Raw genomic sequence first — 193,993 nt, 5'->3', positions numbered from 1 at the left:
CCCACGTGTTACTCACCCGTCCGCCGCTAACATCCGGGAGCAAGCTCCCTTCTGTCCGCTCGACTTGCATGTATTAGGCACGCCGCCAGCGTTCGTCCTGAGCCAGGATCAAACTCTCCGAAAAAGTACAAAACCGAAGTTTTGTTTTTCGTCAGCGTTTGACTGACTACCTATGAAGTATCATAGGATTTTTTTATAAAAACTCGAATTAACAGGTACGTTTTGTCTTGTTTAGTTTTCAAAGATCATCTTTTAAAATGGAGCGGGTGATGAGAATCGAACTCACGACATCAGCTTGGAAGGCTGAGGTTTTACCACTAAACTACACCCGCGTGGTTAAATGTTATTGGCGCGCCCGAGAGGAGTCGAACCCCTAACCTTTTGATCCGTAGTCAAACGCTCTATCCAATTGAGCTACGGGCGCTTAATCAGGCGACTTAATTATCTTAACATATCGTTTTTATTAAGTCAACATCTTTTTGAAGTTTGTTTATCGTATCTGTCTGAGCATCAGTGTTTCAGATGCGTCATCAGCGACGAATAAAAATATACCATGAATCACGCAAAAGGGTCAATACATTTTTCTAAAAAAGTTTCATGTTTTTTAAGAAGTGCTCTTTTGTTAGATAAATAGAGTTTCAATCGCCCTATTTTCATTTCTTTCTTCATAATTCTAATGATTCTTAAATAAAATCTTTCTAAATCCAAAGGAGGACAAAACATGGTCACCTAGAATTTTTATTTATTGGAAAATTCTTAATATTTTCCATGCATTTAAAGGAGGTAGGAGATGATGAAAAAGTTTGTCGCTTTTCAAATCATGATCGCTTTGGTGATAGGAGCTCTTATCGGCCACTTCTTCCCTGATTTCGGAATGGCACTGCGGCCCATTGGGGATGGCTTTATCCGATTGATTAAAATGATTGTAGTCCCTATTGTTTTCTCTACGATTGTCATCGGCGCAGCTGGCAGTGGTGGAATGAAGAAAATGGGTAGTCTCGGATTAAAGACAATCATTTGGTTTGAAGTCATTACGACCATCGTTCTTGGAATCGGGCTTTTATTGGCCAACGTGTTAAAGCCAGGCGTTGGACTCGATTTCTCTCAATTAGCTAAGAAAGATATTGGGGAACTCGATGGTTATACTCAAAAGGTCGTCGATTTTAAACAGATGGTTTTAGACATCATTCCAACCAATATCATCGATGTCATGGCTCAGAATGATTTACTAGCAGTGATTTTCTTCGCTATTTTATTCGGTGTAGCCGCAAGCGGCATTGGGAAAGCTTCCGCTCCTGTCCTTACCTTCTTTGAATCAGTAGCACAAATTATGTTTAAGCTCACACAAATGGTCATGGTGACAGCTCCTATTGGAGTTTTAGCATTAATGGCAGCTTCTGTCGGACAATACGGCATTGTTTTACTCATTCCTATGATGAAACTTGTTGGCACTGTCTTCTTAGGATTGTTTATTATTCTATTTGTTTTGTTCCCTCTTGTCGCACTGATCTTCCGTTTTAACTACTTCGAAGTGTTGAAAATGATTTGGGATTTGTTTTTAGTGGCCTTTTCTACTACAAGTACAGAAACTGTTCTTCCACAGCTCATGTCACGGATGGAGAAATACGGCTGTCCGAAAAGAATTGTTTCCTTCGTCATCCCGTCAGGTCTTTCTCTTAATTGTGATGGTTCAAGTTTATATTTATCGGTTTCCTGTGTGTTTCTTGCACAAGCGTTTGGCGTCGATATGAGTTTATCACAGCAGCTCCTCATGATGCTTGTCCTTGTTTTAACAAGTAAAGGCATTGCAGCTGTCCCGTCTGGCTCACTTGTCGTTCTTTTGGCAACAGCTCATGCAGTAGGTCTGCCAGCAGAAGGTGTCGCTATTATCGCCGGTGTTGATCGGATTATGGATATGGCTCGAACAGGCGTGAATGTTCCTGGACATGCGGTTGCCTGTATTGTCGTCTCTAAATGGGAAAAAGTATTCCGAGAGTCTGCATGGGAAGTTCCGAAAGCAGGTGAAGAAACAAAAGGAATGTAATGTTTTTTATGAAGGAAAGGGGTCACCCTTTCCTTTTTTCATGGCAAAAATGTCTGCTTCAGCACGGCTTTACCTTCTTGTTGCAACTGCACCTCCGCATATGCTCCGTTAATGAGGGTCATTTGCGGCGGTACGTGTCCACAATCAATATCGTAAACAATCGGTATTTGTAATTCCTTATGCAATTCTTCATATAGATCCGTATATTCATATCCTTCCACAGGAGTGTCCACTGCACTCCTGCCAAACATGATGCCAGAGCAATGATCAAACCAGCCTGCTAGTTTTAATTGGACAAGAGACCTCTTCATACTCGCAGCATTTAATTCACAGTTTTCAAAATACCATAGAATGGGTTCACCTTTCAGGTATGTTTCTTGAAAAGCTTTGACATCTCCAAAAGGCGTGCCAGCTAAGTGCCGAATCACATCAATACAGCCACCCATCAGTCTTCCCTTCATCGTCGTCTCTAAGTGATCAACAGTACGCCATGCGGTTGGTTCGGTTAAATGAAAGACATGAATGCTTGGATGGTCATACTGCCATTCCTTTTGATACATATCAGAAGAAAATTGAGTAACGTCCTTTTTCTCTGGAGTGGAAAGTATTTGTTCCCACATAGCCGTCACCTGATCAAGCTCTTCCCCCTGAAGATCCACAAGGTTCGGTCCATGCGCTGTTGCAATGCCTGTGTTTAATGTCAAAGCTAATAGAAGGAGACTTGTATCCGAGTAACCAAGAATCCACTTTTTTTGCATCACTGAGAAATCAAGATGCTCTAACACTTCAATAAGCAGCTGTCCACCCCATGGCGGGATGATGTGGTCAATCTCATGACAAGTCATCATCCGCTGTAACTCATTTGCTCGCTTGATTGCAGGAGCTGATTTCGCTTTTTCCTGTTGCCATACTGTCTCTCCACATATAACTTCATAGCCTCTTTTTTTCATCCGATCGCAAGACAGTTGAAACATCTCATGCAAAGAGGGCTGCACACCTGAGGAAGGTGCTGTCACCCCAATCGTTTGTCCTTTTTGCAAAAATGGATACTGGATCATCCTGCTCACCTCCACCTTCTATGAATCTCTCATCTATTCATTGTAAAGAAAATTCCCCTTCTCCAAGGGGAATCTCGTCTTACTCTCTCTGACGCAGGACAGTATATACACCTGCGAAAATACACAAAATCCCAACAAACGAACGTAAGCCCATCTCTTCACCTAGAAGCATCCATCCAAGGATCGTGCCAACGATTGGTTGAAAGAAGAAAAACAGACCACCGCTTGAAGCGTCCATCAGTTGAAGCCCTCTATTCCACAAAAAGAAAGCAAGGGCCGTTGAGATGATACCTAGATACAGAATGCCACCCCATATTTCCGGTCTTGCCATTTGCTGCACATCAAGATGAGGCAAACGAAACAAGACGGGTGGTGTTAATACGATAAAGGCCACAATGATCGCATATGTTGTCGTCACTACTTGAGGATACTTTCCTGGAACTCGTTTCAAAAGAACAGACATGAGCGCCCATGTTAATGCAGCAATAACCAGTGAAAGCCCGCCAACAAACTCATCCGTTTGAACAGCGACAGGCCCAATCATCATCAGTACACCTACTGTAGCAAGCAGAATGGAGACACACTTTCTCATTGTGAAAGATTCTTTTAATAGAAAGAAAGCGAAAAGCACCATAAAAGCAGGTGTGGCCGATGTGATGACGGCACCCATTTGTGCAGACGTATACATTGTGCCAATTTCTTGGGTCACGATCGAAAGAAAGTTGCCAATCAATCCAATCGCCACAATCAGCGGGATATCCTTTTTGTCTAACCGAAAAGAGTAGCCCAAACGCCAAATCGTGAACACAAGAACGACTCCAGCTATTGCATATCTCATCCAGACGAGCTCAAGTGGCGGGACCAACGCAACTGTTACTTTGACCACTACATACATACCGCCCCAAATACTAGCAGCTAACGTTAAGTAAAGGGCTCCTATATATTTTTCATTCATTTTTTCCCCTCCGTTACTGGATATATTCACTGCGATATCCACAAACGGAGATCACTCTCCGTTATGGACGGAGGTGATTTGGTACATCATGTTCAAATAAAGGCTTCCATTGCATATCAGTCACCCCAATTGTTTTTATTTTCTGATTACTTTATAACAAAATCTGGTTCACTTCAATCCTTTTTTATCGCCACGTTTCTTCATATAATAGAAGTTCAATAGGATTGACATGATGTATTCGTTTTCTTATAGTAAGTAAAACAATTGATGTTTACACAGAAAAGGAGTAGAGGTATTTGGATGTTGAAGCTAGGAAACACATTCCCACTGCCGGAAACGAACCGTTTCTTGAGGGAATAAAAGATTGTGTGCCAACCTTGCTTGGTTATATGAGCATTGGGTTTGCCTTTGGAATTGTTGGCATTAGTTCGCAGTTAAGTATATGGAAAATCGCGCTGTTATCTATCTTTATTTATGCTGGCGCTTCACAGTTTATCATCTGTGCATTACTTGTGACAGGAAGCCCTCTTTCCGCTATTATTTTCACCACGTTCATTGTCAATTTACGGCATTTGTTACTCAGCCTTACGCTTGCCCCCCATTTTACACGCTACTCTGTAAAGCAGAACATCGGATTTGGTCTTCTGCTTACTGATGAATCCTTTGGCGTAGCGATGAATAAATTAGCACAGCAAGGAAAATTGAATAACAGATGGATGCATGGACTGAACATTACAGCTTATTTATGCTGGATTGCTGCGTGTACACTTGGCGGAATATTCGGACACTGGATTTCAAATCCAGAGGCGCTTGGTCTTGATTTTGCCCTATCCGCGATGTTTGCTGCGCTGCTCATTCTTTCTTTACAGACGGTGCCAAAAAATAAGCTCACCCATCGCTTATCACTTGTTTTATATATGTTTGTTGCGATGTTTGTGCTGCTTCATTTTGTTCCTTCACACGTGGCTGTTTTGTTGGCAACTGTGCTTGTTGCCACTATTGGGGTGGTGACAGATAAATGATTAGCAGTTTTATGTTATGGCTCATTCTTGGCTGTATGATTGTGACCATCATCCCAAGAGTCGTTCCATTTTTATTTGTAAGGAGTATACAGATGCCAGAAGTGGTGCTCAAATGGTTATCATTTATCCCCATTTGTATATTTACCGCTTTGATTGCAGAGCATCTATTCATACATACTACAGCAGGCGTCACCATTCACTGGATGTACCTTGCTGTCTTGGTTCCAACTGTGTTAATCGCTGTTTGGACAAAAAGCTTGTCCCTCACCGTTCTAGTAGGCGTCATGCTGATGGGCACAGCTAGATGGTTTTTCTAATAGAAAAAGCTTAACCGGATGCGGTTAAGCTTTTTTCATTTTACGATACCGTATACAAAGCCGTCATAGCCTTTTTCGCCAACAGTTTGAATAGCGGTTGCCTCAATTCTCGACTCTTGTTTGAGTAAATCGAAGAATTCACGAGTTCCCTTCACTCGCTCATCTTGATCAGAGGCATGAAGAACTGCTCCATTTCTGACCACATTGTCTGCAATAATGACTGTTCCCTTTTTTGAGAAGTGTAACGCCCACTTCAGATATTGCGGGTTGTTTGGTTTGTCTGCATCAATGAAAATCAAATCGAACGGGAGCGTATCCTGCTCTTTTAACTGAGATAAAGTATCTAACGCTTTTCCTTGTAAAATGGTGACACGTTCTGCTAGGCCTGCTCTGTCTATGTTTTGCTGTGCTGTTTCTGCATGATGACTGACAGCCTCTAATGTCATGAGTTCTCCATCCGCTTCAAGTGCACGGGCAAGCCAAATGGTACTATAACCGCCAAGTGTACCGATTTCTAAAATGCGCTTTGCACCCTTGGTTTTTGCTAACAAATAAAGCAGTTTTCCTTGGGCCGGCGACACATCTATTTCTGGTAATCCGGCTTGCTTATTCTTGATAAGAGTTTGCTCCAATACGTCATCTTTAGCCATCAATTTGTCTTTGATATACTCGTCAACTTTCCCCCATACTTGCTCCAAGTCATCCATCTCCCTTGTTCATGTCTTCTATTTAAAGTCTACATGACGGAAGCGAGAATTTATAATCAATTCTTTTCACACACCTATTCATTTTATTGATGAAAGGAATGGGATGATGGATACATGGGGCAAGTACCTGTAAGTATGTGCAAACTACTGATTCAGCTTATTTTTCACGTCACCTTTTTTATCTTGAAGCTTTCCTTTTACTTGATCTTTCTTTCCTTCTGCTTTCAGGTTTTCATGATCTGTAGCTTCGCCAAGTTTTTCTTTCACTTGACCTTTGACTTGATTTGTTTTTCCTTTCGCTTTATCCATATGTCCATTTTGTTCACTCATTTGTTCCACCTCCACGTTTGATACTGTTTATTTAGCCTTTTTGCACATGACAAAACATCTGAGTGTGCTGTGTGCGCGTTTCAGGTATGATAGACATAATGGAATGAAAGGTTGGTGGTCTGTTCAATGATCATTTCTGAAAGTGTTCACTGTACGTGGTGTGACCTATCGTATTCGCTCTGCTGCATCAGCAGATGCCAAACAGTTATCAGCTCTCAGACTGAAAATCGATGGTGAAACCGAATATTTAGATCGTGAACCGGGTGAAGCTTTTATTGATGAGAAAGGGTTCGAGGCGTTGATTCAAGAGGATTCCAATGAATGCCGTCATCTCTTTTTAGTTGCAGATATTGAAGGAGACATTGTCGGTTTTTCAAGATGCGAAGGACACCCACTTAAGCGCTCTGCTCACAAAGTAACGTTTGGCGTTGCCGTACAGAAGGCCGCTTGGGGCTATCACATCGGGAAAGAACTTTTAGCTACATCGATCGACTGGGCAGATCAGCAAGGCATTCAAAAGATGTCACTTCAAGTAATGGAAACCAATCAAAAAGCCATTCGTTTATATGAACACTATGGCTTTGAGATTGAAGGCTTGTTAAAAAAAGATAAACGGCTGGCGGACGGCATGTATTATGATACGGTTGTGATGGGCAGGCAGCGGCCAGTCTCCTGACCGCTTACATGACATAACTCCAGATCATCGAAATCGCACTATACATAAGCAGCAGCCCCATGACGAACTGGAACGGCCGCTGATAAAGAGTTAAAAAACGCTTGAATACAGAGCCAAATAAACTCCAGCTAAATGTGCCTAAAAAACCAATGATGGCGAGAATCAGCGTCAACAACATGTATTGCATATTGGACTGTCCATACGGCAGAACAAAAGTGGAAATGACGGTTAACCCATACAAAATGGCTTTCGGATTAATAAATTGCAGCAGCATCCCCGGGATAAAATGATTATAGCGGTCTAATGTTTCGTCATCTCCGCCATTACTTTTCATGATTTTAACAGCCAAATAGATCATGTAACCGGCTCCGATGAAAGCCATGACCCAGTCTATTTTCGGCATGACTTGATAAAGAATGAGATTAAAGAAACCACTCAAACACAAAATGACCAAAAATCCGATCCCAACCCCTAAACAAAATCGAAATGTTTGCTTGACCCCATATTTATTCGTAAAGACCATCGCCATGATATTATTCGGCCCAGGGGTGAAACTGGTAACAAAAGCATAAATCAACATGGAAACAATCAAATCGTTACCTCCTTTTCATACGTTATTTAGACTCAAAAGTCTTTATTGCGTATATTACGTTTCATTGTACTATTCGGTCGTTATAAAGTAAATAAAAGAAAGGAGTTTTTTGATGGAGGATGTACAATCAATTATTGCTAGAAATGTCAAACTGCTAAGAGAGCAAAAGAAATTAAGCCTAGAAAAGATGGCTGAGGTAACAAGTGTGAGTAAAACGATGATTGGGCAAATCGAAAGAGGAGAATCCACACCGACCATCACCACTCTGTGGAAAATCGCCAATGGGTTGAAGGTGTCTTTTAGTGAACTCATATACGCACCGCAACCTGAAATTAAGATCGTGCGAAAAGAAGAAGGACAAGTTTTAACCGAGGACGAGGGAAAGTATCGGGTATATACGACGTTCCCATTTGATGACCTGAGAAAATTTGAAGTCTATCAGGTAGAAATTGATCCTCATGGGTCGTTAAGTGCGGAAGAACATATCGGCGGTACAGAGGAATTGATTACCGTATTTGAGGGAGCACTTGATTTATCAATCGGTGATGAGCAATACACATTACAAGCTGGCGACTCGATTCGGTTTAAAGCTGACCGTGCCCATGAGTATAAACAATCAGGAGAACAGATGGTACGGATGCAAATGATTCTTTATTATCCCCATTAAAAAAAGCTGACAGGCTTGTCCACCTGTCAGCTTTACATTTTATTTAATTAAATCCTGGATCGCGTACAACCGTTCCAGTAAAGGTAACTCTATATTTTCCTAAACCTAACTCTTCAATTGACGATTGATAGAGAATACCGACCCATCCATCCTTTGCATATGTAATACTTGATGGGATGTTTGACGTCGTATATGTTCTCGTTTCCGAGACGGTTCGACTTGCTTGTACCGTTACTTCACTGCTTACTTTCCCCTTCGCTTCTACCGGGACAGCGGTGACACCCGCACCCGTTAAAACAATTGCTCCAACCAAAACAGAAGTTATGACCTTTTTCATACAAAAATCCCTCCCTTTTTTTGTTGAACATATTAACCATACCATAATTTAGAACTTTCGTAAGTTATTTTTTCATTTTTTTGAAAATTATGATATGATTGTCTTATGCTGGATAGAGGGTGTTACATACTTCTATGCTTTTATCCTCACCTCGTTCTAGTGAAGCAATTGATAACGGAGGTGATTTCATGAAAAAATGGCTTATCTGTTTTCAACTTGTTTTCCTCTTCACCTTGACGGCCACACCATTTGCTTCTGCTGCTTCATGCCCTACAGTGAAACCATGTGTTATTGATCCTTAAGCATAAGAAAAAGTCGATCAAGCCTATTCACTTGATCGACTTTTTTGTTATGCTTGTTCGGCTTCCCAGCGGGCAACCTCTTCTCTTACTTTAGGAGCCACTTCTTTCCCAAATAACTCAATAGCTTTCAGCACTTGATCATGCGGCATTGAACCGACCGGTACGTGCAGCATGAAGCGCGTAATGCCTACATTTTTTCGCAAATGAATCACTTTCTCTGCCACGGCATCTGGATCTCCTACATACAATGCACCTTCTAATGTTCTTGCTGCATCGAATGTAGAACGGGTATAAGGTCCCCAGCCTCGTTCTCTTGCTAATGTATTCATGACATGCTGTGTAGAAGGGAAGAATTGATCTGCTGCTAATTCTGTTTCCTCCGCAACAAATCCATGTGAATGGGATGCCACCGTTAATTTCTCAGGATCATGTCCAGCGTGAATCGCAGCTTGCTTGTAGAGCTGCACTAGCGGTGCGAACTGTCTAGGGCTGCCGCCAATAATGGCAAGGACAAGTGGCAATCCTAATAATCCAGCACGTACGACAGATTCTCTGTTTCCTCCACTGCCAATCCAGATGGGAAGCGGATCTTGAACAGGTCTTGGATATACGCCGACATCCTGAATGGAAGGACGGTGCTTACCGCTCCACGTCACACGCTCTGACTGCTGTAATTTCAACAGTAAATCTAGTTTTTCTTCAAATAATTCTTCATAATCATCTAAGTCATAGCCAAAAAGCGGGAACGATTCAATAAATGATCCACGGCCAGCCATGATCTCTGCACGACCGTTAGAAAGGCCATCTAATGTCGCAAAATCTTGAAACACACGAACAGGATCTGCCGATGAAAGAACAGTTACGGCACTTGTCAGACGAATATTCTTTGTTTGCGTTGCCGCAGCTGCTAATACGACTGCTGGATTTGATGCGGCAAAATCTTCACGATGATGCTCTCCTACACCAAAAACGTCCAGACCCACTTGATCTGCTAAAATAATTTCTTCTACTACTTCACGAATACGCTGTGCGTGGCTGACTGTTTTTCCTGTTTGAAAATCAGGTGTTGTTTCTACAAATGTACTAATTCCTAGTTCCATGAATGGAACCCCCTATCTTATAAATATGTCACAAATTCAGAGACCGGCTTGCGGTAGCCTCTCGCTTGTCTGCTTTCTACTTTTTCTTTTCCGAGCGTGATCATTAATACAGGAACCAAATCTGATTCGATGTTTAACACCTTTTTCATTGCTTCGGGGTCAAAGCCGATCATTGGGCAAGTATCCCATCCCTTGTTTTTGGCGGCAAGCATAAATAGCATGGCAGATAATGAAGCATTGCGAATCGCCTCTTCTTTCTGAAAGTCTGATCCTCTCTGCACATAAAAACTCATCGTCTCTCTGACCATTTCCTCATATTGTTGCGCATTTAAGATGCCGAGCATTTTTAGGCCTTCATAAATGTTTCCTGCTTGCTCATAAGCTTTCGGATCGCCGAGTACAATGATCGCTGCTGAAGCGGAATGCACCTTATATTGTCCAAATGCAGCATCTCTTACTTGCTCTTTAAGCGCTTCTGATTGGACGACGACATATTGCGTATGCTGTAAATTAAAGGCTGAAGGTGCCAGCTTCACTTCTTCAAAGATACTATTAAGCTCTTCTCTCGAAATCGAGATATTTGGCAAAAAATTTGATGCTGATCGTCTTTCACGTACCAATGTATCAAAGCTGTGTGTCATCTTGTTTCCCCTTTTCGTGAAGTTGTTTTGCACCTAAACCGATTTTTTTCAACCATTCAATGAGCTGCTCTTTTTCCTCTGTTTCGATAAAGGACAGATTTTGTGAAATGACATCTGTATGTTTTGGAAAAATATCGTCAAATAGCTGCTTCCCTTTATCTGTCAGTAATACATGGAATACACGTTTATCAGAAGGTGCACATTGTCTTTTGACTAATTCTTGTTTTTCTAATTTGTTGACCACATAGGTGATGCTCCCACTTGGAATGGATAGAATCTCACTAATTTTTTGAACGGGATGTGGTCCCTTACTATACAGTAATTCAAGAATTTGAAAATTTTCAAATCCGATATCATAACGTTCAATGTCTTTTTGGATATTTGCAAAAAGGGCATGGTAGGCTTTCATCCACACTCGGAAAAGCCTTAAGTCTAATTCCTGATCTTGCTGCACCATGGCAACTACTCCTTTTTCAATAAATCCTAAAACTAGGATAAATTTATCCTAACACTAGGATATTTTCTTGTCAACGTGTTTGTTTGATTAAAAAAAAGACCCCTGTGATTCAGTGGTCTTCATTTGACACAAAATGCATTTCAGCAATTTGTTTGTATTGATTCACTTGTTGTAATGAAAATCTAGATTCCTGATCAGTTGGAGGGAAAAGAGGGATTCCTTTTCCAATCATGACAGGTGCGATTTGGAGATACAGCTCATCGACTAATTTTTCTTTTAATAATGCTTGAAGCAGTTCCCCGCCTCCTACTATCCATATATGCTGCCCTTTTTCATTTTTTAAGTTGTGGATAAATGAGAGAACATCTTCACGAATGATACGGGTTCCTGTATGACTGTCTTGTAAAGTGCGAGAAACGATATAACATGTCTTGTCTTCATAAGGAAACCCATCAGGTGAGAGCTTTAGAACCTGTTCATATGTGTTCCGTCCCATGATCAGCGTATCGACTGAAGCATAAAATTCCTCATAACTCGTATCCTCTTCGCCCTCTGTTCCTATGAGCCAATCTAAACGGTGATCATCCCTTGCTAAATATCCATCAATGCTCATTGCCCCATAAAATAGTAATTTCCTTTTCAATCTCACCACTCCCCGCCTGAAATAAGAACGTATATTCTCATTTTAACAGAAAGAATAGATAAATGATATATGATCCATTCGTTTCTTACGATTCCTGTTCTACCTTCATGAGAAGTTTGTACAAGATGTGTGCAAGCTGCCCCGCTTCGACTGTCATCCCTTCATGAATCCATTCCTCCAGTACACCAACAACACCAGACACAACAAATGAGGCCACAATCTGTTCATGCTCCGTAATTTGCCGCTGATCAAGCTGCCACTCTTTCATGATTTTTTCTTTAAAAAACGATTTGAATTGATTCGTCGTTGGGCTATTCGGTTTGACAAACAACGTCATCATGAATTGTTTTTCTTTTAAATACTCAGTTGTTTTGTTTAAAAAGGACAGCATATCAAGCGGGTCCTGGCTTGGAAACGATTCATCGTATAGTCCGCCAAGCTGATCGAATAGTTCCTTCTCAAGCTGTTCATGCAAATCAAATACATCTTGGTAGTGCAAATAAAAGGTCCCTCTTCCTAAATCCGCTCTTCTAGATAGCTCTGATACTGTAATTTGCTGAACATCTTTTTCCTTTAAAAGCTCAAGAAAGCTTTCCCGTATCGCCTTTTTGGTTTTGATTGTTCGTCTGTCCTTCATCAAACACCCTCCATTTTTGAACAATCTGGCTATACCTGTCTATTTATGAACAAGAGATCATTCATTGCCGATGTTCGGTTTATTTTCCTCTTATTATAATGGACACATGTTCAATAATCTATATCTGTTCAAAAAAAGGAGGGCCATCATATGTTTCAATTCAGACTTGCTAGAGAGGATGAACTGCCTCAAGTGGCAGCGTTGTTAGATGATTCATTTCAGAACTATTCATTTTTTGATTTATTATGCGAAAAGGTGACCAAGCGTTCTGCTTTCGCCCGTCAGCTGCATTTGATCAATACAAGGGTATATTTTCAGCATCAAATCTGTTTGGTCGGGGTTGAGAACGAGAAAATTGTGTCTGCCGCCCTGTTAAAACATCCCCGTCTTCCTGAACCAGGACTCATGGATTATGTGTTATCTGGTGGGTTAAAGCTACTCTTTACTGGCGGCATATCGGCGATTCAGCATGTGTTCCGTATGTTAAAGGAGGCAAAAAAAGCGTGTTCCTCCTTAAAGAAACCTTACTGGTATTTAGAAGCTCTTGTCGTTGCAAAAGACCAACAAGGAAAAAAACTTGGAAGCCGTATGTTAAAGCAATGTCTTTTCCCTTTTATCGCCCGGCAAGGCGGCGGACTGTTCACACTGATTACACACAACGAGGCCAATCGTCATTTCTATCGAAAAAATGGGTGGACGGAGTTTGATGAGAGAGTGCTGCACGGAGAAAACATGTCCCTAGAAAGCTGGAGTTATAAAACCGTGATCAAATAAGGTATCTTCTTCAAGGGATGATATAATAGAAACAGTTCAAACAATGATCATACTTGGAGGAGAGACTGATGATACGACGACTTGATCATATCGTGTTGACTGTACAACATATGGAGGAAACCATTCGCTTTTATACAAACGTATTAGGAATGAAGGAAGAAACTTTTGGAGAAGGCCGTAAAGCCCTTCGTTTTGGCTTACAAAAGATTAACCTTCATGAAGCGGGTCATGAATTTGAACCAAAAGCTGCTCATCCCCAGCCTGGATCTGCTGACTTGTGTTTTATCACCGATTTAGATATAGACAGTTTATTGCTTCATCTTAGAAAGCAGGTTGTTCCAATTGAAGAAGGTCCGGTCAGACGTTCTGGTGCATTAGGTCCGATTGAATCCATTTATATCCGTGATCCTGATATGAACTTAATTGAAATCTCCCGATATATAGAGGAGGCTGATCCATCATGACTCGATTATTTTTGAGACCGATTGAAGAAAAAGATTATCCTGGTATTCATAGAGGGTGCCAGCATGCAGAAACACTTTATATGACTGGCACACGCAAAACGTTCACACTAGAAGAAATTCGTTCAGCCTATACCCGTTTTCTGCTGGATGACAGTAGACGAGACTTTGCTATTTGTCTGCTAGACACGAAAGAAATGATCGGGGATGCGGCGATTGTGGATATTGATCCGATGAACCATACGGCAAGTTTCCGCATTGCGCTGCATGGTCCAGAGCATTTTCACAAAGGGTATGGCACTGAGGCTGTTCGGATGGTTCAAACATTTGCCTTTGAGACGTTAGAACTCAATCGGCTTGAGCTTGAAGTTTTTTCCCATAACCCACGAGCCTTTCGAAGCTATGAGAAAGCCGGATTTCAATATGAAGGAAAAAGACGTCAAGCGCTCTATTTCAACGGTGCTTATTCGGATGTCATCATGATGGGCATCCTTCGTGAGGAATACGATAGAATCAAATCATAAAGATGTCCCAGCCTACGAAGGGTCATCTTTTTTTAACAAATGAAGCCCTGTAACGATGATCAAACAAATGATAGAAGAGAGAACGATAGAGACGCTTGATATGCTGAGCGCCATCCCTTCCCATCTGCCAATGAAGAAACTGCCGATCAATAAGAGCAATCCAAACATAGTGATACATATCGGGACAATCAGCCTGGCATGGCGATGCCTACGTCTTTTTCCCGCCCACCACGAGAGACAGAGCACAATGACAGTAAAAATAGCGGTTTGCAGCCAGAACATATCGCATCAACTCCTTTTCTTTTTTATCCTATGACAACGGAGGTTTTTCCAATGAATATTAGACCGATTCAAAAGCAGGACAATCCTTTTATCGCGGCCATTATCCGCCAGTCATTAGAATCAGCGAATCTTGCGATTGAAGGTACAGCCTACACAGACCCGCACCTTGATCAGCTTTTCGAATACTATCAATCATTGACTCATGCAGCCTATTGGATTGCCGAAGAACATGGTGAAATTGTTGGTGGCGTTGGCATTGCCCCTTTCACAGATGGCATTTGTGAGCTACAAAAGCTTTATTTAAGCCCAAAAGCACAAGGCAAAGGTGCGGGCAAGAAACTGATGGATACGGCCCTGCAATATGCTGCTACATACTACGATGCTTGTTATTTAGAAACCCGCAGTGAATTAACAGCTGCTACTGGTCTTTATCAACAGTATGACTTCTCTCTTCTTCCTGCACCAATTGAAGGCTCAGAGCATTCTGCCATGGATGCTTGGTATCTCAAAACCTTTTCAGCGTGAGGCATAAAATAAGCGATACGTCTTTGTCCACTGAAAACCTAGCTTCTCTGCCAATTTGGCCGAGGTTGCATGATGGACATCGCAATCCCAATGCGGTGTCTTCCCTTTTTCAACACAGATGCTGATCAGTTGCTGAGCTGCTAACAAAGCCAACCCTTTTCCACGGCAGGCTTCATCTGTCCAAATATCGATTTCCACTCGTTTTTCACTTGAAAAAATAGAGATACATTCACTGACCACGTCTTCACCGTTTAAGATGGCAACTCCGACGCCATTAGATAAAAAGTGATCTACTCCTCCCCAATATGCTTCATAATAGCTGGATGGGAATACTTTGCTTGCGGCAATGACTTGTTCATTCGTGCGTTTGATCATTTCATCTTGATCAGGCACAATCAGATCAGGAGAGGTCAAGTCATAAGAATACGCATGTCTTTGCATTTCATTCAGTTGGGAACCGAAGCATTTTTTCATCATCTCATCTGATGCAGGATTTGCTGAAAACAAAGTGAACCGTCTGTTCTCTCTTTTCTGCTTTTTATAAACATCCACAATGAACGTTGAACATAATGAAAGTGCTGCTTCTGTCCTGCCTGCGACATAATAAATGCCGGTTGTTGTCCCTACAAAATAGACACACGGGTGATCTCGGTGATCCACATATAAATCTCCTTGTATCACCCCATCGAGTATCGCATCTACGAACACTGGATAGGCAGGATCAATCCGCCGAATTTCCTCTTTTACCGCTTCTGTCCTTTGTTGATCTACAAGATACAACATCATTCCTCCATTCACGAACGAGTATCTTTTCATTATAAAGGAAAGCCGCAGACACACGGTGAATCTTTGCAACAAAAAGAATTCTTCTGCATCAAAGCAACATTCAATCGCATTCGCTTTCATCTATTGCTATGCTCATTGTGAGAGGAGGTTTATGAATGAAATTTCGTTTTTTCTGGAATCAAGAAAAGGATGTGACGGAAGTAGACGTCATCAGCCATCCACATAATCAAGAGCGTTTACAAAAGATAACATCAATGCTGGAGACTAGTACATCTCTAACGGTCAAAGATCCAAAAAATGATCGGCAGTCTCTCTTACCATTAGAACAAATTGAAGCGATCTCTGCGCTTGGACATCTGTCAAAGGTGATCACGACTCAAGGTACGACGTATTTTCTCAGTAAACGGCTGAAGGATCTGAAGTCGTTAGAGCGTGAACATTTCTATCGTATCAACAATGCAGTCATTCTCAATTTAGCGCAAGTCGACAGCTTTGTCGCTGGTACGTACGCTCGCTTAGAGGTCGAAACCATCTCGAAAAACAGCTACACCGTCAGTCGTCATTACGCCAAATATATAAAGGAGCGATTCAAATGATCAAGGAACTAAAATATCAATTTATGCAAACAGCTTTTGTCTCTATCGTATGGCTGACACTCATACTGTCCATCACTCAATGGTCATCCTCTATCCCTTTTCATTATGTGTGGCACATCATTGGCATCGGTACTCTGGCAGGCATCGTCTTTGGGGTCATGTATCCTTTACTATGGAACTACTTTACCTTTACAGCACCCACCAACATTCTCATCTCCACTGTCATCAATTTAGGGTTTCAAGTAGGAGCCGTCGCTTTATATTCGACTGCACTGCTCGAATGGATCATGCCTTATTTTATCGGTATAGCCTTTCTCACATTAGTAGGCCATATCATCGCCTTTCTGTTTTACAAAAAGCAACAAAATCAAAAACTGGCGCAGGCACTGAATCACCTGAAGCCGCAGCCTTAAAAAAAAGAGACCTTATTTGAAAGGTCTCTTTTTGAAAGGTCTCTTTTCTATTATTCTCCTGATGCCTCTTCTGTCGCCTTCCCCTTCCAAATAAGGGTTAAGCCCAATCCAAGAAATAAGACAACACCTGCAAACAGGAATGGGAAATGAATATTTTGATCGAATAATATGCCGCCAAGTGCCGGGCCAAAAATCGTACCAAGGCTTGTGTAGGTAGAGTTCATCCCTGCGACAAATCCTTGCTGATTGCCAGCGATTTTTGATAAGAAGGTCGTGAGTGCAGGGCGCAATAAATCGAACGCAAGGAAAATCACACACGTCACGATCAGCACAACCATAAAACCTGACACGACTGTGGAAACAAAAGCGAGAACTGCTCCAACAATCAAGCATAGTTGAATAACTCGTTTCTCCCCAAGCGCATTCACCATTTTACCAAACACAAGGACTTGGATGATGACGGCTACAATTGAACTGACGGTAATGATAATCGCAATATCCTTCGGACCAAATCCAAACTTGTGATTTGTAAACAAGCTAAAGACCGTTTCATATGCAGATAGTCCAAACGCCAGCACAAACACAATGATGAAGGCGATGAGATAGCTTGGATGAATCGATTTTTTCAAGTCTTTAAAGAAGGTCGATTCCTTCACTTGATCCATTTGTTTCTCTCGCTCTTCTTTTGTTAATGGTTCCTTCAGCATAAACATAGACGAAATCACAGCAATAAATGCAATCCCTGCTGCAAAGAAAAACGGCAGGCGAACGCCATATTCTGCAATAAATCCACCAATTCCCGGGCCGATGATAAAGCCGGTACTAATAGCAGCGGATACATACCCCATTGCCTTTGATCTTTCTTGAACGGTTGTGATATCAGCGACATAGGCAGTGACAGCCGGCATGATAAATGCCGCACTAATACCGCCTAGAAGCCTTGCAAAATACAGAACATACACATGTGTCCCAAGGCCAAAAACGAGTTCTGATAACGCGAATAGAAACAGCCCAGACACAATCATGATCTTTCTTCCGTATCGGTCTACCCATCTTCCTGCAATAGGTGATGCGATAAGCTGTGCAACGGCAAACGCCGCCACAAGATATCCCATCGTACTGCCCGTTAAATGCATGACATTCATAAAGAGCGGCATGACAGGTATAATCAGACCAATACCTAAAAACGCAATAAATATATTACTTAATAAAATAACAAGTACGGCTTTTTGCTCACGAATCGGTTTTTGCATGATGTTTGTTTCCCCTTTACTGACTCACTTGTTACTCATGATGGTTGATTCCGTGAATAAACAATGAGATCGCCTCTTTTTGTAATTCCTTTTTCTGCTGCATCGTGTCATTTTTATATAACACGTCTAATCCATAGAATACAGAAAGTAATATTTTCACTTTTGATTCAACATGCTGAATCGACCAGCTGCCATCTTCGTTTCCTTCAAGCAGGATGTCTCTCATCACATCATCAAAGTCTACATCAATCTTGTTCAGCCGCTCCATGACTTCATCTGATGTAAATGCACTGGCACAGAATTCTTCACTTGCTCTCATTAAAGGATAGTTAATCCCCATTTGACTAAGCAGCTCTGCAAACCCTGCGAGCTTATCAATGGCCCGGTGCAGCGTTTGTTTCTCTTCATGCCATGTCTCCATCATGAATCGATGATCCTCTTCCATAATATGAAGGAACAAAAACTCTTTTCCTTTAAAATGATGATAGAGGTTGCCTTTACTAATCTCAGCCGCCTCTAGAATATCTCGCACGGATGTTTCGGAATATCCTTTTTTCGCAAATAAATCACGTGAAGCGGTGACAATCTTCTGCTTCGTCTTTTCACTTTTTCCAGCCCCGCTTTGTGTACTTGTCATCTATGAACAATCCCTTCTACCTTGCTTTTCTTCACACGGACAAATAAAACCGACCAGTTGGTTTATTTTTTTATTATAAATGGAGATCGCCCATAATACAATGAAAAAGTCATTGACTTCCTAAGGAGTGAATCTCAGTGAAAACAAACAAAACGATCATTTATGCCATCACCAAAAAGGACGTATACTTGTTTTTCTTTTATGATCTATTCATTGCCACCTTAGCCTACTACATGTTCAAAATCAAACCAACTATGTTTTATGAATGCTTAGGGATAACAGGAAGTATTCTTTGTCCGTTGTTGATGAGAAAGTGGAGGTAGAGGTCATTTTCTCATCACATCTATCCCTCTTTTATTTAATTTTTCTTAACATTTAACTTCACTTAAATATTAAGATCGCATATAATATAGGAGAAAAGAGGTGATGTCATTGGATGAGGATATCATTCATTACAGCAAAAAAATCATTGAGTACTCAAATGCACTAGGTTCTATCTATGTAGAAGAGTATCAACGATTCTTAAAAAATGAGTATGCAGATTTAACAAGCAAACAAGAACTGACCCTTGAATTGCTGCGGTCGAAGACGAGAACAATCAATGAACTGGCTGATTATTTCTCCATTTCATCTAGTGCCGCTAGCCAGCTCATATCAAAGCTTGAACAGCTTGGATATGTGAAAAGAGAGATTAATCCACATAACCGTAGAGAAATCATTGTTGATTTTGCTCAAAAGGGCCATGACTATCATAAAGATATTGAAAAAATTCAGCTGCATCTTATTCAAAAATACTATGCCCAGCTTTCAAAAGAAGATCTAAAAACATTATTATCGCTTTACGAAAAAATTTATCAAATTGCGAAAGAAACGCCTTAACCCGGCGTTTCGTGCATGAATATGTAAGTTAGATAAACGATGAAAGGGATGATCAAATGGACAGGATTCATTTGCAAGATGGACGTCATATTGGTTTGTCTCAATACGGTGATCTTGAAGGATTCCCAGTATTCTTTTTTCATGGGACACCTGGATCGAGAGTGATGTTTTTAGATGATGATCCAATCTCAAAAGAGCTTGGCATTCGTCTTATTTCTTTAGACAGACCTGGTTTTGGTTTATCTGATCCGCAACCTGACCGCACCATTTTAGACTGGGCAAAAGACGTACAGGAAGTGGCCGATCATCTTGATATCTCCCATTTTTCAGTGATTGGTGTCTCTGGAGGCGGGGCATTCGCTGCTGGTTGTGCCTATCAATTGCCAGACCGCATTCTTTCAGCTGCTCTCGTCTCAAGTACCACCCCATTTCAGGATGGTAAACCGCCTAAAAGTATGCTAAAGGAGAACAAGATTGCCTTTTTCCTCAGTAAAAGAATGCCTTGGCTCTTAAAGGCAAGTTATCGCGCTCAGAAAAAACTCATTGAAAAGAAACCAGAGAAATTCAAGAAACTAACGAAAAAAGGGAACAAACATTTACATCCATCGGATCGGCAATTTCTTCAAACCGATGAGCAACTGGAGCTGATGATGCGGCATTTATACGAAGCTACTCGTCAATCGGTTGATGAATGTATTCATGAACCAGATTTACTCTCACGGTCATGGGCATTCGATATGAAAGATATACAAATCCCTGTGGATGTCTGGCATGGAAAAGAGGATCAGATGGCACCTTTTGCAGAGATAGAAAGCATCGCTCCCAACATTCCAAACGCCAAAATGCACTATATCGAGCAAGCAGGACATTTTCTGACTGATATAGATGATGTTTGGAGAGACATTTTACTCTCTTTAAAAAAACGGGCTGAACATCAGGTACCACATATAAAAAAGACCCAATGATACGTCGGGTCTTCTTCTTTTTAATACTGCTCGTAATAGGATTGAATTTTATCTGGATCTTTTGTTTTCGTCAGAGCCAGCATGAGTAGAATGCGTGCTTTTTGTGGATTTAATGAATCCGATGAGACAAAATGATGTTCATCATCCATTTTTTCATGTGTGACAATGCCATTTCCTGCACGGCTTGACCTCACAATCACCACGTCTTTTTTCACAGCATCTGTTGCCCCATTGATCGCTTCTGTTGACATCGTTCCATTTCCTGCGGCGGCAACGACAATGCCCTTCGCTCCTGCTTTAACGGCAGCATCATACACATACTTTTGATCATTTTGATAGCCGTATAAGATATCCACTTGCGGCAGCTCTTTTAGCTTTGAAATATCGAATTCACTGTCAGCTGTATGTTTTCTTGTCGGTTCGTTATAAAAAGAGACAACTTCACCCGCCACTTCTCCAATATACCCTTGCTCAAGAGACTTGAACGAATCGGTTGTGGTGGTATTTGTCTTCGTAATAAAGCGAGCAGAGGCAATTCGGTCATTTAATGTCACCATTACACCTTTGCCTTTGGCTTCTTTTGTCGAAGCAATTTTCACTGCATGATACAGGTTAAGCGGGCCATCCGCACTAATGGCAGATGCTGGCCTCATGGAACCCACGACCACCACAGGCTTATCACTTTTTACAACCAAATGTAAAAAATAGGCCGTTTCTTCTAATGTATCTGTACCATGTGTCACCACAATGCCATCCACTTGATCATCATTTAAAAGCTGATTGACTCGTTTCGCTAATTTTAAAAGCAGAGCGTTATCCACATTTTCACTGCCGACGTTCGCTACTTGCTCACCCGTGACATTTGCAATATCCTTCAGCTGTGGTACGGAAGCAATGACTTTATCGATTCCAAGTGCACCAGATTTATATCCAGTCGTATCTGTATTGCTGTCTGAACTACCGGCAATCGTTCCGCCTGTTGCCAGCACCTTAATATTGGATAAAGATTTATTCCCTGTCTCAACAGCCGTGTTTTTTTCTTTTGTTTCACTGGTAGTGCTTTCTTGATTACTTTGATTATTCTCTTGAGTGCTATCGTTCGCACAAGCTGCGGTCACCAATAGTGAAACAGAAAGAAGGGCAGCACCAAACCATTTTGTTACGTTCATAAGATCATCTCTTTTCTTAAATGTGATGAATAATTATCTGTCTATAGGGTTTACTTTATACCATTCCTTCATTCATCAGCATGAGGTGAAAGTCACAGAACCAAATAAAGGAAAAAGGACACTATTATCAAAATTTATTTATACCATAATACCTAAATTGACTTCAGAAATCGTTCTCAACCCATTTATGATAAAATATAGGAAATCTTACAAAAAAGGAGTACATACAGTGCGTTACGTTCAACCATTTTACAAAATTCTACTCACACTATTCTTCAGTTCCATTTTACTCAGCTTGTTCGTATGTTTGTATCCACCGATTCAGGGCGAGCCTGCGTTTATGATGCTTTACACTCCCATCTTTTTTGTTTATTATTTCATCTTTGCGGTACCTTTACAGTTGTTGTTTTCTTTACAGCCCAAGGCTTTTCATCCTCTTTATTTAGCGGCTTACTTACTGATAGCAATGATTGTCATGCTTTTTGTTATGGATGGAATTGAGAGCTCCACATCCCTTCCGATCATGATTGTCAGCAGTCTCATTTACTGGACCTGCGATTCTTTCATTCATCAAAGAAGCATAAAAAAAACACCTAATGTGTAGGTGTTTTTATCTATTCTAGTATGTGTTGACAGTGCTCCACATTATCCAAGACATCTTTCGGCTCGGTGACCTGCTGATCACTAAGAGAATCTATCCTCATTGATTGGAACTTTTTATTTCATGCTTGTGCCAGCGTGTGAAAAGATGGGGTCCTTCAATTCAAAATCAAATGTCTTCCCATCAACGATACCAACTGTTTTTGAACTGTCGTAAAGCTCAAGCAAGCACGCTGCCATTTCATTTGATGTGTGATATTTCTTGATAGTGCCTTCATATTCGAATTGATCGACATCTAATGAACGCTTTGCAAATTCCGATTCTGTCGCAGCAGGCGCTAATACTTTTGCCTGTAATTTGGCTCCTTTTTCTTTCAATTCTAGGGCCAGTCCTTCAGTAAAGGCGCTCACATAAAATTTCGTGGCTGAATAAGTGACAGCATTTCCGACGACGGTATAACCCGCTCTTGAAGAGATATTGATTAGCTGCGTCCCCTCTTTTTGCTCATAATCACGGACAAACAGAGTGGATAAAATTGTTAACGCTTCAATATTGAGATGAAGCATGTCCCCAATTTTTTTCACATCCTGCTCTCCTATTGAACCAAAATGGCCAAACCCAGCATTATTAATGAACGTATCCAGCTCATCACCAGCTAATGACTCATAGAAAGAATACACTTGCTCTCTGTCTGTTAAATCAACAGACTGGACTTTCACTTGAATATCGGGATATGTTTCTAGAATCTTTTCTTTCAGTTCTTGGAGTTTATCAAGCCGGCGTGCAGCTAAGATCAGATTTTTTCCTCTTGCTGCAAAGGCCAAAGCCGTTTCATATCCAATACCTGAACTTGCTCCTGTAATGACTGTATAGCCCATTGTATATCCCCCTATTCGTATCTTCCAGTTGTTTAAAGTATAGCGAGAGCATGTGACTCTAGTCAATTTTGAAGAGATTCAAAGAGACATGAACAACTGAACGTTCAGCTTTTAGTTTCTTTTGAATCATGTTGGAGGATAGCCTGCTGAGCTTTTTTTGTTAATTTGTGAAAAACCAGTTGATAGGAATGTTCAATTAGCTCTTCGACAAATGAAGATGGAATATCTGCATCAAGATAAATAGAATTCCAATGCGTCTTATTCATGTAATAGCCGGGAATAATTCCTTCATGCATTTCTCTTAATTCTTCAGCACGTTGCGGATCACATTTTAAAGTGATGACTGGCTTGCGATCGACGTCTCCCCCCATCATGGCAAACATCTTTCCACCTATATGATAACGATCTGCCTGCCACTCAGGTTGATAGTCGTGGGTTGCTCCTTGTAAAGAAAGACAAAATGCCTGTAGTGTCTCTTTTTTCATTCTATTAGCTCCTTTTTAGATGTCTTCTATCTTACTATTATATCGACTACTGCGATTGTTGTATCTACACTTCTTTTCAAGACGTCAGCAAGAACACAAAAAAAGCACAGAAAAAAAGTCTGTGCTTTTTACTGATATCCGAATATTTCTTATTCAAACGCCTTCTTAAGCTGATCGCTCATCAGATGCCAAGCCTCTTCAGCTATCTCTAAGTCTCCGGCATGAGTGAACGCATGAGGGACTCCTTTAAATTGTTTGTATGTGACATCTACCCCTGCTTCTTTTAACTTGTCCGCATAATGCTCAGCTTCTTCAGCTAGTGAATCCTTCTCAGCTGTGATAACAAGAGCTGGGGGCATTTGTGCTAACACTTCTCTCTCTGCAAAGACCGGAGAAACAAGCGGATTGTGCGGATCTTGACCTTGCAGGTAGAAGGCATTAAACAGTCTCGCCATTTCAACTGGAATTGCTTCTTCAAACGCTGGCTTTTGTGCTGGATCAGTAGCTAAATCAAGTGGGGGATAGTCAAGCACTTGATAGACAATCGGAAGTTTGTTCCCTTTTTGGATATCAAGCAAACAAACCGCTGTTGCCAAATTCCCACCTGCACTATGTCCACCAATGGCTAATCGATTTGGGTCTATTTGTAGTTCTTCAGGATGTTCATATAACCATTTCAGCACATCGTAGCATTCATGAAGAGCGGCCGGGAAAGGGTGCTCCGGTGCCAGCTGATACTCCACATTGACGACGATACACTCCGCACGATCTGCTATGACCGGACACCAATGATTATCCATTTCAGCACTTCCAAGGATAAAACCGCCCCCATGCAAATTCACGAAAACAGGTAGGGGTTGTTTCAATGTTTTCACAGGTTTAAATACCCACACCTTTGTTTCACCAGCACCCGTTGGGATATCATATTCCATTTTGTTCACTTCAGGAGGGTGGACTGGCTTTAGTTCTGATTGACCAGCTAATGAATCTTCAGGTGGTTGGCGTAATGACTCAGCCATTTTGATTTGTTCGTCTAAGTTCATGATCTCAGCTCCTATCTTATTCTTTTATCTCTATCCATTCGTTACGAATTTCGCCTTTTCCTTCAATGTCGTCAGAGAGTCGTTGCTTTTTATCTATCTCCCCATTTTTAGCTCCTTTGAAACAAGCATTCACCCCTATGAATAAATAAAAAAAGCACTGCGGCGCTAAGTCCTCAGTGCTTTTCATATATTATGATACTTGTTGTTCGACTTTCACTCGTTTAATAAAGAAAGCAATCACCAAGCCAATCACTGTCATAATGACAGCAAAGATAAAGGCATGCTGGACGCCATTTGTAAAGGCGAGCAGCTGATTGACTGGATTTGCGGGATCAGCCACATTTTCCATAAAGCTGCGAGCTCCTGATGAAAGGATCGAGATACCAACTGCAGTCCCAATCGCTCCTGATACTTGCTGCAATGTATTCATAATCGCTGTACCGTGCGGATATAGCTCTGGCGGCAGCTGATTCAATCCATTTGTTTGGGCAGGCATCATGATCATCGCAATTCCTATCATTAACGTAATATGAAGCGTCACGATATAACCGATGGACGTATTCACACTTAAGTTCGTGAAGCCAAACATGGTCGCTGCAACGATGACAAGACCTGGGATGACAAGCCACTTCGGCCCAAATTTATCAAAAAGCCCACCCATGATTGGCGATAGCAGTCCATTGATAATTCCACCTGGTAATAGCATTAAACCTGCTGTAAATGTAGAGAGTGCCAAGGACGTTTGCAGATATAATGGCAAAATCATCATAGCAGACAGCATCACCATCATACACACTAAGATCAGAAGTAACCCGATCACAAACATTGGATATTTAAATGGGCTTAAATTCAACATCGGTTCTTTCATGTTTAACTGTCTTAGGGAGAACACAAGAATGCCAATGACACCTACAACAATCGCCACAATCACATGCATACTGCTCCAGCCGCCGCCTTCACCAGCACTGCTAAAGCCATACACAATTCCACCGAAACCAATGGTTGAAAGAACAATCGATAAGATGTCGATTTTCGGTTTTGTTGGTTCTGTAATATTTTGCATAAAGATATAACCAAATACGAGTGCAGCAATTAATAAAGGAAGTGAAATCCAGAAAATCCAATGCCACGTCAACGATTTCAGAATAAGACCAGAGACGGTCGGGCCGACAGCTGGTGCAAACATGATCACAAGACCAATAATCCCCATTGATCTGCCTCGTTTATGAGGTGGAATGATGACCAAAATCGTATTAAACATCAATGGCAGAAGCAATGCTGTGCCGACTGCCTGCACGACACGTGCTACCATTAAAATACTAAAGACCGGCGCAACCGCCGCAATAAATGTACCGATGATCGAAAAGACCAGTGAGGTGATGAAAAGCTGTCTTGTTGTAAACCATTGAAGAATGAGGCCTGAAATTGGAACAAGAATCCCTAGTGTTAATAAATAGCCGGTTGTAAGCCACTGAGCAGTCGTTGCTTCAATACCAAAATCTAATGTTAAACTTCTCAGCGCCATGTTGAGTGCCGTTTCACTAAACAGTCCAATAAATCCAGCTGTGATAAATGAAATAATAATGGGCAGCGTTCGAATGTCGGAAGCTGCTGTTTGCTGTTTGTTCATATTAAGTTGGCTCCTTTTCTTTTTCAATTTTGATAAACCATAAGTAGTTAGGCTGGACAGAAATGAGCCACTTCAATGTCTAGGAAAAGACAGACAAAACCTGTCTTTCCGCAGCGAATTGTGCAATTTTTTCAATTGAGTAGCCGGATTCATGAATATAAAACATGAGTTCAGGCGTCATTGGAGAGGACATACATAATGTCGTCAACTCAATGTCTTGTATGTTCGCTTCTCCTTTTACTTTCGCTTCCTCGAGCAAATCACGAATGATTTGTTTGAGTGATTGACTGTAATGACAATCATATACTTTACTTGTCTGCTCTAAATTTCCAGAGATCGTCAGCATCCGGATCCAGTCTAAGTGATGACCAACGATGAGATGGATCTCCTCGAGAACATATTGCAAACGATCTTGAACCGGCTGATCACTGATTTTATTTAAGTAAAGATGCAAAGCAGGGATCAGCTGTTCAAATCTCTCACCAAGAATAGAGAGACACAAATCACTTTTATTTGCATAGCGGCGGTAAAGGGTTCCTTGACCAACACCAGCTGTTTTAGCAATTTTATGCATACTGACATTCTCTACACCAAACTCTTGAAACAAAGAGAAAGCGACCTCTTCAATTTCCTTTCCAATATCCTTTTCCATGATGCTTCACCTTCATCCACCTTGCATATATCTCTATGTGTAAATCAAATTTCTTTCATTTTCATTAGGACAATTGTACCGGTATTATCTTACGGACAACTGTCCGCTTTGTCAATCATTATTTTTTACCTATCAATTTTCTTTTCATTCTATTAAAAAAACAAACTGTTTATCATTATTTAGACCGATTTTCCATTTTGAGAGAATCATGTATGATCAAAAAGAAAACGCTTTCAAAAAAAGAGAGGGGAATGCCTACATGTCTTACCGTGTAAAACGAATGTTGATGCTGCTTGTCACTGGATTATTCTTAAGTTTGTCCACATTTGCTGCAAGTGCCTCGGCACAAACGGGCGGGTCGTTTTATGAGCCGTTCAACAACTATAATACCGGGTTATGGCAAAAAGCCGATGGGTACTCGAACGGAAATATGTTTAACTGTACGTGGCGCGCAAACAATGTCTCCATGACGTCGTTAGGGGAAATGCGATTATCGCTCACTAGTCCTTCGTATAATAAGTTTGACTGTGGGGAAAACCGCTCCGTTCAAACATATGGCTATGGACTTTATGAAGTCAGCATGAAACCAGCCAAAAATGTTGGGATCGTATCTTCGTTCTTTACTTATACGGGACCGACTGATGGTACGCCTTGGGATGAGATTGACATCGAATTTCTAGGAAAAGATACGACAAAAGTTCAGTTTAACTATTATACCAATGGTGTCGGAAATCATGAAAAAATCGTCAACCTTGGTTTTGATGCAGCAAACTCTTATCACACATATGCGTTCGACTGGCAGCCTAACTCGATTAAATGGTATGTGGACGGTCAATTAAAACATACGGCTACTACTCAAATCCCTCAAACTCCAGGAAAGATTATGATGAACTTATGGAATGGTGCAGGTGTCGATGAATGGCTCGGCTCCTACAACGGTGTTACTCCACTTTACGCTCATTACAATTGGGTACGTTACACAAAAAGATAACCACATCACAAAACCTGTGACAAGTCACAGGTTTTTCTTCATTTAAATAGAGCTCGTTTTTAATTGATGAACTAGTTTTTGTTCATAACTGTGGATAATATCTTCATAACTTTCAATCTTGTAATCTAACCGTTTAATCGTTTCTTCGATTTCCTTTTGTTTGTCTACGAGTCTTTCTCTCTCATTGACCAAAATACGCTTCCTTGAGGACAATGTACGATCCTCTCCCTCGATAAATAAAGCCGTATATTCTCTAAGAGCATCAATTGACAGACCCGCATTTCTCATACATTTAATAAATTCTATCCACTGAATATCTTCTTCAGTATAATCACGAACACCATTTTCATCACGCCTGATCGGTCTAATTAAACCTATATTCTCATAATACCTGAGCGTAGCAGTAGATAAATCGAGCTGCTTGGCAGCTTGTGCTATTTTCATTGTTTTCACCCTTCTCTTCTTTCTCTTACTTGACGATCTCCCTTTTCCCATCATCTCCTTTTTAATCGAGAAGACAAGATACTTTTGGCTCAAATCTTGATTCAAGGCTGATACTAAAGCCTGAATTCAGGCGATCAGAAGGTTCTATGTTGACTTAAAGTTCACTTTAAGACGTACAGTATAGAGGAAGGACCGAATCTTACTTTTGAAAGGATGATCCAGAATGTGTCAGACGCACCAATCAAACGTTTTAAGTGTTTCCCATGCAAAAGCAAACTTTGAACGGACAACCATTGAACGAAGAGCACTTCGTCCACATGATATTTTAATTGATATTCAGTTTAGCGGGATCTGTCATTCAGATATCCACAGTGCCTTTGATGAATGGGGCGGCGGTATTTTCCCAATGGTTCCGGGTCATGAGATTACTGGAGTTGTTTCAGCTGTAGGGGATGCTGTCACGAAATTCAACATTGGTGATCGTGTAGGCGTCGGTTGTTTTGTCGATTCTTGCGGTACATGTGAATATTGCCAAAATGGAGATGAGCAATATTGCAAGAAAGGAGTCGTTCAAACTTATAATAACCTCGATTATGATGGAGAACCAACTTACGGCGGCTACAGTCAGAAAATTGTTGTGACAGAACGATTTGTTGTCAATATTCCTGACCAGCTCTCCCTCGATGTCGCCAGCCCTCTTCTCTGTGCCGGCATCACAACGTATTCTCCGTTAAAACACTGGAAGGCTGGGCCTGGCAAAAAAGTGGCGATTGTCGGAATGGGCGGTCTAGGTCATGTCGCCATTCAATTTGCACGCGCACTTGGCGCTGAAGTGACTGTATTAAGCCGCTCTTTGAATAAAAAAGAAGAGGCCCTGTCATTTGGTGCAAAAGACTATTTTGCTACAAGTGACCCTGATACGTTTAAGACACTAGCCGGTCAATATGATCTCATTCTCAATACCGTCTCTGCCAATATCAACGTGGATGCCTATTTGTCCTTACTTCGTGTTGACGGAACATTAGTGAACGTCGGTGCACCACCAAAGCCAGACAACTTCCATGTGTTTTCATTAATTACGGGGCGTCGCAGCATCGCCGGCTCACTCGTTGGCGGCATCCAAGAAACACAAGAAATGCTCGATTTCGCAGCTGCTCACAATATCGCACCACAGATTGAAGTGATCAACGCAAAACAAGTCGATGAAGCGTATGAACGTGTGCTCAATAGTGATGTGCGTTATCGGTTTGTGATTGATATTTCGACATTATGATCAAAAAATCATGTTCAAAGACTAGCCAGTTTGGCTGGTCTTTTGTTGTTTCAATCAAAATAAAAAAGGCTACTATATGAATAGTAGCTCAAAAGATCGGTTTATATTTTGCGAAAAAGCATATTATGAACGATTTGTACTCCTATTGGTTACTCGATGTATATGAATGATTAAATAGACAAGCTCTTCATCGGTAGGAGTGATCCTATCATTTTTCTCTAGGTATGTGACCATTTTTTGTGCACAGCTATATGCTTTTGGATAACGATTTTTTATTTGTTCAAAAAGAGAATCATTTTCATCCGGTATTCCCTCTTTAGAGAGAATTCGATAGGCAAAATATCTTAAATGTGTCATAAACCTACTATAATTTATTGAATTTTCGTCTAGTTTAATGCCATAGTGGTATTTCACAATATTGATTAGATCATTCACAATCTTGGTCACTTCAATGGTTTGCTTCATATCACTCCCGCTCTGTTGAGCATTTACAAAATGAAGCGCAATGGACGCAGCTTCTTCAGTTGGCAGTGCAATTTGAAGCCGCTCTTCAACGATTTTTAGTGCCTCTAAAGCCACATGATATTCCTCTTTATGAAATTTTTGAATTTCCCATAAAAGCGGGTTTCTGATATCGATGCCTTCTTGATATCGTGTTATGGCAAAACTAATATGGTCCGTCAAGGTTAGGTAAATATTTTGGTTGAAACTTACGGCTAATTTATTTTCAGCATATTCAATCATGTCTTTTGTTAGTTCTAAATATTCGATGTTAATATGTTCAATGAGTTCAGTCAGCTTGTTGGTTTGACCTTTGTCAATGACAAACTTTTTATCCACTTTCGAAAAGTCTACCTCTTCACTGTTATGCTTATTAAAACCGATCCCTTTCCCCATCACAATCATTTCATGATCCATCTCATCACTTAATAAGATGACATTGTTATTAAAGATTTTTTTGATTTTCATTTAGATCACCCACTTTCCTACAATCCTAAAGAAGAAAATCCAGAGAAAATTTAACGTTCTCATTTTAATCTATCATACTTTATTAAAAAAATACTTTTATCATTTTAAAATGTTAAAGCTGACTAAATGAGATCAGTTCGATGCCTTGTTCTTTCATGTAACCTAACCACTCCTGCTTTAACAATAACTGTAGATCCTCTTCTCGCTCATCATTTAATGAAGAAATTGTTCGCAACTCATCATCAACAAATCCAGGATGGCACGGTATTTCAATCGTTGCGTTTGTCTGTTTATATTTTGCTATCGTATTGATGAGGACAGATTCCTGCATAATGGGAACTGAGAAATCTGCGCATAATACATCTGTCGTTTTCACACCCGATTCGGCTAATTGAGATTTAATGAAAGGATCATCCGTTAAAACATCATCTTTTCTCATAGGAACACGATATTCTTTGGCCAATTCAAGGATGATCTGAAACATCTCTGCATGCATAACACTAAAACCATGATGTGTGTCAATATGTGTCAGTGTTAATCCCGAAGAAAGGAACTTTTCGATTTGGGCTCTGAGCTCTGCACGGACTTCTCCTTTATGAAACGTACTTGGAATCAATGATGGCTTTCGATAGAAATTCCCTTTGCCATCTACAATCGACTGAACCTTCCCACTTTCAAGTATAGGTTTCAATAATGTAAGGTTTAAGTGGACTCCCATTGCTTCAATTCCTGCTTCTTTTGCTAATTCTATAGATCGATCAAAATGTCTTGTATTCGTCAACATCGTGGTATCTGTAATGATCCCTTCTTGCATCCCTTTCAAAATGCCTTTACTCACTGACTCTGTTAAACCAAAGTCATCTGCATTGATAATTAACCTCACGGAAGCACACTCCTTTTCCTGATATTTAGAGACAAACACCAGGTAAAGAATACCTGGTGTTCATATTAAGATTTTTTCTTTAGATTCAGTAAATCTTCGTTCTTTTGAATTTGCTCTTCAACTGGAACAACCGCATCTATGTGCTCATATTGGTCGGAATTTGTGATGACAATTGGTGTTGTCGTCTGAAAACCAGCTTCAATGATTTTATCTAATTCAAATTTGATGAGAGGCTGGCCTTGTTTCACATCATCCCCTTGATTCACCAAACAAGTGAAATACTTTCCATCCAGTTTCACCGTATCTATTCCTACATGGATTAATATTTCGGCTCCCTTTTTAGAAATCATGCCAACTGCATGTCCACTTTCCATTGTAACTGATATGACGCCATCTACAGGGGCAACGACTTCCCCTTGGCTCGGTTCTATCGCAATTCCTTTCCCCATCGCTTCTGAAGAAAAAACAACATCATCCACTTGTTGAAGTGCTCTCACTTGTCCAGAGAGAGGGCTCATGATTGACTCTTTTGTTTCAAGCTCTTTATTCGTAGCGTTGTCTTCTTTTTTCTGTTGATGCTTCAATTCATATCCAAATATGATGGGAAGAACTGCTGCAATAACAATCGTTATCACAATACCTAGGATATAGAGAATCATCGGACTTTGAGCCGGGAACGTAAATACGTTAAGGAAGAAATTAAAGACAACTAATTTCACGTTAAAGATCGCAATCAGCGCTCCTCCAATGGCTCCTGCTACAACCATATAGATCATTGTTTTTCTATGTCGAAGGATAATCCCATATAAAATAGGTTCCGTAATTCCAGATAAAATAGCTGATAGAAATGTCGAACCACTTAAGGCTTTCATATCTTTGTCTTTTGTTTTCAAGAAGACCCCTAAAGCAATCCCCATTTGTGCTGCAACAGATGCTGCTGCCAATGGCACAATTAAATCAGATCCACTTTTAAGATTTTCTAAAATGATAGGCACCATTGCCCAGTGCAGTCCAAACAAAACTAAGAAAGACCAAGACCCTCCAATGATAATACCCGATACAATATGACTGCTATTGATCAAATAATTGACCAAGTCGCCTAACCATGTCCCTAAATAAACACCAAATGGTCCAACGAGCATGGTTGTTAAAGGTACAGTGATCAAGATAGATAAAAACGGAACAGCAAATATTTGAATATTTTTGTGAATGACTTTCTTTAAATTTCTTTCAATGAATGCAAATAGACTGACGGCAATAAATATAGGAAATATTGATGATGCATAATCCAGTAAAGGAACTGGGATTCCTATGAAGGAGACAACGTTCCCTGCCTCACGCAGAGCAGTGAAGTTAGGCTCTAGCAGTGCTGCACCAATAGCACCTGCTACATATGGGTTTGCACCTAATACTCTAGCAATCGTGACTCCTAATAAAATGGGTAAGAAATAAAATACTGCATTACCAGCTGCCGCAAGAACGGCGTACGTACCACTTTCTGGCGTTAATATATGGAGATTTTCTAAAACGATTAACAGTGCTTTCATCAAACCAGCCCCTGCAAAAGCAGGAATTAATGGCGTTAAACTGCCTGAGATTAAAGCAAACACTTTTGATAAAATGGTTTGTTTTTGCTCTGATTTCCCGACGGAATGGTCATCATTAAATTGCCCTTGACGTTCAATTTCTTGATAGACATCAGATACATGACTTCCAATGACCACTTGCAATTGCCCGCTACTTTCAACTACCTTTAAAATGTCTGGATGTTGCTCCAGTTCACCTTTTTTCACTTTATCACTTTGGCTCACCCTAAAGCGCAGCCTTGTTGCACAATGAGTGACACCTTGAACATTCTCACTGCCACCCACCAATTTTAAAATATCTTTTGCTAACGTCACTTTATCCACTTTCATCGCCTCCAGAAAAATAGTTTAAACCAAACTTTTTTACGAGTTCCCCCCTTCAAAACAATAAACATGTTATCTTTCTATGTTGAAATAAAAAAACCTGAATTGAGGCCGGTTAATTGCATCGCAACGCAATTAACTCACATCAATTCAGGTTTCGCCTGCCGAACAGTCACAATCCCTTTTCATATATGTCATTGTCATGAAGATTTGCTGAAAAAAGGTATAAAAAAACCTAAACTGAAACCAATACAATAACAAACATTATTGTACACGTATCAATTTAGGTATCGCCCTTAACGGTCACAATCCTATTATGAAACTGCTTACACATTTAATATAGAGTATTTTTTGAAGAAATACAATATAAATTTTATGACTACTAGATTTATATTAGATAATAAGATGGAATAGGGAATCATTTTAGATCATCCCTATTCCCAATAAGCATTTCACCTTCACGATACTTAAAGTTATTTCATGTTGATTAATTATTTTTTCTACTTAAAAGTGTAAAAATTATGCTGAGTAAGCTCATAACACAGCCTAATATTGATTCAAGGAATGTCAAGCCTCCATTAGGAATAAGAAAACTTATAGGCATCAATCCAATAAAAACCATTAAAATGAAGCATTGGTAAATTCCAGAGATCACCCTGACCACAATTTGGTCAAAAAACGACATCACTAAAGGAGGAATAAAGAAAAAGATGATCATTGCTGCTGACAAAATAAACGGAATAGGTTCATCTAATGAAACTGTATTCTTTCCTGGTGAATTCTTTGATGCCGTAAATAACACTAAAATTGCCATAAGCAACGTTGAAAAGATAAATAAAAATCTCCTTAACATGGTGATACTCCTTTGTTTAAAAGATCTTCTCCTATTAAATCCTCTTACTAGTAAACTTTAATTACCTTAGATTTACTTCTATTTCCTGCAGCATCCTTTAAATAAATTGATAAGACTGTGTTCTTCTTTTGTTTTTTTATTCTCACTTTAAATTGTCCACTTTTATTAACTTTCGCTGTTCCTAATTTTTTGCTTTTTTGATAAACATGAACTGTCGCATATTTTTCGCCTTTACCTGTTATAAATGTTGATTTTTTTGTGACTTTATTAACAGCTGGCACTGCTGGTGGAGTTCTATCTAAGACTTTTACAGATTTGCTACCGCTTCTTACTCCATTGGCATCCACTAAATACACCGTGATTAAAGTTCCTGCTTTTTGTTTAGGAATTTTAATTAAATATTTACCTTTGCTAGCTTTTGTTGAACCCAATTTTTTCTTATCGACATAAGCATAAACTTTTGCATTAGTTTCTGCTTGGCCTGAAATATTTGTTGATTGATCAGTGATTGTCTTTATACTTGGTGTTTTGTCTGAATAAGAGACTTTCAAACGATATGTTTGACTAGATACACCATCCCAACTTCTAGGCTCAACAACAATATAGTATTTGTCTTTTTTTAAATTTAAATCGATAATTGGCTCTACTCCAAAAATATAAGGGGAATACTCCTTCGTTATTTCATTACCATTCTTGTCGTATAAGGCGACGGTTGCACCTTCCGTTACTTTATCTAGATTAATCTTTACTTTTCCATCTTTCACTGTGGAAAATTGATATACATCTCTATCTAAATCCGATTCGTGCTTTAATTTATAATATTGATTAGAGATAAGTGGATATGCTGTTTCAAATGTGTCATTTGGTTCGTAAGTTTTTAAATCTCTTTTAAAAGGCCCTGGATACGTTACTTTAAGACGGTACTTCGCATTTGAAACCCCGCTCCAATTGTATGTTTGTGGTTTAATTTCGACATAATATTTTCCTTTTTTTATATTTTCATGGATAACAATATTCTCCCCAGCATTCCATGTATAGTCAGATACGATTTCATTTCTATTTTCATTATAAACAGTGACTTTTAATTTCGATGTTTCTTGGTCTAATGTGAGATACAACTCACCATCTTTATTTGAAGAAAACTGATAAACATCCTTATCAATATCACTGTCAATCGTTGATTTATAATAAATACCGTTAGATGCCTTCATGCTTGTTTCAAAAGTATCATTTGGTTCGAAAGTGGTTAAATTACGCTTAATTGCACCTGGATAGGTTACTTTCAGTTGATAAGTACCTCTAGTTATTCCTTTCCATTCGCTAGGCATCACTTCAATAAAATATGTTCCTTTTTTGAGTTGATTATTTAGTACTAAGGATTCTCCATGAAATGAAGATTCATTAACATCTATCCTATTTCCTTTTGCATCAGAGAGAGAGATTTTAAAAGAGGCAGATGCATTTTCAAGCCTTATATATATTTCCCCATCATTATTTGTTGTAAATTGGTAACGATTCATTGAATCCTTTGATTTCAATTCTCCGTTTACGGAGACTCCAGAAGACATTTTCACATCTTCTGCACTTGCTAATAAAACATATGAAAAACTAAAGATAAATATAAAAACAAAAGACACCAAAATACGTTTCATTATTGCCACCACATTTCCAATTTTTTCACTGAATAAATTTTAACATATTTTACAAAGGGAAAATATTCTTTTATTTGGTTGATAAGTAAGATTTGTTTTTAATTTTATAATAAATAAACGAATAAACAGTTCACCTATAATGAAAATTTAATAAATTTATGGAAATTCCGCATTTTGTCAATCTAGTATGGTATACTATACACTAACCTTTGAAGCATGAAATTTTTTACGAATACCTTGCACCATCTCCCTACTTGTACGCTAAGTAGGGTTTTTTCATGCAAAAAAAAAACAGGCCCTCTGTAGAGAACCTGTTTTGAAAAAGGAAGATTAAGCAGTTTTTTGAACGTTAGCAGCTTGAGCTCCACGAGAACCTTGCTCTACGTCAAATGTTACTTTTTGACCTTCGTCTAAAGATTTGAATCCGTCACCTTGGATAGCTGAGAAATGTACGAATACATCGTCGCCTTCTTCACGTTCGATAAATCCAAAACCTTTTTCTGCGTTAAACCATTTTACTGTACCTTGTTCCATGATTGTTGCCTCCTCGTGCGTTTACCACACAATGTATTATACTATCCTTGCCCAAAGTACCCTCAAGACGAAAAGTCAATCTTCATACTATCCTTTACGCCGAACAAAAATAATTACTTTTTATTATAGCATGAATCGGAAATAATTGCAATTTGTTGATTTAAAAGCTTATCACACATGACATAGTGACTCAAATAAGAGAGGTGAATTGATGGTAAAAAGAATAATCTAGTTCCGTCTCACTCCAGTAAACTCTTATTGATAAATACTACACATTTTCCGACTCAAGTCTATTTAACCAGTTATGGACTAATGAATGAAACACATCGGGTTGTTCAATCTGCAGGTTGTGACCAGCCATATCAAGCACTGCAAAAGTGGCCCTTGGATAGTCTTCGATCAGCCGCCACGCATCGTGATATCCGACGACATGATCTTGACGTCCTGTGATCATGAGCGTAGGATACTGAAATTCAGAAGGAATATCGAAAGTAAAGCCATATCCATTTTGAAGAATATTGTTGATGAATTCATGATTTGTTTGTTTAGAAGGAAGGTAAATTTCATCGCGGAATCTTTCCCATTCCATCTTTTCTTGCACAACAGCCATGGAGCAAAATTCATCCGCCTCTTCTGAAGACAGTTGTGAAATTAAGTGACTGTCACTTTTTAGAACGGTCTTCTCTGGCACGACTCTTTTATCGAATACAGGTATAGTCATTGGGGCCACAAGCAGTAATCCACGAACGGTTTCCCGGCGTGAATGAACAATACCTCTAGCTATGTACCCTCCATACGAATAACCACAAACAATGAACTGTTCATCAGGGATCATCTCGTCCAAAAGACGCAATACCGCTTCTAACATATCATCTGAGTTCTGAATAGATGGATGCGGCTTGGAACGTCCCATCCCCGGTAAGTCTATGTATATTCTTTTCCAACCGCTTTGTTTTTCAAATACCGGTTCCAATGCATGTAACATCACTTGATGGTCAAGTGTCCAACCATGCAATATCACGATCGGAAATCCCTCTCCAATGACTTTATGGTAAATTGACATGTATTTTCCTCCTTTCCTAACCTTCAAAATTTTATCACAATTTGAGCAATATTCTTCGTTTCACAGAACTTGATATTATCGTAAACTGCCATAGATAATGGTTCTATCACTTCGAAAACATAAAAAACCAAAGGTCTACAACCTTTGGTTTCTGAGATGCGGCCGAGAGGACTTGAACCTCCACGGGTTATTCACCCACTAGGCCCTCAACCTAGCGCGTCTGCCATTCCGCCACGACCGCGTGTTTGATGTGCTCATATATTCATAAGTGCACTGTTTGAAAAAACAATGCGGGTGAAGGGACTTGAACCCCCACGTCATAAAGACACTAGATCCTAAGTCTAGCGCGTCTGCCAATTCCGCCACACCCGCGTGACAATGGTGAGCCATGAAGGACTCGAACCTTCGACCCTCTGATTAAAAGTCAGATGCTCTACCAACTGAGCTAATGGCTCATCTGCTATGCAGAAAAACATATAAAAAAATGGCTGGGCTAGCTGGATTCGAACCAACGCATGACGGAGTCAAAGTCCGTTGCCTTACCGCTTGGCTATAGCCCAACGAATCAAAATAACAAAACATGACCCGTACGGGATTCGAACCCGTGTTACCGCCGTGAAAGGGCGGTGTCTTAACCGCTTGACCAACGGGCCATATCATAATGGCGGAGAAGGAGGGATTTGAACCCTCGCGCCGCTCGCGCGACCTACACCCTTAGCAGGGGCGCCTCTTCAGCCACTTGAGTACTTCTCCATTATGGCTCCGCAGGTAGGACTCGAACCTACGACCGATCGGTTAACAGCCGATAGCTCTACCACTGAGCTACTGCGGAATAATAAGACATGTTTCATTATATCTATGCCAGAAAAATGTGTCAAGAATTTTTAAACGTTTCATTCCTGCTTCATTTGCGACGGCTTTTATAATTTAACATATACTAATATAACAGTCAAGCCTTTTTCCATGCCATTTGTTTAACTTGGCAGAAAGCCCCCGACCTCCACGTAGACCAAGGGCCTTGATGCAGCCTTCCTCATAAGATTAAGACAGATGAAACTTTCGCATCCACTTATAAAAAGTACTTCTTGGCACTCCTGCTAACCTCGCTGCTTCTGACACATGACCTTTTGTTTTATGCAGTGCGTCTATCACTGTTTGCTTTTGAATGCGTTCCCTGAATGTGAGTTCTTTTGAAGTCTCGGGTTGCTCCGCTGGATGCAGCTTCTGTTTTTTCTGATCAATCGTCTCTAATACTGAAGCATATTGCGATTCACCAATCCATCCACCTTTCGGAAAGAGGACCCTTAGATGTTCAAACAGGTTAAAAAGCTCTCGTATATTCCCTGGCCAATGATACGCCTGTAATTTCTGAAAAAATGATTCAGGAAACGCTGCATTCCAGTGATGCTTCTTTTGGTAATAACGATACAAATCATGAATGTCTTCTTTTCTTTCTCTAAGCGGCGGGATATTGATCGGATAGACATGAAGACGGTAATACAAGTCTTCTCGTATTTTTCCTTCCTTCAGCAGTTCGTTCATATTACGGTGAGTCGCTGTAATGATTCGAATATCCAAAGGGATTTCGTGTGTCCCGCCGAGCGGTACGACTGCCCTTTCTTCTATCACCCTAAGAAGCGCTACTTGCATCGCATATGGGATTTCGCCTATTTCATCTAGAAAGAGTGTTCCTTTATGGGCTTGTTCAAATTTCCCTTTAGCTCCGTGACGTTTTGCTCCTGTAAAAGCACCTTCAGCATAGCCAAACAGCTCACTTTCTAACAAGCTTTCAGGAATGGCTCCGCAATTAACAGCAATGAACGGCCCTTTATGCCTTTCACTGGCGGAGTGAATGGCTCTAGCGGCGAGTTCCTTCCCTGTCCCTGTTTCTCCCCAAATATACACATGAGCATCTGTTTGTGCCGCTCTCTTCATCTCACTAAGCGTCTGTTGAAATACCTTACTTGTTCCTGATTCCCCGGGAAATTGAGCAAAAGAAACGGTCATGCTGCTTTTCGCTACTTCTTCAAGAGAAAGGGATATGCCTAGCACCTTCCCGTCTTGCTCTGATTGAATGATCTGCTTTCCCCGGATAACAAATGGATGATCCTTAAGCCGCTCAACATCCATTCCATGCCAGTCTGAAAATCGATCTCTAATCGACCTGCTGGCAGACACAATTTGCTTTTTTTCATTACAGACCACATACGGTTCATCTGATTCCACCTGCTGAAGACAATGAGTGATCAGTTCCATCTCTCTCCTTTTTTGCTGGACTTGAATTTCTCTCTCTATGGCATATGCAACCGTTGAAGCCATTCCAAGCATAAAAGGGTGCTTGTTATCCGTCATACAGGAGATATCAATCACCCCTATGATCGTACCGTCCGCATCGCGAATTGGAGCAGCTGAACAACTCCAATGATGAGAGGCGATAGAAAAATGCTCCGTTCCGTTGATCGTCACCGCTTCTCCGATGACGAGTGCCGTTCCGATCGCATTTGTCCCTACATCTGTTTCAGTCCAGCGTGAACCCTCCATAAAATTAATTCTTCTGGCTTCCACCATCGTTCTTTCGCTTCCTGTCAGACTTAGCACATAACCATCTGCATCGATGAGTAAGGCCAGCATATCAGAATCTTTTAATTGCTGATTGATTTTATTTAAGTAAGGAAGAGCCGCATTTAGGAATAATGAATATTTCTTTTTTTGGGCACTGAATCGTTCCTTTTCTAACAACGACTGTCCTTTATCTAAATACGGATTCACATTTGCCTGTTTACACCTGTGCCATGATTCTGCCACTCTCTTATTCAGACGAGACTGATCAAGCAAACCTTCACGAACAAAACGTTTCCACGTATTTAAATAACAAGGCGTCGGATTCATTCCATCCTCTCCTCTGGGGGCTTTTTATTCATTATAGATAAACATAAAAGCGCTTTCAATTACAATTGGCTAACCCAAGAAGTCAATTGGATAGAAAAGGAGTCTCTTTCAGCAGTGCACCGCTCTTCCAATGGTTTGCAGAACGGCTTCGTGTATTGCCTCTGAAAGTGTCGGATGTGCCGCAATAAACTGCTCTAATGTATCAGCGGTCAACTCTGCATGCATCATCACCGCCGCTTGTCCAATCATTTCTGTTGCATTCGGTCCAATGATTGAAACGCCTAATATTTCTTGATATTGCGGCTCTACAATGACTTTTACGTGACCGGCTGGTTGATTTAAGATTAATGCTTTTCCATTTGCAGAAAATGCACATGTCCCTATCCTAATCTCCTCATATTGTTTTCTAGCACTCTCTTCATTTAAACCAACACTCGCGATTTCTGGAGAGGTGTAGATGCACCTCGGAATCACTTGTTCATTGACCTTTAGATGTTCACCTGATGCATGGGAAGCCGCAACCGTCCCTTCATGAAAGGCAGTATGAGCAAGCTGGACACCACCTGTCACATCACCGCACGCATAAATATGCGGGAGATTGGTTTGCATATGTTCATTGACGTAGATTCCGTTTCTATCAAATTCAATTCCAATCTGATCAAGATTCAACTCTCCAAGTTGCGGAGTTCTGCCAATCGCCATTAAGCAAAGATCCGACTGGATGTCACAACGTTCTCCTTGATTATTCTCCACCACTACTTTTCTTGAAGTGGAATCAAGCTGTTTGACTGTGGCGGACGTCAAAATGTTTACACCCGTTTCTTCGAGCTGCTCGTGAAGACATTGTGCTGTATCACGATCTTCTTCTGGTAAAATGTGCACTGCCCGTTCAACCATGACAACCTTTGATCCCATTCTGCTAAAGATGCTCGCAAACTCACAGCCAATCACCCCGCCCCCAATGATACAAAGTGAATCTGGGATCGAAGAAAGTGACATGGCGTCCTTGCTGTGAATGATCCATTCGCCATCAAAAGGTGCAAACGGTAAAGCCGCAGGCACAGCCCCTGTTGCAATAATGATTTGTTTTGCTTGAATGATTTCAGACTTTCCTTCACTTTCTATGAATAGCTCATGTGCTGATAGAAATGAAGCCTTCCCATTTACCACGGTAATTTTGTTTTTATTCATCAAGTAACGAACACCATCAGTGAGCTGCTTGACGACAGACTGTTTTCGTTTTTGAACGGCCTTCCATTGGATGATGGGCTCATGTTCTGGAAGCTCAATTCCAAAATGTCCAGCTGATTTCACATGCTCATACATATCGGCGCTTTGCAAAAGTGCTTTGGTCGGGATACAGCCTTCATTGAGGCAGGTACCCCCCAGCTGACCTTGATCAATTAACACAACCTCCCTGCCAAAACGGGCGGCTGTTATGGCCGCCACATAACCTGCTGGTCCGCCTCCTATAATGACCAGTGTCATGGTACATTCACCTTCTTTCTATAAAAGAATGGATATTGGTTCTTCTAAGTGTGCTTTGACCGTTGATAAAAATGCAGAGGCAGGCGCCCCGTCCAGCACGCGGTGATCAAACGTAAGACTGAGTGGTAGGATGGTCCCTTTGCACAATTCATCCTCTCGATAAACAGGGGTGTCATACATTGTTCCGACACCAAGGATCCCCGCTTCCGGCGGATTCAAAATTGGTGTGAAATGCTCTACACCATACGCTCCAAGATTGGTGATGGTAAAGGTAGAACCTTTGATTTCGTCATGTAGAAGCTTTCCTTCACGTGCTTTTTTACCATACAATTTTATGCCCTTCGCCAGCTCTATGAGCGTTAACCGCTCCGCATGCCGAATAACCGGTACAGCCAATCCGTTATCTAACGCAGCAGCAATCCCAAGATGAACATTCTCAAAGGTTTCGACAACTCCGTTATGATATTGACTGTTCATCGCAGGATGTTCTAACAACGATAGGATCACTGCTTTGGCTACAAAATCGGTGATGGTCAACTTTGTCTCGTAACGTGCGATGGCTGTTTCATTCAGCTGTTGTTGTAGGTTTGTCAGTTTTGTCACGTCCGCTTTCATCGTAATGGTTAATTGTGCACTTGTTTGCAGGCTTTCCATCATTCTTGAGGCAATTGTTTTCCGCATCATGTTAATAGGCTGTTGCACTGTCTCGTTTTGTTTCTTCTCTTTCCGTTCAGGAAGTGCACGAAGCACATCCTCTTTCGTAATTCTTCCACCTGGTCCTGTCCCCACTAGCGTATCAATGTCTAGGTTTGCGCTATTCGCCATTTTACGGGCAACAGGGGAGATTTTTTTTCTCTCTTTCTTTGGTTTTGACTGGATTTCTTTTTCTTTCTTTCTCTCCACCTGTTCATTTCCTTCACCGATATAGCAGATGACCGTGCCAGGCGGTACACCTTCTCCCTCAGGTACTTTTATATCCAATATGGTTCCTTCAGCAGGTGATTCAATCTCTATTTCAATTTTTTCGGAGTTGATGCTTGCAATGCTTTCTCCTTTATTTACGGTCTCACCGACCTCTTTATTCCAGACAGATACCGTTCCTTCTTTCATCGACATGCCCAATTTAGGCATCACAACTTCGACAGCCATCTCCCTCTCTCCTTTCTCTAGTTCAAGATCTTGTCATGACTCTTGCCAATCATCTCTAATACGGTGTTCACAACTTTATCGGGTGTTGGCAAATATATATCTTCAAGAGGTGGTGAAAATGGCACCGGTGTATGAGGAGCCGTCACTTTTTTGATTGGTGCGTCCAGTAAATCAAATCCTTTATCCGCAACCAGAGAAGAAATATCTGAGGCAATTCCGCACCTCGGATTTGCTTCATCCACAATGACAAGCCGATTTGTTTTCTCTACTGAAGTTAGAATCGCCTCTTCATCGAGTGGTGACAAACTTCTTGGATCAATCACTTCCGCTTCAATACCTTGAGCAGATAGTTGCTCTGCTGCTTCGAGTGCTGTATGCACTTGTTTGCCTACTGCAAAGATGGTTACATCAGATCCCTCTCTCTTCACATCTGCTTTACCAAGCGGAAGTGTGTAATACCTTTCCGGCACATCTCCTGTGATATTGTAAAGCGTCTTGTCTTCAAAAAAGATGACAGGGTCCTGATCCTCAATAGCTGCCAGCAGCAGCCCTTTGGCATCATAAGGTGAAGAAGGTACGACTACTTTCAATCCAGGGATGCTTGTAAATAGTGCATACAAACTTTGCGAATGCTGGGCAGCTGCTCTAAAACCCGCCCCATGTGTCGTTCTAATCGTGATAGGCACCTCTGCTTTTCCGCCAAACATGTATCGAAATTTTGCGCCTTGATTCAGCACTTGGTCGAGACAAGTACCGATAAAATCATTAAACATGAGTTCAGCAATTGGTCTTAATCCTGTTGAAGCAGCTGCCATGGCCGCACCTATATAGCCAGCTTCACTAATCGGTGTATCAAGGACACGTTCACGCCCAAATTCCTGAACAATCCCTTTTGTTACACCAAGAACACCGCCCCATGCTTCATCATCCTGTAAGTGATCTACATGAGCACCTCCCGCAACATCTTCCCCCATCAAAATGACATCTCCATCTCTTCTCATTGCCAGTTTAATCGCTTCATTCAAAGCACTAGACATGCTGATTTCTCTTGTCATTTCCCTCTCTCCTTTCAGATTTATTGATACGAAACATACACATCAGTTAGCAATTCAGTATGATCTGGATATTCACTTTCTTCACTGAATCTCACGGCTTCATCTATCGCTTCTGCTACAGACGCTTCAATACTTGATATTTCTTGATCTGTTAGCAGCTGCTGCTTTAATAATTCAATTTTAAAAAGAGTGATGGCATCTTTTTCTTCTTGATGTTCAGTTTTTTCTTGATTGGTTTTGTAGCGCTGAGCGTCTCCTTCAAAATGACCATAATTTCGATATGTCATGCATTCAATCAATGTCGGACCTTCTCCATTTTTTGCTCGTTCTATCGCTTGTTCTGCTGCTTGATAAACGGCTGTCACATCTTTTCCGTCTACTTGAATCCCAGGAATGTCATAACCGGCCGCTCGATCCACAATTGATTTGCAGCTTGAAGCATACGAAAATGGCGTCGCTTCCCCGTACCCATTGTTTTCTGCGATGAAAATGACTGGCAGTTTCCAGATGGCGGCGAGATTGATTCCTTCGTGAAAAGTCCCTTGATTGTTAGCACCATCCCCAAAAAAGCAAACGCTTACATTATCTTTCTTTTTATATTTAGCCGTGAGTGCTGCCCCGCACGCAAGTGGAAAGCCGCCTCCAACAATTCCGTTGGCACCAAGCATTCCTTTATCAAAATCTGCAATGTGCATAGATCCACCTTTACCTTTACAAAGACCTGTGGCTTTTCCATAGATTTCTGCCATCATTCCTTTTAGATCACAGCCCTTGGCGATACAATGACCGTGGCCGCGGTGTGTACTTGTAATACTGTCTTGTTCATTCAGATGAGCACAGACTCCTACAGCTACAGCTTCTTCACCAGCATAAAGATGGACAAAACCTGGCAAGATCCCTTTTGTAAAAAGCATGTGTACTTGATCTTCAAATTGGCGAATTTCCTGCATTTTTTGATACATCCAAACGGCTTTTTCTTTTGTGAGTGACATTTCCATGATAAAACCTCCTATCTTTTTTGCTTACACTTCTATACAAGCAAAAAGCGTGCCAACATCATGGCGCTTGAAAGCTTAGGATTTGAGCGATTCCCATCGATCAAAAAAGAGACAAAATGAGACTCGCGTCTCTATTTGTCTCAATATGTCTACTTCATCTCACAAAAAAAGCATCCCATAAAGGAATGCATATCACTCTGAACCGATTGTACGCTGCCATTTTAATTTTCCTTTGCAGACGCCGCACACATAACGAGAGGTATCAACTCGCCTTTTCCTCATAAAATACTGACCGCATCCTGTGCAAACATATTCTTGTCGCTTCTGTCCACGTCGTTTATTTTGTACGGTCTTTAGCGCTGTACAAAAACGCGGGGCTCCTACTTGTTTTAATAACTCTTTAAAGGAACGGTCACGATGCTGATAGCCTTTTCCCTCAAGATGCAGATGATAATGACACAGCTCATGCTTGATGATCCCAATTAATTCTTCTCGTCCATGTTCTTCTAGGTATCGGCGGTTCAATTCGATATTGTGTGTTCCAAGTATATACCGCCCGCCTGTCGTTTTGAGACGGTCATTAAAAACAGCTTGATGGCGGAATGCCTTACCAAAGTACTGCTCAGAAATATGTTCTGTTAACTGTTGTAACTCGCTCTCCTTCAATCAAAATCGTTCCTTTCTATAAAAACCTCGAACAGGACAATTTCCCCTTTGCATACATTGAAGGTACACCCACTGTTTTGATCAAAGGAGGAATGGGCGATGCCCAACTGGCTGAAAAATCAGATGCAGAAAGCATTTTATGAGAAAAATCATTATCAAATCAAATTGCTCAATCAATGCTGGTACTTCTACAGAAAAAAACATTCAGTCACATCAAGGCACACCCCATCCTAAGGTGCGCCTCGTTTTTTGTTTACTCTGGTTTTAGCATCGAAAGAGCCACTCGGCCTTTTGCCTGGTCAACGGAGTCTACCCATACGGTCACAATGTCACCAACTGATACCACGTCAAGCGGATGTTTCACAAAGCGATTGCTTAGCTTGGAAATGTGGACAAGTCCATCCTGCTTGACGCCAATATCAACGAATGCGCCGAAGTCTACGACGTTCCTCACCGTTCCTTGTAGCTCCATCCCTTGCTTCAAGTCTTCTAATTTCAATACATCTGTTTTTAAAAGCGGCTTTGGTACTTCATCGCGCGGATCACGCTCAGGTCTTGTGAGCTGATCAATGATATCTTGAAGAGTGATTGAGCCAATTTCAAGCTGTTCTGCTGCTTCGTCCAGCTTCACCCCTGCAATTTTCTCTTTTAACTGTTCTGTTCCAAGATCGTCTGGCGTCATCTTAATCATGCGTAAGAACTGTTTTGTTTCTTTATAGCTTTCAGGGTGAATACCCGTGCGATCAAGTGGATCTTGTCCATCTGTGATGCGCAGGAAGCCGATACACTGCTCATAAGTCTTTGCACCAAGCCTTGGGATATCCTTCAGCTCTTTTCTGCTTGTGAATCTGCCAATCTCTTCGCGGCGCTTGACGATGTTCCCTGCGACGGCTTTTGAAAGACCTGACACATATTGTAGCAGTGCCTGTGAAGCTGTATTAACGTTCACACCGACTTGGTTGACGACCGTCTCCACCACGAAGGTTAACGAGCTGTTTAATTGCTTTTGGCTCACGTCATGTTGGTATTGGCCTACTCCGACAGACTTCGGATCTATTTTCACGAGCTCTGCTAATGGGTCCTGCAACCTTCTGGCGATGGAAATGGCACTTCTTTCTTCCACTTGCAAGTCTGGAAACTCTTCTCTTGCCAGTGCAGATGCAGAGTATACACTTGCCCCTGCTTCATTCACGATCAAATATGAAACTGGCTGGTCCAGCTCTTGGATCAAGTCTGCGATGAATTGTTCGGTCTCTCTTGAGGCTGTTCCGTTTCCGATCGCAATGACTTCAATGTTGGATGATCGAATGATTTCTTTCACTTTTTGTTTGGCTTCTGTTTTTTTCTGCACAGGCAGGTGCGGATAAATGACGCCAATATGATGGACTTTTCCTGTATCATCCACGACGGCTAATTTACAGCCTGTACGAAACGCAGGGTCCACCCCAAGTACACGTTTCCCTTTCATCGGCGGTTGAAGAAGGAGCTTCCTTAAGTTTTCAGCGAAAATATGAATGGCTTGTTCCTCTGCTTTTTCTGTCAGCTCTTTTCGTATTTCCCGTTCAATTGAAGGCTGAATCAAGCGCTTGTATGCATCATCAATGGCCGCTTCAATGTAAGGCCTCGCCGTCGTTTGCTTGCCTTTTAAGACTTGTTTATCAAGGTAGAAACGAATATTTTCAGCAGGTGGTTCGATGGCTGCTTTCAAAATCCCTTCTTTCTCGCCCCGGTTGACCGCGAGTACACGATGAGGCACAATTTTTTTAATCGGCTCTTGATAGTCGTAATACATTTCATAGACGTTTTTCTCGTCGTTTTCAACGTCTTTTCCTGATGTGACAAGACTTCCCTTTTGGTACGTCTCACTGCGAATCCATTTCCGCATATCAGGATCATCCGCAAGCTGTTCAGCAATGATGTGCTGGGCGCCCTCTAGTGCTTCTTCTGCGGTTGTGACTTCTTTTTCTTCATTAATAAAAGCCGATGCTTTCTTTTCGATCTCATCGTTTGGCAGCTGCAGTAAATACTCCGCCAGCGGCTCAAGTCCTTTTGCTTTGGCTACATTTGCCTTTGTTTTACGCTTTTGTTTAAATGGACGATATAAATCTTCGACCTCTTGCAACTTATGCGCCTGTTCGATCTTCTGTTTTAATTCATCTGTTAATTTGTCTTGTTCAGCGATTAAGCGAATCACTTCTTCTTTTCGATTCGTCACATTTTGGATATATGTATAGCGTTCAGAAATGGTTTGAATTTGCACCTCGTCTAGTGAGCCTGTCTGCTCTTTCCGGTAGCGTGCAATAAACGGGACGGTGTTGCCATCCTCTAATAGCTGGATCACACTTCCAATTTGTTTTGTTGAAAGCTTTAATTCTGTCGCAATTTGTTTCAATAAAAAGTCAGATGTCTTCATACTTTGCATCCTCTCACTGTGTCTTCTCTTTTAGTGTATCAAAAAAACCGGCAAAACAGAAAAAAGGTCAGCTATTTCATGTAAGCTGACCAAGTACATAGGTGAGATCGTCTTTCTTGTCTTGTGTGTATGTTTCAAGTTCTTTTGCGATGTCTGCAACTGAATGGCTATGCTTTAAACACATTCGCATGTTTGGCACATTCAGCCCGTCTGAATACATAATGAATGTCGAACCTTTTTCGTAGGAATAGGTGTATGTTTTGTATTTTCTAGGTTTACCTGATAGATATCCTGATGTCGGAAGTGGATAAATATAGTCGCCAGAAGGTGCATTCAAGATAAAACGAATGTTACCAACCGAACAATAGGTAAACTGCTGCTGAGAAAAATTCACCTTTAATATGGCCACAGTGGCCCCACGTTTATTTTTCATGGCCTGATTGCATCTATCAATGAGGGTTGTTACATCCTCATGTCCATATTCTTCGACAATTTCGCTGACTAAAGAAGATGATTCATTGGCGAACTGGCCGCTGCCTAATCCGTCTGCTACAGCACAAATTAGTTCTTCATCATCTGCTTTAATAAAAAAACTGTCCCCGCAGCATGATTTTCCTTCTTTGTTCGATTGATAGATAATGGCGTTTACATGCTCATGCTGTTCGATCTGCTTCATTACCCTAGCTCCATAGACGCATCTTCTGACAATGCATCTCGTAGCTTTTTAACTGCCTTCCGCTGCAGCCTTGATACATGCATTTGAGATATGCCGAGTAAATCGCCTGTTTCTTTCTGGCTTTTATTTTGCAAATACGTGAGATTGATAATTTCTTTTTCTCTATCTGTCAGAACGTGAAGCACACTTTCAAGCATCATTTTTTGGTTTACACGTTCGTACCCTTCTTCTTGTGAGCCGACGACGTCTAAAATCGTCACAGTGCTTCCTTCAGAATCTGCCTCTACGCCTTGGTCAACAGACAGCGCTTGATAGCTTTTGCCCATCTCCATTGTTTCAAGAACTTCTTCTTCTGTTACATCTAGATATTCTGCAATTTCTTGTACTTTAGGTGACTTTTGCGTTTCCGTTGTCAGATGATCAACTGCCATCTTGATTCTTGGTCCAAGCTCTTTAATTCGTCTTGGTACATGGACACTCCATGTTTTATCACGTAAAAAGCGTTTGATTTCCCCGATAATGGTTGGAATGGCAAATGCCTCAAATGACTTACCGACAAGTGGATCATAACGCTTAATTGCGCCGAGTAGACCAATCATTCCAACTTGTCTTAAATCCTCATGAAAGCTTTTTCCTTTGGAGTATTTCTTCGCGAGCATATCCACAAGATTTGTATAACACTCAACTAGTGTCAGCTGCGCCTGCTCGTCTTGGTTGGATTGATAGCTTTGAATGAGGCGATCCACTTCATCTTTAGTTAGTTTCATAGTTTTGGATGGTTGTGTCATGGTCAACTCGCTCCCTGTTTAAAAACTTTGTCATCGCCACGGTAACTCCGGAGTTTGCTTGCACCTCGACTTCATCCATCAATGTTTGCATTAAGTATAAACCAAGACCTCCTTCTGCCAATTGATCCACCGTATGAGCAGATGTGTACGGCCCTAGGTCTTCCTGCTTTTGCTTAAAGTCAAAGCTACCGCCTTTATCAGCGACAATGATTTCTAGACGATCTTCATAGACAAGAAAGCGAACAGCTACCTCTCCATCTTCACCGTCTTTTCCCTTATAGGCATGCTGAACTGCATTTGTACATGCCTCACTGACGGCAATTTTCAAGTCCTCAATCTCTTCGTAGGCATAGCCCATCCGGCTTGCAACGCCTGAAAGAGTCAGACGAATGATGCCTACGTATTCTGGTTTTGCCGGTATTTTCATCTCGATTAGATCTACTGTTTCGTTCATTGTACCCCACCCTCTGACTTTGCAGAAATATCAATGATGTCCTTTAATCCAGTAATTTCAAACAACCTTACAAGCCGCTCTGATAAGTTCTCAAGCTTTAGTGTTCCACCTGCTTTTTGAGCTGCTTTAAACAACCCAACAAATACACCTAATCCTGTACTATCCATATACGTAACATCCTTCAAACAGATCTCTAGATGCTCGCCCGCCTCGGCTTTAGGCATGAGTGTTTCTCTTAGCTGAGGAGCAGAGTACACATCGATTTCTCCACTAACACTAATTTTTGTTTTTTGATCTATTTGATGCTCTTTTACAGACATATTCATTATGCATTCACCTCGAAATTCTTGTTTCCTTGAATTTTATATACCCGTCTACGCACTTTCTAAACCTTCCTTTTAAGGACAAGTAACGTAAAATCATCATGCAGCTGAAATTCTTGCAGCTTGAGTAAGCTGTCATAGATGGAATCCACCATTTCCTGAGCTGAATAGGATAGGTTCTCAGATATCAGGGCTTTGATATCCTCACGCTCTAGGAAGCCATCCTCCGATTTGGATTCTGTGACACCATCAGAGAATAAGATCACCATATCCCCTACGTCCAAATGCTTCTCATACTGCTTATAATCAAAGTCTGGTGCGATTCCAAGGACCAGACCTTTTGCATCTAAATCGTAAAATTGATTCTCTTTTTTGCAATAGAAAAAGCCCGGCTCATGTCCAGCCGATGCGTACTTAAATTCATGTGTTTCTTTATTATAGCTGCCATAAAACATGGTGATAAACATGCTTGGGTCTACGTTTTGCTCGACCACACGATTAAGGGTTTTGAGCACTTTCGTTGGGCCGCTGCCTGACTCTGGCAAGGAATCCATCGCATACTTAATCATCGACATACAGAGCGCAGCTGGAATGCCTTTCCCAATGACGTCTGCAATCGCGATATTGATTGTATCGTGATCTGTTACAAAATGGTAATAATCCCCACTCATCTGTTTTGCCGGCACACTGATGGCTCCGATATCAAATGTATCTCCTTCTGGAATTTTCGTTTCCAGAAGGGTTTGCTGAACATTTGCAGCAATTTCAATTTCCGACTTAATTTCTTGCTGGATGCCCCTTAGTGTTAAATGCTCCTGGTAGGCAAGTCCGTATCCAATCATGACTTCAATTAAGAAGTCTAGTGAATGAAAGACATCTTCCGGCAAATCAGGGTAAAGCTCCTGAATCACTTTTCGGTGAACACTCACTATTTCTTCAGGAGGTATTTGATGCTCAATGGTTTTACGGCTAAATTTTTGAGCTTGATAAAGCGATGTTTCAGTTAAATCACTGATATAACGACTGAGCAGCTGATGGTACCGCTGCTCCATTACCTCCTTAAAATCCATGGTTTCCCTCCTAGCGAAGCCACTTGACAGCTTGTATCTCCGTTCCTTGTTCTGGTGCGGAATCTAATTTAAATTCATCCATCAGTCTTCTGACGCCCGGCAAGCCTGCTCCGAGTCCGCCTGATGTAGAAAATCCGTCTTCCATTACTTTACGTATATCCATGATGCCAGGCCCCTCATCGGCTGCGATGACTTTGAGTCCACGCTTTCCGCGCTCCATCACTTCTTCTATACAAATCTGACCTTTACCAGCGTATAAATAGATGTTACGAGCTAATTCTGAAATGGCCGTCGTAATTCTTGCTTGGTCAACTGTTCCAAAACCAAGTTCTTTTGCAACATTCCGCCCCAATTGTCTTGCTGCGACTATGTCCCATTCCGTCAATATTTTTACACAGGATTGGTCTTTCATATCTATTCCCCCAATTCCCGCTTCAGTGTCTCAAGCCCTTGTTCAAGATCTAGTGCTGTCTGAATTTCTTCCAGTGAAATGCCAAGTTCAATAAGTGTCACAGCGACTGCCGGCTGTATTCCTGTTAATACAACTTTTGCCCCCATGAGCTTGGACATGGTGATCACATCGCCTAATACCTTTGCGATAAATGAATCAATCATATCGACGGATGTTAAGTCAATGACCACACCGTTTGCTCCTGTTTCATGAATTTTATTCAGTAAGTCTTCTTGAAAGTGAAGAGCTGTTTGATCATCAAGCTCCCACTGTATTGAAATCAGAAGACAATTATATAATTTTAAGATTGGAATCTTCGGGTGATTTCTCAATTGGTTATCCCTCCAATGAAACAATTTTTCGATTTGTCATTTCCAAAGCAGTTTGAATTCCTTTTTGAAGGGTATTCTTTGTTGTAACCTGAGATAAATCAATTCCAAGGTTAACGATTGTTTGGGCTATTTCTGGGCGAATACCGACAAGTAAACACTTCGCTCCTACTAATCTCACAGCCTCTGACGCTTGAATAATATGGTGTGCCACCATTGTGTCTACGACAGGTACACCCGTGATATCAATCAGGACGACCTGTGAGCGATGTTTGACGACACCATTAAGCAGGTTCTCCATAATTTTTTTCGCACGATCTGTATCAATTGTGCCAACAAGTGGCATGACGGTGATGTGCTCAAACACAGGGATTAGCGGGGCAGAAAGTTCCTGCAGCGCAATTTTTTGAAGGCTGACGGTTTTTTCCCATGAGATGGAATACTGGTTTAAGATCTCATTATGGATGGGTGTGATGAATCGATCGATTTGCCAGATGAGGTCATGACTTTCTTGTGTTGTATCTTTGTCATCGTTCATTTTTTCATATAAATGTGTACGGATTTCCGTTAGACCGTTTGCCAGTAACTTAAGTGATATACCCATTTGAACGATTTTCAAAGCAAAATTTTGCACTTTTTCTTCAAAATCCTCATGATCCCCCTCTGAAAGGGATGTAATGATGAGTTGAACATATTCCGAACAGATGGTTTCATACATTTTGTCGTTCAGCATCATGTCCGTTTCTTTTTCTCCGAGTCGTTTTAAAATGTCCGTCCACTCTGTTTCTAATTCCTTTTGGTGCTTTCTTGCAAAAGCTAACACGATATGATTCGACATGTTTTACCCCCTACTTACATTTAAAGCTCTTCTTTAGTCTTTCTTCATTATAACGTTAAAAAAAATTGAACACAAAAAAAGTTGCTCCCAATAGAGCAACCAAGTACCACCATATTAAAAATCAATAAGAGCCAAACTAACTTGTAAGGCTTCATCAACCTTCTCCATCATCTCATCATCAAGATGTGTGATTTTATCTGTCAATCTTTGTTTATCGATCGTACGAATCTGTTCCAAAAGAATGACAGAATCTCGTTCAAAGCCGTAGCGCTTTGCATTAATTTCGACGTGAGTCGGTAATTTCGCTTTTTGTATTTGGGCTGTTATGGCTGCAACGATAGCAGTCGGGCTGAAGCGATTTCCAATGTCATTTTGAATCACCAATACCGGGCGAACCCCGCCCTGCTCGGAGCCAACAACAGGAGATAAATCAGCAAAGTAAACATCACCGCGTTTAACAATCAAATGTTTAACCCCCGCTGACTAATCGCTCAACTGTATTCTCAGCCTCAAATTCTGCGTATTGTGCCTCTGAAGAGATATTCAGATTAATTTTCGCCATCTCCATGTAGCCGCGTCTCATCGATTCACGATTTTGTCGAATATTACGTTCACGAATATACGTTTTTGTCGCTCGGTAGATCAATTCATTTCTTGTTACCTTATCCTGCTCTGCTACTCGTTCGATTTCAGACATTAAAGCCTCCGGCAGTCGAATCTTCATTTCGTTTGTTGCGCTGGATTCAGACAAAAAACATACACCTCCACAAAACTTACGGATACCGTTTCGATCCATTCCAAGACTAATCATACCATTATTCAATGCACAAGCAAAGCTGTTTTTTCATGATTTCTTATTAGAACATGAAGCGGCTCGCCACCCGTAAATCAAGATGATAATGGAGTTCCTCTTTCCCATTATACGCTTTTTTCCGAAAATCATACGGTATTTCCAAAATCTCTAAAAAAGGGAGAATGTTTATTCTGCCTTTGTTGAATAAAAGAGAACGATGTCAGTTTGAACATCGTTCCCGTGGATGCTGTTTATAAAAAGCTTGGCCCGCCTTGAAGCAGCGGATTACGTACATGAACCCTTTTGCCGTCCTCTATATAGACTCTTGGAACGCGGTAGCCAACAGAACAAGTGACTTCGTAGTTAATGGTTTCAAGCCGCTTGGCTATTTCATCGACAGATATCTTGTCTTCGCCTTGTGTCCCGATGAGCACGACTGGCTCACCTGCCGGAATATCCTTTTTCAAATCAATCATGAATTGATCCATACATACCCTTCCAGCAATCTTTCGGCGTTTTCCGCCAACGAGCACTTCTGTTCCGGCAAGCTTCCTGATCCAGCCGTCTGCATACCCGATTGGAATCGTACCAATCCATGTATCTTGATTCGCTGTATAAGTGGCACCATAGCTCACGCTCTCACCCTTTTGAATGGGCTTTACATGTGCAAGTTTTGTATGAAGAGATAATGCTTCTTCCAGTTGAAATGGCAATTCATCTTTGATTTCTTCCGACGGCGACAGCCCGTACATACTGATGCCAAAACGAACCATATTGAATAAAGTGTCTTTAAACCTTAGACCTGCTGCGCTGTTGGCGCAATGAATGAGCAGTTTGTCCGTATGAAGCGGTTGAAGCAATGTTTTAAACGTATCAACCTGCATACCGAAGTAGTCTTCATCTTTTTCATCCGCTGTGGCAAAGTGAGTAAATACTCCTTCCAACTGTAAAAAAGAATGATCGTGGACAAGCTCTTTTACTTCGCTCACCTGCTCGATTGTTTTCACACCTAACCGATTCATGCCGCTGTCGATTTTCAAATGGAAACGAATGGGTTGTCCCATCTGCCCTTTCATCAATTTGACGACTTCTCTCAGCCACTGGATAGAGTAAGCAGTCATGATGGCGTTGTATCTAACGGCGACTTTGACATACTCTGGTGGTACTGCACCGAGCACAAGAATCGGGGCTTTGATGCCTTTATTTCTTAAAGAAATGGCTTCATCTAAAAAAGCGACGGCTAATAGGTCTGCTCCTGCTTCGAGGGCAGCTCTTGCCACTTCTATATCTCCATGTCCATATGCATTGGCTTTCACAACAGCCATTAGTTGGACGCTTTGACCAATATGGTCTTTCATATGTGAAACATTATGCTTGATTGCTGTTAAATCAATTTCTGCCCATGTGTCTCTATAAAAGGCATTTGTGTCCATTCATCACACTTCCCTATTGAATGATTCAATACTTCATTATGATACTAAAAATCCAGAATAATGTGAAACAACTCAAAGAAAATCAGCCCCTGCACAGGGCTGATTTGTTGTTATGTTAAGAATCTCGCCTATTTCGCTGACTGTCCTTCTACACTTTTGGCGACCATTAAGAGTTCTTCTTTCGATAAATCACTTGAAGAAATCAAGTAGTCAACTCCATCAGATGTCCAAGAAAGAGATTTGTCTGTCAGAACACCCACTGTCATGCCAAGATCGACTGGCTCGCCGTTCATCGTCACAGGCGTAGACGCTTCTGCTACCCGCGCTTTTTCCTGAATGAGCGTGAAGGATTTCTTTCCGCCATACGTCATCACATACCGCTTTCCAGCATCTGTTGTCATTTCTTTCTCTTCCATTTTCTTCACGCCCTCTGGCATATCCACAGGCGTTTTCACAGCAAAGCTGTCAGATGGATCTGCACTTGTGGCAACATCCATTTGAGAAAGTGTCATATTTTTCTTCTCATCAAAGGCGTCTTTGTCAAAGGATTTGTTGAATTCAAAGTGAGAGAATTCTACTTTCACCATTGGCTTTTTATCGCTGTCCAGTACTTTCACACTGGCAGGCGCCATTGTTTTTTTATGAAAGGTAATCTCTTGGGTCGGCAGCATTTGGTTGTGCTGATAGTTGGTTTTTGTTTCAAAAACGTACTTCGACTCTTTTGCTTTGAACTGAGCTGCACTGTCATTTTTAATGTCTTTCACAAGTGATTCAAATAAATACACCTGACTGCTGTTGTTCGGCCAATCACTATGGAAGCGGAAGCTTTTGTTTAATGAAGGTGTCAGCACAAATACACCATTGCCATTTCTTAAAATGACTTGACTCTGATCCTTCTTCGGATTTTCTAAATAGACACGGTAAAGCTCCGGCTTCTTGTACCAAATTTCCACATGGTATTCCTGCGGATCATTTCCTGTCTCAATGGTCATTTTTGCTTTGGCTTTGTATGATGTCATTTCCTCTGCCTTTTTGTTTAAATCTCCAACGATATCTTGTTGAGATTTTTGACCGCATGCGGAGAGAATCAATACAAAAAGGATCCCCGTTACAAGCAAAACAAAGCTTTTTCTCACCCTTTTCAACCCCTTCGTTAATTGTGTTAAAAGGAAGAAACCGCTTGTTTGACTTTAACAGTACGCCTCAAGAGTTAACTGCGTACCGCGAACCATCAAAGCCTGTTAGCAACTCGCCCTTCCTTATCGCACTACCCAATATATGAAGGGGGGACAAACAATATGCAGACTAGCTTGACAACCTTTCAATTAAAACTTGTGCTGCAGCATATTCTTTTGTGTGTGTAATGGATACATGAACGTAGTCTTCTTTTGTTTTCTCACTTTTGATGAGGGGTTTTCCGTTCGCATCTTTTTGTATCTCGATGTCGTGAAAGCTTATATACTGACCAATTCCCGTACCGTATGCTTTTGCGAATGCTTCTTTCGCCGCAAAACGCCCTGCCAGAAACTCCAGCTGTCTCTTTTCACTTAGTGTGTGAAAGACTTCCTGTTCATGTAAAGTCAAAATTCGTTCTGGTAAACGGGGCTGCCTGCTAAGAACTCGTGACAGCCGGCCGATCTCTACAATATCCATACCGATTCCTTTAATCATGAGGTACCTCCTATGATACTCGTACTAATTTGGATGTTCGCTTCATAAACGTGTTACTATAAACTTACCATTATCTAGTCAAAAGGGGTTTGTTATGTTTATTCGAACGGAGAGCTTTCAACAATTTATTAGATCGTATCCAATCGTAACAGCGATCCTTGCTTTGCAAATCGGCCTATGGCTTTTATTTGCGATCCCTATTCCAATGATCCAGCTTGGGCAGGACCATCTCGTTGGTTTTAATTATGGTGTTGCAGCAGGAGAATGGTGGCGGCTTTTAACGCCTATTTTTCTTCACGGAAGTCTGACACATATTCTGTTCAATTCCATGTCGCTCTTCCTATTCGCTCCAGCACTTGAGTATTTGCTTGGAAAGGTTCGATTTCTTATGATTTATCTGGGTGCTGGATTCATTGGCAATCTCGGAACCTATTGGGTGGAGCCTTTAGAGTACGTACATGTCGGGGCTTCTGGTGCGATATTTGGTTTATTTGGCGTCTATCTTTATCTTGTCCTATTTAAACCGCATATGATGGACCGTGGTAATTCTCAGGTGATCTTAACGATTCTCGGCGTCTCTGTTATTATGACGTTCGTCAACTCGAACATCAACATCATGGCCCACTTATTTGGATTGATAGGCGGCATGATCCTAGCACCGATCACTCTATTCTTCCATTCAAAAAAACGACGCTATTAAGCTCATAAAAAATGTCGATCACTCCGTTTAACGGGAGCTGATCGACATTTTTTGTTTAAGTTGATTGATTCGTTTCATAGGAATACCAATCGCATACACGTTCAGCATCTTCCTCTTCAAGGTGATGCACACCAAAGGAATCAAGCAAGGCAGAGGACTTCACAAAGGTGTGAATACTTGCCACCCGCCCTTTCTTTTGAAAATAGGATTGGGTCATCGTATAGTTTTGCATTCGTTTTCTTAAAACAATTCCGGTGGTCTTGCCGATACCTCTTGTCGTTAATTGAATTAGTTGATCTTTGATCACATATCCTGATTGTTTATAGGCTAAATACCCAAAGAACAAGGCAAATGGTAATGGAATCAGCGCCAAATACCCCCATGGTGGAAAACGTACAGAAAGGATTATACCTACAAGTAATGGAACAAATCCGTAAGATATCAGATAACGTTTCAGTGAACGCTTCGGCACTTTTTTCAAATCACTTTCTGGTGCCAGCTGATATTGATCTGTAAATTGCGTTAACAATTCATTGATTTTTTTCTTCCGTATGAGTGGAAATAAGACAGAAGAGGTCTCTTTTTCTGTAATGGAACCTCCTGCGCTGACAAGCATGACCGTCGCAAAACCAAATGGTTCACGCAGAATATTTTCTTTGATTTTCACTGCTTGAATTCTCGCAAGCGGAATGGTCATTTGATGCCTTTCGATGAGTCCTCTTGTGATGATGATGTCTTTCCCTTTTCGTTTTGCGGTAAAATTCGCATATTGAAGGGCTGTTACCCCAACACTAAGAATCCAAGCAATCAATACGGCAATAAATATGAGAATCGCATAAATCTCAACACTCGCATGACTTAAAAAAGAAAACCGTTTGAGGAATCCGTCCAAAGGCAGAATTTCATCTATTTGTGTGTAAATGGCGAGACACCCAGAAATAATGACGCCGATTCCGCTTGAAGTGGTCGCAGCCAAAAGCAACTCAGGTATACCCATTCGGTAGGAAACACTGATTTCTTTTTCTACAGGCTGTTGCGCTGTCAGAGGATCAGGGAGATCTAAATTTTCGTCATTCATTTCTTCTTGTTGCAAGCTTTTCTTCCGGTTGAAAATCGATTGCTTTAATTGTTCAGCTTCTGCTTTTGTAATGGCCGTCAGGCTCACTTCAGGTCCATCCGTCCCGCCTGCCGTTTCGATTTGCACCCGAACCAAACCGAAAATACGCTGGAAGATGCCTTCACTTGTATTCACCGTTTGAATTCGTTCTAACGAGATATACTTTTTCTTTTTGGTGATGACACCTGATTCTACTCGAAATTCATCGTCTTCCATTCGGTAGGTGAATCGTCTCCATGCTAAAACGGTTGAAACAGCTTTCCATAAAAGAAGCACCCCAAGAATAATGAACGCATAAAAACGAATACTTGAATTCGAGTTCACAAAAATAAGCACGAAAAAAGGGATAATGAAGTTTTTGATCATGGATACGGCATCTGATATAAAATCAATGAACATCGAGATTGGATGTACACGTTTTGGTTCAGACATCATCTTCCGTCACCCTTGCTAATCGAGATATGTAATCGCGAAGCTCATCTGCCTCTTCTAATTCCAGTGCCGGAATATCATGCACTGTCGCAGCCGTAGAAATTTGAACAGATGCCAACCGGTAGCGCCTTAAAAGCGGCCCTTGAGATGTATCCACATGCTGAACACGTACCATTGGCACAATGACACGTGTGACACGAATCAATCCGTGCTGTATTTCAATTTCGTTCTCAAATACTTCATAGCGCCAGATGTGATGGCGGATTTTCGGTATGAGCCAGATTCCGAAGATGACCTGTAAAATCCACAAACCGATGAGGATGGCTCCAATCCAATATGGCCATTGAAAATAATAACTAGCTACAAATACCCCAATGATGATGAATAAGAAAATCAATGAGATAATTCCATTTTGAAGACGCCATACTTTTAATCCATTTAAGCTGATTTGACGTTGCGGCTGTTTTCTCACATTCTTCCCCCATTCTCTTACTTTTCTATCAATATATTACGAAAGAAAGCCTAAAAAGTTTCATTAGGACTGTTAAAAAAAGCGAACCCTGCAAAGGATTCGCTTTTGAATTAGTTGTTATAAGATTTCTTTTGACGACGATCGTTAGAAGAACGATTGCGGTCATTTGAAGAACGCTTTTTATCACCGTAAGATGAACGGCTTTTTCCGCGATAGCCGCCACCACCGCCGCCGTCTCTGCGTTTAGAAGAGCTGCGGTTGTTACGATTGCGTTTTGAAATCATTGGTGCTTCATCTGTCAAACGAACAGGCGTTGCATCCGGCTCTTTTGTCATCATTTTGATGGCAGCCGCAACCACTGTAACAGAATCATGATCTTCTAACAATTCAGCAGCTGCTGTCATGTAGAAGTTCAAGTTGTTTTCACTAATGATTGTGCGTAGACGGTCAACTGTGACTTGTTGTTGTCCTTCAATTGCCTCGTCTAGAGTTGGTTCTTTCATACGATCCATTTTACGCTTAGTCGTTTGCTCAATCGCACGAAGCATATCTTTTTCACGTGGTGTGATGAATGTCATCGCCATACCTGTACGTCCAGCACGGCCTGTACGTCCAATACGGTGTACATAGCTTTCTGGATCTTGTGGTACGTCGAAGTTATACACATGTGTAACACCTGAGATATCAAGTCCACGTGCTGCAACGTCTGTTGCGACAAGCACATCGATTGAACCTTCTTTAAATTTACGAAGCGCAACCATACGTTTCGCCTGAGTCAAGTCACCATGAATTCCTTCAGCTGTATAACCTCTAAGGTTTAATGCTTCAGTCAATTCGTCAACGCGGCGCTTTGTACGGCCGAAAACAATTGAAAGCTCTGGTGATTGAATGTCAAGAAGACGAGTCAATGTATCGAACTTCTTACGCTCGTGAATATCCAAGTAGAACTGCTGGATGTTAGATACAGTCATTTCTTTCGCTTTTACTTTTACATGTTCTGGGTTTGTCATGAAACGCTCTGCAATACGCTTAATTGGTGCAGGCATTGTCGCAGAGAATAAAAGTGTTTGGTGTTCACTTGGTACATTTGAAAGGATCGCTTCAATGTCTTCGATGAAACCCATGTTGAGCATTTCGTCTGCTTCATCAAGCACGACTGTTTCAACATTTTGAAGACGCATTGTGCGACGATTAATGTGATCAAGTAAACGTCCTGGAGTTCCTACAATGATATGAGGATTTTTCTTGAGCGAACGGATTTGACGGCCGATATCTTGTCCACCGTAAATTGGAAGTACACGTGCACGCTTGTCTTGGCCGATTTTGTATAGCTCTTCAGATACTTGAATCGCTAATTCTCTTGTTGGCGCAATGATGATCGCTTGGATGTTAGGAGACGCTGGATCGATTTTTTCTACAAGAGGAATACCAAATGCTGCAGTTTTTCCTGTTCCTGTTTGTGCTTGTCCGATGACATCTTTATTCTGAAGACCGAGAGGAATCGTTTCTGCTTGAATCGGTGTTGCTTCTTCAAATCCCATGCGGTTAATAGCTTTCATGAGACTTTCGCTTAATTGAAAATCTTGAAACGTTATAGTCAATTTATTCAAACTCCTTCTAATTGCTGTTTCAGTAATCTCGTGAATGATCATTAAAAACTGCCCTTTGTATGAAAGGACAGGTCCATTATATACAAAGCCCGAATTACCCTACATTATATCTTACCATTACACTATTTGTTTTTCAACAAGACAGAAATGGATATATCTACTGCTCGACAATGACTGATTCACCTTCACTTTGATCTCCGTCCATCCATTTCCACTTTTCAAACAGTTGGATTTTCCCGTTATCCAGCTGCTTAGGGGTGGAATGACATGAACCGCTTCTCATGCTGCCATCCTTACTTACATGATGATATCTAAAATGAAGTGCTCCGTCTTTATTCACAGTTCCTACAAGTACGCCAGATTGAATACTGCCGCCTTGATATGTGCCCGTTAAAATATTCCCGTCCTGACGATATTGAAATATGGTTCCTTCCGATACTTCCCCATTGCTCGAATTAGACTGCGGGACAAAGGTTTTTCCGTCATATTGAAACAACCGAATCGACCACCTTTTCTTACCTATTGTAACATAGGCCTGTCACTCATTCGACAAAAATGATGCAAATTTTAACAAGTGGGATTCAATTTATATTAGTTTAGCCACATTTCAGCTTTTCTATAGATTAAATTGTTTTTTTAGAAATTGTTCGACTTTCTCAAACAATTGCTGTGCACAAGGCTCATGACAAACGTGATGTTTACAATCCGGTAAATAGAACATTTCTTTCTGACGGGACGGGATTTTATGATAAATGAATTCTGCACTAGAAGCGGGGACGATCCCATCGCTTTCACCTTGAACGATCAAGACAGGTAGATGAAGCTTTTCAAGAGAACCTTTCGTTTGCTTCACCAATTTCATAAATTCTACAGCAGCTGATAGCGGTGTACTCTTCAGCTTATGACGATATCGATCATACAATGGGTTCGTATCAATCAAACCAGACAAGGATTCCTTCACCATCTGCCTTGTGTCTTGAATCATTTGTTTTGGGTTAACATATTTAGCAGCAGCACTTAACAGAACAAGACGGGCCACTGGATACTTCGCTGCTAAATATGAGGCAATCATCCCGCCCATAGAAAAGCCGACCAAATAAATGGTGTCACATGTTCGGTAAAGGGATAAGAGTTCTAATTCAGCGGTGGCAATCCACTCCTGATAGAGAATGCCTTTGAGCTGAAGTTCCTCCCCATGCCCCGGAAGCGTGACAGATTGTACCGTCCAATCTGTTGTCTGCTTTAAATATTCCGCAAGCGGCTCTACTTCATACGGGGCACCAGTAAAACCGTGTATACATAGACAGCCAATCACCCTGTCACCTTCTTTGCCGATCTGATTTATAGTGCAGTAATCACGTCTTCCAATCTCATGCCACGGGAAGCTTTGACAAGAACGACATCGTCAGGTCCTGCCACATCCGCTAGTTTTTTCTTCAGTTCTTCTTTGTCCATATAAGAAGATACACGGTCGTCTCCAAATGCTTTCTTTGCTCCTTCAGCAATGAATGCGCCAAGACGGCCAAACGTTAAAACATGATCAATAAACTCAGGCTTGATGTACTCCCCTACTTCAAAATGATAGGTTTCTTCTTCACTGCCCATCTCCAGCATATCTCCGAGAACGAGAATGCGGTTAGCAAAGCCATCCATATCTCCTACAAGATCAATCGCTGCCTTCATCGACGTAGGACTCGCATTATACGCATCGTTGATAACCGTGATGCCCTTATCTGTTTTAAACAGTTCTAAACGCATGCCTGTCAATTTCGTTTGCATTAGCCCTTGGGCAATTTGCCTTTCATTCAGACCGAAATGCTGGCCGATTGCAATAGCTGCAAGAGCATTCTTTACATTGTGTTTCCCTAATACAGGAATGAGAAACCCTTGAGCATATCCCTCCACTTGAAATTCAGTGCCTTCAGCGAGTTGGTGGATGTGAATCACCTTGATATCACAGTCCTCTGATTCCCCAAATGTTTTTACGCTACGTGCAAGGGCATTTGCTCTTTGGCGGAGTAAAGGCTCGTCTCCTAAATAATAAAAAGTCCCATCCTCTTTTAACCCTTTTGTGATCTCACATTTTGCATCTGCAATGGCTTCTCTTGATCCTAGATCCTGCATATGAGATTCTCCAATATTGGTGATGACAGCTGCATCAGGTTCAGCGAGATTAGATAAAAATTCGATTTCTCCTTTTGCACTCATGCCCATCTCTAATACAGCAATCTCTGTTCCTTCTGGCATTGCAAGGATGGTCAGTGGAAGTCCAATATGATTATTAAAGTTGCCATCTGTTTTATGGACTCTGTATGTCGTTTGTAGGACAGAATGGATCATGTCTTTCGTCGTTGTTTTGCCATTACTTCCAGTAATACCGACAACTCGAGGGTTTTCCTCTTTTAAGTATGATTTCGCAAGCTGTTGGAGTGCTGTCAGAGTATCCTCTACAAGAATGACAGGTACACCGGATGGTGGGTTCGCTTCTGTTTCATTCCAAAGAACCGCTGCCGCTCCAAGCTCCACTGCTTTTGAAGCAAAAGTGTGACCGTTAAAATGTTCCCCGATAAGCGGGATAAATAGTGCGCCTTTTGATACTTTTCGTGTATCTGTTGTCACTCCGTGTATCTGTTCTTCGCCAAAAGCTTCATTCGATAATGTGCCACCAGCCATTTGGGCGACTTGTTTCACTGTACGTTTGATCATGTTTTTTCGCCTCTCTTTCTCATTTCACGTTTGAAGGAAAAGAGACACTACCTGTAGGATAGTGTCTGCTTGCTTCTTACATTAAAAAGTGGTTTTAATGGTTTGTTTTTCTTGATGGCGCTCAATTGCAAGTGACACCAGCTTCTCAATCAGCTCAGGATACTCTACACCAGTATGTTTCCAAAGCAGCGGGAACATACTAAAAGGTGTGAACCCTGGCATTGTATTCACTTCATTGATCAGCACTTCGCCTTCTTCTGTTAGGAAGAAATCTGCACGTACGAGGCCAGATCCATCAATGGCTTTAAATGCCTTAATCGCCATATCATGAATCGTCTTGTACTCTTCCTCTGACACACTCGCAGGAATGATCAAATCTGTATCGCCATCTTCATATTTTGCTTTGTAGTCATAAAAATCTGTTTTAGGTGCAATTTCACCAACAACTGAGCATTTCGGCTCGTCATTTCCTAATACACCAATTTCAATTTCTCGTCCTACAACGCCTTCTTCCACAACAACACGACGATCATATTGGAAAGCCAAATCAAATGCTGTTTGCAGCTCTTCTTTGCTGCGGCATTTACTAATTCCGACACTTGATCCCATGTTGGCAGGTTTCACAAAACAAGGATACCCGAGAACTGCTTCTACCTGTTCTAGACTGTCTGATATGGCTTTCTCATAATCCTTTTTATTGAAGGAAAGGTGCTTTGCCTGCGCAAGTCCAGCTTGAGCAAACACATCTTTCATCATGACTTTATCCATACCCGCAGCAGACGCGAGAACGCCGTTACCAACATACGGGATATTCAATAGTTCAAGTAACCCTTGCATGGTCCCATCTTCACCATTTGGCCCATGTAGCAATGGAAAGACAACATCAATCTTTTCATCAGCTGCTGCAGGCTGTGGAAACATGCTTTCATTTAAAGAAGTTGGTAAAAACGTCTTTGCATTTTGTTCAAATTGAAGCATTTTGACGTTTGATACTGGTTCAGTGAGTTTTTCTCCTCTTAGCCATTCGCCCTCTTCTGTAATATAAATTGGATGTATATCGAACTTCTCAGTGTTAAGTGCTTTTGTAACTGCAAGGGCTGTTTGCAGTGATACATTATGTTCGGCTGACTTTCCGCCGTAAACCAATCCTAAACTTATTTTCAATGGATACTCCCCCCACTAAAATTCATCTTTACTATCTTATCACTTTCAAGCAAAAATGCTCTAATTAATTTTTGTTGTTACGGAATTGAAATGATTTGTAAAGGTTGTAAGCGCCCCCCGAGCATTTGTATGTCATTCGCCTTTATTTTATATTAAAATGACATTGAAAAGGAGTTGTGACAAATTGAAAAAAATTACAAGCACTGAACAATTCAACGAAATCATTCAATCAGACAAAGAGGTCATCGTTAAATTCTTTGCGACATGGTGCCCTGATTGCACTAGAATGGACATGTTCATTCCAGACATTTTAGAGGCTTATGCTCAGAATGAATGGTTTGAAATAAACAAAGACGACTTTCCTGAGTTAGCGGAAACGTATCAGGTCATGGGAATTCCTAGCCTGTTAATTTTCAAAAATGGCGAAAAAACAGGTCATTTACACAGTGCCAACGCTAAATCACCTGAAGAAGTAACGGAGTTTCTTCAAGAACACGTTTCATAACTCATTTGAATGGAGACATCAGCCAACTCATGCTGGTGTCTTTTTTTATATCCTTTTAAATCAAATCTCTTCATAAGACGAGATGTGCGGCTAAAATGTTTCAACATCGGCAGGAATGTTTGATCTGATTTCATGACAAGGTTTGACAGCGGATTATTTCCTGGGAAAGAATTCATCGTCGATATGGATGGGAATATGTCGGTTACGTGAATTTTCTGAATTGAATCTTTACTTATGACATTCTGCTTTGTATAATGGAGTTGCTAATTGAAAATGATTATCAATTTCATCTGTGTGAAATCTTATAGAGTCCATTCTACCAAAGGAGCGTTGAGTTACATGTCTAAGAAGAAAATCAAAACGTATCAGCAATTGATTGAAGAAAACAAGGAAGCGATCATGCGAGACCCTAAGATGATGGAAAGTATATACGCAACCATCGACAAAAAGCACCAAAAGCAGCTTGCCGCTGCTGGACGTGAATCATAAACACAAGAAGAGCAGTCAAATAGATGGCTGCTTTTTTATTTGCCTGAAGAAAAGAAAAAGCCGATAAAATCTATTCTTCGATTTTATCGGCTTTTGTTTTAATGTGATTTCGCTACACGGTCTTGTTTCATTCCTAAATAGATGAGCATATATGTTAGATAACCCATTGTCATCGTTAAACCACCGAAGAAGAATTGTGAAAACACGGGTTCTTCAAATGTCGTAACGGCAGCAAGAACGATCCAGCTCGCATATAAATAGACCATGAACCATTTCATGTTTCTTTTAAGTGTATACAGAAAGAAAAGACCCGCTAATGAAAAGATCCCTAGCGCTAGTCTGAAATAAACAAGATGATCAAACTGGAAGGCAAAAGACACAAACGAAAACGACAACAGCAACAAAATAGGTAAAGCCGTAATAAAATTTTTCACGATAGTGCCACCTCCATGACTCTGTCTTATTATAAGACAAAATCAGCCGGTTATCGTGAAATACAGACTCGTTTTCACAAAGATGTCACGAATTTTTCTTGTTATTTGACACAATTTTTACACATTTACATCACGCTTCCAAAAAAGGAGCCAAGCAGCACCAACAAAGAAAACAAAATGCACCCCTACAATGAATAGCGAAAACAGAGGGCTCATGCCCTGAAAGAGCGGCGGACCTTGAAAACTGTATTGTGTGAAGTCCGTATTAGCGAAAAGTAGAATCTTCCCCCACTGATTTTCTAACAGAGACATGATCGACACTAATGATTTCGCTGCGTATAAGACGAAAAATGAAGTCACAAGTGCAATCAGACTGTTTCTAAACAAACTTGAGCACAGAAAAGCAAAGCTTGCCATCATGACTACTTCCACCCACTGTGATCCAATCACAGCAAATGTGTGCAGAAATAATCGCCCAGTGCTTTCATCAAAATCAGTACCAAAGAAAATAAGGCCAAAAAGAAAAGCGAACACATAATAAAAAACAAACAGGTAAAGGACCATCAGCACAAGAGTGATGTATTTTGCCAAGAAAATATGAAGCCTTGTCTTTGGCCGAATCAACAAGAACTTGATGGTTCTTTTTTGAAACTCTGTTGAGATCAATGTGGCGCCAATCACGACAGCGAACACTTGTAAAATAAACACAACATTCGTGGAATAAGCAAAATAGTTTGCGACTGTATCTTGCCCGCCAAGCCCGGAAATGACTCGTTTCAATGCTAGAGCCATCGTCAATTGAAAGACAACAATCAGTCCAAGTGCAATGAATGTGATCTTTTGTCTCGTGATTTTTTTATGTTCATTCTTGATGAGTTGAAGCATCTGCCGTCCCGCCTTCCGTCCATTTCATAAAGGCCTCTTCAATTGATTGTTTTTGAGGCGTCATTTCAAGTACATCAAATTCTGCTAAGACAAGCTGTTTATTCAGCTCCGGCACACGGTCTTTATTCAGTTGAACCAGCACATGCTGATCCCTTTGTTCATATGTATATCCTTGCGTATCTAGCCATGAAACTGCCTTTTCTACTGGCTGAATATTCATCAACACCTGCTCTTTTCCTTCCATGTCTCGAAGGTTTGTATTGGCTTTGATTTGTCCTTTTTGGATGATGATCATGCGGTCACAAAGCTCTTCTACTTCATGCAAAAGATGTGTAGCAAATAACACAGAGACACCTTCTTCTTGTACAAGCATTTGCAAGTGCTCTCGAAACTCCTTCATTCCTGCGGGATCAAGCCCATTTGTTGGTTCATCTAAAATGAGCAGATTGGGCTTATGCAAAATGGCTTGTGCAATCCCGAGCCTTTGTTTCATCCCTAGTGAATACGTTTTGACCTTCTGGTGAATGGCGTGCTCCAGACGAACTCTTTTTACCACTTCAAGAATGCGCTCTTCTGAAACTCCATCATGCATAGACGCATACAGCTCAAGGTTTTCAAAACCTGTTAAATATGAATAAAATTCCGGATTTTCTATGATCGCCCCAACAGATGACATCGCCTTTTGATGATCATCATCTTGAGAATATCCATTTATGATGATCCGGCCGTTGTTTTTTTTCATCAAGCCAACGATCAATCGAATCAAGGTCGTTTTTCCAGACCCATTTGGTCCAAGTAAACCGACAATTTCCCCTTGCCTAATGTCCATCGAAATATGTTGCAAAATTTGATGCCGGCCAATTTGTTTATCGACGTTCTCTATGTGTAAAACAGCAGACTGCAAAGTGGTTCCTCCTTCTAATGTAAAACCTATGGCGGCAGTTACGGCCGCTCATCCTGTAAAAAGTATATCACGCTAGACAAGCCGTTCCACGAAAAAAAGGGCTGATCCAGTCAGCCCTTCTTGTTGTTAAAGTGATAAATTAGGTGTTGGTGCTTCCTTCTCATGTTTCTTTTCGGTTTCAGAAACAATCACCGCACATGCTGCGTCACCTGTAATATTGACCACGGTTCTTGCCATGTCTAATAAGCGGTCTATGCCAAGGATCAGCGCAATGCCCTCAACAGGAAGATTCACGGAATTTAAAACCATGGCTAGCATGATGAGCCCTACCCCTGGGACACCTGCTGTGCCAATACTTGCTAGTACTGCCGTTAAGACAACTGTCAGCATTTGAACAAGGGTTAATTCAACTCCATACACTTGTGCGATAAAAATAGTCGCAACCCCTTGCATGATCGCTGTACCATCCATATTAATGGTCGCACCTAGCGGCTGCACAAAGCTTGAAATAGGTTCTGGCACCTTCAAACGCTTTTGAGCTGTTTCCATTGATACTGGCAGTACTGCGTTACTGCTTGATGTACTAAATGCCACAACCATCGCTGGAGAAAATCCTTTGAAGAATGCCATTGGATTTCGTTTAGCTAATAGGGCAACGGTTGACCCATAGGTCAGGAAGAAATGCAAGATCAGCGCAATTAAGACGACTGAGAAGTAAAGTCCCATCGCTTTCATGGCATCGAGCCCCTGACTGCCAATTGCCGTTGCGATCAAACCGAATGTCCCGTACGGTGCGAATTTCATCACAACACCGACAAGATACATCATTAATTCATTTCCTTGTTCAAACAGCTTCAGCAAACCTTCTGTTTTTTTACCGAGCAAGGCAATGCCAAGACCTAAAAATACACAGAAGACGATAATTTGAAGCATATTTCCTTCAACTAGAGATTGGACTGGATTGGTTGGAATAATATTGAGTAGTGTATCTGCCATTGATGGGGCTTCCTCAGCGGAATATTCTGCCGCTTTCGTATCAAAATTGCCAAATGCGCCTGGCTTAATAAGTAAGGCCAATGAGATGCCAATAATGATGGCAAAAGTTGTAGTGAGTAGAAAGTAAGTAATGGTTTTTACGCCGATTCTGCCAAGTTTTTTCGGATCGCCAAGGCCTGCTACACCAAGTGTGATCGAAAAGAAGACAATCGGTACAACTAACATTTTAATCAGGTTTAAGAAGATTTGACCTAGAGGTGTAAATAGATAAGGGTCTAACACTTTGAATACATTTGGAGCAAAAATGTTGAGCAGTAGTCCTGTGATTGCACCTACAATTAAAGCAATAATAATTTTCGTCGCAAGCTTCAATAAAATCTCCCCTTCCTCGTCAAAAAGGCCCACGAGAGAGTCTTCTCGTGGGCCTGCGTGTCCATACGTGTACCACTGTCTACTCTCTTCACGCTGATGAGGTTAGCTGACGGGTTAGGACGAAGAGATGTCCTTTTTTCTTAAAATAAGAAAAATTCACCCCAAAAACTTGGGTCCCCCATTCCTTTAGAAGGATTAAGCGTGTGGTAATATGATATTTTCATACTATTTATACCTTATTTTTAGAAAATTGTAAACAGGTTCATATGAACTTTTTAATTACTTTCTTCCTTATTCGTGACCTCCAAGATATCTAAGATAAACACAAAGATTGGGATGCCGATAATCAGTCCCCAAATGCCAATATAGTGTTCAGAGAAGATCAGGACAATAAACGTGAAGAAAATAGGGAGCTCTGTTTTAGCTGACATGAGCTTCGGATTTAAGAAGTAGGCTTCAATGGCATGGATGATCACGATCACCAGCACAATATATAGGACGTACATTCCGCCTCCAAGTGTATACGCAATGATGCTGAGTGGAACGAGGGAGATGACCACACCCGCTACCGGAATTAAACCTAACAAGAAGACCATGACCGCTAATCCAAATAATTGTGGGAAGCCCATAATGCCAAGCGCAATTGTCGTTAAGACACAGTTAACTGTTGCAATGATGAACTGTGCTTCAAGTACCTTACCAAATGTTCTGGAAAACTTACGTCCAAAGAAGGCAATTTCATGATAGAACACGGAGATTTTACTCGTTTTGAACTTATTCATGAATTGAATGAGGCGTTCCTTTTCGAACAGGAAGAACATGCTTAATATTAAGGACATAATGACCTGGATACTGAACGTGCTGAAATCTGTTAAGTATGTATAGAGGAAATTAAACCCTTTCTCGAAGAAAGAAGATATTTTGAAATCTCCGAACACATTGGTGACGACGTCAAAGAAGGGTAAATCTTGTGGATGATCTGCAATCTTTTTCCCTAAATGAAATAACTGTTCCACCTGTTTAGCGATGATGGGCACAAACACAAAGCCGCCAAACGTCAATCCACCAGCTAGAAGGATGTACAAAATGGTGATGACTGATTTCTGTCCTATTTTCAGGAAGCGATTTAAAAAGCCTCTTATGACCTCTTCTAACCGGTTCATTAAAAAGGTGAAAATGAAGGTCAGGAGAATTAAATTCATCATTCCTCTTAATAGATATAATGCTGTGGCTAATACTACAAATACTGAAAACCTCTTGACACCAGGTTTTTCGAACAATTTAAAAAATGCCGCCATACGTTACACACCTGCCAGGACTAAAGTCTATTTTTCATTGGATCTCATATTCATTATATCGGATCTTTCTGTAAATTATATAACAAAAGGTCAATGAGGTCTTACGATTCGTCCTAAATTTATCAAGCTTTTATGTTTTTTCTTTTTTACACAAGAAAAAACCGAACCCCATGTAGAACATAAGGTTTCGGTTTTTGGATGTTTTTATACTAAACAGCCTGCTTGATATTTCGCATTTCCTGTAGCGCTGTTTTACTCTTCGCTTCGTCAAATTCCCCTTCACTTTTCGCTACAACAATAGTAGCAATTCCATTTCCAATCAGGTTCGTAATCGCTCTTCCTTCACTCATGAAACGGTCGACCCCTAATAGCAGTGCAAGACCTTCTAGCGGGATAACCTGAAGTGCAGCAAGTGTAGAAGCTAGCACGATAAATCCGCTTCCTGTGACTCCAGCTGCTCCTTTTGATGTGAGCATCAGAACAAGGATAATCGTGATTTGCTGTCCGATGGATAGGTCCACCCCAAACACTTGCGCTAAGAAGACCACGGCCATGGACAAGTAGATTGAAGTTCCATCTAAATTAAAGGAATAGCCTGTCGGAATGACAAGTCCAACGACTGACTTAGAGCACCCGTAGCGTTCCATTTTATCCATCATTCTTGGCAGGACAGATTCTGAAGAACTTGTGCCAAGAACAATTAAAATTTCATCTTTGATAAAACGGAGATAACCGAACAGGCTGAAGCCATACATTTTACAAATGATGTTCAGCACGACGAAAATAAACAGGAACATCGTCATATAAACGGAAAGCATCAGACTAGCCAGTGGTTTAATTGAAGCTAAACCGAAGTGTCCGATTGTATAAGCCATTGCTCCAAATGCCCCTAATGGCGCGGCACGCATAATGTAACCAATGATTTTAAAGAAGACAAGCGACAGTTTATCAAGCCATTCGATGATGCCTTTCCCCTTCTCGCCAAGTGCAGCGAGCGCAACACCGAATAAAATAGAGAAGAATAAGACCTGTAAAATATCTCCCTTTGCAAAGGCATCTACCATGTTAGATGGCACAATGTGTGTGACAAACTCCATCCAGTCGATACCCTGTCCCCCATTTTGGGTATATTGCGAGACATCCCCTTTTTCAAGCTTACTATAGTCAAGACCCGCTCCCGGCTTCATGATATTGACCACAAACAGTCCGATGACAAGCGCAAGCGTCGTCACAACTTCAAAATAGATAAAAGCTTTTCCCCCAACTTTTCCAACCTTTTTCATGTCCCCCATCTTGGCAATTCCAAGAACAATGGTTAAGAAAATAATGGGTGCAATGACCATTTTCACTGCATTAATAAATGTGTCACCAAGCGGCTTCATTTCTTTCCCGACGTTTGGCCAAACCATCCCAACAATAATCCCGATAATGACAGCTGCAATGACCTGAAATGTCAGGTTCTTCAATAGCCTCTTCATAAAAAATCAACTCCCTCACCCTTTGATGTAAACGCTTAACTGTTATCTGTAGGTAAATGATAGCGATTTCATCATAGGCTGTGAAGCTTATGGACATATCGTACATTTTGGTCTTTTTGGTCTCTTAGTCAGAATGTACGATATATTTGTTCACAGGGCGTCCGACCCCGCCATATTGCATATCTAATTTCAGCTCGCCTTCTTTTACAAGGAAGTCTAAATAACGGCGTGCTGTGACACGTGCAATCCCAAGTGCATTGGCAACTTCCTCTGCAGACTGCGCTCCTTCTTGCAGACCCATGTAGGCTTTAATTTCATTCATCGTATGCACATTCAGCCCCTTAGGAAGCCATGTCTCTTCCTGCTTAACTGCAGGCTTTCGTATGATATCATCGAGCATCTCTTGAGAAAATTCTGCTGCGGTACGAATTTTTGATTTGAACGCTTTATAGCTTTCAAGAGATTCTTTCATCCGTTCAAACTTAAATGGCTTAATGATATAATCTCGGGCACCATTTTGAAGCATGGTGCCGATCGTCTCTTTGTCCTTTGCTGCCGAAATCACAATCACATCCACCTGCATCTTTTGCTTTCTGATGTCTTGCAGTGTTTTGACGCCATCTTTTTTAGGCATATACACATCGAGCACCACAAGATCTGGGCGAATGTCTTTGATCAGCTGGATGCCCTGCTCGCCATTTCCTGCTACAGCCGCAACTTGAAAGCCAGGGACACTCTTAATGAACTCTTTATTGACTTCTTGCACCATCGGGTCATCTTCAATTAATAGCACCTTAATCTGAGTCATCTGTCTCTCTCCTCTATTGTCATTGGGAATTCGATTGAGAAGGTGGTACCAATGCCGATGCTTGATGTGACTTCTACATTTCCCATTCCTTTGTCGATAATCGTTTTTACAATATACAGCCCGTAGCCTGTTCCGCCTTCTTTACCGTGAGTAAAGCCTTTGTCGAAAATATGAGGAATCATGTCCTCTTCTATTCCAGATCCATAATCTTCAATTAAGATCGCGAGGACATCCTCTGTTTGATCAATACTAATAGAAATGAGTTTTGTGTCTCTTTCTACAGTATCATACGCGGCAAAGGCGTTCTCGATCAGGTTGCCAAGTAGCTTCGTCATATCATGCTGATCCAGCCGCTCTGGGAAATCGCGCAGACTGCTATTTTCATCTACTTCAACCTTGATTCCAAGCTCCTTGCCCCTTCTTATCTTGCTCATCAATAAACCAGCAACTGCATCATGCTGTATCACACGGTGGAGAAAGTCCGTCACATGCTCCTGTTCTTCGGTCGTTTGGAACGCTAAATCGAGTGCTTGATCGGCTTTCCCCAGCTGAATTAAACCCGCAATTGTATGAAGCTTATTCATATGTTCATGATTTTGCACCCGCAGGCCATCAACGAAATTCTTCACCCCGGTTAATTCCTCCGCCAATTTGGCTGCCTCTGTCCGGTCCTGAAAAATCGCAACCGCTCCGATGATTTTCTTTTTCATCACAATTGGAATTCGGCTGCTCATGATCCGCTTTCCGCTCATATGAATTTCTTCATTGTAGACGGGTTCTGCGCGGGCAATGATTTCTGGAAGCCTTGTATCTGACAGCACATCCCAAATATTTCGGCCCACTACATCACCTGTCACACTGAAAATTTGCTTTGCTTTTTCATTAAAAATGGTGATCATGTGCTGGTTATCAATGGCAATGACCCCTTCATTAATGGAATGAAAGGTAGCGGTGCGTTCCTCTAGCATTCTGACAATCTCATGCGGCTCCAGCTTAAACATTTGCTGTTTAATATGACGGGCGAGCAAAAATGAACCGACAAGCCCGAAGCTGAGTGTGAGCAGAAGGATCATGAGGATATCCTGCTTCATTTCTCCTAATATATCTGCCATACTCGGCAATGTTCTTCCGACTAGTACAACCCCTGTTTGGTTAAATTTTTCATCTTTTACTGGATAAAAAGCTCTAATGGCTGTGCCAAGCTCTCCCTGTGCTTCTGAGAAATAGATATGCTCTGCAAAGGCAGGTTCTTCATCTGTCCCCTCAGAGCGCTGGCCAATCCTTGTTTTCACTGGATGTGTCAATCGCACGTGATCCATATCCATGACAACAATGTAGTCAGCATCTTGGATAATCCGAATCTCTTCGATGGCATGCTGCAAACGCGCACGCTCCTTTGTCTGATCATCCAATGCCTGCTTTACCTCATTCATCTCAGCTACTGTTCTTGCCGTGTTCATGAGCCTTTTTCGCAGTTCTCGTTCCTCTGTTTGCTGAATTCCCCCGACCAGAACAATTCCTCCGATTAAAAGGGCAAAAATGACAACGAAATATGTGAGGATGGTGAGCTTCCATCTAATAGATAATTGTTGTAATTTCAGTCGATTTCTCATCATTTTTTCACCTGTATCTTTACGAATTCTTCCTCTGTCAAGTATCCTTGACATAAGGGGGATCTGACGCATGAAGAATTTACTCGCCTATACGCTATTGCTCATCATCGGTTTTGTAACCGCTTTATACTTTGGCTTTTATCATATGATGCCTAAATCAGCGACGACCTTCGACGATGAACAGACAGGGCTGAAGGATCAGCTTGTGTTCAAATTCAGCCATGTTGTCGCAGATAATACCCCAAAAGGGCTGGCTGCAAAGAAATTTGCTGAGCTTGTTCACGAAAAATCCGATGGCAGGATCAGCATTCAAATCTTTTCAAACGGGAGTCTTTATTCTGATATCGAAGAAATTAATGCACTAAAAGAGAATCAAGTTCAATTTATTGCTCCGTCTACGTCAAAGCTCGGCATGCTGTCCCCTGAATGGCTGGCACTTGATCTGCCCTTTGCCTTTTCTAACTACGATGCTGTCCAAGATGGGTTACATGGTGCGATTGGACAGAGACTGTTCGGCACACTGCAAAAAGACGGACTAAAGGGAATGGCCTACTGGACAAATGGCTTTAAGCAAATCACTTCGAATAAAGGCCCAATCAAGCAGCCTAGTGATTTAAAAAAGCAATCTCTCCGTATTATGCAAAGTGACATGATTGAAAAACAATTCAAGCTTCTTGGCGCAAAACCCTATCAGGAATCGTTTAATTCAACGTTTCAGCTGCTAGAAACAAAAAAAGTAGACGGTGAAGAAAATACAATTTCAAATATTTATTCAAAAAAATTCTATCATATACAAGACTATATGACGATCAGTAATCACGGGTATTTAGGGTATGTCGTCTTAACAGATCAATCCTTTTTTGATCGTCAAACACCTGAGACGAAGCGAATTTTACTCGAAGCGATGGAAGAAACAACGGCATGGAACGAAAAACATGCCGAACAAATGAACAAGGATCAGCTGGAGGAAATTAAACGCGAATCTCCAATTGCCATACACGAATTAACACCAGCAGAGCGGCAAAAATGGATGAAGGCTCTTGATCCGCTCTATGATGAAGCAGAAAGGATCATCGGTTCCACCTTGATCAAACAAATCCGCGAGCTCCGGGCACGCTATGAATATTCTCCGATTCAAGCGTTTGAAGAAGATGCTGAGACCAAATAAAAAATCCCTTCGAGAAAGGGATTTTTTTATGCGCCGGAGTCACGCTGTTCTTGCTGAGCAAGCTCCTCTAATCTTGATAATATTCTGCGCTTTCGATATTGCATGATGCCTGTTTCAGCTATTCCTTTTAACTGTGAGCGGTTGGACGCTGCACCAAACAAAATCCCCGCAATTGGAACAAGTTGAAACAGCTTCTTCCAACCAAACGAATCACGGTAGTTATATACGACCTCACGCCATCCTTGAATTTGAGAGATCATGTTTTCGTGCTTCCCTTCTGATGCATGATAGCTCTTCAGCTCTTTTAATATTGATTTTTTCCCAACAACGTCAGCAGAATTCAACTGTAAACATTTAATGATAAAGACTCGTTCTTCTTTATTTTTCGGATCATAGCCATAGGTGACGGCGATATCCTGTAATGTTTTTAAAGAGAGACCGAGGACAGCCGGAATATCTGCCGCTAATGTAAACATACCTCCGACACCTGTCGTCGCACCTTGCACAGTGGCGAGGTTTGTTCGGTTTTTCCCCATCTGATCACTAATGGCATCCATGACCTCGATCGGAGCCGCCTCAATATCTTCAATACGCGAAATCGATTCATCGGCACATTTCTTTTGAAATTGATGAATAATGCCTTTCTCTGACGTCAAATAGACACCGCCTGATTGAATGTAGTGCCCCATCTCATCTAATAACACACCGATTTTCTTTTGAATAAAGGCAGGGGTCAGCTTGTCCAGCATTTGAAATGGAAGCCGGCTGAGTTTCTCCCAAAACCATACCTTTTGCTGGTCTTTCTCCCACTTTTCAATCTCTTTTAATTGTGCTTTTAGCCACTCTCTTTCCTCCATGCCATTTGCCTCCTTAGATGCCGTTCAAGTATATGTCTGTTATTATACACAATCCTTGTCCATCATACGTATCGAACATTGAAGTGGTTCCGAAAGGTTTTAATCTCTTTTAAAACGGTTATTGCTTAGTAAACAAACAAAAGAGGAGTGATCAACATGTTAGGATTTCTGATTTCATTAGTTGTGGCGATTGTCATTGGTCTCATTGGGAGTGCACTCGCTGGAGGCAGTGTACCAGGAGGCTGGATCGGTTCAATGATTGCCGGGCTTGCAGGTGCTTGGATTGGTCATGGATTACTTGGAACGTGGGGTCCTAGTCTGGCAGGATTTGCGATCATTCCAGCGATCTTAGGAGCAGCCATTTTTGTCATTATTTTAAGCTTGATCTTCCGCAGCGTTGGATCAAGGGTTTCTTAAAAAACGATACAAAAGAAGAGGAAGCAGAGGATGCACCGCCTAAGATAAGAGGCGGTGTTTTTTATGTGTTGATTGACAAGGTATCTATTTTTTTCACTTACATATGATAAACAAACCTATTAGTTCAGATAGTTGACTTTTCATAAAGATGGGCATATGATGATTAAAAATTGCATCGAGGAAACTTTTTGTGCCAAAGCAAAACTTTGTAGAATCTAGGTGATGACATATGACAAACAAATACATCGAGGCACAGGCCCACATGTCAGTGGCAGCGGAGCGTGCACTTGAAGGAAAGGTGAAGGGATTTAGAAGGCTCCTTCCTTTTCTCGGGCCTGCTTTTATCGCAGCCATTGCCTATATTGATCCAGGAAACTTTGCGACCAACATTGCGGCTGGCTCGAAATATGGCTACCTTCTGTTATGGGTCATTCTCATATCCAATCTCATGGCCTTACTCATCCAGTCTTTGTCTGCAAAGCTTGGAATCGCAACAGGGAAAAATTTACCTGAAATTGCTCGAGAAGAGTTTCCAAAACCAGTCTCGATTGGTTTATGGATTCAGGGCGAACTCGTCATTATCGCCACAGATTTAGCCGAATTTATCGGGGCTGCCCTTGGTTTATACTTACTCTTTCGTATCCCGCTGCTTGAAGCATCGATTATTGCAGCGATCGGTTCTTTTGCCATTTTAGAACTCCAAAGACGAGGTTATCGAGCGTTAGAAGCAGGAATTACCGGCATGCTGTTTGTTGTCGTGATTGCTTTCGCTGTACAAACCTTTGTGGCTAAACCTGATCTTGCAAGTGTCGCCGGTGGACTGTTCATTCCAAGGTTTGAAGGGACAGACAGCGTACTGCTTGCCGCTGGTATTTTAGGCGCTACGGTGATGCCGCATGCGATCTATCTCCATTCAGCCTTAACTCAAAGAAGAGTTGTCGGCAGAACGGAAAAAGAGAAAAAGCTGATTTTTCGTTTTGAGTTTTTAGACATCCTCATTGCGATGGTAGTTGCTGGCGCTATCAATGCCAGCATGTTGATTGTAGCAGCTGCTTTATTTTTTAAAAATGGTCTTTTTGTTGAGGATTTAGATGTAGCATTTCAGCATTTTGGCACTCTCGCAGGTCCTGTATCAGCGATCTTATTTGGTGTAGGTCTGCTTGTAGCCGGACTTTCCAGTTCTTCTGTCGGTACACTGTCAGGCGATATTATCATGCAAGGTTTTATTCAGTACCGAATTCCGCTGTATGTCCGCCGGCTGATTACCATCATTCCCCCTATTGCGATCATTGCATCTGGGGTCAATCCGACATCTGCGCTTGTGATGAGTCAAGTGGTCTTATCCTTTGGCATTGCGTTTGCTTTAATTCCGCTCATTTTGTTTACAAGTAAAAAACGAATTATGGGCGATTTGACGAATGCTCGCTGGGTGACCGGAATATCTTGGGTGATAGCAGCTCTTGTTGTCGCACTTAATCTGTTTTTAATTGTGGATACGTTTATGTAAAAGACAGTGATCAGGCTGTCTTTTATATCGGGTTGTGGTAGAATTTCCCTTGAAAGGATGTGATCACATGTTTTTTTATCAGGATCAAGATCTATCCATGCGGCTACTTGAACCAAGAGACGCGAGAAGTCTGTATCTGCTCATCCAACGCTCAAGAGAGCACTTACGTGAATGGATGCTATGGGTCGATTCGACGCAGACAGAAGAAGATAGCATGGCGTTTATTCAAGGTGCCATGCAACAAGCTTTGCAAAACAATGGTTTTCAGGCTGGAATCTGGTCACATGGAGAACTCGTTGGTATCATTGGCACCCACCAAATTCATTGGATTAATCGGACGGTTTCCATTGGCTATTGGCTCGGGGAAGGCTATCAAGGAAAAGGCATCATGACAAAAGCATGCAAAGCGGTCATTCACTATTTATTTGAAGAGTGCGGTCTGCACCGCATTGAAATAAGGGCCGCTGTTGATAATCAAAAAAGCAGACGCATCGCAGAGCGTTTATCTTTTTCACTTGAAGGCATATTAAGACAATGTGAATGGCTGGGCGACCACTTTGCCGATCACTGTGTGTACGCACTTTTACAGCCTGAATATATGAAACAAAAAACGAATTCGATCAATCAGCCCACTTAATTGTGTCGATTGGATGAACTATTTTACAAAGTGAAGCTTTGTAGTATCCGTTGTGATTGGCATCTGATAAAATAGAAGGAAAAAATCGAGGTATGATGTATGTCTCTTATTATTTTATTTTACTTATGGATTGTCCCTTTATTATTTGGCATTTTCTTCTCATTCCTAACAAAGAAAGCCACATACAAACGCCGCTTTGTCCCATCCTATAGCATGGCAGGACTCAGCATCGTATTTCTCATTCTGGCACTCGTCTTTTCAGCCAGTCACTTTCTATTCATTTGCGGTATGTTTCTATTTGCCACAACACTTGTCGGCACAGGCATTCCGTTATTTTTAGCCTTTACCAAAACACCTTCATAAACAAAACCACCTTTTCGCGATGGAAAGGTGGTTTCTTTTTTACTGCTGAGGCATTCGATAGGTCATCGTACCATTTGGGTTTTTTTCAATTACTTTCACAATGTCTTGAAGGATCTCTGACGCTCGATCATTTGAGTCATACTTGCCGAGCGTCTTAACCCAAGAATCACTGCCTGCGATAAACCCTTCAATCTTTTTACCAGTTACTGTGACTTCGTGAACATTAACGAAACTTTGTTCGTTTTGTGTGAAAATCCATAGCATGGTTTATTCCCCTTTTTTTGGTGATTGACTCTCGCTAGAGTGAACTAAATCTTAGAAATGTGCCACTTCACATTTCGTCCTTTTTTGTTAATAGCTCATTTCGAATAATGCGTGTCTCGATATCTGCATATCTTACAGGGATCGGCAGTCGACTATTTTTATCAATAAGTTTCATCACAATTTTTGTAGTTGTATCTAAATCAATCCAGTTACCACATGAAATAAAAATGGGCTTAACATTCATTCTGGTTCGAAGTACTCGACCATAAATTTCATCATCTATAATAATATCTGTGTATGCATTCTCTTTATTTTGGGGTAGGGTAAAATCTATTCCTTTGATTTTCAAATAGCTTTTTGCTACACCAATGGTAGGCTTCTTTAAGAAAAATGATGCCTGTGTAGCAATACCCATATGTCTATCATGTAAGTAACCATTTCCATCAAACATATAGATATCTACTTGTTTCGTCAGCTTTTTTGCTGCATCTTTAATTAAAGGCAACTCACGAAAAGCAAGAAATCCGGATATATAAGGAACCTTTATTTCTCCATAACTATTCACTTTTTCAATTACTTGTTTTTCTGTCAAATCATATACAACTATGCAACAAACACCTTTCGATTTTCCATTTGTTTCAAAATAAGAAACATCTACCCCTGCGATAAACCGTATGTTTTCTAATCGGAAATTATTTTCCAATTTAACTTTAGGCAAAAGAGCTTTTTGTTCATTTTTAAATTTTTCTATTAAATGATCTATTTTATCATTATCCAGATTAACCATATATCACTTTATCCTTATTAATCGTTGAATTTTTCGACGTATTTTAAATCAGATTCATCAGGTTCTGCTTTTTGCTCTACAATATTTCCGTTTTTATCGTATTTTATATAAGTCATTTCTCGACCAGCAATATATTCAGATTCATACTTTCTATTTCCATTCTCAAAAAACTCGACTTGATATCCATCTGCAGCACTTTTATTCATATTACCTATTTTTTTCACATTTCCATTTGAGTAAAATTCAACACACTTTCCCTGCTTAACACCTTGCTCTACATAGAAGTAACTTTCGATATTTCCATTTTCGTATTTATCATAAGCTAAGCCCGTAAATAGTTTTTCGTTACCATCCGGGGTATATTCCACTATTGCTAGTTCGTAAGGACCCCCATACTCTAAATGTTCTTCAAACTCCGTACCATTTTCTAAAATAAAATCCTTTTGTAATATATCATTTAACATTTTTAGGAACCTCCGTGATAATTTTGGATCCATCCGTAAGATAAGCACAATGTGGACATCGTGGAAACATCATCCCAGCCGGTTTCACTCTACTTTGACCGCTCCTAACTACATTCAAAATAAAATTATCTAAACTAGCACCTGGGTTTTCCTTTAAGGCCTTATTCAATGCAATCACTTCGGCATGTGATCCCGCACCTTTTGTAAATGCATATGAATCTATAACCTCTTTTGGCATTTTATCATATTTGTTTTTTATTAAGGGATGAAAATCTGGTAACTTTCCATCATAATCATTTATTGCATAAGAATATTTCCCAGTTTGTTTATCATAAACTCCAGCAAAAGCAGGTCCCATTTTCTTCTTACTAATACCAGTACCTTTTAATTTATTTAGCTCTTTCATCGTTTCACCGCGCAAATTGATTCTTTCATTTAATTCTTTAGAACTGATTGTTCCATATTTATTTCTTAAATAATCTATACGTTTTCCACTCTCTACAGCGCCCATCTTCCCATGAAATCCTTTCGCCCCAAATGGCAAAAGCATTCCCAGAGCCGCATTCATACTCGCTTCCTGCTGTTCTTTCGAGACCTTATTTCCAAACATATCTCGACCCGTAATCGCTTCGCTGAAGCCGTTTGTTGCGGTGAGTCCATATAAGCCTTTTTGAGATGTTTTCAGGGCGTCAAAAGACTTCTGTGATGTCTTGTAAATGTCGACTGCTCTAACTGCGGCAGACGTGGCTTGAGTCGTTTTATAGACGGCTTTTCCGCCTTTGAAAATACGTCCTGCCCAGCCGACAATCGGGATGTAGCCTGCTGCTGCCATGCCGCCTGCGGCGACTCGCTGTCCTGCGGTGAGTTCTTCACCTGTGATCGGATCGACACCTGTTGCGGCACGTTTTGCATCGTTCACGCCTGTCAGCTCATTAACGATATTCCCACCGTAATCAAGGGCTTTTTCATACCAAGGACGGTTGGCGAGCGCTTCCTGTTCCTTTGCGATCTCGCGGGCTTCTTCTTGATCTTTTTTGATTTTTAGATATTCAGAAGTTTGCTTCTCAATATCGCTTTTTGCCTTGTAGATTTCGCTATTTTGATACGCTCTCTTGTCAAAATTCATAGGCGAAATGGATTTTCCGTCATTTGTCGCATTCATCATTTCAGCGTACAATGCCATTGTAGCTTGCTGCTCCGTTTCTGACAAAGCATATTCATCTTTTAGATTTTGATCAAGTTCTATTAAATCTTTAACCGTTTTCTTGCGTTCATCTTCCGCATCTGCAATCTTTTCGTCAAAGGTTTTACTATCAAATACCTCCAGAGAAATGAGGTCATCAATATCTTGAAAAATCGTTTTGAGTGCCTTTTTTTGATCCTTCACGATGCTTTTCGCATTCTTGATTCCCATATGTACAGCGTTGTCTAAAAAGTGTTCTTCTACAAAGGTATCGCCGCCAAAGTTTGTATCATCAAGCGTTCCAGAAACACCTTCATGAAAGGCTTTTTGCTTATCAATAAAGCTGATGAACATGTCCACATTTCCTGCGAGCTCTTTGTAGAAGCTTTTAATGTTATCGGCACCTTTTCCAGTAAAGTCATCACCTAGATTCGCCACGCCCTGTAGCGCTTTTTTTAAATCAACCATTTCTTCACGGAGTGCCTGATAGTGTTTCGCCCTTGCATCCATGGCACTGGTTAGTGCTTTTGCATCAAGTATCTTACCCAGAAAAATCCACTCCCTCCATTATTGATCATAAAGTCTATTTTACCTTTCTCATCGAATTGGAAAAATAGGCTTTAAGTTACAAAAATCCAGTCTGTATATTTTTATACAAAAGAAAACAAGTGACAATTGAAATATTTTTCCTTGTTCAACAAAAAAGTCAGTCCCCCTAATTGGAGGACCGACTACCTGCTGTTTAGAAAAAGCGTTTAAGGCTTTTCTTAAGTGGAGGGATATCCAGCTCACCTTTTTCAAAGAATTTTTTCAATAAATATTTACTAAAGCCCGCTGCTTGTGTGTAAGTGATTTTACCAGGTAACGGTGGTTCATTGGACACCGCAACATCAATGATCACAGGTTTATCAGCTTGAAGTGCTTGATCAAAGGCTGGTGCTAGTTCTTCATGTGATGACACCGAGATTCCTTTACCACCGCATGCTTCTGCAAATTTTGCAAAATCAATATCTTCCAGCTCTATACCATAGTTGATGTTGCCTTTTACCTGTTGTTCATATTCAATCATACCAAGGTTGTTGTTGTTTAAGATCACAACGACAATTGGCAGTTTATATTTTACTGCCGTCACAAAATCTTGCATCACCATTGTGAAGCCTCCGTCACCACAGACAGCAATAGCTTGGCGGTTTGGTTCGTTTAATTTAGCTGATATTGCGCCAGGTAAACCACAGCCCATTGTGGCAAGCCAGCTGGAAATAATGAAATCCTGCTGTTTCATTTCGAAATGACGTGCCATCCATACCGTCACATTACCGACATCAACTGAAAGTATGGCATCATCATCTACCGCTTCTTCTAATCTAGCGATGACTTGCTGCGGTTTAAGCGGTGATGTGGCAATAGATTTTTCCTTATCCATTTCTTCTCGCCACTTCATCATATGCTCTGTGCAAGCTTCAAGGAAACCGCGCTGCTCTTTATATTCAATATAAGAGGTTAGTTCATGAAGACCAGTCTTACTGTCACTTACAATCCCCACTTCTACTGGATATCTTTTACCGATCTGATCCGGTTTGATATCCAATTGAATGGCAGGTGTGTCTTCCGGTAAGTAATCCCTATATGGGAAGGATGTTCCAAGCATGATTAATAAATCGCACTCTTCCATCGCTTCATATGCAGGCTTCGTCCCGATCTGACCTAGGTTCCCTAAAAAGTATGGATGCCTGTCTGGAACAACACCTTTTGCAGGAAGTGTAATGACGATCGGTGCAGCTGCCTTTTCTGCAAACGAAAGAAGCTCTTCTTTTGCATTTCTTAATCCTTTTCCTGCTAAGATGACTGGCTTCTTCGCATTGTTAATGAGTTGAGCAGCCTTTAGCAGTTGATCTTTCTTCGGCCGCACATCTCCCTCTACATAAAGAGGTGATGTATAAACGGGACTCCGCTTAATTTTCTGAGAAAATAAATCATCTGAGACAGTGAGAACCGCCACCCCTTTATGGGTATAAGCAGCTTTGATGGCTTGGTTCAATAAGTCAGGCAGAGCTTCTGCTGTTTGTACTTGCTGATTAAAGACAGCAACATCGTCAAACATCCGCTCTAATTTGATTTCTTGAAATGCATCTCTGCCTACTTCAGTTGAGGCAACCTGCCCTGCTATCGCTAATACAGGTGCACCGTCCGCTTTTGCATCGTATAGTCCATTCAATAAGTGGACAGCACCTGGCCCAGCAATTGATAAACAAACACCAAGTTTGCCTGTTAGTTTCGCATCAGCTGCTGCTGAAAGTGCTGCCACTTCTTCATGTCTTGTTTGTATAAATTGAATTTTGCTTGATTCATGCCTTAGTTCTTCGATTAATTCGTTAATACTGTCGCCAGGCATTCCATAAATATGTTTCACGCCCCACTCTTCCAGTAGCGCTGTTACTTCTTTTCCTGCGGTTCTTTGCGGCATGTGAGAAAACTCCTTTTTTCTTACTCCATACCACCGCACCCTTTTGATCAAACGTTTCAACTTGCTCTTGTTACTTTTTAAAGTGATATGGAAGAGTGGCGACAACAATATCCCGTTTCCATAATAAACGGAATCTTAATAAGAAAGCAGATTGATTGTGCAAAATGGTATGCCATCTTTTTTTCGGAATAAATTGAGGGACGAGCACCATCACTCTATATTGATGTGCATTTGCTTTCGCTTCAATCGTTTCAAGAAATTTATCAAGCGGGTGAATGAGACTTCGATAAGACGAATGTAAAATCACCAGACGCACATCACTATTCAGCTTTTCCCAATCAGCTTCAATTTTCTTGTCTTTCTCTTTATCAAACGATACATGAACCGCTATGACCTGGTCTGATAAGGATTTTGCATATTGCACAGATTGTTCGACGACTCGTGTGACACCTGCTATTGGGACGATGACCACATTTCCTTTGATTTCGACAGGCTCGGTTTCATTCAATAAACGTAATTGTTCTCCAACAGACAGATAATGTTTCTTAATAGAATGAAAAATAAATAGAACAATTGGCATGAAAACAAATACTGGCCATACAAGATGGAACTTGGTCAAAATGAGAATCATGAAAACCGTAAATGAAATAAGTGCTCCCACGATATTGATAGGCATTTTCACTTTCCATCCCTGTGGTTTTTCACGAATCCACTTTACACACATACCTGTCTGAGACAAGGTAAATGGAATAAACACACCGACAGCATAAAGTGGAATGAGGTGTTCCGTTTTCCCATCAAATAACCAAATAAGCAGCATAGAAGCTACACCTAAAAAGATAATACCATTGGAATAACCGAGCCGATCTCCTCTCACTGTAAACATACGCGGCATATATTTATCTTTTGCTAAGTTAACAGCCAATAATGGAAAAGCTGAAAAACCTGTGTTTGCCGCTAATATTAAAATTAAAGCTGTGACAGCTTGAATGACATAGTAGAAAAATGTCCGTCCAAAAGTGTCTGATGCAATTTGTGACACAACCGTCTCTTCTGGCTTTGGCGAGATGCCAAAACCAAACGCAAGCAATGTCACTCCTACAAATAGAACGGCCAGTAATCCCCCCATCATCAATAAAGTTCTCGCTGCATTTTGTGCAGCTGGTTTTTTAAAGGATGGAATTGTATTAGAAATCGCTTCAACACCAGTTAAAGCAGAACAGCCAGACGAAAATGCCTTTAATAAAAGAAATAACGTGATGCCTGATACATGTGTGCCAAATGCTGTATGTTCAGGTGCTGGCGGCACTTGCCCTGTTAATAGTTTAAACCCGCCCACTCCAATTAAAATGAGCAATGAAAAGACAAATAGGTACACAGGATAAGCCAAAATAGATGCCGACTCTGTCAGTCCACGAAGGTTTAACACCATAATCACTAGAACTAATACGATTGAAATCATGACATGATATGGATATAGAGCTGGAAAAGCCGATGTGATCGCATCGGTCCCAGCAGAAATGCTCACTGCTACGGTTAAAATGTAATCGACGAGTAATGATCCACCAGCAACCAGCCCTGGTTTTTCACCTAAGTTTCTGCTGGAGACGACATACGCCCCGCCGCCTTCTGGATAAGCATAAATAATCTGGCGGTAAGATAGAATTAACGCCATTAAAAGAATTAATACACAACCTGCAATCGGGAGTGAGTACCAAAACGCTGCCGCACTAACAACTGATAGAACAATCAAGATTTGTTCTGTACCGTATGCGACTGACGACAATGCGTCTGATGACAATAATGCCAAAGCTTTGATTTTTGATAGTTTTTGTTCTCCTGCTGCCTGTGATTTTAATGGTTTACCAATTAAAATACGCTTCATCAAACTGTACATGTGTTGCCCGCTCCTTTAGTGTCAAACGATTTGAGTTACAAAATTTTGGATCGCCAAAAAGACACAGAGGCAATAGAATGCCCCTGTGCCTATTGTTTAGATCACAGGTTGGTCTTTGCTCTCTTTAACGCTTACGAGGTTAGCTGACGGATTCGGGCGCATGAGATTTTGCCCTACCTTAAAAGGATTCACCCCACGTGGTGTTTTATACCACCACAATTGGTTCCCCCGCTCATCGAAATGATTCAGCGATTGGTCTTTTATAAAAGAGATCATACTCCCGTTTGACACCAAAGTAAAGAGATTTTTTCAAGGTCTTTTGATCGTTTAGAACTCAGTCTTTTTACGGTTTTTTCGTACGAAATAGACAATCATCACAAGCACAAAAAGGATGAGTGCAGCGATACACACAAAGTAAATCCAAGACTCGCTGCTGCTTTGTTTTTCATTTGTTTTCAGACTGCTGGATGTGCTGCTGACGGATTGATGATTAGTAAACACGCCTTTGTTTTTACTCTCTATTGCAACTGTTGCTTTTTCTGTATTTGTTTGAAGAAATTGCATTACTTCATTTGACACGTTAGCTTCAGCTGCAGTCATTCCTGAAAAGACTGTCATTGTCTGTTCTTTATTCCAAACAGATGGCTGCGTCCATACAATTCGAGCCGTTGTTTCGTTGATCATGCCGAAAGAAGATACATCATACTGATCCTTTTTCACCGGAACAACGAGATCGGCTGCGTTTTCTTTCAGAAGAGAGAATGTTTGAATGCCTCCGATGAAAATGAGAGGGTGATTTTTCAATTGTTCATTTGTCACTTGAGAAGCTTTTATTAAATGATATTGAGCTACTTCTGGCTGACTAAAAGATTCCGTCAGCATGGCCATTTGATTGATTGTTTCACGTTTGATTTGATCTGGTATGATGATCAATGTATTTTTCGAAGTGAACGGGAGCGGCCATGCGGCTAAATCTGGCTTTTCACTCATTGTTCCTTCTGGTATTTGAAGAGAGCTATTTTTGTCAATGAATATCCAGCCTTCTTCATCTGTATGTCTGCAGGATTCCATGTTTTTAAAACCACTTGTGACAAATTGCAAATCAATATATTCATTTTTTTGAAGTATCTTTGAATCTACTGGAATCGAGACATGATAGAATCCATTCGCATCTTTGTTGCCTAGTTTTGTTAATGGTACGTCGTGCGGTTCGTCATTGATCATAACAGTTAACCGTTCTGTTTTGCTTGCTGCTGTATCAGATTTTTTGAATGAAAGATTGAGCTTTGCACCTGATTTTTGGTTAGCCAGTAGCGCTTTCGGATAATAGTAGTGGTCGGATGCCGTCTTGTTGGTCCCAACCGTGACATCATCTCCGCCAAAATCTTTTAAACGAATCTTGTGAGATGGTTTAGACGTTTGAGCTGCAGTCTTTTGAATCAGTAAGTCCGTTCCAGTCAGTTGACCCGTTAATTCTGACTGAGTCAGAACATTGATTTTTTCAGCAATTGTCACAGGTTTTTCCGCTGTCACAAATAAAATGGGCTGTTCTGTTTTCTTTGCTGTCAAAGTTCTCATCGCTAATGTAAGATGACTGCTTTTCGTTTTAATTCCTGCACCTTGTTCAATCGTTTTCATCCGTCCATCCCAGCTTCCTATAGCTCCCACAGCAATCGTTGGGTGAGCCACTTGCTTGATGTCCTTTTCTTGGATAAGTTTGATCTCTTTTTGGCGATCTTTGTTTTTCAACGTACGGTATACTTTGATGGCTGCTTCTAATTCAGCTGCATCCGGTGAATTAGGAATGACAATGTCGGTCTGTCCTTTCTGATCACCTGTTTGAATAAAAGGTGATGGAAAGCTATCTAATGTGAAATCTTTCGTCTTGATTCCTTTGAATGTAAGTTCACTTTCAGGATACACTTTTAGCCAATTAGCAGGTGTCTCTTGGTTGATACACACGCCTTCTTTTAAAACACCATAAAATATGACCTGAATGTGGTGAGTACCTTTTTTCAATTGTGCTTTATTCAACTTGATTTGAATCGACTTCTTCTGGTTTTCCCCTGATACAGGGATGGTCTTTTCGATCTCTCCATCAATCATAACAGTGAATGAGGAAGGTGAAATCAATAATGATGAAGCCTCTATATTTAACGTCAATGTGCTTGACTCTGTTTTTTCCTGATCCACTTGATAGGTAAATTCAGTGCGGTCTTCTTGTCCATATAAGGTCACTACATCTTCTGATAGATGCTGCGTTTTGGTTTTGCTTTCTTTTGAAGGTTGAACCCAATCATCTTTGACTTGAACTCGGTTGGATTGCGCCATGGCTTGACCTGCCAAGAAAAAAGGCTGGATCGCTAAGGATAATCCTAATATATAAATCAACCATTTTAACGATTTCAATATGTCACCCGCTTTTCTTTTGTTGTTGATTGTAACGCTCGGTTTTGTACCATTTCACTTCTTGTTTCAATAATCGGCTTTTCGCCTCTACACATAAGGAGTACACAACAAGCGCAATCCATACTTGGGAATAGGTAAAGTACATGAGAACGACAATGAGAATGTTTTGTTTGGTCAGCTCTGTTTTCTCTATGCTTAACGTAATCATCACTTCTGTTAAAAAGAGGAAGAAGGCTAACCCCCATAGGATGAGTGCCACAGCTCCCACAGATAAGTGAAGATCAACGAATAAGTTTACGATAAAAATGCCATTGGAGAGCAGTACACCAAAGAAAAATAGGAAATACGTAAAGAAAAAATAAAATAAATCGAAAATCATTCGTTTTCGTTTTAATTTCATAAACTGTCTTAAAAATTTGAGCACAACATATTGGTTGCCTCTAGCCCAGCGTGTTCTCTGCCGCCACCAGACTTTCCATGTTTCAGGCTCTTGTTCCCATGTAATCGCAGCAGGAAAGAACCGAATCACATAGCCCAGGTTATACACACGAATCGTTAATTCAGTGTCTTCAGCTAGTGCATGGACATCCCAGCCGCCAAGCTCTTCTAAAATGTGCCGACGGATCGCAAAGTTGGTGCCTGGTATTGTCGCAATGCCAAACCATTTCCATCTCCCGCCTTGCGCCATCCACTGGAAGCAGATCGTTTCTATGTTAATGAATTTTGTCAGGAGGTTTTTGGCTGCATTGATGACCCTGAATTTCCCGACAACAGCACCTGCTTTAGGATCATTCAATAATCCAAGAACCAAATGGTAGACGGCTTTCTTTTCAGGCATATTATCTGCATCGTATACACAAATAACGTCTCCTGTCGAAGCCTTCAAGCCTTCATTCAGTGCAGTAGATTTCCCCTTCCCTGCAAATGGCGGCTTTGTTTCAATCAGATGGACATGATCGTATTGCTCACTAAATGATTGCACAATCTCCCCTGTACAATCAGAGGAATTGTCATTAATCACAATGATTTCAAGAAGGTGTTTGGGATAGGATAACTGGACCATGGCTTTTAGCGTCTGCCGAATGACCACTTCTTCATTATGTGCTGGAATGAGAATGCTGACGGTCGGCAGATCTTTCCCTTGTTTCGTCCATTTAGGCAGCACTTTTTCGTAAGTTAAATAGTGCTGAAAGCCTCCCTGCATCAGAAACATATGATATAGGAGCATGATCCAAATCAGTATTAATGATAGGTAAAATAAGATATCAGCCACCTGATTTTCTCTCCTTAAAGATCCGTTTTTTCATCGTCAGCCTTAAATACAATGTGTAAAAAGCAAATGCCACAATAAAGAGCAGCACCACCATTGTGAGCATTCGAAGCATATTTTCCATCCCGCTTCGTTTGTTTGTTTTTGGTTCAGCTATATTGGATTGCTCTATTTGAATATGTCCATTTCCTGTTGTTTTGATCTGGACATGCGGGGTTTCAACAGTCTGTTTTGTTTTCTTTAAATCTAGCCATTCACTAGAAGGGATCGCATCCATTTGTGTGATTAACTCTTGCAGCCCATCTATCCCCGCTTCCACATCATAGGACAACCCAATGGCGGCGGATTGGATATGCTGCATGGATTGAATTGTCTGCTCAGCCAGTATGTTTGCACCTTCTTGGTCCGACGCTGTATCTATAGACAGTTCAGGATATAAAGTCATGCCATGAAGCATGGCGGGTGTCGACAAAAACGGTGATGCACTTCTTGTTTTCCATGTACGGTCTGAGAGCTGCACCTGTCCAAATAGACTGGACACATGGCGGGAAATCACTTCATAGCCTTGCAGGGAAATGGCGTCATTTGGCACTTCAAATGCAAGTGGATATAACCCCTGCTGCGTGAGCAATTCAATGCCTTTTGTCAGCTTTTCTTCTGTATAGATGGCTTCTTGATATTGATTGGATTTGATATACGCATTAAAATCTTTTTCATTCGGAAAAAAGCTTTTGTTCAGCTGCTGATTGGCTTTCTCTGGTTCATTTGACGTAACGGGCTGATCGTACTTTACATCCCAAAATTCAAAGCCTTTACCCGACTCCTCCGTTCGATACGTACGGCTAAACCCATGAAGAACGACACTAGCTCCATTGCTTTGCAATTGTTTTAACACGTGGACAAGTTTAGGCCGGTCACTGAGCGTCACTTCATCCCCTGTTGCTGGATCAATCCATATAGGGATCACCGCCAGCAGAAAAGGGATATGGCGAGCTGTAACGTATCGTCCAAGTTCAAGTAACTTCTTCTCATCCGTGACGGGGTTAATCTTCCCAAGCTGTAAGTACTTTGTCTTCGTCTGACTAGAAGCCGGCAGGAGAAGACTTTCAAGCACCTCTGCAAGAAGCTTATCGTGCTGAAGGATATTTAGCATTCCGACATATGCCGCACCTTCTTTTGTTTGAATCACAAATGGCTGCTCAGCTTGATTTTTCTTCATTAAGAATTTACGTTGCAGATCTGTCCCTTGAACCGCCTGAGCTGTGATTCCTCTCTCTAGCTGACGGTATTCTTGATCATCAGCATCTTTGATTTGACTGATGTGATCTTGTTTGTGAAAAGTAAGCTTGGAGAATGGGCGAAGCTGTTCCGCATTGTATCCTATTGCGATTAAGCGTTTTGATTCGTTTATAAGACGAATGGTTTGTGCTTTCAACGTTCTCTTTTCTTCACCTATATATATAACTAGCTGAGAGTCATTGAGGTTCTTTTCAGTGATTTGTTCATCAGATAAAATGGTCGTTCGTGTGGAAAAATGCCCCACAAGTACATCAAGCATATGAACAGTTGGCGTTGTCTCACCTGATTGTGTGGAATAGACGATGAGGGTCCTGGACTCTTTCTCAAGTGCACCGGCTGATGTACTGTCTTTGATCGAAAGCATAGAGAAAAGAACGATTAACAAACAACATTTCGTCAAAACATTAAAGTTCATTCATCATCATCTCGTTTTCTAGTTCTTCTAAAAATTGCTCTGGTGTCCGATAGTCCGAGCTGCTTGTTAAATGACAGACATGAAAAGTTAAGGTCACTTCACGACCATTTAGCAAGATATGCGTTTGCAGTTTATCTTTTAGCTTATCAAGAACGGTCGAGACGTTTTCTTCAGGTGTGTGAGTGAGCAGCAGCCCGATTCGTTCTTCGGATAATCGAAATTTCTTATCGGTTTCTCTCACACTTTCGCGTATCTTCATACTGAGTTGCTGGAAAAGATGCTGCATTTCTTTTTCTCCATATAATGTTTTGAATTCCGCTGAGTAGTGCATATGAAGAAGGATAAAGACGAATGGCTGTTTATATCGTTCTGCTCGTTTCATTTCCTCAGATAACTCGAGCCTCATCCGCTCTGCATTGTCAAATCCTGTGGTTGAGTCAATCGCTACAAATTGTTTGATGGCCCTCTTTTGTTGGTCAATGGTGTGACGCATCGTTTTTATTCGCTCATGCACGTTTCCAGCAGAAATAGCAAAAAAGAGAAGCGCCACGCCCCATATCACGACATCTTGCAAGGTTTGATTAGAAAAGAGTGAATTTGTGTGACCGAGCTCTGTAAAGAACATCCCGCTTCCTATAAAGAATAAAATCAACAAAGTAAAAACCAATGCTGGCAAAATGCCAAATAAAATGCCGCATCCTATCACGACAAATGTGAGTGTGATGATCATGACACTCTCCGCATCACGTCCATTCAAGTAGCCCATAAATAAAATGAGTCCCGCAAACGTGAGGAGCAGCGTATAATACGTGCGATAGGTGTTACTGAATAACCTTTTCATTTAGAAGCTCCCTTTCTGCAATTAGAGGCAATAAATTATCAAATGAGTGTGTATCTTTTTCGTTCATATAGCCTCCGTAATAAGGCTTGAGAGGATCTTGGATTTGTAGCTCTTTCATTCGGTGATAGACGTCTTTTGCAAAATCATCTTCTCCTTGTTTGAGTGCATATAAGATCACCAGTGCATAGACTGAAGGCGATTCATACGTCACTGCTGGCTGTAATGTGCTCAGTTTATATCGTCCATACAGTTTTCCTTCCTTTTGGAAGTTGGTTTTCAGCCATTTCATGATGACTGATGTATCAACCTGTGCACGTTCGGCATGAAGAGCCGTATAAAGCTGATCGATCAAGTTGATTTCCTGATCAAATGAGTAGACTTTCTTCGCTATGTCATAGGATTTTGGAAAAAATCCTTTTTGTCTCGGTGCATTTTTTAGAATGGCCAATTGGTTGTTCATCATTTGTTCTGTGAATAGGTGGAAGGATACTAGTTCTTTGATTGCTTTTGGGTCAAGATATGAAAGTGTGATTGTATGTGAAGTTTGCTTTGTCGATGCATCATAATAGTCGGTCAACATACCCTTGAACATGTTTTTGTCTTTTAACGCTTTTGCGATTTTTTTGGCTGTGGTTTGATAGACTGACTTCTGCCACAATTGATCTGCTTTTTGAAGTGCTGTTACTACACGTAAGTCATCAACTAAAGCATTGACTTTGCTTTTTTGATGAGATTCGATTTGCCAGCTAAGAAGATCATGTTCCAGTAAGAATTGAGTGCGCAAGACGTCTACCTGTTGATCAAAAGATGTTTGATCTTTTTTTCTAACAAGATACTCCATCCAAAGTCCGAGCGATTCTGATAAGTAAGTAGGCTGTTCCGCAAGCGAGGTTCGAATCATGCCTTGATCTGTCATTAAGTGGTGAGTCATAAAGTACTCTCCTGACAATACTGGCTTTGCAGGTTCTGGTTGAGCTGAATGTTGCTGCTGTTTCCAGGTACATCCGCCTAGTAGAATGACAATGAGTATAGCGATAGCTGTACGATGTATGGGTGTATCCATTCGTGTCCCCTTTCAATCCTTGTTCTCTCTAAGCATCTAACGATTTATTATAGAGCGTTTCTGTTTAAATGAAAATAAATATTTTATACCAAATTACGAGTCTTTTCACTTACATATTCCCATTTACAGAAAAACAACATGTCAAAATACTCGAACAAACAAAAAACCCATGCGAATTCACATGGGTTTTTACACAACTATTGATCTAATTTTAGTTTCTTCAATTGTTCTGCAAGTGCGTTATTGATTGGTTCTTCCACTTTCTTTTGTTTCTTCATATATTTAGACACATCGTGCTTACTGGCTCGTTTTTGATTGGATTGTGATTTGCGTTTTTCGAAAACAGACAGTTTCTCTCTATGACCACAAACACAGGCAAATATTTTGCCATCGCCTTCCCCGCGCAGCTCAAGCTTTTTATGACAGTTCGGGCAGCGTGCATTTGTTTTCTTTGCCACATTTTTTCGATGTCCGCATTCTCTATCCTGGCAAACAAGCATGGTGCCGTTTTTCCCGTTCACTTTTAACATGAGTTTTCCGCAGTCAGGACAATGTGTGCCTGTCATGTTGTCATGCTTAAAGGTTTGGTTCGTTTGTTTGATTTCAGATACGGCTTGTTTTGCATATGACTTCATTTCACTCATGAATTGAGAAGCTTTCAATTGACCTTTCGCAATTTTAGAAAGTTTTTGTTCCCATTCCGCTGTTAACGCAGGTGACTTTAAATCTTCAGGTACTAAAGAAAGAAGCTGCTTCCCTTTCGATGTGATGAAGATGTCTTTGCCTTTTTTCTCAATTAAGAAGCTGTTAAACAATTTCTCAATGATATCAGCTCTAGTTGCCACTGTCCCCAATCCACCCGTTTCGCCAAGGGTTTTCACTAAGTCTTTTTCCTTGTTCTCCATAAATGCAGACGGGTTCTCCATGGCAGATAAAAGGGTCGCTTCGTTAAAACGAGCAGGGGGTTTCGTTTCGCCTTTTGTCTCTTTTAATTGGCGTACGTCAAGTGACTGCCCCTCTGTTAATGCCGGCAAGTGCTGATCTGCTTCGGCTGATTCCTCGTCTTCATAGGAATCATCGTACACGGCTTTCCAACCGGCTGATTGCACAATTTTTCCTTTCGCTGTGAATGTCTCACTGCCGATCTTGGCGATCACTGTTGTTTCCTCATATTCAAAAGGGGTCATCAGTACAGCGAGGAATCGTTTGGCAATGAGGTCATATAATTTACGCTCTTTATCACTTAATGCACCCGGATACAGCTCTTCCTCGGTTGGAATGATCGCATGGTGATCTGACACTTTGGCATCGTTGACGAAGCCTTTATGTGCTTTAATGCCTGATTGTAGAATGCGATTCACATGCTGCGCGTAAGGTCTAACGTTCATTCCTTTGAGTCGATCTTTTAATGTGGGAACGATATCTGCCGAAATAAAACGTGAATCTGTACGCGGGTACGTCACAAGCTTATGCTGTTCATACAGACGCTGAAGTGTAGACAGTGTTTCTTTTGCTGAAAAACCGTAGCGTTTATGGGCATCACGCTGCAATTCTGTCAGGTCATATAATCCTGGAGCAAAGGATTTTTTCGCTGTTTTTTTCAGTGCATCAATCACTGCAGGTTTTCCTTTACAGGCTGCCAAGCGCTCCTTCACTACATCCTCTTGGAATGTACGGTTTTGTTTTGTCTTTGCATCCTGCCAAGTCAGCGTCAGTCCGTCTACTTGTGCCGTCAGCCCAAAGAACGACTTCGGCTGGAATTGCTGAATGTCTTCCTCTCGCTTGGCGATCATAGCAATCGTTGGCGTTTGCACACGTCCACAGGATAACTGCGCATTGAACTTCGTTGTCAGCGCTCTTGTTGCGTTGATTCCTACAATCCAGTCTGCCTCTGCACGCGCAACCGCCGAGCGATACAGGTTATCATACTCTCTGCCGTCTTTTAATCGTTTGAACCCTTCTTGAATGGCTTTGTCTGTAACAGACGAAATCCATAAACGTTTTAGAGGCTTTTTCACATGGGCTTTTTCAAGAATCCACCTTGCCACAAGCTCCCCTTCACGTCCAGCATCTGTTGCGATGACAATGTCTTTTACATCTTTTCTCGCCAGCTGCGCTTTGACCGCTTGAAACTGTTTCCCTGTCTTTTTCATCACGACAAGCTTGAGTGGTTCTGGAATAATTGGTAAATCCTCTAGACGCCAGGATTGAAATTCTTTCCCGTAGCCTTCTGGATCAGCCAGTGTCACCAAGTGGCCAAGCGCCCACGTGACAATGTATTGATCTCCTTCTAAGAAACCATTTCCTTTTTTATGACACTTCAGCACACGTGCAAGGTCACGTCCTACCGAAGGTTTCTCTGCTAATACAACTGTTTTTGACACTAGATTTCACATCTCTTTCTTCTATCCATCCTTTTATTATAGCAGACGTGGAGATGCGGTTCTAATGACGGATTATTTCTTCAATCGTTTAATGATTTCGTTTGTGACCTCTTGTGTTTGATAAGCTCCGCCGATATCTGCCGTTAAAAAGCCGTCTGCTGTGACAGATTCAATCGTATCGAGAAGGTGTGTGCCTAATTCTTCCTCTCCGAAATGATCAAGCATGAGTTTAGCGGTCCAGATTTGTCCGATAGGGTTTGCGATCCCTTTTCCAGCGATATCTGGTGCTGATCCATGTACTGGCTCAAACATGGATGGATATTTACCATTTACATTGATATTGGCTGCTGGTGCGACGCCAATACTACCCATTATGGCGGCACCAAGATCCGTCAAAATGTCACCAAATAAATTGCTGGCTACGATGACATCGAATTTCTCTGGTCTTGTGACAAAGAAGGCTGAGAGCGCATCAATGTGCTGAGAATCTGCCGCCACCTTAGGGTAGTCCTTTTTGACGTCTTGAAACACTTCATCCCAAAATGGCATGGTATGCACGATGCCGTTTGACTTTGTTGCACTTGTTACATGCTTTCGTCTCTTTTCTGCTAATTGAAAAGCAAAACGCATCGCACGTTCTGTCCCTTTTCTAGAGAAGACGGCATTTTGAATCGCAAGCTGATCCTCCCCTTGATAAATCCGACCCCCAATTTCACTATATTCGCCTTCTCCATTTTCTCTTACAACTAGTAGATCAAAATCTTTTGGCTGAGCAAGCGGAGAACGGATGCCCTTTAGCTGTTTTGCCGGTCTTACGTTAATCACCTGTTCAAATTCCCGTCTAATTTTAATGAGCAGTCCCCAAAGCGAGATATGATCAGGCACTAAGTTGGCATCACCGACAGCCCCTAAGAAAATACTGTCAAAGGCTTTCAGTTGTTCCAATCCATCCTTTGGCATCATTTCGCCATGCTCTAAATAGTATTCGCAGCTCCACGGAAAATCCTGAAAAGAAAAAGTCAGACCGCCATGCACCTCTGATATCGCTTTCAAAACACGTACTGCTTCTGGTACAACTTCTTTTCCTACCCCATCACCAGGTATCGTCGCAATCGAAAAGTGTTTCATTGTATTCTCCCCCTTATGAATGGTCGACCGTCGACCGATTAAGTTGAGTTTACTAAAGAGTTCATGTTCTTTCAATAAACAAAAAGACGCTTTTTGATCAAAGCGCCTTTTTGTTCTGCAACTGTAATGGGACTGACTGTTTTTTTCTACCTGCTCCTTTTTTATCTGAAAGAAGCAATCCTCCCAAAGTCAGAGCTGTTCCGAGCAGTGACATGAAGGTCAATCTCTCATGGAGAACGATCATTGAAATGACCATCGTGATGATTGGAACGCCATAAATGTAGATACTCGATTTCACCACACCGATCGTCTTCACGGAAAAGCTCCATGTTAGAAAACAAATAGCAGATGCAAAGACGCCTAAAAACAGCAAGTGGAAGGTAAACGATGGATTCGTCAACCGCTCCCAGTCTAAACGAATCTTAAAATGCCAGATCAGTGGAATCATCCATAAAAGCCCGTAAAAGAAAACACGTCTTGTCACCTGAATAATATGGTAGCCATATTGATTGATCATTTTCGATAAAATGGAATAAAATGCCCAGACAATGGTAGCCATAAATGCTAAAGCATCGCCGAGTGGATTCAATTGGAATGTCGTCATCCCGTTCAAGCTAATCAGCACAATTCCCGTCATCGCAATGAAAAAACCGATAAAAAACCGGCTATGTAGCGGCTCATCTTTTAATAAAAAATAAGACAATAGAAAAGAGAAAAATGGGACAACGGAGCTGATAACACCTGCATTCGAAGCGAACGTATAGGTAAGTGCAACATTTTCTAAAAAATAGTATAAGACCACACCGCATAACCCTGCGAGCGCAAACATCCCTTCATGCTTTCTATGCTGCACCTTCATGGTGACTGGATAAATGATCATCAGGGCAAGGTACCCAAGGAAAAAACGAAAAAATAAAATCTCTGTTGGAGAAAAAGCCGTTAATAATATTTTGGTTGATATAAAGGTAGATCCCCATAAAAAAATGGTGAGCATGGCTGCTAGATGACCAAGAAGCTGTTTATTTTTCATTTTGCTGTTACCTGCTTTGCAAAAATTTGCTGATACTGCCCTGGCGTAAGCCCAATAAATTCCGAAAAGAAATGAGTCAAATGACTTTGATCAGAAAATCCAGCGGCAGCAGCTACATCTATTGGCTTCATTCCTTGGGCGAGAAGTTCCTTCGCATAGTTCACCCTGATTGTCTGTAAATAACGATACGGCGTAATTCCTCTGAACTTTGTAAAAGCACGCAGCAATGAATATTTGTTCATGGACACAAGCTCACCTAAGTCATCTAACGATATATTTTCCGTGAGATGTGTTTCAATATATTGCTGTACGTCTTGGACTTTTTGTTCATTGGCATTGGCTGCTGATGCTTTTTCCTCTGGTGTATCAGAATAGGTTTCGATCAACTGCTTCATCAAAAGTAAAAGGCTTCCTGTTTATTCAAAGCAGGAGCTTCTTCTGTGATCATTTGATGAAGATCATATAATTGCTTTGCTAGTTCACTTTGTGAAACCACAGGGGCTTTAAAATGCGGCTTGTGCTGAAAGACCTTCTCCAGCACCTCTGGTTCAATATTTAAGCTGCGATAATCTAGCGGCATGTGATCAAATTGTTCACATGCGTGGTTATCGTACGGATTGAAAAGAAGGATATCTCCTTTTTCAATGATGTATTCTTGATTTTGGCAGAACATACGTCTTTGACCGCCTTCAATAAATCCTATCACATAGTATGGATGAAAATGTTTTGGGAACTTTTTGATGATGGCATGAAAGCGATACGCCTCTATTTGCAAGTCCTGGTCAAAATGGACTGTTCGTTCCTCTAGTATTCTCATGTCGATCCCCTCTTTTCACTGAGCTGATCATTAGTGTAGCACACCCTTTTTCTCTTGGATTGTACGATATTGACTTTTCGATGCAGGCTTGCCTAGAGGGAAGAACTTGGATAACATGAGACAAAAGATGATGTACAAAAGAGGGAATGATGGGATGAATTCATTCGAGATGGAAAGACCAGCACCGTATCACATGCAATTTTATGAACAGCTGAAGCAAATGATTTTTGATGGCCAGTTTCAGCCAGGAGAGCGCATCAATGAAACACAGCTTGCCAAACAATTTGGCGTAAGCCGATCACCGGTCAGAGAGGCGATGAGGCTTTTAGAAAAGGACGAACTTTTAATCGCTGATCCTAAATCAGGCTATTCTGTCTATACGTTAACAGAGCGGGATGTCGAGGAACTCTATCAAGTCCGAATGGCTTTAGAAACGCTTGCCGTTAAGCTTGCCTGCAAAGAAGCCACAGATAGAGAGATAGATGACATTGAACAGGTGCTCACGAAGGCAGACGAAGCAATCAAACAGCAGCTGCCATCTCAGGATATCGTTCAGTTAAACGAAGCGTTTCATCAAACAATCATACAAGCCAGTCACAATCACCGTTTATCTAAACAATTAAATCACGTGAATGCGCTCATTCATTATTGCCGCATCTTTCATTTTAGCGGCGGGCCTCGGGCTGAGACGATTCAAAAAGAGCATACGGCCATTTTCACTCAAATAAAAGAACGCCGGGCTGCGGCAGCCGTTCAGGCGATGACAGACCACCTAATACATGATGTGGCGCATTTAAAGCAAGTACTCTATGAAACAACCGAAAAGTAACGCGTGTCATTTCCCATTTTTTAAGCATTCGTTGAACATATTTTGAATTTTTCGTAGATTATCGCATGTTCAGGCGATCTTTCGTTTATATTAGAAGATGAGAAACTAGCTTTTATACAGGAGGATTTGTATATGCATACAAGTATCAGCCGTCTGAGACAGGCGGGTTTTATTGAGGGTATGTCTCTTTTAACCCTTCTTTTAATTGCCATGCCTCTAAAATATTTTGCGGATATTCCGATGGCGGTCACCATTGTGGGCTCTCTTCATGGCGCATTGTTTGTGATCTATATGCTCGTTTTGGCATATGTGACCTTTAAAGTTCGCTGGCATTTGAAATGGTCCATCGCCGGATTCTTTGCGGCATTCATTCCTTTCGGCAACTTCGCCTATGACAAGGTGCTTCGCCAGTATGATACAAAAGCTTAATCAAAAAGGGCTAAAACGACATTCGTTTTAGCCCTTTTTCTACACGCTGACGTATTTTTTAAATCGATGCATATTTCACAATGGCTGCTTGACGTGTCATTTCGTGATATGCCACCCATAATTCATCACCTGGCAAGACGCTAGTGATCGGATCGATTGGCTGTTTCACTTCATACATCACGCCTTCTCTCTCAATCTGAATGATCGCTAACGGCTGGTTGCCGATGACACCGGAAAATGTGACATGGGTCACTTTTGCACTTCCTTGTTTCTCTTGCATAAGACTGATTTCTTTATCCAGCTCTTCTTGTTTTGTCTGCATCGTGATTTGAGTTCCTGGCGCGACCTCCATATGATCAGGGATGAATTGGCTGACCGTTTTTGTGATGGATTGATCTCCGCTAGAAACCGTCACATCCAGCATAATAGGCTTCTGATCATGAATTGTGACTGGATATTGCTTCACCCGTTGGATCGTTCCTGTCAATGTCACGTCTTTCCCCGAACGATTCCGCACTTCATGCCCATAGGCTGCCATTTTCAGCTGACCACTGATGTCGACGAGATCGGCTTTTTCTCCTGTTCTAAATTCAAAACCAGCGGCTTGAATCATCGGAATGGTATACCTTTTCTGATCTGCTTCAAATGTAAGTGATAAGACGGTGCCTCGTCCTACGGTTCCATATGATTCTATGTTTCTTAAAATAGCGCCTTTGATGAACTTTGGCTCGCTTGGCTGCGAGAAGTCACCTTCTTTTAAGAGCATCGCTTTTTTCTTTTTCGGATTGTAGAGAATGGCGATACGCTGACCCGGTTGCGGTATCTGAGTATAGGATACAACCGTTTTAACCGCCTTCTCGATATTTCTCCCATCATATTGAAATTGAAGTTGCATGTTGACCAGCGGCTGTTCGTTGATGTAGGTACCCGTTTCTTTGACTGATACAATATTGGCTTCTAATGTGACACTGTCTTTTATCTTGTTCTTTCTCACCAGTCTCAAAATCGGTGGCAGGAAGATCGCTAGCACAAATAACAGCAGTGGGATAAAGATCCATATCACCCAGTTGAGAATGAGTGGTCCGCCCTTCATGACATATTGTATAAAGGTGTCAACAGACGTTTGGTGGGCTGGACTGGCATTTTCGATTGAGATGACCTTTTGCAAAGGAAATTCCTTTAGCTGTTTGCTTTTCGTCTCAAAGGCCCCCGTTAATTGGTTGCCAAGTGAATAATAGAGCCAATTGCTCTTCACATTTTTATGAAAAGAGAGATCTTCTTTTTGTAAAGATTCATATGACAACGACTGAGACAGCTTGCTGGCAGACGTCGCCTTATTCGTGCGATGATTATAAATATAACCAGTCAGCTTGCCTTTTGCTTCGTCCTTTGCTGTAGAGCCTAAAAGAAGAACTTCTTCTTCATTCAGCTGGTAGATAAAGGTTTGGTACATCGGTTTTGGTGTTGGGACGACTTCCCCAAGCCTTCCCTCTGCATCCACTTTCCTTGGTCTTTTTGGATAGTTGGATTCGACAGCGACAGCAACGTTTTGTGAAGATCCGATCGTTTTTTTCAGTTGCTGCACGACTTTATCTTCAATGAGGCTAAACGGTTCTGCACTTTTGGAGACATAGACCCCAAGCTGATGCTTCTCGTTTGAGATTCCGCTGACATACGCCTTCTGGTCATTTTTCAAAGTCAATTCAAACATAGGGAATGGGGTCTGCCCTCTAAAAGAATTCATGACGACATCGATGGAAACAGGTCTTGCTGGTAGCTTCAGCTCGCTGAGATTGTGGACATGAAACTGACCATTCTTTAGCTCACCGAGGACCGCAGCAGCGCCTTCCATTTCTCCTGTAAACACGAGACGTCCATTCCATTGATATGTATTCGTTTTTAAAAATGAGGGAATCTGTAAGTTTTGCTTGACGAGTTCTTTCTTTGCTCCGCTTGGAGACAGTTTTTCGATCAACAGCTGATCGTCTTTATTTTTTAAAGCAAGTAAGAGATGGTTCCCTTGAATAGATGGCAGCATTTCATTAAACGTATCGCTTTCCGTTATCCATTCACTGATTCTTTTTCCTGATTGAGGATCATACATTGCAAAATGGAGCTGCTGGTTTTTTGATACAGCACTCACTACTCGTTTTCCTTCATCGAATGTAAATATTTGTTTGACGTCATATTGCGTCGCTTTCCCTGCTGACAAATCATCTTGGTAATGGTTCCACACCAAGACACTAAGAATGATTGCTGGAATAAAGAAGACAATATACCTGAGGAAAATCACTGGTATTCTTTTCACTTGATCGCTTCCTTTCATGGAGTTCCTTTTTCTTATACGTCAGTGCAGCGAGAATGTTTCATGCTAGAAAAATACCATTCCAACTTTCTAAATCCATATTTTACATATTTGATTGTTTACGATAAAATCCAATCAGATTCAAAAAAAGGATGTTATCTCAATGGATAAGCTATCATCGATCATTCTAGCGGCTTGGCTGCGTGTTCCCCGTTGGTTCAAGCAATGGCTGCTCGTATCTATGACCATTTTCTTTTTTTATATGTGCTTTGTAAAGGGGCTGACTAGCTGGTACACCTTGCCGCCTGTCACTTTGCTCGCATGCGCCATTTGTTCCTTCTTCATCTGGATGGTGTGGCTAAACAATCAAAAAAACAAGTGAAAAGGAGAATTTCATGAAAGAATCCATCTTTTATTTTGCTATCTCTTTTGTTCTTCAATGGGTTTGGTTTGGGGTTGTGCATCCAGATAGAGGCGTGACACTGCTGGACATGTTGATCTTCTCTATTTTGTTTACGGTGATGTTCTTTTTTATTGGCCGGATTTGGAGATATCAGAAGAAAGGGCGAAGTGAGTGATGATGAAGCATTTCCTCTTTCTGTCGATGAGTGTTCGTTGTTCTATTGTTAGCGGCGAATCTTTTTGAAGGGGATGTCATGCGGATGGTGTCCGCTTTTAACCTAAAAAAGGCTGCCAAATAGATGGCAGCCCGTTTCTTACTCTTTTCATGCAAATAAATAATCAATGTTTAATCTCCGTCACGGAGTGTATGAATTAAGATTCGATCATATCAGTGTGTCATATGTGTTCCGAGTGAACCTACGTTTGAAAGTAAACGCCATGGAAGTTCTGGATAACAAGACAACGAAAGCCCTACCTCTCATTCGTCCTTACGGCTCCGAAGCCGTGCCAGTGTGAATTGTAAATCAAAACGTCTTTTTTCCATTCTTCCGCTTTTATAGGGGGCGGTTGCAGAAGGAAAAGAATAAGTTTGTTCGCTTTGACAGCGTCTCGTTCTTATCAAGTAGAAGCTCTATTGCTTCTCATTATGTCATAGAAAAAAGAAAGTTTACTTTCTTTATTTATTTGCTATTTCAACACTTAATATAAAACTATAACACGTTCCCCCAACTTACGCAAGTGTTAAAGTGATAATTCTGCTGGTGTCCGGTTTCCTTCGTTCATATAACGAATGGAGGTTGGGTCAATCTTAAGGATTACTAGGTTTGGATCATCTTTTCCTTTAAACCATTTCTCCATCTCATCAGACCAAAGGCGGTCGATCAGTTCTGGATCATCAGTTAATGTGGCTTTACCTGCGATTTCTGCATATGTGTCCCCAAATCCTTCACCTGAATAACCAATGAGAATATGAACATTCGGATTTTTTTCAATCTCATCCGCTTTATGTGTTTCTTTGCTTGTTGGTGTATATAATGTCAGCCCTTCATGAAAAAAAGTCATATAGCGGGTATGCGGCTTATCTTGTTCAACAGTCGCCAATGTTCCCACTTTTTGTTCGTCTAATAAGTTCATTACCTTTTGCTTTAACTCTTCTTGTGACATGTATCTTCACTCCTTCAAAATGTCATCCGTACTCTTAGGTTTCCACGACAATCCATTCATTAAACAAAGAAATGTGTTTTTCATAAAAAGACATCTTCTAGCTGATGCTATAAAAAACGGACACATTGAAAGGGGAAATTGAATATGCATCATGAAACGATGTTCCATTTGAGTTCACTTGTTATTGCAGCGGTTGTTGTGGGCATTATCATATGGTCTGTCTCATCTGTACAGAAGAATCGGAAGAAATACTAAATACACCGCCCAATCAAAGCTGGGCGGCGTGTTTATTGATCATGTATTCATAAAGGAACCGCCGTTGACGTGAAGTGTCTGTCCCGTCATATAAGACGATTCGTCCGAAGCAAGCAGTACATAGCAGCCTACATGCTCCACAGGCTGTCCTGGTCTTCCCATTGGCGTCTCGGCCCCGAAGTTTTCGACACTGTCTTCATCAAATGTAGATGGAATGAGCGGCGTCCAAATTGGGCCGGGCGCCACACCGTTTACCCGAATACCATCTTTCACAAGCGACTGTGCCATAGAACGAGTAAAGCCGTTGATGGCCCCTTTTGTCGCCGTATAATCAATGAGCACTTTGTTGCCTCGATACGGGTTAATAGATGTTGTATTAATAATGGAACTTCCCGGTTTTAAGTAATCGAGTGCCTTCTTCGTAAAATAAAAATAAGAATAGAAATTGGTTCTAAAGGTTTGGTGAAGCTGTTCACTAGAAATATCTTGAATACGTTCTTTCGGATGCTGTTCGGCCGCATTATTGACTAAGATGTCCAGCTGTCCAAAGGCTTCAACTGTCTTTTCTACCGCTTTCTCGCAAAAGGCTTCGTCCCCGACATCCCCTGCAATTGTTAAACATTTGACGCCTTCCTGTTCTACACGTTTTTGCGTATCCTCTGCATCCTCATGTTCATTTAAGTATACGATCGCGACATGAGCTCCTTCTTTGGCATACGCGACAGAAACGGCACGTCCAATTCCGCTGTCTCCACCTGTAATCAGCGCTACTTTTCCTTTTAGCTTACCAGACCCTTTATACGATTCATCCTCATAGATCGGCGCAGGATTCATTTCTCTTTCACTGCCTGGCTGCTGATCCTGCGTTTGGCGCGGAATGCCATTTGTTAAGTATTCACGTAAATCCATGTGTAAGCTCCTCCTTGATTTGTTGATGTATCCTTTCATTACCACTTCATTTTTTTACTCAAACATCCCTATGCGTCATCAATGCGTTTTGAAAATTGACAGGTTTCAGGGTGGGGAAAATGGGTTACATAAACATAAAAAAGGAGCGTTCTCACATGCTGTCAACCATTTCTAAAACCTTTAGCAGACCAAAAGGCTGGCTCGGAAGCATCGCAGGTTTTATTATGGCAAATGAAAATAAGGCACTGAATCAATGGGCGATCCAGCATTTAGATTTATCAGATGGTGAAAACATATTGGAAATAGGCTATGGCCCCGGCTATAGCATCAAACATATGCTCAAGCATTATGACGATCTTCACATTGATGGACTAGATGCTTCTTCAACTATGAAGGAACAGGCGCATTCGCGTATAAAGAAACGATCCAAAGAGAAGCAGGTCCGGCTGTATGTCGGGAAAATTGAAAAAACGCGCCTGCCGACAGATCAGTATGACAAAGTACTTTCTGTTAACAATTATACGATTTGGGATGACCCAAAGGCTGGCGCACTCAACCTTTATCACACCTTGAAGCCGGGCGGAACACTCGTCATTGTGATGCAGCCAAGAGAAAAAGGAGCGGACGCCAATCGGACAAAAGAAATGGGCGAAAGCATCCTCAATGATTTAGAATTTGCTGGATTTGATCAGTTTTCCGTTGAATATGAAGAGATTCGTCCCACCCTCGCTGTCTGTGTCACAGCAAAAAAGCCGAGAAGCGAATAAGCTCTCGGCTTTTTTCTTACCATTTTGCCTCTTTGACAAATTGATAAAAAAGTTGATGTAATTTCTGTTCAATCTCTTCCTTTGTTCCTTGTCCATAAAGCGCCATGCTTTCTTCGCTTTCAATGATGGATGAACTGATCAGGCTAAACATTTCAGACCCTTCTTTGCCAAGCTCTAGCGGCGCCAGCATGAGGAGCATTCTGGACATAAGCTGCTGCCCGCCATCCATGCTTTTGATCTCATATGCCTCATCAAGATCATAGATATGAAAGACCGGTTTCTTAATGAGATCATGCTTTAAGTGAAAAAGAGCAAACTCGGTTCCTGGAATGCCTAAACCACCTTGCTGCTCACGCTCAAGTAAACCGGCTGTCACTTCGTCTGCACGTTCTAAATAGCCTTGACTTTCAACCTGACGCATCAGCGCTCTCATTGTTGACTCATGCTGCTCCGTCGTCCTCTTTTTTTCGATTGTAAAATGGGACAAGATGCTGCGAATCACTGACATATAATTCGTGATTTGCTCTGCCATTCCTATCATATCAACCGTTTCCTCCACCGATTCTTTTGCAGATTCCTGCGCTCTTTTTTTCTCAATCAGATAAGGAATTTTTCGTTTAATATGAGACTTGACCCGCACTGCGTCATCCTCGTTTAAGAGCGGGCTGACCATAATGTAATCAATATGCTCATAGGGGATCGGCACGGTTGATACGATCATGTCATAGCTCGCAGCGTCGATTTCCTTTAGCTCCATTAAGGAAGATAGATCGAATTTGGCGATCTCAGGCAATTCTTTTTTTAATCGTGATGCGAGCATTTTGGACGAACCGATGCCGCTTGAGCAAACGACCAATGCATGAATCTTTGTTTCTTCTTTTTTAATTTCAAGCACCGAACCAAAATGAAGCACGATAAAGGCAATTTCATCCTCTGGAAATTCGATCTCAGGAAAGAAGCGCTCCACACCTTCTTCAATCGCCATGAACAGCAAGAAGTAGTCTTTTTTTATTTGTTGTGTGAGCGGATTGTAAATCCGCATCTTTTCTTTTAAACGGTTCATAGCTGGTTCAAGATGAGACACGAGTCCCTCATACAATGAATCGTTTTCATTTAAATGGTAGCCTGTTTTATGAGAAATAAAGTCAATGAGTTTCTTCGTTCTCAGCGCAATATCTAACTCAATCTCATCAATGCGGTATTCTGCCGTAAAGCTTCGATTTGCACTACGCAAATGGATGGTCATGTAGCCGACCTCCGCTTCAGGAATCTCTACATTAAACATGCGTTCTAATGCTCGTGCGATTCTGAGTGAAGATTCAAATTCCTTCGTCCGCTTTAATTCAAGCAATTCTTCCTCTTCCATCCGAATGGTTTCACCGATTTGAATGCGTTCAATGGCATAGGTTAAGTGAACGACAAGTGCAATATAGGCACTATCTGACAACGAGAGAGAGAGTCTGTTTTTCAAATGAAAGAGCAGCCTTTCTACCTTGAGCAGCTGTCCTCGACTGACTACCCCAAACACCTTTTCAGTCGCTTTCGTTCGATGTTTAATATTCATCTCAATCGTTTCGAGAAATAATTGAATGTCGAGACGGTCAACGATCAGGTTCCCGACAATTTTTCGTTTGGCTTCCTCAGGCCCTTTTAATTCAATGCCGTACCCACGCTTGCGGATAAGCAGTAAACCGTAGGGAGCGATCCAGTCCGTCAGTTCATCTAAGTCGTAGCTGATGGTCGCATTTGTAACCTGCAAGTCGGCTGCAAGTGTATATAATTTCACCGGTTCTTTTGCTTCAAGCAGGGCACACAGGATTAAGAGCTTCCGTTCATCAGAACTATATTCAATTTGATCTTCATTTGAAATATGAGACAGAAGCCGCTGTTTGTCTTCCTGTTCACCGACCGCCTTCAAGCCCTTCCCCGGCTGTTTATCAAGTGATAGGTTGTAATTCTTTAAAATAGGTTTAATGGATTTAAGTTCTCTATGAATGGTTCTTGTACTTACTTGAACAGAATCGGCGATCTCACGAATGGTGACATAACGATTTTGCTGAATCATATATTTGATCACTTTCTGTTCTCGTGCCGTTATGTACATGAAATGCCTCCTTCTGCTTAAATAGGTCTATTGTCACACTTTAATATAAAACGCTTTCACTGATCGATGCAACCTGAAGTTGATCTAAATTTGGCACACAGGTTGTGACAAAATGAAAGACTCACACGTTTCTCCAAAAGGAAGGTCCATAATCCTTTTGATGAAATTGAATCGTTAGTTCATGAAATGGCAGTGTGCCCCCGACCTTTAATGAATAGGTAGGATGATAGACGGGAGAGCCAAAGCAATACTCCATCGTCCCTTCCTCCGGCCGAAACATGACGGTTCGCATCGTCCCAAACAGCTCTTCATAATTGTGCACAGTCAGACCAGCAGGGTATTCTGCCTGAAATAGTTCCGTAAGAGACTCGCTTGACGGCTGTTCTTCTAAAGCTTGAATTAACATGTCGTACCTGACAACAGAATGATGTTTCGTCAACCCTTTTGCCGTGTGATCAGCGAGCGGATGGTTCGTAGCCGCAATAAATCCACGCTCCGGCCTTCTCACCTTTTTTTGCCCATCAATCATTTCAATCACAGCCGCCTCTCCCTGCCGGTCAGCAAGCATTAGATGAACATTAGACGCGACGGGCATTTCCTGTACCAAACGGACGGCATCCTCCACCGTTTTACAGGACTCTAGCACAGCACGAATAACATGATATACTTGCAAGCCAGCAACAGCCGGCGGCTTTAAGCCTGGTTCGTTGCCAATAGGCGGACCGCATGCAGAAAATGTCACCGATAGACCATGTTCATTCATCCCATCCGATCGACCAAATAAGATTAATGATGAGCCTGTATGGACTGCTGAGCCCTTCACATGTGTAGATACAAGACGCATATCATCAAACAGCGGAGAAAAATCATAGTTGCGCAGCATCACCGTTTGTTGATTGGCAGCCTCATTCCCCTGCATCACACAATGGGAACAGCCTGGCTGAAGATGCGAAGAATAGAAAAAGGTCAAATCGCTTTCATCTATTTGCATTTCATCACAAAATCCCGAGAGCTCTTCCTCTAACTGAGGAAGAAACGGTCGAATCAGCTGCTTCGTTTCCTTCACAGCCTCTTTTGATAACGGTTCTGATTGAATATATTGTTTTTTAAGCAAAGGGTGCTCCTTCAGCCAGACAGCCTGCTGCTTTCCTACCTCATAAGCTGTTCCTTTCAATTCATGAAAATACGCGCTCATCTCCTGCATGCATACACCTCTTTTGTCTTGTTTCTTTTATCATATCGAAACAGCCCTTCATTTAAAAGAATGAAAAAAACTGCAATCCCGCGGGATCACAGTTGCTTAGCGGATTGTTGAAACAGCGCTTCTGCCATTGCTTCATATCCTTTGTGGTTCGGATGAAATTGATCAATCGATAAGTATGCGCTTTGATGTCCTTCAAATACACCGTAAATATCCACCACTTCTACATGTGGATTCGCAGCAAGCTGGCGAAGGTGATGGTTGTATTCCTTCAGCCATCTCTCTGCGATCGGAATCTCAGGAAAAGGATCATATAAATTCAATAAATATACGCAGTATGGATGATGCTGCCCTCTTTTTATCAGAGCGATTTCTTGAACCATTTTGCTAAAATTCGCCTGACAATGCATAGACGCTTGCAGCAGTATCTTTTCATCTTCACCTTTTTCATACTGCAGAACAGCTTGAACAAGATCATTCCCGCAGCCTGTGATGGTGATGATGTCAGCATGAGCAATCGCCCGTCTTACATCAGACCGCCGAAAAAGCTGCAAGATCTCTTCCGTTGTTAACCCTGATTTCGCAAATACGGACAGTTTCACCGGTATATGCAGCTTCTTTTCAAGCTTCGCCGCATATCGCTCCGTAAAACCGCCGCCAAATAAACGTGCCCCCACCCCAACCGTTAAGGAATCTCCAATCGCAACATAGGATCGTCCCACTCTTATCCCTCACTCTCTCCTGCCTTCTCTTATATATACGAAAAAGAAGAACAAATGCTTGTAGCAGATGGCTTAAAGGCATCCACCTTTTTTTCAAAAACGCAGGATGGGCGCATTTACAAACACTTTACTTGCGATATCGATCCATTTTTTGTTCAATGGGAGTAGGGTTTTTTTGCTTAAATCGCAGCTTTGAAGCGTTTCAGAAAAATTTACAAACTTTTTATCTTGATTTCAAGACTTTATACCTTGACTTCAAACTATATAGTGATTACAATGAAAATATCAGTTTTTATGTAACTGTGCTTGTTACATCTTTTTCATAGCATTCCAATATGATTAAAGATGCCACATATTCAGTGTATCTTTGGGGTACGCTAAAAAAATCATTGAAACAGGAAGGATTGAATAAACATGGCAAAAGTTTTATACATCACTGCACATCCGCATGATGAAACAGTTTCTTACAGTATGGCTACTGCTAAAGCATTTATCGAATCTTATAAGGAAGCAAATCCAAGTGACGAGGTTGTACATATCGATTTGTACAAAGAAAACATTCCTCACATTGATGCAGATGTATTCGCTGGATGGGGCAAGCTTCAATCTGGTGCTGGCTTCGATACACTTTCAGCTGAAGAGCAAGCGAAAGTTGCTCGCCTAAACGAATTAAGCGATCAATTCGTTTCTGCTGACAAATACGTATTTGTTTCACCACTTTGGAACTTCTCATTCCCACCAGTTCTTAAAGCATACATCGACTCTGTTGCTGTAGCTGGTAAAACATTCAAATACACTGAGCAAGGTCCTGTTGGATTACTAACAGACAAAAAAGCGCTACACATCCAAGCACGTGGCGGATACTACACTGAAGGTCCTGCTGCTGAACTAGAAGCAGGTCACCGTTACCTTGGAACAATTGCAAACTTCTTCGGTATTCCTTCTTTCGAAGGTCTTATTGTTGAAGGTCACAATGCTGAGCCTGCAAAAGCAGAACAAATTAAAGCAGATGCGATCGAACGTGCAAAAGCTTTAGGTAAAACTTTCTAATCATGAACACGCAAAAAGCCAATGATCTTAACGGTCATTGGCTTTTTATTTGTTCAGATGCAAAACCTAATTCTTTTGAAATGCCGCTGGCCGCTTTTTTGACCTGCTCAATTAAATAAGGAAGCCGTTCCTTTTGATAGCCTGCCTCAAACCCTGCAATACTAATGCCTGCTGCCACTTCTCCGTGATGATTGAAAATGGGCGCTCCAATAGCCGCAGTATAGTTTTCAAGCTCTGAATAGCTTAACGTATATCCGCGTCTGTTTGATTCTTCAATCATGTTTCGCAGGACATCTTTATCGGTAATGGTTCCGATCCCGATTTTCCCGAGCGCTACCGAATCAATATAGGCAAGTCTCTCTTCCTCTGGCAAAAAGGAAAGAATACTTCTCGCACAAGCTCCCGCATATAATGGGGATCTTCTTCCGACAGCGGTATAGAGCCGGACAGGCTGCGTTCCTTCCATTTTCTCCACATAAATGGCTTCATCTCCTTCACGAATAATGAGCTGAACAGCCTCACCTACCTCATCACGCAAGTTTTCCATAAAGGGCCTTGCAATTCTACGGATATCGAGGCGGTCGGCGACAAGCTGACCGTATTCAAGGAACATCAATCCTAATCGGTAAACACCTGAAGGATGCTTTTCTAATAATCCCATATCGGCTAAGGAGTTGGCCATTCGGTGTACAGATGTTTTGGGCATGCTCGAGAGCTGAATCATGTCATTTAACGTTAATTGTTCGTGTGTGATAAAAAGCCGTAATATCTCCATTGATTTCACAACGGTTTTATTTGTGTTCTGCATGTTTCTCACCTTTTCTAAAACGAAAATGCTTCGAGTTTTAATCTTGCCGTCAGGTCCTTCATTTCTGCTTCTTGTGTGAATAAGGCTTGCTCTGCTTCTTGGCGGTCAATTTGTTGAAACGTGAGATTCGCTCCAGGCATCGCCTGCGCAATGAGCGGCAAATCGACTGTTGCCACCTCACCAATACGGGGATATCCACCTGTCGTTTGGCGATCTGCGAGCAGAATAATCGGCTGGCCGTCAGGAGGAATTTGAATAGAGCCAAAAGCAACCGCTTCTGAAATCAATTCAAGCTTTTGCTTTAAACGTATCGGTTCCCCTTTCAATCTGCATCCCATACGATCAGATTGGGGAGTGACCTGATAAGACCGTTCGAAAAAAGCTTGCTGCGATTCTTCCTGAAAATGAGATAGATGTCTGCCTGCCAGCACCCGAATGACTGGTGATTTCCCGAGAGGCAAAAAATGAGCATGATTGACTGTCCATTCTGGCGCACGTTCCCCTTTGCTTTTTAACATGTGAACGAGGCTCACCGCCAGTGGTGACGGTTCTCCAATCGGCAGGACGTCTCCTTTTTCTAGCGGACGCCCTTCTATCCCGCCTATCTTCGCTCTGACGTACGTACTTTTACTTTTCATCACCGGCTCAACATCAAATCCACCGGCTACAGCGAGGTAGGAGCGGCATCCCCTCTTACAAGGGCCAAAGGTGATCGTGCTTCCTGCTCGAATGAAGAGCGGTTTCCATAGAGGCACTTGTTCCCCGTCAATCTCAACCTCCACATCAGCACCGGTCACGGCGATCAGCTGATCCTTCTGACATGTCAACACTGGACCGGGCCCCATTAATGTGATTTCCAGCACCGCTTCGTTTTCTTGATTCCCAGTGAGGATGTTGGCGATTCGGAGCGAGATTTGGTCCATGCCGCCGCTCGTTAAAACACCGTACTTCTGATAGCCTATTCTCCCTTTATCTTGAATGGTGGTGAACATTCCTGGCTTGATGACATGAATACTCAACGATCTTCCTCCTTCATGCTGAAAAATTCCTTTTCAGACAGTTGAACAAATCGAACCTCGTCCCCTGCCTTTAGTAGACTAGGTCTCTCAGCATTCGGCCGAAATAAGGACAACGGGGTTTGTCCAATGAGCTGCCAGCCTCCGGGTGTAGATATCGGATAAACCCCTGTCTGCTTCCCCGCAATACCCACAGACCCTTTCGGAATCGACATTCTTGGTGTTTCTCTACGCGGAGCTGCAATTTTTTCAGAAAGTCCGCCTAAAAACGGGAACCCAGGAGCAAACCCAATCATATAGACAAGATACGTCCCGGATGTGTGAATACGTACAACTTCTTCAGGCGTCAAACCATTGATACGGGCGACTTCTTCTAAGTCAGGACCGAGCTCTCCTCCATAACATACAGGAATGTCGACGATCCGGCGCTTTGCCTGATTCCCCTCCTGCCAGTTGTCTTCAAGGAGGTTTTCAATATAGTCTTTGACCCATTCATACGGAGAGATCGCACGTTGCTTAAGCTGAGCAGATTGATACACCTTATAGGGCTCATAAAAGACGGTCACGTTTGTAAAAGCTTGAACAGCTTCCACATATCCGTCAAATGGATGCTGTTCAATACATGAAAACAGCTGCTTCACACGCTCATGAATGTCTTCACTTATGTCAGTCCCGGCTTGGATGACAATGGCTGCGTCTCCTAGCGGGTGGAACGTGATCGTATCTTTTATCGTTGAAAATGCCACTCTTATGACACCTCTCTTTCTACAGGACACCGAGCTTTTGATCTCTTACATCTGTGATAAACATATGACCGGGTGCATGGGTGATCGCAATATCCGGCTTAGTGTGCATGACGATGGCTTGCGGCGTCACACCACATGCCCAAAACACCGGGACTTCCCCTTCTTTGATCACAGATGGTTCTCCAAAGTCTGGCTGATCTACATGTTCAATGCCAATCACAGCTGGATCACCTATATGGATAGGACCGCCATGTACCGATGGGAATCTAGACGTCACCTGAACACTTCTTGTGACTTGATGCGCTGGGATCGGCCTCATACTGACAACCATCGGACCATGGAATACACCTGCCCTTTCACATGGAATGTTCGTTTGATACATTGGTACATTATGACCGTCTTCAATATGGCGGACAGGAATGTCATTCAGCATCAGTGCATGCTCAAACGTAAAGCTGCATCCGATGAGAAAGCCCACCATATCATCCTCCCAATAGGAAGAAATATCTGTTACCTCTTCTTGAAGAACCCCTTTTTTGTAAACACGATATTTAGGGAAATCCGTTCGAATATCCGCATCAGGTGCTGAACGCCTTGGCACTGGATCACCTGGGTCGAGCACATCAAGCAAAGGGCACGAAGCCGGATTCCGCTGACAAAATAAAAGAAAATCGAAGGCCAGCTCTTTTTTGACGATCATTAAGTTGGCTTGCGCAAATCCCTCAGCAAAGCCAGCCGTTGGTCCTGTGATCTTCTGCTTACGAATCAATTCCCTTATTTGTGACGGCTTATAGGTTTGATATGCTTTCATGTGATCAGCTCCATAGTTTTGGAATTTCATTCATGATGGTATATCCGCCCATGATTGCCATGATGACAACAACAAACGCACCTGTTGCTGTCAAAAAGAATGGATGGCGATAATCACCGACAATTTCTTTTTTATAGGCAGCAATCAGCAATGTTCCGAGTGCAAGCGGCAAGATCAATGCATTGATGGCCCCAACCAAAATCAATATGTTCACAGGTCTTCCAATCGTGATAAAACAAATGGTCGAGAGCGCAATGAATCCAACGATAATGCCTCGTTGATTTTTCTCGATTTTTGGTGAGAAGGTTTTAAAGAAGGAAACGGAGGTGTATGCTGCTCCAATGACTGAGGTAATGGCGGCAGCCCACATAATGATGCCAAACATTTTATATCCCACATTTCCAGATGCTAATTGAAAAACAGACGCAGGCGGGTTCGACGGATCAATCTGTAATCCTTTTGAGACAACTCCTAGAACGGCTAAAAATAAAGCCACACGCATTACGGATGTGATCAAAATACCGAAAATGGAACTTTTCGTCACTTGGGGCAATGCTTCCTTCCCCTTAATGCCAGCATCCAGCAGACGATGACCACCAGCAAAAACGATATAGCCACCAACTGTCCCGCCGACAAGTGTCACAATCGATAACATGTCAATTTTCTCTGGCACGAAAGTTCTCATGACAGCTTCTCCAACTGGCGGTGCTGTGGAAATAGCCACATACAGCATCAGACCAATCATGACAAAACCAGCGATTTGTGTGAATCGGTCCATCGCTTTTCCTGCCTCTTTGATGACAAAAATGAGAATGGCAATGACTGCACTGACCCCAGCCCCTATGCGGGGATCGACGCCGAATATGACCTGAAAACCGAGACCCGCACCGGCGATATTTCCAATATTAAAGGCAAGCCCCCCAATGACAATCAAACAGGCTAACACATATCCAAGACCCGGCAGAACCATATTGGCAATGTCCTGTCCTCTTTTTTCCGAGACGGCAATGATACGCCATACATTTGTTTGCGCAAAAATGTCTAGCAAAATGGAAATCAAAATGACAAACCCAAAGCTAGCTGCGAGCTGCTGTGTGAACACTGTTGTTTGTGTTAAAAATCCCGGTCCAATGGCGGACGTTGCCATTAAAAAGGCTGCGCCCATCAGCATAGAACGGTTCCCTTTTGGAGCTTTCATCTGTTTGGCTTTCTCTCTTTTCATGCTGTTTCCCCCTTTGATGACGATTTATCGAAAGGCCTTGAGCTGAATAGTGGCTTCTTTTAGCTTCGCTGTAATGGTTTTTGCAAATTGAAGCGCGTGACTGCCATCCCCGTGGATACACACCGTATCTGCTTTGAGCTGAACATCTTCCCCTTGCACTGTCCGCACTTTCCCCTCTCTTACCATACGGATGACCTGCTGAACTGCCCTTTCATCCTCTTCAATAAGTGCATGAGGTTCACGGCGTGATGTCAGTGTCCCGTCTGGTTGATACGTCCGATCAGAAAAAACTTCATGTGCCACTTGAAGACCGATTCTTTCCCCTGCTGACGCAAGTTCACTGCCTGACAGCGCAAATAACACAAGGTTAGGATCAATATCATACACAGCCTTCGCGATTGATTCAGATAATTCAGTATTTTTAGCCGCCATGTTGTAAAGGGCGCCATGTGGTTTGACGTGCTGCATCATACCGCCTTCTGCTTTCAGAAAGGCTGATAGTGCACCAATTTGATAGATCACAAGATCATAGGCTTCCTCTGCTGAGATCGCGATTGGACGTCTACCAAAACCGACTAAATCTTGCAGACCTGGATGTGCACCAATTTGAACCCCTTTATCCAGTGCCATTTTAACCGTCTTTCTCATCACAGTTGGATCTCCCGCATGAAAACCGCATGCAATATTGGCTGAGGTGACATATTCAAGAATTTGTTCATCTGAACCGATGGTGTATTGACCAAAACTTTCTCCCAAATCACAGTTAATATCCACTTGATACATAGAACCCCTCCTTGTCGTTCCGAATTGCGGAATAGAAAGTCCGAATATTCGAATTTATATTGATTATACCAACTTTGGATAGACTGCACATGAAATTGTCAGAAAATATAACAATAGAACTAGGAGAAAACAAAAAAGTGAGAGGTCATGTCCTCTCACTTTTTCTACTCATTTATTTAGACAGCACCCAATGTTGGATGGCTTTTGCTACCCCGTGCTCTGTATTAGGAGCCGTAATCCAATCAGCCGCTTCTTTCACAACTTCTTGTGCATTGCCCATTGCAATGCCTAATCCGGCTTCTTGAATCATCGCCATATCATTCAGACTGTCGCCAAGTGACATGACGTTGTCCATTGTACAGCCAATGCGTTCTGCGACTTTTGCAAGAGCTGCCGCTTTGTTAATGCCTGCTGCATTGACTTCGATATTGGTTGGACTGGAATTCGTGATTTCTAGCTGTCCATTTGTTTTCAATGTATGGAGGACTTCCTCACGAACAGCATCGTCATGAATATCAAAACCAAATTTCAACCATTCGTGGTCATGAATGCGTTCAGGGAATTCCCCTCTCCACACCTTATCCACAGTAGATGCCCAGTAATCGGTCTCGTATCTGTTTTTTAGATCCCACATCATCTGAACGTGATCGGGATGCAGCAGTTCCCGTTCAATCAACTGGAAGTTTGAATCCCAAATTTCACTTCCGTTCGCTGTGACAAGATAGGAAGAGAGTTTCAGCGGCTCGACCAGCTCTCGGCATGTCATCAGCGTACGTCCTGTACTAATCACCACATGGACCCCTTTGGCTTCTGCTTCTTTAATGGCTTGTTTATTTTCCTCAGGAATGACGTGCTCACTATTTAACAGCGTGCCATCCATATCAATGGCAATCAATTGGATGTCTTTCTTATCAGCTTGTGTTGACAAATTGAGTACCCCACTTTGTATCATTTTTTGAATCTATCTTTATTTTAATATAAAGATGAAGATGGCACAAAGGGACGAGTTTGATCCCAAAGAAAAAAGACCTTGTGACAGGTCTTTTTCTTCTTCTTAACGTTCACATGCGATGCCGTCTTTATCACGGTCAAGGTGTTTATTTTTTAAGTAAAGTGCTTTTGATACATAAGGCTTGTACTTCGTTTTTCCACCTTTGTTTTTCGTATTTTTGCTTTTTGCTACGCCGCCTTTATACACTTTGTTGAGTGCTTTGCAGTTTTTGTACTTGACTGTTTTTGCATCCGCTGTGTGAGTGTCAACTTGTGTAAAGCTAAGTAAAAGACCGAAAGACAAGACAGCGACCATGATTTTTTTTAACATGTAAGTCCCCCCTATTATTTCTCATTTTACATTTTTATCATATGTCACCACATTTTGTTTTTCAAGACGATTGAGGTGAAAATATTGGTTTTTTTGGAATTTAATAATTCTTATGACCTATATGTTAAAATGAGTGGGAAACCTTTCCGGTTTTGACACGTATATGAAGAGAGGAGCTTTCCATATGAAAATGAAATATACCATTCTATATGTAAACGATGTTGAAGCAAGTATTCAGTTCTACCATCATATCCTCGGTTTCCCGATTAAATTGAGGGTTGAATCCTATGTTGAGTTTGATACAGGAGAAGTGACCTTATCGATTAATTCACGCCAAGATGTGAAAGAGGCACTTGGTCTGCCTGTTCCAGAGGCAGTTAGCTCGTCACAAACGTTTGAGATTGGCTTTGTTGTGGATGATGTGAATGAAACCATTGCGGCCTTGAAGGAAAAAGGAGTACCTGTCATCAAGGAACCTGCCAAGAAGCCGTGGGGACAAACGGTTAGTTATGTGTCTGATCCTGATGGACATTTCATTGAAATATGTGATGCGGTCTCCTAATAGCTGTCTGAAGGAGTGAAGCATAATGAGAAAGAAACATGCTTTTTTTGCTGGTGTTTGCTCCATGCTGTTGATTTGCAGTGCGGCGCTCATATTACAGCACCATGAATGGATTGGGTTTGTCAGTGGTGGAATCTCTATTATTGCGTTCGTTGCATCTGGATTTCTTATGGGTGCATGGACCAACGGGGAAGAGGCACGAGCGGCCTATCACTCTGAAACAAAAGAACACCGGATGTTTCGTCTTGATACGGCTTTTCTTTTCATCATCTTTGCCCTTCCGCATATGGGTGCAGCACTGTTATATGTTTTTATGTAAATAGTTGATTTGATTCAAAGGAGTAATTAACATGGCTGTTTTTGTCTTATTCGTTGTATTTGGTTTACCTATGATCTCTGTGCTGATTGGTATTTTCGGTACATTGTTTTTAAAGAACATTTGGTTTCCCACCTTGATTGTGCTGGTAGCGAGTGTGATTCTGATGTTCACCTCTATTGGTGGAAATAAAACCTTTCTCATTTGGGTCATCGTCTACACAGTCTGTGCATTTCTCGGTGCGTTCATTACAAAGCGATTCCAAGCTGTTTCATAAATACTCATCAAAAAAAGAACAGTTTGCACTGTTCTTTCAGATTGTTGACAAAGGGCTAAAATGATTCTTTATTTTAGCCCTTTGTCTTCTTTTCAGCGTGATAGAAAACCTTTGCAGTCTAGGAAGGACGAGTACTGGAGCGGAGCGAATTTGACATTCGTGAGCACCAGCACGCAGGACTGACAAAGAATGCGAGGGTTTGGCTACACGCTGAAAGAACAGTTTGCACTGTTCTTTTTTTGATTAAATATCGGCACACCATAGCTCTATTTCGATTTTCAGCTCTTTCCACCCTAATGCAGTCACATAGGCAACGGTCATTGATGGATATGCCGTTTTGAAGATTGCATCCCACTGTGGGTATAGATGATCCCAATCAATTTCTTCTGTTGCCCAAATATTGACTTTGATGACGTGTTCTTCATTCAACCCTTCTGATGCAAGGATTCTCTTTATATTTTCAAACGTATTGGTGACTTGGTCGTTTAAGCTTGATGGGATCTGTCCATCCGCTCCTGTCCCTACTTGACCTGATGTCACAAATAACCCCGCACCCTTTGGCACCCTTGTGATATGACTGTAGTTGCCAACGGGTTTCGGCATACTTTCTGGATTTTTTCTCGTAATTTTCTCCATGTAAATCCCTCACTCACTATGATTTTTCTGCGTGTTTTTCTTCCTGTAGACAGACTTCACCAATTTTTGTCTATCCTAAAAGAAAACAGCAGTGGAGTATCCGTAGCCACAAGGTAAGAACATCAATATTTTCTTTTTCATGGACGAAACACTCCTTTTTGATTGCGTGAGCAAGGTTTAGATTCATTTCATCCTACCTGATAAATGAACCACAGTCAAAAATAAATGATAAACGATAACGTGCAATATCTCGATTCTTATTGCCTATTATCTAAAATCGTTCTTTTCTTGTTCATGGTTTGTTCAAATTTCTTCTATATAGTAGATCGTAATAGGAGGTAGGATACATCATGGCAAAAATAAATAAGAAAATGATTAGTCTTTGCACCGCAGCTATCAGCAGCTTATACATCACTGGTTATGCAACTACCCATCACGCGCAAGCCGTTCAAACAGCACAATCAAATACACAAACAGACGCTTCTAATAATACATCTCTCACATCAGATACTACCGCCACTCAAACAGAAGATACCACTTCAGAAACTGAACTCACGGATGGTACTTTCTCTGGTACTGGATCAAATGAGATTGGCTCTATTAGTGTATCTGTTACCATCAAACAAGGAAATATCACTTCTGTCGAGATTACGAGTGATAACACTAGATACGGGCAAAGCTCCATTTCATCATTACCCAATGAAGTGGTCATCAGACAAAGTGCTGATGTAGATACGGTGAGCGGCGCAACATTAAGTACTCAAGATTTTGAAACAGCTGTTGCTCAGGCTTTAGAGCAGGCAAAGGCATAGAGAGGAGACACCATGATGAAATGGTTAGGACAACAAAAACTGATGACTTATCAAAAATCCATGCTGGCTATGGGAACTGTTATCAATATTCAAGTGGTTGCCTATGAAGAAGATCGACGAGCTGTTTTAGAAGACATCAATCGCGCTTTTTCCATTTTTTACGATATCGAACATCGGTTTAGCCGTTTTCGCTCTGATTCGGAAGTCATGAAGTTAGCCAATCGCTCAAATCAAGAGGTATTAGTCAGTGAAATGCTTTTCGATTTAACAGCCTATGCGTTAGAGTTAGCTGAATTAACAAATGGAAAGTATGATCCAACCATCGGGAAAGTCATGGAACAAAAAGGATTCAATCGGTTATACACGACAGGACAAACTTTTTCATCAGATGACGTACCACATACAGCCGTTCATTACCGTGACGTCCAGTTAAACGAGACGAATCGGACGATTTATTTGAACAAACCGCTTATTTTGGATTTCGGTTCTATTGCAAAGGGATTTGCGTGCGATCTTGCCGCAAAAGAGCTTGAAGCATGGGAAGGCTTTATGATGAATGCTGGTGGGGATGTGTTGGTATCTGGATTTAACGAACAACAAGAAGAGTGGACAATTGGGATTCGGCATCCCATTCACAAACAGACCAACATCTCGGTCATTCAAACGACTAATTGTGCGATTTGTACATCTGGAAGCTATGAACGGATCAGCCGTAATGATCCTCATACGCACCATTTGATTCTCCCTCAAACGAAACAGTCTGAACAAAGTTTGTTAAGCTGTACCGTCATTGCACCACTCGGTATGCTCGCAGATAGTCTCTCTACAGCTGCTTTTTTATTAGGTAGAGAAGGAGGTTATTCTTTTTTAGCCGAACATGAAATACCTGCCGTGATGGTGGATCAAGATGCTGATATGACCCTAACACCGGAGATGAAGGAGGTTCCATTATGGAATTACAGCCAGCACCAACCACAGACCAAACATTTTTGAAATCATCGCCTTCACTAAAAACCTACATTCGGACGCCGAAACGGTATGTCATTGCCATTCTTTTGGTTCTTCTAGCCGCCGGCAGTCTGCACACTGGATTTCTTAGTGGTCTCACTACAGTTGCCACCAGCATTGGGACAGCACTGATTCTTGACACTTTTATTACAAGAGTGATTCGAAAACGTCATAAACACACATTCCCTGATGGAGCTCTGCTCACAGGGCTGATTATTGGCATTGTTCTCAGTCCAGCCACTTCTTTTGCTGTATCTACTTTCACAGCCGCAGTAGCCATTTTATCTAAGCATGTCATCACTTATCAAAAGAAGCCGATTTTGAATCCAGCTGCGTTTGGTTTATGGCTCTCAGTCATTTTATTTTCTTCCAATCAAAGCTGGTGGGGCGGTATGTCTCTTCTACCTTGGTGGACCCTATTCCTTGTGGTGGTCGGCGGTTATTTGGTGACAAGCCGCGTACAAAAGTTCCCGCAAGTTTTCGCCTTTCTAGCCGCATACGGACTCATTCACCTCATATTGGGATTCATCGGCCTAACGGATGCTTCATCTGCTTTTATGACGCCCTACTTAAATGCCGTCTTGTTCCTTGCATTCTTTATGTTGACTGATCCACCTACTTCACCAGCAAAGAATCGTGATCAAATCATCTTTGGTATCCTCTGTGCTGTCGTTTCATGTGTGGACTTCTATTTATTTAACAGCTTATCCTACTTACTCACAGGGCTTTTATGTGCCAATGCTTGGAAAGCCTATCGAACGTACCAAACAAATCAAAAGCGACTGGCAATAAGGACGAAAGTCGTCTAAATAAAAAAACGGACATCGACTTTTCGACGTCCGTTTGACCATACATTATAAACGATAACGTGCAATATCTTGATTCAATCGCATGCTTAGCTCATTGAGCCTTTCTGCTGCCTTCGCCACATTGGAGATGGCGGTGACTTGTTCGTCTGTAGATGCAGTGATTTCTTCAATCGCTGCGGCATTTTCTTGAGAAATATGCGCTGCACCATGCATCGCTTTTGTGATGAGGTCGTTTTGTTCCAGTAATGTATTCAGCTCTTTTGCCATCGCATTCGTTTCAACGATGGTTTGTGAAATCGATGTAGAGATGGAATTGAATTCTTGTTCTGTTGCATGAACCGCTTCATCAAGCTCGGCAAAACGATCCATTGTTTTGGACATCATGCCAGCTGTAGCCGTCGTTTCTTCTTTAATGCCTTGAATCATCTGCTGGATTTGAACAGCTGATTGCTTTGTCTGTTCAGCTAAATTCCGCACTTCACTCGCCACAACCGAGAATCCTTTGCCATGCTCTCCTGCACGAGCTGCTTCAATGCTCGCATTCAGGGCCAGTAAGTTCGTTTCGTTTGAAATGCTTTCAATGGTATCTGTGATTTGAGAAATATCTTGTACTTTTGTACTTAACTGCTCAATCCCTGATCGAATGCCTTGAGATGCCTGAATGGATTGCTCATTTGATTGTTTTAATTGCTGGACAATTTGCTGACCCTGCTGGGAAGATTGGTTCGACTGGTCTGAAATTCGTTTGATCTGGTCGCTTTGTTCTTTGACGTTTTCAATGGATTGATTGAACTGAGTCATTTGTTGATTGGCTACCTCAAGGTCTGATGCCTGATGAAGAGTCCCTGTTGAGATGTCTCCAATCGCTCTGCCAATTTCTTCACTGCTAGCGGATGTTTCTTCAGAGATGGCGGATAGATCTGTCGCAGATTCGACGAGCTGGCTGCTCGTTTCCTGCAAACCGCTCACAAGTGCTCTAAGCTCTCCTGACATATGATTAAAGCCTTTTGCCAACTGCCCAATTTCATCCGAGGTTTCTTTTAAGCTGGTGCGTTCAAGATTGCCCGCCGCAATTTCTTTTGAAGCAGCCGTGACTTGCTTGAGCAGTCTTACTTTTCCTCGGGCTGCCAAATAAAAGACACCCATACTTAAAAGAGCGACACCTGCTGTAATGAGAATAATATAGAGCTTCATCTGCTCTAGTTCTTTATAAAATTCATCCTGAAATACAGCGATTCCTATACTCCAATTCCACGGTGTAAACTGGTTCATATAAGCGAGTTTTTGCTTTTCTTCCCCCGTGGCATCGTCTTTATCCATATAGGTGATATAGTGTGCATCCTCGCCTTTTGCTGTGGCGCCAGCGACCATTTTTTGACGATTTGTCGTGTTATCTGGGATGACGCCGATGTCGTTAACCGGATGAACCTGTGATGAATAATCGGCTCCATATGCGACAAGGTAGCCTTTATTTTTATAGATGAAATCTGATTTTTGAAATTGATACCCTTTGCCGTTGTCATTCTTCGGCCCGCTCAAGTATATACGGGCTTGTTCCTGCGCCTGTTCAAGCGTCAGTTCTTTTTTCTCCACACGGTCGTTCAATTGTTCAAGAGTAGCCATCGCCCCATTTACGATGTGTTTTAAATCTTCTTTCCCCGCATCAATTAATACATTTTTCGCTAAAAAATACCCCGTTGTTCCTACAAGTCCGCCTGTTAGAATTGTAATAACGATAATGGCTGACATCAATTGAAAAAAGACACTCCTTGAAGCAAACGCTTTCTTTTTCATGTTCTAATTCCCCCTTACTACATATATCGTCATGCAGGGGAAAGTATTAAAAAAGTCATAGAAAAAATCCCTTTCACGTTAGAAAGGGATCTCAGATTGTTGACAAAGGGCTAAAATTGATTTTAGCCCTTTGTCTTCTTTTCAGCGTGATAGAAAACCTTTGCAGACTAGGAAGGACGAGTATGGGAGCGGAGCGAATGAGAGATTCGTGAGCACCGGCACACAGGACTGACACCGAATGCGAGGGTTTGTCTATACGCTGAAAATCCCTTTCACGTTAGAAAGGGACTTTTTGATTATCGCTCGATTTCTTTGAGGATGGCTTGATAGAGATCGTCTTCAGGTTTGAGTCCACATACCTCTTGAAGCACACCTTCAATGCCTTTTTCTTTCCTTAATGCCTGCAAGCGAACCGCTTCTTCGTCTTCTGCAAAGTCGTAAGCCAAAGCTGCAGCGATCCCTTTGATTAAGTACACTGGCTGCTTGATCTTTTTCGCTGGACCGATTAAACGGTCATCTGCTCCCAGCTTTCTAAGAGGAGAGCGTGCGACACGAGTCACTTCATCGGAAATAAAAGCATTTTCAAATCGTTTGATGATTTTTTGAATGTACGCATCATGTTCTTCTTTTCGGAAGCCATATGCGTCAATTAAATAACTGCCCGTTTCATGAAGGGCACCTTCGACCACTTGACGAATGTCTGGTGTATCAACAGCTTCTTTAATGGTTTTTACGCCTTTCTGATACCCGACATAAGCCGCTAGTGCATGTCCTGTATTGACGGTGAAAAGCTTCCGTTCAATATACGGCGTCAAATCTTGGACAAAGGTCGCTCCGTCAATTTGAGGAACATCTCCAATAAAGCCCGTCTCATCAATGACCCACTCGAAAAATGGTTCAACCGACACTTTGAGAATGTCCTCATGGTGCTGAATCGGAACAATGCGGTCAACCGCAGCGTTTGGAAAGCCCACGGTTTGTGATATCGCTGCTTGCTCATCTGCTGTTAAATGAGAGAACACCGCTTCTTTTAAATGAGCACTTCCCCCAATCATATTTTCACATGCCACGATGTTGATGATATGGTCCGGCTTTTTTTGTTTTAATCCTTCAGCAATCGATGAGGCAATGATCTTCAATACGGCTGGTCCAACAGCTGTTGTAATCAAATTGGCTGTGGCAATCGCCTCTGTTAATGCTGCTGGATTTTGCGAAGAATTGATCGCTGATACGGGCCCGACGATTTCTTGCTTCTGCCCTGGTGCTGCGAGTTCAACCGTGTATTCTCCTCTTTCATTCAGCTCATGGATGACCGCTTCATTCACATCGGTAAAGACAAGCTCAAAGCCTGATGTCTTTAACAAAGATCCGATAAACCCTCTGCCGATATTCCCTGCTCCAAAATGAAGTGCCTTCATATTAGTTCACCTCATTAAAGATGGCGATCAGTTCATCCTGATCCTTTGCATGAATGATCCGTTCTACATTTTCTTCTTCTGAACAGACAATCGCAATTTGAGAAAGAATATCAAGATGCTCGTTGTTTTTTCCAGCAATCCCAAAGACGACTTTCGCCACATTTCCTTCACCATATTCAACACCATCTGGAATTTGGATAATCGAAATCCCTGAATGAAGGACAGCCGCTTTCGCATCCTCTGTTCCATGAGGGATTGCAATGCCGTTCCCCATAAATGTAGAAGAGATCTCTTCTCTTTCAAACATTTTGTCGACATAATCACTTGTGACATAGCCGTTTGCTACGAGGACTTCGCCTGCTTTTTTGATGGCTTCTTCTTTAGAACCTGCTTGTTCGTTTAGAAAAATATTGTCTTTAGAAAGTACTTGTTTCATACATGATCACACACCTTTTTTAGAATAAAAATCAGGAAAACAACCAAAACGGGGAGTTCAATTTGGAAAAATTGGACTCAACCCGTTTCGTCATGTTATTTTTTCAATTTCTCAATCAGCTCATCATATTTCGGGCTGTTTAAGAAATTATCCACTGAGATATGCACAGCGCCTGGCAGCTTTGCCTTTGCTCTGTCTGTTAAATCTTTATGAGTAAAGACCACATCCGCATCGTCTGGGATGTTGCTGATCGATGTGTTTGTCACATCGATATCAAGCTCTGCCTTTTTCACTTTGTTTTTCAGAATGGACGCACCCATTGCACTTGAACCCATCCCTGCATCGCAGGCAAAGATGATTTTATTCACTTCATCTGGATTGACATCACTTGGAGATGCTGCTTGCTCATTAGCTTCAGCATTTTCATTTTGTGCTGTAAGAGCAGCGGCTGCTGCACTTTTCTTGCCTTTCATGTCCTGCATCTTTTCTGTTGCTGCTGTTAAATCTTCGTCAACTTCTTTAGATGCTTTCAAAATGACCGATGCGACAAGGAACGATACGATAGCTGCTACGACAACACCTGCTAAAACGGCAAGGTGACCGCCTTTTGGAGACATCAGCATAAGCGCAATAATACTTCCTGGTGACGGCACAGCTTTTAATCCTGCATTTAATAATGTGAACGTCAGGACACCACTTGCTCCCCCTGCAATGACAGCCAAAATAAGTTTTGGTTTCATTAAGATGTACGGGAAGTAAATTTCATGGATTCCTCCTAAGAACTGAATGACAATGGCACCTGGTGCAGACTGTTTCGCATTTCCTCTTCCAAAGAACATATACGCAAGAAGAACACCTAAGCCTGGCCCTGGGTTTGTTTCAAGCAAGAACAGAACAGACTGCCCTGTCTTCGCTGCTTGCTCGACCCCTAACGGCCCTAAAATACCTTGGTTAATCGCGTTGTTTAAGAATAATACTTTTGCAGGTTCAATGAAGATACTTGCCAGCGGTAGTAAATGAGCATTGACAATGATATCTACACCTGCCGCAAGGGCTTTATTCAGACCTAGTACCACTGGGCCGATAGCATAGAATGCAATGGCAACAAGAATGGCACCGAGGATACCTGCCGTAAAGTTATTCACAAGCATTTCAAAGCCAGATTTGATTCGGTCTTTGAACAGCTGGTCGATTTTCTTAATAAGATAACCGCCCAGCGGCCCCATGATCATGGCACCTAAAAACATTGGAATGTCTGAGCCAACAATGACCCCAATCGTAGCTGTAGCACCGAGCACTCCGCCTCGATGGTCATAGACGAGTTTACCGCCTGTGTAACCAATTAAGAGCGGCAGTAAGTAGTTAATCATCGGTCCAACGAGTGTAGCTAATTGCTCATTCGGAAGATAACCACTTGGAATGAACAAAGCTGTAATGAGTCCCCATGCAATAAATGCACCAATATTCGGCATAATCATGCCGCTTAAATAGCTTCCAAAGCGCTGTACTTTCACGCGGAATCCGCTTTTTTCCTGCATCTGTGAAAACCCCTTTCTTCTCTCCCTTTATTTCGGGCTTTATAGGTCAAAAGATATAAGAACAAGAGTCAGTGAAGCCCTTATACCTATCGTAAAACGCTTTCACTTTCCCTTCAATTGAAACTAAATGTCACTTTGTCACTTAGTGTGTGACAAAATTGAAAAATGATGTGAATTCTCTTTCAGATCATAGAAGATAGTGGCTGAAAAGGTGAATCAGCCGGCATTTTCTCGAAAATTCATTGGAATTTCACAACTTTCAAATCGTCACTTCTTGTTTCCTCTACTTAAATCGAATAGGCTTATATTGATCAAACATTCAAGAAACGTCTGCGCAGACATGACATGACACAGAAAAAGTGAACCATCTTGCTATTTGTTTCGTTTACCTTTTAGAGTGGGCGGTACAATAGAAAGAGCGGTTTTTTCTGTGACTCACAGTTTACTGCCGCTTTCTTTCTGATACATGAGACATTTTCATAGGTAGAAAGGCGGTTATTCACATTGTTGAAATATAGTAAGTGGCTTCTGCTGCTTCTCTTCATGTTCTCATTTTTCATTCCAAAAGAAGCATTTGCTCATGCATATGTGGTGAGCTCAAATCCAGTAGCAAATGAAGAGCTGGATCAGCAGCCTCCTGCAGTCTCGATCACCTTTAGTGAAGGAATCGAAAGTGGATTTCATGCCATTAAGGTGTTCAATGCAAAAGGGGATCGTGTGGATCAAGGAGATACGGTCATCAAAGAGCAAAAGATCATGGAAGCAGCTTTAAAAAAGAATTTACCTAAAGGCATTTACACCATTCAGTGGAATGCGGTATCAGCCGATGGGCACTCTGTGTCTGGCATGATTCCGTTTAGTATCGGAAAAGCGGATGGAGGATTTGATCAATTAGATCAAGGACAATCAAGTGAATCCATCGATATGGCTTCAACCATTGACAAAGCCTTTCTGTATACGTCATTTAGCTTATTTCTTGGAACCATTTTATTTGGGCTTCTATGGTTTAAAGCGGCCATAACCGACGTTTTAGCCCGGCGAATGAAGCGACTTTTGACTGTTTCACTGATCATGATGGGCGGAGCACTCTTGTTCCAGCTACCGATTCAAACAAAATCAGCAGCAGACGTGTCCTTTTTAGGGGCATTTCAACCATCGCTTTTACAAGAAACCATTGCGTCGACTTCGGGCGGGAGTCTGTGGATGATGCTAATGGCGTCATTTGTTCTACTGACGATCTGGACAATTGTGGCGATGAAAAAAGGAAACTTCACTTCCTTCCGGGTATGGCTGTTTCCACTGCTCATTTTCATCGTGCTTCTTTGGCTGAAAGCACAAATCGGTCATCCAGCCGCTACAGATAATAAAATACTGACAACGTCACTCGATTTCATTCATCTCGTTTCTGCATCTATTTGGGTCGGCGGCTTAACAGCCATTGTCCTTCTTTTGATGAAGAAACTGCCGAATGAAGATCAGCCGCTCATACGCAGCACCCTGACAGCTTTTCATCCGTGGGCACTGCTCTCAGTTGGACTGATTGTGTTTTCTGGGTTTGTGAATGCGATTTTTATCCTGCAATCATTTGATGCCCTTTTCCAATCAGCCTATGGACGCACCTTCTTAATCAAACTTGGTTTATTTATCATCATGGGTCTACTTGGGCTCGTCCATTATTTGATGCTGAGATGGGAAAAGAAGCAGAAACGAAACGTATCTTTACGAGCAGAGTGGATCATTGGGATCGCTATTTTACTATTAACAGCCGTATTCACCAATATCCCAAGCCCTCCGCCGCCTGCACCAGAGCCATTCTTTGGAGCCAATCAGGTGGAGCATCGTGACCTTGTGTCTTTGAGCATTACCCCGAATGCTCCAGGTAAAAACACGTTCGAGGTGGCATTTACGAAGAAGGATGGACAAACGATCACAGACATTCAATCAGTGACAGCTAAGATCCACAAAGTCTCCTTGTTCGGTGATGAAACGCCAAACGAATTTCAGCTGAAACGATTAAAGAATGGACACTTCTCGGCTGAAAACCTCTTACTAAATGAAAAAGGCACTTGGAAAATTGAGATTCATGCATTAACTGGTTCTTTTGACAACATCGATACGACATTCATTAGAAGAAACTAAAAGGAGTTCATATCATATGAAAAAATACGTTAAAGCTTTATTACCAATGCTTCTCGCTTCATTTTTACTGGCGATTCCTGTGAGTGCACACGTGACAGTCAAACCTGATACATCTGCAACGAATGCTTGGGAAACCTATACGTTAAAAGTACCTTCTGAAAGCGACAGTCCGACAACAAAGGTTGTCATCACGATGCCTAAAGGCGTAGAATTCCAGCAATACGAGCCAGTGCCTGGCTGGAAAACAACAACTGAAGAGAAAAACGGAAAAGTCACAAGAGTCACTTGGGAAGCAACTGGCGATGGTGTCCTTGCTGGCCAGTTCCAGCAATTCGTGTTTGTCGCAAAAAACCCTGAAAAAGCCGGCGAAGCGGCATGGGATGCCTATCAATATTACAAGGATGGAACAGTAGTTGAATGGACTGGCGACAAGGACGCTGATAAGCCTCATTCGATCACAAACATTGTTGCGTCTAATACCGTAACGGATTCACATGGTCAAGAAAAACCAAAAGAAGAAAAGGCATCTGAAACAGCCTCTTCTTCTTCTTCACCACTTGTTCTTGGTCTGTCCATTGCAGCCTTAGTTGTGGCATTAATTGCACTTGGACTTACTTTTAGAAAGAAATAAGCCTTACATGAGCGATCGTTTTTTCAAGCGGTCGCTTTTTATTTTCCCAACCTATCATTTCCAATATAGGATTGAATAGGATACTCGTGCATGCCATAATGAGACACATGACCACCTAGGAGGCTATGAGATGAACCATCTAATCATATTTGCTCATCCCCAGCAAAGCTTAAATCAAACCCTATTAGATCTTGTTGTAAGCACTCTTTTGAACAATGGTCATGATGTGACGGTTCGTGATGTGTATAGCATTGGCTTTCCGCCAGAGCTGACAACAGCAGAAAAGGTTGCCATGAGAAACGGACATGTGCCGGTACCGGTTCAAAGAGAGCAGAAGCTGATTCAACAAGCTGATGTCCTCACGTTTATCTTTCCAATATGGTGGACAGGCTTGCCGGCGATGCTAAAGGGTTATGTGGAGCGCGTTTTTTCAGAGGGGTTTGCGTATGAGATCAATGAAAACGGAGTGGTGAAAAATCTGCTTCGAGACAAAAAAGGGGTCATTATTAATACGCATGATGCACCGAGGACCTTTCTTGATTCAAATATGATCATCACCCCCAGCCATCACATGACGACAGATACAGCCGCCTTCGATCTGATCGGCGTTCAGCCAGTCGAACGGCTCTTATTCAGCAGCATGGAACAAGCATCTGCAGACGACATCCACGAGATTCTCAAAGAAACAAAAGAAACGGTGGATCAACTTTTCCCACCGGCTGTTTAACATAAAAAAACTGCCGAGGCTTCTCGGACAGTCACAGATTGTTGACAAAGGGCTAAAATGAACTTGATTTTAGCCCTTTGTCTTCCTTTTCAGCGTGATAGAAAACCTTTGCAGCCCTAGGAAGGACGAGTACTGGAGCGGAGCGAATTTGGCATTCGTGAGCACCAGCACGCAGGACTGACAAAGAATGCGAGGGTTTGTCTACACGCTGAGACTGCCGAGACTTCTCGGACAGTCTTTTTCACATGTTATTCGTCTAAACCAATTGACACATATTTTGTTTCTAAATAAGGCTCGATGCCTTCGATGCCGCCTTCACGGCCAATACCGCTTTCTTTCATACCGCCGAAAGGTGCCTGCACAGCGGATGGTCCCCCGTCATTCCAGCCAATAATCCCGTAATCTAGATTCTCAGATATATAGAGACCATTGCGGTAATTCTCTGTAAAGAAATAAGCCGCAAGTCCAAAAGGTGTATCATTTGCTAATTCAATGGCTTCATCTAATGTGCTAAATGTCGTAATGGGTGCCACTGGACCAAACGTCTCTTCATGCATAATGTTCATTGAAGGATCGACATGAGTTAGCACCGTCGGCTGAACAAAATAATACGACTTCTCATCGTCAAAATGTGTATCGCCACCGACAAGAACTTTCGCCCCTTTATCCACGGCATCTTGAATTTGTTCGACAATTTTATCGAAGCCTCGCTTATTGATAATCGGTCCGATGGACGTGCCTTCTTCAAAACCATTTCCTACTTTCAGCTTTTCCACTTCTTTGCTGAAGCTTTGCGCAAATGCTTCATGAATTTCTTCATGGACAATTAATCGATTGGCACAAACACACGTCTGACCTGCATTACGGAATTTAGATGCCACTGCTTGTTTCACAGCCAATTCAAGGTTGGCGTCCTTATCTACGATCAGCGGGGCATGACCGCCAAGTTCCATAGAAACGTGTTTAACCGTGCTCGCACTGTTTTTGATGAGATGTTTTCCAACTGGTGTTGAGCCAGTAAACGTGATCTTGCGGATCAATGGACTATCTGTCAAGATTTCCCCCACTTCCTTTCCATCTCCAACCACCCATTGCAAGGCATCCTCTGGAATTCCGGCTTCATGGCCTAATTTCACAAGCTCAATGGCCGTAAGCGGCGTGTCTTCAGCAGGTTTCACGATAAACGTACAGCCCGCCGCAAGCGCTGGTGCCGCCTTCCTTGTAATCATCGCCGCAGGGAAATTCCATGGTGTAATCGCCGCAACAGGACCGACTGGCTGTTTTGTGACAAATAGGCGTTTGTTTGTCGTATGAGATGGGATCGTTCTACCGTAAATCCGCTTTGCTTCCTCTGCGTACCACTCAATATATCCAGCGGCATAGACGATTTCCCCTAATGCTTCTTGATACGGCTTCCCGTTTTCTTCTGTGATGATTTTTGCAAGTCTTTCTTTATGCTCGATCATGAGATCAAACCATTTGCGAATGATATTTGCACGTTCATGGGCCGACGTTTTTGCCCATGTTTTGAATGCTTTGTGTGAGCGAGTGATCGCATCTTCAATCTGTTCTTTTGTATGCTGAGCAACTGAGGCAATTTCTTCTCCGGTTGCAGGATTATACACTTTGAGTTCGTTTGTCATGCTCTACCTTCTCCTTCGTTCTTGGATTCATTACATATAGTATATACCCAATGAGTGCCCAACCTAAAAGCAATATCCATTCAGCTGGCCATGATAAGGAAGCCGGCATCCCTGGAAAATAAAATGAAAGAAAAAGGAAACTAAGGCCAATGGCTAAAACGCCGGTCGTCCGCCAATATTTAATGCGGTATGGACGCTCAAGCTCAGGTTCTGTCTTGCGAAGTTTCATAAAGGCAATGGACACAATCAAATACCCAACGATGATGCCCACACCGCCTGCATTGACAATCCACACGAGGGCAGGGCGGCCAAGTAATGGTGCAAAAAAGGCCAATGCACCTAAGAACAAAATGGCATTTGTCGGTGTTTTATACTTCGGATGAATATACGCAAACCATTTGGAAATCATGCCTCTTTCCGCCATTGCGTAGAGGATACGGCTTGCACCAATGATAAATGCATTCCAGCTCGTCACAATGCCTGCTACACCACCAATGACAAGCACAGTCCCAAACGCCTGATGACCAAGAAGCTGTACCATGGCATCTGCTGTTGCCAGTGATGAAGCCTCAAGCTGACCTTTTGACAATCCTGCCGCTACTCCAAAGACAATGAGTAGATAAAATACAACCGCACTCACAATGGAGATAATCAAAATTCTCCCGATGATCTTCTTAGGTGCATTAATCTCCGCCGCTACCTGCGGGATGACATCAAACCCAACGAATAAAAAGGGAATCATCACTAACACAGCCATCAGACCGCCAACCCCGCCCTGAAACATCGGCTCAAGGTTTGCAAAATCTCCATTAAATGTAGCTCCGCCTAATAGAAGAAAACCTGTCAGGATAATGGCCACTGTGAACACCGATTGAAAAATGGCAGCAGGCTTTGCGCCAATGTAGTTCAGAGCTGTTAAAAACAGCGCACCGCCAGATCCAATCAACACCCATGTAAAGTAAACATCCCATCCTCCTATATTCCATAGGAAACCAACATGCTGTGTTGGAATGACATAGTCAATGACTGTCGGAAGTGCGACCGCTTCAAACGTAATCACGGACACATAACCGAACAATACGCCCCATGCGGAGACAAACGCTGATTTGATCCCAAATGCCCGCTGGACAAAGACGAGTCCTCCGCCTGTTTCTGGAATCGCAGAGGAAAGCTCTGCATACGTTAGTCCAATAAAGATCACGAGAATGCCCCCTATGACAAAGGCAATCACACTTCCTAAAAATCCAGCTGTTAAAATCCAATCTCCCGAAAGTACAACCCAGCCCCAGCCAAGCATTGCACCAATGGATAAAAACAGTACGTCTGACTGCGACATGGTTTTAGCCATTTGTTGTTTTTGCATACAACCATCCCCCTTTGTTGTTTAGCGTGCTGTGAAGGCGTCTTCGATAATCCCTAGTCCTTCTTGCAGCAGCTCATCTGTGATGACAAGTGGTGTTAAAAAGCGAATAATATTCCCATTGATCCCTGCCGTTAATAAGAGTAGTCCGTGCTTGTTTGCATAGGCTGCAATCGCTGCGGCTGTCTTCTTATCTGGTGTACGCGTTGTTTGATCTTCCACAATTTCAATGGCCGCCATTGCCCCTAATCGCCGGACTTCCCCGATGAATGAGTACTTACTTCTCCACTCATTCGCTTTGTCCTCAATGACTTGTCCAATGTGTTCAGATCGTTCATTCAGTTGTTCTGTTTCAATAATATCAAGTACAGCCAAAGCTGCCACACAGCCTAATGGACTGCCAGCATACGTCCCTCCTAGCTCCCCTGGGTCCGCTGCATCCAGCAATTCTTTTCTGCCAACAACACCGCTCAGCGGCAGGCCAGCTGCAAGTGATTTTGACACAGTGATTAAGTCTGGCACCACATCGTAGTGTTCAATCGCAAAGTATTTCCCTGTTCTTGCGAATCCTGTTTGGATTTCATCTGCCACGAATACGATTCCATGCTGCTGACAGAATGAAGCGACGTGCTGGACAAAACGCTTCGATGGTACAATGAATCCGCCCTCCCCTTGGACTGGCTCCATCACCACACAAGCGACTGTTTCTGGTGCAACGGTTGCGACAAAGAATTGATTGAACTGATCGATGATGTATTCGTCGTAAGCTGCATCGCTTAATCCTTCAGGTTTTTGATAGTAATAAGGATACGGCGCTTGATACACCTCTGATGCAAATGGTCCGAATCCAAATTTATAAGGCTTGACCTTACTTGTCATGCTCATCGTCATATTCGTTCTTCCGTGGAACCCTCGTGTAAAAGAAACAACCGCTTGTCTTTTCGTATATTTACGGGCAATTTTCACTGCGTTTTCAACCGCTTCTGCACCTGAATTTAAGAAAATGGCTTTTTTGTCGTGGTCGCCTGGTGTGAGGTGGCATAACTTTTCTGCCAATTCGATATAGGATTCGTACATCATGACATTAAATCCTGGGTGAATCAGGCTGTCTGCCTGTGCTTTGACTGCTTCCACAACCTTTGGATGGGAGTGTCCTACATTTAATGTACCGATGGCGCCTGCAAAATCGATAAAACGATTGCCATCAATATCGAAAAGCTCGGCTCCCTTCCCTTTCGCTGCAAGATGACGGTTGCCATTACTTACGCCTCTTGCGACGTATTGATCTCTTTTCCCCTGCCATTCCTCTGTTGAAAAACGGTTTGTTGTCGTTTGACTCATTGTCATCCATCCCCTTTATGTCTTTTTTATTATTCTGAATATTTTTTGGTATGATAGAAAGTACCAATATCATTTTTTCATGGTACCAGAGAGGATGGAATGACGAGATGCTGACAATTCAACTAGATCAAACAGGGGAAAACGGATTTATTTATCATCAAATTTATACAAAAATTAAAGAGGAAATTTTAAACCGCAACCTGCAACCGCACGATCAATTACCGTCTAAACGAGAGTTAGCAGATACCTTAAATGTCAGCGTCAATTCAGTAAATGGCGCCTATCAGCAGCTGCTTGCCGAAGGATATTTATATTCAGTTGAACGGAAAGGTTTTTTTGTGGAATCACTTGAAACATTTCATGAATCAGGTCAACTGAAACCCTCTTCCCTTCCAGCGGATTTAAAAGAGAATTCGATTGAGCGAGATGACTGGTATTCCTTTTCACATATTTCTGTTGATACAGCCAATTTTCCTTTTAAAAGCTGGCTGAAAAGTGAGCAAAAAGCGATTCATCTCCACCAAGAAGCCTTTGGTGAGCTGCCGCACCCACAAGGCGTCTATGAGCTGAGGGAAACGATTGCCCGGCTGATTGGACTTGCACGAGGGGTCAAATGCTACCCTGAGCAGCTTATTTTAAGTGCGGGTACACAGTCGCTCATTCATTCGTTATCAAGCATTCTTCCAGCTGATCAAATATACGGATTAGAGAACCCCGGCTATCGCAGACTGTATCAAATGCTGAAAAACAATCATCACCGGATTGAAACGATTGGCATTGATCAAAAAGGGGTGCGGATGAGCGATATTCAGAAGAAAGAGCCAAATGTCTTGATCATTACGCCTTCTCATCAGTTCCCAACAGGGGTGATCATGCCGATTTCTAGGCGGATACAGCTATTAAACTGGGCAGCTGATCAGCCAGATCGCTATATCATTGAGGACGATTATGACAGTGAATTTAAGTACGGCACAGACAGCATACCGGCGCTGCAGAGCCTTGACCGCTATGACAAAGTCATTTATATGGGGACCTTTTCGAAATCATTGCTGCCCGGCTTGAGGATCAGCTACATGGTGCTACCGCAACATTTATTAAGACGCTATAAGGAAGAACAGCACTTTTTTATTCAAACGGCCAATCTTTTTACACAATACACCCTTCTTTATTTTATAAAAGATGGCGCCTATCAGCGGCATATTAAAAGAATGAATGGGCTATATGAGGAAAAACGAAAACAGCTCATTGGAGAACTCGACACTGTCTTTCGTGACAACGTACGAATTATCGGGGAAAATGCAGGGCTGCATTTTATCGCAGAATTTCGCTCAGATCGTACGCAGCATGAGATTTTACAACGTGCCAAAGAGCGAAAGCTGAAAATGTACGGGATGGACCGTTTTACCCTTGATGAGCATGTGCCTGGTCACAAAGAAGGCTTTGTCCCGCTCGTCCTCGGCTTTTCGCACATGCGGCCAGAGGATATTAAGCCAGCGGTGAAACGCCTGTATGACTCGATTTATGGGAAATGAAACAGCTCATGTAGATGAATCGTGGCGCTCCTTTGACGGGACTAAACCGACAGAGGAGTGTTACGATCACATTCTTTCATAAACGTAATAGTTGATGTGAATATTTTTTTCTAGCAATTTCACGAGTGTTTGAAGGCTTTTTAAGTTGGTTGGCAGTAACGCAATACCATCTCCCTGTTCAACGATTTTGATCATTCCTTCAAACGAATCTAACTCAAATAGGGTTCGATCACCCAGCATACGTCTGGCCTCATGTCTTAATGGGCAAAGCTGATCACGATTCACGACCAATGAGATATCATCATCGTATATTTCTTTAGATTTTCCATATACGTTCAATGCCAAGCTCTTTACCTCTTTTAATTGATATTCCGGTTTTTCCATTTGATTAAAAGAAATAATTTGATCATACACATCCTCTGTTAACTTTTTGTTGATCGTACTTGATGAAGCAATGATAAAATCAGTGGCTTGAATATCCTCTAAAACTCGTTGCTCGTACAAAACGTTAAATAGAAGCTCAGAACATAAAACGGTCTTCTTCTTTGAAGTCAATTTTTGTTGAATGTCCCTCGTTTCTTTTACGATTTTTTGAGCGTATTGATAAAATAAATCCCCCTGTCCTGTTGAACTGATTCCATGATGATGCCGGATAAAAAATGATGCATCATATAAAGTTTCAAGCGCTTTGATTCTTTGAGAAATATTGGATTGCGCATACCCTAAAGCTTTAGCCGCTTGATTAATCGATTCTTTTTGATACACCTCTATAAAAATAATCAAATCATTTATATTCATCATGATCACCTATCACTTTTTGTGATAACAATAACACAAATATGTATTATTCAACTGGTTTGAAGTCGATTATGATGGCTATTGAAAGGGAGTGTTTCTATGCATGCCATGCAATATCATGTGGATCTGCCTGCGGATTATGATATGAATATCATTAGAAAAAGAGTACGAAACAATGGATGGAAAACAGATGGATATCAGGATTTATTATTTAAAGCTTATTTGATCACTGAAAAAGACAAACATAGGAGTTTACACAATGGCTATTGCCCATTGTATATTTGGAAACAATCTGAGGGCATGACGGATTTTGTGTTTAAGGGGTCATTTGATCATATTTTACGTTCTTTTGGCTGGAAACAAATCAATATTGGTATCACGTATTCCGTTCATTTAACAGATGATTTTCATCGTAGCACATTCGTTCTTGAAGAGTATGTGACGATTCATCCTACTGATTGCCTGGAAAACCTAGATATCGCCCATCTCTTTTCCCATTTTAACGACAATAAGGGGGAAGTCATCGTATATAACCCCGATAAATGGAAATGCGTCAAATATTCTTTTCTAGACTCATTGCCAGTGAATATAGAGAAGCAAATTCATACTTATGAGATTATCCATCTGTCTATGGATCATTCTATGGCCTAATTCCGTTTTACACGAGACGCATCACAAATCCCCAAGGTTACAATGCCTTGGGGATTTGTCATTTGTTGATGCAAGACTCTCTTACCACCGCTCCTTGTCTACAGCTAATACGGATGACAAGAGGCCTGGAAAAGCGGTATCAATGTCGTCATTTCTGAGAGAGTAGTAACGGTGCTTCCCGTCAATTCTCACTTTCACGATGCCTGCTTCTCTTAGTACTTTAAAGTGATGCGACAGCGTGGACTTGGCAATGTTCATATCATACGTACCGCATGTTCTCTCACCCGCTTCTGCTAAGCAGCGGACAATTTCCAGCCGAACAGGGTCAGCCAATGCTTGCAGCACAGAAATGAGTCTCATGTTTTCTTGGGTTGGATGATTTGGATTATTCATACGATAAATGTATCGTATTTTGTTCTAACATACAATCTCGTTACTCGTCTATGACAAAAAAGACAAAGGGCTAAAATCAAGTTCATTTTAGCCCTTTGTCAACAATCGGATACATGTCATTGAGACATGTATTTTTTTAAGTTCATTTTCTTGTCATGTGTCATTGGTTTTGTTATCATAGCAAAAGTGACCACTCGGTTTCCATTGTGACCATATGGTTTTGCCGATTCGGAAAGGACTTATGAAGATGAACGAAAAGCAAGAAGAGATTTTGCGGGTATCGAAGAAATTATTTTCTCAAAAAGGCTATATGAGTGTCTCTATGCAGTCAATTGCTGATGCCTGTAAAATATCAAAAGCGTCAATTTATAAACTGTTTGATTCAAAGGAAGCTCTTCTATTGGAACTGATTAAATACAATCAGCGCAAAATGAGAGAGATTTCTCAGATCATTCATTCCGAAACGACGCTGTCCAAAAAGGAAAAATTCACAAAAAAGATTAAGCTTGAGCTTGAAGAGTTTAAAGAGAATCATAAATTTTTGAATATGCTGTCCTTTGAAGCTTTTTCACAGCATTCGCCCATCGTCATTAAGCATTTACGTGAGACACGCTCCATTATCATGCAGCGACACAGAGACATCATTTTAAGCACATATGGTGAATCTGTTGCGCCTTATGTGTGGGATCTTGTGATTGTCCTCAACGGATTAATGAGAGAATTCATCTTGATGTTGGCGATTGAGCACAAGAACATCCAATTAGAAAATGCCGCCGAAATGATCATCGGTGTAATGGACCGTGTATCAATAAAGCCTTGCTCCATTGAGCCTGTGCTAACAGATCAGCTGATGGACTCTTATTTGCTTTCCACACAGGAAGAATATGATGAAGAAAAGCTTGTCATCTCGTACTTAACAAAGATGAAACAAGAGCTTCACACACTAGCAAACGGAGAAGAAAAGGACGATCTCCTCTCTGCGTTTGAACTGCTGAGTCAAGAACTGTCAAAGGACCAACCGAGAACCTTTTTAATTAGCTCATTGCTTGATTATTTAGGCAAACACAGCGTTTTATCTCAAAACGTGTCACAGCTGAAAAGCATTATTTTATAGATAAAGAAGGGATAATATGAACCAATCAACAACATCGTATAACCGGTCTGTGATTGTTGGGATTTTCCTCGTTGGGGCGTTCGTTGCGATCTTAAACCAAACGCTTCTCATTCCAGCGATCCCGCATATCATGGAAGAATTCAATATCGATGTCAGTAAAGGCCAATGGCTGACCACAGCCTTTATGCTGACAAACGGGATTCTCATCCCAATTACGGCCTTTTTAATTGAGAAATTTTCAAGCCGTTCTTTAGTCTTAACGGCTCTTAGCATTTTTACAGCAGGTACCATTCTTGCTTCGTTCGCCACGAATTTCCCGGTGCTACTTGCAGCACGTATCGTGCAGGCAGCTGGCGCAGGGATTTTAATGCCGCTCATGCAAACGATCTTTTTAACCATTTTCCCAAAAGAAAAACGCGGGCAAGCCATGGGTATGGTCGGACTAGTGATTTCATTCGCACCGGCGCTTGGACCAACACTTGGCGGCTGGATTGTCGATTCCTTTAGCTGGAAGTTCTTATTCTATATTGTTCTACCAATCGGTATTATTGATCTCATTCTTGCTTTCTTCTTAATGAAAAATGTCACACAGCAAAGAGACACTCGTATCGATGTCTTATCGGTGATCCTGTCTTCCTTCGGATTTGGTGGACTGCTGTACGGATTTTCAAGTGTCGGAACGTATGGTTGGACGAGTGCGACCGTTCTGATTTCACTCATTGTCGGCGCTGTGAGCTTGTTCTTCTTTATCCTGCGTCAGTCGAATTTGAAAAGACCGATGCTTGAGTTTGGCGTCTTTAAGTTTGCGATCTTTAGCTTAACGACCTTCCTCGGTATGCTCGTCTTTGCTTTACTGATTGGAACAGAGACGATTCTGCCGCTCTATACGCAGAATGTCAGAGGATTATCTGCCCTTGATACAGGGCTGATCTTATTGCCAGGGGCTCTCTTTATGGGATTCCTATCACCGATTATCGGACGAATTTTTGACAAAGTAGGCGGTAAAGGGCTGGCTCTAGGCGGGTTTACGATATTAGCTGTCACTTCCCTGCCATTTATGATGCTCAGCCTTGATTCATCGATTACCCTCATTACAGTGGCCTACACGCTTCGCTTAATCGGGGTTGGGATGATCATGATGCCGCTGACAACAGCCGGTATTAACTCGTTACCACCGCATTTGATTCCGCACGGGACAGCAATGAATAATACAATGAGACAAATGGGCGGCTCTATCGGGACGGCTGTGCTTGTCTCCATTATGAGCAGCTCTGCTGCCAATGCAGCATTATCCGCTCCAATGAAGTCAGCCGTTCATGGCATGAATACGTCATTTATCGTGTCTGGTGCTATTGCGGTCATTGGACTCGTCCTTTCATTCTTCTTAAAAGAAAAACGTAAAAACAAAGTGATGAAGCAGGAGTTATCTTCTTCGTCCTCTTCTTCATAAAGACAAAGAGCTCGGCATATCGCCGGCTCTTTTTTCATATATTTACACACATCGTCCTCTCAGAAAACACATTTGTTCATATAGAGAAGAAAAACCTTGATAATTTGAAGAAAAGAGTTGATAATAGAAACTATTCAATTTGTGAGAAAATTTTTACTATAGGAGATGTATGCATTGAAGGTCGTTAAATTTGGTGGCAGTTCTCTTGCTTCTGGCAAGCAACTGCAAAAGGTATTTGACATTGTCACAGCAGATCCAGCTCGAAAAGCAGTCGTTGTTTCCGCACCAGGAAAACGGCATTCAACGGATACGAAGGTCACCGATCTATTAATTAGTTGCGGTGAACAATATTTACGTTTAGGTGAAGCACACGATTTACAAGAAGCTGTCATCCAGCGATATGCCTCGATTGCGGATGAGCTGGGGTTAGGCCATGACATTATTGACACCATCCGGCAAGATGTAAACACGTTATTACAGGCTGATTCTTCTCATCCTGAGCGTTATCTTGATGCGATTAAAGCAAGCGGTGAAGATAATAACGCAAAGCTGATTGCAGCCTACTTTCAGCATCAAGGCGTCGAAGCCCACTATGTGAATCCAAAAGAAGCCGGTCTATTTGTCAGCGACGAGCCTGGTCAAGCGCAAGTCCTTCCAGAATCGTATGATCATTTATACAAATTAAGAAAACGCTCTGGCATCATTGTGTTCCCTGGCTTTTTCGGTTTTAGTCTAGCGGGTGATATCGTCACTTTTTCCCGCAGTGGATCAGACATTACCGGTTCCATTTTGGCAAATGGACTGAAGGCAGATGTGTATGAAAACTTTACGGATGTGGATGCAGTCTACGCCGTCAATCCAACGATCGTTCATGAACCAAAGGAAATCACAGAGCTGACATATCGTGAAATGCGTGAATTGTCCTATGCGGGTTTTTCTGTATTTCATGATGAGGCACTTATTCCAGCCTTTCGGGCAGGCATTCCTGTTCAGATTAAGAACACCAATAATCCAACGGCCAAAGGTACGAAAATTGTAAATCAACGGGATCATACGAATGGCCCTGTTGTGGGAATCGCATCAGACAATGGATTTTGCAGTATTTATATCTCCAAGTATTTGATGAACCGAGAAGTGGGCTTTGGACGTAAAGTGTTGCAAACGTTAGAGGAATATGGACTTACGTATGAACACGTGCCTTCTGGCATTGATGATATGACCATTATTTTAAGACAGGATCAGCTGGAGGAGCAGCAGATTGAACAAGAGCTTTTAGACCGATTAAAGCTTGTACTTGATGCAGATGAAGTGGTTCTAGAGCGGAACCTCTCGCTTATTATGGTCGTAGGAGAAGCGATGCGTCATAATGTTGGTACAACAGCAAGAGCGGCAAAAGCGCTGTCAAAAGCCAAAGTGAATATTGAAATGATCAACCAAGGCTCTTCAGAGGTGAGCATGATGTTTGGCGTCAAAGCGGCTCAAGAAAAAGAAGCCGTTCAAGCCTTATATGAGGAATTTTTCTCTATGTCCACGGTGCCTGTCTCCATTTAATCAGCAGACTGTCAGATCTCCGGATCGGCAGTCTTTTTGATCTCGCACGATTTGCGCATTAAAGTATATCTATTTCTCGTTTGATTTTGTATGATAGAGACAAATCAACTATTGTTCCGGCCATTGATCGGAGCTACAAGGAGTCCTAATCCATGCCTCGTCAACAACTATTAAAACAGTTTCGCAATTTTCATGATGCTTCTACAAGTATTTTAAACATGATGAGTCAATTCATTCATGTGAATACACTGTTTATTGCTAAAAATGATCAAAACACCAATCAGATTGTGAAAGTGCTAAATCAAGACGAGCAGCTTCTTGAAGAAGGGGAAGAAAATCCTTACGAGAAGACATTTTGCAAGCTGGCGGTCGATCATCGCGATACGCTGTTGATCCCTGATATCCGCTTGGACGAGCGTTCAAAAAACTTAGACGTCACGAAACAGCTGCAAGGCGGATCATTTATTGGGGTTCCCATCGATTTTACTGATGGTACGAACTATGGAACCATTTGTGGACTTGATCTAAGGCCGCAGCAATTTACAGAAGAGCATGTTCATATGTTTGAAACGATGGCATCTTTGTTGAGTTACGTCTTAGAACTCGACCAGGCCAATCGGCAGATTCAGCAATTATCTGTACCGATCGTACCTGTTGTTGACGGTGTCGCCGTGCTCCCTCTTCTTGGTGATATCGAAGAGACACGTGCGCAGCATATTTTAGAAACCATTTTACAGGAAAGCTACAGGCTGTCGCTCTCTCATTTGGTCATTGATGTTTCAGGGACAAAACGACTCAATGAACAAAGCATTCAATACTTGGTCAGCTATGCGCAAACGTTAAGACTTTTAGGCATTTCAGCTGTTTTAACAGGAATAAAGCAAGACCTTGCGCTAAATGCGATTCAATCGAATATTTCATTTAAAGACATCACCATTCGTAAGGATTTACCGCAGGCACTTGCTCATATCGGCCTAACGTTTTCCAAAACAGAATAAGTGATGATACACCAAAAAGGGCTAAACCGAGTTTAGCCCTTTTCTTCTTTTCAGCGTGATAGAAAACCTTTGCAGCCCTAGGAAAGACGAGTACCGGCGCGGAGCGAATTTCACATTCGTGAGCACCGGCACGCAGGACTGACACCGAATGCGAGGGTTTGTCTACACGCTGAGGCTAAACGGAGTTTAGCCCTTTTCTTGTGGTAGCGGTAAACGAATGATAAATGTTGTTCCTTTATGTTTTTCGCTTTTTAAATCAATCTGTCCGTCATGCAAGTCCACAAGCTGCTTGACAATCGACAATCCAAGTCCGTATTCTCCATATGGTGTATTCGTTCTCGAAATATCCGCTTTATAAAAACGTTCCCAAATGTGTTTGACTTCTTCAGGTGCAATGCCGATTCCCGTGTCTTCTACTTCAATGATCGTTTCCCCATTCTCTTCTTTCCCTCTCAAAGAAATACGGCCGCCTTCTGTAAATTGAATGGCGTTCTTTGTGATGTTGACGAGAATTTGAATGAGCCGGTCATAATCTGCGTATACCTTTTGTTCAGGGTGAACCTCTACCATGAGCTGATTGTTTTTCTCTTCAGCCATTCGGCTCAGCTGCTCCTTAATCACTTCAAACGTATCAATGAGTGGATAGTGAAATTTTTGAAGAGTGATTTGATTCGACCTGATTTTCTCATAATCCATATTTTCATTGACGAGACGCAACATTCGTTTTGTTTCATCAGTGATGAGCGCATAGCATTTCTCTTTCTCTTCTGCCGGCACATCCGCAGTATTCAGCCATTCGACCAACCCTCGAATGGTCGTCAGCGGTGTTTTCAATTCGTGAGACACATCTGCGATGAATTGTCGCCTACGCTTTTCGAGCCGGTCAATTTCCTCTCTTGACCGTTGAAGACGATTGGCCATCATATTAAAATCCTCACCTAGTGTACCAATTTCATCAAGGTGTTTGTTTTCAAGATGAATGTTGTAGTCACCATGCGCAATTTTCTCAGTTGCCTCTCTCAGTTTTTTGATACGATTCACATGGAACTTCGACAGAAACAGACTGAGAATAAAGGTAATCGTCAATGCCACAAACACGATGATATATAAATACCGGTTCATTTGAGCAATCAGCTCTTCTGCTCCTTGAATAGGAGCTATGAGCACCACCCCGCCCTTCAGCTTTCCGTCTTCCATGACAGGAAGTGCCACAAGTGATGCTTCTTGATCAAGCCGGCGTGAATCACTTCGCTTGACAATAATTTCTTCTCCTTTTGCGAGCTTGGCCCACAAATCTTTTGTGAGTAACGCTTCATGCGGCGGCATCTCTTGCTGCTGAGATAGCACAGTCCCTTTTTCATCAAAGACGAAAAAACGGATTTGTCTCGTCGAAAGAATGTCTTCAAATGGACGCAAACGGAAGTTCATCTCGGCTTTCGACAATTGTTTAAAATTCTCCAAAATTTCATTCCCATACGAACTCATTTCGTCTACCCTATTTTGATAAGCAATATCTTTCACAAAATGAGACATCAAGGTGCTGATAATAATGATGGCAATGAGCAATAACCCAAGGTGACTAATCAGCAACTGGTAAAAATATTTAATCTTCATCGAACTTATACCCTACGCCCCATACCGTATACAGAAAGGGCTTAGGTCCGTCTCCGATTTTTTGGCGCAATCGTTTAATATGAACATCAACTGTTCGTTCATCACCATAAAATTGGTATCCCCAAATTTGCTCAAGCAATTGTTCTCGTGAAAATACTTGCCGAGGATGCTGTATAAAAAAGCACAGCAAATCGTATTCCTTTGGTGTTAAATTTTCGATCCGTTTCCCCTCTAGAAACACTTCTCTCGTTTTTTTATCTAACTGAAAATGTTCGGTCTCTAGCCGTTCACCCTCTTTCGCTCCTTCTTGAGTAGATGTTGTTTGAGCAAAACGTCGTTTCACTGCTTTGATTCTTGCCATTAAGGTGAGCGGACTAAAGGGTTTTGTCACATAATCATCTGCCCCAAGATCGAATCCCAGCACCTGATCAGATTCCGTTTCCTTTGCTGTCAGCATAATAATCGGAACATCACTGATCTGGCGTACTTTTTGACAAATGGTCAGACCATCCATTGAAGGAAGCATGACATCTAAGATGAGCAGATCCCAATCCTCCTCTTGCTTAAATCGATTCAATCCTTCTAATCCATCATGGACGAATTCCGCTTGAAATCCTTCTCGTTGAAAAAACATATCCGTCATTGTACAAACACTCTGGTTATCTTCAATCATTAATATTTTCATCATCAGCCTCCGCTGTTGCCTTTGTTTTTCTTTATGTAGCTTTATTTTACATGTTCCTTCTCAAATCTCAATTGGATTGATACGATTTCATGAACTTATCATGCTTTGGTCATCTTTTATTCATACTTTTTGATGGAGCTGGGTGTCGAGGTGAACCTCATTGATTTTTGTTATGAAAAAAAGCCCATCTTATTGATGAGCCCAAATTGTTGACAAAGGGCTAAAATGAACTTGATTTTAGCCCTTTGTCTTCTTTTCAGCGTGATAGAAAACCTTTGCAGTCTAGGAAGGACGAGTACTGGCGCGGAGCGAATTTGACATTCGTGAGCACCAGCACGCAGGACTGCGGGCGAATGCGAGGGTTTGTCTACACGCTGAGCTCATCTGATTGATGAGCCCTTTTCCTTGTCATGCCAGCAGTTGCAAGTAAGCAGCGTCATTCCCCTCTTCAACCGCCTGTAAAAGCTGCTTTGCCTGTGATGTGCTGGTGACGCTGCTTAACTTTTGTATGATGTCTTCTGTCGATAACGCACAGCCTGGTGCTCCCCGAGGAATATCGACTCGTTTGCTGATGGTGGTGCCGTCAGATAAGGTGAGCTTTACAATCGTAAATCGTCCTTTTGGCACTGCGTCTGGATGGGGCTCTATCGTTTGAACATACACTCTATTTACCCGCTTCATCCATACCCGCAGCTCTGGTGAAATGGTTTTTTTCGTAAAAGCATCCAGTGATAAAGGTTGTCCAAACACTGCTAGTGCGATGACATACTCGACACTAAATCGTCCCTCTTCTCCCGTCAAAGGTGTCCGCTCCGTAAGTGCGGCATCTCCGCCAGGCGGAAACATGACGTCGACCTGTACGATCTTCTCCTGTAAGGAAGAGTGTTCTTGTACTAATGACTCGATCGCATCGGCTGCATGATGCGCCGCTGAACAGAACGGATACACTTTAAACCATAGACCTGGCGACACGATACGCCACGCAGTGCCATAGTCCTCTAGCAGACGTCTTTCCGCCAGTTTCTGATCCCCATAGAGAGAAAAGAAGCCCAGCTCCCCATCTAGAAGCGATTCACTCCCGTCAAAACCTGAGCAAGCTAAACCCATGGACCATACGGCGGTTTGAGCGGCGAGTCCAGCTTGTAATGGTTTCATATCAGTCCCAAACTGCTTTCGCATTCCAGCTGATTGCGCACCAGCAAAGCCGATCGCTTTCGCCAGCTCTTTCTGTGAAACTTGTTTCAAATAACCAATCGCACAGACCGCTGCAATGGCTCCGAGCGTTCCGGTATTATGCCAGCCCCGCTCATAATGCGACTTGCCAATGGATTCACCTAGCCTTGCCATCACTTCGACGCCAGTAATGTAGGCTGCTAGAAATCGATCACCGTACGCCTCCCCGTTGGTCAGCTGGGAAAGCAAGGCCGGGATGATGACCGCACTTGGGTGTCCTCTCACATCAGAATGCACATCATCATAATCAAGGGCGTGAATCAGGTAGCCATTTAGCATGGCTGCGGATTGACGGCTGACCTTCTTCCCTTGTCCAATGACGGGAATTTGAGCCGCGCCGCCTTCTTGTTCCACGAGCGTCATGAGCTTCTGAATCCCTTCATCCTCTTTTGCAGCAAGCGCTGCTGCCGCAGCGTCTAACAGACCATTTCGAGCCATTTGAACGGCCTGTTGATCTTGCAGCGGATCAGCAGAGAGCACTGCCTCTGCGAGCTGTTTCGTTAGTTCCATGATCTTGACTCCAACGCCCGAACCGCAAGCTCGGCAAAGAAGGCAGCGGCAACAGGGAGTGCGTCTTCATTTAACGTAAAGGCAGGGTGATGCCACTCCTCGGTACCGCTCGTCCCCATCCATACGAAAAAGCCTGGAATGCGTTCTTGGTAAAGGGCAAAGTCTTCTCCGCCTGGTGACTGTTCTGCCTCCACTACTGCGAGATCAAGTGCTCCTGCCGTTTCTTCCACAACCTTTGTCAAACGCTCGTCATTCATCACAGAAGGCAAATACGGATGCCATTTCACATCTGCCTTTGCGCCAAACCCTTCTGCGATACCGCTCACGATTTGTTTCATGAGATCTGGAATCATCGCTCTCACTTCAGGTTCAAACGTCCGAACGGTCCCTTCCATTTCGACGCGATCAGGTATCACATTCCATGATGTGCCGCCTTGAATACGAGTGATGCTGACAACCGCATGATGCAAAGAACTAATGCGACGGCTGACAATTTGCTGTAGGGCGCTTGTGATCTGACCGCTGATGGCAATCGGATCAATTGTGTGATTTGGAATTCCAGCATGACCACCCGTTCCTTGAATGTCGATTTCAAAGCGATCGACACTCGCCATTAATGCTTTTTCTCTTATCCCGATGGTGCCAACTGGCAGGTTAGGTTTATTGTGCATACCAAATATCGCATCCACTCCATTTAAGACGCCCGCCTCTATGACGTGTTTCGCTCCTTGCGCCACTTCTTCAGCCGGCTGGAACAAAATGCGGACTGTTCCCTTGAGCTCATGTTTCCGTTCGTTTAATAGGACGGCCGCACCAAAAATCGAAGCGGTATGGAAATCATGACCACATGCATGCATTTTCCCCTGTATCTTTGAAGAAAATGGTTCGCCAGATGCTTCTTCAATTGGAAGTGCGTCAATATCGGCTCTCAGAGCAATCGTTGGTCCCTCTTGTTCTCCTTTGATTTCACAAACGACTCCTGTTTGAAGATCTGGGAAATTGAGTACTGTGATCCCTTCCTCTTGTAACCAGCCTCGTAGTTTTTTTGTCGTTTCATACTCTTCAAATGCCAGCTCTGGATGCTCATGAAGCGCTCGGCGCATGTTAATTAAACGTTTGTTTAAAGCTTCATTTCCTAATGATTTCACTGATACTCACCCCTCTAAAGAGTAAAAAGCAGCTTATGCTTCTTCAGCCGCTGCTTCTTTTTGGATAAATCGTTTTGTTCGTTCATTCTTCGTTTCGTCAAATAGTTCGGTTGGCGTCCCTTGCTCGATGATATGACCATCTGCCATAAAAATGACATGATCTGCTACTTCTCTTGCAAACGCCATTTCATGTGTCACGATGATCATCGTTGTTTCTTGAATGGCAATGGATTTAATGACTTGAAGCACACCTGAGACAAGTTCTGGATCTAGTGCTGACGTTGGTTCATCCAGCAAAATCGCATGTGGATCGACCGCTAACGCACGGGCAATCCCAATTCGCTGCTGCTGACCGCCGGATAGTGTAACCGGATAGCTGTCAGCTTTTTGTTCTAGCCCTACTTGTTTCAATAGCTTCATACCGATTTCATTTGCCTGCTGTTTTGTCATTTTTTTCGTCACAAGCAGTGACTCTGTAATGTTTTGCAGGGCTGTTTTGTTTTTGAATAAATTATAGTTTTGAAACACCATGGCCGTTTGCTGACGCAGGTGATGGGCTTCTTTACGTGTATATTTAGACGCATTCAGCTTCGCATCGCCAATTTCAATCGTACCTTCATCTGGCGTTTCTAATAGATTTAGACAGCGCAGCAATGTTGATTTACCGGAGCCAGAAGGTCCGATAATGGCCACAACCTGCCCTTTTTGCACGTCAAGATTAATTCCGTCTAAGACGACAAGGTCGCCGAATGATTTTTTCAAATTGGTGAGCTTGATCATGTCCACACCTCCTTAATTCCGGTAAGGTTTGCTGATTTTTCGTTCAAATAGGTCTTGCAGGAAACTATAAATGATGGTGAGCACCCAATACACAATGCCAACCGCTAAATACGTTTCAAAGTACTTATAGTTGGCCGATGCAATCATTTTCCCTTGCGCAAACATTTCTGCTACCCCAATGGTAAAGGCAAGCGATGTTTCTTTTAAAAGACCAATAAAGGTATTCCCCGTCGCTGGAATGGCATTTCTGACGGCCTGCGGGAAAATAATTCTGACGTAAGACTGCCATCTTGTCATGCCGACAGATAAACAGGCCTCAAGCTGCCCTTCATCCACTGAATTAAGAGCCGCTCTAAAAATTTCTGCTAAGTACGCTGAGTTTTTAATACTTAAACCGATAATGACCGCTGTTAAGGCATCCATTGAGGTCATCGCAGGGAATAGCTGCGGAAGACCAAAATAAATGAGAAAGAGCTGAACCAAAGTTGGAACCGCTCTGAAAAAAGAAATATACAGCTTGGCAAATTGGTATAAGACAGGTATCCGGTTTTTCGTTATAAGCGCGAATACCACACCAATGATAATGGCAAATACCATGGAGACAATCGCCATGAAGATCGTTATCGGCAAGTATTGAATCAAGGTTGGAAAAACCGTCACCATATACTGCCAATCAATGTGATTCATGTCTGCTTTTCACCGCCGCTGTTGTTATTTTTTAATTGGAACTGTGACATCGTCTTTGAAATATTTCTCAGACAATTTCTTCAGTGTTCCATCTTCTCTTAATTCTTTGATCGCTTTATTGAATTCTTCTCTTAGCTTGTCGTGCTTTTCATCTTTGGCAAATGGGTAGCCGACTTCTTCATATACGATTGGGTTGCCGACGATTTTGAGTGGAAGTCCTGTTTTTTCAATTTGAGCTAACAAGACACTGCGTCCGTTGACGTAAGCATCTACACGGCCATTTGCGACTTCATTTAAGACACCGTCTTGTGTTTCATATGTTTTGATGTTGATTTTCTTGTCTGGGTCTTTGCTCTCTAGGTTTTTGGCATGGTTTGAGCCAAGAACAGCCGCCACCGTTTTTCCTTTTAAGTCATCAAGTCCTTTAATGTCCTTATTGTCCTTCTTGACAATGATTTGTGTTCCTGCGTATGCATACGTATCTGTAAAGTTGAACGTTTGTTTACGCTCATCTGTAATCGCAACTTGGTTTGATACGGTATCCAGCTTACCAGATGTCAGCTGGCCCATCAGTCCGCTGAATTCACTCAGCTGCCAGTCTAGTTTGTAGCCTAGCTTTTTCGCAATGGCTTCTGTGACCTCGACATCAAATCCTACTAGTTTGCCGTTTTCTTTATAAGCAAATGGATAGCTTTGGCCTGTAGCGCCCACTTTAAGCACTTTCTCATCTTTTCCTTCACTCTGATTGCCCCCGCCGCATGCCGCTAACACCGCAAGCATTGCCGCAAATAAAACAACTAGCCACTTTTTGTTTTTCATGTTCGTACACCCTTCTTTCCTCTTATGGTTGTGTAATATCTGATCGTAATTGTTTTTTAAAATAAATGGTGATATGGCCTTTGCCTAGATCCTTTTCACCTGCTCTGACATAGCCTTTACGCTCATACATGTCCATGAGCCACGGATGCTTATCAGCTGTCCCAAGAGAGACAAACGGTACCTTTAGTGTGTCCCTTAGCACTTCCGTTTCAACCCACTCAAGCAAGGCTGAGCCTGTGCCTTTTTTTGCCGCTGGTTCTGAAGCAAACCACCAAATATGCGGAACGCCGAATGGTCCTGGCTGTTCTCCCCACGGCATACGGAGTGATAAGGTGGAGAGAAGCTCTCCGTTTTCTTCCATTACATAGCAAAGGTTCTTTTGTACATTTTTCTGAACGAGGGCGATATCTGCATGTGCTGCTTGGAACTGGATGCCGAGCTCACGAATCGGTTCATAGGCTCTTGTTGTCAGTTCAAGCAGCGCTTCTATATCATCCTCAGTTGCCAGACGAAACGTATATCCCAACGTTAGTCACCTCACCTTTATGTCGTGTAGCGATTTTTTGGCTGTTTTAAGCCGAGATTTTCTCGTAAAGTTTGTCCTGTGTATTCTGTTTTGAACAGGCCTCTTTCCTGAAGGATCGGAACGACGCAGTCTACGAAGGCATCAAGTCCTTCTGGCAATAATGGCGGCATCACGTTAAAACCGTCGGCTGCTTCCTCAACGAGCCATGTCTCCATCACATCTGCTAGCTGCTCTGGTGTTCCAATGAAGATATGGTGCCCACGGGACCCTGCAACAGATTGGTAGAGCTGGCGAATGGTCAGGTTGTCCTTTCTCGCCATATTCATCACAAGGTCAAAGCGGCTTTTCACGGCATTTGACGCGCTTGGATCAATCTCTGGAAGTGGTCCGTCTAGTGGATACTGGGAAAGATCAATACCCCCTAAGTAGTTTTGTAAAATGCTAAGGCCGATTTCTGGAACAATCAGCTCTTGTAATTCTTCATACTTCGCTTTTGCTTCTTCGACAGTATCGGCAATGATTGGGAAGATGCCCGGCATGATGCTGACATCCTCTCTAGCTCGTCCAGCAGCCTCTACTTTTCCCTTCAAGCTTTGGTAAAATTCCTTCGCTTTGTCGAGATCGTTTTGTGCCGTAAAAATAAGCTCAGCCGTTTTAGCCGCAAGCTTTTGACCATCTTCAGAAGACCCTGCTTGGATGATCACTGGCTGTCCTTGAGGGGTGCGTGATACGTTAAGCGGACCCCGTACGGAGAAGAATTCACCTTTGTGCTGAAGCTCATGAAGCTTACTAGACTCAAAGAATTCTCCTGTTTCTTGGTTTCTGATAAGTGCGTCCTCTTCCCAAGAATCCCACAGACCTTTGACAACATCGACGAATTCTTCAGCTCGTTCGTATCGTTTGTGGTGCGCTAAGTGCTCTTCTCCGCTAAAATTTTTCGCTGTTTCTTCAATAGAAGATGTGACCACATTCCATGCTGCTCGTCCGCCTGATAAATGATCGAGTGAGGCAAACTGTCTCGCAATATGGAATGGCTCACTGTATGTAGTTGATGCTGTTGCTGCTAAACCAATTGTTGAGGTAGACTCTGCAATCGAAGAAAGCAGGGTGAGCGGTTCAAATCTCGTTAATACATTTGGATGAGATGTATGATTAATTGATAAGCTGTCGGCTAAAAAGAGCAAATCCAGCTTCCCTTCCTCGGCCTTTTTCGCTAATTGTTTAAAGTAATCAAGATTCATGGCTGCGTCTGGTACTGCTTTCGGATGTCTCCAAGAGGCGACATGATGTCCAGTTCCTGCGATGAATACGCCTAGCTTGAGCTTCCGTTTCGGCTGTGACACTTGTTCTTCATCCTTTCTATATCTTCCTGTATCAAGCAGTTCTTTTTACAAGATACATTTTTCTGATTGAATTAATCGGTTTTATCCATAAAAAAAGGGCAAATGTTGTGAAAAATGAAAAATAATTATTACTATATGCCCTTTTTACATGATTGTCAACCGCCTTCTGAACCTCCAAAAAAAGGGATTTACAGGCGTTTACGGCGGATCAATTTCAATATTTCCGATGAGCCGGTCCGTAGAGTGTGTCATCAGTTGACTGCGCTCCAGTACGTTATGGGCAATCACCGAATGAGTGGAAGATATGGTGCGGACGGCAATCGCTTTTTGAGGAGACAGATTAATGATGTTATTCCGCAGCACACGTGCTGAGACAACCTCATCAAGAAAAACGGCTGTCGGCTGTCCGATTGAACGATTTAAATAAAAGCGGTTATCACCAATTTGGGGTGAGCCATTTTTAATATACATCACCACATATAAGGACGTTTCTTCAAAGGAATTGTCTTTAATCTCTAAAGGAGCGGTCGAATTGCTGTAGACAGCGTAGTTTTGATAATGCTTAAAACGATTCTGCCAAATGAAAGCCTTTGCATTTCCTGTCACGCTGATCGTATACGAAGATGCGAGCTGTGAATGTCCTTCTTGAATAAAGTGATTGCCGTTGATCCCCGCTTCTCCTTCCTGCACCCATATCCCTCGGCTGAATTCCTTGAATTGATTATGCTGAATTAAGATATTCGTTCCTCTGACCATCGCCGCATCGATGACAGAGTAGACGGTATTGTTTGAAAAGACAATGCTGTCTGATTGATAAATACGCAGCGATGTACTTCTAAGCCGTGTGTTTGTCCCTGACTCAATATGGTTTCCTTCTATTAAAATACGATTGGCCATATAGACAGACACAGCCGCATCTTCAAAAAGACTGATTTTATTACCTGTGATGTGCACGCTGTCTCCCCTCACATCAATACCCTTTTCAAACCCTTCAATCATATTGCCAATAATGATCACATTGTTTTCCGATTGATCAAGCGGCACACCTAAGCTCGTAATCCCTGCTTTTGTCACGCCCCCTCTCACTGCACGAATCAAATTATTCGCAATGATCATTTCAGTGGCGAAGCCATAGGAGATACTGCTGTCCGTTTGATTGCCTTCAATGATCACACCATAGCCGTTGAAATTATAGATAGAGCTGGCTGCGCCGCCTCTGACTATGTTGTTTCGAATTTGAATATTCAGCGGTTCCTCCAAGTTGGTCGCATTTTCTCCGTATCCTTCAATATCAATGCCCATTTTTGGCTCGACCCCGTTTACCCCTGCCCTTTCAAGCAAACAGTCTTCCACAATGACACCATCACAGCCTGTAATAGAAATATTGTTTCGCCTTGAGTCAGTGATGGTGCAGCCAGAAATATGAATTGACGAAGCAGGCGAGTACGATTCGATATGGGTCAATAAACCGTGCGGACTGACAATGATGCCGTCTCCCGTACAATTGTTGATTTGAACACGATCGATATTCACATGGGAAGCACCTTCAATACACACCCCGAAGCCCCATTCATGTGTTTTTCTTTCTGGCGGGAGCGCCTTGTACACATGCTCATCACGGTCGCCTTCAATCCGCCCGCCCCGAATGGTCACATGCTCTACCTCTCCTATATAAAAGGCTGCATATCCCCACGAATCATTTGGTTTCACTTTGATGACGGCATCTGATGCCATCTCAATACAAATATGACTTGGCACTCGTATGCCGGCATGACGAAAAGGAAAAAATTGATCCCCCCTGTACACCGCATCTATTAGATACGTTCCACTCGGCAACCAGACGTGGGAGTAGCCCTGTGCTTTTGTCCATTCCAGGCATTCGTTCAGTTTCGCTGTACAGTCCGTTTTCCCGTCAGCAATCACGCCAAAGTCTATTACATTGACAACGGGTTTCTTCAGATCAGATTTATTTACATCCCCCAATGAAAACCCCTCCTTTTTACACATGTCCTCTTGTCATCCTATGCATGTGGGAAAGGTTTGCTTGTACGATATTTCAAATTTTATATAAATTCTTCCGAAATAACTTTCCGATGATTTTTACTTGAGCGAATTTTTCATCTTTTTGAGTCTTTACGCCTATTGAACTAACATTTTCCTGTTTTAGAATAGTTTTATATTGACACAAGAACTATACAAGAATATCATTTTTCTCATATCTCTTTTTTTAAGAAAGGATCTATGCCATGTCTACAATTGACCACGATAAAATTGTTAAAAGTGTTCCTCAAAAAGGGTTTTTTGGACATCCTAAAGGGCTTTACACACTGTTTTTCACTGAATTTTGGGAGCGTTTTTCTTATTATGGCATGCGTGCACTGCTTATTTATTATATGTACACAGAGGTGACAAAAGGCGGTCTTGGCTTCGACCAGACAACCGCTAATTCGATCATGTCTGTCTATGGTGCGCTTGTCTACATGTCAGGCATTATTGGCGGATGGCTTGCCGACCGGGTATTTGGTTCGTCCAGTACGGTCTTTTATGGCGGGGTATTCATTATGCTTGGTCATGTCATTTTGGCACTGCCTAGCGGAGCAACAGCGCTCTTTATTAGTATGGGGCTGATTATTATTGGAACAGGTCTCCTAAAGCCGAACGTATCAAACATAGTCGGTGACCTGTATACAAAAACAGACCCCCGCAGGGATTCTGGATTCAGTATTTTCTATATGGGGATCAACATGGGTGGTTTTATCGCCCCATTAATTGTCGGAACACTCGGTCAAAAAGTGAATTTCCACCTTGGTTTCTCACTCGCTGCCGTTGGTATGCTTGTTGGACTGATTACGTTTGTCATCACGAAAAAGCCGAATCTTGGACTTGCCGGCACTTATGTCACAAATCCACTATCAGCTGCTGAACGCAAGAACTTCAAAATTTTCGGTACATTGATCGTGATTGTACTTGCTGTTTTTGCTGTCATCGGTATTCAAACAGGAGCGCTCACGATTAATCTATTCACTTGGTTTGTCAGTGTCCTTGGTGTGCTGATTCCAATTGTTTATTTTATTGTGATGTATTTTAGTAAAAAAACGAGTGCAGTGGAGCAGTCGAGGGTACTCGCTTATATTCCATTGTTCCTAGCTGCGGTGATGTTCTGGGCCATTCAAGAACAAGGCTCAAATATTTTAGCCACATATGCAGATCAGCGAACAAACTTGAATTTCCTTGGCATGACATTAGCCTCTTCTTGGTTCCAATCATTGAACCCAATCTTTATTGTGCTCCTGTCACCAGTATTTGCTTGGTTATGGGTCAGACTCGGTAAGAAACAGCCGTCTACCCCGATTAAATTCTCACTTGGCCTTCTGTTCGCAGGATTATCCTTTATCATCATGATCATTCCTGCCTACATGTCTGGACCACATACACTTGTAAGCCCACTATGGCTCGTTCTAAGCTTCTTCCTTGTCGTCATCGGAGAGCTTTGCTTATCACCAGTTGGGCTGTCAGCCACAACAAAACTGGCACCTGCTGCCTTCTCAGCGCAAACGATGAGCCTTTGGTTCCTTTCAAATGCAATGGCACAGGCCATCAATGCGCAAGTGGTCAAGCTATTTGATAAAGTGCCAGAAACCGTCTATTTCGGGATCATCGGCATGCTCGCCATCATTTTATGTGGCGCTATGCTCCTGCTTACACCGGTGATTAAGAAAGCGATGAAGGGCGTGCATTAAATTGAAAAAGAAGCCTCCCAAATGGGAAGGCTTCTTTTTTTGAATTAAAACCGAATCTCATCATCTCCGTGGATTTGCAGCTGGAGCGGTTCACTTTTCACCTGATGTTTTTTCACATAGCGGTGATAGACAACATATCCAATGATCATGAGCGGTACGCCGACATACAGCCCAATCCGCTGCTCCGCATCAAAGGCAAGACTGATTAGCACAATCGAGTTCAGCGTGATCGCAATAATCGGCAGTGCCGGATAAAGAGGGGTTTTAAATTTTAGGTTTTCCAGCTTTCCGCCTGCTTTCAAATATCTTCTGCGGAAAAGCAGCTGTGATAATGTAATCGTAATCCAGCCTGTTTGGGCACTCATGCCCGCAATTGACACGATCCAAGCAAAAACGGTTTTCTCTGCAAAGAATCCTGATAATAACGAAATACCTGTAAACAGGAAAGTGAGCAGTAAGGCATTCATCGGGATGCCCCGCTGATTGACTCGTCTAAACGCCCTCCCTGCCATTCCTTCCTTCGACAAAGAGTACAGCATTCTCGTAGAGGCATATAGGCCAGAGTTCGCCACAGATAATAAAGCAATGATAATGACAAAGTTCATGATATCTGCCGCATAAGGAATGCCCGTTCTCTCAAACACAGTGACAAATGGGCTTTGCAGCACACTCGCTTCTTTCCAAGGCACCATACCCGCTAAGACAAAAATAGATAAAACGAAAAAGACAAGGGTGCGCCAAACCGTCTGATGAATAGAGCGAGGTACGGTTTTCTCCGGATTTTCACTTTCTCCTGCCGCAATCCCGATCAGCTCCGTCCCTTGAAACGAAAAATTCACCGTGATCATCGTGACGACAACGGCCAGCAAGCCATTCGGAAACAGACCGTCACTCACAAAATGACTAAAGTAAGGAGCTGGTTCCCCGCTCGTCGTTTGAATAAAACCAAACATCGCCGCTCCGCCTACGCCAATAAATAGTAAGATGGCAACAATCTTAATGGTTGAAAAGAAAAACTCCGACTCCCCGAACGCTTTCGCTGACCTGGCATTTAATAAGAACAAACACAGCCCAAATATGAGACACCAAATCCACACATCCACTTGTGGAAGCCAGCGTCTCATCAGCTGCCCTGCTGATAAAAATTCCAGCGCCACAGTGGCTGCCCAGCCAAGCCAATAAATCCAGCCAACAGCAAATCCTGCTGCAGGACTCACAAATTTCGTCGCATACGTATGAAACGACCCCGACACAGGAAGCGCGACTGAGAGCTCTCCAAGACACAGCATGGTTAAATACATAATCAATCCGCCCACAATATAGGAAAGAACAGCTCCAACTGGCCCTGCTTGCCCAATCGTATAGCCTGTTCCAAGGAAAAAGCCTGTCCCAATGACACCGCCAAGAGAAATCATAAATAAATGGCGGGAGGTCATCGCCCTTTTCAATTGTTCGGGCTGATTTTGTCCAACATCCACAATGATGCCCTCCTTCTTCTAAGATGTTCTGTTATCAAAACATGTCTCCATGTAATTATTCCATTTTCAAAACAACCTACTAATTATACATCTTTTATAATAAATATGCTTCCTTCTATCGTCACTGTTACAAAGTCTTTATTTTAGTAATGTTCGCACAACTATACGGTGATTCTGATCATTTGATAGGATGCCTTATATCCAAAAGAATTGCACGAAAAAACCAGCATGCAAACTTACATGACACACTGGTTTCATTTCCCTCTATTCGAGTCTCATTTCAAACAGTCATGAGTCATTTTTCTTTTGTAGACACTCTTTGATAAAACCATCGATTTCTTGAAAGCAGCGATTTTTAGATTCAGCGTGAAAAGTCGTAGAATCTGGATTGGCGAACCCATGCTGCCCCTTTACTATTTTCACGCAAAGCTTTTCCTTTTTCTCCAAAACATTCGCAACCTCCCGTGGGTTAAAAGATGCTTCAACTTCCGAGAAAAATAACAACGTATTGCAGGCAGGCTTCATATCGAGAAAATCTCTTATCCTTGAACCATAAAATCCAATGACTCCGGTAAACAACTGATCATATTGGCTGCATTGCCAAGCAATTGTTGCCCCCACACTAAAACCTATCAGACATATGTCTCTCTGCATTTTTCGTTTTTACCTCTTTTGCCACATTCAATACGATCTTTACCGATTCATCAAAACCAACTTTATTCATAAAGTAGTCATATGCCTCATTCTCACTGGCATAAGGGAAGTGTTTAGCCTGTCCTAATAAATGAGGACAATAAACCTCAAAACCAGCTTTGTCAAAATGATCGATCATACTCTTCATATGATCATTTATTCCGTATATTTCGTGTACTAAAATCATGACAGGTTTTTGTTTCGATGTATGCAAATGATCACACTTCCCTTTTATTCCGTTTGTTCACTGGAGGATCTTGTACTTTAGAAAGTCATTTAAGTCGACTAATCAACACCCACATAAACTTCTTTCGATGTGAAAATCATAGCATATTTTACCATTAAGTAGTCTATCTCACATTCTCATCAATCGAACTCTCTTCATCATCGTTTGAGAATGCGTTTGGTTTTATCCACCTTTTGTTTTGGGTATAGTTCTATCGTTTATCCGTTCAACCAGTTCAAGGCATAAAGTTGGTGAGATTCGCTCAAGCTAGTTTCAAATGCTTTACTTTTAGGTTGCTTCTCTGTAAGATCATATGTTGTAAATACCAACAAGAAAAGTGGGGAATAAAATGAAAAAAATGTTCTTTGCCATTATTTTAGGCGCTTGTGTTGCATTGATCACAGCATGTGGATCAGCTGCAAATGACAGCGCAAATAAACAATCTGGGTCTAAGGAATCAGGTGACCTTTGGAAATCCATTCAGGATAAAGGCGTATTAACCATCGGTACAGAAGGTACATATGCTCCTTTCACCTTCCATGACAAAAAAACAGATAAATTAACTGGCTATGATGTCGAGGTCATCACAGAAGTCGCAAAACGTCTTGACTTAAAACCAGAATTCAAAGAAACACAATGGGACAGCATGTTTGCTGGTCTGAATTCTAAACGTTTTGATGTGGTAGCGAACCAAGTTGGTAAAACTGGACGTGAAAATCAATATGATTTCTCTGATAAATACACAACGTCTCAAGCCATTGTTGTGACAAAATCAGATAACAATGACATCAAGAAACTTTCTGATGTGAAAGGCAAAAAAGCAGCGCAATCATTAACAAGTAACTATAACAAATTAGCTACAGATGCTGGCGCTAAAATTGAAGGGGTTGAAGGTCTTGCACAATCCATTCAATTGATTCAGCAAGGGCGTGCTGATTTGACGTTCAATGATAAATTAGCTGTCTTGAATTACTTGAAAACAAGCGGTAACAAAAACCTAAAAGTTGCATTTGAAACAGGAGATCCACAAGAAACGTATTTTGCCTTCAGAAAAGGCAGCGGCGAAGTCGTTGACAAAGTGAATGGCGCATTAAAAGAAATGAAAAAAGACGGTACACTTGCTAAGATTTCTAAGAAATGGTTTGGTGAAGATGTTACAAAGTAATACCCTAGGAGTCGTCATTCCTTGGGATCTTCTTCAGCAATCTTTTTGGCCAATGGTGATGCAGGGGATTTATTATACAATCCCCCTTGCCATCATTGCCTTCATTATTGGTCTTTTTATCGCGCTTGTGACAGCTCTTGCTAGAATGTCTAAAATCAAAGCCCTCAGATGGATTTTCTCCATCTATGTGTCGGCCGTTCGCGGAACGCCGCTTTTTGTGCAATTGTTTATTATTTTCTATTTCTTTCCGACATTTAATATCACACTAGATCCATATCCAAGTGCCATTATTGCTTTTTCATTAAACGTAGGTGCGTATGCGTCAGAGATTATCCGTGCATCCGTCCTGTCTGTTCCTAAAGGACAATGGGAAGCTGGTTATTCGATTGGGATGACCCATCGCAAAACGCTCGTCCGCGTGATTTTACCGCAGGCAGTGCGTGTATCGATTCCGCCGCTGTCTAATTCATTCATTAGTTTGGTGAAAGATACATCGCTTGCCTCCCAAATCCTTGTGGCAGAGATGTTCCGTAAATCACAGGAAATTGCTGCGGCGAACTTGGATCAAATATTATTTATTTATATGGAAGCAGCCCTGATCTATTGGGTATTCTGCTTCATTCTATCGCTCGTTCAACACCAAATTGAAAAACGACTTGATCGATATGTCGCAAGGTAAGGAGGGAACGACATGCTAACAGTCAAAGGCTTAAACAAATCCTTTGGTGAAAATGAGATTTTAAAGTCGATTGATTTTACGATCAACAAAGGGCAGGTTGTGGCGATTCTTGGTCCATCAGGTTCAGGAAAAACAACGATGCTTCGCTGTTTAAATGCACTTGAAATTCCAAATGCCGGCTCCTTTACCTTCGATGATTTCTCGATTGATTTTTCTAAAAAAAATAAACAAGCTGATTTGCTCAAGCTTCGCCGGAAGTCAGGCATGGTGTTTCAAGATTATCATCTGTTCCCACATCGCACTGTTCTTGAGAATGTGATGGAAGGTCCAGTCCAAGTCCAGCGCCGTCCGAAAGAAGCGGTGCGAAAAGAAGCGATTCAGCTTCTGCAAAAGGTAGGACTTGAGGATAAAAAAGATTTGTATCCCTTCCAGCTGTCAGGCGGTCAAAAGCAGCGTGTCGGCATTGCCCGTGCACTTGCCATTCAGCCAGAGCTTATGCTTTTTGATGAACCAACCTCTGCGCTTGATCCTGAGCTTGTCGGGGAAGTCTTAAAGGTCATGAAGGATTTAGCGAAAGAAGGCTGGACGATGGCGGTTGTCACACATGAAATCAAGTTTGCCCAAGAAGTGGCGGACGAAGTGATTTTTATTGATGGCGGCGTCATCGTCGAACAAGGTCCTCCGGAAGAAATCTTCAAACGACCAAAGGAAGAACGAACAAAACAATTCTTAAACCGGATTTTGAATCCAGTGTGATCAAAAAGGCTGTTCTCATCATGTGAGAACAGCCTTTTTTTACCTCTTTCAAAGTAAGCGATTACATTAAGCAAAGCCATTTAAAGGGGCGTGCGAGTATGTTACGATTGAAATCGAGTGTTTAAGAAAGAAGGGAAAGCTTTTGAAGCGGGAACATCTTTTACGTTGGTTTTTTTATTTTGTTGGATTAATTGTACTTGCTTTTGGACTATCGCTGACAGTGAAGGGAAAGATCCTTGGCATTGGTCCGTGGGACGCTTTTCATTATGGACTGTTTCAGCATTTTGGTTTAACCATTGGACAATGGTCGATCATTATTGGTGCACTGATTGTGACACTGACATCTGTTTTCACGAAATCTTTTCCAAAGATCGGCGCCCTGCTCAATATGGTGCTGATCGGCGTGTTTATTGATTTCTTTAATGCAGTATTACCTGCACCACATGGGTATTTACCTGCTTTATATGTGTTTATTACGGGCGTGATTGTGTCTGGGTATGGCGTTGGCATTTATGTCTCAGCCAACCTTGGCGCTGGGCCAAGGGATTCATTAATGTTGCTCATCTCAGCAAAAACGGGGCTGAACGTGCAGTGGGTTCGAAATGGTATTGAGTTAACCGTGCTCCTATTTGCATGGATGCTCGGCGGCCCGATTGGCATTGGAACGATTCTGACGGCCATCTTTACCGGACTCGTCCTTCGCTTTTCATTGCCACAATCGACACGGCTCTTGCAACTGCTCATTACAAAAACAGCGGAGAAACCTGTTCAGACCCTTACCCGATAAGAACAAGCCATTCTACTAAATGAATGGCTTGTTTTGTGCTAAACTAAATAGACGCAATATTCTTAAAACAGGAGATGATCCTCTGATGCAGCTTTTCCATTATCATTACTGGACACCATTTGTTGAGGAGACAGAGAAGGCGTACACCTCATTAGGCTTTGAAGTAAAGGGGCGTTTCGCAAAGGAAGGTTCCTTTCCCCCTCCGCAGACATGGGATGATTTTAGAGAGAAGAAGCCCTCTTTCCGAATCATTGAGATGAGAAAGGGACAGATCAATATCACATTTGGTTATAGTAAAAAAGTCCTTTTTGATCACATCGGCTTTCTAGTGACTGATGATGAATATGATCAGCTGCTGGTACAAGCGCAAAAGAGAAACTGGGCAATCCAGACCGGGGAGCGAAGAACGTTTCTTTCTACACCGATGCGCTTAAGGCTTGAATTGCAGCGGCGGACAGATGTGATTGAAACTGGTGAAGAAGCAATTGCCGAGATGACGATCGCAGTACCTGATTTGACTCATACACCTACGGTCGATCAGTTGCTGGACGGTTTGACACAACCTATTCATTGGAAAAAGGGAGAACGTCTCTCTTTACTTGAAGTGAAGATGATAGATTCTCATGGGATGAATACGACCGATCCAAACGGTGTTCACGTCCTCACACAAGGATAAAAAGCAGCGAGATACGCTGCCTTTTTTATGATTGTTTACGGATTGGAATCCAAATCAATGTCACATGATCTGGAGAATTTATCTCTCCATCTAAAGGGTACGTTTCCATCTCCATTCCCCCAGCATGCTCATATCCTGAGGCAGGAAACCATTCTGTGAAAATACGTGTCCATGTTGAATGCACAGCGATTTCGACAGGCCCCTTTGCCTGAAATACAGCCCACGTACTGGCCGGAATCTGCTCGACTGTCATGGTCGAATCTGGTTCTTCCTCACCTTGCTCAATCCCAATGATATAGTCAAATGTTTCAAGCGTTTCATCAAAATGTGCACATACACCGATATATCCGAGTTCTCCAGCTACATGAGCCAGTGAATCCGTCCATCCTTCTTGATTGACACGCTTCCAAAAGGCGGGAATATCCTGTTTGTTTTGGCTATTCTTTGTTGTTGTCTTTAGTCTTCTGCCCATGATTGAAAATGAATCCTTTTCCACAATTCGATAATGCATCGGTTCGACTCCTTTTATTTGAAGTTCGAAGGAGAGACGGGGGTATGCTTTCACTGTATACTCGCCTGTTTTCACTGCTGCCGGTGTATATCCATGATGCCGCTTGAAGGCTTTCGCAAACGACTCTGGGGTTTCATAGCCATACTTCACCGCCGCATCAATGACTTTCACTTGCTTGGTCATGAATTCTTCTGCCGCAAGGGTTAATCGTCTTTTGCGAATATATTCTGCTACTGCAATTCCCGTCAGCATATGGAATAGCCGCTGATAATGAAATTTAGACATACAGGCGGCCTCTGCCACTTCTTCGATCTGCAAAGGCTGATCCAGCCTCTCTTCCATATAATTGATACTATCCATGATCAAGTGAATCATTTTTCCCTCTCCTTCCTTTTCCACTATATCGAGAACCGCCCGCACCTTCCTGTCATTTTGTGCTTTCATTGAACAGGATGTCTGTTTCTCTTTTGCATGTGTTCATCCAATGGTACAATAAATGTAAAAAATCGAGGTCCGTTATGAAGATTTTCGCTATTCAATTACAACCTTTAGATGATAAAAATGCACGAAAACAAATAGAACAGCTGAAGCCTTTTGTGTCACTTGAAAAACGCGCCGCCGCTGAGCGCTTTCGTTTTTTGATCGATGCAAGAAGAACGCTTTTAGGTGAGGTACTGATTCGTCACATCATTCATGAGATGTACGCACTGCCTATGGAACAGATCATTTTTGAAACAGAAGGGAAGGGAAAGCCTGTTGTCCGGCAAATTCCTTCTTTTCATTTTAATCTTTCTCACTCTGGTGATTGGGTCGTGGGCGCAGTAGATGATGCGCCTGTTGGCATTGATATTGAAGAGATTAAACCGATTGATTTAGCCATTGCCAAACGATTTTTTTCAGCTGACGAATATCAAGATTTACTCTCACAACCGGCAGAACAGCAGGAAGCCTATTTCTTTCATTTATGGTCCATGAAGGAGGCTTTTATTAAGCTGACAGGGAAGGGAATATCCTATGGTCTTTCATCCTTTACCGCTCGCTTGTCAGAGGATGGACAGGCTACTTTGAGATTACCTGATCACGAAGCCCCTTGCGTTGTCCAAACATATTCGCTTGATCCTGCCTACCAAATGGCGGTTTGTACAAGAAAACCCGCTGCGGCTGAGCATGTCGAGATACTCACTTGTGAGAACATGCTGTCTCGCCTTAATAACGTGTGATTTGTTGAAGTGATGACTTGAGCAAATCGATGCCTCGTGCGATTTCCTCTTCTTTTACATGCCAAATGTTCAGTTGAAGTATAGGCTCCTTTTGATAAGTAGAAATGAAATGGCGGTCGATCGGCTGAACCATCACAGAAGCCTTTTTTAGCTGCTGAATGAGCTGATTCATCGGAATGGACCGGTCGACACGAACGTGGGTATGGGTAGCTGGCTCCTCTTCTCCCAGCTCATAAGCGCCTTGATCATTTTTCAAACAGGCCACAAGTTGTTTGGATCGAGCTCTATAGGTCGCCTGCATCCTTTCTCTATGACGCTCAAACATCCCGCTTTTCAAATAAATTTCTAAAGCAGCTTGCGAGAGCATCGAGCTGTCGATATCAATCAGCCGTTTATGTTCACTAAAGGGGCCAATCAGCTCGTTTGGTAAGACGACAGCACCTGTTCTAAGCCCCGGAAAAATGATTTTTGAGAAGCTTTTTAAATAAATGACCTTCCCCGCCCGATCATATGAATAGATCGGGTCTCTTTTTGTATCGAATTCTAAATCAGCCAAATAATCGTCTTCAACGATGTAGACATCATATGCTTCGGCAAGGGCTGCAATCGCTATTTTTTCTTGTTTCGACAGACTCGTTCCAAGCGGGTTTTGAAATCTTGGCATCGTATAGAAAAAGCGAATATCCTCCTCCCGGAAGATACGCTCCAATTCCTGAAGATCGAGTCCTTTTTTCGTCCGCTGAATCCCCCGGACAGGCAGCTGGTTTTTCTCTAAGTATTGGAGGAATAGGTGATAGCCTGGCTGTTCGACCAATATGGTCTGTTTTCCATTTGGAAACGGGATGGTGCTTAAAATCGATAAAGCCAGCTGAATACCAGAAGTCATGACGATCTGTTCTGGAGAGGCAAACACTTGATAATCCGTTAAACGCTTTGAAATGATTGGCAGTAAAGATGGTAATCCATTGGTGGTGCCATAGATAAATAAATCATTTTGATACAGATCAATCGCTTGATTGATGCAGTGCTGAAAATCGACATACGGAAACACAATGGGATCAGGCGCAGAGGAAGCAAAATCAATCCATGTGCTGCCCTTCTTAACAGCTGACTGATTGGTTTTTACGACAAAATAGCCACTTCTTTCTACAGAGTACAGCAAGTGTTCACGCTCTAATGTATCTAGTGCTTTTATGACAGTGCTTTTGCTCACAGCATATTGAGCCGCTAAGTGACGAATGGATGGGATTTTCATTCCAGCATTGTATTCACCGCTCTCGATTTTGTTTTTTATATTCAACACAAGGTGATCATATTTCCTCACAGCACTACCCTCCTTGTACCGGTACAGATATCAATAACTCTTATTGTACACTTTACTTGATCCGTTTACGATAAAAAGACAGAACCGGTCAATTCAACTGAAGCATGCATGCTCGTGTAAGGAGAAATCTGATGGATATGTCAAAACAAAAAGCGTATGCTGCTTCGATCGCATACGCCTGTATAATTGGTTTTTCATTCTTGTTTGTCAAAGTGGCTTTAGCATCAGCGAATCCAATTGATGTATTGGCACACCGATTTACTGTTTCTTTTGCAGCGGCTCTTTTGTTATTTCCATTTTTACGAAAAAAGTACCGTTTTTCCATTCAATGGCGTGATCTCATTTACATTGTGCCATTTTCCTTGCTTTATCCTGTGTTGTTTTTTGCATTTCAAGTGTGGGGGCTGATGTTTACCTCTTCATCAGAGGCCGGCATTATTCAGGCGACCATCCCTATTTTGACAATGGTGCTTGCAGCATGGTGTTTAAAGGAACGTCCTACCTCGATTCAGGTGCTGTTTACCATTCTTTCTGTGTCCGGGGTGATGCTCCTCTTTGTGGTGAAGGGAATTGATGTGAAACATTCTCATCTCATTGGTTATGTGCTGATCTTACTTTCAGCCTTATCATCCAGTGCCTATAGCGTATTTGCCAGAGTGATGACACGGCGATTCCATGTCATTGAACTGACTTTCGTGATGACATTCTTTGGATTTGTCTTCTTTAATGCTGCTGCTCTCATTCGGCACTCGGTACATGCTACACTACCGCAGTTTTTCAGTCCGTTTACGCAGCCATCCTTTGTATGGTCTATGCTGTTTTTAGGCATTCTCTCATCACTGCTCACAGCGTATTTATCAAACTATGCTCTTTCCCACCTTGAAGCAGCAAAGGTGAGTATCTTTAACAATCTTTCTGCTTTCATTACCATTGCCGCTGGCGTGCTTATTTTACATGAAACGATTGATATGGTTCACCTCATCGGAGCTGTGCTCGTCATTGGCGGAGTGATTGGCGGGAATGTGGTGAGGAAGGGGAATTCATAAAGAAAACGGCCCTCGTTTGACAGGGCCGTTGTTTTCTTTTATTGGTTGATGAATTGCCTTTTTGTTGTCTGCTCAATGACATGCCTCATATGTTCTGCGAACCGCTCGAGGTGTGTGTTGATATACATGTGGCCTCCTTCGAAATCAGTGCGTTCGATGGCGTTTGCCCATGTTAGCCAGCCGGCTGCGTCTTCCATGCATTTTTTATCTTGCTTTCCGTTCAATAAATAAACGGGTGATTTAATGATCGTTTTGTCTGTGTGCTGGAAGGATTCTAATGCTTGATAGTCGGCACGTAAGGATGGTGTAAAGTAATCCATCATTGGCTTGTTCTCTAACAATTCTTTTGGAATCCCGCCCATTTCAGCGATATGCTGAACAAATGCTTCATTCGATAAATGGGTCAATATTTGTCTTTTTGTTTGCGGTGGCTGAATGGCAGAAATGACAACCGCTGCCGGATCGATGCCTTCCCTTTCTAGCAACTGAGTCAGCCTGTACACCACAAGTCCGCCCATGGAATGTCCGAACAAAATAAATGGACGGTTTAATTTGCCTGTCAGTCCTTCTTTATACAATTCAGCCAGCCGGTCAATGCTTGTTTCAAGCGGCATGAGGTTCGTTCCATGACCCGGAGGCTCTGCTGCTGTCACTTCGGCCGTGTCCTTCAGCTGTTCAAAGAGCGGACGGTAAGAGGCGGAATATCCGCCAGCAAAAGGAAAACAAATAAGCTGAATGAGATCTGATTTTTTTTCAAAGGTTTTAAATAATTGGTTCATACGTCCTTACCCCTTTACGATCGTTTCAAGAATCTGCGCAAGTTGATCTGCCTGCGGTCTTTTCATCATGGTCACATGGTCGCCTTTTATTTGATAATACGAGCACGTTTCTCTCGTGTAAGCTTCCCAATCGGCAAATTTCTTCTGGAAATCTGTGGCGTGATCGCTGCTTTGTATAATATAAAACGGCACAGAGAATGGGTCTTTTTCTAATTCAATGGCTTGTGACATGATGGTATTATGAGTCTGCATTTGCAAGTATTTATCTAAATAGTGATCATTCATAAATTGATGAACGACTTCATCCTTTTCTGCTTCTTTGAGGATTTTCTGCTTCACTTCTTGGAAGCTGAGCCCTTGTAATGCTTCTGGTTTGATGCCGACGAGGTTCCCCATACCTAGGACGAGGGCGAGCATTTTCACTTCTTCTTCGTTCATATCGGCATGAAGCGCTTGATCTGCCTCATCTCTTAATACCGGAACCGTATCTAAAATGATCAATCCTTTTGGCGCTTTTCCTGCATGACAGAGTCTCTGATTCATTCCGTAAGCAAGATGTCCGCCCATAGAATGCCCTGCCAAATAATCAATGCCTGGTCGATAGAATGTCTCAATGGCTTCAATAAAAATGGTGACAAGCTCTGTATAATGAAGGAATTGTGGTTCTTCATCCTCATATAAGCCTGGAGACTGCAAGGCGTAAACAGCTCCTTCATGTGTCATGAGCTTTGCCACATCGATATACCCCATCACCGTTCCACCAGCAGGCGGTGCAAAGAAAATTCTCGGTTCAGCCGGATCCCCTTTTTTCAACTCGATTACATAGTCTTTCGGCGCTCTTTCGACAGGCTCGCCTGTTTCAGGCACTGTGTCCAAATATGCCGCTAACTGTGCTGGCGCTGGGTGCATAAAAATCCATTTCGGATCAACACGGACACCTTTTTCTTTTAATTTGGCAACGGCTTGAATACTCATAATGGAATCTCCACCTAAATCAAAGAATGAATCATGAATTCCTACTCGTTTGACACCAAGCACTTCACTGAAAGCTGTCACAATCAGCTGCTGTGTTTCTGTTGCCGGTTGATCGTCTTCATGTGAGGATGAGACTGCGTCTGTCGGCTCCGGCAATGCTTTTTGATCGACCTTCCCATTTGTTGTGACAGGAATTGCGTCAAGTACGATAAAGTAACTTGGAATCATATAGCCTGGCAGGCTTTCCTGTAAAAATGCTTTCCATCCGGGAACAGGCTCTCCCCCATCTGTGACAAGGTAGGCTGCCAGCCGTTTTGAGCTGCCGTACGTTTTAGCAATGACGGTACATTCTTTTACTTGTGGATGTTTGAGCAGGGCTGTCTCAATTTCTCCACATTCAATTCGGTAGCCTCTAATTTTGACCAAGTTGTCTTTTCGGCCAAGGTATTCAATACTGCCATCAGACCGCCATTTCCCTAGGTCACCGGAACGATACAGTTTGTCCCCTTTTAATGCCGGGAATGGATTGTCAATAAACCGCTCCTCCGTGCGCTCTGGGTCATGCAGATATCCTTTTGCCAGCCCTGTTCCGCCGATATAGATTTCTCCTTTGACGCCTGTTGGTACTGGATTGAGATGATCATCTAGTATGACAACCGTTGAGTTGGCGACTGGCACACCGATTGGCACTGATCTTGCATCCTCCGGTACGTGTGTGACTTGATAAGTGGTCGCTAATGTTGTGTTTTCTGTTGGACCGTAAGCATTGATCAGCACACCCTTCATATGTGGCAATGCCTTTCGTGCATGCTCACTAGACATGGCTTCTCCGCCAACAAGTAATGTACGGTATCCAGCTACACTTTTTGGATCATGTTCAATCAGCCGGTTGAATAATGCAGTTGGCAAACAGTTGGCTGTGACTTGATGCGTTTTGATTAACCGAGTTAATTCGTCCATATTCAGAGCAGCATATTTCGGGATCAGAACCAGCTGACCGCCACTTAGCAGCATTCCCCATAATTCAAAGGTAAAGGCATCAAATGCATAGTTAGACAGCTGAAGCATTTTATCTTCTGAACCAAGCTCAATATAGTTTGTTTCTTTCACTAAGCGGATCACCCCTGCATGAGGAAGCATCACGCCTTTTGGTGTGCCTGTTGAGCCTGAAGTGTAGTTCACATAGGCAAGCTGGTCTTCTCCTACAATCGATTTTTCCCTTTGATACACTGCGCCTGTTTCTGGTAACGGCTTGTCCATTTCAATCTTTGTGCCGCTCAGATCGTCTAAACGATTGATCAGATGCGACTGGGTTAAAATGATATCGCTTTGTGTATCGCGAACGATCAGACCGATGCGGGCATCTGGATACTCAGGTGACATCGGTACATAAGCAGCACCCGACTTGACGATCCCTAGAACTGAGACCATCATGTCAAACGAACGATCAAACAGCATCGGGACAAGTGAACCGGGTCCAACGCCCTTTGACTGTAAATAGGCAGCCAGTTTTGTCGCCTTCTCGTCTAAATCTTGATACGTCATATGCTCTTCCATATAAGATACAGCAATCCGGTGCGGATCACGCTGCACTTGTTCTTCAAATAGTTCTTGCAGCGTACGCTTTGGATAAGGCGTGTCAGTTTGATTTTTTCCTATGATCATGGCATTCTGTTCTGTTTTGTCCATGACGCAAAAGTCAGCGAATGTCCGTTCAGGCTGAGCCGTCATGCCATCTAACAGATTGAGATAATAATTCATCATACGGTGGATCGTTTCTTGCTCAAATAAATCCGTATTATATTCCACATGGATAGACAGCTTGTCCTCCTGCTCAAATACATGCAAGGTGAGATCAAATTTAGAGACGGTATGATGGACCATCACTTGTTCCGATGTCAGTCCTTTTAGGTTGATATCCAGCGAATCAGTGACATACCCCATGGCGACTTGGAAGATCGGTGAACGACTTAGGTCTCTATCCATTGAAAGGTCATCCACAAGCTTGTCGAATGGATAATGCTGATGCTCAAAGGCTTTTAACGTCATTTCTTTCACCTTTGCCAGTAAATCGGCAAAGGTATTGGCTTTTGAAACGTCCTGTCTCAGCGCCAATGTATTGACAAACATGCCGACGAGCTTCTCTGATTGTTCGACATCACGGCCAGCGATCGGCGATCCAACAATGACATCTGTTTGTCCAGACAACTTGTGAAGCAGGACATAATAGGCTGACAACATCGTCATAAATAGTGTTGTCCCCTGCTGCCTCGACAAGGCATGTAAACGCCGAACAAGCGGTTCATCTATCACGATTTGCTCTGTAGCCCCATTAAATGTTTGAACCGGCGGACGAGGACGGTCAAACGGGAGCTCTAATACCGGCAACTCTCCTTGTAACGTTTCTAGCCAATAGCTCTGAGCCTCATGGTGGTTCTTTAATTGCTCATTCTCCCAATGAACATAATCAGTCCATTCAATCTCAAGTGCAGGTAGCTCAGGCATTTTCTCTGATAATAGCGCACCATACACGACTTCTAATTCTTGAATAAGCAGGCTGAGCGACCATGCATCGGAAATGATATGATGCTGCGCACAAAGCAAGTAATATTCCTCTTTCCCCATATCAACAATTGTCCATTGTGCAAGCGGACCCCGTTCTAAGTCATAGATGCGGTTCGCCTCTTGCTGAATCAGCTGTTCCAATCTTCTCGCTCTTGTTTTTTCATTAAATAATGAGAAATTCGCAACGGTTACTGATGGCGGAAGGTCTTCACGGATGACTTGAACCGGCTTGCCGCCAATGGTTTGAAATGTTGCGCGAAGTGCTTCATGACGTTTTGTTAAGAGACCGATCGCCTTTGTTAACGTTTGGATGTGTACTTGGCCCATCAGCTTCCAAGCACCTAATATATTGTAATGATGGCTCTTTTCTAATGTAGATAAGAACCAAATCCGCTTTTGAGCGTGTGACAGCTCATAGCTTGTTCGTTTTTCTAGCTTTGGAATACTGGCTTTCTGAATGGCTGGTGCTCCATTGATGTCATCGACCATTTGTGCCAAGTGTGCCAGATTCTTGCTTTCAAACAATATTTTTAGCGGTGCCTTTATTGAAAACTCATGATTAATACGAGAAATCGTTTGAGTGGCCTTTAATGAATGTCCACCAAGATCAAAGAATTGATCCTCTTTGTACACACGATCGACTTCTAAAATATCCTCCCATATGGCCGCAAGCACCTGCTCTGTCTTCGTTTCTGGCAATTGCTTTTCAAACGGCTGTGCGTGTTTGTGATGGAACTGTTTGAGGGCTTCGTGATCAATAGAGCCATCTTGTTTTTTCGGTATATCTTCCACTTGCCTGATGTCCCATTTCCCCTCTATGATGTCTGTGATCTTGTCAGCATCCACTTCTTTGCCTGATTGCACCGTATAGTACAGTTTCTTTTCAAAAAGCGGCATTGGTGCTGGTTGAAGATGTTCAGCGATTTCTTGATTCGCCCCATCTAGGCCGATAAATAGATGCGCTTCATTCAGCCGAACACCTAGACATAATGAATGGAGCCCTTGTTTTTTTCCAATCAATTGAAAGCCCTTGCGAACGGTTAGCGCAGCCCCAGTATGTCCCTTAGACAAACCAAGATTATCCCACATACTGAAATTCAACGAAATCGCTCTTCTTCCCTCATGATAGGTAAGGGCATGTGCGAGTCCATCTAAAAAGCTGTTTGCCGCAGAATATGCACCAAATGTGGTACCACCAAAAAAGCCATTCACTGATCCAAAAAAGACGAGTGGCACTGACGGATCATGCTTGAAAGCTTCCTGCAGCACCCAAGCACCGTCTGCCTTCCCTGAAAGTTCTTTGACGAAATCTTCTTCTGTTGTATGAGCCAGTGTGTACGTATCCACATGCTGAAAGTGCTCAGATACATTGCCAGCACCGGCTAAATGAAGCGCTCCTCGGATCGACTGTCCGAAATGCTTTTCTGCTTCATAAATCGCCTGCTCGACGTCACATAAATTCGTCACATCGGCTTGTACATAAAGGACGTCTCCCAGACCTTTAAGCTGTGAGAATGACGCCTCTTTTTCTCTGTCTTCTTCAAGGGATGTCCGTCCAATTAACACGAGCTTCAAGCCAAATTGGAGCATTTGCTTAGACAGTTCAAATCCAATACCGCCAAGCCCGCCAGTCAGCAAGTACAAGCCTTCATATTCTAAAAACCCTTCTGTCTGAGGTGCCGTCATCATATTCACTTTTTCCAGCTTTGGTACGAGGCGCTGGCCATGCCGGTAAGACACTTCTGCTTTCAAATGAATCGCACCTAGTTCGTCCGCAATATGCTTGGCATCCTGTTCCACATTCTCCGCTTCAATATCAAGGTGAGACACTTCTGCCCCTTCCCATTCTTGCGGGATGGTTTTTAATAATCCGGCAAGAGACGTTTTCTCCACATGAAGCTCATCTTGCGGTTTCACCAATTGACCACCTTTTGTGACAACAACGAGACGCATCGGCTCTTTATTTTCTTGTCTCAATGCTTGATACAAATACAAAATGGATTGGCTGGTGCTTGCATTCAGTTCTTTGAACTGCGCAGGGCTCGCAATCATCTCCTTGTCTGACACATTCCACAAGTGAAGCATACGGTCAATTTTTAATTCATCGGCTTCAAGCGCCGCCACAAGCCTGACGTAATCCCCCTTGATTCGAGGGTTCATCTGATACATCCCTTTTGACAGGCGTAAAAATTCATGACCCTTTTTCACAGAAACATAAGATAGGTTCATTTGTTCAAATTGGGCATAAAGCGATGGATAAAGCCCTTTTTCATCCTCAAATACGAGTACATGATCAGTGGATACCGGCTGAGATGGACCGATATTCTCTTTTACCCAAATACGTTTAAAGAACCAATCTGGGAGGGTTTGTTCATTTTCCGAAGCAAGATCAAGTGCACGTTCAATGTCATGAAACACCCCAGCTTTCAGTGCCGCACCTAGTTGAGCACGTTGGATTTTTCCGCTTTCTGTTTTCGGAAATTGGTCTTTTTTCACCGGAATGATGTGGTCAGGTTCGATTCCCATTTTGCGAATGATGCTCTCTCTAATCTGCTGAATCATTGTGATTTGATCCTCTATCGAATCCTTCTGCGTGACAAAAAAGACGGCGAGTGTGTCATTACTTGATTCGGGATTGTAAATGCCGTACGCAGCGGCAAAGGTGACTTCAACCCCCTCAACCTCTTCCACAACGGCTTCAATTTCGTAATTCAAATAGTTCGCTCCGTTGATGACGATGATATCCTTTTCCCGTCCTGTGAGGACTAGGCGCCCTTCATGAATAAATCCTAAATCTCCTGTATGAAACCAGCCGTTTTCCGCAAATACTTCTTCATTCGCTTCCTCATTTTGATAGTAGCCCATCATAATCGTTGGACTCTTCACCTGCAAGCGGCCGACTTGATCTTCTGGCAGCACATGGTGATGCTCGTCTACAATCCGAATCCATACAGAAGGGATGGGTGCACCAACTTCTGTAAAGGTCATCTTGTGCGGATGATCGTGCGCCACATATTGAATCTCACTTGTTAATGAGGTCTGATCAATGGTCAGTTGTCCACCCTGATCATCATGACGCATGAATTCTTTTGACTGGACAATGGCTGATGATGTTTCTGACATGCCATAAGCCGGCACCATCGCATGGCGGCTTAATCCGTGCTCACCCATGATGTGCATGAAACGCTGCGTCACTTTTGGAACAACTGCTTCGGCGGCGTTCATGATATAGGTCAAGGTGGAGAGATCCCAGCTCCCTTTGCGAATGTCGTCTTCATATTCATTCATCATCGCAAAGGCAAAGTTTGGCGCCCACGTCCTTGTGACACCGTATCTTTCTACCCAATCCAGCCACACCATCGGCCGTTCGATAAATTGATCAATGGATGGACTAATTTGCTGGCAGCCGAGGTACACATCATGTACATGAAACATGACAATGCCCCCTACATGATCAAGCGGCATCCAGTTCATTGATACATCCTCATGCGTGAAACCATTTGCCTGCTCAAAGGAAATGATTCTAGATAAAATGCTTTGATGGTTGTGCCGGATACACTTTGGCACACCCGTACTTCCTGAGGACAGCAACTGAAGCACAGGCTCATCCGGCTCTGGCTCATAATGCTGTTCATCTGGATCACAGGCAAGTAATGTTTCGATTGTTAAAATCGGAATCGCTTTTGATTCAAATGTTTCACGCAGTCCTGCAATGTCCTCAGCACTCGCTTCGTTTGTAATAATGAATGGCTCATTTTGCAGCTGAAACACGCCCTTGAGCTTGTTCACTCCTTGATTCATTTCATCATACACAGGCGGTACAGAGACTGGGGTTGGAATGATTCCACCGAGAATACAGCCCCAGAATACCGTGATAAAATCTTGATGGTCCTTCAATTGAAGCAGCACTTGATCGCCGTTTGAAAGTCCGGCTGCCCTTAATCCAGATAGGACACGTTCCGCTCCTGTGAGTAATTCCGGGTAAGTCTGGATCACCTCATGACCGCCTTCTTTGAGATACGTGACTCCGCGATTTGGTGACATAAAGGCGGCTCGGATCAGTACCTCTGTCAATGTGACTGGTGTACCTGGCTTTCTGATCACATCACCTCCATAAACAAGAGCTGGTGGTTTTTCTTGTGCGGAGGATTGTATGGTTTGGCTGACTTCATCTTTTGAAAACGATTCGTTTCCATTTGTACGCTGTCTATCTGGGAAGAGGTCATCTAAATGATAGGGTGTTTGTTTTTCTGTCTGACTCTCTATCAAAACGGCTGCTTCCTCTACTCCATCTATGGCTTTCGTGCGCTCTTCTATCTTTCTTCGTTCCTCTTCATCTAGTACATCAATGGCAAGCAGCGCCTCGGTATCGACCGCTCCACTTTCTTTTCGCGGCAAGGAAGGGACGAGGACGAGTGTGGCTGGCACTTCATCAGGATGAAGCGGGCCTTTCATCAAATCCTCTCTTGTCAGCGAAGGGTCCTTCGCTTGTGCAAAAAGCACAAGCGATAGGCCTCCTTCTTGATTTTTCTTCGGGATGAGCGCACATTCCTTTAGTGGAAAGTGAAGCATGAAGACTTTCTCTAATGCTTTGAGATCGATTCGTTTTCCATTGATCCTGACAATATGATTTGCTGCATTTCCTTTTCGTCTACTAACTAGCATTCTTCTTCTCCTCCTACATCCAATCCAAAATCTGAATCTTGCTTTCTTCCGTCCAAACGCCGACATCCCCTGTCGGATAAAGATATTCGCCTGTTTGATGTTTGAATGGATGCGGAATTTTATGCGCCTCCATCCAATCGGCTAGCTCTCCAAAAAGTGCTTTGATCTCTTTTGCACCGATAAAAACATCTCCAGGAAATCCAACCGGCATGAGCTGATGTTCTTCATTCAGGACATATATTTCCGTTTCATAGGCAGGATCATGTACGCCTGCATAAACTTCTTCTTGGTCTGGGTATAGCACGCTGACATGTGCGTTTTTCGCCCAATCACTGATCATCCGCTCTTTTTCCTCACTTGTCACAATGGTGAAGGAAGATAGCGGCGTATCCACTTGTTCTGTCATGGCTTCAAGGGTGTGAATCAGCTGCTCCATCAGCGTTTGTATTTGCTTTTCTGTATATTGATGTAAGTTGTATGTGATCCGAAGCTCCAGCGTATCTCCCGGCACTGCGACAAGGGTTAAGTCATAATTTGTTTCTTCATGACTGGCGATGTCCAAAATGCGTACGCCATACGGTTCAATGGATTCAATCGGATAGTTTTCAAACACGACAATGCTGTGAAACAATGCCTCACCATTTGGAATTTCCGTCATCTGCTGAATATCTGGCAGTACGGTATACTCGTATTCTCTCATCTGAAAAACGGTTTCCTGTGTATAGGCGAGCAATCGCGCAATCGTCCAGTCCGAATGGATCGAAAGACGAAGCGGCAATGTGTTAATAAAGAGCCCTGTCATGCTTTCCACTTCTGGTAAGTCGGCTGGCCGGCCAGATACGGTCACCCCAAATATGACATCCTCTGCGCCTGAATGAAGGTGCAAAAGCAGTCCCCACGCTGATTGAATCAGTGTGCTCAACGTGACCTTCTGCTTGCCTGTCATCTTCTCCAGCTTCTGCTGCATCTCTGGCGTCAATTTGACGCTGGACTGCGCCATGCTTACTTCTTGGTCTAAAGCATGTTCTTCGCCGTCTCCTGGAAGCGGTGTCGCTTCCTCTACGCCTGACATATAACGCTGCCAGAATTCTTGCGCCTTCTCTTGATCCTGCTTTTGCAGCCATTCGATAAAATCTTTATATGGACGGACTGTAGAAAGACTGATCTCTCGTTCGTCCACAAGAGAGCGATAAAGCGCAAAGGATTCCTGAATAAAGCTGAACAAACTCCATCCATCGATTAAAATGTGATGAAAACTAAAGACAAACGTGCATCTTTCCTCATCACAACGGAATAAAGCAATCCGAATCAGCGGTTCATCTATATGGTCTAAATTGAAATCCTTTGAACGATCAGATACTAAAAAGTGTTCGATTGTCTCTTCTTGCTCCTCGTCACTCAGGTGGCGCACATCGTGCTGAGTGAGGTGGATGCTTCCTTCTGATTGAATGAACTGAACAGGCTCCTTCAGCCCTTCCCAAGCGAATTTTGTTCTCAAAATGGAATGACGTTCTACAAGAAGATTCCAAGCTTGTTCATAGGCATCGCCGTTTGTTAAGCCTTGGAGCGTCATATGCACCTGACCAAAATAAGCTTGTGAGGCTTGATCTAGCAGTGCATGAAACAGCATTCCTTGCTGCATTGGAGACAGCGGATACACATCGACTACATTGTCTGGAAGTTCATCTATTTGCTTTTGCGTGAGCTGAACCATCGGAAAATCAGATGGTGTAAAGCCGCCGCTCGTTTCAACACAATGCATCAAGATGATCTCCATTTTTTCTTTAAAACGTTCAGGTAACAACCGCACCTCTTGATCTTGCAGCAGTTCACGATTGATCATAAAGTTCATCTGCAACTGACCATCTGTCACATATCCATACACATCGATCAAATGCTGTCTTTCTGCTTTCGGATCGTGAACATGTCCATTTCGCTCGTCTGCTATATACAGCTTGGCTTCGCCATCTGCCTGATCTAACTGACCGAGGTAATTAAAGCTCATCTGCGGCGTTACCGTTTTGAGTAAACGAGATTCTGTCATGTATTGAAGCAAACCATAGCCGATTCCCTTTTGCGGCACAGCTCGTAAGGTTTCTTTGACGTCTTTGATTTGTCTTGCAACATCGGTTTGTATAAAAGGAATAAAAATAGGATAAGAGCTTGTAAACCAGCCGACTGTCCGTGACAAATCCATCTGTTCAAATAAATCCTCGCGTCCATGCCCTTCTAACGTGATGAGCATTGGCTTTCCAATGGCTTGCGTGAGTCCTGCTAACAGTAAATCGTTAATCTCTGTTCGGTATGCTTGTGAGGCCTGTCTAAGTAACCTATCTGTTTGTTCCTTTGTGAGCTGAACCGACAGGATCTCTGCATGTTCTTCTATATTAGAAAGCGTAGGCAGTTGGAAAGGAGAACCTTCTTCCTCTTGATCCTTGATTTTTTGCCAAAAAGGGGCCTGCGCTTGTAATTGATCTGTTTGTGCATATTCATATAAGGCATCTGCCCACTGCTTATAGGAGGCGGTTTTTTTCGCAAATAGGATGTCCTGCCCCGTAGCAAGCTGTTTCAATCCATTTAGTACATCTTCTTGTATCATGCGCCATGATATGCCATCCATGACGAGATGGTGTGCAGCAATAAAGAGCTCAGACGTGTCTTCACCTGTATGAAAAAGAATCGCTTTGATCACTTCTCCGCGCTCTAATGACAATGTTCCTTGACAGGCACTTGTCTCCAAGCGGATTTGTTCCCGTGCTTCCTCCTGAGATACATCCGTCACATCAAAGAATGTGACACAAGGTGTGACACCAGGCTCATGAATGGTTTGAATCCATGTGCCATCTGCCTCTTTTGTATATATAGCTCTCAGCATATCGTGATGATCGACCAGTTTTGAAAGAACCTGTGTTAACTGTTCATGTGGAACAGATCGCTTCATTTCAATATGCGCCGATAGATTCCAATAATCTTGATTGGTCAACGATTGCTCAAAGAACCATGATTGAATCGGGAGAAGACGAACCTCTCCTGTCACAGGTGATTGATCATAGACTGTAGAGACCTCTGACTTTCTCATCGCTTGTGCGAGTTGTGAGATGGTCTGTTTTTCAAATACATCTCTCGGCTGGATGACGTAGCCTTCCTGTGCTAAACGTGCCACCATTTGTATGACAATAATAGAATCACCGCCAAGCTCAAAGTAGTTATCATGGACGCCAATAGAAGGAACGCCTAGCAGCTGAGACCACACTTTTTCTAACACACGTTCTTCCTCAGTAGCTGCTCTATCAATGGCTGTTTCTACTTCTTCTTGTCTCCACTCTGGCGGTGGAAGACGCTTTTGGTCTACCTTGCCATTTGGCGTGAGCGGTAATTCATCCAGCTCTATTAATAGGCTTGGCACCATATAATCTGGCAGAATGTCTTTTAAGTTATGGCGAATGTCTTGCGTGGTCATGCCGCCTTTTTGGACAAAATAACCGATCAATCGCTTATGACCACTCTCATGCTGATGCGGGATAACGGCACATTCTGTGATGTCATCAAATGTCAGCATAGCGGCTTCAATTTCTCCACATTCCACGCGGTGTCCGCGAATTTTCACTTGATGATCGATTCTTCCAAGACAGTCAATGATGCCATTTGACAGCCAGCGGCCCATATCGCCTGTTTTATATAAACGCGCTCCTTCTTGGAAAGGATGCGGGATAAATGATGATGCTGTTTTGTCTTCATCTCCAAGGTAACCAAGTGCTAGCCCTGTGCCGCCAACGTAAATTTCGCCGATGACACCTTGCGGAACTGGCTGCATTTGGTCATCTAATACATAAGCTTGTGAATAAGCAATAGGCTGTCCAATCGGGACCGTCGCCTGATCTTCTTCTAGTGCTCGAATGTGATGCACACAGGAGAACGTCGTATTCTCTGTTGGTCCATATCCATTTAAAAGCCCTTCAGGCAAATATGGTAGTGCTTTTCGGATATGAGCGGCTGATAAGGCATCTCCGCCGACCAATAATGCATGAAGTCCAGATAAAGCTTCTGGATGCTCTTCTGTTAAACGGTTGAACAGCGGCACAGTCAAGAACCCTGTTGTAATCTGATGAGTTTTTAGTGCTTCCGCTAATGTATCCATTGATAAAATGGTATTTCGATCCGTCAGTATGAGCCTTCCCCCGTTTAAAAGGGCTCCCCATATTTCATACGTAAATGCATCAAAAGAGAAGCTAGCGATTTGTAAAATGCGCGTTTGTTCATCAAGGGTGACATAGTCTGTTTCACACACAAGCCGGACGACCGCTTGATGCGGGATCAGTACTCCTTTTGGCTGTCCAGTTGACCCCGATGTGTAATTGATATAAGCAAGTCCATCAGGTCTTAGTGCAGCGGGCATGACCTCTGCTTCTGGTAAAAATTCTTCATACCCTTGATCAAGACAAATGAGTTCCGTTTGATGGATGGATACTTTTTTCAGCCATTCATTTTTTGTCAGTAAAAGCTGAATCCCTGTATCTCTCAGCATATAGTCAATGCGTGCATCTGGATATTCAGGATCAATTGGCACATAGGCCCCGCCTGCTTTCACAATGGCCAGCACCCCAAGAATCATTTCAGGCGATCTGTCGATGAGCAGTCCAACTGGTTCATGCGGCGTCACGCCTCGCTGCTGCAAATAGGCTGCTAGACGATCGACTTTCTCATGTAACTCTTGGTACGTCCACTCATCTCCCTGGAACTCGAGCGCCACTGCATGAGGTGTCTTTTTCACTTGCGCTTCAAATCGTTCCGTCATGAGTAACGGACCTTTTGGTTGATCAGTCTTTCCGCTCCATTCATAGAGCAATTGATGCTTTTCTTTCTCTGGCAGGAAATTCACTTGTCTGATCGGCAGCGCTGGATTTTCACAAATTCCTTCAAGCAGGTGCTCGTAGTATGCAAGGAATCGCTCCATCGTGTCATCAGAAAATAAATCCGCATGATACTCAAGTTTTAACTGAAGACCTTCAGCTCCTTCAAACACAAACAAAGAGAGATCAAATTTCGCTGTATCATTATCTTCAATGGCTAAAACTGACGTCGCCTCCCCCATTGGAGAAGCTTCAAGCGGTAGGTTTTGCAGAACAAACATAACTTGAAACAGCGGCTGCTTACTGGCATCACGGACAATATTCAATTCATCGACCACCATCTCAAACGGCACATCCTGATGTGCATAAGCACCGACGGTTGTCTCCTTCACTCGCTCTAATAATTCCGTAAAGGCTGGATTTCCGCTATGGTCGATCCGCAGGGCCAATGTATTCACGAAAAACCCGATTAAATGCTCCATTTCCGTTCGATTTCTCCCAGCAATGACCGAGCCAATGACAAACTCGTCCTGTGAAGACAATCGATGTAATAGAGTAGAGAAAGCCGACAGCAAGGTCATATACAGTGTGCTGTCTGTTTTCTTAGATAGCTCAGCAATCTTTTCAGACAGTGACTTCGACAGCTGATATGTTTTCGTCTTCCCTTTGTAGGATTGAACGGCCGGCCGCGGATGATCATACGGCAATACCAAATCTTCAACAGGTGCCGCAAATTGCTCCTTCCAATAGGCAAGCTGCTTACGTAATGGTTCTCCTGTCAAATACTCCTTCTGCCACAGTGCGTAATCCGCATATTGAATTGGCAGTGCCGGCAAGTGAGGCTCCCGCCCTTCGATCGCCGCTGTATACCACTCGGATAATTCTCTTGCAACAATGCCAATCGACCAGCCATCTGACACGATGTGGTGAATGGACATAAGCAAGATATGCTCTGCGGATGAAAGTCGAATCAGCTTCACTCGAAAGAGCGCTTCGTGTTCTAATTGAAAAGGTGTGGATGCCTCTTCTTTCGCCCATTCAGCCGCTTTTTGTTCTTTCTCTTCCTGTGACGCTATGCCTGAAAGGTCCATCACCTCAAGCTCTGGCAGGGCCATCTGTTCATGAATGACCTGTACCGGTTCATCCCCGCTCATCGTAAAGGACGTTCTGAGCGATTCATGTCTTTCCACCATATGATGCAGACTTTCCTGAAGCACCTTGATATCTAAAGGCCCGTTCATCCGAAAAGAAATCGTATTATTGTAAAATGGCAGATCCGGCTCTAATTGATAGAGGAACCACTGTCTTTGCTGGGCATAAGACATCGGAATGTCCTGACCCTTCTCCATTTTTCTCATCGGAATCACTTCATCTGCTTTGGCATTTGAATCGATCCAGTCTGCTAATTCTCCGAGTCTCGTATGTTCAAACAACACAGCAAGCGGCACGTCAAACCCTGTTTTTTGTCTAACCGCAGACAGCATTTGCGTCGCCTTCAGCGAATGACCTCCTAGTAGAAAGAAATGATCGCCGCAGTTGACATCTGAGACACCGAGCAGCTCTGACCAAATGTGTGCGAGCAGTTTCTCCGTTTCTGTGTGAGGTGCTCTGTTGTCTGAATCCATTCCGCTTTCCTCTATTAATTCATGAAAATATGCCTCGTCTGGCGTTCCATCTTCTGTTTCTTTCCAATATTCCTCAGGAAACAAATGCACGGCATATTCACCAGATAGACGGGACTGTAAACATGTATGAATCGATTGATACAGCCGCTCTTCCACCGCCTTTGTTTGATCAGTTTGGAAAAAGACGTAAAAGGTCTGCTCTGTTTGCATCTTCGCACCCGCATGGACCATCTCGTGAATCTCTTTCTTCGATCGATCCAATCCCGTATAAATGAGCGGAGCATCTGTCATCAGACATGCGAGCATCGTTTGGAAGCCTGCCTGCTTTGAAATTGGAAGATAACCTCTTTCTTTTAACATGCCTTTTATCATGGAGCCTTCACTCATGCCAATCTCGTCCCACATGCTGAAACTAAAGCAATATGGCTTCACTGTAGATGTCAGCTTCTGATAATGAGCAAACTGTTCCACGAACTCATTGGCAGCGCAATAGGCGCCGACAGTCATACCGCCCTTTAGCGTTCGGGCTGACGAGCTGGAAAGAAATAAAACATTCCTGCGTTTGGAGGCAGCTTCATGAAGCGCAATCGTTCCATATACCTTCGCTTCGTACATGTCATTCAGAGACACAGATGTCATATCAGCAAGCAGTTCTTCTTGAATAATACCTGCGAAATGAATGATGCCATCCAGCCTTCGATTTCCGGCGACCTCATGTCTAGAGATGATCGCTTCTACCTCTTTTTCAGCCGTGATGTCTGCTTTCTCATAAAGAACCTTGCCGCCATGCACTTTTGCCTGCTTTTCTAGCAAAGACAATGTCTCTTGCTGGTCACTAGAAAGTGCCTCTCTCTCTTTCCTTCCAAGCAACACGAGATGTGCTTGATAAGATGTCAGTAGGTGTTCACTGACTAAACGGCCAATTCCGCCTAGCCCGCCTGTTATGACATAAAGCCCAGATGATTCAAATGGCGGCTCTTTCCTTTTCTGTTCCTTTTCCAAATGAAGAGGTGCTAAAAAGGGAATATAACGAACACCTTGACGATAAGCAGCGACATGACAGTCTTGATCATGTGTGAGTTCTGCCATCATCGCCATTGCATGGGGATGTCTAGATACCGATTCTACTAGAGAAAAATCAAGACATTGCACCTTGATAAACGGCCATTCATGCTGAACTGCTGTCATCAGTCCGGCTGTCGTTGCTTTTTCTACATCGTGGATATGATCCCCCGGCACATTCATCGCATGGGCTGAGACAAAAGTGATGGCCACCTGCTCCTCATAGACGGAAATGGCTTTTGTTAAAAATAATGCACTCATGCTGCCCGTTTTCTGCGCTTGTTTTGCCTTGGCCACATAAAGCTTGTCTTCTTGGTTTGTATAGTTCCAAAGGTGAATGATGTGTTTCACCGAAACGCCATACGAACGGAGCGTCTCAAAGAGTTGTTCGTAGTCAGACGGCCGATTCGGGTGGATGATGAAGTGAGTGTGTGTGAGTTGTTTGAACGCTTGACCCGGTTCAACCGTAATGTATGTTTGTTCACTGTTTGCAAAAGATTTCAATTGATCTGCCAGTCCTAATGGATCTGCAAAGATCACAACGTCCCCTATGATCTGCTTGTCAGCTGCATCAAGTGGAGCAGGTATCCACTTCTTTTGATAACTCCAATCAGGCAAGGTATGTTCATTTTCAAGTCTCATGTCCATTTCCATGATCATTTCATCAAATTCGCCTTCTTGCCATCTTGTCTTGAGCTGTGCCCTTTCTATTTTTCCAGAGCTTGTTTTGGGAAATGCATGCTTCTGGACAGGAATGATGCGAGATGCAGACAAGCCCATTTTTGTTGCAATATGGGATTTAATGTGCTGACTTGCCCTCATAATATAAGCCGGCTCATACAGCTTCGGTGTAAAAAAGAGAATCAGTTCATCGGATGCAGAAGCCTCCATTCGGACAGAACAAGCAGCCACAAAGCTCGTTTCTACTCCCGGTACTTCCTCTGCTATGGCTTCAATTTCATAGTTGTGATAGTTTTTCCCGTTGATGATAATCATGTCTTTTTCTCTACCGGTTAGTGTCAGCCTTCCTTCGTGCAGGAAACCTAAATCACCCGTGTGAAACCAGCCATCCGCTTGAAATACTTCTTGATTCGCTTCGTCATTCCGGTAATAGCCCTTCATGGTGGTTGGACCTTTTATTTGCACACGGCCAATATGATCTTCTGGAAGAAGCTCATGCTGATGATTGACGATGCGTATCGTGATACCTGGAATCGGTTTGCCCAACTCTGTAAAGCTGACGGTTCCTGTCTCACGTGCTTCTGCAGGTCTTAGCTGCTCTGTCAGCGACGTTTCCTCAAAGGTCAGAACCCCGCTGTTTTCATCTCCACGCTCAATCGCAAAGGAAAACACAACCGCTGATGAGATTTCAGACATGCCGAAAGCCGGTCTGATCACATCTCCCTTTAAGCCGTGCGGAGCAAGCAGGTGTAGAAATCGGTGGATGGTTTTTGGCACGACCGCCTCTGCCCCATTGATCATGCAGGTCATCGCCGACAGATCCCAAGACCCTGATGAAATCTCTTTCTCATAATCATTGATCATCGCAAATGCAAAGTTAGGTGCCCACGTCTTCGTTGCACGGTAGCGGTCCATCCAGTCAAGCCACCGCAACGGCTGAGCGATAAAGTCATCCGTTCTTGCCCGAATCTGCTCGCAGCCTGTGTACACATTGACAAGGTGGAACATCACGATGCCACCAATATGATCTAAAGGCATCCAGTCTAATGAGACATCCTCTTGTGTAAATTGATTTGCTGCCACTGTTCCTTTGACGTTCGCCAGCACACTTCTATGGGAATGCTCTACACACTTTGGCATCCCTGTACTTCCAGACGTTAAGATAAAGAAGACGGAATCATCCGGCGCGGCAGGATGAGCGGCTGTATCTCTTTCTAATGTCAGCATCGGCTCAACTGCTGCGACACGTAATTGGTCTGTATGCCACAGTAAGGCTAACCCTTGCACCTCCTCGATCAGTGAGTCATCTGTTAGGATGAGCGGATGCTCGAGCAGCTTCCAAGCGTGATGAAGCTTCTTCACTGCAGCATTCATCTCCCGATAGGTTGGGGCAGCCGACACAAGCGTTGGAACAAATCCGCCTAATACACATGCCCAAAAGGCAGTGACCATGGCATGATTCGATGAGAATTGAAAGAAAACAGGATCGCCTGCCTTAAGCCCCATTGCCCTTAACCCAGTCAGAACCCTCTCGGCGTCTCCTTTCAACTGCGCATAAGATTGTGTGAGTTCGTTCTTGCTATTCACGATATACGTAAGCCCATTTGTCGTTTTTGCAGCCTCTGTTAAGACGTCCTGTAAGGTCTGTGCGCCTTCTGTGACATCGAGATCCCCTCCATAGGAAAGAGCGGGCGGCATGTCGGCCAAAGCAGGTACAGCCGTTTGCGTCTGTATCGCTTCCGCTGCGGCCTCCTGCTCAATGTGCTTGTCGAGAAATAAATGAGAGAGGTGATACGGCCGCGGTCGAATGGTTTTTTCACGTGAAAAAACAGCGAAGCGTTCGATTTCGTTGGTTTGTAAAATGGTTGTCTTTACATCTTGTAAAATCGCATCCATTGATTCATGTATACTCGTTTGGTTAATGGTTGATGGTTTCATATGAGTTCCTTTCCTTTTTTGTTAGGCAGGACTGCAAGGCTGCATCCTGCCTAATCTAAAGTTTACAAGACTCGTTCTCTATTTGTTTGATTGACAATATGTTTGATCAGCTTTGCATTTTGAGCTGCACATTCTTTCTGTTTGAACATATCAGCATGCTGACCATAGCCTTGGTATTGGGTAAAAGATCCGGCCGTTGCCTGTGTCCACTCTTCCATCCAGTCCGGGATCGCTATTTGTTCTTCAGATTGGATGAACGTAATATCTGCCTGTATTTTGCCTTGATTCACCCCCTTAACAAACGTTTCATAGTAGGCGCGCGTCTTTTGGGCAAGCGCTTCTTGAACGATCTCCCCTTGAGCAAGTTCGTTTTGTTTCGTTTGATGAACAATCGCTTCAATATCATCATCAATGGATCGTCCTTCTAAATCACTTTCTCCAATTTTCTTATAGGAATCGATCATGATGACTTTCTCGACTGTCCGTCCTACTTGTTCAAGCGCTTGAACAAGCTCAAAGGCGAGGTAACATCCGCCTGAGTACCCCATCAACGTCAGCGGCCCTTTTGGCTGAAGGTGCTGAATATGCTGAACGTACTGTGCCATTCGGTTATTCGTTTCAATAAAATCAAAGGCGATCAATCGGACATCATCAAGCGTTTTTGCTGCTTCCTGATAGATAAAGCCGTAGCCTGGTAATGGCGGAAGAGCAAAGACTGTTGATGATTGAGATTCATTGAATACAAGATAGCCAGCGGTTTCACCGTCCTGATGCTGAATATAACGACTAAGCGCTTCAATCGTCGGGGTCTCAAACAACAAATGAATCGGCACCTGAACCTCAAACTCTTTTGATACTTTGGACAAAAGAGACATCGCTTTTAAAGAATGTCCGCCAAGCTCAAAGAAATGGTCATCTGTGCTAATATCCTCTCGTTCAAGTACTTCTCGCCACATTACCAGCAGCTTTTGTTCCACTTCATTTGCGGGCAGTTTCACACGGCGGTTTCCTTGCGGTGCCTCTGGTTTTGGTAGCTGGCGTTTATCAACCTTCCCGTTTGGCGTAAGTGGGAGGTTCTCCAGTTCAATCAGCTCATGAGGCAGCATATAAGCTGGAAGACGCTCTTTCAGCCTTGATTTGATGTCATCGAGTTTGCCTTTCCATGCATCATCACACGTGATATAGGCAAGCAGCCTTGTATGATTGGTTTCATCATGATCCGCTAGGAGTACAGCTTGTTTTACACCTGGGTGCATGAGAAGGTTGGCTTCAATTTCTGTCAGTTCAATTCGGTGTCCTCGAATTTTCACCTGATCATCGAATCTACCTGCATACTCAATTAGACCGTCTTCTCGAAAATAGGCTAAATCCCCCGTGCGATACAGCCGCTCACCCGAAGCAAAAGGATGAGGAATAAACACTTGTTTTGTCAGATCAGGACGATTCAAATACCCTTTTGCCAGTCCTTTGCCGCTCAGACAAAGCTCTCCAACCAATCCAATCGGCTGAAGCTGCCTGTGCTCACTCAATATATAAGCGCCCGTCTGGTTGAGCGGCTTCCCAATTGGAATAGAATGTGCCTCTAAAGGGATCGCTTCATCTATCGGATAATATGTGGCAAAAACCGTTGATTCGGTTGGTCCGTATACGTTCAACAATCTGCCTTTTCCCATAACATCAAAGGCTTTTCTCACATGCTGAACCGATGCCCTCTCTCCCCCAAACAGCACCTTACGCACACCGCGCATCCAGTCTGTTCCTTCATCAACGAGAAGATGGAATAAAGCCGTTGGAACAAACATGACAGAAATATGCTCTCCTTTTATCAGCTCAGTGAGCTTCCCCATATCTAAAATGGTTTCTTTTTGCGGCAGGACAAGCTTTGCTCCGTTTAAAAGCGCACCATATACATCAAATGTAAAGCCATCAAATACGCTATTTGATAACGACAACAATGTATCTGTTTCTAAAATGGTTAAATAATTCGTATTTTTGACCACCCGGGCAATATTGGAATGGGTCGTCATGATGCCTTTTGGCTGTCCGGTTGTTCCAGATGTATACATGATGTATGCCGTATCATCTAAACCAGCTTCAAGTGGCAGATTCTCTGAGCTCATCAGTAAAATTTCTTGATCATCTGCAAAAAGATACGTGCCATCAAATGCGAGTGACCTCGTCTGATTGATAAAGGATGAATGAGTCAGAAGATGCGTCGCTCCGCTGTCTTTCAGCATATATTGGATACGGCTTTCTGGATAATCTGGATCAATCGGCACATAGGTGGCACCTGCTTTTAAGACAGCGAGTAAGCTGACAATGAGTTCAGGTGTCCGCTCTGCTAAAATGGCGGTCACCGTTTGATGACCCACCCCATTTTTTTGCAAATGCCTTGCCAGTCGATTGGCTTGTTCGTTCAGCTCCGCATATGTCATCGTGTGATCACCTGCTGATAATGCCACTGCATTCGGCTGTTTTCGGACATTATGCTCAAACCACTTTGTCAAATAAAGCTGATCATGCTCCAGCTCAGGTGCATTCCATTCCTCTAACATTCGCTGTTTTTCCTGCTTTGTCACAAGTGTCAGTGTATGAACTGACTGATCTGGATGTTTGATGGTCCCTTTGATCAAAAGGGTCAGCTGATCCTTTAATTTATGGACAAATGCAGGATCAAATGCACGCTGATTAAAGGCCAGCTTCAGCTGCAATTGTTCCCCAGGTGATGCAAGTAAATTGAGATCATAGTTCGATTTCTCATAGACATTCATGTCTTCTACTGTAAAGCCAAGCAGTGACTCCTGCTCGTCTTTCTTTGCAGCAGGGACATTCTCAAACACCACAATATGATCAATGAGCTGCTGCTGACCTGCCTTAGCCTGAATATCATAAATCGGGATATATTGGTGCGGTTCAGCCGCTAAAGACTGCTGCTGCGTCTCTGATAATAGAGAACGGAACGTCATTTGGTCTGTCAGCTGAATTCGTCTTGGAATGACATTGATGAACAACCCCACCATCCGGTCCACACCAGCTAAATCTGCCGGACGTCCTGACACAACCGTTCCAAACAACACATCGTTTGAGCGCTGATACCTGCTGAGTAAGATAGACCAAACCGATTGAAGCGCACTGCTTAACGTGGCATTCTGCTGCAAGGCTAACTCTGATAAAGCAGCTGTTTCTTCTTTACTCATGGCCCATTCGATTTCGCCTAATTCATGCTCATTTGTTTGCTTTCGCTGTTCTTTAAAAGTCGACTGCCCCTCAAAACCAGCCAAAGATTGCGTCCAATATTCAAGTGAGGCTTGTTTATCTTGTTTTTCCAGCCATTGAATATATTCTTTATATGGCTTGACTGGCTCCAGCCTGTAAGGGATGTCATGCAAAAGTGCATGATAAATCGCAAACAATTCCTGCACAACTAGGCCAAAACACCAGCCATCTAGAAGGATATGGTGATAGCTCCATATCCAGCGATAGCTTGAAGGACCCGTTTGAAAAACAGAGGCCCGCATGAGCAGATCCTTCGAGAGATCAAATCCTCTCAGCTGATCCTTTTGTTTAAAACGATCAATACGTTCAAGCTGTTCACTTTCAGAAAGATCCTGTATGTCCACAACATCAAGCTGGAAAGGTCGATTTTTTAATACAACTTGGACAGGACGCTTCACTTTTTCGTGGAGGAACACGGTACGAAAAATATCGTACCGTTCCACAATGATATTCATGCTTTTCTCAAGCAAATCATGCCGAAGTGTGCCCTTCACGTTCATATCCATTTGTTCTACATAAAAGCCTTTTTCTTGATGATGGAGGGTATGAAACAGCATTCCTTCTTGCATCGGTGACAGATAGTACATATCTTGAACTTGATCCCTTTTAAATTGACTCATCTATTTCATTCCTCCTTCCCCTTTTTCATGACTGATCTAGTGGTGTTAGGTCAATTTCTCCTCAAGCATGTCAAAGATATCGTCCATTTCATCCATTTCAAGGTCTGCAGCCGAGAAGTCACTTGGTGTAAATTCTCGCTCTTGATGCGCTAAGCAATGGGTGATGATGGATCTGATCTTCTCCTTCAACAATGCGATGAACTGCTGTATCGTTTGTTCTTCATATTCACTTGCACAATATGAGCACGACAGAATGAATTGATTGTGCTGAACAAGACCGCTGAGGTTCAGCTTATAAACAGCTTCAGATTCAGGGCTTGCTTGACGGCCCATATCATAGGTTGAGGGCCCAAAGAGTTCTGTCGTCACTTCCTGATCAATCTGCCCAAGATAGTTCAAGCTGATTTCAGGCTGCACGTGTTTGACTGACGGTTCGGATGGTGTCATGTATCTTAAAATACCGTAACCAATCCCTTTATTCGGTACACGCCGTAGCATCTCTTTCGTTCCTTTGATAGCGTCTGCAATGGTCTGATTCGGTTTCGCTTCAAGAACGACTGGATACATGCTCGTAAACCAGCCAACTGTGCGGGATATATCTAATCCTGATAAAATGTCCTCTCTTCCATGACCTTCAAGCTGTACATGTACATGAGATTGACCTGTCCATTCCTGAACGGCCAGCCCAAGCGCACATAGAAGAATATCATTCATTTCTGTTGTGTACGGAAGATGGATATTCGTTAACAGATGCTCGGTTTCTGCTTCTGTCAGCTGCATTTTGACCGCTTTCGTATCCGCGACTTTTCTTTCTTTTACTTCATGGTCAACAGGTAAAGTCGTAAACGGTCTATTTTCAATCGCTGCCCAATACTCCTTCTGGTTTTTTAGCAGCTGTGACTGCGCATATCGTTCAATCGCTTCTGCCCATTCTTTGAAAGAGTGCGTTTTTGGCGGCAGAACCATCGTTTCTCCTTTTTCTGCCTGATGATAAAGAGACATAAAGTCTTCTAGTAAAATCCGGCAAGAAACGCCGTCAATCACAAGATGATGTGTGATGATGAGTAAGTGATCACCGTTTTCTGTATGGAAACAAATCACTTTCATCAATGGACCCTTTTCAAGATTCAGTTGACGCTGATACTCATTGGCGTATGTGGAAATCGCCTGTTTCACATCTTGCGCTTTTGAAACATCACAAGAAATAATTGAAAATGGTTCTGTCAACTCCCGCTGATTGTATTGCAGCATGTCATCATGCTCCTGTCTGAACACCATGCGCAGTGCATCATGATGTGAGAGCAGTTTTTGCAGAACTTGTTCTGTGACAGCCAAGTCAAACCCTTTTGGTGCATGAAGCATCATTGAGAGATTCCAGTGGTGCTGGTGATCAAAGTTCCGTTCAAAGAACCAGCGCTGAATCGGTGTTAAAATGACCTCTCCTTCCACAGCTGACTGATCAGCTGTGAGAAGGTCCGCTTCTTCGATATATGGGCGAAGCTCCGCAATCGTTGGGTATTGGAAAAGCAGTTTCATATCGAGCTTCCAGCCTTCTTGCGTGAGTCTGCTTGCCATCTGGATGCCTTTAATCGAATCTCCGCCAAGGAAGAAGAAGTGGTCGTGAATACCAACTTGGCTGACGCCAAGTACATCTTCCCAAATGCCGCAAAGTAGTGCTTCCACTTCATCTCTTGGGGCTTCGTATGCTGTTTGATTCGCTTCCACATCAGGTGCTGGCAGTGCTTTGAGATCCACTTTGCCATTTGCCGTCATTGGCAGTTGGTCTAGCTTGATGATCCATGATGGCACCATATATTCAGGCAAGATGCGCTTTAAGCTTTCTTTCAGCGCAGCCGTTTCTGCATCTGTAATGACGTAAGCGACAAGAGCGTCTTGATCACTTGCGTCTTTGACCGTTGTCACGACGGCTTCTTTCACTTCATTTAGCGCAAGGAGCTGCGCTTCAATTTCTGATAGCTCAATACGGAATCCGCGGATGCTCACTTGATGGTCTTTTCTACCGAGATAGATCAGTTCGCCATCCTCTGTCCACTTCACCAAATCACCTGTACGGTACATGCGCTCTCCTGGATAAAACGGATCTGGGACAAACCGTTTGTCCGTTTCCTCTGGGAGATTCCAGTAGCCTCTTGCCAGTCCTTTCCCCGCAATCACGAGCTCACCCGGTACGCCTTGCGACGAGAGGTCATATAACGAACCCATAATGTAAAAACGAGTATTGGCAATCGCTGTTCCGATAGGAAGCGTGCCTTGATCTGGATCAATGATCCCGCTAGTCGCCACGACCGTATTTTCTGTTGGGCCATAGTTATTCACGAGTTTGTATGGAACGGGCTTCACCTGTTTCAGCTTGTCCCCACCTGTCAGTAAGTAACGGAGAGAATGATTGTCCATCGACATAAACTGCTCACATAGCTGTGTTGGCAGAAACGCAATGGTAATGCCTTCGTCATTGAAATACGTATTGAGCTTGATCATATCGAGGCGAATCGCTTCGTCGATGATATGGAGCTCTGCGCCGGCGATCCATGTCGGGAACATCTCCCAAATGGAGGCATCAAAGCCAAAGCCGGCATATTTGGCGGTTCGGTCTTGTTTCGTCACCTGAAAAGCATCATTGTGCCAAAAAGCAAGATTGACAAGAGACTGATGCTCGACCATGACACCCTTCGGCTGTCCAGTCGTTCCAGATGTGTAAATCATATAAGCGAGATCCGTTGGTTTGATAGGAACCTGAATCTCGTGCGCTTCTCCTTCTACTGCCTCTTCTA

Annotated in this window: 176 protein-coding genes, 9 tRNA genes, 1 rRNA gene, 1 pseudogene and 2 riboswitches (1 of these 189 cut by a window edge); of the genes and pseudogenes, 53 read left to right on the top strand and 134 right to left on the bottom strand. The window is 42.4% G+C overall.

What is annotated here, in order from left to right; translation table 11 throughout:
• The 3 genes from FBF75_RS16800 to FBF75_RS16790 form a co-directional block, all read right to left on the bottom strand.
• Window positions 1–124, bottom strand: a 16S ribosomal RNA gene (locus FBF75_RS16800); the annotation flags it as partial.
• A 134-nt stretch (window positions 125–258) separates the two neighbouring features.
• Window positions 259–332 (bottom strand) — tRNA-Gly (locus FBF75_RS16795).
• Between the two features lie 15 nt (window positions 333–347).
• Window positions 348–424: transfer RNA gene (locus FBF75_RS16790), tRNA-Arg, on the bottom strand.
• A 369-nt stretch (window positions 425–793) separates the two neighbouring features.
• Here FBF75_RS16790 and gltP point away from each other — a divergent pair.
• Window positions 794–2,044, top strand: a complete 1,251-nt coding sequence (gltP, locus tag FBF75_RS16785; RefSeq protein WP_024719154.1) for a glutamate-aspartate/proton symporter GltP — start codon at window positions 794–796, stop codon at window positions 2,042–2,044.
• A gap of 38 nt (window positions 2,045–2,082) precedes the next feature.
• On the opposite strand, the gene FBF75_RS16780 is transcribed toward gltP, so the two are convergent.
• Both FBF75_RS16780 and FBF75_RS16775 read right to left on the bottom strand, forming a co-directional pair.
• Window positions 2,083–3,102, bottom strand: a complete 1,020-nt coding sequence (locus tag FBF75_RS16780) for a S66 family peptidase (RefSeq protein WP_017366696.1) — start codon at window positions 3,100–3,102, stop codon at window positions 2,083–2,085.
• A gap of 79 nt (window positions 3,103–3,181) precedes the next feature.
• The gene (locus FBF75_RS16775) at window positions 3,182–4,057 is read right to left on the bottom strand and encodes a DMT family transporter (protein WP_136944969.1); all 876 of its coding nucleotides are present in this window, start codon (window positions 4,055–4,057) and stop codon (window positions 3,182–3,184) included.
• A gap of 296 nt (window positions 4,058–4,353) precedes the next feature.
• Between FBF75_RS16775 and FBF75_RS16770 the strand changes: the two genes are divergently transcribed.
• Both FBF75_RS16770 and FBF75_RS16765 read left to right on the top strand, forming a co-directional pair.
• Window positions 4,354–5,079, top strand: a complete 726-nt coding sequence (locus FBF75_RS16770) for an AzlC family ABC transporter permease (RefSeq protein ID WP_136944968.1) — start codon at window positions 4,354–4,356, stop codon at window positions 5,077–5,079.
• Window positions 5,076–5,396, top strand: a complete 321-nt coding sequence (locus tag FBF75_RS16765; RefSeq protein ID WP_008346681.1) for an AzlD domain-containing protein — start codon at window positions 5,076–5,078, stop codon at window positions 5,394–5,396. Before FBF75_RS16770 ends, FBF75_RS16765 begins: the two co-directional genes overlap by 4 nt.
• Before the next feature lie 35 nt (window positions 5,397–5,431).
• Here the strand turns inward: FBF75_RS16765 and FBF75_RS16760 are convergent, their stop codons facing one another.
• Together FBF75_RS16760 and FBF75_RS16755 are read right to left on the bottom strand one after the other, a co-directional pair.
• The gene (locus FBF75_RS16760) at window positions 5,432–6,094 is read right to left on the bottom strand and encodes an O-methyltransferase (protein ID WP_008346684.1); all 663 of its coding nucleotides are present in this window, start codon (window positions 6,092–6,094) and stop codon (window positions 5,432–5,434) included.
• Between the two features lie 153 nt (window positions 6,095–6,247).
• Window positions 6,248–6,433, bottom strand: coding sequence for a CsbD family protein (locus FBF75_RS16755; protein WP_008346686.1), 186 nt, complete (start codon window positions 6,431–6,433; stop codon window positions 6,248–6,250).
• A 142-nt stretch (window positions 6,434–6,575) separates the two neighbouring features.
• Between FBF75_RS16755 and FBF75_RS16750 the strand changes: the two genes are divergently transcribed.
• Window positions 6,576–7,109 (top strand): N-acetyltransferase family protein, encoded by a 534-nt coding sequence (locus FBF75_RS16750; RefSeq protein WP_481746903.1) that lies wholly within the window; start codon window positions 6,576–6,578, stop codon window positions 7,107–7,109.
• A gap of 4 nt (window positions 7,110–7,113) precedes the next feature.
• Here FBF75_RS16750 and FBF75_RS16745 read toward each other — a convergent pair whose 3' ends face one another.
• Complete coding sequence (locus FBF75_RS16745) at window positions 7,114–7,701, bottom strand: LysE family transporter (protein ID WP_136944966.1); 588 nt, start codon at window positions 7,699–7,701, stop codon at window positions 7,114–7,116.
• A 112-nt stretch (window positions 7,702–7,813) separates the two neighbouring features.
• Between FBF75_RS16745 and FBF75_RS16740 the strand changes: the two genes are divergently transcribed.
• Window positions 7,814–8,368 carry a helix-turn-helix domain-containing protein gene (locus tag FBF75_RS16740; protein ID WP_024719162.1) on the top strand — a complete coding sequence of 185 codons (555 nt, stop codon included), beginning with the start codon at window positions 7,814–7,816 and terminating at the stop codon, window positions 8,366–8,368.
• Window positions 8,369–8,411: 43 nt separating this feature from the next.
• On the opposite strand, the gene FBF75_RS16735 is transcribed toward FBF75_RS16740, so the two are convergent.
• From FBF75_RS16735 to FBF75_RS16710, 6 genes are all read right to left on the bottom strand, one after another.
• Window positions 8,412–8,705 carry a hypothetical protein gene (locus tag FBF75_RS16735; protein ID WP_024719163.1) on the bottom strand — a complete coding sequence of 98 codons (294 nt, stop codon included), beginning with the start codon at window positions 8,703–8,705 and terminating at the stop codon, window positions 8,412–8,414.
• A 349-nt stretch (window positions 8,706–9,054) separates the two neighbouring features.
• A complete protein-coding gene (locus FBF75_RS16730) occupies window positions 9,055–10,107 on the bottom strand; it encodes an LLM class flavin-dependent oxidoreductase (protein WP_024719164.1) in 1,053 nt (350 codons plus the stop codon).
• Between the two features lie 17 nt (window positions 10,108–10,124).
• Window positions 10,125–10,748, bottom strand: a complete 624-nt coding sequence (locus tag FBF75_RS16725) for a nitroreductase family protein (protein ID WP_039170198.1) — start codon at window positions 10,746–10,748, stop codon at window positions 10,125–10,127.
• Entirely contained in the window at window positions 10,732–11,205 is a 474-nt protein-coding gene (locus FBF75_RS16720) for a MarR family winged helix-turn-helix transcriptional regulator (RefSeq protein WP_007496406.1), read from the bottom strand. Before FBF75_RS16720 ends, FBF75_RS16725 begins: the two co-directional genes overlap by 17 nt.
• Before the next feature lie 109 nt (window positions 11,206–11,314).
• Complete coding sequence (locus tag FBF75_RS16715; RefSeq protein WP_220482510.1) at window positions 11,315–11,818, bottom strand: dihydrofolate reductase family protein; 504 nt, start codon at window positions 11,816–11,818, stop codon at window positions 11,315–11,317.
• Window positions 11,819–11,933: 115 nt separating this feature from the next.
• Window positions 11,934–12,485, bottom strand: coding sequence for a TetR/AcrR family transcriptional regulator (locus tag FBF75_RS16710; protein ID WP_024719167.1), 552 nt, complete (start codon window positions 12,483–12,485; stop codon window positions 11,934–11,936).
• Window positions 12,486–12,635: 150 nt separating this feature from the next.
• Between FBF75_RS16710 and FBF75_RS16705 the strand changes: the two genes are divergently transcribed.
• The 3 genes from FBF75_RS16705 to FBF75_RS16695 all read left to right on the top strand — a co-directional run bounded on the left by FBF75_RS16705 (window position 12,636) and on the right by FBF75_RS16695 (window position 14,244).
• Window positions 12,636–13,259, top strand: a complete 624-nt coding sequence (locus tag FBF75_RS16705; RefSeq protein ID WP_136944965.1) for a GNAT family N-acetyltransferase — start codon at window positions 12,636–12,638, stop codon at window positions 13,257–13,259.
• Between the two features lie 68 nt (window positions 13,260–13,327).
• On the top strand, window positions 13,328–13,723 hold the full coding sequence (locus tag FBF75_RS16700) for a VOC family protein (protein WP_008346708.1): 396 nt from the start codon (window positions 13,328–13,330) through the stop codon (window positions 13,721–13,723).
• Complete coding sequence (locus FBF75_RS16695; RefSeq protein ID WP_048002345.1) at window positions 13,720–14,244, top strand: GNAT family N-acetyltransferase; 525 nt, start codon at window positions 13,720–13,722, stop codon at window positions 14,242–14,244. The genes FBF75_RS16700 and FBF75_RS16695 overlap by 4 nt, the downstream gene beginning before the upstream one ends.
• A gap of 12 nt (window positions 14,245–14,256) precedes the next feature.
• Here FBF75_RS16695 and FBF75_RS16690 read toward each other — a convergent pair whose 3' ends face one another.
• Entirely contained in the window at window positions 14,257–14,526 is a 270-nt protein-coding gene (locus FBF75_RS16690) for a YesK-like family protein (RefSeq protein WP_017366688.1), read from the bottom strand.
• A 51-nt stretch (window positions 14,527–14,577) separates the two neighbouring features.
• Between FBF75_RS16690 and FBF75_RS16685 the strand changes: the two genes are divergently transcribed.
• Window positions 14,578–15,051 carry a GNAT family N-acetyltransferase gene (locus tag FBF75_RS16685; RefSeq protein WP_099496344.1) on the top strand — a complete coding sequence of 158 codons (474 nt, stop codon included), beginning with the start codon at window positions 14,578–14,580 and terminating at the stop codon, window positions 15,049–15,051.
• Here FBF75_RS16685 and FBF75_RS16680 read toward each other — a convergent pair.
• A complete protein-coding gene (locus FBF75_RS16680; protein WP_099496343.1) occupies window positions 15,043–15,831 on the bottom strand; it encodes a GNAT family N-acetyltransferase in 789 nt (262 codons plus the stop codon). The two genes, FBF75_RS16685 and FBF75_RS16680, sit on opposite strands and share 9 nt — an antisense overlap.
• A 161-nt stretch (window positions 15,832–15,992) precedes the next feature.
• On the opposite strand from FBF75_RS16680, the gene FBF75_RS16675 reads away from it, so the two are divergent.
• Window positions 15,993–16,433, top strand: coding sequence for a LytTR family DNA-binding domain-containing protein (locus tag FBF75_RS16675; RefSeq protein ID WP_035390339.1), 441 nt, complete (start codon window positions 15,993–15,995; stop codon window positions 16,431–16,433).
• A complete protein-coding gene (locus FBF75_RS16670; RefSeq protein WP_060832108.1) occupies window positions 16,430–16,846 on the top strand; it encodes a hypothetical protein in 417 nt (138 codons plus the stop codon). The genes FBF75_RS16675 and FBF75_RS16670 overlap by 4 nt, the downstream gene beginning before the upstream one ends.
• 50 nt (window positions 16,847–16,896) lie before the next feature.
• Here FBF75_RS16670 and FBF75_RS16665 read toward each other — a convergent pair whose 3' ends face one another.
• Both FBF75_RS16665 and FBF75_RS16660 read right to left on the bottom strand, forming a co-directional pair.
• Window positions 16,897–18,099, bottom strand: coding sequence for an MFS transporter (locus FBF75_RS16665; protein WP_039170212.1), 1,203 nt, complete (start codon window positions 18,097–18,099; stop codon window positions 16,897–16,899).
• 31 nt (window positions 18,100–18,130) lie between these two features.
• Window positions 18,131–18,736, bottom strand: coding sequence for a TetR/AcrR family transcriptional regulator (locus FBF75_RS16660; protein WP_007496429.1), 606 nt, complete (start codon window positions 18,734–18,736; stop codon window positions 18,131–18,133).
• Window positions 18,737–19,162: 426 nt separating this feature from the next.
• Here FBF75_RS16660 and FBF75_RS16650 point away from each other — a divergent pair, with 426 nt between their 5' ends.
• Together FBF75_RS16650 and FBF75_RS16645 are read left to right on the top strand one after the other, a co-directional pair.
• Window positions 19,163–19,615, top strand: coding sequence for a MarR family winged helix-turn-helix transcriptional regulator (locus tag FBF75_RS16650; RefSeq protein ID WP_007496431.1), 453 nt, complete (start codon window positions 19,163–19,165; stop codon window positions 19,613–19,615).
• Window positions 19,616–19,671: 56 nt separating this feature from the next.
• Complete coding sequence (locus FBF75_RS16645) at window positions 19,672–20,580, top strand: alpha/beta fold hydrolase (protein ID WP_098680554.1); 909 nt, start codon at window positions 19,672–19,674, stop codon at window positions 20,578–20,580.
• 20 nt (window positions 20,581–20,600) lie between these two features.
• On the opposite strand, the gene FBF75_RS16640 is transcribed toward FBF75_RS16645, so the two are convergent.
• The 6 genes from FBF75_RS16640 to FBF75_RS16610 all read right to left on the bottom strand — a co-directional run bounded on the left by FBF75_RS16640 (window position 20,601) and on the right by FBF75_RS16610 (window position 27,038).
• Entirely contained in the window at window positions 20,601–21,749 is a 1,149-nt protein-coding gene (locus FBF75_RS16640; protein WP_007496435.1) for a type II asparaginase, read from the bottom strand.
• 717 nt (window positions 21,750–22,466) lie between these two features.
• Window positions 22,467–23,228 (bottom strand): SDR family NAD(P)-dependent oxidoreductase, encoded by a 762-nt coding sequence (locus tag FBF75_RS16630; protein WP_136944964.1) that lies wholly within the window; start codon window positions 23,226–23,228, stop codon window positions 22,467–22,469.
• A 104-nt stretch (window positions 23,229–23,332) separates the two neighbouring features.
• Complete coding sequence (locus FBF75_RS16625) at window positions 23,333–23,713, bottom strand: MmcQ/YjbR family DNA-binding protein (RefSeq protein WP_025206805.1); 381 nt, start codon at window positions 23,711–23,713, stop codon at window positions 23,333–23,335.
• 149 nt (window positions 23,714–23,862) lie between these two features.
• Entirely contained in the window at window positions 23,863–24,756 is an 894-nt protein-coding gene (locus tag FBF75_RS16620; RefSeq protein WP_136944963.1) for an alpha/beta hydrolase, read from the bottom strand.
• Between the two features lie 190 nt (window positions 24,757–24,946).
• Window positions 24,947–26,386 carry a DHA2 family efflux MFS transporter permease subunit gene (locus FBF75_RS16615; protein WP_136944962.1) on the bottom strand — a complete coding sequence of 480 codons (1,440 nt, stop codon included), beginning with the start codon at window positions 26,384–26,386 and terminating at the stop codon, window positions 24,947–24,949.
• 79 nt (window positions 26,387–26,465) lie between these two features.
• A complete protein-coding gene (locus tag FBF75_RS16610) occupies window positions 26,466–27,038 on the bottom strand; it encodes a TetR/AcrR family transcriptional regulator (RefSeq protein WP_057078413.1) in 573 nt (190 codons plus the stop codon).
• A gap of 259 nt (window positions 27,039–27,297) precedes the next feature.
• Between FBF75_RS16610 and bglS the strand changes: the two genes are divergently transcribed.
• Window positions 27,298–28,029: a beta-glucanase gene (bglS, locus tag FBF75_RS16605; protein WP_039169887.1), complete on the top strand. Its 732-nt coding sequence runs from the start codon at window positions 27,298–27,300 to the stop codon at window positions 28,027–28,029.
• Between the two features lie 42 nt (window positions 28,030–28,071).
• On the opposite strand, the gene FBF75_RS16600 is transcribed toward bglS, so the two are convergent.
• Window positions 28,072–28,473 carry a MerR family transcriptional regulator gene (locus FBF75_RS16600; protein ID WP_017366673.1) on the bottom strand — a complete coding sequence of 134 codons (402 nt, stop codon included), beginning with the start codon at window positions 28,471–28,473 and terminating at the stop codon, window positions 28,072–28,074.
• A 223-nt stretch (window positions 28,474–28,696) separates the two neighbouring features.
• Here FBF75_RS16600 and FBF75_RS16595 point away from each other — a divergent pair, with 223 nt between their 5' ends.
• Complete coding sequence (locus tag FBF75_RS16595; protein WP_035390355.1) at window positions 28,697–29,746, top strand: NAD(P)-dependent alcohol dehydrogenase; 1,050 nt, start codon at window positions 28,697–28,699, stop codon at window positions 29,744–29,746.
• Between the two features lie 123 nt (window positions 29,747–29,869).
• On the opposite strand, the gene licT is transcribed toward FBF75_RS16595, so the two are convergent.
• The 20 genes from licT to FBF75_RS16495 form a co-directional block, all read right to left on the bottom strand.
• Window positions 29,870–30,715 (bottom strand): BglG family transcription antiterminator LicT, encoded by an 846-nt coding sequence (gene licT, locus FBF75_RS16590; RefSeq protein WP_017358459.1) that lies wholly within the window; start codon window positions 30,713–30,715, stop codon window positions 29,870–29,872.
• A 112-nt stretch (window positions 30,716–30,827) separates the two neighbouring features.
• Window positions 30,828–31,598: a carbohydrate deacetylase gene (locus FBF75_RS16585; protein ID WP_017366671.1), complete on the bottom strand. Its 771-nt coding sequence runs from the start codon at window positions 31,596–31,598 to the stop codon at window positions 30,828–30,830.
• A gap of 65 nt (window positions 31,599–31,663) precedes the next feature.
• Window positions 31,664–33,508, bottom strand: coding sequence for a beta-glucoside-specific PTS transporter subunit IIABC (locus FBF75_RS16580; RefSeq protein ID WP_136944961.1), 1,845 nt, complete (start codon window positions 33,506–33,508; stop codon window positions 31,664–31,666).
• Window positions 33,509–33,995: 487 nt separating this feature from the next.
• Window positions 33,996–34,361: a hypothetical protein gene (locus tag FBF75_RS16575; RefSeq protein ID WP_080964893.1), complete on the bottom strand. Its 366-nt coding sequence runs from the start codon at window positions 34,359–34,361 to the stop codon at window positions 33,996–33,998.
• Window positions 34,362–34,408: 47 nt separating this feature from the next.
• Window positions 34,409–36,013, bottom strand: a complete 1,605-nt coding sequence (locus tag FBF75_RS16570) for an Ig-like domain-containing protein (protein ID WP_017358463.1) — start codon at window positions 36,011–36,013, stop codon at window positions 34,409–34,411.
• A gap of 330 nt (window positions 36,014–36,343) precedes the next feature.
• Entirely contained in the window at window positions 36,344–36,547 is a 204-nt protein-coding gene (locus FBF75_RS16565) for a cold-shock protein (protein ID WP_003214229.1), read from the bottom strand.
• Between the two features lie 268 nt (window positions 36,548–36,815).
• Window positions 36,816–37,610 (bottom strand): alpha/beta fold hydrolase, encoded by a 795-nt coding sequence (locus tag FBF75_RS16560; protein WP_136944960.1) that lies wholly within the window; start codon window positions 37,608–37,610, stop codon window positions 36,816–36,818.
• Window positions 37,611–37,767: 157 nt separating this feature from the next.
• Window positions 37,768–37,851, bottom strand: a tRNA-Leu gene (locus FBF75_RS16555).
• A gap of 48 nt (window positions 37,852–37,899) precedes the next feature.
• A tRNA-Leu gene (locus FBF75_RS16550) sits at window positions 37,900–37,982 on the bottom strand.
• Between the two features lie 7 nt (window positions 37,983–37,989).
• Window positions 37,990–38,065 (bottom strand) — tRNA-Lys (locus tag FBF75_RS16545).
• Between the two features lie 30 nt (window positions 38,066–38,095).
• Window positions 38,096–38,170, bottom strand: a tRNA-Gln gene (locus FBF75_RS16540).
• Between the two features lie 21 nt (window positions 38,171–38,191).
• Window positions 38,192–38,263: transfer RNA gene (locus tag FBF75_RS16535), tRNA-Glu, on the bottom strand.
• Between the two features lie 9 nt (window positions 38,264–38,272).
• A tRNA-Ser gene (locus FBF75_RS16530) sits at window positions 38,273–38,363 on the bottom strand.
• A 4-nt stretch (window positions 38,364–38,367) separates the two neighbouring features.
• Window positions 38,368–38,442 (bottom strand) — tRNA-Asn (locus FBF75_RS16525).
• A gap of 209 nt (window positions 38,443–38,651) precedes the next feature.
• Window positions 38,652–40,499 carry a sigma-54-dependent Fis family transcriptional regulator gene (locus FBF75_RS16520; RefSeq protein ID WP_017358384.1) on the bottom strand — a complete coding sequence of 616 codons (1,848 nt, stop codon included), beginning with the start codon at window positions 40,497–40,499 and terminating at the stop codon, window positions 38,652–38,654.
• Between the two features lie 108 nt (window positions 40,500–40,607).
• Window positions 40,608–41,987: a dihydrolipoyl dehydrogenase gene (gene lpdA / locus FBF75_RS16515; RefSeq protein ID WP_017358385.1), complete on the bottom strand. Its 1,380-nt coding sequence runs from the start codon at window positions 41,985–41,987 to the stop codon at window positions 40,608–40,610.
• Between the two features lie 18 nt (window positions 41,988–42,005).
• The gene (locus tag FBF75_RS16510; RefSeq protein ID WP_017358386.1) at window positions 42,006–43,136 is read right to left on the bottom strand and encodes a dihydrolipoamide acetyltransferase family protein; all 1,131 of its coding nucleotides are present in this window, start codon (window positions 43,134–43,136) and stop codon (window positions 42,006–42,008) included.
• Between the two features lie 17 nt (window positions 43,137–43,153).
• On the bottom strand, window positions 43,154–44,191 hold the full coding sequence (locus tag FBF75_RS16505; RefSeq protein ID WP_017358387.1) for an alpha-ketoacid dehydrogenase subunit beta: 1,038 nt from the start codon (window positions 44,189–44,191) through the stop codon (window positions 43,154–43,156).
• Between the two features lie 20 nt (window positions 44,192–44,211).
• Window positions 44,212–45,189, bottom strand: a complete 978-nt coding sequence (locus tag FBF75_RS16500; protein ID WP_017366666.1) for a thiamine pyrophosphate-dependent dehydrogenase E1 component subunit alpha — start codon at window positions 45,187–45,189, stop codon at window positions 44,212–44,214.
• Between the two features lie 192 nt (window positions 45,190–45,381).
• On the bottom strand, window positions 45,382–45,855 hold the full coding sequence (locus tag FBF75_RS16495) for a SprT family protein (RefSeq protein ID WP_136944959.1): 474 nt from the start codon (window positions 45,853–45,855) through the stop codon (window positions 45,382–45,384).
• Window positions 45,856–45,954: 99 nt separating this feature from the next.
• Here FBF75_RS16495 and cmpA point away from each other — a divergent pair, with 99 nt between their 5' ends.
• Window positions 45,955–46,089 (top strand): cortex morphogenetic protein CmpA, encoded by a 135-nt coding sequence (cmpA, locus tag FBF75_RS16490; protein ID WP_008346893.1) that lies wholly within the window; start codon window positions 45,955–45,957, stop codon window positions 46,087–46,089.
• 19 nt (window positions 46,090–46,108) lie between these two features.
• Here the strand turns inward: cmpA and FBF75_RS16485 are convergent, their stop codons facing one another.
• The 14 genes from FBF75_RS16485 to acpS all read right to left on the bottom strand — a co-directional run bounded on the left by FBF75_RS16485 (window position 46,109) and on the right by acpS (window position 57,094).
• Window positions 46,109–48,268 carry a Tex family protein gene (locus tag FBF75_RS16485; protein ID WP_136944958.1) on the bottom strand — a complete coding sequence of 720 codons (2,160 nt, stop codon included), beginning with the start codon at window positions 48,266–48,268 and terminating at the stop codon, window positions 46,109–46,111.
• 76 nt (window positions 48,269–48,344) lie between these two features.
• Entirely contained in the window at window positions 48,345–48,944 is a 600-nt protein-coding gene (locus tag FBF75_RS16480; RefSeq protein ID WP_017358391.1) for a PP2C family serine/threonine-protein phosphatase, read from the bottom strand.
• The gene (gene sigB, locus FBF75_RS16475) at window positions 48,944–49,732 is read right to left on the bottom strand and encodes an RNA polymerase sigma factor SigB (RefSeq protein ID WP_012009000.1); all 789 of its coding nucleotides are present in this window, start codon (window positions 49,730–49,732) and stop codon (window positions 48,944–48,946) included. Before sigB ends, FBF75_RS16480 begins: the two co-directional genes overlap by 1 nt.
• A complete protein-coding gene (gene rsbW, locus FBF75_RS16470; protein WP_017358392.1) occupies window positions 49,698–50,186 on the bottom strand; it encodes an anti-sigma B factor RsbW in 489 nt (162 codons plus the stop codon). The genes sigB and rsbW overlap by 35 nt, the downstream gene beginning before the upstream one ends.
• Window positions 50,183–50,512: an anti-sigma factor antagonist gene (locus FBF75_RS16465; protein ID WP_017358393.1), complete on the bottom strand. Its 330-nt coding sequence runs from the start codon at window positions 50,510–50,512 to the stop codon at window positions 50,183–50,185. The genes rsbW and FBF75_RS16465 overlap by 4 nt, the downstream gene beginning before the upstream one ends.
• 59 nt (window positions 50,513–50,571) lie before the next feature.
• On the bottom strand, window positions 50,572–51,579 hold the full coding sequence (locus FBF75_RS16460; protein WP_017358394.1) for a PP2C family protein-serine/threonine phosphatase: 1,008 nt from the start codon (window positions 51,577–51,579) through the stop codon (window positions 50,572–50,574).
• A gap of 10 nt (window positions 51,580–51,589) precedes the next feature.
• The gene (locus FBF75_RS16455; protein WP_003214085.1) at window positions 51,590–51,991 is read right to left on the bottom strand and encodes an anti-sigma regulatory factor; all 402 of its coding nucleotides are present in this window, start codon (window positions 51,989–51,991) and stop codon (window positions 51,590–51,592) included.
• A gap of 2 nt (window positions 51,992–51,993) precedes the next feature.
• Window positions 51,994–52,362 carry an RsbT antagonist protein RsbS gene (gene rsbS / locus FBF75_RS16450; RefSeq protein ID WP_003214235.1) on the bottom strand — a complete coding sequence of 123 codons (369 nt, stop codon included), beginning with the start codon at window positions 52,360–52,362 and terminating at the stop codon, window positions 51,994–51,996.
• A gap of 4 nt (window positions 52,363–52,366) precedes the next feature.
• Window positions 52,367–53,197: an RsbT co-antagonist protein RsbRA gene (locus tag FBF75_RS16445; RefSeq protein WP_017358395.1), complete on the bottom strand. Its 831-nt coding sequence runs from the start codon at window positions 53,195–53,197 to the stop codon at window positions 52,367–52,369.
• 114 nt (window positions 53,198–53,311) lie between these two features.
• The gene (ndoA, locus tag FBF75_RS16440) at window positions 53,312–53,662 is read right to left on the bottom strand and encodes a type II toxin-antitoxin system endoribonuclease NdoA (protein ID WP_003214169.1); all 351 of its coding nucleotides are present in this window, start codon (window positions 53,660–53,662) and stop codon (window positions 53,312–53,314) included.
• 4 nt (window positions 53,663–53,666) lie between these two features.
• Complete coding sequence (locus FBF75_RS16435) at window positions 53,667–53,948, bottom strand: hypothetical protein (protein WP_003214273.1); 282 nt, start codon at window positions 53,946–53,948, stop codon at window positions 53,667–53,669.
• Between the two features lie 293 nt (window positions 53,949–54,241).
• Entirely contained in the window at window positions 54,242–55,423 is a 1,182-nt protein-coding gene (gene alr / locus FBF75_RS16430) for an alanine racemase (protein WP_017358396.1), read from the bottom strand.
• A gap of 128 nt (window positions 55,424–55,551) precedes the next feature.
• On the bottom strand, window positions 55,552–56,568 hold the full coding sequence (locus tag FBF75_RS16425) for an outer membrane lipoprotein-sorting protein (RefSeq protein ID WP_007496489.1): 1,017 nt from the start codon (window positions 56,566–56,568) through the stop codon (window positions 55,552–55,554).
• A 160-nt stretch (window positions 56,569–56,728) separates the two neighbouring features.
• Window positions 56,729–57,094 carry a holo-ACP synthase gene (gene acpS, locus FBF75_RS16420; protein ID WP_136944957.1) on the bottom strand — a complete coding sequence of 122 codons (366 nt, stop codon included), beginning with the start codon at window positions 57,092–57,094 and terminating at the stop codon, window positions 56,729–56,731.
• Window positions 57,095–57,188: 94 nt separating this feature from the next.
• On the opposite strand from acpS, the gene FBF75_RS16415 reads away from it, so the two are divergent.
• Window positions 57,189–57,794 (top strand): rhomboid family intramembrane serine protease, encoded by a 606-nt coding sequence (locus tag FBF75_RS16415; protein ID WP_136944956.1) that lies wholly within the window; start codon window positions 57,189–57,191, stop codon window positions 57,792–57,794.
• A 55-nt stretch (window positions 57,795–57,849) separates the two neighbouring features.
• On the opposite strand, the gene FBF75_RS16410 is transcribed toward FBF75_RS16415, so the two are convergent.
• The 7 genes from FBF75_RS16410 to FBF75_RS16380 all read right to left on the bottom strand — a co-directional run bounded on the left by FBF75_RS16410 (window position 57,850) and on the right by FBF75_RS16380 (window position 65,295).
• Window positions 57,850–59,346 carry a PH domain-containing protein gene (locus FBF75_RS16410; protein WP_136944955.1) on the bottom strand — a complete coding sequence of 499 codons (1,497 nt, stop codon included), beginning with the start codon at window positions 59,344–59,346 and terminating at the stop codon, window positions 57,850–57,852.
• Window positions 59,336–59,815 (bottom strand): PH domain-containing protein, encoded by a 480-nt coding sequence (locus tag FBF75_RS16405; protein WP_008346922.1) that lies wholly within the window; start codon window positions 59,813–59,815, stop codon window positions 59,336–59,338. The genes FBF75_RS16410 and FBF75_RS16405 overlap by 11 nt, the downstream gene beginning before the upstream one ends.
• Before the next feature lie 110 nt (window positions 59,816–59,925).
• Window positions 59,926–61,416, bottom strand: a complete 1,491-nt coding sequence (gene cshA / locus FBF75_RS16400; RefSeq protein WP_017358400.1) for a degradosome RNA helicase CshA — start codon at window positions 61,414–61,416, stop codon at window positions 59,926–59,928.
• A 166-nt stretch (window positions 61,417–61,582) separates the two neighbouring features.
• A complete protein-coding gene (locus tag FBF75_RS16395; RefSeq protein ID WP_017366661.1) occupies window positions 61,583–61,921 on the bottom strand; it encodes an avidin-fold protein in 339 nt (112 codons plus the stop codon).
• Between the two features lie 120 nt (window positions 61,922–62,041).
• The gene (locus FBF75_RS16390) at window positions 62,042–62,740 is read right to left on the bottom strand and encodes an alpha/beta hydrolase (RefSeq protein WP_017366660.1); all 699 of its coding nucleotides are present in this window, start codon (window positions 62,738–62,740) and stop codon (window positions 62,042–62,044) included.
• 26 nt (window positions 62,741–62,766) lie between these two features.
• Window positions 62,767–64,131, bottom strand: a complete 1,365-nt coding sequence (locus FBF75_RS16385; protein ID WP_048001255.1) for a UDP-N-acetylmuramoyl-tripeptide--D-alanyl-D-alanine ligase — start codon at window positions 64,129–64,131, stop codon at window positions 62,767–62,769.
• An 81-nt stretch (window positions 64,132–64,212) separates the two neighbouring features.
• The gene (locus tag FBF75_RS16380) at window positions 64,213–65,295 is read right to left on the bottom strand and encodes a D-alanine--D-alanine ligase (RefSeq protein ID WP_007496503.1); all 1,083 of its coding nucleotides are present in this window, start codon (window positions 65,293–65,295) and stop codon (window positions 64,213–64,215) included.
• A 184-nt stretch (window positions 65,296–65,479) separates the two neighbouring features.
• On the opposite strand from FBF75_RS16380, the gene FBF75_RS16375 reads away from it, so the two are divergent.
• Window positions 65,480–65,800, top strand: a complete 321-nt coding sequence (locus FBF75_RS16375; protein ID WP_008346934.1) for a thioredoxin family protein — start codon at window positions 65,480–65,482, stop codon at window positions 65,798–65,800.
• Between the two features lie 339 nt (window positions 65,801–66,139).
• Entirely contained in the window at window positions 66,140–66,289 is a 150-nt protein-coding gene (fbpB, locus tag FBF75_RS16370; protein ID WP_017366658.1) for a Fur-regulated basic protein FbpB, read from the top strand.
• 98 nt (window positions 66,290–66,387) lie between these two features.
• On the opposite strand, the gene FBF75_RS16365 is transcribed toward fbpB, so the two are convergent.
• From FBF75_RS16365 to FBF75_RS16330, 8 genes are all read right to left on the bottom strand, one after another.
• Window positions 66,388–66,723 (bottom strand): hypothetical protein, encoded by a 336-nt coding sequence (locus FBF75_RS16365; protein WP_017366657.1) that lies wholly within the window; start codon window positions 66,721–66,723, stop codon window positions 66,388–66,390.
• Window positions 66,724–66,840: 117 nt separating this feature from the next.
• The gene (locus tag FBF75_RS16360; protein ID WP_136944954.1) at window positions 66,841–67,608 is read right to left on the bottom strand and encodes an ABC transporter permease; all 768 of its coding nucleotides are present in this window, start codon (window positions 67,606–67,608) and stop codon (window positions 66,841–66,843) included.
• Window positions 67,586–68,512, bottom strand: a complete 927-nt coding sequence (locus FBF75_RS16355) for an ABC transporter ATP-binding protein (protein ID WP_035390386.1) — start codon at window positions 68,510–68,512, stop codon at window positions 67,586–67,588. Before FBF75_RS16355 ends, FBF75_RS16360 begins: the two co-directional genes overlap by 23 nt.
• Before the next feature lie 126 nt (window positions 68,513–68,638).
• On the bottom strand, window positions 68,639–69,880 hold the full coding sequence (locus tag FBF75_RS16350; RefSeq protein WP_025206789.1) for a dicarboxylate/amino acid:cation symporter: 1,242 nt from the start codon (window positions 69,878–69,880) through the stop codon (window positions 68,639–68,641).
• 77 nt (window positions 69,881–69,957) lie between these two features.
• Window positions 69,958–70,092: riboswitch (cyclic di-AMP (ydaO/yuaA leader) on the bottom strand.
• Window positions 70,093–70,155: 63 nt separating this feature from the next.
• A complete protein-coding gene (locus tag FBF75_RS16345; RefSeq protein WP_007496515.1) occupies window positions 70,156–71,178 on the bottom strand; it encodes an AI-2E family transporter in 1,023 nt (340 codons plus the stop codon).
• Between the two features lie 209 nt (window positions 71,179–71,387).
• A complete protein-coding gene (gene dctP, locus FBF75_RS16340) occupies window positions 71,388–72,656 on the bottom strand; it encodes a C4-dicarboxylate transporter DctP (protein ID WP_007496516.1) in 1,269 nt (422 codons plus the stop codon).
• A gap of 124 nt (window positions 72,657–72,780) precedes the next feature.
• The gene (locus FBF75_RS16335; protein ID WP_136944953.1) at window positions 72,781–73,464 is read right to left on the bottom strand and encodes a response regulator; all 684 of its coding nucleotides are present in this window, start codon (window positions 73,462–73,464) and stop codon (window positions 72,781–72,783) included.
• Window positions 73,461–75,080, bottom strand: a complete 1,620-nt coding sequence (locus FBF75_RS16330; RefSeq protein WP_481746902.1) for an ATP-binding protein — start codon at window positions 75,078–75,080, stop codon at window positions 73,461–73,463. Before FBF75_RS16330 ends, FBF75_RS16335 begins: the two co-directional genes overlap by 4 nt.
• 67 nt (window positions 75,081–75,147) lie before the next feature.
• Here FBF75_RS16330 and FBF75_RS16325 point away from each other — a divergent pair, with 67 nt between their 5' ends.
• The gene (locus tag FBF75_RS16325) at window positions 75,148–76,245 is read left to right on the top strand and encodes a TRAP transporter substrate-binding protein (RefSeq protein WP_035704200.1); all 1,098 of its coding nucleotides are present in this window, start codon (window positions 75,148–75,150) and stop codon (window positions 76,243–76,245) included.
• Between the two features lie 26 nt (window positions 76,246–76,271).
• On the opposite strand, the gene FBF75_RS16320 is transcribed toward FBF75_RS16325, so the two are convergent.
• Window positions 76,272–77,102: an EcsC family protein gene (locus tag FBF75_RS16320; protein WP_052320361.1), complete on the bottom strand. Its 831-nt coding sequence runs from the start codon at window positions 77,100–77,102 to the stop codon at window positions 76,272–76,274.
• 156 nt (window positions 77,103–77,258) lie between these two features.
• On the opposite strand from FBF75_RS16320, the gene FBF75_RS16315 reads away from it, so the two are divergent.
• The 4 genes from FBF75_RS16315 to FBF75_RS16300 all read left to right on the top strand — a co-directional run bounded on the left by FBF75_RS16315 (window position 77,259) and on the right by FBF75_RS16300 (window position 80,026).
• A complete protein-coding gene (locus FBF75_RS16315) occupies window positions 77,259–77,519 on the top strand; it encodes a GlsB/YeaQ/YmgE family stress response membrane protein (RefSeq protein WP_003214275.1) in 261 nt (86 codons plus the stop codon).
• A gap of 229 nt (window positions 77,520–77,748) precedes the next feature.
• Entirely contained in the window at window positions 77,749–79,026 is a 1,278-nt protein-coding gene (locus tag FBF75_RS16310) for an Nramp family divalent metal transporter (protein ID WP_008346963.1), read from the top strand.
• Window positions 79,027–79,093: 67 nt separating this feature from the next.
• Window positions 79,094–79,663, top strand: coding sequence for a GNAT family N-acetyltransferase (locus tag FBF75_RS16305; protein ID WP_008346964.1), 570 nt, complete (start codon window positions 79,094–79,096; stop codon window positions 79,661–79,663).
• Window positions 79,664–79,762: 99 nt separating this feature from the next.
• Window positions 79,763–80,026, top strand: coding sequence for a hypothetical protein (locus FBF75_RS16300; protein ID WP_008346966.1), 264 nt, complete (start codon window positions 79,763–79,765; stop codon window positions 80,024–80,026).
• Window positions 80,027–80,065: 39 nt separating this feature from the next.
• Here the strand turns inward: FBF75_RS16300 and FBF75_RS16295 are convergent, their stop codons facing one another.
• The 15 genes and pseudogenes from FBF75_RS16295 to FBF75_RS16225 all read right to left on the bottom strand — a co-directional run bounded on the left by FBF75_RS16295 (window position 80,066) and on the right by FBF75_RS16225 (window position 99,741).
• Window positions 80,066–80,290, bottom strand: a complete 225-nt coding sequence (locus FBF75_RS16295; protein WP_041507158.1) for a hypothetical protein — start codon at window positions 80,288–80,290, stop codon at window positions 80,066–80,068.
• Window positions 80,291–80,357: 67 nt separating this feature from the next.
• A complete protein-coding gene (locus tag FBF75_RS16290; protein WP_136944951.1) occupies window positions 80,358–81,077 on the bottom strand; it encodes an endonuclease V in 720 nt (239 codons plus the stop codon).
• A 17-nt stretch (window positions 81,078–81,094) separates the two neighbouring features.
• Complete coding sequence (locus FBF75_RS16285) at window positions 81,095–81,541, bottom strand: toxin-antitoxin system YwqK family antitoxin (protein WP_039962546.1); 447 nt, start codon at window positions 81,539–81,541, stop codon at window positions 81,095–81,097.
• Window positions 81,531–83,234 (bottom strand): T7SS effector LXG polymorphic toxin, encoded by a 1,704-nt coding sequence (locus FBF75_RS16280; protein WP_240692388.1) that lies wholly within the window; start codon window positions 83,232–83,234, stop codon window positions 81,531–81,533. The genes FBF75_RS16285 and FBF75_RS16280 overlap by 11 nt, the downstream gene beginning before the upstream one ends.
• 232 nt (window positions 83,235–83,466) lie before the next feature.
• A complete protein-coding gene (locus tag FBF75_RS16275) occupies window positions 83,467–85,188 on the bottom strand; it encodes a pyruvate oxidase (RefSeq protein ID WP_136944949.1) in 1,722 nt (573 codons plus the stop codon).
• 70 nt (window positions 85,189–85,258) lie between these two features.
• Window positions 85,259–87,085 (bottom strand): APC family permease, encoded by a 1,827-nt coding sequence (locus FBF75_RS16270; protein WP_007498061.1) that lies wholly within the window; start codon window positions 87,083–87,085, stop codon window positions 85,259–85,261.
• 113 nt (window positions 87,086–87,198) lie between these two features.
• Window positions 87,199–87,346: riboswitch (cyclic di-AMP (ydaO/yuaA leader) on the bottom strand.
• A 66-nt stretch (window positions 87,347–87,412) separates the two neighbouring features.
• Window positions 87,413–89,494: a cellulose biosynthesis cyclic di-GMP-binding regulatory protein BcsB gene (locus FBF75_RS16265; RefSeq protein ID WP_136944948.1), complete on the bottom strand. Its 2,082-nt coding sequence runs from the start codon at window positions 89,492–89,494 to the stop codon at window positions 87,413–87,415.
• Window positions 89,495–89,498: 4 nt separating this feature from the next.
• The gene (locus FBF75_RS16260; protein ID WP_481746904.1) at window positions 89,499–90,722 is read right to left on the bottom strand and encodes a glycosyltransferase family 2 protein; all 1,224 of its coding nucleotides are present in this window, start codon (window positions 90,720–90,722) and stop codon (window positions 89,499–89,501) included.
• Window positions 90,723–90,759: 37 nt separating this feature from the next.
• The gene (locus FBF75_RS16255; protein ID WP_136944946.1) at window positions 90,760–92,478 is read right to left on the bottom strand and encodes a DUF2334 domain-containing protein; all 1,719 of its coding nucleotides are present in this window, start codon (window positions 92,476–92,478) and stop codon (window positions 90,760–90,762) included.
• Complete coding sequence (locus tag FBF75_RS16250) at window positions 92,468–93,319, bottom strand: GGDEF domain-containing protein (protein WP_136944945.1); 852 nt, start codon at window positions 93,317–93,319, stop codon at window positions 92,468–92,470. Before FBF75_RS16250 ends, FBF75_RS16255 begins: the two co-directional genes overlap by 11 nt.
• On the bottom strand, window positions 93,300–94,382 hold the full coding sequence (locus FBF75_RS16245) for a glycosyl hydrolase family 8 (protein WP_136944944.1): 1,083 nt from the start codon (window positions 94,380–94,382) through the stop codon (window positions 93,300–93,302). The genes FBF75_RS16250 and FBF75_RS16245 overlap by 20 nt, the downstream gene beginning before the upstream one ends.
• A 197-nt stretch (window positions 94,383–94,579) precedes the next feature.
• Window positions 94,580–96,766, bottom strand: a complete 2,187-nt coding sequence (locus tag FBF75_RS16240) for a DNA topoisomerase III (protein WP_136944943.1) — start codon at window positions 96,764–96,766, stop codon at window positions 94,580–94,582.
• A 72-nt stretch (window positions 96,767–96,838) separates the two neighbouring features.
• Window positions 96,839–97,894 (bottom strand): tartrate dehydrogenase, encoded by a 1,056-nt coding sequence (locus tag FBF75_RS16235; RefSeq protein WP_017366640.1) that lies wholly within the window; start codon window positions 97,892–97,894, stop codon window positions 96,839–96,841.
• Between the two features lie 97 nt (window positions 97,895–97,991).
• Window positions 97,992–98,924: a DMT family transporter gene (locus FBF75_RS16230; protein WP_136944942.1), complete on the bottom strand. Its 933-nt coding sequence runs from the start codon at window positions 98,922–98,924 to the stop codon at window positions 97,992–97,994.
• Window positions 98,921–99,741: pseudogene (locus FBF75_RS16225) on the bottom strand (AraC family ligand binding domain-containing protein). The gene FBF75_RS16230 and the pseudogene FBF75_RS16225 overlap by 4 nt, the downstream one beginning before the upstream one ends.
• Before the next feature lie 154 nt (window positions 99,742–99,895).
• Between FBF75_RS16225 and FBF75_RS16220 the strand changes: the two are divergent.
• Window positions 99,896–100,570, top strand: a complete 675-nt coding sequence (locus tag FBF75_RS16220; RefSeq protein WP_050827671.1) for a GntR family transcriptional regulator — start codon at window positions 99,896–99,898, stop codon at window positions 100,568–100,570.
• A gap of 132 nt (window positions 100,571–100,702) precedes the next feature.
• Window positions 100,703–100,999, top strand: a complete 297-nt coding sequence (locus FBF75_RS16215; protein ID WP_034664017.1) for a DUF3817 domain-containing protein — start codon at window positions 100,703–100,705, stop codon at window positions 100,997–100,999.
• Window positions 101,000–101,057: 58 nt separating this feature from the next.
• Here FBF75_RS16215 and FBF75_RS16210 read toward each other — a convergent pair whose 3' ends face one another.
• Window positions 101,058–103,307 carry a hypothetical protein gene (locus FBF75_RS16210; RefSeq protein ID WP_240692387.1) on the bottom strand — a complete coding sequence of 750 codons (2,250 nt, stop codon included), beginning with the start codon at window positions 103,305–103,307 and terminating at the stop codon, window positions 101,058–101,060.
• A gap of 160 nt (window positions 103,308–103,467) precedes the next feature.
• On the opposite strand from FBF75_RS16210, the gene FBF75_RS16205 reads away from it, so the two are divergent.
• Together FBF75_RS16205 and FBF75_RS16200 are read left to right on the top strand one after the other, a co-directional pair.
• Window positions 103,468–103,686, top strand: a complete 219-nt coding sequence (locus FBF75_RS16205; protein ID WP_116307436.1) for a hypothetical protein — start codon at window positions 103,468–103,470, stop codon at window positions 103,684–103,686.
• Window positions 103,687–103,699: 13 nt separating this feature from the next.
• Window positions 103,700–103,882 carry a hypothetical protein gene (locus FBF75_RS16200; RefSeq protein WP_008347162.1) on the top strand — a complete coding sequence of 61 codons (183 nt, stop codon included), beginning with the start codon at window positions 103,700–103,702 and terminating at the stop codon, window positions 103,880–103,882.
• Between the two features lie 565 nt (window positions 103,883–104,447).
• Here FBF75_RS16200 and FBF75_RS16195 read toward each other — a convergent pair.
• Window positions 104,448–104,870, bottom strand: coding sequence for a pyridoxamine 5'-phosphate oxidase family protein (locus FBF75_RS16195; protein WP_008347166.1), 423 nt, complete (start codon window positions 104,868–104,870; stop codon window positions 104,448–104,450).
• A 294-nt stretch (window positions 104,871–105,164) separates the two neighbouring features.
• A complete protein-coding gene (locus FBF75_RS16190) occupies window positions 105,165–106,034 on the bottom strand; it encodes an SDR family oxidoreductase (protein ID WP_025206772.1) in 870 nt (289 codons plus the stop codon).
• A 155-nt stretch (window positions 106,035–106,189) separates the two neighbouring features.
• On the opposite strand from FBF75_RS16190, the gene FBF75_RS16185 reads away from it, so the two are divergent.
• Window positions 106,190–106,801, top strand: a complete 612-nt coding sequence (locus tag FBF75_RS16185; RefSeq protein WP_136944940.1) for a class I SAM-dependent methyltransferase — start codon at window positions 106,190–106,192, stop codon at window positions 106,799–106,801.
• Window positions 106,802–106,817: 16 nt separating this feature from the next.
• Here the strand turns inward: FBF75_RS16185 and FBF75_RS16180 are convergent, their stop codons facing one another.
• The 3 genes from FBF75_RS16180 to FBF75_RS16170 all read right to left on the bottom strand — a co-directional run bounded on the left by FBF75_RS16180 (window position 106,818) and on the right by FBF75_RS16170 (window position 110,828).
• Window positions 106,818–108,905 carry a BglG family transcription antiterminator gene (locus tag FBF75_RS16180; protein ID WP_007498087.1) on the bottom strand — a complete coding sequence of 696 codons (2,088 nt, stop codon included), beginning with the start codon at window positions 108,903–108,905 and terminating at the stop codon, window positions 106,818–106,820.
• Between the two features lie 121 nt (window positions 108,906–109,026).
• A complete protein-coding gene (locus tag FBF75_RS16175; protein ID WP_136944939.1) occupies window positions 109,027–110,109 on the bottom strand; it encodes a C45 family autoproteolytic acyltransferase/hydrolase in 1,083 nt (360 codons plus the stop codon).
• Between the two features lie 86 nt (window positions 110,110–110,195).
• Entirely contained in the window at window positions 110,196–110,828 is a 633-nt protein-coding gene (locus tag FBF75_RS16170; RefSeq protein WP_136944938.1) for a GDSL-type esterase/lipase family protein, read from the bottom strand.
• Window positions 110,829–111,242: 414 nt separating this feature from the next.
• On the opposite strand from FBF75_RS16170, the gene FBF75_RS16165 reads away from it, so the two are divergent.
• A complete protein-coding gene (locus FBF75_RS16165) occupies window positions 111,243–111,878 on the top strand; it encodes an FMN-dependent NADH-azoreductase (protein ID WP_024720223.1) in 636 nt (211 codons plus the stop codon).
• A gap of 34 nt (window positions 111,879–111,912) precedes the next feature.
• Here FBF75_RS16165 and FBF75_RS16160 read toward each other — a convergent pair whose 3' ends face one another.
• The 8 genes from FBF75_RS16160 to FBF75_RS16125 form a co-directional block, all read right to left on the bottom strand.
• Window positions 111,913–112,686: an IclR family transcriptional regulator gene (locus tag FBF75_RS16160; RefSeq protein WP_136944937.1), complete on the bottom strand. Its 774-nt coding sequence runs from the start codon at window positions 112,684–112,686 to the stop codon at window positions 111,913–111,915.
• A 14-nt stretch (window positions 112,687–112,700) separates the two neighbouring features.
• The gene (locus tag FBF75_RS16155; RefSeq protein ID WP_136944936.1) at window positions 112,701–113,705 is read right to left on the bottom strand and encodes a 5-oxoprolinase subunit C family protein; all 1,005 of its coding nucleotides are present in this window, start codon (window positions 113,703–113,705) and stop codon (window positions 112,701–112,703) included.
• Complete coding sequence (pxpB, locus tag FBF75_RS16150; protein ID WP_050826965.1) at window positions 113,702–114,448, bottom strand: 5-oxoprolinase subunit PxpB; 747 nt, start codon at window positions 114,446–114,448, stop codon at window positions 113,702–113,704. Before pxpB ends, FBF75_RS16155 begins: the two co-directional genes overlap by 4 nt.
• 19 nt (window positions 114,449–114,467) lie before the next feature.
• On the bottom strand, window positions 114,468–115,259 hold the full coding sequence (locus FBF75_RS16145) for a putative hydro-lyase (RefSeq protein ID WP_136944935.1): 792 nt from the start codon (window positions 115,257–115,259) through the stop codon (window positions 114,468–114,470).
• 4 nt (window positions 115,260–115,263) lie between these two features.
• Window positions 115,264–116,481, bottom strand: coding sequence for an NRAMP family divalent metal transporter (locus tag FBF75_RS16140; RefSeq protein ID WP_007498097.1), 1,218 nt, complete (start codon window positions 116,479–116,481; stop codon window positions 115,264–115,266).
• A 24-nt stretch (window positions 116,482–116,505) separates the two neighbouring features.
• On the bottom strand, window positions 116,506–117,264 hold the full coding sequence (locus FBF75_RS16135; protein WP_007498099.1) for a LamB/YcsF family protein: 759 nt from the start codon (window positions 117,262–117,264) through the stop codon (window positions 116,506–116,508).
• A gap of 172 nt (window positions 117,265–117,436) precedes the next feature.
• Complete coding sequence (locus FBF75_RS16130; RefSeq protein WP_409222519.1) at window positions 117,437–118,216, bottom strand: Cof-type HAD-IIB family hydrolase; 780 nt, start codon at window positions 118,214–118,216, stop codon at window positions 117,437–117,439.
• A gap of 102 nt (window positions 118,217–118,318) precedes the next feature.
• Window positions 118,319–118,585, bottom strand: coding sequence for an excalibur calcium-binding domain-containing protein (locus FBF75_RS16125; protein ID WP_017366629.1), 267 nt, complete (start codon window positions 118,583–118,585; stop codon window positions 118,319–118,321).
• Window positions 118,586–118,769: 184 nt separating this feature from the next.
• On the opposite strand from FBF75_RS16125, the gene FBF75_RS16120 reads away from it, so the two are divergent.
• From FBF75_RS16120 to FBF75_RS16110, 3 genes are read left to right on the top strand one after another with little or no spacing between them, the layout of a single operon-like run.
• A complete protein-coding gene (locus FBF75_RS16120) occupies window positions 118,770–119,147 on the top strand; it encodes a VOC family protein (protein ID WP_025206763.1) in 378 nt (125 codons plus the stop codon).
• Between the two features lie 25 nt (window positions 119,148–119,172).
• Window positions 119,173–119,466: a DUF5316 family protein gene (locus FBF75_RS16115; protein ID WP_017358499.1), complete on the top strand. Its 294-nt coding sequence runs from the start codon at window positions 119,173–119,175 to the stop codon at window positions 119,464–119,466.
• 31 nt (window positions 119,467–119,497) lie between these two features.
• Window positions 119,498–119,740 carry a DUF2651 family protein gene (locus tag FBF75_RS16110; RefSeq protein WP_136944933.1) on the top strand — a complete coding sequence of 81 codons (243 nt, stop codon included), beginning with the start codon at window positions 119,498–119,500 and terminating at the stop codon, window positions 119,738–119,740.
• A 243-nt stretch (window positions 119,741–119,983) separates the two neighbouring features.
• Here the strand turns inward: FBF75_RS16110 and FBF75_RS16105 are convergent, their stop codons facing one another.
• Window positions 119,984–120,376: a RidA family protein gene (locus FBF75_RS16105; protein WP_057078484.1), complete on the bottom strand. Its 393-nt coding sequence runs from the start codon at window positions 120,374–120,376 to the stop codon at window positions 119,984–119,986.
• 350 nt (window positions 120,377–120,726) lie between these two features.
• Here FBF75_RS16105 and FBF75_RS16100 point away from each other — a divergent pair, with 350 nt between their 5' ends.
• Genes FBF75_RS16100 through FBF75_RS16090 form a run of 3 tightly spaced genes read left to right on the top strand, consistent with a single transcriptional unit; the run spans window position 120,727 to window position 123,005 of the window.
• The gene (locus tag FBF75_RS16100) at window positions 120,727–121,188 is read left to right on the top strand and encodes an FMN-binding protein (protein WP_057078487.1); all 462 of its coding nucleotides are present in this window, start codon (window positions 120,727–120,729) and stop codon (window positions 121,186–121,188) included.
• A 15-nt stretch (window positions 121,189–121,203) separates the two neighbouring features.
• Window positions 121,204–122,181 carry an FAD:protein FMN transferase gene (locus FBF75_RS16095; RefSeq protein WP_052320635.1) on the top strand — a complete coding sequence of 326 codons (978 nt, stop codon included), beginning with the start codon at window positions 121,204–121,206 and terminating at the stop codon, window positions 122,179–122,181.
• Window positions 122,139–123,005, top strand: a complete 867-nt coding sequence (locus FBF75_RS16090) for an RnfABCDGE type electron transport complex subunit D (RefSeq protein WP_136944932.1) — start codon at window positions 122,139–122,141, stop codon at window positions 123,003–123,005. Before FBF75_RS16095 ends, FBF75_RS16090 begins: the two co-directional genes overlap by 43 nt.
• A gap of 45 nt (window positions 123,006–123,050) precedes the next feature.
• On the opposite strand, the gene FBF75_RS16085 is transcribed toward FBF75_RS16090, so the two are convergent.
• The 4 genes from FBF75_RS16085 to FBF75_RS16070 all read right to left on the bottom strand — a co-directional run bounded on the left by FBF75_RS16085 (window position 123,051) and on the right by FBF75_RS16070 (window position 128,191).
• Window positions 123,051–124,799, bottom strand: a complete 1,749-nt coding sequence (locus tag FBF75_RS16085; protein ID WP_136944931.1) for a methyl-accepting chemotaxis protein — start codon at window positions 124,797–124,799, stop codon at window positions 123,051–123,053.
• Window positions 124,800–125,095: 296 nt separating this feature from the next.
• Window positions 125,096–126,217, bottom strand: a complete 1,122-nt coding sequence (locus FBF75_RS16080) for a mannitol-1-phosphate 5-dehydrogenase (protein ID WP_136944930.1) — start codon at window positions 126,215–126,217, stop codon at window positions 125,096–125,098.
• 1 nt (window position 126,218) lies between these two features.
• The gene (locus FBF75_RS16075; protein ID WP_019743148.1) at window positions 126,219–126,653 is read right to left on the bottom strand and encodes a PTS mannitol transporter subunit IIA; all 435 of its coding nucleotides are present in this window, start codon (window positions 126,651–126,653) and stop codon (window positions 126,219–126,221) included.
• Between the two features lie 95 nt (window positions 126,654–126,748).
• Window positions 126,749–128,191 (bottom strand): PTS mannitol transporter subunit IIBC, encoded by a 1,443-nt coding sequence (locus FBF75_RS16070; RefSeq protein ID WP_046342665.1) that lies wholly within the window; start codon window positions 128,189–128,191, stop codon window positions 126,749–126,751.
• Between the two features lie 504 nt (window positions 128,192–128,695).
• Between FBF75_RS16070 and FBF75_RS16065 the strand changes: the two genes are divergently transcribed.
• The 3 genes from FBF75_RS16065 to FBF75_RS16055 all read left to right on the top strand — a co-directional run bounded on the left by FBF75_RS16065 (window position 128,696) and on the right by FBF75_RS16055 (window position 131,688).
• Window positions 128,696–130,330, top strand: a complete 1,635-nt coding sequence (locus tag FBF75_RS16065) for a copper resistance CopC/CopD family protein (protein ID WP_136944929.1) — start codon at window positions 128,696–128,698, stop codon at window positions 130,328–130,330.
• Between the two features lie 16 nt (window positions 130,331–130,346).
• Window positions 130,347–130,961, top strand: a complete 615-nt coding sequence (locus FBF75_RS16060) for a YcnI family copper-binding membrane protein (RefSeq protein WP_136944928.1) — start codon at window positions 130,347–130,349, stop codon at window positions 130,959–130,961.
• A 130-nt stretch (window positions 130,962–131,091) separates the two neighbouring features.
• The gene (locus tag FBF75_RS16055; RefSeq protein WP_007498130.1) at window positions 131,092–131,688 is read left to right on the top strand and encodes an NAD(P)H-dependent oxidoreductase; all 597 of its coding nucleotides are present in this window, start codon (window positions 131,092–131,094) and stop codon (window positions 131,686–131,688) included.
• A gap of 248 nt (window positions 131,689–131,936) precedes the next feature.
• Here the strand turns inward: FBF75_RS16055 and FBF75_RS16045 are convergent, their stop codons facing one another.
• From FBF75_RS16045 to gabT, 3 genes are read right to left on the bottom strand one after another with little or no spacing between them, the layout of a single operon-like run.
• Complete coding sequence (locus tag FBF75_RS16045; protein WP_136944927.1) at window positions 131,937–133,331, bottom strand: NAD-dependent succinate-semialdehyde dehydrogenase; 1,395 nt, start codon at window positions 133,329–133,331, stop codon at window positions 131,937–131,939.
• Entirely contained in the window at window positions 133,306–134,694 is a 1,389-nt protein-coding gene (locus FBF75_RS16040; RefSeq protein WP_008347228.1) for an APC family permease, read from the bottom strand. Before FBF75_RS16040 ends, FBF75_RS16045 begins: the two co-directional genes overlap by 26 nt.
• Before the next feature lie 21 nt (window positions 134,695–134,715).
• A complete protein-coding gene (gene gabT / locus FBF75_RS16035) occupies window positions 134,716–136,032 on the bottom strand; it encodes a 4-aminobutyrate--2-oxoglutarate transaminase (RefSeq protein WP_076822676.1) in 1,317 nt (438 codons plus the stop codon).
• 107 nt (window positions 136,033–136,139) lie between these two features.
• Here gabT and gabR point away from each other — a divergent pair, with 107 nt between their 5' ends.
• Window positions 136,140–137,564: a MocR-like transcriptional regulator GabR gene (gabR, locus tag FBF75_RS16030; protein WP_136944926.1), complete on the top strand. Its 1,425-nt coding sequence runs from the start codon at window positions 136,140–136,142 to the stop codon at window positions 137,562–137,564.
• Between the two features lie 66 nt (window positions 137,565–137,630).
• Here the strand turns inward: gabR and FBF75_RS16025 are convergent, their stop codons facing one another.
• The gene (locus FBF75_RS16025; RefSeq protein WP_136944925.1) at window positions 137,631–138,362 is read right to left on the bottom strand and encodes a LysR family transcriptional regulator; all 732 of its coding nucleotides are present in this window, start codon (window positions 138,360–138,362) and stop codon (window positions 137,631–137,633) included.
• Window positions 138,363–138,461: 99 nt separating this feature from the next.
• Here FBF75_RS16025 and FBF75_RS16020 point away from each other — a divergent pair, with 99 nt between their 5' ends.
• Complete coding sequence (locus tag FBF75_RS16020; RefSeq protein WP_024720198.1) at window positions 138,462–139,013, top strand: DUF4865 family protein; 552 nt, start codon at window positions 138,462–138,464, stop codon at window positions 139,011–139,013.
• A gap of 81 nt (window positions 139,014–139,094) precedes the next feature.
• On the opposite strand, the gene FBF75_RS16015 is transcribed toward FBF75_RS16020, so the two are convergent.
• Window positions 139,095–139,406, bottom strand: coding sequence for an ArsR/SmtB family transcription factor (locus tag FBF75_RS16015; protein ID WP_025206748.1), 312 nt, complete (start codon window positions 139,404–139,406; stop codon window positions 139,095–139,097).
• Between the two features lie 247 nt (window positions 139,407–139,653).
• On the opposite strand from FBF75_RS16015, the gene FBF75_RS16010 reads away from it, so the two are divergent.
• From FBF75_RS16010 to FBF75_RS15995, 4 genes are all read left to right on the top strand, one after another.
• Window positions 139,654–140,520: a TetR/AcrR family transcriptional regulator gene (locus FBF75_RS16010; RefSeq protein WP_231131664.1), complete on the top strand. Its 867-nt coding sequence runs from the start codon at window positions 139,654–139,656 to the stop codon at window positions 140,518–140,520.
• 16 nt (window positions 140,521–140,536) lie between these two features.
• A complete protein-coding gene (locus FBF75_RS16005) occupies window positions 140,537–141,970 on the top strand; it encodes an MDR family MFS transporter (RefSeq protein WP_136944924.1) in 1,434 nt (477 codons plus the stop codon).
• Window positions 141,971–142,144: 174 nt separating this feature from the next.
• Entirely contained in the window at window positions 142,145–143,521 is a 1,377-nt protein-coding gene (locus FBF75_RS16000; protein WP_046342650.1) for an aspartate kinase, read from the top strand.
• A 152-nt stretch (window positions 143,522–143,673) separates the two neighbouring features.
• Window positions 143,674–144,519, top strand: a complete 846-nt coding sequence (locus FBF75_RS15995) for a GAF domain-containing protein (RefSeq protein WP_025206746.1) — start codon at window positions 143,674–143,676, stop codon at window positions 144,517–144,519.
• Between the two features lie 186 nt (window positions 144,520–144,705).
• Here FBF75_RS15995 and FBF75_RS15990 read toward each other — a convergent pair whose 3' ends face one another.
• The 10 genes from FBF75_RS15990 to FBF75_RS15945 all read right to left on the bottom strand — a co-directional run bounded on the left by FBF75_RS15990 (window position 144,706) and on the right by FBF75_RS15945 (window position 155,847).
• Window positions 144,706–146,133, bottom strand: coding sequence for a sensor histidine kinase (locus tag FBF75_RS15990; RefSeq protein ID WP_007498154.1), 1,428 nt, complete (start codon window positions 146,131–146,133; stop codon window positions 144,706–144,708).
• Window positions 146,123–146,818 carry a response regulator transcription factor gene (locus tag FBF75_RS15985; protein ID WP_017358523.1) on the bottom strand — a complete coding sequence of 232 codons (696 nt, stop codon included), beginning with the start codon at window positions 146,816–146,818 and terminating at the stop codon, window positions 146,123–146,125. Before FBF75_RS15985 ends, FBF75_RS15990 begins: the two co-directional genes overlap by 11 nt.
• A gap of 408 nt (window positions 146,819–147,226) precedes the next feature.
• Window positions 147,227–148,561: an MmgE/PrpD family protein gene (locus tag FBF75_RS15980; protein WP_136944923.1), complete on the bottom strand. Its 1,335-nt coding sequence runs from the start codon at window positions 148,559–148,561 to the stop codon at window positions 147,227–147,229.
• Window positions 148,552–149,709, bottom strand: coding sequence for an amidohydrolase (locus FBF75_RS15975; RefSeq protein WP_136944922.1), 1,158 nt, complete (start codon window positions 149,707–149,709; stop codon window positions 148,552–148,554). Before FBF75_RS15975 ends, FBF75_RS15980 begins: the two co-directional genes overlap by 10 nt.
• 33 nt (window positions 149,710–149,742) lie before the next feature.
• Window positions 149,743–150,489, bottom strand: coding sequence for an amino acid ABC transporter ATP-binding protein (locus FBF75_RS15970; protein ID WP_007498162.1), 747 nt, complete (start codon window positions 150,487–150,489; stop codon window positions 149,743–149,745).
• Window positions 150,490–150,501: 12 nt separating this feature from the next.
• Complete coding sequence (locus tag FBF75_RS15965; RefSeq protein ID WP_007498163.1) at window positions 150,502–151,176, bottom strand: amino acid ABC transporter permease; 675 nt, start codon at window positions 151,174–151,176, stop codon at window positions 150,502–150,504.
• A 24-nt stretch (window positions 151,177–151,200) separates the two neighbouring features.
• Window positions 151,201–151,995 (bottom strand): amino acid ABC transporter substrate-binding protein, encoded by a 795-nt coding sequence (locus tag FBF75_RS15960; protein WP_008347268.1) that lies wholly within the window; start codon window positions 151,993–151,995, stop codon window positions 151,201–151,203.
• A gap of 22 nt (window positions 151,996–152,017) precedes the next feature.
• On the bottom strand, window positions 152,018–152,521 hold the full coding sequence (locus FBF75_RS15955; RefSeq protein ID WP_025206740.1) for a GNAT family N-acetyltransferase: 504 nt from the start codon (window positions 152,519–152,521) through the stop codon (window positions 152,018–152,020).
• A 17-nt stretch (window positions 152,522–152,538) separates the two neighbouring features.
• A complete protein-coding gene (locus FBF75_RS15950) occupies window positions 152,539–153,864 on the bottom strand; it encodes an LLM class flavin-dependent oxidoreductase (RefSeq protein ID WP_136944921.1) in 1,326 nt (441 codons plus the stop codon).
• 198 nt (window positions 153,865–154,062) lie between these two features.
• Window positions 154,063–155,847: a right-handed parallel beta-helix repeat-containing protein gene (locus tag FBF75_RS15945; RefSeq protein WP_136944920.1), complete on the bottom strand. Its 1,785-nt coding sequence runs from the start codon at window positions 155,845–155,847 to the stop codon at window positions 154,063–154,065.
• 263 nt (window positions 155,848–156,110) lie between these two features.
• Between FBF75_RS15945 and FBF75_RS15940 the strand changes: the two genes are divergently transcribed.
• Entirely contained in the window at window positions 156,111–157,604 is a 1,494-nt protein-coding gene (locus tag FBF75_RS15940; protein ID WP_136944919.1) for a peptide MFS transporter, read from the top strand.
• A gap of 44 nt (window positions 157,605–157,648) precedes the next feature.
• Here FBF75_RS15940 and FBF75_RS15935 read toward each other — a convergent pair whose 3' ends face one another.
• The 3 genes from FBF75_RS15935 to FBF75_RS19950 form a co-directional block, all read right to left on the bottom strand.
• Window positions 157,649–159,082, bottom strand: a complete 1,434-nt coding sequence (locus FBF75_RS15935; RefSeq protein ID WP_039166248.1) for an amino acid permease — start codon at window positions 159,080–159,082, stop codon at window positions 157,649–157,651.
• A gap of 288 nt (window positions 159,083–159,370) precedes the next feature.
• Window positions 159,371–159,703, bottom strand: coding sequence for a dienelactone hydrolase family protein (locus tag FBF75_RS19955; RefSeq protein ID WP_276606736.1), 333 nt, complete (start codon window positions 159,701–159,703; stop codon window positions 159,371–159,373).
• Window position 159,704: 1 nt separating this feature from the next.
• A complete protein-coding gene (locus tag FBF75_RS19950; RefSeq protein ID WP_276606735.1) occupies window positions 159,705–159,989 on the bottom strand; it encodes a dienelactone hydrolase family protein in 285 nt (94 codons plus the stop codon).
• Window positions 159,990–160,350: 361 nt separating this feature from the next.
• Here FBF75_RS19950 and tcyA point away from each other — a divergent pair, with 361 nt between their 5' ends.
• The 5 genes from tcyA to FBF75_RS15905 all read left to right on the top strand — a co-directional run bounded on the left by tcyA (window position 160,351) and on the right by FBF75_RS15905 (window position 164,064).
• The gene (gene tcyA / locus FBF75_RS15925) at window positions 160,351–161,166 is read left to right on the top strand and encodes a cystine ABC transporter substrate-binding lipoprotein TcyA (RefSeq protein WP_007498178.1); all 816 of its coding nucleotides are present in this window, start codon (window positions 160,351–160,353) and stop codon (window positions 161,164–161,166) included.
• On the top strand, window positions 161,153–161,845 hold the full coding sequence (locus FBF75_RS15920) for an amino acid ABC transporter permease (RefSeq protein ID WP_017366604.1): 693 nt from the start codon (window positions 161,153–161,155) through the stop codon (window positions 161,843–161,845). The genes tcyA and FBF75_RS15920 overlap by 14 nt, the downstream gene beginning before the upstream one ends.
• Window positions 161,846–161,857: 12 nt before the next feature.
• Window positions 161,858–162,601 carry an amino acid ABC transporter ATP-binding protein gene (locus FBF75_RS15915; RefSeq protein WP_007498183.1) on the top strand — a complete coding sequence of 248 codons (744 nt, stop codon included), beginning with the start codon at window positions 161,858–161,860 and terminating at the stop codon, window positions 162,599–162,601.
• Window positions 162,602–162,743: 142 nt separating this feature from the next.
• The gene (locus FBF75_RS15910) at window positions 162,744–163,388 is read left to right on the top strand and encodes a YczE/YyaS/YitT family protein (protein WP_007498187.1); all 645 of its coding nucleotides are present in this window, start codon (window positions 162,744–162,746) and stop codon (window positions 163,386–163,388) included.
• An 85-nt stretch (window positions 163,389–163,473) separates the two neighbouring features.
• On the top strand, window positions 163,474–164,064 hold the full coding sequence (locus FBF75_RS15905; RefSeq protein WP_017358533.1) for a hypothetical protein: 591 nt from the start codon (window positions 163,474–163,476) through the stop codon (window positions 164,062–164,064).
• Between the two features lie 25 nt (window positions 164,065–164,089).
• On the opposite strand, the gene FBF75_RS15900 is transcribed toward FBF75_RS15905, so the two are convergent.
• Entirely contained in the window at window positions 164,090–164,950 is an 861-nt protein-coding gene (locus FBF75_RS15900) for an effector binding domain-containing protein (protein ID WP_025206735.1), read from the bottom strand.
• Window positions 164,951–165,093: 143 nt separating this feature from the next.
• Between FBF75_RS15900 and FBF75_RS15895 the strand changes: the two genes are divergently transcribed.
• Window positions 165,094–165,795: a 4'-phosphopantetheinyl transferase family protein gene (locus FBF75_RS15895; RefSeq protein ID WP_136944918.1), complete on the top strand. Its 702-nt coding sequence runs from the start codon at window positions 165,094–165,096 to the stop codon at window positions 165,793–165,795.
• On the opposite strand, the gene FBF75_RS15890 is transcribed toward FBF75_RS15895, so the two are convergent.
• Window positions 165,782–167,119, bottom strand: a complete 1,338-nt coding sequence (locus tag FBF75_RS15890; protein ID WP_136944917.1) for an aminotransferase-like domain-containing protein — start codon at window positions 167,117–167,119, stop codon at window positions 165,782–165,784. The two genes, FBF75_RS15895 and FBF75_RS15890, sit on opposite strands and share 14 nt — an antisense overlap.
• A gap of 131 nt (window positions 167,120–167,250) precedes the next feature.
• On the opposite strand from FBF75_RS15890, the gene FBF75_RS15885 reads away from it, so the two are divergent.
• The gene (locus FBF75_RS15885) at window positions 167,251–168,165 is read left to right on the top strand and encodes a DMT family transporter (protein WP_008347299.1); all 915 of its coding nucleotides are present in this window, start codon (window positions 167,251–167,253) and stop codon (window positions 168,163–168,165) included.
• A 38-nt stretch (window positions 168,166–168,203) separates the two neighbouring features.
• On the opposite strand, the gene FBF75_RS15880 is transcribed toward FBF75_RS15885, so the two are convergent.
• The 5 genes from FBF75_RS15880 to FBF75_RS15860 form a co-directional block, all read right to left on the bottom strand.
• Window positions 168,204–168,944 carry a thioesterase II family protein gene (locus FBF75_RS15880; RefSeq protein WP_025206732.1) on the bottom strand — a complete coding sequence of 247 codons (741 nt, stop codon included), beginning with the start codon at window positions 168,942–168,944 and terminating at the stop codon, window positions 168,204–168,206.
• Between the two features lie 6 nt (window positions 168,945–168,950).
• The gene (locus FBF75_RS15875; RefSeq protein ID WP_136944916.1) at window positions 168,951–177,149 is read right to left on the bottom strand and encodes a non-ribosomal peptide synthetase; all 8,199 of its coding nucleotides are present in this window, start codon (window positions 177,147–177,149) and stop codon (window positions 168,951–168,953) included.
• Window positions 177,150–177,162: 13 nt separating this feature from the next.
• Window positions 177,163–187,305: a non-ribosomal peptide synthetase gene (locus tag FBF75_RS15870; protein ID WP_136944915.1), complete on the bottom strand. Its 10,143-nt coding sequence runs from the start codon at window positions 187,303–187,305 to the stop codon at window positions 177,163–177,165.
• 62 nt (window positions 187,306–187,367) lie between these two features.
• On the bottom strand, window positions 187,368–191,201 hold the full coding sequence (locus FBF75_RS15865; RefSeq protein ID WP_136944914.1) for a non-ribosomal peptide synthetase: 3,834 nt from the start codon (window positions 191,199–191,201) through the stop codon (window positions 187,368–187,370).
• 45 nt (window positions 191,202–191,246) lie between these two features.
• Window positions 191,247–193,993: the end of a non-ribosomal peptide synthetase gene (locus tag FBF75_RS15860; RefSeq protein WP_136944913.1), read on the bottom strand. 7,948 nt of this gene lie beyond the right edge of the window; the window shows 2,747 of its 10,695 coding nt (coding positions 7,949–10,695); its start codon lies off the right edge, out of view — the gene reads right to left on this strand; it ends in the stop codon at window positions 191,247–191,249.

This window comes from Bacillus sp. S2(2019) (genome assembly GCF_005144805.1).
Lineage (GTDB): Bacteria > Bacillota > Bacilli > Bacillales > Bacillaceae > Bacillus > Bacillus altitudinis.
Note: the sequence above shows the minus strand (reverse complement) of the source record. Positions and strands in the feature narration are given on the sequence as shown.

Excerpts from the sequence above, each read along its gene's own strand:
- FBF75_RS16780 (WP_017366696.1), bottom strand. The coding sequence starts at position 3,102 with ATGATCCAGTATCCATTTTTGCAAAAAGGACAAACGATTGGGGTGACA.
- FBF75_RS15885 (WP_008347299.1), top strand. The coding sequence starts at position 167,251 with ATGGATATGTCAAAACAAAAAGCGTATGCTGCTTCGATCGCATACGCC.
- FBF75_RS16105 (WP_057078484.1), bottom strand. The coding sequence starts at position 120,376 with ATGGAGAAAATTACGAGAAAAAATCCAGAAAGTATGCCGAAACCCGTT.
- licT (WP_017358459.1), bottom strand. The coding sequence starts at position 30,715 with ATGAAAATCAAAAAAATCTTTAATAACAATGTCATCTTATTAAGTGAT.
- FBF75_RS16595 (WP_035390355.1), top strand. The coding sequence starts at position 28,697 with ATGTGTCAGACGCACCAATCAAACGTTTTAAGTGTTTCCCATGCAAAA.
- FBF75_RS16235 (WP_017366640.1), bottom strand. The coding sequence starts at position 97,894 with ATGAAACACTTTTCGATTGCGACGATACCTGGTGATGGGGTAGGAAAA.
- FBF75_RS15870 (WP_136944915.1), bottom strand. The coding sequence starts at position 187,305 with ATGAAACCATCAACCATTAACCAAACGAGTATACATGAATCAATGGAT.
- FBF75_RS16190 (WP_025206772.1), bottom strand. The coding sequence starts at position 106,034 with ATGGATTTACGTGAATACTTAACAAATGGCATTCCGCGCCAAACGCAG.
- FBF75_RS16020 (WP_024720198.1), top strand. The coding sequence starts at position 138,462 with ATGCATGCCATGCAATATCATGTGGATCTGCCTGCGGATTATGATATG.
- FBF75_RS16025 (WP_136944925.1), bottom strand. The coding sequence starts at position 138,362 with ATGAATATAAATGATTTGATTATTTTTATAGAGGTGTATCAAAAAGAA.
- FBF75_RS16775 (WP_136944969.1), bottom strand. The coding sequence starts at position 4,057 with ATGAATGAAAAATATATAGGAGCCCTTTACTTAACGTTAGCTGCTAGT.
- FBF75_RS16220 (WP_050827671.1), top strand. The coding sequence starts at position 99,896 with ATGAATTCATTCGAGATGGAAAGACCAGCACCGTATCACATGCAATTT.
- FBF75_RS16185 (WP_136944940.1), top strand. The coding sequence starts at position 106,190 with ATGCTGTCAACCATTTCTAAAACCTTTAGCAGACCAAAAGGCTGGCTC.
- FBF75_RS16460 (WP_017358394.1), bottom strand. The coding sequence starts at position 51,579 with ATGGATTTTAAGGAGGTAATGGAGCAGCGGTACCATCAGCTGCTCAGT.
- FBF75_RS15875 (WP_136944916.1), bottom strand. The coding sequence starts at position 177,149 with ATGCTAGTTAGTAGACGAAAAGGAAATGCAGCAAATCATATTGTCAGG.
- FBF75_RS16280 (WP_240692388.1), bottom strand. The coding sequence starts at position 83,234 with ATGGATGCAAGGGCGAAACACTATCAGGCACTCCGTGAAGAAATGGTT.
- FBF75_RS16615 (WP_136944962.1), bottom strand. The coding sequence starts at position 26,386 with ATGAACAAACAGCAAACAGCAGCTTCCGACATTCGAACGCTGCCCATT.
- FBF75_RS16740 (WP_024719162.1), top strand. The coding sequence starts at position 7,814 with ATGGAGGATGTACAATCAATTATTGCTAGAAATGTCAAACTGCTAAGA.
- FBF75_RS16110 (WP_136944933.1), top strand. The coding sequence starts at position 119,498 with ATGGCTGTTTTTGTCTTATTCGTTGTATTTGGTTTACCTATGATCTCT.
- FBF75_RS16080 (WP_136944930.1), bottom strand. The coding sequence starts at position 126,217 with ATGAAGGCACTTCATTTTGGAGCAGGGAATATCGGCAGAGGGTTTATC.
- FBF75_RS15920 (WP_017366604.1), top strand. The coding sequence starts at position 161,153 with ATGTTACAAAGTAATACCCTAGGAGTCGTCATTCCTTGGGATCTTCTT.
- FBF75_RS15880 (WP_025206732.1), bottom strand. The coding sequence starts at position 168,944 with ATGAACCAATTATTTAAAACCTTTGAAAAAAAATCAGATCTCATTCAG.
- FBF75_RS16125 (WP_017366629.1), bottom strand. The coding sequence starts at position 118,585 with ATGTTAAAAAAAATCATGGTCGCTGTCTTGTCTTTCGGTCTTTTACTT.
- FBF75_RS16685 (WP_099496344.1), top strand. The coding sequence starts at position 14,578 with ATGAATATTAGACCGATTCAAAAGCAGGACAATCCTTTTATCGCGGCC.
- FBF75_RS16070 (WP_046342665.1), bottom strand. The coding sequence starts at position 128,191 with ATGCAGGAAAAAAGCGGATTCCGCGTGAAAGTACAGCGCTTTGGAAGC.
- FBF75_RS16640 (WP_007496435.1), bottom strand. The coding sequence starts at position 21,749 with ATGAACGTAACAAAATGGTTTGGTGCTGCCCTTCTTTCTGTTTCACTA.
- FBF75_RS16410 (WP_136944955.1), bottom strand. The coding sequence starts at position 59,346 with ATGATGTCTGAACCAAAACGTGTACATCCAATCTCGATGTTCATTGAT.
- FBF75_RS16175 (WP_136944939.1), bottom strand. The coding sequence starts at position 110,109 with ATGCAGGAGATGAGCGCGTATTTTCATGAATTGAAAGGAACAGCTTAT.
- lpdA (WP_017358385.1), bottom strand. The coding sequence starts at position 41,987 with ATGACACTGGTCATTATAGGAGGCGGACCAGCAGGTTATGTGGCGGCC.
- gabT (WP_076822676.1), bottom strand. The coding sequence starts at position 136,032 with ATGAGTCAAACGACAACAAACCGTTTTTCAACAGAGGAATGGCAGGGG.
- FBF75_RS16200 (WP_008347162.1), top strand. The coding sequence starts at position 103,700 with ATGAAAGAATCCATCTTTTATTTTGCTATCTCTTTTGTTCTTCAATGG.
- FBF75_RS16455 (WP_003214085.1), bottom strand. The coding sequence starts at position 51,991 with ATGAAAGACCAATCCTGTGTAAAAATATTGACGGAATGGGACATAGTC.
- FBF75_RS15895 (WP_136944918.1), top strand. The coding sequence starts at position 165,094 with ATGAAGATTTTCGCTATTCAATTACAACCTTTAGATGATAAAAATGCA.
- FBF75_RS16335 (WP_136944953.1), bottom strand. The coding sequence starts at position 73,464 with ATGACTCAGATTAAGGTGCTATTAATTGAAGATGACCCGATGGTGCAA.
- FBF75_RS16290 (WP_136944951.1), bottom strand. The coding sequence starts at position 81,077 with ATGGTTAATCTGGATAATGATAAAATAGATCATTTAATAGAAAAATTT.
- FBF75_RS15915 (WP_007498183.1), top strand. The coding sequence starts at position 161,858 with ATGCTAACAGTCAAAGGCTTAAACAAATCCTTTGGTGAAAATGAGATT.
- FBF75_RS16520 (WP_017358384.1), bottom strand. The coding sequence starts at position 40,499 with ATGAATCCGACGCCTTGTTATTTAAATACGTGGAAACGTTTTGTTCGT.
- FBF75_RS16140 (WP_007498097.1), bottom strand. The coding sequence starts at position 116,481 with ATGAAAAGAGAGAAAGCCAAACAGATGAAAGCTCCAAAAGGGAACCGT.
- FBF75_RS16075 (WP_019743148.1), bottom strand. The coding sequence starts at position 126,653 with ATGAAACAAGTACTTTCTAAAGACAATATTTTTCTAAACGAACAAGCA.
- FBF75_RS16765 (WP_008346681.1), top strand. The coding sequence starts at position 5,076 with ATGATTAGCAGTTTTATGTTATGGCTCATTCTTGGCTGTATGATTGTG.
- FBF75_RS15960 (WP_008347268.1), bottom strand. The coding sequence starts at position 151,995 with ATGAAAAACAAAAAGTGGCTAGTTGTTTTATTTGCGGCAATGCTTGCG.
- FBF75_RS16500 (WP_017366666.1), bottom strand. The coding sequence starts at position 45,189 with ATGGAAATGTCACTCACAAAAGAAAAAGCCGTTTGGATGTATCAAAAA.
- FBF75_RS16005 (WP_136944924.1), top strand. The coding sequence starts at position 140,537 with ATGAACCAATCAACAACATCGTATAACCGGTCTGTGATTGTTGGGATT.
- FBF75_RS16345 (WP_007496515.1), bottom strand. The coding sequence starts at position 71,178 with ATGGCGGCATTTTTTAAATTGTTCGAAAAACCTGGTGTCAAGAGGTTT.
- FBF75_RS16180 (WP_007498087.1), bottom strand. The coding sequence starts at position 108,905 with ATGTACATAACGGCACGAGAACAGAAAGTGATCAAATATATGATTCAG.
- FBF75_RS16315 (WP_003214275.1), top strand. The coding sequence starts at position 77,259 with ATGTTAGGATTTCTGATTTCATTAGTTGTGGCGATTGTCATTGGTCTC.
- FBF75_RS15940 (WP_136944919.1), top strand. The coding sequence starts at position 156,111 with ATGTCTACAATTGACCACGATAAAATTGTTAAAAGTGTTCCTCAAAAA.
- FBF75_RS16145 (WP_136944935.1), bottom strand. The coding sequence starts at position 115,259 with ATGAAAGCATATCAAACCTATAAGCCGTCACAAATAAGGGAATTGATT.
- gltP (WP_024719154.1), top strand. The coding sequence starts at position 794 with ATGAAAAAGTTTGTCGCTTTTCAAATCATGATCGCTTTGGTGATAGGA.
- cmpA (WP_008346893.1), top strand. The coding sequence starts at position 45,955 with ATGCCCAACTGGCTGAAAAATCAGATGCAGAAAGCATTTTATGAGAAA.
- FBF75_RS15985 (WP_017358523.1), bottom strand. The coding sequence starts at position 146,818 with ATGAAAATATTAATGATTGAAGATAACCAGAGTGTTTGTACAATGACG.
- FBF75_RS15995 (WP_025206746.1), top strand. The coding sequence starts at position 143,674 with ATGCCTCGTCAACAACTATTAAAACAGTTTCGCAATTTTCATGATGCT.
- FBF75_RS16325 (WP_035704200.1), top strand. The coding sequence starts at position 75,148 with ATGAAGAATTTACTCGCCTATACGCTATTGCTCATCATCGGTTTTGTA.
- FBF75_RS16700 (WP_008346708.1), top strand. The coding sequence starts at position 13,328 with ATGATACGACGACTTGATCATATCGTGTTGACTGTACAACATATGGAG.
- FBF75_RS16415 (WP_136944956.1), top strand. The coding sequence starts at position 57,189 with ATGTTTATTCGAACGGAGAGCTTTCAACAATTTATTAGATCGTATCCA.
- rsbW (WP_017358392.1), bottom strand. The coding sequence starts at position 50,186 with ATGAACGAAACAGTAGATCTAATCGAGATGAAAATACCGGCAAAACCA.
- FBF75_RS16250 (WP_136944945.1), bottom strand. The coding sequence starts at position 93,319 with ATGAAAAGGTTATTCAGTAACACCTATCGCACGTATTATACGCTGCTC.
- FBF75_RS16060 (WP_136944928.1), top strand. The coding sequence starts at position 130,347 with ATGAAAAAATACGTTAAAGCTTTATTACCAATGCTTCTCGCTTCATTT.
- FBF75_RS16735 (WP_024719163.1), bottom strand. The coding sequence starts at position 8,705 with ATGAAAAAGGTCATAACTTCTGTTTTGGTTGGAGCAATTGTTTTAACG.
- FBF75_RS16690 (WP_017366688.1), bottom strand. The coding sequence starts at position 14,526 with ATGTTCTGGCTGCAAACCGCTATTTTTACTGTCATTGTGCTCTGTCTC.
- FBF75_RS16360 (WP_136944954.1), bottom strand. The coding sequence starts at position 67,608 with ATGCTTCAACTCATCAAGAATGAACATAAAAAAATCACGAGACAAAAG.
- FBF75_RS16230 (WP_136944942.1), bottom strand. The coding sequence starts at position 98,924 with ATGAAAAATAAACAGCTTCTTGGTCATCTAGCAGCCATGCTCACCATT.
- FBF75_RS16720 (WP_007496406.1), bottom strand. The coding sequence starts at position 11,205 with ATGGTGCAGCAAGATCAGGAATTAGACTTAAGGCTTTTCCGAGTGTGG.
- FBF75_RS16205 (WP_116307436.1), top strand. The coding sequence starts at position 103,468 with ATGGATAAGCTATCATCGATCATTCTAGCGGCTTGGCTGCGTGTTCCC.
- FBF75_RS16445 (WP_017358395.1), bottom strand. The coding sequence starts at position 53,197 with ATGTCGAATCATATCGTGTTAGCTTTTGCAAGAAAGCACCAAAAGGAA.
- FBF75_RS16625 (WP_025206805.1), bottom strand. The coding sequence starts at position 23,713 with ATGAAAAAAGAGACACTACAGGCATTTTGTCTTTCTTTACAAGGAGCA.
- FBF75_RS16085 (WP_136944931.1), bottom strand. The coding sequence starts at position 124,799 with ATGAAAAAGAAAGCGTTTGCTTCAAGGAGTGTCTTTTTTCAATTGATG.
- fbpB (WP_017366658.1), top strand. The coding sequence starts at position 66,140 with ATGTCTAAGAAGAAAATCAAAACGTATCAGCAATTGATTGAAGAAAAC.
- FBF75_RS16130 (WP_409222519.1), bottom strand. The coding sequence starts at position 118,216 with ATGATACAAAGTGGGGTACTCAATTTGTCAACACAAGCTGATAAGAAA.
- FBF75_RS16320 (WP_052320361.1), bottom strand. The coding sequence starts at position 77,102 with ATGGAGGAAAGAGAGTGGCTAAAAGCACAATTAAAAGAGATTGAAAAG.
- FBF75_RS16725 (WP_039170198.1), bottom strand. The coding sequence starts at position 10,748 with ATGACACACAGCTTTGATACATTGGTACGTGAAAGACGATCAGCATCA.
- gabR (WP_136944926.1), top strand. The coding sequence starts at position 136,140 with ATGCTGACAATTCAACTAGATCAAACAGGGGAAAACGGATTTATTTAT.
- alr (WP_017358396.1), bottom strand. The coding sequence starts at position 55,423 with ATGGACACAAATGCCTTTTATAGAGACACATGGGCAGAAATTGATTTA.
- FBF75_RS16115 (WP_017358499.1), top strand. The coding sequence starts at position 119,173 with ATGAGAAAGAAACATGCTTTTTTTGCTGGTGTTTGCTCCATGCTGTTG.
- FBF75_RS15865 (WP_136944914.1), bottom strand. The coding sequence starts at position 191,201 with ATGAGTCAATTTAAAAGGGATCAAGTTCAAGATATGTACTATCTGTCA.
- FBF75_RS16135 (WP_007498099.1), bottom strand. The coding sequence starts at position 117,264 with ATGTATCAAGTGGATATTAACTGTGATTTGGGAGAAAGTTTTGGTCAA.
- FBF75_RS16195 (WP_008347166.1), bottom strand. The coding sequence starts at position 104,870 with ATGTCACAAGAAGAGTTAAAGCAAAAGGTAATGAACTTATTAGACGAA.
- FBF75_RS16620 (WP_136944963.1), bottom strand. The coding sequence starts at position 24,756 with ATGAACTTAGACGAACAAATCAAAATGGCTGAGTCATTACGCCAACCA.
- FBF75_RS16275 (WP_136944949.1), bottom strand. The coding sequence starts at position 85,188 with ATGCCGCAAAGAACCGCAGGAAAAGAAGTAACAGCGCTACTGGAAGAG.
- FBF75_RS16245 (WP_136944944.1), bottom strand. The coding sequence starts at position 94,382 with ATGGATACACCCATACATCGTACAGCTATCGCTATACTCATTGTCATT.
- FBF75_RS16695 (WP_048002345.1), top strand. The coding sequence starts at position 13,720 with ATGACTCGATTATTTTTGAGACCGATTGAAGAAAAAGATTATCCTGGT.
- FBF75_RS16510 (WP_017358386.1), bottom strand. The coding sequence starts at position 43,136 with ATGGCTGTCGAAGTTGTGATGCCTAAATTGGGCATGTCGATGAAAGAA.
- FBF75_RS16575 (WP_080964893.1), bottom strand. The coding sequence starts at position 34,361 with ATGTTAAGGAGATTTTTATTTATCTTTTCAACGTTGCTTATGGCAATT.
- FBF75_RS16165 (WP_024720223.1), top strand. The coding sequence starts at position 111,243 with ATGGCAAAAGTTTTATACATCACTGCACATCCGCATGATGAAACAGTT.
- FBF75_RS16215 (WP_034664017.1), top strand. The coding sequence starts at position 100,703 with ATGCATACAAGTATCAGCCGTCTGAGACAGGCGGGTTTTATTGAGGGT.
- FBF75_RS16715 (WP_220482510.1), bottom strand. The coding sequence starts at position 11,818 with ATGAGCATTGATGGATATTTAGCAAGGGATGATCACCGTTTAGATTGG.
- FBF75_RS16045 (WP_136944927.1), bottom strand. The coding sequence starts at position 133,331 with ATGACAAACGAACTCAAAGTGTATAATCCTGCAACCGGAGAAGAAATT.
- FBF75_RS16645 (WP_098680554.1), top strand. The coding sequence starts at position 19,672 with ATGGACAGGATTCATTTGCAAGATGGACGTCATATTGGTTTGTCTCAA.
- FBF75_RS16505 (WP_017358387.1), bottom strand. The coding sequence starts at position 44,191 with ATGACAAGAGAAATCAGCATGTCTAGTGCTTTGAATGAAGCGATTAAA.
- FBF75_RS15970 (WP_007498162.1), bottom strand. The coding sequence starts at position 150,489 with ATGATCAAGCTCACCAATTTGAAAAAATCATTCGGCGACCTTGTCGTC.
- FBF75_RS16480 (WP_017358391.1), bottom strand. The coding sequence starts at position 48,944 with ATGAAGCAGATCGAACAGCATGAGCATGTAAACGCCATTATCTATCAA.
- FBF75_RS16120 (WP_025206763.1), top strand. The coding sequence starts at position 118,770 with ATGAAAATGAAATATACCATTCTATATGTAAACGATGTTGAAGCAAGT.
- bglS (WP_039169887.1), top strand. The coding sequence starts at position 27,298 with ATGTCTTACCGTGTAAAACGAATGTTGATGCTGCTTGTCACTGGATTA.
- FBF75_RS16660 (WP_007496429.1), bottom strand. The coding sequence starts at position 18,736 with ATGACAAGTACACAAAGCGGGGCTGGAAAAAGTGAAAAGACGAAGCAG.
- FBF75_RS16300 (WP_008346966.1), top strand. The coding sequence starts at position 79,763 with ATGTCTCTTATTATTTTATTTTACTTATGGATTGTCCCTTTATTATTT.
- dctP (WP_007496516.1), bottom strand. The coding sequence starts at position 72,656 with ATGAAGAGGCTATTGAAGAACCTGACATTTCAGGTCATTGCAGCTGTC.
- FBF75_RS16015 (WP_025206748.1), bottom strand. The coding sequence starts at position 139,406 with ATGAATAATCCAAATCATCCAACCCAAGAAAACATGAGACTCATTTCT.
- FBF75_RS16570 (WP_017358463.1), bottom strand. The coding sequence starts at position 36,013 with ATGAAACGTATTTTGGTGTCTTTTGTTTTTATATTTATCTTTAGTTTT.
- FBF75_RS16755 (WP_008346686.1), bottom strand. The coding sequence starts at position 6,433 with ATGAGTGAACAAAATGGACATATGGATAAAGCGAAAGGAAAAACAAAT.
- FBF75_RS16055 (WP_007498130.1), top strand. The coding sequence starts at position 131,092 with ATGAACCATCTAATCATATTTGCTCATCCCCAGCAAAGCTTAAATCAA.
- FBF75_RS16730 (WP_024719164.1), bottom strand. The coding sequence starts at position 10,107 with ATGGAACTAGGAATTAGTACATTTGTAGAAACAACACCTGATTTTCAA.
- FBF75_RS16040 (WP_008347228.1), bottom strand. The coding sequence starts at position 134,694 with ATGCAAAAACAACAAATGGCTAAAACCATGTCGCAGTCAGACGTACTG.
- FBF75_RS16260 (WP_481746904.1), bottom strand. The coding sequence starts at position 90,722 with ATGCTCCTATATCATATGTTTCTGATGCAGGGAGGCTTTCAGCACTAT.
- FBF75_RS15965 (WP_007498163.1), bottom strand. The coding sequence starts at position 151,176 with ATGAATCACATTGATTGGCAGTATATGGTGACGGTTTTTCCAACCTTG.
- FBF75_RS16310 (WP_008346963.1), top strand. The coding sequence starts at position 77,749 with ATGACAAACAAATACATCGAGGCACAGGCCCACATGTCAGTGGCAGCG.
- FBF75_RS16285 (WP_039962546.1), bottom strand. The coding sequence starts at position 81,541 with ATGTTAAATGATATATTACAAAAGGATTTTATTTTAGAAAATGGTACG.
- FBF75_RS16330 (WP_481746902.1), bottom strand. The coding sequence starts at position 75,080 with ATGATGAGAAATCGACTGAAATTACAACAATTATCTATTAGATGGAAG.
- FBF75_RS16670 (WP_060832108.1), top strand. The coding sequence starts at position 16,430 with ATGATCAAGGAACTAAAATATCAATTTATGCAAACAGCTTTTGTCTCT.
- FBF75_RS16270 (WP_007498061.1), bottom strand. The coding sequence starts at position 87,085 with ATGTACAGTTTGATGAAGCGTATTTTAATTGGTAAACCATTAAAATCA.
- FBF75_RS16610 (WP_057078413.1), bottom strand. The coding sequence starts at position 27,038 with ATGGAAAAGGATATTGGAAAGGAAATTGAAGAGGTCGCTTTCTCTTTG.
- FBF75_RS16090 (WP_136944932.1), top strand. The coding sequence starts at position 122,139 with ATGGAATTACAGCCAGCACCAACCACAGACCAAACATTTTTGAAATCA.
- FBF75_RS16485 (WP_136944958.1), bottom strand. The coding sequence starts at position 48,268 with ATGAAGACATCTGACTTTTTATTGAAACAAATTGCGACAGAATTAAAG.
- FBF75_RS16010 (WP_231131664.1), top strand. The coding sequence starts at position 139,654 with ATGAACGAAAAGCAAGAAGAGATTTTGCGGGTATCGAAGAAATTATTT.
- acpS (WP_136944957.1), bottom strand. The coding sequence starts at position 57,094 with ATGATTAAAGGAATCGGTATGGATATTGTAGAGATCGGCCGGCTGTCA.
- FBF75_RS16295 (WP_041507158.1), bottom strand. The coding sequence starts at position 80,290 with ATGCTATGGATTTTCACACAAAACGAACAAAGTTTCGTTAATGTTCAC.
- FBF75_RS16255 (WP_136944946.1), bottom strand. The coding sequence starts at position 92,478 with ATGAACTTTAATGTTTTGACGAAATGTTGTTTGTTAATCGTTCTTTTC.
- FBF75_RS16675 (WP_035390339.1), top strand. The coding sequence starts at position 15,993 with ATGAAATTTCGTTTTTTCTGGAATCAAGAAAAGGATGTGACGGAAGTA.
- FBF75_RS16100 (WP_057078487.1), top strand. The coding sequence starts at position 120,727 with ATGGCAAAAATAAATAAGAAAATGATTAGTCTTTGCACCGCAGCTATC.
- sigB (WP_012009000.1), bottom strand. The coding sequence starts at position 49,732 with ATGACACAACCATCCAAAACTATGAAACTAACTAAAGATGAAGTGGAT.
- FBF75_RS16095 (WP_052320635.1), top strand. The coding sequence starts at position 121,204 with ATGAAATGGTTAGGACAACAAAAACTGATGACTTATCAAAAATCCATG.
- FBF75_RS16630 (WP_136944964.1), bottom strand. The coding sequence starts at position 23,228 with ATGGGCTATACAGTCATTACAGGAGCAAGTTCAGGTATTGGATATGAA.
- FBF75_RS16560 (WP_136944960.1), bottom strand. The coding sequence starts at position 37,610 with ATGTCAATTTACCATAAAGTCATTGGAGAGGGATTTCCGATCGTGATA.
- FBF75_RS15900 (WP_025206735.1), bottom strand. The coding sequence starts at position 164,950 with ATGATTCACTTGATCATGGATAGTATCAATTATATGGAAGAGAGGCTG.
- FBF75_RS15905 (WP_017358533.1), top strand. The coding sequence starts at position 163,474 with ATGCAGCTTTTCCATTATCATTACTGGACACCATTTGTTGAGGAGACA.
- FBF75_RS16385 (WP_048001255.1), bottom strand. The coding sequence starts at position 64,131 with ATGATCAAACGTACAGTGAAACAAGTCGCCCAAATGGCTGGTGGCACA.
- FBF75_RS16160 (WP_136944937.1), bottom strand. The coding sequence starts at position 112,686 with ATGCAGAACACAAATAAAACCGTTGTGAAATCAATGGAGATATTACGG.
- FBF75_RS15980 (WP_136944923.1), bottom strand. The coding sequence starts at position 148,561 with ATGGAACTAACGAAACAGCTCGCAGAGGCAGTGCTCTCTGCTGATCCG.
- FBF75_RS16465 (WP_017358393.1), bottom strand. The coding sequence starts at position 50,512 with ATGAATATGTCTGTAAAAGAGCATCAAATAGATCAAAAAACAAAAATT.
- FBF75_RS16710 (WP_024719167.1), bottom strand. The coding sequence starts at position 12,485 with ATGAAGGACAGACGAACAATCAAAACCAAAAAGGCGATACGGGAAAGC.
- FBF75_RS16650 (WP_007496431.1), top strand. The coding sequence starts at position 19,163 with ATGTCATTGGATGAGGATATCATTCATTACAGCAAAAAAATCATTGAG.
- FBF75_RS16565 (WP_003214229.1), bottom strand. The coding sequence starts at position 36,547 with ATGGAACAAGGTACAGTAAAATGGTTTAACGCAGAAAAAGGTTTTGGA.
- FBF75_RS16665 (WP_039170212.1), bottom strand. The coding sequence starts at position 18,099 with ATGCAAAAACCGATTCGTGAGCAAAAAGCCGTACTTGTTATTTTATTA.
- FBF75_RS16705 (WP_136944965.1), top strand. The coding sequence starts at position 12,636 with ATGTTTCAATTCAGACTTGCTAGAGAGGATGAACTGCCTCAAGTGGCA.
- tcyA (WP_007498178.1), top strand. The coding sequence starts at position 160,351 with ATGAAAAAAATGTTCTTTGCCATTATTTTAGGCGCTTGTGTTGCATTG.
- FBF75_RS16600 (WP_017366673.1), bottom strand. The coding sequence starts at position 28,473 with ATGAAAATAGCACAAGCTGCCAAGCAGCTCGATTTATCTACTGCTACG.
- FBF75_RS16305 (WP_008346964.1), top strand. The coding sequence starts at position 79,094 with ATGTTTTTTTATCAGGATCAAGATCTATCCATGCGGCTACTTGAACCA.
- FBF75_RS15990 (WP_007498154.1), bottom strand. The coding sequence starts at position 146,133 with ATGAAGATTAAATATTTTTACCAGTTGCTGATTAGTCACCTTGGGTTA.